This window comes from Pseudomonas sp. MDT1-16 (assembly GCF_054898115.1).
The window spans coordinates 422,672-649,637 of the sequence record NZ_CM142717.1; the positions used below are offsets into that span (position 1 = coordinate 422,672).

Genomic DNA, 226,966 nt, shown 5'->3' on the forward strand with positions numbered 1-226,966 from the left:
GTGGGCCAAACGCTCCCCGGAACTGGAAGAAGCCATAGCCAAACGCGAGGCTGAACTAGTCGCTCACGCCTAGCGAGAGTTAGCTTGAAGGCGAGTATTCGAGGCTGCGGGAATCTGATCAAAACAGCCCACTCAGCCGCGACATGCCACTCCGTCCTTGGCGCAATTTCGTGAAAGGGGTGATGGACGGCCAAAGTATCCCGGACCTTAAACGACGCTCAGGGCTGGGCATGGGCGGCAGCACGCGCTGGCGTGAGCAGTTTTTGTTGTTGATTGAAAAGTTGGGGCACCGTGAACTGTTGCAGTGGATCACCTGGATGCGCAGTCGTCGCAATAACGAAGCGGTCAGTTTTGTGCGTCAGGGTGGGCACCTGGACAAGGCAACGCGCTCTATTTATCCGCAAGGAACGCGAAAGGGTAGGTTTGTTGCCCGCATATGCCGGTAATACATCGTCAGCATTCCAGCCTTGTTGTGAATCATTGCGTCTAGCCAACATCCCGAATCAGTCGCCACGCTTCGTCCACCGGCAGCGGCTGCTTCATCCGTTCGGCGAGCATCGCTACCGCACGTTCTTCATCGCAAGCCACCGCGGCGACCACCACTCCGTCCTTGCCGAACAGCCCGATAAAGGGTGGATGGTCGGGATCGCCTTTGAACTCGAGCTCGTCCCAGGTTTCGGCGTGTCCAAGGTAGTCGTAGTTTTTACCGAAGTGCCAGGTCCAGAAATACGGCACGCCGAGGTAATGCTCGTCGCCGCCAAGCATGTTCATCGCCGCGATCCGCGCCTGTTGCTGTGCCAGGCGCCAGTGTTCGATCCGTTGAGGCTGGCCGTTGAGCGGAAAGGTCGCGATATCGCCGGCAGCCCAAAGCCCATCGGTCACGCGCATCCCGCCGTCGACTTTCAGCGACTGGTCCTTTTCCATGGGCAGGCCGGTGAATGCGCCGGTTGCCGGGCTGACGCCAATGCCGACCAGCACCAAATCCGCCGGTAAACGTTGGCCGTTGTCCAGGCGCACCGCTTCGACCCTGGCGGTTCCTTCGATGTGCGTTGCTTCGCCAGCCGTATGAAACACCACGCCGTTGGCCTCGTGAAGAGCACGAATTGCCTTGCCGACCGCGTCGCCAAACTGTTTGACGAAAGGCACGGCGTGACGCGCCAGAACGGTAACGTCCAAGCCGTATTGACGCAGGGAGGATGCGGATTCCATGGCGATAAAACTGTCGCCGATGATCACCGCTCGTTGGCCTGGTTTTGCCGACTCCAGAATTCGCTGCGCCTGATCCTTCGAACGCAGCACGAACACTTGCGGCAGGTCGGCGCCAGGCAGCGTAAGAGGATTGGGTGTGCCTCCGGTGGCGAGCAGCGCGGCGTCGTAGCTCAGCGATTGACCGTCGAGCAACTGCAACGTTTTGTTCGCGGCGTCCAGGCTCGCCACTTCACCGTTTATTCGCTCAATGCGCTGTTCGCGGTAAAAGTGTTCATCACGCAGCGGCGGGATTTCTTCCGGCGGCATCTCCCCGGCAATCACGAATTTGCTCAATACCGTACGGTCGTAACCGGCGTCGGTTTCACGGTCGATCAACAGCACCCGGCCACCGAAGCCTCTCTCCCGCAACGCCGCCGCACCCGCCGTGCCTGCGGCGCCGGCGCCTATGATCACAAACGTCCGCTCATCGTCGGCGGGCGGGGTGTGAGCGTCGGACATCGGCTGATCGTCGACCCAGACCTCATCTTCGCGCACCTCTAGGGGATAACGCTTGAGGCTGTCCAAGGCCGGCGGTTCGCACAGCGCGCCGTCCTCGATCCGAAACGTCCCCTTGTGCCACGGGCAGATCAGGCGCCCATGACACAGCGCACCTTCGGCCAGCGGCGCACCGGCATGAGGGCATTCGCCCTGATAGGCGCGCAATTGATCGCCGGCCCGCAGCAGGAGGATTGTGGTGTCCGCGATCCGCACTTCCAGGCCGCGGTCTTCGGGAACGTCGGCGAAACAGGCAACGCGGTGCAGTGCCATCATCACTCTCCAGGCAAGCGTTTCATTTAAGAGTTTGGCGCTTATCCAGAGGTTCAGCCAATTCCCACTGCCACCGAACGAACGGTCCGGCTATAGTTTGCACGCCGACGACGGCCCCACCCGCACAAGGTGCTCCGGTATGACCCGATTGACCTCTCTGACCCCTTGGCTGGCGGCCGTTGCCGTCGCCCTTTGCGTGCAATTTCCGGCGCAGGCCCAGGAGCGTTTCACCTTGAACATCCCAGGTGTCACCGACGATCGATTGTTCACCTCGGCGGCTGCCAGCGATGCGCCCAATTGCGGTGGGCACAATCAGTCACCGGCCTTGAACTGGAACGCCGGGCCGGCGGGTACGTTGAGCTATGCCATCGTCATGCACGATCCTGACGGCCAAAAAGGCCAAGGCGTCGATCACTGGGTGCATTACGGCATCAAAGCCGCGACTCATCAGATTGCCGCCGGCGTCGGCGCAAAATCCGCCCTTGAAGGCGTCGGTGGCACCAACAGCAAAGGCACCACAGGTTATGTCGGTCCTTGTCCGCCGGTCGGCGACAGTGCGCACCACTACATCATCCAGCTTTACGCCCTGGACCTGGCCCCGGAAGCTTTAGCTGCCGGCCTGACGCGCGCGCAACTGCTGGAAAAAATCAAAGGCCATGTGTTGAAAAACAGCAGTGTGGTGCGGCGTTATCACCGCTGACGTTTTTTTCAGCAGGTTTAACCCGAATTTACCGGGCTGTCCGTCTCAGAGGATGAATGGATCAATTTCCTCCTGAGGTCAGCCCCCATGTCCCTCCCTCTGCATTTCCTCCGCCCGGCCGCCCAGGGTTTCGCTGCCGGGTTGCTGCTGGCCATTGCCGGTTGCGGCGTTTCATCCAAGCCTGATTCCGCTTCTGTGTCGCCACCGGCTCAAACTGTGCTGAATACCGAGGCGTTGGTGCGCAGCGAGGCCGTCATGGCGGACACCTCGATGGCCAAGCGCAGCGTGCGTCCGGCGCCGACGGCGAGTCATGCGCCGATGCCCGCGGGCGAGGCATCTGCGCAGGGCTATCGGGATGAGCAGCGGGAGCAGTATCAGGCGCTGGCGGATAATCCGATCCACCGCGTGGCCCAAGCACCGGTCTCAACCTTCAGCGCCGACGTCGATACCGGCGCCTACGCCAACGTCCGCCGCTTGCTCAATCAGGGACGCCTGCCACCGGAAGGTGCGGTCCGCCTGGAGGAGATGGTCAATTACTTCCCCTACGATTACGCATTGCCCACCGATGGCTCGCCGTTCGGCGTGACCACAGAGCTGGCGCCGTCGCCGTGGAACCCGCATACCCGATTGCTGCGCATCGGCATCAAGGCCTCGGACCGCGCGGTAGCGGAGTTGGCCCCGGCGAACCTGGTGTTTCTGGTGGACGTCTCCGGCTCGATGGACCGAAGCGAGGGTTTGCCGCTGGTCAAAAGCACCCTCAAATTGCTGGTTGATCAATTGCGCCAGCAGGACAGGGTTTCGTTGGTCGTCTATGCCGGCGAATCGCGTGTAGTGCTGGAGCCAACCTCCGGACGCGACAAAGCGAAGATTCGTACAGCCATCGATCAATTGGCCGCCGGCGGCTCCACCGCTGGGGCGTCAGGCATCGAACTGGCCTATCAGATGGCGCAGCAGGCGTTTATCCCCAAGGGCATCAACCGCATCCTCCTGGCCACCGACGGTGACTTCAACGTCGGCATCAGCGACTTCGACAGCCTCAAGCAAATGGCTGTGGATAAGCGCAAGACCGGAGTTTCCCTGACCACATTGGGTTTTGGTGTGGATAACTACAATGAACACCTGATGGAACAGTTGGCCGACGCCGGCGACGGCAACTATGCCTACATCGACAACCTGCGTGAGGCGCGCAAGGTGCTGGTGGATCAGCTCGGTTCGACCCTCGCTGTCGTGGCGAAAAACGTGAAGCTGCAAGTGGAGTTCAACCCGGCACAGGTCAGTGAATATCGGCTGTTGGGGTATGAAAATCGTGCGTTGAAGCGTGAGGATTTCAGTAACGACAAAATCGATGCCGGTGAAATCGGCGCAGGGCATACGGTGACTGCGTTGTACGAAATTGTGCCGAAGGGTGAGAAGGGCTGGTTGGAGCCCTTGCGCTATGGCAACCCCGGGGCAGTTGTTTCCGGGAAATCTGGGGAAATGGCCATACTGCGCGTGCGATATCAGTTGCCCGAAGGTGGGAACAGTCGCTTGATCGAGCGGCCGATCACTGACAGTGCTGCGCCAGCCAGTGAAGACCTGCGATTTGCAGCGGCCGTGGCAGCCTTTTCCCAGCAGCTCAAGGACGGACGTTATACCGGCGATTTCAGCCTGAAGGACACCGAGGCTTTGGCGCGTGGTGCGCGGGGCGAGGATCGATTTGGTCTGCGCGCCGAGTTCGTGCAATTGGTGGAGTTGGCGCAAAGTCTGCGAACCACGACCGCATCGAACAGTGAGCTGCTTAAAGGAGGCTACAACTGAAATGTCTGCTCCTGAATCGAGCGACGAATCGCTGCTGGCCCGTTATCGCGCAGGCGACGGGCCGGCGTTCGAGATTTTGTACGCCCGTCACCGCCAAGGGCTCTACCGATTCCTGCTCGGCCTGAGCGGCAAGTCCGAACTGGCCGAAGAGGTTTACCAGGAAACCTGGTTGAGCCTGATCCGCAGTACCAGTCAGCCACAAGGTCGGGCGAATTTTCGTACCTGGCTTTACCAGATTGCCCGCAATCGACTGATCGATCACTGGCGCAAACACGGCATCCACAACCCCTTGCACGACAGCTATGACGAACAGATCCACGCGCTGAGCGATGACGCTGCTGATCCCGAACAACTGCTGAGCCTGAGCCGCGACAGCCAACGCCTCGAAGCGGCCCTGCAAAACCTGCCCGCTGACCAGCGCGAAGTGTTCCTGCTGCGCGCCCATGGTGATCTCGACCTGCCGCAGATCGCCACCCTCACCGAAACACCGCTGGAAACCGTCAAAAGCCGCTTGCGCTACGCCCAGCAAAAACTGCGTCGGCTGCTGGCCGAGGAGGTACTGACATGACTGACGCCCGTCCTACACCAGAAGACCACGTGTTGCAGCATTTTCGCGAGCATGCGAGTGGCGAACCACCGTCCCATCTCGACGCTTTCATCCTGGCCACAGCGCAACGCGAAATTCCGGCACAGAAACCAGGTCTGTGGAGACGCTGGGTTCAGGCTTGTCAGAAACCCCGTTGGCAGGTCGCATTTGCCAGCCTCGTCGGCGTGGCCCTGATGCTTGCACTGGTGCAACGCACACCGGACCAAGTGCCGAGTTATGACTTCGCTCCTGCACCCAAAGCGTCCGCACCGGTCGCCAAAAAAGAAGCTGCAGAAGCACCCCCTTCGGTTGCTCGCTCGCTGGCTGCGCCTTCCGGCGCGATGTCCGCCCCCGCGCAGAGCGAATCGATCAATGCCGAAATGGCCGATGAAGCCAAGGTCAGCAAGCGTGCAGCAGCTCCAGCGAAAACCCTGGATGAGCAATTGCGTGAAGTGATGCGCCTGCAAAAGGCCGGTCAGACGCAAGCCGCCGATGCGCTGTTGAAGACATTGCACAAGCGTTTCCCTGACGAAAACCTCACGGCCCGACTCAAGGCGTTGCAGAAAAAATGAAGGACACAGCGGTCGCCAATTTGGCATCGACGCCTGAAAGCGCGCACTATCGGCCCATAGCCGATGCGTTGGAGGAAGCCATGGCGAAAAAAATCGACCGCATCGCCCAAATGCTCAACTGCCCGGTGAAGGGTCAGGAATTACGACGGGCTGTTACTGAGAGTCGTAAGGAGTTTCTGCTGGCGAAGCAGGCAGAAGCGCTTGAGGAAGACGTTCTTGATGAAGAGGTTGAGGACGAAGAGGATGATGAATACGACGAGTTTGATTGGACGACTGAATAAACAACCGCATCGGCGGTTTTTTTCAGGCTCAGTTGTTCGGTTAAACCGAACAACTGCACCCAGCGCCCGTCCTGAGGCTTTAACGTCACCCACAAAAAAGCCCCAGACCCTGCGGTCTGAGGCTTTCTCGTTTCTACGTATGGTGCACCAGGCGGGATTCGAACCCACGACCACTGCCTTCGGAGGGCAGTACTCTATCCAGCTGAGCTACTGGTGCAATGCGGGCGCCATGATACTCATATGCACTGCGGGCGTCCATGCTGCTGAATCGCCTGCGGTTTTCCGAAGCGTACCCTGTGTTTGCTACGTTGATCAGAAAAATTAAGCTAATGCGGCGTTTTCGTTCTTTTTTTCGAACAGGCTATTGTCCTTTACCCCCTTTGATCCTAGGATTCGTTTGAGATTTCAAACGCTCTTGTCTGGGTGCTGAACCGCACGAGTTTCAATCAGTGCGCTATTTATGTGCTTCAGCCCGGTGAATGATTTCCCTGACGGCAGCCTATAAGGCGCCTTTCAACAATCATAATTCGCTCCGCGCGTGCGCGGTGCTGTTAAGGAAAGCCGACATGCAGCTTAAAGACCCCCAGTTGTTCCGCCAGCAAGCCTTTATCGATGGCGCTTGGGTTGATGCGGACAATGGTCAGACGATCAAGGTCAACAACCCGGCAACGGGCGAAATTCTCGGCACCGTGCCGAAAATGGGCGCTGCCGAAACCCGCCGTGCGATTGAAGCCGCTGACAAAGCGCTGCCGGCCTGGCGTGCACTGACCGCCAAGGACCGTGCGAACAAGCTGCGTCGCTGGTTCGAACTGATCATCGAGAACCAGGATGACCTTGCTCGCCTGATGACCCTGGAACAGGGAAAGCCGTTGGCCGAAGCCAAGGGCGAAATCGTTTACGCCGCTTCCTTTATCGAGTGGTTCGCCGAAGAAGCCAAACGCGTCTACGGTGATGTGATTCCGGGCCACCAGCCAGACAAGCGTCTGATCGTGATCAAGCAGCCAATCGGCGTGACCGCTGCAATCACCCCGTGGAACTTCCCGGCCGCGATGATCACCCGTAAAGCCGGCCCGGCTCTGGCCGCCGGTTGCACCATGGTGCTCAAGCCTGCTTCGCAAACCCCGTTTTCCGCATTCGCGTTGGCTGAACTGGCCCAGCGTGCCGGCATTCCGAACGGCGTGTTCAGTGTTGTGTCCGGCAGCGCCGGCGACATTGGCAGCGAGCTGACCAGCAACCCAATCGTGCGCAAGCTGTCCTTCACTGGCTCGACCGAGATCGGTCGTCAGCTGATGGCCGAATGCGCCAAGGACATCAAGAAAGTCTCCTTGGAACTGGGCGGCAACGCGCCGTTCATTGTGTTCGACGACGCGGACCTGGATAAGGCCGTCGAAGGCGCGATCATTTCCAAGTACCGTAACAACGGCCAGACCTGCGTTTGCGCCAACCGTCTGTACATTCAGGATTCGGTCTACGACGCGTTCGCCGAGAAGCTGAAAGTGGCTGTGGCCAAACTCAAGATCGGCAACGGTCTGGAAGAAGGCACCACCACTGGCCCGCTGATCGACGAAAAAGCCGTGGCCAAGGTTCAAGAGCACATTGCTGATGCGATCAGCAAAGGCGCAACCGTTCTGGCGGGTGGCAAGGTCATGGAAGGCAACTTCTTCGAACCGACCATTCTGACCAACGTGCCGAAGAACGCTGCCGTGGCCAAAGAAGAAACCTTCGGTCCATTGGCTCCGCTGTTCCGCTTCAAAGACGAAGCCGAAGTGATCGCGATGTCCAACGACACCGAGTTCGGTCTGGCTTCGTACTTCTATGCTCGCGACCTGGGTCGTGTGTTCCGTGTGGCTGAAGCCCTGGAATACGGCATGGTCGGCGTCAACACCGGGTTGATCTCCAACGAAGTCGCGCCGTTCGGCGGCATCAAGGCGTCGGGCCTGGGCCGTGAAGGCTCCAAGTACGGCATCGAAGATTACCTGGAAATCAAATACCTCTGCCTGGGCATCTAAGTCCGGCAAGGCATTGCTTCAAGCGGAAAGGGCACGAGAGCGCTGACCCTTTCTGCGCTTCAAACGGAATTTTCTCTGTGGCCGGGAACGCTGTGGCAGTCGATCATCGCATGCTGCCGTAGTTGTCTCCCCGCCGCATTTTCCTTGAACCACGCCGCCCGATGAGCGGTGAATGAGGACTTTATGAGCAAGACTAACGCATCCCTGATGAAACGCCGCGAAGCCGCTGTACCACGCGGTGTTGGCCAGATTCACCCGATCTTCGCCGAGTCCGCGAAGAACGCCACCGTGACCGATGTTGAAGGTCGCGAGTTCATCGACTTCGCCGGCGGTATCGCCGTGCTGAACACCGGTCACCTGCACCCGAAAATTATCGCCGCCGTGACTGCGCAGCTGAACAAGCTGACTCACACCTGCTTCCAGGTGCTGGCTTACGAGCCGTATGTAGAGCTGTGCGAAAAAATCAACGCCAAGGTGCCAGGTGATTTCGCCAAGAAAACCCTGCTGGTGACCACCGGTTCCGAAGCCGTCGAAAACGCCGTGAAAATCGCCCGTGCCGCCACTGGCCGTGCTGGCGTGATCGCCTTCACCGGCGCTTACCATGGTCGCACCATGATGACCCTGGGTCTGACCGGTAAAGTCGTGCCTTACTCGGCCGGCATGGGCCTGATGCCAGGCGGCATCTTCCGTGCGCTGTACCCGAACGAACTGCACGGTGTGAGCATCGACGATTCGATCGCCAGCATCGAACGCATCTTCAAGAACGACGCCGAGCCGCGTGACATCGCTGCAATCATCATCGAACCGGTTCAGGGCGAAGGCGGTTTCTACGTCGCGCCGAAAGAGTTCATGAAGCGTCTGCGCGCTCTGTGCGACCAGCACGGCATCCTGTTGATCGCTGACGAAGTGCAGACTGGCGCTGGCCGTACCGGCACCTTCTTCGCCATGGAACAGATGGGCGTTGCTGCCGACCTGACCACCTTCGCCAAATCCATCGCTGGCGGCTTCCCGTTGGCCGGTGTGTGCGGCAAGGCCGAATACATGGACGCCATTGCTCCAGGCGGCCTGGGCGGCACCTACGCCGGTAGCCCGATCGCTTGCGCCGCGGCGCTGGCCGTGATGGAAGTGTTCGAAGAAGAGCGCCTGTTGGACCGCTGCAAGGCTGTTGGCGAGCGTCTGGTCACTGGCCTGAAAGCCATCCAGGCCAAATACCCGGTCATCGGCGAAGTCCGTGCCCTGGGCGCGATGATCGCGGTCGAGCTGTTCGTCGACGGCGACAGCCACAAGCCGAATGCTCCTGCTGTGGCCGCGGTGGTGGCCAAGGCTCGCGACAAGGGTCTGATCCTGCTGTCCTGTGGCACTTACGGCAACGTTCTGCGTGTCCTGGTGCCGCTGACTTCGCCGGACGAGCAGCTGGACAAGGGCTTGGCGATCATCGAAGAGTGCTTCTCGGAGCTTTGATTTAAGTTGCACTGATCGATGTGTGAACTGATCGACAAAAAAACCCGCTTCGGCGGGTTTTTTTGTGTCCCCGGAATACATCGATGGCAAATGCGCTGTATCGAATGGCCGGCATTGACTAAGGTGCAAGCACTACCTTTGGAGTGTGTAAATGATTGCTGTGGTGTTACCCGCTGCCCCGCGTGTGCTGATTGCCGAGGCCGACCCTTGGTCCCGCGACCTGCTCAAGCAGGTTTTGTTGAATGTGCGCTGCGACGCACGGCTGGATCTGTGTGCTGATGGTCAGGAAGCGCTGCACCTGTTGGCGGAGAACCCTTACGACCTGGTGATCGTCGACTGGGAGTTGCCCGGCGTCGATGGTTTGAATGTCTTGCGCAGTATCCGTCAGCGTAAACGCAACCCACCGCTGCCGTTCATTTTGATGAGCAGTCGCAACGACAGCGCCAGCGTGCGGGAAGTCTTGCCCCTTACGCCTGCGGCGTATCTGACCAAACCCCTGAACATGGAAAATCTGACTCACCGTCTGCAGGATTTGCTGCTGAACGCCGGTGAAGAGGTGTCTTGCGAAGCGCCTTCGCTGGCGCCAGGCATGACCTTGTCGGTTTACCTGGAACGTCGACGTGAGCTGGCCGACGGTGCGCCACTGATGACCGACGTACAGTTGGCGGTCAAACGCAGTCTCAATCCCAACGGCCTCGATCTGACATTGCTGCATGACGAGATTCGTACTGATCCGCAGATCACCGCCGTGCTGATCGCCGCCGCCAACAGCGCGGCCCAGCACCATGGCACCGCCGTACAAACCCTGTCCCAGGCATTGCACCGCCTCGGCACCGGGCAAAGCATGAACCTGATTCTGGGACTGGCCCTCAAGCGCAGTGCCCGCCTCAGCGATCCGTTTCTGGCCGACTATGCCGAGCGCTATTGGGAGTTATCGCTGCGCACCGCCGAATATGGCCGGACCTTGGCGCGCTTGCTCGATCTGGATCAGGAGCGCTGTTATTGCGCCGGTATGCTGCATCGCCTCGGCGACCTTGCGCTGTTGCGGTGTTTGCAGGAATGGAAGCAGGCCGGTGGTGAGCTGGATGAATGGGAGGAGGTCGGCGAAGCGCTGGCCGAATTCGGTGCGGCCTATGGTTCGGCGCTGCGTGCCCGCTGGCGCCTGCCGCTGGAGCTGCGAGAGCTGATTGCGGCGGTCTACCAGTTCGGTGGTGGGGTTTACTCCCGCGAGGCGCTGGTGATGAACATGGCCGCCCAATTGGCGCGTCTGACCGAGCATGAAGGCATTGAGGAGCTGGCGAAGAGCCGGACGGCGCGGTTGCTCAAGATCGGATTGCCGGAATTGATGCGTTTGCGCAAAAAGTGAATAGATTGTTCCCATGCAGAGTGGGAACGATCCAAATAACTCAACCGGAGATGATGCGGTTCTTGCCCTGGCGTTTGGCTTCGTACATCGCCGCATCCGCGCGGGCAAACAGGCTGTCGACGCTTTCGTCCGCAATGGTGAGGCTGGTCAGGCCCTGGCTGACGGTGATGCCGAACGTCTGTTCGTCATGGGTGAAGCTTAATCGCTGAATCTCCCGTTGCAGGCGCTCGGCCACCTGCAAGGCCATGTTCGGCGCGCAGCCGGGAAACACCGCTGCGAATTCCTCACCGCCAATTCGCCCGAACACATCACCGCGACGCAACGCCGCGCGACCGCTCTCGGCGATCCGCTGCAGCACGTTGTCGCCCTCCAGGTGGCCGTAGGTATCATTGATCACTTTGAAATCATCGATGTCCAGCAGCAGGAACGCCAGCGGCGTGCCTTGGAGCCGTGCCTGTTCGAATTCACGGTGGGCACATTCGAAGAAGTGTCGGCGGTTGCTGCTCTGGGTCAGCACGTCGGTGGTGGCCAAGCGTTGTAGCTCGGTTTCCATCTGCTTCTTGTCCGTAATGTCTTCGGCAATGCCGACGATGATCACGGGTTGCCCCGGCTCGGCCTGGCGGTTGATGAAGCACTTGTCACTGAGCCAGCGGACCTGGCCGTCGGCGGCAATGATTCGGTACTCGCGGTCTTCAACGGCGCCTTGGACCAGCACTTCGGCCAGGCTGCGTTCGGCATAGTCCAGGTCGTCGGGGTAAATGCTGTCGCGCCATTGGTTGTAGTCGGACAGCAACAGGCCTGCGGAGCGGCCGAAAATCCGTTCATACGCGGGGCTGACATAGAGCACCTGACGGGATTCCCAGTCGAAGGCCCAAAGCACCGCGTTGACGCTCACCAGCAGAGCGCTGAACAGCTGCTCGCGTTCGCTCAGGCGCGCCACTTCGCCCTGTGCATGCATCAGCGCCAGCAAGGTTTGCGCGGCCTCGGGCCACTGCGGTAGGGATGAGTCCTGTAGGTTTTTATTGACCATCGACACAAAGTCTCAAAGGGCGTGTGCCGTTCGAGGTTCGAAAGCGGCCCGCCTGGATGGCGAAGTGTCTTTGAGATAGGGGATTTGGAGCTAAGTTCCGAAGGGTGCGCCCACGAACGGGGCGCACCGATCAACGGCGTCAGACAGCGGCGGGGCGCAGGGAGTAGGTTTTCAGCTGATCGGCGAAGTCGCGCAGGGATTGAATCCCGCTGGCTTCGGCTTCGTGTACCCAATCCTTGATGGCGGCCAGCATATCGTGACCATTTGAGCTGGTCTTGACCCAGATCTGCTGCAAGGCCAGGCGTTTCTCGTAAATTACCTTCAGCGCCTGACTGTGCTCGAGCATGGTCTGGATGCGAAGGTGGTGTTTGTCATCCAGCAGGCTGGTTTCTCGCGAGAGCAGGCGCTTGGCACGGTGGAACTGGTGACGGACCGAGTGATCGACCTTGTCCAGCTCTTGTTTGACCAGCGGTGCGATCACCAATTTGCGGTACTGGGCCATGATCTGGAAGCGGTTGTTGAGGATCGCCATGGCGGTGTCCATGTCCAGGTTGCCTTTGCCTTCGACCCGGTGAGCGATTGGCGCAACCCGCTGAACCTTGGCCAGATGCAGGAAGCTGAAGACCTGGATCCAGGCCCAGCCGAGATCGAATTCCCACTTCTTCACCGACAGTTTTGCCGAATTAGGGTAGGTGTGATGGTTGTTATGCAGTTCTTCGCCGCCGATCAGGATGCCCCAGGGCACCAGATTGGTCGCCGCATCGCGGCATTCGAAGTTGCGGTAGCCGATAGCATGGCCAAGCCCATTGACCACGCCGGCGGCCCACACCGGGATCCACATCATCTGGATGGCCCAGATGGTGATGCCAATGGTGCCGAACAGCAGCAGGTCGATGACGCCCATGATCGCCACGCCCAGCAGCGGAAAGCGGCTGTACAGGTTACGTTCGATCCAGTCGTCGGGGCAGTTCTTGCCGTAGATGCGCAGGGTCTCGGGGTTTTCCGCTTCGGCACGGTACAGCTCGGCGCCTTTGCGCAGAACGGTGGAGAGACCCTTGATGACCGGGCTGTGCGGGTCATCGACGGTTTCGCATTTGGCGTGGTGCTTGCGGTGGATAGCGGTCCACTCACGGGTGTTCTGCGCCGTGGTCAGCCACAGCCAGAAGCGGAAGAAATGTTTCAGGCCAGCATTGAGCTCCAGGGAGCGATGGGCTGAATAACGATGCAGATAGACCGTGACGCCAATAATCGTCACGTGGGTCATCAGCAGGGTGACTGCCACCAGTGACCAGGGCGACAAGCCGAGAAAACCTTCGTACCACATAGGCTATTGGGCCCTCGATAAAGAAAAAAACAGCCGTTGCATTATCACTAAGCTCACAGATAAAACCAGTCGCCCTTTCAGATAAGAGTGGCTGGATGTTTCTTTAAACTATAATTCCATCCTTTTTGAAGGGACATGGACAGCCGAATGTCTGCTACCTATCGCGATGCTTTGCGCGCAGCACTGCTTTACCTTCTGGTTTCCGTAGCTTGGCTGCAGTTCAGTGGCCATTTATTGAACAGTTTCTTCGATAGCTCTGCAGCGCTAATGCGCTGGCAACTGATCAACGGTTATGCCTGGGTGGTGTTCAGCGCCGGGTTGATTTTCCTAGCTCGGGCGCGATTGTTCCGTTGCCTGGGGATCGGCGCCAAGTTGCGTGAACGCGCCGAAGACCGCGAGCGTTTGCGTCAGGCGGCCGCGGTGTTCGATTGCACCCGTGAAGGGGTGCTGGTCACTGATTGCAAAGGCTTGATCGTTCATGTGAACCGGGCCTTCATGGAAATCACCGGCTATCAGCGTGAGGAAGTGCTGGGTCAGCGGCCCAGTTTGTTCAAGTCCGGTCATCACCCGCCGGCTTTCTACCAAGCGATGTTCGCGACACTCAACAGCATGGGCGAGTGGAGTGGGGAAATCTGGAACCGCCGCAAAAGCGGCGAGATTTACCCGCAGTGGCAAACTATCCGCATCATTCACGACGACCGGCAGCGGGTTAGCCATTACGTCGCGGTGTTTTCCGACATCAGCGCGATCAAGAATTCCGAGCATGAACTGACGCATTTGGCTCATTACGATCCGCTGACCGATCTGCCTAACCGCCTGTTGTTTACCGATCGCGCCGAGCAGGCACTGGCTGCAGCGCAGATTCACAAGCGCGGCTGCGCGTTACTGTTGATCGATCTGGATCACTTTAAAATGATCAACGACAGTCTCGGGCATAGCATTGGGGACCAGTTGCTCAAGGGCGTGGCCGAGCGTTTAAAAGCGATGGTCGTTCCGGGAATCACGCTGGCGCGCCTTGGCGGTGACGAGTTCGCCGTGCTCGCTGAAAACTGTCTGCAAATGGTGCACGCTGCGGCGCTGGCTCAGCGGATCATCGATGGCCTCAAAGAGCCGTTCCAGATCGACGGGCATCAGTTGTTCGTCAATATCAGCGTCGGCATCAGCCTATTCCCCGACGACGCCTTGAGCTCCGAGCAGCTGTTGCGCAATTCCGACTCGGCGCTGTTCAAGGCCAAGAGTGCTGGCCGTAACGGCTACGCCCTCTATACCGAAGAATTGACCGCCCATGCCCAGCAGCGGGTCGAGACTGCATTCGAATTGCGCCGTGCGCTGGAGCAGCAGGAGTTGCGGGTTTACTACCAGCCAGTTCACGACCTCAAGACCAGTCGCCTGATCGGCGTCGAGGCATTGGTGCGCTGGGAGCATCCACAGCGAGGGTTGGTGTCGCCGGCAGAATTCATTCCCATTGCCGAGCGCACTGGTCTGATCGCCGAAATTGATGCCTGGGTTATGCGCCAGGCTTGTGAGCAGATGTGCCAGTGGCAGCAGGCCGGGGAGGTGTTGTCGTTTGTCGCGGTGAATGTTTCTTCTCGATTGTTTGCCCGCCGTGAGCTGTTTCAGCAGGTGGCGAAGGTGCTGCACGAAACCGGGCTGGATCCTGCCTGTCTGGAGCTGGAAGTCACCGAGAGCGCTGTGATGGATGACCCGGAAATCGCGCTGGAGCAAATGCACAGGTTGCGTGAATTAGGTGTACGGCTGGCCATCGATGACTTCGGCACGGGGTATTCGTCGCTGCTGCGCCTCAAGCGATTGCCGGTACAGAAACTCAAGATCGATCAGGGTTTCGTTGCCGGGTTGCCGTGGGATGAGGATGACGCGGCGATTGTGCGGGTGATCATTGCGCTGGCCCAGAGCATGGGGATGCAGGTTCATGCCGAGGGGATCGAGCAGGTCGAGCAGGCGAGTTTCCTGCTCGAACACACCTGCAATCTGGGGCAGGGGTACTGGTTTGGACGGCCAGTGCCGGCCGGGCAGCTGGAGTGGGATCGTGTTCCACAGATTCTCCAGCACTGATCGTTCCCACGGTGGAAATGTTCAGTATTCTGGTTATATAAACATTCTTAAATAGTCTTTTTAAGAATATCCGCGCTTATCTACTATTGCTCTCACGCCGTAAGCAGTCCCGCCACTGCCAGGCAATCTCTAGTCGAAGGAGCAGCACCATGAGCGCATCCCTATGTAGCGTTGACGGCCAGGACGAATCAACCATTTTGCGTGAGATCCAGAGCGCCTTGCGCGACCTGCGTTTTGGTGCGGTGGAAATCACCGTGCATAACGCCCAGGTGGTCCAGATCGAGCGCAAAGAGAAATTCCGTCTGCAGAGCCCGAGCAACAAACCGAGCTAAAAAACCGGCAACCCGATTCCAGAACACCATAAGAAAATCAGAATTTCAGGAGCTTTCACCATGTCGTCGATTCGTCATTTGGCTTTGGCCGCCCTGGCCAGTGCCCTTTTTGCGGGTTCCGCGGTTGCCAAGGATTACGAACTGCTCAACGTGTCGTACGACCCGACTCGCGAGTTGTATCAGGACTACAACGCCGAATTCGTCAAGTTCTGGCAGAAGGATCATGCGGGCGACAGCGTGAAAATCCAGCAGTCCCATGGTGGATCGGGCAAGCAGGGCCGTGCAGTAATCGACGGCCTGCGCGCCGATGTGGTGACCCTGGCCCTGGCCGGTGACATCGATGAAATCGCCAAACTCGGCAAGACCCTGCCGGCTGACTGGCAGAAGCGTCTACCGGAAGCGAGCACGCCTTACACCTCGACCATCGTATTCCTGGTGCGCAAGGGCAACCCTAAAGGCATCAAGGATTGGGGTGACCTGGTCAAAAACGATGTGTCGGTGATCACGCCGAATCCGAAAACCTCTGGCGGTGCGCGCTGGAACTTCCTCGCGGCCTGGGCCTATGGTCTGAAAGCCAACGGCGGTAACGAAGCCAAGGCCAAGGAATACGTGCAAACCCTGTTCAAGCACGTTCCTGTGCTGGACACCGGCGCTCGCGGTTCGACCATCACCTTCGTCAACAACGGTCAGGGCGATGTGTTGCTGGCTTGGGAAAACGAAGCGTTCCTGGCCCTGAAAGAAGACGGCGGCGCTGACAAGTTCGAAATTGTGGTGCCTTCGCTGTCGATCCTCGCCGAACCTCCGGTAGCCGTGGTGGACAAGAACGCCGAGAAAAAGGGCAACACCGAAATCGCCGAAGCGTACCTGAAACACCTGTACAGCCCGGCCGGTCAGGACATCGCGGCGAAAAACTTCTATCGTCCTCGTGACAAGGACGTGGCCGCCAAGTACGCCAAGCAGTTCCCGACCCTGGACCTGGTGACCATCGACAAGGACTTTGGCGGCTGGAAAACGGCTCAACCGAAATTCTTCAACGACGGTGGCGTGTTCGACCAGATTTATCAGGCGCAATAACCTGAAATAAGCCATAAAACGAGCCTCGAATTGCCATTCGAGGCTTTGCGCGTTCTCAACCAAGGACTTTTATGTCGCGTCGTATCTCCCCCGTCATACCCGGCTTCGGGCTGACGCTGGGCTACACCTTGGTGTACCTCAGCCTGATTGTGCTCATTCCACTGGCGGCGATGTTCGTCCATGCCGCCCAACTCACCTGGGATCAGTTCTGGGCGATCATTTCGGCGCCTCGCGTGCTGGCGGCATTGAAGCTGAGCTTCGGCACCGCGCTGTGCGCCGCGATCATCAACGGCATCATCGGCACGCTGCTGGCCTGGGTGCTGGTGCGCTACACCTTCCCGGGGCGCAAGATCATCGATGCAATGATCGATCTGCCGTTCGCGCTGCCCACTGCCGTGGCCGGTATCGCACTCACCGCGCTGTACGCCCCTAACGGTTTGGTCGGTCAGTTCGCGGCGGACCTGGGTTTCAAGATTGCGTATACCCCCCTCGGCATCACGCTCGCACTGACGTTCGTTACACTTCCATTCGTGGTACGTACCGTACAGCCAGTATTGGCCGATATCCCTCGTGAGGTGGAAGAAGCGGCGGCGTGCCTCGGTGCAAAACCGTTGCAGGTTTTCCGCCATATTCTGGTGCCAGCGCTGCTGCCGGCCTGGTTGACCGGTTTCGCGTTGGCCTTTGCCCGCGGGGTCGGCGAGTACGGTTCGGTGATTTTTATCGCCGGCAACATGCCGATGAAAACCGAGATTCTGCCGCTGCTGATCATGGTCAAACTCGACCAGTACGATTACACCGGCGCAACGTCCATTGGTGTACTGATGCTGGTGGTTTCTTTCGTCCTGTTGCTGCTGATCAACTTGCTGCAGCGACGCATCGAAACCCCATAAGGAGGCGCGAAAATGTCCCAATCGTCTATTAGCGCCGCTTCCTCGGCCAACGCTGCCCGCCGTGGCAGTGCCACTTCGCGGCGAATCCTGATCAGCCTTGGCTGGCTGATTTTTGCGCTGTTTCTGTTGCTTCCACTGTTTATCGTGGTGTCCCAGGGCCTGAAGCTTGGCCTCGGTGCGTTCTTCACCGCGATCTTCGAACCCGACGCGTTGTCGGCCCTGAAACTCACGGTGATCGCCGTGCTGATTTCAGTGCCGCTGAACCTGGTGTTCGGTGTCAGCGCCGCGTGGTGCGTGAGCAAGTACTCGTTCCGCGGCAAGAGCATGCTGGTGACGCTGATCGACCTGCCGTTTTCGGTGTCGCCGGTGATCGCCGGTCTGGTCTACGTGCTGATGTTCGGCGCCCAGGGTCTGTTTGGCCCGTGGCTGCAGGACCACGACATCCAGATCGTCTTCGCCTTGCCGGGCATCGTGCTGGCGACGATTTTCGTCACGGTGCCGTTCGTGGCGCGCGAGCTGATTCCGCTGATGCAGGAACAAGGCACCCAGGAAGAAGAGGCCGCGCGTCTGCTTGGGGCCAATGGCTGGCAGATGTTCTGGCACGTCACCGTTCCCAATATCAAATGGGGCCTGATCTACGGCGTGGTGCTGTGTACTGCGCGGGCGATGGGTGAATTCGGTGCGGTGTCGGTGGTTTCCGGGCATATTCGCGGGGTGACCAACACCCTGCCGCTGCACGTCGAGATCCTCTACAACGAATACAACCACGTGGCCGCGTTCGCCGTGGCGAGCCTGTTGCTGATCCTGGCGCTCTTCATCCTGCTGCTCAAGCAGTGGAGCGAATCTCGAATTAACCGCCTGCGCGCCAGCGCCGCGGAGGAATAAGTCATGTCGATCGAAGTGCGTAACGTCAGCAAGAATTTTCACGCGTTCAAGGCGCTGGACAACATCAGCCTGGACATTCAAAGCGGCGAACTCGTGGCGCTGCTTGGCCCGTCCGGTTGCGGCAAGACCACGCTGTTGCGAATTATCGCCGGTCTCGAAACGCCGGATCAGGGCAGCATCGTGTTCCACGGTGAAGACGTCTCCGGCCACGACGTGCGTGATCGCAACGTCGGTTTCGTGTTCCAGCACTACGCGCTGTTCCGCCACATGACGGTGTTCGACAACGTCGCGTTCGGCCTGCGCATGAAGCCGAAAAACCAGCGCCCGAGCGAAAGCCAGATCGCGGTGAAGGTCCACGAACTGCTGAACATGGTGCAACTCGATTGGCTGTCGGATCGCTACCCGGAACAACTCTCCGGCGGTCAGCGTCAACGTATCGCGTTGGCCCGCGCGCTGGCGGTGGAACCGAAAGTCCTGCTGCTCGATGAACCCTTCGGTGCCCTCGACGCCAAGGTCCGTAAAGAACTGCGTCGCTGGCTCGCGCGCCTGCACGAAGACATCAACCTGACCTCGGTGTTTGTGACCCACGACCAGGAAGAAGCGATGGAAGTCGCCGACCGCATTGTGGTGATGAACAAGGGTGTGATCGAGCAGATTGGCTCACCGGGCGACGTCTACGAAAACCCGGCCAGCGATTTTGTTTATCACTTCCTGGGCGATTCGAACCGGCTGCATCTGGGCGAAGACAATCACGTGCTGTTCCGTCCGCACGAAGTGTCGCTGTCACGTCATGAGCTGGAGGATCACCACGCGGCCGAGGTGCGGGATATTCGTCCATTGGGCGCGACGACGCGAGTGACGTTGAAGGTCGAAGGCCAGAGCGAATTGATCGAAGCTGAAGTGGTGAAGGATCACGACAGCCTGATCGGGCTGGCGAAGGGCGAGACGCTGTTCTTCAAACCGAAGGTCTGGCAGAAAGTCGCCAACATCTAAAGCAAAAGCTTCGCGAGCAGGCTCGCTCCCACAGTGGACCGGTGTTGAACACAAAATATGTGGCTAACCGGAAACCCTGTGGGAGCGAGCCTGCTCGCGAAAGCGATCTACGCCGCTGCGTTTTTCTGACGCAGACGCACCACCCCCACCCGCGTCTCGATCTGCTCTTTCAAGTCATGCCGCAACCCCAGCAAAAATGCCAACTCAACCACCACAAATAACGGCCCGACAATCAACCCCGTCACGTCATCGACAAACGCCGGCTTGCGGCCTTCGTAGTGATGACCGACAAACTGAATCGCCCAACCCACCACAAACATCCCGATGCCACTGGCAAGCCAGACCAGCGTGCTTTGCTGCGCGAGCACATGACCCAGCCAAACGCAAAGGCCCAGCAACACCGTCATCAGCACGCCCAACCGTCGCTCCAATCGCAGATAAAACCACGCCGAAGCCAGCGCCAAAAGCACCGCCGGTGACACCCAAACCCCGGCCAGCGGCCATTCGGGCCGTGACAGCAGCACCGCAACCGCGACGACGATCAGCGGAATACCGATAAAGTGGGTGGCAATATTGCGCGGGTCACGGTGGTAGGCGGCGTATTGACTGAGATGGTCGACGAGGCTTTTCATTGTTGTTCCTCCTGTTGGGTGATGGATCATGCCCCGGGCCCACATCTCGCTCTGTCAGCCAGGCGACAATCTCTAGGAGTTTTCATGGATAAGCAGGTCTGGCGTCCACGCCTGATGAGCGGCCAGTGGTTCAGCCATTTACCTGCTCCCTTGCAGGATAGTTTGCTGGCCGCCGCCAGGGTGCGGCGGTTGTCGCCGGGCCAGCGGCTGTTCAAGCGCGGCGATCCTGCGTGCGGCCTGTACGCGGTGCTCGAAGGTTCGGTGCGCATCGGCGCGGTGAGCGAACAGGGCAAGGAGGCGTTGCTGAGCCTGGTAGAGTCGCCCCACTGGTTCGGCGAAATCTGCCTGTTCGATGGTCAGCCGCGTACTCATGATGCATTCGGTCTGGGCCATTGCACCCTGTTGCACATCCCGCAAACCGCACTGCTGGCGTTGCTTGATGAACAGCCGGTGTACTGGCGGCAACTGGCATTGCTGATGAGCCAGAAACTGCGCCTGACTTTCATCAATCTTGAACAGCTGAGCCTCATGCCAGCCGCCGCTCGACTGGCTCATCGCCTGCTGATGATCGCCGAAGGTTATGGCGAGATCGATCCGCCACGACGGGTGCTGCAACTGCCTCAGGAGCAATTGGCGTCGATGTTGTCTCTGTCGCGCCAGACCACCAATCAAATTCTCAAGGACTTGCAGGGGCAGGGGGTTGTGAATCTTAAGTACGGCGAGATCGAGATTCTGGATGCGGAGCGGTTGCGGATGCTGGCAATTATTTAAAACCCGGCGTTAGTGGTGGGCTTTGGACGCGAAGGCGCCTAGCCTGTGATGACGACAATTGAGGTGTGCCATGCGTGTGCTGTTAGTGGAAGACGAACCCGAGATCGCCAAACTTCTGGCCAAGGGCCTGAGCGAGGCAAGTTATTCGGTGGATGTGGCGCTCAATGGTATGGACGGCCGGCGCTTTATTGAGTCCGGCGAATATGAGCTGATCATCCTCGACGTCATGCTGCCAGGGCTCAACGGCTGGCAGTTGCAGCAACAGATCCGCAAGCTCGGTGACACGCCGGTGCTGTTCCTGACCACCAAGGACGGCATCGAGGATCGCCTGCGTGATCTGGAGTTGCATGAGGAGGATTACCTGCTCAAGCCGTTTGCTGTGAGTGAACTGGTGAAGCGGGTGCGCAAGTTGTTGCGGCGGGATCGGGGGCGCTGAGGCGTTTCTGGAGTGCCTAGTCTGGCCTCATCGCGAGCAAGCTCGCTCCGACATGGGTTCTGTGGTGTTCACCGATTTTCGTATCCGTTGGAGAACAAATAATGTGGGAGCGAGCTTGCTCGCGATGAGGCCGGACGAGGCAACACAGCTTCCGGATCTGTCACCGCAACCCATCCCGAAACTGCCCGGGTGTCATCCCCGTCCAGCGCTTGAACGCGCGGCTGAAGCTGCTCGTATCCGCAAATCCCAGCAGGTAGCTGATCTCGCTCAACGAGCATTGCGGATCGCGTAAATGCAGCAGCGCCAGATTCTCGCGGCTTTCATTGAGCAATGTATCGAATCGGCAACCCTCGTCTGCCAGATGCCGTTGCAGGCTGCGCAAACTCAGGTGCAGGGCCTGGGCGATGTGTTCGGCGCTGGGCTCGCCTTCCGGCAATTGTTCCTCAATGGCGTCGCGAACCTTACGCTCCCAGGTCAGCGGTTTGAGTTGGGCAAGGGTGCGTTTGAGCACGGCTTCGTTGTGCTCGGCCAGTTCCGGGTTGGCGTCGTCCAGGTGGCTGTCGAAGTCCACGACGGCGAATTCCAGTCGGTCTTCATCGGCGGCGAAGTACACCGGTGAGCGGAAGACTTTGTGCCATTGATGCGGATCCGCCGGTTCCGGGCGGCGCAGGTACACCGCCAGCGGGGCGTAATCTCGGCCCAGGCGATTGCGGCAAGTGCGTACGTAAATCGCCGTGAAGGCATCGATGGCTTCGAAGGCGGGGGGCGGATTGCCTGGCGGGATTTTCAGGCGGAAGTGGTAGCGGTCCTCGGCGCGGGTCAGTTCCAGTTCCAGGGCGTCGCTGACCACTTGGTGATAACGCACGATGCGCTCGAACACTTCTCGCAGACTGCCGCTGGCCACCAACGCATAACCCAGCGCGTGAAACGTGGTGGGGCTGACGAAGCGCGATACCCGCAAACCAATCGCCGGGTCGCCGCTGACGTGCACCGCGATTTCCCACAAACGCGTGGTGCCCGACAACGGGTAACGGGCGTTCGGGTCATCCATCAGTTGCGGATCGAGCCCCGCCTGTTGGCACAGGGCGGTGCTGTCGAGGCCCAACGCATCGAGTTGCTTGCGCAGGGCGCGGGTCCAGCTGGCGAGGGAGGTCGGTTCAGTCATGCTGATTGGCGCTTCCGGTCAACAGATTGGCGTTCACGGCTACCGCTTTGCGAGGGTTCACAAGGCAGGATGCGAACATCAATAACCAGAGGATGGAAGCATGCACGGTACTTCTGCAAGTCCCCAGCGACTGAATGCAGCACAACGATCAGCGCATATTCGTGAAGTGGTGCTGGCCAAGGGCGTTGAACTGCGTCAGCGCTACCCGACTCTCAACCATCAGGACGTTATGGGCGCGGGCATTCTGGCCTTCGCTCTGGTCGGCATGATTGGCTCGGCGACGCTCTACATGACTGGGCACATGGCGTGGTGGGCATGTCTGTTGCTCAATGCGTTTTTCGCCTCGTTGACTCACGAGCTGGAACACGACCTGATTCATAGCATGTACTTTCGCAAACAGCGCGTGCCGCACAACCTGATGATGGGCTTGGTGTGGCTGGCGCGGCCGAGCACGATCAATCCATGGATTCGCCGGCATCTGCACCTCAATCACCACAAAGTCTCCGGCACCGAGTCCGACATGGAAGAGCGCGCCATCACCAACGGCGAGCCGTGGGGTTTCGCGCGGCTGTTGATGGTCGGCGACAACGTGATGTCGGCGTTCATTCGTATGCTACGGGCCAAGACCTGGGCTCACAAGATCAGCATCATCAAGCGCGCCCTGAAGGTCTACGCGCCACTGGCGCTGGTGCATTGGGGGGCGTGGTACCTGTTTCTCGGCTTTCACGCGGCTAACGGCATCGCTCATCTGCTGGGCACGCCCATCGAATGGTCGGCGACCACGTTGTCGGTGATGCACGTCATCGATATCGCGGCGGTCGTGATCATCGGGCCGAATGTGTTGCGTACCTTTTGCCTGCATTTCGTCAGCTCGAACATGCACTACTACGGTGATGTGGAACCGGGCAACGTGATCCAGCAGACCCAAGTGCTGAACCCGTGGTGGATGTGGCCGTTGCAGGCGTTCTGCTTCAACTTCGGCAGCAGCCACGGCATCCATCATTTTGTGGTGAAGGAACCGTTTTACATCCGTCAGATGACCGTGCCGGTGGCGCATAAGGTCATGCGCGAGATGGGTGTGCGGTTCAATGATTTCGGGACGTTTGGGCGGGCGAACCGATTTGTGCGCAAGGAAGCGACAGCACCGCAGGAGGTGCGTGCCGCCCAGGTTTAGTGGATGTACCCGGAAACTCAAACGCTGGTCATCAATTTGACCCAAAGGGACGCTACGTTATGACGCAAGGAGTGATTGATATATGCGATTTTGGCCTAATAAAGTAATTAAATATTCCTTTATTAGATAACCGTTTCAACCAATCATCGCACCCAGTGATGTTGATCAGCGCTAGCAGATTTTGAGTTTCCGGGGCCGTCTCCTTGGCAGGGTGCGGTCCCTTTTTTTGCCTGTACCAAACTGCTGCATATTCTTTATAGATCTTAATAAATACCTTCTTATTCCTTAACGAATATAACTCTCCTCCCTATACTGGCTCAGGAACAGACACGCAGCAGGAGAGTTTCCCCATGCGCAACGAATCAATTCGCTACCTGATTGTGCCGGGCTGGCAAGGGTCGCCAGAAGATCATTGGCAAAGCCATTGGCAGGACAGCCTGCCGAACAGCGCGCGGGTGGAGCAGGCCGACTGGCTGACGCCGCGCCGTGAAGACTGGGTGGCGGCGCTGGCCGAGGCGATTGCCGCCGACAGCACGCCGGTGATCCTGATCGCCCATAGCCTGGGTTGCATTACGGTCGCGCATTGGGCTGCCAGTGCGCCCGTGCAGTTTTTGCGTCAGGTCCGCGGCGCCTTGCTGGTCGCCCCTGCGGACGTCGAGCGTGCGGCCTGCGCACCGGCTCTGCGCAACTTCGCACCGATTCCGACCCACCTGCTGCCGTTCCCGAGTCAGGTTGTCAGCTCCGACAACGACAGCGCCGTGAGCACACCGCGGGCGTTGGAACTGGCACGTAACTGGGGCGCCGAGGCGGGGATTTTGTCGGGTGCCGGGCACATCAATGTGAAGTCCGGTCACCAACGCTGGGAGCAGGGTTTTGCTTATCTCTATCGCCTGCAAAACCGAATGGAGCACCACGCCCTGCGACGTGCTTAAACCTTTTCTTTCTTTTTAAAATCGCCCCCGTCTCCCAGCGGTTTTGGGCGGGAGTCTGCCATGAGTTTTGAAGCCTTCGGTCAGCCGCTGCTGACGTTCCCCGACGCAGAAAAAAGTCCTCTGAGCATTCGCGCCAAGGCGCTGGTGTTTGTCGATCCGCGTTCGCGTCAGTTGCGCCAGGCGCTGGAGCTATTGGCGCCGCGCTCGATCTCGGTGTTGATCCGTGGCGAAACCGGCAGCGGCAAGGAGTTGCTCGCGCGGCACATCCATCGTGCGAGTGATCGCGGCGGGTTGTTCGTGTCGGTCAACTGTGGCGCGATTAGTCCGACTTACGCCGATGCGGAATTGTTCGGTTATGCCGCTGGCAGTTATAGCGGATCGGCCAGCAGTCGCGCTGGCTGGTTCGGTTCTGCCAACGGCGGGACGCTTTATCTGGATGAAATCGGCGACCTGCCGCTGCCGATCCAGATCAAATTGCTCGCGGCGCTGGAAAACCACGAAGTCACTCGTGTAGGCGCTCATCAACCCAGCCCGGTGGATGTGCGCCTGGTGGCGGCTACCAGCATCGACCTGGCCCAAGCGGTGGCCGCCGGAAAATTCCATGAGCGTCTCTACCACTACCTCAGCGAAGGCCAGCTCGAACTGCCGGCCTTGCGTGAACGGGTGGGCGATATTTTGTCGCTGTCCGAATATTTCCTCGGCATCTATAGCCAGCGCCTGGACCTGCCGGTGCCGCTGATCAGCGAAGCCGCGCAGCATTTGTTAGAGCAACACAGTTGGCCGGGCAACACCCGGGAGCTGGAGAACGTCATTCACTTTGCGTTGTTGGTCAGTACCGGCGATGAGATTTTGCCGGAGCATTTGAATCTGCCTGAAGCGCCCACCTCGCTGGCGCAGATCGAGCGGCAAGTGGCTCAAACGATCAAAAACGGCAGCGCTGCAGAGCGATCTGCACTCAAGCATTTGCTCGAAAGCCTGACACAGACGCTATAGCGATCTGTATGAACAAAATGGAATATGAACGTGAATAAAAGATATTGTTCGGGAATAAAAAATCCCGGTATTGTCCGCCTCACGCCAGCGGTAGCACTTCACTGGCACTCGTACTCAATAAGCCGTCGTCGATGACGACCGTGATTTTCGATAAGGACACTGCATGAAAAAGGTTCTGTTGTTCACCGCATTGGCGGCTGCCCTGACCGCGGGCCTGGCCCAGGCTGGCGAGAAACTGGTGGTTGCGGCGACCCCGGTTCCACACGCCGAGATTCTTGAATTGATCAAGCCAACCCTCGCCAAAGAAGGCGTGGACCTGGAAATCAAAGTCTTCACCGACTACGTTCAGCCGAACGTACAGGTCGACCAGAAGCGTCTGGACGCCAACTACTTCCAGACCCTGCCGTACCTGAAAAGCTTCAACGAAGGCAAAGGCACTCACTTGGTGACCGTGATCGGCGTGCACGTCGAACCGTTCGGCGGCTACTCGAAAAAAGTCAAAACCCTGGCTGAGCTGAAAGACGGCGCAACCATCGCGATCCCTAACGAAGGCAGCAACAGCGGCCGTGCCCTGATCCTGCTGCAGAAGGCTGGCCTGATCGAGTTGAAAGACCCGAAAAACGCTCTGGCCACCCCGAAAGACATCGCCAAGAACCCGCACAACTTCAAGTTCAAGGAACTGGAATCGGCCATGCTGCCGCGTGTTCTGGACCAGGTTGACCTGGACATGATCAACACTAACTACGCACTGGAAGCAGGTCTGAACCCGGCTAAAGACGCGCTGGTGATCGAAGGTGCAGATTCGCCTTACGTGAACTTCCTGGTGGCTCGTCCGGACAACAAGGACAGCGTTGCCATCCAGAAACTGGCCAAGGCGTTGACCAGTCCTGAAGTGAAAGCATTCATAGAGAAGAAGTACAGCGGCGCGGTATTGCCGGCGTTCTGATTCGCGAGGTAAACCCCTCCAAGGTTGCAAACGCCGACGGCTTGTAGAGCGTCGGCGTTTTTCTTATTGGGTGTTGGTAATTAATTGGAATGTGAGTTCGGCTTTAGAGCCACCCCTCGCCCCCGCCCCAGAGGAGAGAGGTTCAACGCCCTGCGCAACGCGACCAACAACTTCACGATGTCCTGCGGATCCAACCGCTGTGGCACTTTTACGTCAGCCATTTTCTCTTCCTTGTGAGGGTTTGGCCGGGGAGTGGGCACCAGGGCTAAAATACTGGCCATACGACATGATTGTCCCGCTTCGGATTCCGCCCTTCGGGTTGCAAGTGTCATAACACGGATTGCACTAAGCGAGCCCGTTGGTACTAAGCGTGAGTCTTTTCAGTTATCGAAATTGTGGCAATCAAATTAATGGCCATCTAGGCAGCACGTGTAACCTACGAACGTCAGTAAAGACAAAGTCTTCAAGCTGTTCACCTCAGAATCTTAGCCCGCGCGCTCACCAGTGGCTCTGAAGCCCAAAGCATCAAAAATACCGACCCATCGGCCGGGTCGTGTGAGCTACACTTGAACATTGCGCAAAGAGGCAGATGTGATGAGCGAACTGACGTTTCGGCAAAAGCAGGATTATTACGACAAGGTCCGCCGATCAAACTACTTGGCGAGCTTGCATCTTGAAGGCTTTGACACCACGCGTGCCGATGCTGAAAAGCCGCTCCCCACGCGGGAATCGGTACTCAGAAAATATCGTCAGAATCCACGTTAATGGTGGATAAATACGGGGTCGGCCAAGACCCCTATTGCTACCCCGATAGCGACGTTCTGCGTAACCTGCTCAACATCCATGATGAAGAGCAGCTACAAAAAGCAGAGCGAGAACTCTCAGAAATCGCCGTCAGCAAATTTCGTCTCCTCCCCCCTCCGTATGACCTCAGCCTTTTACAGCATATTCATAAGTCCTTGTTTCGTGACATCTACGAATGGGCCGGACTGCCGAGAACGGTTAATATCCGGAAAGGCGACACGCTTTTTTGTACGGCAGAACGAATCATCCCGGAAGCCGAAAAAATCTTTCGTGTTATGGAGCGTGCCGCTTGGTTCGCAGACACCAGTAAAAGTGAGTTAGTCGCTAAGGTTGCTGAGACCTACGGTGATCTAAACGTTATCCATCCTTTTCGCGAAGGAAACGGTCGAACTCAACGTATTTTGTTTGAACAGATCATCATCAACGCAGGATTTGCAGTCGATTGGTGGCTTGTAAAAGATGCCGCGTGGATCCCGGCTAACATCGACGCCGTAACGTGCGACTACCGAGGCTTGGAAGCTATTTTCGAGCGTTGTATCGGTGATCCGCTGGACGCGTCGTTATCACAGAACTGAGAGTTCTGACCTCAAAAGGCGCCTACACGGACAAATCGGATATACCCGCAATGAACCTCGCCCCCAACTTCCCCGACGACCACGCCATGCACCTGCTCATGCAGCTGCTGCACGAAGAACTCGGCCTGCCCGAACGCAAAACCATCAGCCTCACCACTTCAATCAACTTCGATCTAGGCTGCGACGGTGCGGATGCGCGAAACCTGATAGAAGCGCTGGAAGAACAGTTCGCCATCGACTTCATCGATTACGATGCCTATCGCTACTTCCAGTCCGAAAACTGTGACGTATTCCTCAAGCACCGGGCCAAGGGGCGTGGTGACAAGGTCCCGCTGACTATCGGAATGATTTACCAAGCGATCAAGTTGCAACGGTGGGATACACAGAAATTGGAAGGGATCCAGCTGTACGCGTAAGTGCCATTATTTTGGCCGTTTGACGTCTTTTCAGCTGGAATAATGGCAGTTGTGTCTTTGATGACCCGAATTGCGCGGATAAAAAAGCCGCCCAAAAGGGCGGCTTTCTCACGCCATCAAACCAACGCTTACAACTTCGGCCCAGCCGCCTTGATCGCGTCGCTCACTTCAAACTTTTTAAAGTTCTCAACAAACAACCCAGCCAATGCTTTAGCCGCTTCATCGTAAGCAGCCTTGTCAGCCCAAGTGTTACGTGGGTTCAACAGGCCAGTCTCAACACCTGGCACAGCCAACGGCACGTCGAGGTTGATGGTGTCGAGGTGCTCGGTTTCAGCACCGATCAACGCGCCGCTCTGGATCGCTGCGATCACGCCACGAGTGGTCGGGATGTTGAAACGTTTGCCGACGCCGTAGCCGCCGCCGGTCCAGCCGGTGTTGACCAGGTAGACCTTGGAGCCGAAGCCGCGGATGCGCTTGATCAGCAGTTCTGCGTATTCGCCAGCCGGACGCGGGAAGAACGGTGCGCCGAAGCAGGTGGAGAAGGTCGATTTGATGCCGCTGCCGGAACCCATTTCGGTCGAGCCCACCAGTGCGGTGTAGCCGGACAGGAAGTGGTAGGCCGCTTGTTCTTCGCTGAGGATCGACACGGGCGGCAGTACGCCGGTCAGGTCGCAGGTCAGGAAGATGACCGCGTTCGGCTCGCCACCGAGGTTCTTCTCGGAACGCTTGGCAACGTGCTCCAGCGGGTAGGCGGCGCGGCTGTTCTGGGTCAGGCTGACATCAGCGTAATCGGCGTGCTTGGCGTCATCGACAACAACGTTTTCCAGGACTGCGCCGTGTTTGATGGCTTTCCAGATGACCGGCTCGTTCTTCTCGGACAGGTCGATGCACTTGGCGTAGCAGCCGCCTTCGATGTTGAAGACAACGCCTTCACCCCAGCCATGCTCGTCGTCACCGATCAGGTAACGGCTTTCATCGGCGGACAGGGTGGTCTTGCCGGTGCCGGACAGGCCGAAGAACAGGGTTACATCGCCCTCTTCGCCGATGTTGGCAGCACAGTGCATTGGCAGCACGTCGGCAGCCGGCAGCAGGAAGTTCTGCACCGAGAACATGGCTTTCTTCATTTCACCGGCGTAACGCATGCCAGCGATCAGCACTTTCTTCTGAGCGAAGTTGAGGATTACGCAACCGTCGGAGTGGGTGCCGTCACGCTCTGGCACGCACTCGAAGTTGGCAACGTTGAGCACTTGCCACTCATCACGACCAGCCGGGTTGTACTTTTCCGGGTTGATGAACAGACAACGGCCGAACAGGTTCTGCCAGGCAGTCTGGGTGGTCATCTTCACAGCCAGGTAGTGGTCTTCAGCCGCACCTACATGCACGTGGGAAACGAAATGCTCTTGCGCGTTGTTAAACGCCTCGACGCGAGCCCACAGGGCGTCGAACTTGTCGGCCGGGAACTTGCGGTTGATCGGGCCCCAGGCAATGGATGCCTGGGTGGAAGGCTCTTCTACGATGAAACGATCGACGGGCGAACGACCGGTGCGGTGACCAGTGCGAACAACCAGCGCGCCGGTATCGGCAAGCTCGCCTTCACCGCGACTCAGGGCTTCTTTGACCAGATCATCAACACTCAGATCGGTGTACACGGCGTTATTGGCTTGCGTCATGAGATTCCCCGTCGGCCAGTGGCCGAGTGTGCTCCAAACGTTTTGTAGTAGAAAGTCGTGCACTACTACCGCGACAAAAAGTGGGCCGGATTATGCCAGAAACGCCCAAAAATAGTAGGGCCCTCCCGTCGTAACGGCGTTATTCCGGCGTTAAGCAGTGAATTTACCTGCGCTGAACCGTTTTAGTGCCGGGTATCTGACGGCGTATCGACACCCGCACCCGCGAACAATTGAGTCATATCCGCGGCATCAAACAGGTAGCGCTGGTTGCAGAACTGGCAATCGATTTCGATGTTGCCGCCGTGTTCGATCACCAGCGACTGGGCATCTTCCAGACCCAAGCTGACCAGCGCATTGGCAGAACGTTCGCGCGAGCAGCTGCAACGGAAGCGCAGTTTCTGCACATCGAACAGACGAACCTGCTCTTCGTGGTAGAGGCGATGGAGCACGGTTTCGTTGTCCAGGCTCAGCAATTCATCGGCGGTCAGGGTGCTGCCCAGCGCGGTGATGTGCTGCCAGCTGGCGGCGCGTTCTTCTTCGTCTCTCAGACGGTCGGCAGGCAATTGCTGCAGCAACAGGCCCCGGGCGCGGCGACCATCGGCGTACAGCCAGAAACGCGTACCGACTTGCTGGGACATCACGAAGTAGTTAGTGAAGCACTCCGACAGAGTTTCGCCATCGAGGTCGACGATGCCTTGGTAACGCTGGCCCTGGGTCGGGTCGACGGTCAGCGCCAATACGCCATTGGGCATCAGGTCGGCGAGGGTCGCGTCGGGAGCGATCTGGTCGGCTTCGTATCGGGCCAGACCACGGATTTCTCGCTCGCTGGAGCACTCGATCATCAGCAGCGGGATCGGGCCTTCGGAACGGGCCTGGAGAATCAGCAAGCCATCGAACTTCAAGGTGCCGACCAACAAAGACGCCGCCGCCATCAGCTCGCCGAGCAATTGTGCAACCGGCTCCGGATAGGGGTGTTTAGCGAGGACTTCGGCGTAGCTACGCTCCAACGCAACCAGCTCGCCGCGGGTGTCGCTGTCATCGAAGATGAAGCGTTGGGTGTAGTCGGTATCCGGTAAATCGGTCATAGGTCTGGGTATCTGAAGTAATAACAAGATGATTTTTAAAAGTGAAAATTGCGCCTCTGCAAAACCCTTTGGGTGCGCGATGTTCAGCCATGGGAGGCATTTTATGAACAATCCGGGATTGTTCCAAGCCTTGCTCGCGAAGGCTGGTTCACAGAAACAATAGCCCTACTCGTCGTTGCTGCTTCCACGAAACTTGAACAAATCCCGTCGCTGCTTCTTGCTCGGTTTGCCATCGGTGCTCACGCCCAGCGAACCGGCTTTACGCATGGCCGCAGCCGCCTCGCGCTTGGCGATGCTGGCTTCGGTTTCAGAATAGAGCGCCTGAGCCTCTGGCGCGCCTCGGCGTACGATCGATAACGCCTTAACCACCACCGTGCGCTCCTCGAACCCTGCGCGAATCTGAAACTCGTCGCCGATCCTCGGCTCCTTGCCCGGTTTGCACCGCTCCCCCCGGCAATGCACCTTGCCGCTTTCTATCGCCGCTTTGGCCAAGGCACGTGTTTTATAAAAACGCGCGGCCCACAACCATTTATCGAGACGGACCTTGTCGTCCTCTTCCTGTTTTTGTGCCACTTGAATTCCTCTTTTAGCCCATAGTCGGAACTGTACTACCGTTTCTGTCGGGCGCAAGAACTCGGCCCTCCAGATAGAATGTCGACTTGGCCGGCTCACCGGCATGGAGTGATCGAGTGACTATATTTCCGTCTTCATTGACCTCGCCCAACGGCGGTTGCCAGGGTTGCCAGCAAAGTGAGCCCCTGGGCTTCGATTTTACCTTTGCCTACCAACCCATCGTCGATTTGCGAGATCAGTCGATTTTCGCCCATGAGGCACTCGTGCGCGGTGTAAAGGGTGAGGGTGCACTGTCGGTTCTCGATCAGATCACTGAGGACAACCGCTACCGCTTCGACCAGCTCTGCCGGACCCGAGCCATTGAAGGCGCGGCGAATCTAGGGATGCAGACGCATCTGTCGATCAACTTCATGCCCAACGCCGTGTACCGCCCGGAACTGTGTATTCGCAGCACGCTGGAAGCAGCGAACAAACACAACTTCCCCATCGACCGGCTAATTTTCGAAACCCTGGAAAGCCAGCACGTAGATAACTATCGCCATTTGACCAATATTCTGCGTGAATACCGCGAATTCGGCTTCAAGACCGCCATCGACGATTTCGGCGCGGGCTACTCGGGGCTCAATCTACTTGCTGATTTCCAACCGGACCTGATCAAACTCGACATGGCACTGATCCGCGATGTCGACCGCGATCGTGTTCGTCAGGCTATCGTTCGAGGGGTTGTCACAATCTGTGCGGAGCTGAACGTTACAGTCATTGCCGAAGGGATCGAAAGCGCCGGAGAACGGGATTTCCTGGCGGACTGTGGAATTTTTCTGATGCAGGGTTACTGGTTCGCCAAGCCCGCATTCAAAGCGTTGGCCCAGGTAACGCCTGGGACCTGGACGCGTTAATCGCCGGTTTTTTCTATTGAAGACATTTGACCATTTGACCGTTGTCGGTCTGCGCGAGTGGGTGGCGCTCCCGGATTTGGGAGTCGCGGGCCTGCGCGCAAAAATCGACACCGGTGCCAGCACCTCCAGCCTGCATGCCACCGATATCGAGCCATTCGAGCGCGACGGGGAACAGTGGGTGCGCTTTACTGCGCACTTGGGCACGGTGGTGCAACTGCGTCACCGGCGCTGCGAAGCACCCCTGGTGACAATGAAAACTATCAAAAGCTCTAACGGTCACGCGCAGATGCGTTACGTGGTCAGCACCACCCTGGCCCTTGGTGATCGGGTCTGGCGGGTCGAGTTCACCCTCGCCTGCCGCAAGTCCATGCGTTATCGCCTGCTACTCGGTTCCAAAGCCTTGATCGACGGCCAGTTAGTCGTCAATCCGGGCATTAAATACGTACAAGACAAGCCGGTGTTCCCGGTATCTACCTTTTCCACAGGTGTTGCATGAAGATCGCTGTGCTGTCGCGGAACCCGCGTCTGTATTCCACTCGTCGTCTGGTCGAAGCCGGTACCGAGCGTGGCCATGAAATGGTGGTGATCGACACCTTGCGCGCCTACATGAACATTGCCAGCCACAAGCCGCAGATCCACTACCGCGGCAAGCCGTTGGAAGGTTTCGATGCGGTGATACCGCGGATTGGCGCGTCGGTGACGTTTTATGGCTGCGCGGTGTTGCGCCAGTTCGAAATGATGGGCGTTTTTCCACTCAACGAATCGGTGGCCATCGCTCGCTCGCGAGACAAACTGCGGTCCCTGCAGTTGCTGTCGCGCCGGGGAATTGGTTTGCCGGTCACTGGTTTTGCGCACTCCCCGGACGACATTCCCGACTTGATCGAGATGGTCAATGGCGCGCCGCTGGTGATCAAGGTGCTGGAAGGCACTCAGGGCATCGGCGTGGTGATGTGTGAAACGGCGACGGCGGCGGAGTCGGTGATCGAGGCGTTCATGGGCCTGAAGCAGAACATCATGGTTCAGGAATACATCAAGGAAGCCGGCGGGGCGGACATTCGCTGCTTCGTGGTCGGCGATAAAGTGATCGCGGCGATGAAGCGCCAGGCCAAGCCTGGGGAGTTTCGCTCCAACCTTCATCGTGGTGGCACCGCCAGCCTGATCAAGATCACGCCGGAAGAACGCATGACAGCATTGCGTGCGGCGAAGGTGATGGGTTTGGCAGTGGCGGGCGTGGACATCCTGCGTTCCAATCATGGCCCGCTGGTGATGGAAGTGAATTCATCGCCGGGGTTGGAAGGGATTGAAACCACCACTAGCAAAAACGTGGCGGGAATCATCATTGAGCATCTTGAGAAGAATGGTGGGCCAAATATGACGCGGACCAAAGGTAAGGGCTGAAGCTGACTCGGTGATCGTTCCCACGCTCTGCGTGGGAATGCAGCCCGGGACGCTCCGCGTCCCCTCCAGAGCCGAACGCGGAGCGTCCGAAGAGGCATTCCCACGCAGAGCGTGGGAACGATCAAGTTAGACTGCGTCTCTAGGCAGCATCAACCCCAGCGGCAACCGCACCCGCGCTTCCAACCCACCACCAGAACGGTTACGCAGCTCAACATTCCCACCATGCATCGAAGCAATCCGCTTCACGATCGCCAAGCCCAACCCTGTCCCCTTGCCCCCGCGGGCACGATCACCACGAGTAAACGGGTTGAAAATCGCCTCCAGCTCCGACGGATCGATCCCCGCCCCACGGTCCATCACACTCAGCACCACATACGGCGCGCTGGTATCCCCGGACACATAAGCCGCCACCTCAACCCCGCTGCCTGCGTGATGCAAGGCGTTGCCAATCAGGTTGTTCAACAATCGCTTCATCGACACCCGACGCAACGGAAACGGCTGAATCGGCTCCAGGCGCAGGCGCACTTTCTCTTCGTTCTGGTTGTACGGCGCCGCGACTTCGCGCACCAGATCGCTGAGATCCACCTCTTCCACTGACTCGTCGCGACCATCGCGGATAAACGCCAGGAACTGGTCGAGAATCGCGTCCATGTCTTCGATGTCGCGGACCATGTCGTCTGTCAGGTCGCTATGGTCGCCCATCAACTCCAAAGACAGCCGCAAACGGGTCAAGGGTGTGCGCAAGTCATGGGAGACCCCGGCGAGCATCAACTCACGCTCGCGACCGGCCTGCTCGACGTCTTCGGCCATCTGGTTGAAGGCGCGATAGACCTCGGTCATTTCACTCGGCGTGTCGCTGATCGGCAGGCGCACACTGCGGCCCTGGCCGAGTTGCCGCGCGGCATACACCAGACGTTTCAACGGTTGATTGAGCTGGCTGACGAAGATCCATGCCGACGCAGTGGACAGCAAGCCGATGGCGAGGAACCAGCCGAGTACGTTCCAGATTTTCTGGCCACGCAGCGGATGCGGATACAGGGGCACTTTCAGCCAGCCATCACCCAGGCTTGGCGCCCGCACCCACAGGGCCGGCGGCGAATGCATGCGTAATCGGACTTCGGTGTCGGCCCCCAGCTCCGCCTGCATCTGCCGCTGGTAGATCTCGCTGTAAGGCCAGTGTTGCTCACCTTCCGGCACGCCAGCGCCCACTACCCGGATCAGGGTCGCGGCATCGGCAATCTTTGTGCGGTTTTCTTCATCGGCCGACCAATAGGCGCGTAGCGTCAGGGCGACACCGTGGCTGTATTGGCGGTCCACCAGCACGTCTTCGTTCATCAACAGATAAACCAGGGTCAGCGCCTTGGAGAACAGGACGACGATCAGCACCAGCCACAGGGTGCGGGAGAAGAAACTCTGGGGGAACCAAACGGGGGTTTTCATGGATAACCGCTACACACTTGCAGGAGCGAGCGATGCTCGCATATTGCGGATCGCGAGTCTGCGGACAACATGATCCGCAAGACCCGCTCCTACAAATCGCCGATCACTTGGTGGCGGCGCCATCCGGAACGAACACGTAACCCACGCCCCAGACTGTCTGGATGTAACGCGGCTTGGATGGATCGGGCTCGATCATCCGGCGCAGACGCGAGATTTGTACGTCGATGGAGCGCTCCAGGGCGTCCCACTCGCGGCCACGGGCCAGGTTCATCAGTTTGTCGCGCGTCAGAGGCTGGCGGGCGTTCATCACCAACGCCTTGAGCACCGCAAACTCACCCGTAGTGAGCATGTGCACTTCGTCGCCGCGCTTGAGTTCGCGGGTGGCCAGGGACAGCTCGTAGTCACCGAAGGTCACGCTTTCGTCTTCGCTGCCCGGAGCACCCGGCACCGGAGCGGACTGACGACGCAGGACCGCTTTGACGCGCGCCATCAGCTCATCCGGGTTGAACGGCTTGGCGAGGTAATCGTCAGCGCCCAGTTCGAGGCCCTTGATGCGGCTCAGCTCATCGCCCTTGGCGGTCAGCATGATGATTGGAATCTGGTTGTTCGCGGTGCGCAGGCGGCGGCAGGCGGTCAAGCCGTCTTCGCCGGGCAGCATCAGGTCGAGGACGACCAGGTTGAACACTTCACGCGCCAGGAGGCGATCCATTTGTTCAGTGTTCGGAACGGCGCGGGCGCGGTAGCCCTTGCTGACGAAAAAGCGTTCCAACAGGCTGCTGAGCCCTGGATCGTCGTCAACAATAAGAATTTTTTCGCCTTCAGCAATGTTTGCAGTGCTGCTCATTAGATGCTCCTTTGATCTCGGCGCGCATTATGGCGTAGCTGCCGTTATACGCACCGTGTGCATTGTTAGCAGATTTTTCCTTCACCGCCAGAAATCCGGCCTTTCTGCCTATAACCTGCGATGCCCCCGAATGACAGAACGCTGGTTATAATGCGCGGCCTTTTGTGTCAGGCAATGTCTGATCATTGCTGCGAGTGGCCGATATTTATTTTCACGGCCGCAGCAGTCATTGTTCGATTTCACGGGTCAACGGAATGCCTGTTGATCCAGGTAGCGGCGCAGGCCAGGCCGCTCAACCAGACTCGCCGAGCCCTTATCTCTGCGCCTGCGAGCCTGCTTTCACAATTTGTCAGGTGGTTTTATGGACAGCATCAACAGCCGCATCGCCGAGGAACTCGGCGTACGCCCACAACAGGTCGAAGCGGCCGTCGCGCTACTTGATGAAGGCTCCACGGTGCCCTTCATCGCCCGTTACCGGAAAGAAGTGACCGGCAGCCTCGATGACATCCAGTTGCGTCATCTGGAAGAGCGTCTGCGCTACCTGCGAGAACTCGACGAACGGCGTATCAGCATCCTTGCCAGCATCCAGGAACAAGGCAAGCTGACCCCGCAACTTGAACGCGACATCAAACTCGCCGACACCAAAACCCGGCTCGAAGACTTGTACCTGCCGTACAAGCAGAAGCGCCGCACCAAGGGCCAGATCGCCCTGGAAGCCGGCCTCGGCGAGCTGGCCGACGGCCTGTTCAACGACCCGACCCTGACGCCAGAGGTCGAAGCCGCGCGCTTCGTCAACGCCGAAAAAGGCGTCGCCGATGTGAAGGCTGCCCTCGAAGGCGCCAAGTACATCCTCATGGAGCGTTTCGCCGAAGACGCCGGCTTGCTCGAAAAACTGCGCAGCTACCTCAAGCAGGAAGCCACTCTGAGTGCCCGCGTCATCGCTGGCAAAGAAGAGGAAGGCGCCAAGTTCCGCGACTATTTCGAACACGATGAACCACTGAAAAGCATGCCGTCGCACCGCGCGCTCGCCATTTTCCGTGGCCGCAACGAAGGCATTCTGAGTTCTGCGCTGAAAATCGGCGACGAACTGCCGGGCACCATGCACCCGTGCGAAGGCATGATCGGTCAGCAATTCGGCATCCAGAACCAGAATCGCGCCGCCGACAAATGGCTGGGCGAAGTGGTGCGCTGGACCTGGAAGGTCAAGCTCTATACCCACCTGGAAACCGACCTGCTGGGCGAACTGCGCGATGGCGCGGAAACCGAAGCAATCAACGTGTTCGCGCACAACCTGCACGACTTGCTGCTGTCGGCCCCGGCCGGCCCGCGCGCCACGCTGGGCCTCGACCCGGGCCTGCGCACCGGTTGCAAGGTCGCCGTGGTCGATTCCACTGGCAAGCTGCTGGATCACGCCACGGTTTACCCGCACGTACCGCACAACAAGTGGGACCAGACCCTCGCGATTCTTGCCGCGCTGTGCGCCAAGCATGCGGTGGACCTGATTGCCATCGGCAACGGCACCGCCAGCCGCGAAACCGACAAGCTGGCTGCTGAGCTGATCAAAAAATACCCAGCGATGAAGATGACCAAGGTCATGGTCTCCGAGGCCGGCGCATCGGTTTACTCGGCGTCGGAACTGGCTTCCAAGGAGTTCCCGGACCTCGACGTGTCGATCCGTGGCGCGGTGTCGATTGCCCGTCGCTTGCAGGATCCGCTGGCCGAGCTGGTGAAGATCGATCCGAAATCCATCGGCGTCGGCCAGTACCAGCACGACGTGTCGCAGCTGAAACTGGCGCGCGGCCTGGACGCCGTGGTCGAGGACTGCGTGAACGCCGTGGGTGTGGACGTCAACACTGCCTCCGTGGCACTGCTGGCGCGTATCTCCGGCCTCAACGCGACCCTGGCGCAAAACATCGTCAGCCACCGCGACGAGCACGGCGCATTCAAAACCCGTGCGGCGTTGAAGAAAGTCGCTCGCCTGGGTGAAAAAACCTTCGAACAGGCTGCCGGTTTCCTGCGCGTGATGAACGGCGACAACCCACTGGATTCGTCCGCGGTTCACCCGGAAGCCTATCCGCTGGTCCAGCGCATCGCCGCTGAGACCGACCGCGATATTCGCTCGCTGATTGGCGATGCCAGCTTTCTCAAGCGCCTCGATCCGAAGAAGTACACCGACGAGACGTTCGGTCTGCCAACGGTCACCGACATCCTGCAAGAGCTGGAAAAACCTGGCCGCGATCCACGTCCTGAGTTCAAGACGGCCGAGTTCCAGGAAGGCGTCGAAGACCTCAAGGACCTGCAACTGGGCATGATCCTCGAAGGCGTGGTCACCAACGTGACCAACTTTGGCGCATTCGTCGACATCGGCGTGCATCAAGACGGTTTGGTGCACATCTCTGCGCTTTCGGAGAAGTTCATCAAGGACCCGCGTGAAGCGGTGAAGGCTGGTGACGTGGTGAAAGTGAAAGTCATGGAAATCGACATTCCGCGCAAACGCGTGGGCCTGTCGATGCGCATGAGCGACACCCCGGGCGAGAAAATCGACGGTGCCCGTGGCGCACGTCCCGGCTCGTCTTCGCGCCAATCCCAGAACACTGCACCGCGTAAGGAAACCACGGCGGCGGCCCCGGCCAACAACGCCATGGCTTCGCTGTTCGCCAACGCCAAGCAGTTGAAGAAACACTGATGGACATGCCTGCCGGGCTGACCGAAAGCGCTTTTTTCAAGTTGCTGGGGTGTCGTTTGCACCGTCTGGAGGCCGGGGTGGCGCAAGTCGCCCTCGGGCTTGCGCCAGAGCTGCGCAATCGCGGCGGTAAGCTGCACGGCGGGGCCTTGTTCAGCCTGGTGGACATTGCCATGGGGCTGGCCTGTTCCAGCACCCACGGCTTTGACCAGCAGAGTGCGACCATCGAGTCCAAGATCAACTACATTCGCGCCGTTTCTGACGGTGAAGTGATGTGCACGGCGCGGGTCATTCACCCGGGTCGCCGCACGTTGGTGGTCGAGGCTGACGTGATGCAGGGCGACAAACTGGTCGCAAAAGCACAAGGCACGTTCGCTGTCCTGTAGCTAGCGGTCATCAATTTGAGTTAATTTCGGCGCTACGAAACCTGTGGGCAGTTCTGACTGACCGGCATAATGCCTGTACGGCTCAAAAACCAGGCGAAAACGCCAGTTTCAACTTCACCCTTGTAGACCGTCTTGCCCACCCCCATATTGGGGCGACTGACGCGTGAAGGAATCCAACTTGAGCGAACTTCTCAACCGCCGCCTGGCTCTGCTCGGCGAGCGCGCTAACCTCTCTCTGCTCGAACAGTGCCTTCACGGCATCGAACGTGAATGCCTGCGCGTGACCGGCGAAGGTCGCCTGGCGCAAACGCCGCACCCGGAAGAATTGGGTTCCGCGCTGACCAACGAACAAATCACCACCGACTATTCGGAATCGCTGCTGGAGTTCATCACCCCGGCCCTGCCCGACCCGGCAGACACCCTGGCGAGCCTGGACAGCATTCACCGTTTTGCCTACAGCAAGCTCGGCAACGAGTACCTGTGGAGTCCATCGATGCCGTGCCCGTTGCCGGCCGAGGAAGACATCCCGATCGCCTATTACGGCACCTCCAACATCGGTCAGCTCAAGTACGTCTACCGCAAGGGCCTGGCCCTGCGGTACGGCAAGACCATGCAGTGCATCGCCGGGATTCACTACAACTTTTCCCTGCCGGAAAAGCTTTGGCCGCTGCTCAAAGCCGCGGAAGACTTTGTCGGCACCGACCGTGACTATCAGTCGTCGGCCTACATCGCGCTGATCCGCAACTTCCGCCGCTACAGCTGGCTGCTGATGTACCTGTTCGGCGCATCACCTGCGCTGGACGCCGGTTTCCTGCGCGGTCGTTCGCACCAGTTGGAACAACTGGACCCGGACACCTTGTACTTGCCGTACGCCACCAGCCTGCGCATGAGTGACCTGGGTTACCAGAGCAACGCCCAGGCCGGTTTGACCCCGTGCTACAACGATCTGGCCAGTTACACTGACAGCCTGCGCAAAGCGGTCGCCACGCCTTATGCGCCGTACGTTGAAATCGGCACGCATCAGGACGGTGAGTGGGTTCAGCTCAACACCAACATCCTGCAAATAGAGAACGAGTACTACTCCAACATCCGCCCCAAACGCGTGACTTACACCGGCGAACGGCCGATCCAGGCGCTGGTGGCCCGCGGCATTCAGTACGTCGAAGTGCGTTGCCTGGACATCAACCCGTTCCTGCCGATGGGCATCGACCTGCCAGAGTCGCGCTTCCTCGACGCGTTCCTGCTGTATTGCGCGCTGAACGACAGCCCGCTGCTGACCAATACCTCTTGCGGCAACGCGACCTCGAACTTCCTCAGCGTGGTCAAGGAAGGTCGCCGCCCGGGCCTGCAACTGCAACGCGACGGTCATCCGGTGGACCTGAAAGAGTGGGCCAGCGAGTTGCTGGAGAAGCTTGCACCACTGGCTGCGATGCTGGATCAGAGCCATGGCGGCGATGCGCATAGCAAGGCGTTGGATGCGCAGCTGGCCAAGGTCAAGGATCCTTCCCTGACGCCATCCGCCCAGGTGCTGGCGGCGATGGCTGAGCACAAGGAGAGCTTCAGTCAGTTCTCCCTGCGTCAGAGCCGCGCGCATGCGGAGTTTTTCCGTAGTGAGCCGTTGAATGGTGATGATCAGGCGAAATTTGAAGCGCGAGCGCGTTCGTCGCTGGCTGAGCAGGTTGAGCTGGAGCAGAACGAGGTGGGCGATTTCGATGTGTTTGTCGGGTCGTATCAGGCGAGCATTTTGGCGATTAGCAACTAACCTCTGAAGGTCCTTCGGACCTTTTCGCGGGCAAGCCTCGCTCCTACAAGGTTATGGATCGCATCGCAAATTGTGTGGTCACAGCAATTCTGTAGGAGCGAGGCTTGCCCGCGAAGGTCGCACTACGGTATCCCTTAGAATTTTCCGTTCATAAGCTCATTCGAAAAAGTTATTTATTTTCTGTTTCTTAGATCATTTAGTCTCCTTTCACGCCGACTCTCGGTCGTCTGACAAGGAGCTTCTCAATGAAACTGACTTTCCCCCTTCGCCTGCTGGCGGCCGCGTCTCTGGCTGCGGTGAGTTTCTTTGCCCAGGCGGCTGACGTCACCGTCGCCTACCAGACCACCGTTGACCCGGCGAAAGTCGCCCAGGCCGACGGCGCGTACGAAAAAGCCACCAACGCCAAAATCCACTGGCGCAAATTCGATAACGGTGCCGACATCATCGCCGCCATAGCTTCCGGCGACGTGCAGATCGGCTACCTCGGTTCCAGCCCTCTGACGGCTGCAATCACCCGCAAAGTCCCGGTAGAAACCTTTCTCATCGCCACCCAGATCGGCGCCGCTGAAGCCTTGGTCGCTCGCGACGGTTCCGGGATCAAAACTCCGCAGGACCTGGTCGGCAAGAAAATCGCCGTGCCGTTCGTTTCCACCGGCCACTACAGCCTGCTAGCCGCGCTAAAGCACTGGAACATCGATCCGTCGAAAGTCACCGTCCTCAACCTCGCTCCGCCCGCAATCGTCGCCGCCTGGAAACGCGGTGACATCGACGCCACTTACGTCTGGGACCCAGCGCTCGGTGTGGCCAAGGAAAACGGCAAAGTGCTGATCACCTCCGGCGAACTGGCCAAATTCGGTGCGCCGACCTTCGATGCGTGGATCGTGCGCAAAGACTTCGCCGAGAAGCACCCGGAAATCGTCACCGCGTTCGCTAAAGTCACCCTCGACGCCTACGCCGATTACCGCAAAGACCCGAAAACCTGGCTCGCCAATCAATCCAACGTCGACAAACTGGTGAAGCTGTCCGGCGCCAAGGCCAGCGACATTCCATTGCTGTTGCAAGGCAACGTCTTCCCGCTGGCGGCTGATCAGGTGATCACCCTCGGCGCGCCGACCACCAAGGCCATTACCGACACCGCCGCGTTTCTCAAGGAACAGGGCAAGGTCGAGGCCGTGCTGCCGGATTACGCCCCCTACGTCAGCGCCAAGTACATCACCAACTGATCGGGAGTTAACTGCGATGGCTTTGCTACAGCTGGAGCGCATCAGCGCACAGTACCCCGGTGCCGCCGAACCGGTACTGACGGATATTTCCCTGAGTCTTGGACCCCAGCAATTGCTGGTCGCTCTCGGCCCTTCCGGCAGTGGCAAGACCTCGCTGTTGAACCTGATTGCCGGTTTCGTCGAACCTAGCGCCGGGCGGATCACCCTCGATGGCGTGTCGGTCAAAGGCCCGAGCGCCGAACGTGGCGTGGTGTTCCAGGACGACGCGCTGCTGCCCTGGCAGGACGTGTTGGCCAATGTCGGTTTCGGTCTGGAACTGGCCGGCATTTCCCGGGACAAACGCGAAATCCGCGCGCGGGAAATGCTCGCCCTGGTGGACCTTTCCGGTTTCGAAAGTCGCCGAATCTGGCAACTCTCGGGCGGCCAGAAACAACGTGTCGGTCTGGCCCGCGCCCTGGCAGCCGACCCTCGGGTTTTGCTGATGGACGAACCCTTCGGCGCCCTCGATGCTTTCACCCGTGAACAAATGCAGGAGCTGCTGCTGCAAGTCTGGCAGCGCACCGCCAAGCCGGTGTTTCTGATTACCCACGACATTGAAGAAGCGGTGTTCCTCGCCACTGACCTGATTCTGTTGGCGCCAAACCCTGGGCAAATCGTCGAGCGCCTGAGCCTGGACTTCGGTCAGCGTTACGCCGCTGGTGAGTCGGCACGCTCGATCAAGGCCGACCCGCGATTTATCGAAACCCGCGAACACGTGCTCGCCAAAGTGTTCTCTCAACGCAGCACCGCCCAGCGGCAGGAGCGCGCATGAGCAGTTTTGAAATTCCGGCCGCGACGGTAAACACCAACGGCCAATCGGTGGTCATTCCAGTACGTCGCAGCCTCAGCACTCGGTGGATCAGCCTGCTGACGCTGGTCGCGCTCGTGGTCATTTGGTGGGCCGTCACCGCCACGGGAATGATCGAACCGCTGTTCCTGCCTCCCCCGTCTGCCGTGCTGCAAAAAGGCTGGCTGCTGGTGACCGCCGGCTACATGGATTCGACCTTGTGGCAGCACTTGGGCGCGAGTCTCAGCCGAATCGGTTTGGGCCTGGGTTTCGCGGTGCTGACTGCCGTGCCGGTCGGCATCGCCATCGGCTACAACCGTATCGCTTGCGGCATTCTCGATCCGCTGATCGAGTTTTACCGGCCTATCCCGCCCTTGGCTTATCTGCCGCTGATCGTGATTTGGTGCGGCATCGGTGAGCTGTCGAAAGTCTTGCTGATCTACCTCGCGATCTTCGCCCCGATTGCCATTGCCACCGCCACCGGTGTGCGTACCGTTGACCCGGTGAAATTGCGCGCTGCGCAGTCTTTGGGCGCAACCCGGGCGCAGTTGATTCGCCATGTGATTCTGCCCAGCGCCTTGCCGGACATCTTGACCGGTGTGCGCATTGGCCTGGGTGTGGGTTGGTCGACGCTGGTCGCCGCCGAATTGATCGCCGCCACCAGCGGGCTGGGCTTCATGGTGCAGTCGGCCGCGCAGTTCCTGGTCACCGATGTGGTGGTGCTGGGGATTCTGGTGATCGCGCTGATCGCCTTCGCCATGGAAATGGGCTTGCGCGCCCTGCAACGCAAACTGGTGCCGTGGCATGGCCAGGCTCACTAAAGACTTGTCATTGACCATGTCGACAGCTCGGCACCCCGGATTGAAGAGAACCACCATGAGCCACCTGACAATCGTCCCCCTCAGCTCGGCCCTCGGCGCGCAAATCAGCGGAGTCGACATCAGCCAGCCGCTGAACCTGGAACAGCGCGACGCCATCGAGCAGGCGTTGCTCAAGCATCAGGTGCTGTTCTTCCGCGACCAGCCAATCGAGCCACAGCAACAAGCGCGATTCGCCGCCCATTTCGGCGACCTGCATATTCACCCGATCTACCCGAATGTGCCGGAACAGCCCGAAGTGCTGATCCTCGACACCGCCGTCACCGACGTACGCGACAACGCCATCTGGCACACCGACGTGACCTTCCTGCCGACTCCGGCCATGGGCGCGGTACTCAGCGCCAAGCTGCTGCCGGAGTTCGGTGGCGACACACTGTGGGCCAGCGGCATCGCGGCGTATGAAGCGTTGTCCGCGCCGATGAAAACCTTGCTCGAGGGGCTGACGGCTACCCACGACTTTACCCGCTCGTTTCCGCTGGAGCGTTATGGCAACACGCCTGAAGCGTTGGCCCAGTGGGAAGAAGCGCGCCGCAAGAATCCGCCGCTGTCACACCCGGTGATCCGCACGCACCCCGTGAGCGGGCGCCGCTCATTGTTCGTCAATGAAGGCTTCACGTCGAAGATCAATGAGCTGTCGGAGACCGAAAGCGAAGTGATTCTGAAGTTGTTGTTTGCCCACGCGACACGGCCGGAGTTTACGATCCGCTGGCGTTGGCAGAAGGACGACGTGGCGTTCTGGGATAACCGCGTGACACAGCATTACGCCGTGGATGATTACCGGCCGGCGCGGCGGGTGATGCAGCGGGCGACGGTGCTGGGGGATGTGCCGTTTTAAGCACCACAGAGGGATTTGCTTAGCTTCAACTGGATAAAAAAACAGCTAGTCGCTTCCATAACGAATAAAAATGGCGTAAAAATCCGCTTACCGAATAGTGAGTGGTGACAGCATGATCACAAAAGAAGAAATCCAAGGCTTCATTCGCGCGCAAGTCGATAGAGAGTTTTTTGATGAACTAGGGATTCTTATTCCTCAAACCTTTCAAAAGGCATTGAAGGAGACAGAAGAACTCCTGATTCATACCCCTCCTGGAGATCTGCGTGGCCATTTACGGCATTCGCTCGTTCAAGACGCCTTAGCGGGAATGAAACGCTGGAATCCAATCATCAAAACAACCGACCCAAAAGGACACAATTACGTCCTATTGGAGCTGGGAAATTTGCGCATCACATCTGTCGTCCTGCCCTGGCAAAAAGAAATTCGCACGGCGAAACACCGAAGCGAACTGAAAACGCTGAACGAATCTTTAGCATCCACACAGATGGACTGGATTGATGGGTTGACGCAGACAGTCACCGATCAATTGATTCATGCGCTAGTCGTAGTCCATGCACCACCATCACGCTCAGAGGATCAATCAGAGCCGCGGGCGATCATGATGGCCGTGCCTTATTTCAACGGCAAAGGCTTCCATATGAATTGCACGTTCGAAGACCTTCTTCAGAGCTACTCTGATAATGAAGCTGTTGATCAGAAACCGATTGAATTGGTGAAATTGCGGGATAAGATGCGCCGCGCTGAAGAAATTGAAGACAACACTGATGACGAGCAAAATTCCAAGAGGTGAACCATGAGAACTGGAGTCGCGGGCTTTCAGTCTGAGCGCCTCAAGCAGTTACGGCTCACGTTTGGTATCACCCAAACAGCTTTGGCCGAAATGGTGGGGCGTGCCTCGGGAAACATCTCTAAATGGGAGAACGGGCTTCAGGTACCTGAGGCCGATGCCTTCCAACGGTTATGCGAGGTTTTTGGCGTCAGTGAAAACTGGCTGTTAGAGGAGCAAATCGTAACGAGTGAAACCACTCCATTCTTCTTCCGCTCTCAGGTGAGTGCTACCACCAACGCGAGAGAAATAGCGGAAGTCCGTCTGGAGTGGCTTCAAGACATCTCCTACAAACTTCAGGAAAGTCTTGAGTTCGTCACTGTTAACGTTCCTCACCTGGAAGAAAGAAATTGCCAGCTGATTTCTGATCAAGAGATCGAGAGAATGGCGAGTGAATGCCGTCAAGCGTGGGGACTAGGGGTTGCTCCGATACCCAATGTGGTTCAGGTGTTGGAAAACGCTGGCATCATCTGTGCTCGAACCACGCTTGGGCACCTCAAAATGGATGGCGTATCAAACTGGTACGAGTTGGATCAGCGCCCTTATGTACTTCTCGTTGCAGATAAGGCTAACGGAATAAGAAACCGATTCGATGCGGCCCATGAACTGGGACATATAGTTCTCCATCGACATATTTCCAACGAACAATACGAATCGAATTACACGCTGCTTGAATCACAGGCTCACCGATTTGCCAGCGCATTTTTGATGCCAGCGGAAAGTTTTCTAAGGGAGATTCGCTGGCCGACTTTGGATACCTTGTTGGCACTTAAGCCGCGCTGGAAGGTTTCTGTTGCGGCGATGGTTCGTCGATGTCTAGATCTTGAAATCATTAATGACACCACGACGACAAGGCTGTGGAAAGCAAGGTCCGCCAGAGGCTGGGTCAAGGGCGAGCCTATGGACGCCGACTTCGATTTTGAACGGCCGCTGTTGATCGCGCGAGGTGTGAAGATGCTCGTGGAAAACAAGGTACTTTCCCGATCCCAAGTCAGACAGTTGCTGGGGCTGCCGCTTCCCATTCTAGAAACCCTATGTAGTTTGGATAAGGGTTATTTCACTCTCCCAGACCAGTCACAAGTGATCGATATGCAGCTAAGAAAGAGATCTGCAAGGGATACGTTTTTCAGCGAAACCGCTGAAATACTCGGTTTCCCAAGCAAAAAATAACGACATCGTAAGCGCCACTTAAAAATAATCACGGACAAGCCACTTCATGTGAGGAGGGCTTATCCGTGATTCGGTCCTCGTCCTTCGAATAGATTTACTCCGCCGTCGAAGGCTTCTCCCAAAGATTAATCTCACCCTCCTGAGCAAACCGGTCAATCTCCGCCAATTCCTCCGCGCTAAAGCTCAAATTCTTCAACGCCCCGACGTTCTCGACAATCTGCTCGGGCCGGCTCGCACCGATCAGCGCCGAAGTCACCCGCGGATCGCGCAACGTCCACGCCAATGCCAGCTGCGCCAGACTCTGACCGCGACGCTTGGCGATCTCATTCAGCGCACGCACATGAGCGATGTTGGCTTCGGACAGGTGCGCCGCCTGCAACGAACCACCGCCCGGACGATTGACCCGCGCATCCGCCGGCACACCGTTGAGGTACTTGTCAGTCAACAAACCCTGAGCCAGCGGCGTGAACGCAATCACGCCCGTACCGAGTTCGTCCGTCGTATCCAGCAGGTCCTTTTCCACCCATCGATTGAGCAGGTTGTAAGCCGGTTGGTGGATCAGCAACGGGACTTTCCACTCTTTCAGCAACGCGGCCATTTCACGGGTTTTAACCCCCGAGTAGGACGAGATGCCGATGTACAGCGCCTTGCCCTGTTGCACGGCGGTGGCCAGTGCGCTGGCGGTTTCTTCCAGCGGCGTGTCCGGGTCGAAGCGATGGGAGTAGAAGATGTCCACGTAGTCGAGACCCAGGCGTTGCAGGCTCTGATCAAGGCTGGCCAGCACGTATTTGCGCGAACCGCCGCCCTGACCATAAGGACCGGCCCACATGTCCCAACCGGCCTTGCTCGAGATAATCAGCTCGTCGCGATGCTGCTTGAAGTCTTCGCGCAGCAAACGTCCGAAATTGATCTCGGCGCTGCCATACGGCGGGCCGTAGTTGTTGGCCAGGTCGAAATGGTTGATGCCGAGATCAAACGCGGTACGCAGCAATGAACGCTGGGTGTCGATCGGCGTGCTGTCGCCGAAGTTGTGCCACAGGCCCAAAGACAGTGCCGGCAGCACCAGCCCGCTGCGCCCCACGCGGCGGTAAGGGATGGAGTCATAGCGGTTTTCGGCAGCGGTGTAGGTCATCGAATCCTCTCTTGTCTGTCTTGAAGTTGGTATCGACTGCTTCGCAAGTTGCCCAGCATACGCCCAGACAAACGCCGATAAACCTCTGACTCGAGAGAATGCTGAAACGTTTCATAGATGATCGAGACTTTTCGGTTCGCCGTATTTGCGCAGGCGCCAAGATGCCGCCGCTGGAACGTCTGGCTCAGCCAGAAGACATCTCCCGCGTCGTGTCCTTGGTCAGCTCGGAAGCGACCTGGGTCAACGGGCAGATTTTGCGGGTTAATGGCGGGCTGGTTTAACTAGGCCCACACTGACACCGCAATCTTGATCGTTCCCACGCTCTGCGTGGGAATGCAGCCCGTGACGCTCCGCGTCACTGGACGCGGAGCGTCCCTTGAGGCATTCCCACGCAGAGCGTGGGAACGATCAGGCAACACACAATTGAAGGGCGGAACACACCATGCACACTACGATTATCATCACCTTCGGCCTGATCCTGCTGGCGCTGATGCTGTTCATCGGCGAGGAAATCGGTTTCAGCCGCCAGACCCTGACCTACAGCTTTGTCGTGCTGTGGTTCGCGCTGACGTTAATCAACGGTGCAGTCGGCATGGTCAGTGCTGGCCAGCCCTTTAGCACGGAGCTGGTAGTCGGCAGCGCCGTATTCGGCGTGCCGGTGGCGGCGATGGTGCTGTTCATGGTGTTGAGCGCCGAGACCTGAAAAGGGCCCGGCGGCACCGGTTCTCGATCAACGCACCAAATGCAGAAACTGCATGTGCCGTTCGTACTGATCGAGGATGTCGTTGATGATCTGCTCCTTGGTGTAACCCACCAGATCGTAGTCCTGACTGCCCTCGCTCAAATGCACTTCGGCGCGGTAGTAACGACGGTTGTTGAGTTCCTTGGAGCCCATGCCGCCACGGGCGAAGGACGGCGTGAAGTAGCCGCGCATCTGCGCCTGATAGATAAACGGATGCTCCTCGCCGTGACCGATTTCCAGGCTGACGTTGTCGTTGGCCGGGTCCGGCTGAGTGACCACGTTCAAACCCTTCTCGACGAACACCGCCGAGACGTCTTCAATCGCCGGGCGCACCGTCGTATCGAGGAAGCGGTAAACCTCATCGCGAGATGGGAAATGCACGGCCTGAGTCAAGCGTTGACGCCAGCCGCCACGTCTCGATCCGGATACCGGTGCCAGGGAATGCATCTGCGCGATCTGCTTCTGCGACTCCAGATAGAACGCTTTGTGCAGCCCCCACATCATCAGCAGCAAAATCATGGAGAACGGCAACGAAGTCAGCACCACCGCTGACTTCAGCGCATCGATGCTGCCGGAGAACAGCAACGCACTGGTCACCAGCGCCGTCATCGCGCCCCAGAACACTCGCAGCCATTTCGGCCCGTCTTCATCCGGGTTGCCGCCCTTGGCGGACAGCGTCGACAACACCACCGTGCCAGAGTCGGCCGAAGTGACGAAGAATACGAAGCTGATGAACACCGTCACTGCGATGACCGTTTTGCTCCACGGATAGGTTTCCAGCAGCAGGTAAAGGGTCATCGACGGGTTGTCGATGGCCGACATGCCGAGGGCGCTCATGCCGTGGTTGAGGACTTGATCGATGGCGCTGTTGCCGAAGATCGACATCCACGCCAGGGTGAAACCGAGCGGAATCAACAGCACGCCGAAGACGAATTCGCGGATGGTTCGGCCACGGGAGATCCGTGCAATGAACAGGCCCACGAACGGCGACCATGCAATCCACCAGGCCCAGTAGAACACCGTCCAACCGCCCAGCCAGTCGCTGGGTTTGTCGTAGGCGTACAGGTCGAAACTCTTCATCGGCAACGCGCCGAGGTAGTCGCCGATGTTCTGGATCAGCGTGTTGAGCAGGTGCTGAGTGGGGCCGGCGAACAGCACGAACAGCAGTAGCGCGCAGGCCAGCAGCATGTTGATGTCGGACATCACCCGCACGCCTTTATCGACGCCAGACACTGCAACGATGATCGCCGCGCCCATCATCAGCGTGATCAGGCCGACCTGAATCCACTGCGTGTGAGCGATGCCGAACAGGTAGTCCAGACCCGAGTTGAGGTGCAACACGCCAAAACCCATGTCGGCACCGAGGCCGAACACCGTGGCGATGATGCCGAAGCCATCCACCGCGTAACCGATGGGGCCGTTGATGCGCTTGCCAATCAGCGGATAGAGCGCCGAACGCAGGGCCAGTGGCAGGTTATGTCGATAAGCGAAGTAGGCCAGTGCCATGCCGACGAAGGCGAACACACCCCAGCCATGCAGGCCCCAGTGCAGAAACAGAATCTGCATCGCCTGACGCGCCGCATCCGCCGTGCCTGCCTCGCCTTGCGGTGGTTGCGACAAATGGGTCAGCGGTTCGGACACGCAAAAGAAAAACAGCGTGATGCTGATCCCGGCGGCGAACAGCATGCCGGCCCAGGACAGGTAACTGAATTCGGGTTCGTCGTGGTCGGCACCGAGCTTGATCTTGCCGTAGCCAGACAAGGCGGTGACCACCACGAAGACCAGATACAGGGTCATCGCGAGCATGTAGTACCAGCCGACCGTGTTGGCCGCCCAGTTTTGCGCTTCCAGCAGCCAGGCACCGGCCTGTTCAGGCAAGGCAATAACCACAATGCCGAACAACAAAATGAAACCCGCGGCAAAGTAGAACACCGGCGGATTCATGCGGACCTGGCCGCTTGGAGGGGTGGACGGTGCACTCATGAACAGTGCACCTCAAGGGGGTAAAGCAGGGCAATCAATAACGGACTCGGCAAGGGCAAGCCTCCTGTTGTGAGCGGGCAGCAAACCGGCGGTTTAACTTGAATGAGCGTTCAAGTTAAACATGGATAGGGCGCTAAGGACTAATCGCAAGGCTCGGCGGCATGTTTTGTACGCTAGCTCAAGGAAGGGTATGAGGTGGGATTTGGAGGATTCGTTCAGTGGGAAATTAACTAAATGCCATTATCCCGGTTCGGCTTGAAATCAATCGCGAGCATGCTCGCTCCGGGCGGCGCTCCGACGATGAGGGCAGAACAGTCAGCAGAAATTTCTGGGCTTACTTCTGCGTCCCATCATCATGCTGCAGATTCGCCTGAGTCAGGTTGCTCCCCGCCGGCACGCTGCGGGTCATCCAGACATTACCGCCAATGGTCGAACCCTTGCCGATGGTGATTCGGCCCAGAATCGTCGCCCCGGCATAGATCACCACATCATCCTCAACAATTGGATGCCGTGGATGGCCCTTCTGCAATTGGCCGTCCTCATCCGCCGGGAAGCGTTTGGCGCCCAAGGTCACGGCCTGATAAATCCGCACACGCTCACCAATAATTGCTGTCTCGCCGATCACCACGCCCGTCCCGTGATCGATGAAGAAGCTGCGACCAATCTGCGCGCCAGGGTGAATGTCGATGCCGGTGGCCGAGTGGGCGATTTCCGCGCTGATCCGTGCCAGCAACGGCAATCCGGCGCGGTACAAATGATGGGCCAGGCGATGGTGAATCACCGCCAGAATCCCCGGATAGCACAGCAACACTTCATCGACACTGCGAGCCGCCGGATCGCCGTGATAGGCCGCCAGCACATCGGTGTCGAGCAGACTGCGCAGCCCCGGTAATGCGAGGGCGAAGTCCTGAATGATCTGAATCGTTTTGGCCTCGACTTCGGTGTCGGCCTGGTCACTGTGGCGAGCGGCGTAGCGCAATTCGAGTCGCGCCTGAGCCAGCAACGCGTTCAACGCAACGTCCAGCGTATGGCCGACGTAGAAGTCTTCACTCTCCTCGCGCAAATCCACCGGTCCCAGGCGCATTGGGAACAACGCGCCACAGAGGGCTTCGAGAATCTCTGCCATGGCCGCTCGGGAAGGCAACTCGCGACCGCCCTGTTCGGTGCTGGCTCGGCCATTTTGTGCGCGCCACTGGTCACGCGCCGTGCGCAGTTGACTGACGATGGTCTGCAGTTGCCAATGACTGGAACGCTCGCTCACGGTAAAAACTCCTCACGGGCGGCCGGACTGCCTGGCCGCGTTATTGGCAATTACTCTACGGCATGGCCTGGAAGGCGAATTAAGAACCGATTGTGCTGTGCTCAGCACTTTTGGGTATAAGTCGAATGCCGGTTGCCCCGCTAAATTGGCGTGCCTATAGTCCTGTCATCTCCCTCCGCCAGTACGGACCCCATGATCAAACAACAGCTTGCCCGCTTTAACCGTCTCGACCTGCTCGGTCATCCTACCGCCCTGGAAAAACTCGAACGCTTGTCGACCTGGCTGGGCCGCGATGTGTACGTCAAACGTGATGACCTGACGCCGCTGGCCATGGGCGGCAACAAGCTGCGCAAACTCGAATACCTGGCGGCCGATGCGCTGGCACAAGGTGCCGACACCTTGATCACCGCGGGTGCGCTTCAGTCCAACCACGTGCGCCAGACTGCCGCCATTGCGGCCAAGCTCGGCCTGGGCTGCATAGCGCTGCTGGAAAACCCCTTGGGTACCGACGACGCTAACTATGTCGGCAACGGCAATCGACTGTTGCTGGACCTGTTCGATGCCAAGGTCGAGTTGGTGGAGAACCTCGACAACGCTGACGACCAACTGCAAGCCTTGGCCGACCGTCTACGCAACAACGGCAAGAAGCCGTATCGGGTGCCGATTGGTGGCTCGAATGCATTGGGCGCGTTAGGTTATGTGCGCGCCGGGCTGGAGCTGGCCGAGCAGATCAAGGACACCGGGCTGGCATTCGCCGCCGTGGTCCTGGCCTCGGGCAGTGCCGGGACCCACAGCGGTCTGGCACTGGCGTTGAGCGAAGTACTGCCGGATTTGCCAGTGATTGGTGTCACGGTTTCCCGCAGCGATGAAGATCAGCGCCCGAAAGTCCAAGACCTCGCCGAACGTACTGCCGAGCTGCTGGGTATGAGCCTGCCAGAAAGTTTCAAGGTCGAGTTGTGGGACGAGTATTTCGGCCCGCGCTATGGCGAGCCGAATGCCGGGACACTGTCGGCGGTGAAGCTGGTAGCGAGTCAGGAAGGGCTGTTGCTCGATCCGGTCTATACCGGCAAGGCCATGGCGGGTTTGCTCGATGGCATCGGCCGCCAGCGCTTCAATGACGGCCCGATCATCTTCTTGCACACCGGTGGGGCACCGGCGTTGTTTGCTTACAAAGACTTTTTATAAGCGATCGTTCCCACGCGTGGGAACGATCTTGAACGCATATGCAATAAAAGAATAACAAACTGATTATTCATTATTTTCTTATCTAAAAGCCTCGTCATATAGTCACGCCGCAGGCGAATTTGCAGCGAGACGCATACGCTGCTTTAGGGCAGGATATCGCTGTCGTTCAAATCCCGAATTTGCCAACTTTCCTAAAGCGTCTTCCATAAGAAAACACAGGGGCTTGTCATGAATTTTTCCGCACTACGTCGAAATCTGCTGGTTGGTTCGCTGGGCCTGGCGCTGAGCGCCGGTCTGTTGGGGCAAGCAATTGCCGGTGAGCAGCTGCAAAAAATCAAAGACGCTGGCGTGATCAACGTCGGCCTGGAAGGCACTTACCCACCGTTCAGTTTCGTCGACGCCGACGGCAAGCTGGCTGGCTTCGAAGTCGAGTTCTCCGAAGCCCTGGCCAAAGAGCTGGGCGTGAAGGTCAAACTGCAACCGACCAAATGGGACGGCATCCTCGCAGCGCTGGAATCCAAGCGTCTGGACGCGGTGATCAACCAGGTGACCATCTCGGACGAGCGCAAGAAGAAGTATGACTTCTCCGAGCCGTACACCGTTTCCGGGATTCAGGCGCTGGTTCTGACCAAGAACAAAGACAGCATCAAGACCGCCGCCGATCTGGCTGGCAAGAAAGTCGGTGTGGGCCTGGGCACCAACTACGAGCAGTGGGTGAAAGCCAATGTGCCGGGCGCTGACATCCGCACCTACGAAGATGACCCGACCAAGTTCCAGGACCTGCGCGTCGGCCGCATTGACGCCATTCTGATCGACCGTCTCGCCGCGCTGGAATACGCCAAGAAGGCCAAGGACACTACCGCCGCCGGCGAAGCGTTCTCCCGTCAGGAAGCCGGTATTGCCCTGCGCAAAGGCGAGCCAGAGCTGCTGGCTGCCGTGAACAAGGCGATCGACAAGCTGCGTGCCGACGGTACGCTGACCAAGCTTTCGGAAAAATACTTCAGCGCTGACGTCACTAAATAATGGAAGCGGCTTTCCAACTCGTATTGGAGTCCGTGCCCTTCCTGCTGAAGGGCGTGTACTTTACGGTCATCCTCAGCCTGGGCGGCATGTTCTTCGGCTTGCTGTTGGGCTTCGGCCTGGCGTTGATGCGCCTGTCGCGCCTCAAACTGGTGAGCTGGCTGGCCCGCATCTACGTGTCGTTCTTTCGCGGCACGCCGTTGCTGGTGCAACTGTTCATGATCTATTTCGGCTTGCCGCAATTGGGTCTCGAACTGGATCCGATACCGGCAGCCCTGATCGGCCTCTCGCTGAACATGGCCGCTTATGCCTGTGAAATCCTCCGTTCCGCGATCAGTTCGATTGAACGCGGCCAGTGGGAAGCTGCTGCGAGTATCGGCATGACTCGCGCGCAGACCCTGCGCCGGGCCATCCTGCCGCAAGCGATGCGCACGGCGTTGCCGCCGCTGGGCAACAGCTTCATTTCGCTGGTCAAGGACACCGCGCTGGCAGCCACCATTCAGGTGCCGGAGCTGTTCCGTCAGGCGCAGCTGATCACCGCTCGCACCTTCGAAATTTTCACCATGTATCTTGCCGCCGCGGTGATCTACTGGATTCTGGCAACGGTGCTGTCGCACTTCCAGAATCAGTTGGAAGCGCGGGTCAATCGGCACGACCAGGAGTCCTGACCCAATGATTGTCGTGGAAAAACTGACAAAGCAGTTCAAGGGTCAAGTGGTGCTCAACGGCATCGATCTGCAGGTGAAGGAAGGCGAGGTGGTGGCAATCATCGGGCCTAGTGGCTCGGGCAAGACCACGTTCCTGCGTTGCCTGAATTTTCTGGAAGAGCCCACCAGCGGCCGGATCAAGGTCGGTGACATCGAGATCGATGGCAGTCGTCCGCTGAACCAGCAGCAAGGTCTGGTACGACGGTTACGCCAGCACGTAGGTTTCGTGTTCCAGAACTTCAACCTGTTTCCTCATCGCACGGCCCTGGAAAACGTCATCGAAGGCCCGATCGTGGTGAAAAAAATCCCACATGCCGAAGCCGTTGCCTTGGGTAAAAAGCTCTTGGCCAGGGTTGGCCTGGCGGGCAAGGAAGACGCTTACCCACGACGCCTTTCCGGTGGTCAGCAACAGCGTGTGGCGATTGCCCGTGCACTGGCGATGGAACCGGAAGTCATCCTGTTTGATGAACCGACCTCAGCGCTCGACCCAGAGCTGGTCGGTGAAGTGCTGGCGACCATCCGCAGCCTGGCCGAGGAGAAACGCACCATGGTCATCGTCACCCACGAAATGGGCTTTGCCCGGGACGTGGCGAACCGCGTGGTGTTTTTCGACAAGGGTGTGATCGTCGAGCAAGGCGAAGCCAAGGCGCTGTTCGCCAATCCGAAAGAAGAGCGGACTAAACAGTTCCTCAGCAAGTTCTTGAATAACGCTCACCACTGAAACATCAGCTCACCCTTATTAACTTCCATGGATGGAAGTGACAACTACTCCGCTAATAAAATCTCTCGGCCCTCCCGAATAATAGATATTTACTCAACGCTGCGCGCGGTACATATATATGTCCAGCAACAGATTAACCTCGCCTATAATCCGTCAAATCCAGCCTCCCAACCGAACTGATCTCGCCGCCAACAACGCGCTCAAAGCCCATAAAATCTGGGTAAAGTTCGACAGAGCGGTGCAGCTTATTAACTTCAATGCGTAGGACTTTTCTGAATAACTCTAGATTCCAAACTTAACTAACCAGCTCTATTGACACCTACTCAAGCGCACTCTTATCTAGTCTTCAACAGGCGTCGAATCTCGCACTCATTCATTATTCAATTTGAAAATAGTGAACAGTTTGTTGCTCGGCAATTCACGCCTTTCGAACTTTCAGAAACGGACTTCGCTGCAGGCTTCAAGGAGAAACCCATGACAAACACTTCGAACAAACCCGAACTTGCGGCCCCGACCCTGGCGCAATCTCACAAGACCTGCATCAACATCACCTCGGCGGCTCACCTGCTGATCGACGTGGCGCCCTACCCCGGCATGGACGAAGGCGACCTTATCGAACTGTTCTGGGATAACTGCTACGTGGCCTCCAGAGTGCTTACGGCCAACGATGTCGGCCAACCGGTCCAACTGCGTGTCCCCGAGAGCTTCATCGCCAATGGCACCTCGCGCGTTCACTACCGGATCATGCAGATCGGGCAAGGGCCAACCCTGTCAGTCGCCAGACGGGTGCAGATCAAACTCGACTGCCCCGGTGGCCAACCGTCTGCGCTGTGCGGCGATGAAAACCAGAGTCTGGAGCCCGTGAACATTCCCGAGACCATTCGCCGTCAGGGGGTCAATCCGAACCAGATCAAGCGCGGGGTTCCGCTGACCATCGAGCCTTACCTGAACATGGCCGCCGACGACGAAATCACCCTGCGCTGGGGCGATGTGCGCATGGATCTGCCACGACTCAAGGCAGGCGATGTCGGCCAGCCGATACAGGTCTGGGTGCCTGCGGCGATCATTCTCGAAGCCGGCGAAGACCTGCGGCTGGAAGTGACTTACTGCATCCTCGACCGGGTGGGTAACAACTCCCGCTGGGCACCGCCACGCAGGCTGAAGATTGGTTGCGCCAATCCCTACTTGAAGGCTCGGCCGAAGGAAATGTTAATGGCTGCCGAACCCCGCAAATTCTGAGATCCCTGTAGCCGCTGGCGAAGCCTGCGTTCGGCTGCGCAGCAGTCGTGAAACCAGTCGCCGCGGTCATTCAGGTTAATCGCGGATTCAGGATTTACGACTGCTGCGCAGCCGAACGCAGGCTTCGCCAGCTGCTAGGGCGCGTGCCAACTCATCCATCGGGTGTGAGACGTACCTTCTATGCATATTCCTAAAAGTTAGTTTATTTATTTTTTATGCGCGCTTAGGGTATATGCACCGGACCACCGGACATTCTTGTTTTCGTTCGCCGCAACCCTCGCGGCGCTTCCATGAGATGTGAGGTAGGTATGGTCCGGAACACAATCACCCCAGTGCAGATCGCCAGGGCATTGCGTGCAGCCAAGGAGCGGCACTGATGTCCAGTCTGGCAGAAGCAACTATCCAGAGTGATCTGGACATCGCCCCCCTGTTGTTGCCCGCGAAGGTCTTGCGCAACGACGCACAAGCCCTCAAGGCGGCCCATGAATTGGCGCAAGTCGCCCGCCTGCAAGCAGCCAAACGCGACCAGCAGCGCAAACTGCCGTGGTCGGAAATCGAACAGTTCACCCGCAGCGGCCTGGGCAGCATTGCGATCCCGCGTGAGTACGGTGGCCCACAGGTTTCGTTCGTCACCCTTGCCGAAGTATTCGCGATCATTTCCGCGGCCGACCCGGCCTTGGGACAGATCCCGCAGAACCAGTTCGGCATTCTCAATCTGGTGCTCGGCAGCGCCACCGAATCGCAAAAAAAACAGCTGTTCAAAAGCGTGCTCGACGGCTGGCGGATCGGTAACGCAGGACCTGAGCGCGGCACCAAAAACACCCTTGAACTCAAGGCACGAATCACCGCTGACGGTGACGGCTTCGTCCTCAACGGGCAGAAGTTTTATTCCACCGGCGCGCTGTTCGCCCACTGGGTTGCCGTCAAGGCGCTGAACGACGACGGCACGCAAGTGCTGGCCTTCGTCCGCCGCGGTACACCGGGCCTGCGCATCGTTGATGACTGGTCGGGCTTCGGCCAACGCACCACCGCCAGCGGCACCCTTTTGCTCAATAACGTGCAGGTCGACGCCGAGCTGGTGGTGGAAAACTGGAAGATCAATGACAGCCCGAACACTCAGGGCGCCGTGTCGCAGTTGATACAAGCAGCCATTGACGCCGGCATCGCCCGAGGCGCCATCGACGACGCCATCGAATTCGTGAAAACCCGTGCACGACCGTGGATCGACGCCAAGGTCGAACGGGCCAGCGACGATCTCTATGTGATTGCCGACATCGGCAAACTGAAGATCGAATTGCACGCCGCCGAAGCGCTGCTGCGCAAGGCCGGGCAAGTGCTCGATCAGGTCAGCGCCGCGCCGCTCACCGCCGAGTCTGCCGCCCGCGCCTCGATTGCCGTGGCCGAAGCCAAAGTGCTGACCACCGAGATCTCGCTGCTGGCCAGCGAAAAGCTTTTCGAACTGGCCGGCAGCCGCGCCACCCTCGCCGAATTCAACCTCGACCGCCACTGGCGCAACGCCCGCGTGCACACGCTGCACGACCCGGTGCGCTGGAAATATCACGCGGTCGGGACTTACCACCTCAATGGCACGCTACCCGCTCGCCACTCCTGGATTTAACGACCAGATCTCTGGAGAAACACATGACTCTTTCTCACCACGTCGCGGTCATAACCAGCGATGAGCAAGCCCTGATTGTCGCCAGTGACCTGGCCGAAGACTTCAAACGCGACAGCGCCCTGCGCGACCGCGAACGCCGTTTGCCGCACCCGGAACTGGAAGTGTTTTCCCGCTCGGGACTTTGGGGCATCAGCGTGCCAAAAGAATACGGCGGCGCCGGGGTTTCCAACGTCACCCTGGCCAAAGTGATCGCGCTGATTGCCCAGGCTGACGGCTCTCTCGGACAAATCCCGCAGAACCATTTCTATGCACTCGAAGTGCTCCGCGTGAACGGCAGCGCCGAACAGAAAAAGCGCCTATACGCCGAGGTACTGGCCGGCCAACGTTTCGGCAATGCCCTCGCGGAACTGGGCACTAAAACCGCCCATGACCGCGTCACCAGCCTGACCCGTGACAGCAGCGGCTATCGCATCAACGGCCGCAAGTTCTACGCCACCGGGGCGATTTACGCCCAGCGCATTCCGACCTCGGTAGTGGATGAAAACGGCGTGCAGCAATTGGCGTTCGTGCCGCGCAACAGCAAAGGCTTGACGGTGATCGACGACTGGAGCGGCTTCGGCCAGCGCACCACCGGCAGCGGTTCGGTGGTGTTTGAAGATGTCTACGTCGCCGCCGAAGACGTGATTCCGTTTCAAAGTGCGTTCGAGCGCCCGACCACCGTCGGCCCGTTGGCGCAGATTCTTCACGCCGCCATCGACACCGGCATCGCCCGGGCTGCCTATGAAGATGCGCTGCATTTCGTGCGCACCAAGACTCGGCCGTGGATCGATTCCGGCAACGACAACGCCACCGAGGACCCGCTGACCATCAAGAGCTTCGGCCACTTGAGCATTCGTCTGCACGCCGCCGAAGCCTTGCTGGAACGCTCCGGCGAATTCCTCGACAAAGCGCAGGCCGACACCAACGCCGAGACCGTCGCCGCTGCTTCAATTGCCGTCGCCGAAGCCCGCGCTATCAGCACCGAGATTTCCCTCGCCGCTGGCAGCACGCTGTTCGAATTGGCCGGCAGCCAGGCAACCCTGATCGAACACGGCCTGGATCGCCACTGGCGCAACGCTCGGGTGCACACGCTGCACGACCCGGTGCGCTGGAAGTATCACGCGGTCGGCAATTACTACCTCAACGATGAAAACCCTCCGTTGCGAGGGACTATCTGATGGCCGACCCCAAAAAGAAGATTCTGCTCAACGCGTTCAACATGAACTGCATCGGGCACATCAACCATGGTCTGTGGACGCACCCACGGGACAACTCCACTCAGTACAAAACGATCGAATACTGGACCGAACTGGCGCAACTGCTGGAGCGTGGACTGTTTGATGGTCTGTTCATCGCCGACATCGTCGGGGTTTACGACGTCTACCAAAACTCAGTGGATGTGCCGCTCAAAGAGTCAATTCAACTGCCGGTCAATGATCCGCTGCTGCTGGTTTCGGCGATGGCTGCGGTCACCAAAAACCTCGGCTTCGGACTCACTGCCAACCTGACTTACGAACCGCCGTATCTGTTCGCCCGACGCCTGTCCACGCTCGATCACCTGAGTCGCGGCCGGGTCGGCTGGAACATCGTCACCGGCTACCTCGACAGCGCCGCCAAGGCCATGGGCTTGAGCGAACAGGTGGAACACGACCGTCGTTACGATCAGGCCGATGAATACCTGCAAGTGCTCTACAAACTCTGGGAAGGCAGTTGGGAAAACGGCGCGGTGCTTAACGATCCGCAGCAGCGGATCTACGCGCAGCCTGAGAAAGTGCACAAGGTCGAGCACAAGGGCGAGTTCTATCAGGTCGAGGGTTATCACCTCTGCGAACCCTCGCCGCAGCGCACGCCGGTGCTGTTCCAGGCCGGCAGTTCGGATCGCGGGTTGCTGTTCGCCGGGCGACATGCCGAGTGCGTGTTCATCAGCGGCCAGAACAAACCGTCGACCAAAGTTCAAGTGGACAAGGTTCGCGCCAGTGCCGTCGAGGCCGGGCGCAACCCCGAGGACATCAAGGTGTTCATGGGGCTGAACGTGATTGTCGGCGAAACTGAAGAGGCGGCCTGGGCCAAGCATGCCGAGTACTTGAGCTACGCCAGTGCCGAGGCCGGCGTGGCGCATTTCTCGGCGTCCGCCGGGATCGATTTCTCCGAATACGCCATCGACGAACCGATCCAGTACGTGAAGAGCAACGCGATCCAGTCCGCCACCAGGAACCTGCAAAACAACGACTGGACCCGCCGCAAATTACTCGAGCAACACGCCCTCGGAGGACGCTACATCACCGTGGTCGGTTCGCCCGAGCAAGTAGCCGATGAGCTGGAATCGTGGATCGCAGAAACCGGGCTGGATGGCTTCAACCTGACGCGGATTGTCACGCCGGAAAGTTACGTGGACTTCATTGAACGGGTGATTCCCGAATTGCAGCGCAGAGGGTCGTACAAGACCGCTTACGACACCGGCAGCCTGCGGGAGAAGCTGTTTCACGGCGAGGCGCATCTGCCTGAGCAACACACTGGCTCCAATTACCGACACTAATCCCTTTAACTGATCGTTCCCACGCTCCGCGTGGGAATGCAGCCAGTGACGCTCTGCGTCACCGCCGCAGGAACGCGGAGCGTCCCGGGAGGCATTCCCACGCAGAGCGTGGGAACGATCGCCTTAACTTGACTGGAAAACTCATCATGACCAAAAACTACCTCTCCCACCCAGTCAAAGCACTGGCCCTGGCCCTCGGCCTTTTCAGCTCCGTCACCTTCGCTGCCGATGCAGCGTTGAAAGTCGGTACCACCGCCGCCTTCGCCATTCCCTTGGAAGCCGCCGTCGAAGAAGCCAACAAACAAGGCCTGAAAGTCGAACTCGTGGAGTTCAGCGACTGGATCGCGCCCAACGTCAGCCTCGCCGCCGGTGACATCGACGTAAATTACTTCCAGCACATCCCGTTCCTGGAAAACGCCAAGGCCGCCGCCGGTTTCGACCTGGTGCCGTTCGCACCGGGGATCATCAACAACGTCGGCCTCTACTCGAAGAAATACAAAAGCTTCGAAGAACTGCCAGAAGGCGCCAGCGTGGCGATTGCCAACGACCCGATCAACAGCGGTCGTGGTTTGCAACTGTTGGCCAAGGCCGGGCTGATCACGCTCAAACCGGGTGTCGGCTACAACGCCACCGAAGAAGACATCATCGCCAATCCGAAGAAGCTCAAAATCCTTCAGGTCGAAGCCGTGCAACTGGTACGCGCCTATGACGACGCCGATCTGGTCCAGGGCTACCCGGCCTACATTCGCTTGTCGAAGACCTTTGATGCCAGCTCTGCCCTGCTGTTCGACGGCCTCGATCACAAGGAATACGTGATCCAGTTCGTGATCCAGCCAAAAAGCAAAACCGACCCGCGCCTGATCAAATTCGTCGACATCTACCAGCATTCGCCGGCCGTTCGTGCAGCGCTGGATAAAGCCCACGGCAAGCTTTATCAAGCCGGTTGGGAAAGCTGAACATGACAGCCGCGATCCAACGGCGACTGGATGTTCCGGAGCCTCAGCAAGCTGAACACACCGAACTGCATCCAGAACTCAACCGCGCCCACGTGCGCTTCATCGGCCTGGGCAAAACCTACAACGGCCAGCAAGGTCCGGTGGCCGCCCTGCACGGCATCGACCTGGCGATCCAGCGCGGCGAAGTGTTCGGCATCATCGGCCGCAGCGGCGCCGGCAAATCGTCGCTGATCCGCACCATCAACCGTCTGGAACAACCGAGCACAGGCCGTGTGCTGATCGATCAGGTCGACATCCGTGAATTCGACGAAGACCGCCTGGTAGCGCTGCGTCGGCGCATCGGCATGATCTTCCAGCACTTCAACCTGATGTCAGCCAAGACGGTTTGGCAGAACGTCGAGTTGCCACTGAAAGTCGCCGGTGTGCCGAAGGACAAACGCGAGCACAAAGTCCGCGAATTGCTCGAACTGGTAGGACTGCAAGAGAAGCACAAGGCCTACCCGGCGCAGCTTTCCGGTGGGCAGAAACAGCGCGTCGGCATCGCTCGGGCACTGGTGCACGACCCGGCGATACTACTGTGCGACGAAGCCACTTCGGCGCTGGACCCGCAAACCACGCAATCAATCCTCGGCCTGCTGCGCGAGATCAATCAGCGCCTGGGCCTGACCATTGTGCTGATCACTCACGAGATGGCAGTGATTCGCGATATCTGTGATCGGGTCGTCGTGCTGGAGCACGGGCGAATCGTCGAACAAGGGCCGGTCTGGGAAGTCTTTGGCAACCCGCAGCACGAGGTCAGCAAAACCTTGCTGGCGCCATTGCAACACGGCCTGCCAGAAGAACTGCAAAGCCGTTTGCGTGTGCAGCCGCAGTCCTCGGATGACGCGGTGGTACTGCGACTGCAATTCACTGGTGCGGCTCATGACGAGCCAGATCTGGCGGCGCTGTTCGGTGCCCTCGGCGGTCGCGTGCGCTTGCTGCAAGGTGGTGTGGAGCGGATTCAGGGCCATGCGCTCGGGCAACTGCTGTTGGCGGTGACCGGTTCGTCCCTCGGTGCTGAGGAACTGCGCCAACGCGCCGGCAACTGGGCGCAACAGGTGGAGGTGCTGGGTTATGTGGTTTGATCGCTTGCTGCAAGGCTTCATCGACACCTTCCTGATGGTCGGCGTTTCATCATTGATCGCGCTGCTGGCGGGCATTCCGCTGGCGGTGATCCTGGTCACCAGTTCCAAGGGTGGGATCTACGAAGCAACGGCGCTGAACCGCGCATTGGGTGCGTTCGTGAACCTGTTTCGCTCGATTCCGTTTCTGATTCTGATGGTGGCGTTGATTCCGTTTACACGGTTGATCGTCGGCACCACGTACGGTGTCTGGGCCGCCGTGGTGCCGCTGACGATTGCTGCCACGCCGTTCTTTGCGCGCATCGCCGAAGTCAGTTTGCGGGAGGTCGATCACGGGCTGATCGAAGCCGCGCAAGCGATGGGTTGCCGGCGCCGACACATCGTTTGGCATGTGCTGCTGCCTGAGGCGTTGCCGGGGATTGTCGGCGGTTTCACGATTACGTTGGTGACGATGATCAACTCGTCGGCCATGGCCGGGGCGATTGGTGCCGGTGGGTTGGGGGACATCGCTTATCGCTACGGGTATCAGCGGTTTGATAGCCAGATCATGTTGACGGTGATTGTGTTGCTGGTGGTGTTGGTGGCGGTGATTCAATTGGGCGGGGATCGGTTGGCGCGTGGATTGAATAAGCGCTAGGCAAGTTGCGAACGCTTATTGTGACGAGGAGGCAAGTCCCCGGCCTCATGGCGTATATTCGGCAAACCCCAATTGCCTGCGCAGCCGACCATGAAACAGACTCCCACCGACCTCGAGCAGATCACTGCCACCACCCTGGGCCATTACAACTCGGTGGCCGAAGGTTTCCGCGAAGGGACTCGCGATCATGATGTCAGCCAGAACATTGATGCTCTGTTGCGGCATATTCAGGGCCAGGCTCCGTTCGACATTCTCGACTTTGGCTGCGGTCCCGGCCGCGACCTGCAGACCTTCACCCGAATGGGCCACACGGCGGTCGGCCTCGATGGTTCAGAGAAGTTCACGCTAATGGCGCGCGAGGACAGCGGTTGCGAGGTCTGGCAGCAGGACTTCTTGAAACTCGATCTACCGGCTGAACGCTTCGATGGGATTTTTGCCAATGCGGTGTTGTTTCATATTCCGCGTCAGGAGTTGCCTCGGGTGTTGAAGCAGTTGCGCGGGGCTTTGAAGCCGGGAGGAGTGTTGTTCAGTTCCAATCCGCGTGGCGAGAATCAGGAGGGGTGGAATGGGTCGCGTTATGCGGCTTATCACGATCTTGAGGCGTGGCAGCAATTGCTGACGGCGGCGGGGTTTGTGGAATTGGAGCATTACTACCGGCCGGAGGGGCTGCCGCGAGAGCAGCAGCCTTGGTTGGCGAGTGTTTGGCGTAAGCCGGCGTAGCCTGTCAGGACGCTATCGCGAACAAGGTCGCGAAGGTTTTCTAACGTTGCGCAGCGACTTGATAGGTTGCCACTCCCCCATTCGCGTCAAACGCGGTGATACTTTGATCGGCCAGCTGTCGCCCATCAACTTCACGTTCGCGTAAATCAAAATTTGCCACCAGTCTGGTGCCATCGGCGAACGTTGTCTGCTGTACCTGACGATCCTCGGTCAGCCAACGGAAGTCTGTCATCGCCTGAGTCGCCAGACGCTCATGCAGCGGGCGGAAGAAAACATCCTGCCGAGCAATCACCGGTAACCGCTGCTTCAACGTCGCCGCACTCAGGTGATACAGCGGCGGCACGTTGTAGAGCAATTGAGTCAGCTCATTCTCGGCGCGCACATTGCTCAACTTAAGGCTGTCGAACAGCCAATGATGGGTGGTGATGACCGAGCCATGGAACACTGCCTGATAAAGCGGCAAGCGCGTTTGCGGAGCAAAGTGAACCGTGCGGTAGGGTTCCTTGATCGGCACGGTTTTGAAGAAAACCTGCGGCTGCTCATTGGGAAACCAGCGGCCCAGGTAATAGGGCGACTTCGGATTCTTGCTCATATCGGGATCCCCCCAGCCGATCACCGGTGTCTGCATCCCGTGGGCAAACAGTACGCCTTGGGCCGTGGTGGCGTTGCCATCCTCGGAACCGGTCGGTAGCTTCAACGTCTCGTTGACCCAGCGCGAGCCGTCGATGTTGTCCTCGGCATTTTGCGCCTGAGTCATGGTCGCCCCCACACGGTAGCTGTCGAACAGCATACCGGTGGCATAGGCATCTAGAAACCAGCTATTGAACCCGGCCTTGCTATGTACAGCCCTGATGCGCGCCTCAAGCAATGGCCGAACACAACGCGGATCGGTGTAATGCCCCGATTGCTGAAACCCGCTTTTTAACGTCCCGGTTTCCAACACGACTGCACATTCCTGATTGGCTTTGGAGCCCAGATGCGCGGTGGTCCAGTCCGGATTTTCAGTGATGGTCAACGCCGTCTGATAGGAATCATAAGGCGCCACCAGGTAGCCTGCTGCAACGCCTTGACGCACCGCTTCAGGGTGCCAGAGACCACCTTCCCAACCCTCGCCAAGGCCTAACCATAATCGCGACAATCCGGCAGCTTTCAGTTGTTCGATAGTCGTTGGTGACAAGGTGTTGCCCCAGCGTTCCGGTATTGCTGTCAGAGCATCGGAGAACGCCACTGCCAGCTCTCCACGTAACAAGCCGTAGCCGTCAGCCAATTTTTGCATGTCCGGTTCGACGACAGATTGCCAGCCGCTGCGTGCCTTCTTGTTGAGCGCAGCATTGAGGCTGCGGAGCAACGTGACTTGCTGGTAACGATCAAGCGGCGGCTCAGCCCGGGCCAGTAACTGCGTGCTTTCAGCGTCAAAACTGTTACGTAACTCGCTGGCCAATACGCCGTTACCGCGCAACCCTTTCAGCAAGGCTGGCCAGCTTCGAACATCGTCTGGTCCGAGCAGGTCGTTACCCCACAGATAAACATGACTGGCCCCCAGGAGCTTTTTGGCTTCGGGTGTTTTCAGCAGTTTGTCGCTCAAGGTTTCGTATTGCCCGTTATCGACCAACCATTTCCGATAGCGCTTGGCACCCGCCAACAGATCGGCATCACCCAACGACAGCTTGAAGGTTAGCGGTGCATTGGGCTCAAGGGACGTGAATTGATGATGGACAGCCAGAGCAAGGGTGTTGTTGTTTTCGGCGCTGAAGGTCAGGCGATTGTTGTAAGGATTGGTCATCAGCCAGTTCAGCGTGAAACCACCGTGATCAACGCCCCACAGCGGCAAACTCAGGTCTTGGGTGGTGTTGAACGCCCCCTGATCGAGCAGAAAGGTTTGCCACAGCGGATCACCGGCTGGCACGTAACGCCCCTCGGCCAGCGGCCAGATCAGTCCTTTGCCCATGGCACTGCCGGGCTGTTTCAGAAAGATCAGCTCACCGGGATCGCGGGCCGTGATGGACAGGGACAGGTCACGCTGATCGAGGGCGGCACTCAGCGTCCAGGCGCCGTCATCCCACTGCCAGTCCATGCGATTGGCGCTTTGTTTGAGGTCGCTGACCTCATGCCCAGTAACGCCCGACGAGGCTTGCACTGGCGAATTTTTTGCGGGGATGACGCGGATCGCCAGCGTGGCGGGATCGAGTTCGACGCGCCACAGCGAATTTTCCAGCACACTGCTGGCCAGTGTCGGGGGTGAAAACAACAGAGCGCCGAGCAACAGCACATAGCGCAGACAATAGGTCATCGGTAACATCGAAGTCCCTCCTCCATTTGGAAAGGGACCGTACAGCAAGGCACCGGCCATGTAAGTAGGACCGTTCCCAAACGTCACTCGGGAACGATCAACGCATCAATGACTGCGCTTCTTTTTTCGGCTCCCGAATCTTGTACCAAGCCACATACAACGCCGGCAAAAACAGCAGCGTCAGCAACGTCGCAATAATAATCCCGCCAATCATCGCGTAAGCCATCGGCCCCCAGAACACTTCCCGGGCGATCGGAATCATCCCCAGGCTCGCCGCCGCTGCCGTCAGCAGAATCGGTCGACGACGATGCTCCGTGGCTTGCACCACGGCATCCCACGGTGCATGACCGTCCTTCTCCAAGGTCTCGATCTGCGTCACCAGGATCACCGAGTTGCGGATGATGATGCCGATCAGCGCCAGAATGCCGAGGATCGCCACGAAGCCCATTGGCGTGCCCGTCGGGATCAGCGCCAGCACCACGCCGATCAGCCCGAGCGGCGCGACGCTGGCCACCAGGAACAGCTTCTGCACGCTGTGCAACTGGATCATCAGGAAAGTCGCCATCAAAAACAGCATCAACGGCACGACCTTGGCAATCGGCCCTTGGGCCTTGCCGCTTTCCTCCACCGTACCCCCGGTGGCGACCTTGTAGCCCACCGGCAAACTGGCGGCGAATTTGTCGATGTCAGGTTGGAGCTGTTTCACCAGATCGGTCGGTTGGATTTCGTCACGCACCGCAGCTTTGATGGTAATGGTCGGCTTGCGGTCGCGACGCCAGACCAGCGGTTGCTCAAGTTCATAACGCACGGTGGCAAAAGCCAGCAGCGGAATCGACGTGCCGCCCGGCGTGACGATCTGCAAATTCTGCAGGGTTTCCGGGGTGCCGCGTTCCGCGTCTTCGGCACGACCCACCACGTTGATCAGGTAGATATCGTCGTCGACCTGCGTCACCGGCGCACCCACCACAATGCTGTTCATCAGGTTGGCGACGTCTTCCGACGACAGTCCCAATTGCCGTGCCTTGTCCTGCGCGATGTCGATACGCAGGACTTTGCCCGGTTCGTTCCAGTCGTAAATGATCTCGCCAATGTGCGAGTTTTTATCCAATTCGGTGGCCAGGGCGATGGCGTGTTTACGCACCTGATCGACGTCTTTGCCGCTGACCCGGTACTGAATGGGCCGACCCACCGGTGGACCCATTTCCAGCGCCTGGACGTAGCTGCCGATGCCGACAAAATCTTTGCGCAACCGCTCACGCAAGCGTTGACTCAGGGCCTCGCGCGATTCCAGGCCTTTGCTGACGATCACCAGTTGGGCGTAATACGGGTTCTGCAATTGCTGGTCGAGGGGCAGGTAGAAGCGGATCGCACCTTCGCCGATGTACGTGCTCCAGCGCACGATGTCCGGGTCGCCCTTGAGGGTTTCTTCGAGCTTGTCCACAGCCTTGCGGGTCTCGGCGATCGAGGCGTTTTGCGGCAGGTTCAGGTCGACGAGAATTTCCGGGCGGTCCGAGGACGGGAAGAACTGGCTCTGCACAAACTGCATGGAGAACACCGAGGCCACGAACAGTGCAATGGTGATGCCGATCGCCCACCAGCGATTGCGCATGGCCCAGAGCATGCCGTAATTGAACGCACGGCCGATGCGCCCCGGTTCTGCGTCGTGAGGTTTCACGTTGGCGCTGAGGATGTGCACGCCGATCACCGGGGCGAACAGCACCGCAACGATCCACGACACGATCATGGCCACCGCGATCACCGCGAACAGCGTGAAGGTGTACTCGCCGGCCGAGCTGGCGTTCAGGCCGATGGGCACGAAACCGGCCACCGTCACCAACGTACCGGTGAGCATCGGGAACGCCGTCGAGGTGTAAGCGAACGTGGCCGCTTGCTCCTTGGTCTCGCCCATTTCCAGGCGCGTGACCATCATCTCGACGGTGATCATCGCGTCGTCCACCAACAGGCCGAGGGCGATGATCAGGGCGCCGAGGGAGATCCGTTGCATGGTGATGCCGCTGTATTCCATGAAGACGAAGACCATCGCCAGCACCAGCGGAATCGAGCAGGCCACCACCAATCCGGCGCGCACGCCGAGGCTGATGAAGCTGACGATCAGCACGATCACCACCGCTTCGAACAGTGCGCTGGTGAAGCCGCCGACGGCTTTTTCTACCACTTCGGCCTGGTCGGAAACCGTGTGCACACCGACGCCCACCGGCAAGTCCGCGGTCAGTTCGGTCATGCGCTGGTGCAAAGCCTTGCCGAACACCTGGATGTTGCCACCCTTCTTCATGGCGATGGCCAGGCCGATAGCCGGGTGGCCGTTAAAGCGGAATTCCGGTGTCGCCGGGTCGACATAGCCACGACTGATCTGAGCGACGTCGGCCAATCGGTAGAAGCGGTCGTTGAGTCGCAGGTTGACGTTGGCCAAGTCTTTCTCGGAGGCAAACTGCCCCGACGTACGCACGGAAATCCGCTCGGGACCGGCTTCGATCACCCCGGCCGGGGTCACCGCGTTTTGCGATTGCAGGCTCTGCACCACCTGACGCTGATCGATGCCCAGCGCCGCCAGTTTGCGGGTCGAGAAGTTCAGGTAGAGGACTTCGTCTTGCTCGCCGACCATCTCGACCTTGCCCAGCCCCGGTACTTCGCGGATCTCGGCGCGGACCTGCTCGACGTAATCGCGCAACTGACGCATCGACAAACCATCAGCAGTAAAGGCGTACACCGAGCCGAACACGTCACCAAATTCGTCGTTGAACCCCGGCCCTTGAAGTCCTTTGGGGAAGTCGCCACGAATGTCGTTGATCTTCTTGCGCACCTGGTACCAGATTTCCGGAATCTCTTTGGCACTGGTGGTGTCACGCAAGTTAACGAAGACTGTTGACTCACCGGGGCGGGTGTAGCTTTTCACGTAGTCGAGGGAGTCGAGCTCTTCGAGTTTTTTCTCGATGCGGTCAGTGACCTGCTTGAGGGTTTCTTCCTGGGTCGCGCCCGGCCAGCGGGTCTGGATCACCATGGTTTTGATGGTGAATGACGGGTCTTCCTCGCGGCCGAGGTTCATGTACGAGAACACGCCCATCAGCAGCGCAACGAACATCAAATACCAGACAAACGACTGATGCTTGAGGGCCCATTCGGATAAGTTGAAACTCCCTTTCATTGCGGGCTGTCCTCATCGATTTTCACTTTTTGCCCAGGTTTCAGGCTGTTCACACCCGCACTGACCACCCGCTCGCCAGACTTCACTCCGTCAGCCAGCACCACTGTGCTGTCAGTGCGGCTGATCAGGCTGACGTCTCGCGGGGCAACGGTTTGCGTCTGAGGATCGACGACCCAGATTCGCGATTTGCCATCAACCTCTTGCAGCACGCTCACCGGCAATTCGATGCGCGATTTGATCGCGGAGCTGAGGGTCACGCTGATCGCCGTACCGAGGCGAAAACCCGGTGGCGTATCAGTCAGGCTCAGGCGGGCGCGACGGGTGCGGGTCGCGCTTTGGGCCTGGGGTTCGATTTCGCGAACGATGGCGGTGGTGGTAATGCTCGGGTCCAGTTGCACGGCGACTTGAAACACCACATCCGCCGGCAACTGGTCGACCAGCGTGTCGGGAAGGTCGATCACCGCTTCCTTGATGTCCGGCTGCGCCAGGGTCACCACTTGCTGGCCGGCGGTCACCACTTGCCCGGCTTCGGCGTTCCATGCGGTGACGATAGCTTTGTGGTCGGTGCGCAGTTCGACGTAGTTGAGTTGGTCCTTGGCCTGGTCGACCGCCGCCTTGGCCTGATCAAGGGAGGCCTGAGTGGTTTTGAGATCGGTCTGGGCGATGTCCAGTTGTGCCTGCGCACCGACCCCGCGATCGAACAGTTCCTGCTGGCGCCGGGCGTTGGCCTGGGCATTAATCAACTGCGCCTGCACACGGGCCAGATCGCCCTGGGCCGAGCGCAACTGGTTTTGCTGGTCAGTGGGGTCGAGTGTTGCGAGCAAGGCACCCTTCTTGACTTCGGCACCGACATCGACGTTACGGCTGGCGATGCGGCCCGGCACCCGGAAGCCGACATTGCTTTCATAACGGGCCTGGATGCTGCCGGCGAAACGGCCAAGATTTTCCTCGTCAAGGGCCTGGACCTTGATGGACAACACTGGGCGTACAGGCTCCGGAGGCGGTTCTTCTTTCGAGCAGGCCACTAGGATCACACCGGCGAAAACCAGCAACAGACGCTTCATGGCTGGGCTCCCGCGGCTAAATCCTTATAGGTGTTTTCGGCGATTTCCACCTTCACACCGGGGTGCAGTAACTGGCCGCCGGCGATGACGACTTTTTCGCCACCCTTGAGGCCGGCGCTGATGATGACTTTGCCAGTCAGGTAGCGACCGACAGTGACGGTGTGCAGCTGTGCCTTGCCTTCGTCGTCCACTAGCCACACGGCCGGGTCGCTGAGGTTTTTGGTCAGCGCCGACCAGGGCAGTTCGACCGCCGATTTGCCCGGCGTCTTGGCCGTGGCACTCACCACCGAACCGAGCTGCATACCTTCCGGCAGACTGTTGAGAGTGACTTTGACCTGCACCGTGCCGGTCTGCGCGGAGACGGCCGGGGTGATTTCCCGAACGGTGCCGGTGGTTTTGATAGCCGGGTTGTCGAGCAGGCTGACTACGATCGTTTTATCTTCCGGCGCCTCCGCCAGCAGCGATTCGTAGACGTTGAATACGGCATCGCGCTCGCCGTCCCGGGCCAGGCTGAAAATCGGCACCGTGGCCTGCACCACTTGGCCGACTTCGGCCTGTCGCGCGGTAATCACTCCCGGCGCGTCGGCGACCAACGCGGTGTAGCTCAGTTGTTCACGGGCATTGGCCAGTTGCGCCTGGGCGGCCGTCAGGGCGCTTTGGCTGCTGCGCAAGGCGGCTTGGGCGGAATCGTATTCGCTCTGGCTGGTGTAGCCCTTGGGCAGGAGTTTTTGCTGGCGAACGAAAGCGGCAGCGGTCTGTTTGACGCGGGCCTGCTCGGCGACGACCTGTGCCTGAGCCGAGTCGACGTTGGTTTGCAAGTCCTTGGGATCGAGCTTGGCCAGCACTTGTTTGGCCGATACCCGGTCACCGACATCGACCATGCGCTGGATGATCTTGCCGCCAACGCGGAACGACAACTCAGTCTGGACTCGCGCCTGAACATCGCCGGTGAGTGTCACAGACGCTGCGTAATCAGCCGATTTGACCTCTTGCACGAACACCCGCGGCCGGTCCTTCTCGACCGGTTTTTTATCGCCACAAGCGCTCAGCAGGATAAGGAGGCTCAGGCCAACCATTGTTTTCAACCCGGGACCCACCATGCAGACTCCTTTGCGTTGTACGGACGTGCCAATGGCGATACGACTACGAGCTTAGAACAGGGTTCCGTGTCTGCATGACGGTTTCAATAAAGCGATCACACCACAATCCTTGTAGCAGCTGGCGGAGCCTGCGTTCGGCTGCGCAGCAGTCGTAATATCAGCGCTCGCGGTGCATCAGACAAACTGTGAAAGCCGGATTGACGACTGCTGCGCAGCCGAACGCAGGCTTCGCCAGCTGCTACAGGGGATCACAGTGTTCCCGACAATAAGGCAAACTGCTGGACCATGCAGCAGGAAGCTTCCAATGCTCAAAACCCTCGCGGTAGCCAATTACCGCTCGATCAATAAATTGGTGATTCCGCTGGGCCGATTGAACCTGATCACGGGTCCCAACGGCAGCGGAAAATCCAACCTCTACCGCGCGTTGCGCCTGCTGGCGGAAACCGCTCAGGGCGGCGTGGTCAATGCATTGGCCCGCGAGGGTGGGCTGGATTCGACCTTCTGGACCGGGCCGGAAAACAACAGCCGGCGCATGCGTAATGGCGAAGTCCCTATCGAAGCGACCGTACGACACGGCGCCAAACGCCTGCGCCTGGGGTTTGCCGGGGAAGATTTCAGCTACTCGATCGCGCTGGGCCTGTCGGAGCCCACACAGTCGTACTTTTCCCTCGACCCGGAAATCAAGAAGGAATGTATCTGGTCCGGGCCGTTCTATCGTCCAGCCAGCCTGTTGGTGGACCGCAACGGCCCGATCATCCGCGCCCGGGTCGGTCGTGCGTGGGAAGTGCTGGCCCAGCACACGCCGAATTTCGACAGTTTGTTCGATCAGGTCGGCAGCTTTCGCACCTCGCTGGAAGTCTTGCAGCGGCGCGAATTTATTCGGCGGTGGCGCTTCTATGATCACTTTCGCAGCGACGCTGATGCACCGGTTCGCCAGCCACCCGGTTCGCCAGCCACAACTGGGTACTCGCACGCCCGTGTTGCACCACGATGGTCGAGACCTGGCGGCAGCGTTGCAGACGATTCGCGAGATTGGCGATCCAGATGCCTTGCAGACTGCGATCAGTGACGCCTTCCCTGGGGCGAGGTTGAACATCGCGCCGCTTCAGGGCGGTCGGTTTGCGATCGAGTTTTATCAGGAAGGATTGTTGAGGCCATTGTCGGCGGCCGAGTTGTCGGACGTGACGTTGCGCTGTGTTCGGATTGGTCAACCGATGAGGCTCACATCCCGGCACGCCCGAGGACGTCCCAAACACAGCCACCATATAGCGTGCAGGCACATGAAGTGCCGGCAGCATACAACGGAGGCGTAGATATGAGCCATTCGGGTGACCAAGCCCGAGTCGCTGAATTGGCAGCGACAGTCAGGGCTGTAGGAACAAGTCACTGGGCGGCGATAGGCGACAAGGTGCCTTCGGTTGTAGGAACGGAATGAAGCTTGATAGGCCGTTACTTACTGACTTATCTCTGCCGTAATTTCTCGCGTTTGATTGCCATCAGGTGTTTGGCTTCTTCATCAGGCACACCGAGTTATCGTTCTTCGCGGGCAAGCCTCGCTCCTACATGGGGTTGTGTTTGTGCATCAACCAGTAGTGGTTTTCGGGAGTCGTTGCCGGGCGATGTCGAGCAATTCATTACCGTCCTGGGTCAACAGGTACAGCGCATTGACGATGTTGGGAATGTCGCTCGCATCGGCTTGTTTGAAGCACAGGCAATACAGCGTTTCGAGCAGGTCGCTGGCGGCGCGGATGCGTTGGCGGGCGGCGTCGAGGATTTCGTGAGGGTCGGCTTCTGTGTCGATGACCAGCACGGGGGTGTCGCTGTAGCGGGATTTGAGCGGGCGATAGCGTTCTGTAAACGTGTGGAATGTGGTCATCGAGGTTCGTCCTGTACGAAATCGGGAGGTGGCTCCCGGCAGGCCGAGACACTGTTTTCAGCCGCGCCGCAGACTATAGAAGGGCATGACGCCGTGCGGCAATACGGCTTCGATGGACAGGTTTTGTAGGGGGTTTACCTGCCGTTTCGGACCGGGCCTACGCGTTTTTCGAGGTTTTTTACGCCTAAACCCTTAGCCGGCAAATTTCCTACGGGTTTGTCAGGCGGGACGCGCTAAACCTCTGTATGGTGCGCGCCAGAATCAGTAGGACGTTTCGAAACGTCCGTCCAACGCTTAAAGGGAATTAGGTATGCAATGGCCAAGTATGGCCTCGATTTTGTTGCTGTGGGCCGGGTTTTGTCGCACGGCGGGTGCTGCTGACGCCGGTAACTCGATGGTCCAACGGCGAACCCTTTTGCCCCCGCGTGCGAAGCGTCGCTGATTTGCGTCAGTTGGCGGCGGCGTTCACCGGCGAAATCAGCCCGGCTCATGCGGCATAGGCGAGCAAGGGCCGGGTGTTTCATGAGCAGGCTTTGAATGAGCCGCTGCGGGTGGCGGTGTTAGTGCCGTAGTCAGGTGGCGACGGCAGGATGCGCCGGGGTTTGCAGCGCGGCGAGCAGCGGTGGCTCGTCAGGGAGTTTCATGCATCCGCTCAGCAACAGGGAGGCAAGAACGAGGGCGAAAATTGAAGTGTCCTGTGGCAAAGGATTCTGGGGCGAGGCTGTATCATCCCGTATCGTTTTGGTCCCCGACCTTTTCTCGACTCGCTGCATTTGCCGACTAGGCTTTTGGCATGGCAGCAGTCAACGGAGTGACAGCTTATGCACAACACCCTGGAACAGGTTTTCGGTTATCCACAGTTTCGGCCCGGCCAGGAAGCGGCGATTAGCGCGGTGTTGGCCGGTCGCTCGGCGGCGGCGATTTTCCCCACCGGTTCAGGCAAGTCCCTTTGTTATCAATTGCCGGCCTTGTTGCTACCGCACCTGACACTGGTGGTCTCACCGCTACTGGCCTTGATGCAAGATCAACTCGCGTTCCTGCAGCGCCATGGCATTGCGGCGGGCAGTATCGATTCGGCCCAGAGCCGCGATGACGCCAGCGACGTGATGGGTCGGGCCAAGTCTGGCGAGCTGAAGATTTTGATGATCTCGGTGGAGCGCCTGAAGAACGAGCGTTTCCGCAATTTCTTGCAGCAAGTGCCGATCTCGTTGCTGGTGGTGGATGAGGCGCACTGCATCTCGGAATGGGGCCACAACTTCCGTCCCGACTACCTCAAGCTCCCGGATTATCAGCGCCAGTTCAACATCCCACAGGCGCTGCTGCTGACCGCCACCGCGACACCCAAGGTGATCGCTGACATGGAAGCCAAGTTCGCTATCGCCCCCGACGATGTGGTGACCACCGGTTTCTATCGGCCGAACCTCAATCTGTTGGTCGAGCCGGTACGCGGGCAGGATAAACGCCGACGCCTTGTCGAATGGATGAGTCAGCGTCCCGACCAGCCGAGCATCGTCTACGTCACCCTGCAGAAAACTGCCGAGCACATTGCCGATCATCTGACTCGCAACGGCATTCAGGCCGAGGCCTATCACGCCGGTCTGCCCCATGAACAACGCGAAGCAATCCAGCGTCGGTTCATGGGCGGGCAGTCCAATTGCATCGTTGCCACCATCGCGTTCGGCATGGGTATCGACAAGAGTGACATCCGCAACGTGGTGCATTTCGACCTGCCCAAATCGATCGAAAACTACAGCCAGGAAATCGGCCGCGCCGGGCGTGACGGGCAGCCATCCGACTGCCTGGTACTGGCCAACCGCGACAGCCTCAACGTGCTGGAAAACTTCGTCTACGGCGATACGCCTGAGCGGGATGGCATCCGCTACGTGCTCGACGAGTTGCAAGCCGCCGCGCCCGAGGGGCAGTGGGAGTTTCTATTGGGGCCGCTGGCGGACCAAAGCAACATCCGACAATTGCCGCTCAAGACCTTACTGGTGCAGTTGGAACTGCGCGGGATCATCGCTCCGCGTTACGCCTATTACGCTGAATACCGCTTCAAGTACTTGCAGGAGCCCGAGGCCTTGCTGGCCCGCTTCGAGGGAGAGCGCAAAGACTTCGTCGCAGCGATCATTCAGACCTCAAACCGTGCGCGCACTTGGGCCACGGTGAATTTCGACGCGCTGTATGAGCAGCATCAGGCCGAGCGCAATCGGGTGGTCAAGGCGCTGGATTATTTCCAGGAGAAGGGCTGGGTCGAGCTCGAAAGCAAGCAGATGACCGAGGTCTACAGCCTGCTGCAAACGGACTTCAACAGCCAAGCCCTGAGCGTCGAGTTACATGCCTATTTCACCCAGCACGAGCGGACCGAGATCGCGCGGATTCACGCCATGCTGGAGCTGTTCGCCACAGAGCATTGCCTGGGCTATCGCCTGGCCGAGTACTTCGGCGATGAAAACGCGCCGCAGCAGTGTGGGCATTGTTCGGTGTGTCACGGGGATGTGGCGCGATTGCCCGCACCACCGGAATTGTCAGCGTTTGTGGATAAAAACTTCGAAGCGTTGTGCGGTGATTTTATCCACAGGCATGAGCAGCACACCGGCAACGCTCCGTCGGCGGAGCGCGTGACGCGGTTTTTATGCGGTATCAGCGTGCCGCTGTTTACCAAGCTCAAGGCGCGGTCGATTCCCGGGTTTGCGGCGCTGGAGGATTATCCGTATGGCGAGGTGCGGGCATGGGCCCAGGCGCATTTACCTGCGTAGATCCATCCGCTGAATGTCGCCCATCACAGGAATAAATTTCAAAAAAGCCCGGTGGCTGACTAGGGTGAAGGCTGTCTTTGGATCGCCAACAAGAGAACAACAACTATGAGCGAGACACCGTTCACTATTCAGTGCGCCGCCATCATTGGCGCGGGCACCATGGGCCGTGGGATTGTCATGTGCCTAGCCAACGCCGGCGTCCCGGTGCAGTGGGTCGATAACAATCCACAGATGCTTGAACAGGCGCTGGCCGCCGTGGCGGACACCTACGCCCACAACGTGCGTCAGGGCCGGTTCGATCAGACCGAGGCAGACGCTCGCATTGCACGGATAACGGCGGCGGCTGACTACGCGGCGATCCGCGATGTCGATCTGGTGATCGAAGCGGTGTACGAAAACCTCGAACTCAAGCAGAAAATCTTCCGTGAACTGGACGGTCTGCTCAAACCTGAAGCGATTTTGGCCAGCAATACCTCGGCGCTGGATATCGACGCCATCGCCGCGGCCACTCGCCGTCCGGAACAGGTCCTGGGCCTGCACTTCTTCAGCCCGGCGCACATCATGAAACTGCTGGAAATCGTCCGCGGTGCCCAAACCGCCCCGGCGGTGCTCGATGCGGCGCTCGAGCTGGGCAAGCGCATGGGCAAGGTCAGCGTGGTGGCGGGCAACTGCGATGGTTTCATCGGCAACCGCATGCTCAATACCTACGTCCTTGAAGCGCGCAAGATACTGCTCGAAGGCGCTTATCCACATAAGGTCGATGCGGTGCTGCAAGGTTTTGGCTTTGCCATGGGGCCGTTCCGCATGTACGACGTGGTTGGCGTCGACCTGGGTTGGCGGGCTCGGGAATTGGCTGGCAAAGGGCAGGATGCACCCGAGGTTCAAGTGGACAACCGTCTGTGTGAATTGGGTCGTTTCGGCCAGAAGAGTGGCGATGGGTATTACCACTATGAACCGGGCAGTCGCCAGGCTGAGCACGATGTGGAAGTCGATGCTCTGGTGCTGAAGGTCAGCGAAGAGTTGGGGTTTCAGCGTCGCGAGATAAGCCCCGAGGAGATTCTTGAGCGCTGTTTGCTGGCACTGGTCAATGAAGGGGCGAAGATCCTTCAGGAAGGCATCGCCGAGTCAGCGCATGACATCGATTTGGTGTACCTCAATGGCTACGGCTTCCCGGCGGACAAGGGTGGGCCCATGGCCTGGGCGGATCAGCAAGGGCTGGCGGATATTCACCAGCGGTTGCTGGCGCTTGAGACGAAGCAGGGTGATCAGTGGAAACCGGCGCGGTTAATTGGGGAGTTGGCGGCGGTGGGTAAAGGGTTTGCGGATCGGTAGACTTCACCTGTTCGATTGTTCCCATGTCGAAGCGTCGAACCGTCCGCGTGGGAACGCCTCCATGGACGCTCTGCGTCCGCTGTTGGGACGCGGAGCGTCCCAGGCTGCATTCCCACGCAGAGCGTGGGAACGATCCTCAAGGCGAGACCCATGAATCAACGCACCGACTACTTTCACTTCCAGCCCATCACCACCCGCTGGCACGACAACGACGCTTATGGTCACGTCAACAACGTCACTTACTACAGCTTCTTCGACACGGCGGTGAACACCTACCTGATCGAAGTCGGCGGCCTGGATATTCATGACGGCGAGGTGGTCGGTTTTGTGGTGAGTTCGGCTTGCGATTACTTTGCCTCCATTGCCTTCCCCGATCGGATCGAGATCGGTTTGCGGGTGGGCAAGTTGGGCAACAGCTCGGTGCAATACGAGCTGGCCGTGTTCAAGGCCGGGGAAGACGAAGCCTGCGCGGCGGGGCGCTTCGTGCATGTGTTTGTGGATCGGGCGTCGAATCAGCCGGTGGCGATTCCTGCCGGGTTGCGCGATGCAATGGAGCGCTTGGTAGTTTGACAGGTAAAAAAATCGCAGCCCGAGGGCTGCGATTTTTTGATTTACCGGTCCACGAGGCGATTCAAGCCTCAGTCGTCATGGCGATGTTTATGCTTGCGATGGCCGTAGGCATGGCCGCGACCCCGATGGCCGTCACGGTAGTAGCGACGATCATCATGACCACGACGATAGGAGCGACGATCATCATCGTCATCGCTCTTGTTGCCCATGTAGTTACCCAGCGCGCCACCGGCGCCGCCGCCTGCTGCGGAGCCGATCAGGCTGCCGGTGGTGCCGCCCATGCTGCGGCCGACCACGTTACCGCCTGCTGCGCCCAACGCACCGCCAATGGCTGCTTCGCCACGGCTGCGTTTGTCTGCGCCAACAGCGCTACCACCCGCGCCGCCCAGGGCCGCGCCAATGGTGGAACCTGTATTGCCGCCTAATGACTGACCGACGACCGAGCCCAGAACCCCGCCCAATGCGCCGCCCACACCTGCTTCGGTGGTGCCGCCGGCAGAAGCGATGCCACTGACCAGGCCAAGGGACAACAAGAGAATCGAGGAGAACTTCATAGAGGAACCTCAAGGGGATGACGGCGCGATCCTGAGGCTGTGTCATGGTTGTGACAATCGAAATCCGACGAGTAACACGACTTGTACACAATTCTATAAGTTGCTGTTTTCCGGGCGGAACTTAAGGGTTTTTTGCCGGTCTTTAGTTACTTCAGACAGGCCGTTTCCATGCAGAAACGGCCTTTTTTGTGGGCGATTGGAAAGCGTTCGAATGGTGCCGATACAGGTGTTGTCAAGTCGGACGCCTTCGCGGGCCTGCTGCCGCGTTAAGCCGACTTGGCCATAATCAACCCCGTCTCACTCGCCGCTTCCAACCGGATCGCCACAAACTTCGACGTCGGCGTATGGCTGCCATCCCCGATGCTTTCCAGCGGCACCAGCGGATTCACTTCCGGATAGTAAGCCGCCGCTTGCCCGGCAGGAATATCAAATGCCAGCAGCGTAAAGCCCTTCACCCGACGCTCACGGCCATCATCCCAAATCGAAACGATGTCAGCCTTTTGCCCCGGCTTGAACCCCAGGCGAATGATGTCGGCTTCATTGACGAACAACACATCACGCTGACCTTTGACTCCGCGATAGCGGTCATCGAGCCCATAAATCGTGGTGTTGTACTGATCGTGAGAGCGCATCGACTGCATGATCAGGTCCGGCAATACGCCGGTGGCGCGAGTGCGTTCGTGCACCAGATCTTTAGGCAGGATGTTCGGACGGAAATTTGCGCGCCCCGACGGCGTGTTCCAGCGTCGCGTGCCGGCGCTGTTGCCCAGATGGAAACCACCCGGGTTCTTGAGCTTCTCGTTGAAGTCGCGAAAGCCCGGAATGGTGTCGGCGATCAGGTCGCGGATGCGGTCGTAATCGGCCACCAGCCAGTTCCAGTCCACCGGTTTGCTGCCCAGGGTCGCGGCGGCGATGCCGGCAATGATCGACGGCTCCGAGCGCATCTGGTTCGACAGCGGCTGCAACTGGCCGTTGGAGGCGTGAACCATGCTGAACGAGTCTTCGACGGTCACCGCTTGCGGGCCTTCGGTCTGGATATCGATGTCGGTGCGGCCCAGGCACGGCAGGATCAGCGCGTCTTTACCGTGAGCCAAATGGCTGCGGTTGAGCTTGGTGCTGATTTGCACGGTCAGGTCGCAGTTGCTCAGGGCCTGGAAGGTCCGTGGGCTGTCCGGGGTGGCTTGGGCGAAGTTACCGCCCAGCCCGATAAAGACTTTCGCCCGACCGTCGGCCATGGCATGAATCGCCTCGACCACGTTGTGGCCATTTTCACGTGGCACCTTGAACTGGAAGCGGCGCTCCAGGGAATCGAGGAACGCCACCGGCGGACGTTCGTTGATGCCCATGGTCCGGTCGCCCTGCACGTTACTGTGGCCACGCACCGGGCACAGACCGGCACCCGGCCGGCCGATGTTGCCGCGCAGCAGCATCAGGTTGGCGATTTCCTGGATGGTCGACACCGAATGGCGATGCTGGGTGATGCCCATGGCCCAGCACATGATGACGTTCTTGCTTTTGGCGTACATGCGCGCCGCTTGCTCGATCTCCACCAGCGGCAGGCCGGACTGCTCGACGATCTGCTCCCACGGGGTATCGTCGATGGCGGCAAGATAGTCCAGCACGTTGACGCTGTGTTCATTGAGGAAGTCGTGATCGAACACCGCGGGTGCACCAGTCTTCTGCGCCTCGCGCTCCCATTGCAGCAGGAATTTCGCCATGCCGCGCAGGATCGCCATGTCGCCACCGAGGGCCGGACGGAAGAACGCGGTGTTGGTCGGCTTGTCGCCGTTGGTGAGCATTTCGAACGGGTGCTGCGGATGCTGGAAGCGTTCCAGGCCGCGTTCCTTGAGCGGGTTGACGCACACCACTTGAGCGCCGCGTTTCACCGCTTCGCGCAACGGTTCGAGCATCCGTGGGTGGTTGGTGCCAGGGTTCTGGCCCCAGACGAAAATCGCATCGGCGTGTTCGAAGTCGTCAAAGGTTACGGTGCCTTTGCCGACGCCGACACTTTGCGCCATGGCCACACCGCTGGCCTCGTGGCACATGTTCGAGCAGTCGGGGAAGTTATTGGTGCCATAGGCGCGCACGAACAATTGATACAGATACGCCGCTTCATTGCTGGCGCGGCCCGAGGTGTAGAACTCGGCCTGATTCGGACTCGACAGGCCGCGCAGATGCTTGGCGATCAGGGCGAAGGCATCATCCCAGCTGATGGGTTGGTAGCGATCGGTTTCGGCGTTGTAGCTCATCGGCTCGGTCAGACGGCCCTGATATTCCAGCCAATAGTCGCTCTGCTCCAACAATGAACTGACGCTGTGCCTGGCGAAAAACGCACCGTCGACACGGCGTTTGGTCGCTTCCCAGTTCACCGCTTTGGCGCCGTTCTCGCAGAACATCACCATGCCCTTTTCCGGAGAATCGCCCCAGGCGCAACCGGGGCAGTCGAAGCCGCCGTTCTGGTTGGTCTTGAGCATTATGCGGATGTTTTTCAGCGCGTTATCGCTGGTCAACCAGGCCTGGGCGACGCTGATCAGCGCGCCCCAGCCACCGGCTGGGCCTTTGTAGGGCTTGTAGCGGGGGACGGGTTTCTGGTCGGCTTGACGATGTTGACTCACGCTTGATTCTCCAACGCAGGGCTGTAGACCCGCGGTGCACTTTTCTGCGGCAGGTGGATGAGATTGAGGTTGTGACGACGGGCCCATTGCACGGCAAGGCCCGTGGGCGACGACAGGCTGACCAGGGTCTGGATGCCTGCGCGCAATACTTTCTGGATCAATTCGAGGCTGCAACGGCTGGTGACAATCGCCAGCCCGCCGGTCGTCGGGATCTTCTGCCGGATCAGCCCACCGATCAGCTTGTCCAGGGCGTTGTGTCGACCGATGTCTTCGCGACCCAGCAGCAATTGGCCCTGACTGTTCATAAACACGGCGGCGTGCACCGCGCCGGAGTACTGGCCCAGCGGCTGGAACGCACTGATGCGCTGACGTAAACCATCGAGCCATTCGGCGGGTGGCAAGGGTGCGCCGGGCAGGACCTTGAGGTCTGGCAACGCCTGTTCCACCGCTTCCACACCGCAAAGCCCGCAACCGCTGGTGCCCGCCATTTGCCGACGTTGTTGCTTGAGATTCCAGAAGGCGCGGTTGGCGATGGTCACTTGCGCGTACTGCGCCGATCCCGAGCCGCTGAGTTGCAGGTCATAAATATCGGAAGCGTCTTCGATGATGCCGCTACCGAGGCTGAAGCCGACGATGAAGTCTTCCAGATCCGTTGGTGTCACCAGCATCACAGCCTGGCTGATGCCGTTATAGGCAATCGCCAACGCAACTTCCTCAGCTAGCGCCGTGCTGGCCGATTCGGCGCTTTGCGTTTCGGTGTGGCGAAGATCGCAGTAGCTGTAGGTCTGGCTGGCAGCGGGCGCTGGCGTTTCGAGGGCAGGCGCCGCGCAGGCAGGGCGCTTGGCGTTCATGGCATCACCGACGGTTTGATTAGCTTTAAGCCTAGGCGCGTCAAGTTGTCGCGTCTAATCGCTAATACTGATCTGCCGATAGATGGCGTCGATCAAGAGCTCGGCAGCGATTGCTGAAGAATCGCGAAACAGGCTTCCGCGAGTGCCGAACGCGGCGCGCTGCGACGCATGATCAGACCCAGCCGGGCAAGGGTCTGGGCATTTTCGATGGGTTGCAAGCGCAAATGATCGGTCAGTTTTTCCAGGCCGCCGTCCAGCGGCATCACGGCGCAGCAGAGTCCCCCGTAGACCGCTTGTAACAATTGGTGGACAGCATCGGTCTGCAACAAGGGGTGTGGGGTGAGGCCGCGGCTGTGGAAGTTGTGGTCGATGGACTGCCGAAAATGCATGCCGCTGGTGAGCATGCCCAGCGGCAGCTCGATCAGCGATTCCCAGCTCAGCGGCGCCTCGCCGAAACTGAAGAAGCGCTGATCGTAGAGCAGACCCATGCGGGTTTCGCTGAACGCCAGGGAGTCGAAGCGTTCGCCGTCCAGTCGCTCCAGGTACGACACGCCCAGATCCAGGCGATTGTTCGCCAGTTGTTCGAGGATCTGTTCGGAACTCAGCGCTGAGAGTTCGAAGCGCAGATTCGGGTGCTCGGCGTGCAGGCGTTGCATCAGTGGCAGCGGATCGAAGCTCGACAGTGGCACCACGCCCAGGCGCAACGTACCGACCAGATTACCGCGACAGGCAGCCGCTTCGGCCTGCAAGCCGTCGTAGGCTGCCAGCACGGTGCGCGCCCAGGCCAGCACCCGTTCACCCGGTGCGGTGAAACCCTCGAAGCGCTGACCGCGATTGACCAGGGGCAACTCGAGTTCTTCTTCGAGGCTGCGCAGGCGCATGGAGAGGGTCGGTTGGGTGATGTGACAACGCGCGGCGGCCTGGCCGAAATGCCGGGTTTCGTCGAGGGCGATGAGGAATTTCAGTTGCTTGATGTCCATCTTCTCTCCAGAGCGCGGTCAGGCTCGAGATTCTAACGCGCTTGCAGAGCACTTGAGTCATTGGTCGGATCGCAACCTCGTTCTTTGCTGTTGGTCTAGTCTTTCGCGTCTGGACCTCATAAACCCAAGGAGAGTGCATCATGAGTATTTTTAGCTTTGTGAAAGAAGCGGGCGAAAAGCTTATTGACCTGTTAACGCCGGGTAATGCCAATGCGAGCGAGCAGTTGAAGGAACACATCACCAAGGTCGGCCTGGGCAATCCGAATGTTCAGGCGACAGTAGATGGCGATAAAGTCATAGTGACCGGTGAAGTCGCCAGCCAGGAAGAGAAAGAGAAGATTCTGCTGGCCGTGGGCAACATTGCCGGTATCGGCAGCGTTGACGACCAGATCACCGTGACCGGCCCGGTCGCTCAGGCGGCGCGTTTCGTCACCGTGAAAAAAGGCGACACCCTGAGCGCGATTGCCAAGGCTGAGTACAAAGACGCCAACAAGTATCAGAAAATCTTCGAAGCCAACAAACCGCTGCTGTCGCACCCGGACAAGATCTATCCCGGCCAGGTATTGCGTATTCCTGAGTAATGCTTTTCAGCCAGGCTTTCGAGCCTGGCTGAATCCCGATTCCTGCTTGCCTGCTTAGCGATGTTTGAACTGCGGCGGGCGTTTTTCACTGAACGCGTTCATGCCTTCTTTCTGATCTTCGATAGCAAAGGTCGAATGGAACAGCCGGCGTTCAAAGCGTACGCCCTCTGCCAGGCTGGTTTCGAAGGCGCGGTTTACCGCTTCCTTGGCCAGCAGTGTTACCGGGGATGAGAAGCCAGCGATGCGTGAGGCTATCTTCAGTGCCTCGTCGAGCAGCGAGGCAGTCGGCACTAAACGGCTAACCAGACCGCAGCGTTCGGCTTCGACGGCATCCATGGTGCGCCCGGTCAGAACCATGTCCATGGCCTTGGATTTGCCGACAAACCTTGCCAGTCGTTGGCTGCCACCGGCGCCGGGGATGGTACCGAGGGTGATCTCTGGCTGGCCGAAGCGGGCATTTTGCGCTGCGATAATGAAATCGCACATCATCGCCAGCTCGCAGCCTCCGCCCAGCGCATAGCCAGCAACCGCAGCGATGCTCGGCTTGCGAAAGGTACTCAGGCGTTCCCAGTCAAGGGTGATGAAGTCAGCCTTGTACACATCCATGTAGCTCCAATCCTTCATTAGCTTGATATCGGCACCGGCGGCGAAGGCCTTTTCATTGCCGGTAATTACCACTACGTGAGTTTCGTCATCTGTTTCCAGATGATCGAGCAGACGCGCCAATTCGGCATTCAGTCCGGCTGAAAGCGCATTCAGCCCCTCGGGGCGGTTGAGGGTGATCATCGCCACATGGCCATGCTTTTCCAATAAAGCTCACTGCTGGCCGCAGGATATTCCTGCTCATCTGCAGGCTTGATGTGCCCATTTTCCGAAGGCAGGGTGTACGCACTGTCGACGGAAAGCAGGACGTAGAGTCGAGCGGCATCCAGCTTGGAATACTGTGCGGCCAGGTCCAGGACCGATTGGCTCTGGGGCGAACCATCAATAGCAGCGAGTAAGGAGCGAAGCATGTCTGTTCCAACCGGGAGTTAACGGAAAGCAGGTATTCTTGGAAAATCGTACGTTTAGGTAAATGGTTCGTCGCGCACTTAGCACTTAATAGTTGCATACGGCGCAGGCTTCGCGCGCATTGGTGTTTGGTCAGAAACTGCTAGGATTGCGCCAGGATCAATTGATTTTCACAAGGAGTGTTTGTTGTGCATCTTCCAGATATGAATCTGCTGGTGGCCCTGGATGCGCTGCTGGACGAGGGCAGTGTGGTCGGTGCCGCCCGGCGCATGAGCTTGAGCCCTGCGGCGATGAGCCGGACCTTGACCCGGATACGTAGCGCAGTCGGTGACCCGATTCTGGTGCGCGCCGGGCGTGGCCTGGTGCCGACACCCAAGGCGCTGGCATTACGGGCTCAGGTGCGCAGCTTGGTCGAACAAGCTGCGCAGGTGTTCCTTTCGGGTGACGAGGTCGATCTGACGACGCTGGAACGCTGCTACAACTTGCGGGCGAATGACGTATTTGTCGCGGCCTTTGGTGCGCAGCTGCTGGAAATCATGCGCAAAAAGGCCCCACGTACCGTGCTGCGCTTCGTACCGGAAGGCGAGGGCGAGGATGACGCGTTGCGCGAAGGGCGGATCGATCTTTATATCAGTGCGACGCGCAATCTTGGGCCGGAAATCAAAGTTCAGAGCCTGTTCACCACGACCTTTGTCGGCCTGGCCCGGGTGGATCACCCAATCTTTCAGGAAGAAATCACGCCAAAACGTTTCGCCTCCTATGCGCAGGTCAGCGTGTCGCGACGCGGTCGTGCAACCGGGCCGATCGATACCGCTTTGGCCGGGATGGGCTTGCAGCGGCGTGTCGCGTTGATCACTCCTAGCTTTCACTCGGCGATGTTCGCCTTGCCCGATTCCGACCTGTTGCTGCCGCTGCCGGAGCATGTGTTGTGGAGCGTCTCGCGGCTGGGGTTGCCGTTGCGTTCGTTCCGTATCCCTATGGCGCTGGAGACGGTGGTGGTCATGCAGGCCTGGCATCCACGCTTTGATAACGACTCGGCCCATCGCTGGCTGCGTCAGACGTTGAAAGAGAGCTGCGCCAAGTACTCCTCGCCACGGGTTTGAAGCAGCTTGCGCTTCCAGGATCGCCGCAAGCCCCTTCGGGCCGAGCACGACCCCGGCTTATCGCAGCCTGTGGATTGATACGTGCGTTGGGTGCAGCTTAAAGCTTCCCATATGTCAGTTTTCGGAACTATTGCGTCTTCATAAACTATCCAGGTAACCCTTATACCTGGAGTCATGACTCAATGTGCCGTGTGTTGTTTTCTATCTTTCGGGGCGCTGGCCGACGGGTGAACCCGTGAGTTCGCTCGCAGCCTCTGCTGTTATGGCCCCGGCGCTGGAGGTGGCGAAACCCGCACCGGCCACTGCGCCAGTGTTTGGCCTGCGTATTGTGATCGGGCTGATCGGGGTGCTGATTGCCGTATTGGTGGCCGGTCTCAACGAGATGGTCACCAAAGTGGCCATGCCTGACATTCGTGGCGCGCTGTATATCGGTGCGGATGAAGGTACCTGGTTGATCGCCACTTACGCAGCCACCTCAGTCTCGGCCATGGCGTTTGCGCCCTGGTGTTCGGTCACCTTCTCCCTGCGTCGCTTCACGCTCAGCGCCATCGGTGCGTTTACCGTGCTTGGGATTCTCTGCCCGTTCGCTCCGAACCTCGAAAGCCTGATGGTGTTACGAACTTTGCAGGGGCTGGCCGGGGGCAGTCTGCCGCCGATGCTGATGACCGTCGCGCTGCGTTTCCTCCCGCCCGGCGTCAAGCTTTACGGGCTGGCAAGTTATGCGTTGACTGCCACCTTCGGCCCGAGCCTGGGGACTCCGTTGGCCGCGTTGTGGACCGAATACGTCGGTTGGCAATGGGCGTTCTGGCAGATCGTCCCGCCCTGCTTGTTGGCGATGGTCGCGGTTGCATATGGCTTGCCGCAGGACCCGATGCGCTTTGAGCGTTTCAAACAGTTTGACTGGCGTGGCCTGTTGCTCGGTTTGCCGGCGATTTGTGCGCTGGTGATCGGTCTGTCCCAGGGCAATCGTCTGGACTGGTTCGAGTCCACGCTGATCTGCTGGCTGCTTGGCGGCGGTCTGGTGCTGTTGGTGTTGTTCTTTATTAATGAATGGTCGCACCCGCTGCCGTTCTTCAAATTGCAGATGCTGACCAACCTGAACCTGTCGCACTCGTTGCTAACCCTTGGCGGGGTACTGATCGTATTGCTGGCGGTGATCATCATCCCTTCCAGCTACCTGGCTCAGGTGCAGGGTTATCGCCCGGTACAAACTGCGCCGGTATTGCTGATGGTGGCCTTGCCACAGTTGCTGGCGTTACCGATGGTGGCGGCCTTGTGCAACATCCGTCGGGTCGACTGCCGATGGGTGCTGGCAATCGGTCTTGGATTGCTGGCGCTGGCCTGTGCTGGCGGCACGCAAATCACTTCCGAGTGGATTCGTGACAACTTCTACATCTTGCAGCTGTTCCAGGTGTTTGGTCAGCCGATGGCGGTGATCCCGTTGCTGATGCTCGCTACCGGTGGCCTGGCGCCGCAAGACGGCCCATTCGCTTCCGCCTGGTTCAACACCGTCAAAGGTTTTTCGGCGGTCCTTGCTACCGGCGTGCTGGAGGCGCTGACCACGGCGCGGCTGCATTTCCACTCAACCATGCTGGTCGATCACCTGGGCAACTCGCCTCTGGCAGACAGCGACGCTGCAGGGCTTGCCCATCGCATCCACGAACAGGCGGTCGTACTGACGTCTTCGGACTTGTACTACTGCATGGCGCTGCTGGCACTGGCCTTGATTCTGTTGATCCCGTTGATGCCTTCCCGGATCTATCCACCTCGTGCGGTGGCATAGCATTCCATTTAGAGAGAAAGTCGTTATGACTACGCGTAAAAATCAGAAAATTGCCTTGTACACGGTTGCCTTGGTTGCTCTTGGCGGGGTCATCTACCTGGCAGCGCCGCGCCTGTTTGGTTCCGGCTCGCTGCAAACCACTAACGATGCGTTTATCACGGCGGACTACACGTTGGTGGCGCCGAAGGTTTCGGGTTTTATCAGTCAGGTGCTGGTGGAGGACAACCAGCCGGTGAAGGCCGGTCAATTGCTGGTGGTAATCGATGATCGTGACTACCAGGCTGCGCTCCAGGCGGCCGAGGCACAGTCACTGGTTTCGCAGGCGCAGTTTCAAAACGCGAAAGCTACGCTGGAACGCCAGTCGTCATTGATCGCTCAGGCGCAGGCCATGATGGCTGCCGACAAGGCTGAGCAAGCTTTCGCGGAGCACGAACTGACGCGCTACAACCATCTCGCAGGCCAGGGCGCCGGCACCGTGCAAAATGCTCAGCAGGCCCGCAGCCGGGTGGATCAAGCCAGCGCCCGCTTGGCCAATTCGACCGCTGCCTTGGCCGCTTCGCGCAAACAGGTGGATATCCTCAAGGCCCAGCTCGACAGTGCCGACGGAGGCCACAAACATGCGTTGGCATCCTTGGAGCGGGCCCGTTTTGATCTGTCCTACACCCGTCTTGTGGCACCGATGGATGGTGTCGTCGGTGAACGTGCTGCGCGTGTCGGGGCCTATGTCAATCCAGGCGCGAAGATCATGGCGATTGTTCCTCTGGAGCGGGCCTATGTGGTTGGCAACTTCCAGGAAACCCAGTTGACGCATGTGCAGCCAGGGCAGCCCGTGAAGATTCGCGTCGACACCTTTAGTGGCGAGAGCCTCACCGGTCGGGTCGAAAGTATTGCGCCGGCGACCGGGGTGACCTTTGCTTCGGTCAAACCGGACAATGCGACGGGCAACTTCACCAAAGTCGTGCAGCGGATACCGGTGAAGATTGCGCTGGATCCCGATCAACCGTTGGCGAACCGCCTGCGTGTGGGCATGTCGGTGGAAGCCAGTATCGAGACGCAGGACCCGCAGGGAAACGACGCACGTAAAGAGGTCACCCTTCGATGAGTCGGACTTTCCCTGTTCAGCCATTATTGTTGTCGAGCGTGTTGATGCTCTCGGCTTGCAGCGTCGGTCCGGACTTTCAGAAGCCTCAGGGGCCAGGCAACGCAAAGTGGTCCGTGCTGCAAGGCCAGGCTGCCGCCAGTCGCCCAGAGGCTTCGCCGGTTGAAGAACGCTGGTGGGACATCTTTCACGATACGCAGTTGTCTGCCCTGGCTCGCCGTGCTGTCACCAGCAGCCTCGATGTAAAAATCGCCAGTGCTCGTCTGCAGCAGAGTCGAGCGGCGCGCCAGACCATCGCCGCCGATCAATATCCGAGCCTTGATGCCGGTGTCGGCTATGAGCGGGCACGCAACAGCAGCAAGGGCCTGAGTGACCCTTCGGGCAAGGGCGGCAAGTCTGCCTTCAATCTCTGGGAGGGCGATTTCACCGCTGCCTGGGAGCTAGACTTGTGGGGCCGGGTCAAACGCGAAGTGGAAGCGGCCGATGCATCGGTCGAGGTGGATGAGAACGACCGGCGCATGGTCCTGCTGTCGATTCTGGCCGAGACCGCTCGCGATTACATTCAGCTGCGCGGCGTGCAGAGCACCCTCGCGGTCACTCGCGAGAACCTGGATGTTTCCCGGCACAGCCTGAAGCTGTCGCAGATGCGTTTGGCTGATGGCATCGCGACCAATCTGGATGTGGCTGAAGCCGCTGCGCAGGTCGCGGCAGTCGAAGCTCGCTTACCGTTGCTCGAACAGCGTCAGGCACAGTTGATCAATGCGTTGAGCCTGCTGTTGGCCGAGCCACCAAGAGCCTTGCAGGCCGAACTGGAACGACCGGCGCCAGTACCGCAAACCCCACAAAACTTCGCAATTGGCTTGCCGTCGGAGCTGGCCGAGCGTCGTCCGGATATTCGTCAAGCCGAAGCCCGTCTGCATGCCGCGACGGCTGGGATCGGAGTGGCCAAGGGTGATTTCTATCCGCGCATTCGTCTGTCCGGCAACGTGGGTTTCCAGTCTATGCAGCTATCGGATTTCGGGTCCTGGGGCTCGCGCCAATTTGCTATCGGCCCACAGTTGAGCCTGCCGATTTTCGAGGGTGGGCGTTTGCGTGGGATGGTCAAGTTGCGCGAGGCGCAACAACAGGAAGCGGCGCTCGATTACCAACAGGTGGTGCTTCGGGCCTGGCATGAAATTGATGATGTGCTGACCTTGTACAACGCCAGCCAACTGCGACGTGACCGACTGGCCGAAGCGGTGCGGCAGAATCGGATTGCGCTGGAAACTGCGCAAAGCCAGTACGTCGAAGGGGTGGTGGATTTCCTCAACGTGCTGACGGTTCAGAGCGCCTTGTTGGCGAATCAGGAACAACTGGTGGAAAGCTCGACCACGGTCTCGTTGGCCATGGTTGGGCTCTATAAATCACTAGGTGGCGGCTGGCAGTCGATTTATCCGCTGGCAACGGCTGATGCCGGTATCACTGATTGAGGCGCCAGGCTTTTCGAATCAATTACGGCGGACCTTGAGTCCGCCTTTTGTGTCGTTACATCATCCATCGGAGGAAGTAAGCATGAACATATCGTTGCACGGAAAGCGCGCGATCGTCAGTGGTTCCACGGCCGGTATTGGTCTGGCTATTGCTTTCGGTCTGGCCGAGGCGGGTGCTGAAGTGGTCATCAACGGGCGTAGCGAGGAGAGGGTGCGCAAGGCTATCGAGCACATTCTGAGCCGACTGCCGGGTGCTCGGCTGATCGGTCTTGCAGCCGATCTGGGAACCGTGGAAGGCGCGCAGGAACTGTTCTCCAAAATCTCGAATGTCGACATCCTGGTGAACAACCTGGGGATCTTCGAGCCCAAGGGTTTCTTTGATATTACCGATGCCGACTGGCAGCGTTTTTTCGACGTCAACGTGATGAGCGCAGTGCGTCTGTCACGTCACTATGCGCCGGCCATGGCTGAACGTGGCTGGGGTCGGGTGTTGTTCCTGTCCAGTGAATCGGCGTTGCAGATTCCGGCTGAAATGGTCCATTACGGCACCACCAAAACCGCGCTGCTGGCAATCTCTCGTGGCCTGGCGGAAACGCTGGCCGGCACCGGTGTGACGGTCAACGCAGTACTGCCGGGGCCAACGCGCTCTGAAGGTGTCGGCGGTTTCTTCGCGCAGATGGCCGAAGAACAAGGCGTGCCGTCTGAGCAGTTGGAGAAGAGCTTCATCGCGCAACATCGCGCAAGCTCGCTGATCAAGCGTTTGGCGACGACTGAAGAAGTGGCGAATCTGGTGGTCTATCTGGCGTCGCTTCAAGCCAGTGCAACCACCGGTGCGGCGATGCGTGTCGATGGTGGCGTGGTTCGCTCCATCGCCTGATGCAGAGGGAGACCGTTGAAGGTCACTGGAGGCAAGAAGGCATGGGCGGTGACCACCGCCGATGCCTTTGGCTCAGACCGCCATCGACAACGTTTCGGTCGCTTTGGGACTGGGACCGAAATCGAAATCGGCAAACATCTTCGCGAAACGCTTGAGCGACTCAGGGGCATCCGTCCGCTCCATCATCACTTCGATAAACACCAGCTCGTTGGCTGTCGCCGCCTGTTCGACAGCGGCCTCCAATTGATCTTCGGTGTGCACGATCAGCCGTCGAGAGCGATTGCGCGTGTCCAGTACATACGGCAGCTCGGCGTAACGCCAGCGGTTGACGTCGTTGTAGCTGGAGTTCTCGCCGAGTATCAGGCGCTCGATGGTATAGCCGTCGTTGTTGATCAGGAAAATAATCGGCTTGAGGTCACGACGCAGAATCGATGACAGCTCCTGCACGGTCATCTGGATCGAACCGTCGCCGATGAACAGCATCTGCCGGCGTTGCGGTTGGGCCACCAGCGAGCCGAGCAGGGTCGGCAGAGTGAAACTGAAAACAGACCCGTGCTCGTGTCGGTAAATCGAGCGCCGATGCTGATCACGCAGTCTGAGTTTTCAATCGCTTCACGTACGCTCGGAGCCGAACCAGCGCCGACGTAGGTCCCGAGAAACAGGCGATGCGATTCCGGCAGCATGGCCTTCTGCATCCACCAGTAGCGTCGGCGTGCTGGCCTTTGGCGGTCAGCGCGGCGGCTTTTTTCGTTTACGGACAGTTCTAAAGGCCTTCGATCAATTCTCGATAATCCCCCACCGCCGCAAATTCTGCGGTGTCTTTCGGCCCTTTGCGGCTGTCCGGTTCACTCACGGCCAATAGATGCGCAACCCCGAAGTCGCGGGCGCTACGCAGAATCGGCAAGGTGTCGTCGATAAACAGACTGCGCGCCGGATCAAAGCCGATGTCCGCCTGCAGGGCATCCCAAAACTGCGGGTTTTCCTTGGCGAAACCGTAATCATGCGAGCTGATCAACCGCTCGAAGTACGGCGCCAGTTCGATTCTTTCCAGCTTCAGTGACAGCGAATCGCGGTGTGCATTGGTGATCAGCACCACGCGTTTGGCGGCCTGTTTGATCGCCGCCAAAAAAGTGTCTGCGTCCGGTCGCAAGGCGATCAGGTGCGCCGTTTCCAGTTTCAATTCGCGCACCGGCAGTTTGAGCTCGGCGCTCCAGAAATCCAGGCAATACCATTGCAACTGGCCGGCATTGCGCTCGAACAGTGGCTGCAATTCCATCTCGGCCATGGCCCGGCTCACCCCGTGCAACTCAGCGTAACGCTGGGGCAGGTGCTCCATCCAGAAATGGTTGTCGTAGTGCAGGTCCAGCAGCGTACCGTCCATATCTAGCAGTACGGTGTCGATGTCGCGCCAGGGCAGCAGGGACATAAAAACTTCTCCAGCGGTAAAAAAGATATCCGAGGTCAACAATCAGGATAGGCCGGGTATAGTAACGCGTTCACGCCAAGGAGCTTTTCATGCGCCAGAAACCCACCATCCTCGCCCGCGAGATCGTCGCCACCAGCCGTTTGTTCTGCGTCGAAGAGCTGAAGTTGCGCTTTTCCAATGGCGTGGAGCGCACGTATGAACGACTGGTGGGCAAGGGCGCCGGTTATGGCGCGGTGATGATCGTGGCGATGCTGGATGCAGACCACGCGGTGTTGGTCGAAGAGTATTGCGGCGGCACCGATGAATACGAGCTGTCCTTGCCCAAAGGCTTGATCGAGCCGGGTGAAGACGTGCTGGCGGCGGCCGAACGTGAACTCAAGGAAGAGGCCGGGTATGGCGCGCGGCAACTGGAGCATCTGACTGAGTTGTCGTTGTCGCCCGGTTACATGAGCCAGAAGATCCAGGTGGTGTTGGCCACCGATCTGTACGAAGAAAGCCTTGAAGGCGATGAGCCCGAGCCGATGGGTGTGGATAAAATTAACCTGCGTGAGTTGTCGGCCCTGGCCCAGAACCCGCGATTCACTGAGGGCCGTGCGTTGGCAGCGCTTTATCTGGCCCGTGATCTGCTGACTCAGCGTGGAGTGTTCCAGCCATGAATTTCCCCCATCCGTTGATTGCGCCTGTTGTTGAGCTGGCGCTGAAAGCCGGTGAAGCCATTCTGCCGTTTTGGCGTGCGAACGTCGTCGTGACAGCAAAATCCGATGATTCTCCGGTGACGGCCGCCGACATGGCCGCTCACCATGTGATCCTGGCCGGGCTGACGGCGCTGGACCCGAGCATCCCGGTGCTGTCCGAAGAAGACGCCAACATTCCCCAGAGCGTGCGCGCCGGGTGGCAGCGTTGGTGGTTGGTCGACCCGCTGGACGGGACCAAGGAGTTCATTTCCGGTAGCGAAGAATTCACCGTCAACATCGCGCTGATCGAGCAGGGGCGAGTGGTGTTTGGCGTGGTGTCGATGCCGACCAACGGGCGCTTCTACGTCGGTGGTGCTGGTTTGGGCGCGTGGCGTGGCGATAAAGGCGCAACGCCGCTGCCAATTCAGGTGCGCGACGTGCCAGCGGCGGGCGAGGCATTTACCGTGGTTGCCAGTCGTCGGCATTCAAGTCCTGAGCAGGAGCGCTTGCTGGCCGGGTTGAGCGACAGTCTGGGTGAGCTGCACTTGGCCAATATCGGCAGTTCGTTGAAGTTTTGTTTGCTGGCGGAAGGGGCGGCGGATTGTTATCCGCGGTTGGCGCCGACTTCGCAGTGGGACACGGCCGCTGCGCAAGGCGTGCTGGAAGGGGCTGGCGGTGAGGTGCTGGATTTGAGCGGTGCGCCGTTTTGTTATCCGGCGCGGGAATCGTTGTTGAATGAGTTTTTTTTGGCGCTGCCGGCGAAGGCTGCTTGGCGGGAGAAGTTGTTGACGTTGGCGCGGGCCTGAAGATCAAGGGATCGCAGCCTCGTTTCACTCGACAGCTGCTACAGAGAAGCGCGCCCTTGTAGCAGCTGTCGAGTGAAACGAGGCTGCGATCTTTTGCTTCAACGGTGAAGGACGTACTGCCCGGTAAACGTCACCGCATCTTCCTCACTCCCCACATTCACAATCCTTGAATGCAGCTTCAACCGCGCCCGTCCATACCGCTCATACATCGCCAAAAACTTCTTCCACACCGCCGCACTCGGCGCCTGGCAGATCGCTGTCGCGTCCATGGTCACCGGCAATGGATAGCTGATATGCCCTTCATGAATCACGATGTGCCCGCCTTTAACCCCTTCTTCACGCAATCGTAAATGCAGCCAACCCCAACCCGCCAGCACCGCGCCGCAATACAGACTGCCGCCGAACATGGTGCTCTTGTGGTTGACGTTGGCCTCCAGCGGCAAGTGCAGGCGCAGTTGCTGGTCGTGCCAGTCGAGCACCTTGAGGCCCATGTCCCGCGTAAGGGGGATGTCGCGATGGAGGACTGATTCCAGATGACGACTGTCGCGGTTCATGCACGGATCTCTTGTTTGAAAGTGATGACTTGACGGTAGCTCAATCGAGTTCGTCGGTGTGGCTGCTGGCGCCACCGTCGGCGAAGTTCAACCCGTGCTTGCGCAGTTTGTCGTGCAAGGTTTTGCGCGGGATACCGAGGGCTTCGGCGAGGCTGCGCACGGAACTGTGAGAGCGCGCCAGTTCGGCGGCGATCAAGGTTTTTTCGAAGTTTTCCACTTGTTCGCTGAGACCGCCGCTGACCCCTTCGACCGTCATGCCCGCAGCCGGCGCGCTGTTGTCCAGCGCCAGTTCCAGGCCCAGGGCAAAGCGTTCGGCGGCGTTTTGCAGTTCGCGCACGTTGCCCGGCCAGGTGTGGCGCAGCAGCAGGGCGCGTTGTCCCGGTTGCAGTTCATGGGGCGGTAAGCCGTGGCGGGTGCTGGCTTCGTCGGCGAAATACTGGAACAGCATCAGCGCATCTTCGCCGCGCTCGCGCAGCGGTGGAATACGCAGCGGTGCGACGTTCAGACGGTAATACAAATCGGCACGGAAGCGGCCCTGATCGGCGGATTGACGCAGGTCTTCCTTGGTCGCGGCGATGATGCGGATGTCCAGCGGGATCAGCTGATTACCGCCCAGGCGCTCGACGACGCGCTCCTGCAGCAAACGCAGCAATTTCACCTGTACATCCAGGCTCATGCTTTCGATTTCATCGAGGAACAACGTGCCGCCATTGGCGAATTCGAACTTGCCGATGCGGCGCTTTTGCGCGCCGGTAAAGGCGCCTGGCTCGTGCCCGAACAGCTCGCTTTCTACCACCGACTCGGCCAGGGCGCCGGCATTGATCGCCACGAACGGACCGTTACGACGGCTCGACAGATCATGCAAAGCACGTGCGACCACTTCTTTACCCGCACCGGTTTCACCCAGGATCAGCACATCAGCCTTGGTCGCCGCCAATGCTCCGATCTGCTCGCGCAGGCGCAGCATCGATGCCGATTGCCCGACCAGTCGGGTACTCAGTTCATTGCGATCGCTCAGGGCCAGACGCAGGCTGCGGTTGTCCAGCACCAGCCGGCGCAAGGCCAGGGCACGGCGCACGCTGTCGAGCAGGGCGTCGCTGGCGAAGGGCTTTTCCAGAAAGTCATAAGCCCCGGCGCGCATCGCTTGCACGGCCAGCGGCACATCGCCGTGCCCGGTAATCAATAGCACTGGCAGATCCGGGTCCTGGGCATGCAGTTCGGTCAGCAGTTCGAGACCGTCCATGCCCGGCATGCGGATGTCACTGACCACCACGCCGGGCCAGTCGCGCTCCAGTTTTACGGCCAGGCCCTTGGCTTCGGCCAGTGGCAGAATTTTCAGGCCGGCGAGGTCCAGGGTCTGGCTCAGGGCCTGACGCAGATGCGGATCGTCGTCGATCAGCACGACCTGGATGCGGTTGTCGATGGTCATGCACTTCGGTCCTCGGACGGTTGCAGGCTCACACCCGGTGCGCCTGCACGCAGCTTCAGGGTAATCAGGGCGCCGCCTTCCTTGTGGTTGGCGAACGACAGTTCACCCCCGAAGGCACGCATCAGGGTTTCGCAAATCGCCAACCCCAGACCAAGCCCCTGAGTGCGGGTCTTGGTGGTGTAGAAAGGCTCGCTGGCACGACCAAGGGCTTCCATGCAAAACCCGGGGCCATTGTCGCGAATGTACAGATTGACGCCGTCGGCGGTGGATTGGGCACTCAACCAGAGCTTACGCGGCGGGCCTTTTTCCGTCAGGGCGTCCAGGGCGTTGGCCAGCAGATTGCCGAGCACCTGACGCAGACGGGTTTCCCCGGCCTCGACCCACAGGGTGGCGGCGGGCAAGTCGCGGATCAGTTCGACTTCCATGCTGCGCCGGCGTTTGGCCAGCAACGCCAGCGCATCGTCCAGCGCCGGTTGCAGGGCGACGCTTTCCGGGGCGTGGCGATCGCGCCGGGCGAAGGCGCGAAGGTGGGCGATGATTGACGCCATTCGCCCGGTCAGTTCGCTGATCAGCTTGAGGTTGCCGCGCGCATCGTCGGTGCGCTGATGATCGAGCAGCACTTCGGCGTTTTCCGCGTAGCTGCGGATCGCCGCCAGCGGTTGATTCAACTCGTGGCTGATGCTCGCCGACATGGTGCCAAGGGCCGACAGTTTACCGGCCTGCACCAGATCATCCTGAGCGCGAACCAACTCTTGCTGGGCCTGTTCGCGTTCCAGCACTTCCTGTTTCAATCGACGGTTGAGACCTTCGAGGTCGCTGGTCCGCTCGGCTACCCGGCCTTCCAGTTCATGACGGGCCTTGGCTTCGAAGGCGATCCGTTCGAGGTAATGTCGGCGGCGCTGCATCATCAGGCCCAGCAGCAACATCAACACCAACAACGTCGCGCCCCCGATGGCGACGACCGTGCGCACCGGGCGATCGATCAAGGTGCGTGGGGCGAGGATGCTGACGTTCCAACCGGTTTCTGCGATTTGTTGGGTCTGTGTCAGCCAGGCATTGGGGTTGAGCCTCAATGGTTTGGGATCGCGGGTCGGATAGGGTTGAATGGCGGTGATAGCCTTGCGTTCTTCCTCGCCCAACGGACGGGTCGAGCGGAATCGCCACTCGGGCCGCGACGTGAGAATGACCACGCCGTTATGGTCAGTCAGCAGCAGTTGTTCCGGGGTTTTGCCCCAGAGGCTTTCGGTATGGTCCAGGTCGACCTTGACCACCAGCACACCGATGATCTTTTCGCCGCTACGCACGGCGGCGGCGAAGAAATAGCCGCGCTTGGCCGATGTCGTTCCCAAGCCGAAAAAACGCCCAAGCCGCCCGGCCATGGCTTCGCTGAAATACGGCCGGAAGGAAAAATTACGCCCGACGAAACTGTCGTGTTTGTCCCAATTGGACGCGGCCAGGGTCTTGCCCGTGGTGTCCATCAGGTACATGACTTCGGCGCCGGTCTGGGCACTGATGTTTTTCAACAAACGGTTGGCGTTGCCCTGAGTGACACCATCGTCGGGCGCGCCAAGGACGGCTCGCAGCGCCGGCAGATCGCCGAGGATCTGCGGCAACACTTCATAACGGTGCAGGGTGCCCAGCAGGTTGGCAACGTAAAGGTCGAGCGTCTGACGGTTCTGCCCGGCCAGTTCGCTGCGGTAATAACGCTCGGCCAGATGCTCCAGCGGCCACAGCAACGGCGCCAGGCACAGTGCCAGCAGGGCCAGGCTGCGCCAGCGGGGTCTGCGGGGGAGGGTCGGAGTCATGAGCATCGAGCGCCTGTGGGTACAGGCGCATTATGCCTAGGCTTGCGGGCGCAGTCTGCGCACCGTGGGTGTTTCAGGAAAAGACGTCAGCGTCCTTGAAGAGCGCGGCAGCCTGATCTTTGCCAGACAATTGCGGTGCTTCGTCCAGTTGCCAATCAATGGCCAGGTCCGGGTCGTCCCAGCGAATGCAGCGCTCGGCGGACGGGGTGTAGTAGTCGGTGGTTTTGTAGAGGAATTCGGCGAACTCGCTCAGTACTACAAAACCGTGGGCGAAACCCTCCGGGACCCAGAGTTGGCGATGGTTCTCGGCGGACAGACGCACGGCCACCCATTTGCCGAAATGTGGCGAACTGCGGCGAATGTCCACAGCCACGTCAAGTACTTCGCCGACTGTGACGCGAACCAGTTTGCCCTGGGTGTTTTCCAGCTGGTAATGCAGGCCGCGCAATACGCCTTTTTGCGAGCGGGAATGGTTGTCTTGAACAAAATTCGTCTCAAGGCCAGTCGCTTTTTTGAAAGTCTTGGCATTGAAGCTTTCATAGAAGAAACCGCGCTCGTCACCAAATACCTTGGGTTCGATGATCAGAACACCGGGCAGCTCGGTGGTGACTACTTTCATGGTCTTTCTCCAGCAATAGGCGTTGATGGGCGACATTCTTGCGCAAAGTGCCGGCCGGTGCGAGTGGAGTGTTTTTTTTCCTGATCCGTTCACTGATTTTGTCGAGCATCCGGTAGGTGTCAGGCAGGCGAAGGGGGTTGCGTATCGCCCCAAGCAGTGGCGTTATAAGCGCCTAGTAAAATTTCAGGGGTCGTTGTATGCCGCTCGCCACGTTGATTCATCGCGCCAGTTTGCCCAGCCCGCAAGTGTCTGCGGAGCAAGCGCTTGAGCTGTTGAAGGGGCATTACGGGCTGAGTGGAAGGTTGCAGGCCCTCGGCAGCCAGCAGGATCTTAACTATCGGGTCGACAGCGACCAGGGGCGTTTTGTCCTGAAAATCTGCCGTGGCGACTACTCGGCGCTGGAGCTGCACGCCCAGCACGCCGGGCTCAAGCATTTGGGTGAACACCCCGATGTGCAAGTGCCGCGAGTGATTGCGGCCAAAAACGGTGCAGAGCTGCTCTCTCTGGAAGTCGGCGGCCAACCGGTGCACGTGCGCCTGCTCGATTACATCGAAGGCCAGTCGCTTACACACCTTGATCATCTGCCCGGTTCAGTGGTGGCCGGATTTGGTCGTCTCTGCGGAAAAATGGATCTGGCCCTGGCCGGTTTCGACCATCCGGGCCTCGAGCGCACCCTTCAATGGGACGCCCGCCACGCCAGCGCGTTGATCGCGCATTTGCTGCCGGTCATCAAGGATGAGCAGCAGCGCCTGCTGATCGCTGATGCGGCTGAACGGGCCGAGCGTCATTTGCTGCCGCTTGTGGATAAGTTGCCGGTGCAGGCGATTCACATGGACGTCACCGACGACAACGTGGTGTGGCAGCGAGATTCGCAACGCCAGTGGCAATTGCAGGGTGTGATCGATTTCGGCGACCTGGTTCGTACCTGGCGCATTACTGATCTGTCGGTGACCTGCGCGGCGCTACTGCACCACGCTGATGGCGATCCGTTCTACATTTTGCCGGCGGTTCAGGCCTATCACGCTGTCAATCCGCTCACGCATGAAGAGCTACTGGCGCTCTGGCCGCTGATCGTCGCCCGTGCGGCGGTGTTGGTGCTCAGCGGCGAACAGCAGGTCAGTATCGATCCTGGCAACGAGTACAGCCGCGACAACCTCACCCACGAGTGGGAGATTTTCCGCGTCGCTACATCGGTGCCGTTGGCGTTGATGGAAGCAGCGATCCTTGCCTCGGTCGGCCAGAGCCTGCCAAGTATCGGCAGCGAAGGATTTGCGCCGCTGTTGCCGAGTCTGGTCGGGCGTGAGTTTGCGTTGATCGATTTGGGCGTGCTCAGTGCGCATTTCGAGGCCGGTAACTGGGAGCAGGAGGGGATCGATCAGCGCCTGCTGACCGAGGCTGCCGCGACTCACGGTCTGGCGGCCAGTCGTTATGGGCAATATCGCTTGTCCCGCACCCGGCCGGACAGCGCCACTGAGCCGGACACTTGCCCGTTGCATGTCGAGTTGCGAGTGCCCCACGGCACGGCAGTCGAGTCGCCGTTTGCCGGCGTGGTCCATCAGCCGGCGGTGGGTGTGCTGCAATTGGATGGCCCGCAACTGAGTGTGCGTCTGTGGGGCGTGACCCCGTCGCTGCACACGGGCGCAGCGCTGGTCAAAGGACAGGTGCTGGGTTCGGTCAACGGGCCATTGGTGGTGCAGTTGTGTCGAGGCGCTTCGTTCAATGCTCCCTTGTTTTGCACACCGTCTCGCGCCGCCGCCTGGCAAGCGTTGTGCCCGTCACCGGCGGTGCTGCTGGGACTGGCCTGTGACGCCGAAGAAGAACTCGATTCGCAGACGTTGCTGGCCCGCCGCGACGCCAGTTTCGCCCGGACCCAGAAGCACTATTACGTCGACCCACCGCGCATCGAACGTGGCTGGCGCAATCACCTGATCGACATGCAGGGCCGCTCCTACCTCGACATGCTCAACAACGTCGCGGTGCTTGGCCACGGTCATCCGCGCATGGCCGCTGTCGCGAGTCGTCAGTGGTCGCTGCTCAATACCAACTCGCGGTTCAACTACGCAGCGATTGCCGAGTTTTCCGAGCGTTTGCTGAAACTGTCGCCGGATTCCATGGACAGAGTGTTCCTGGTCAACAGCGGCACCGAGGCCAACGACCTCGCGATCCGCTTGGCGTGGGCCTACAGCGGCGGTCGCGACATGCTCAGTGTGCTTGAGGCGTATCACGGCTGGTCGGTGGCAGCCGATGCGGTCTCGACCTCGATTGCCGACAACCCGAAGGCCTTGAACAGCCGTCCGGACTGGGTGCATCCGGTCACCGCACCGAACACCTATCGCGGCGAATTCCGTGGACCGGACAGCGCGCCGGACTACGTGCGCAGCGTCGAACACAACCTGACGAAAATGGCCGAGCAGAAACGTCAGCTGGCCGGTTTCATCTGTGAACCGGTGTACGGCAATGCCGGCGGTATCTCGTTGCCGCCGGGTTACTTGAAGCAGGTTTACGCGTTGGTTCGTGCCCAGGGCGGCGTGTGTATTGCCGACGAAGTGCAGGTCGGCTACGGCCGCATGGGCAAATTTTTCTGGGGTTTTGAAGAGCAAGGCGTGGTGCCGGACATCATCACCATGGCCAAAGGCATGGGCAACGGTCAGCCACTGGGCGCGGTGATCACCCGTAGGGAAATCGCCGAAGCGCTGGAAGCCGAAGGTTATTTCTTCTCGTCGGCCGGCGGCAGCCCGGTCAGTTGCCAGATCGGCATGGCAGTGCTGGATGTGATGGAAGAAGAAAAGCTTTGGGAAAATGCTCAGGTCGTGGGCGGGTATTTCAAGGAGCGGCTTGAAGCGCTGATCGATATTCATCCGCTGGTGGGCGCGGTGCATGGTTCCGGCTTCTATCTGGGCGTCGAGTTGATCCGCAATCGCGAAACCCTGGAGCCGGCGACCGAAGAAACCACGGCGCTGTGTGATCGGTTGCGCGAGTTGGGGATCTTCATGCAGCCGACCGGCGATTACCTGAACATCCTCAAGATCAAACCGCCGATGGTGACCTCGCGTCAGAGCGTGGATTTCTTTGTCGACATGCTGTCGAAGGTGTTGGGAGAAGGACTGTAAACATCACCGTACTGATCGTTCCCACGCTCTGCGTGGGTATGCCTCACTGGACGCTCTGCGTCCGCTCTTGGGACGCGGAGCGTCCCCGGCTGCATTCCCACGCGGAGCGTGGGAACGATCAGTAATAGGGCTAAAATATCGATTGTTATCGGGATTAATTGATGATTTTTCGACAGATGGAGTATTTGTTGCTTTAAAAGCCGATTTATATCGGCTATAAAGTCACCACTGCCCACGTCGTGGACCCACCACGTCCAGCGCTTCCCATTTCTGTCATCGGTCGATGCCACACTCGACCCTCAAGCAATTCCCCGGAGATGATTCATGAGCCGTATCGTTACCGTCGCCGCCACCCAGATGGCCTGTTCCTGGGACCTTGAAGCCAACATCGAGACCGCTGAGAAGCTGGTCCGTGAGGCCGCGGCGAAAGGCGCGCAGATCATCCTGATCCAGGAACTGTTCGAGGCGCCGTACTTCTGCCAAAAGCCGAACCCGGATTACTTGCAGCTGGCCACGACCGTTGAAGACAACGTCGCCATCAAGCACTTCCAGAAAGTTGCCAAAGAGCTGCACGTGGTTCTGCCAATCAGCTTCTACGAACTGGCGGGCCGCGCGCGTTTCAACAGCATCGCGATCATCGATGCCGACGGCAGCAACCTCGGGGTTTATCGTAAAAGCCACATCCCGGATGGCCCTGGGTACCACGAAAAGTACTACTTCAACCCGGGCGATACCGGCTTCAAAGTCTGGAACACCCGTTACGCGAAAATCGGCGTGGGCATCTGCTGGGACCAGTGGTTCCCGGAATGCGCGCGCAGCATGGCGTTGCAAGGCGCGGAAATCCTGTTCTACCCGACCGCGATCGGCAGCGAGCCACACGACAAGACCATTTCGTCCCGTGATCACTGGCAGCGTGTGCAACAGGGCCATGCCGGCGCCAATCTGATGCCGCTGATCGCCAGCAACCGCATCGGCAACGAAGAGCAGGACGGTTACGACATTACGTTCTATGGTTCGTCTTTCATCGCCAACCAGTTCGGCGAGAAGGTTCAGGAACTCAACGAAACCGAAGAAGGCGTACTGGTTCAGAGCTTCGACCTCGACGAGTTGGAGCACATCCGCAGCGCGTGGGGTTCGTTCCGTGACCGTCGGCCGAACCTGTACGGCGCCATCAAAACCCTCGACGGTTCCCTGGAGTCCTGATCACCATGACCACTTTGCACAGCACGCCTCGCGCCGACGGCTTTTACATGCCCGCCGAATGGGCGCCGCAAACCCAGACCTGGATGATCTGGCCCGAGCGCCCGGACAACTGGCGCCTGGGTGGCAAACCGGCGCAAGCCGCGCACGTCGCTGTAGCGAAAGCCATCGCACGTTTCGAACCGGTGACTGTTGCGGTTTCCACCGGCCAATACGAAAACGCCCGTGCCCGTCTGGACGTGCCGAATATTCGGGTGGTGGAAATGTCCAGCGACGACGCCTGGGTTCGCGACACCGGCCCGACATTCGTCATCAATAACAGCGGTGAAGTCCGTGGTGTGAACTGGGACTTCAACGCGTGGGGCGGGTTCGACGGGGGTCTGTACTCGCCGTGGAATCGCGATTCGCAGGTCGGCGGCAAGATCCTCGAGATCGAGCGCAGCCAGCGCTACCGCACCGAGGGCTTCGTGCTCGAAGGCGGTTCGATTCACGTCGATGGCGAGGGCACGCTGATCACCACCGAAGAATGCCTGCTCAACCGCAATCGTAATCCGCACATGAACCGTGCAGAAATCGAAGCGGTGCTCAGTGCGAATCTGGCTGTGGATAAAATCATTTGGCTGCCGGACGGTTTGTTCAACGACGAAACCGACGGTCATGTGGATAACTTCTGCTGCTACGTGCGTCCGGGTGAAGTATTGCTGGCCTGGACCGACGATCCGCAAGACCCGAACTACTCGCGTTGCCAGGCGGCGATGAACGTGCTGGAAAGCAGCACCGACGCCAAGGGCCGCCCATTCACGGTGCACAAAATGCCGATTCCGGGGCCGCTGTATGCGACCGAAGACGAGTGCGCCGGCGTGGATCCGGTGGACGGTACTCAGGAACGTAATCCGACCGTGCGTTTGGCGGGTTCCTACGTGAACTTCCTCATCGTTAACGGCGGCATCATCGCGCCGAGCTTCGACGACCCGTTGGATGGCCCGGCAAAAGAGATTTTGCAGAGTCTGTTCCCGCAGCACGAAGTGGTGATGGTGCCCGGCCGCGAACTGTTACTGGGAGGCGGTAACATCCACTGCCTTACCCAACAACAGCCAGCGCCGCACAAGGAGTGAGTGGGGTTGTAACAGCTTGAGTTGATTGCAGAATCGGCTCAGCAACCGTTTTCCCTTCCCGCGTTATAGGAAGCCCGCAGCCCTTCAGGACTGCGGGCTTTTTTGTATCCGCTTGTCGACAGTTCCGAAACCTTGGCACAGCTCTTGTATCTCTCCTGGTGTAAAACAGGGAGGGGAGAACTGCGATGTTCTGTCATAAACCTTGGATAAGTTAGCCGCTCACACACCAGGAGAGAGCGCGGAAATGAACGCCGAAATGAATGTAGTGAGCGAACGGGCGTTGCATCCCCTGGCAGTAAACAGCGAATCGCTCCAGGTCCTGGCGCACTGGTTGAAGTCCAATGGAACGCGTCAGATCAGAGAACCTGATCCGCGCCGGATGATGATCGAGCGCTACCCCGCTGGTTTGTTCAGCGAAGCGGAGCTGGAAGCGTTGTGGGATGTGATGGAAGGATAAGAAGAAAAACAACGGATTGGTAAAAGCGCTGCCGGGATGGCGGCGCTTTTTTATGGGCGAAGGTTTTTTTCGTGATCGCCGCTGACCCTTGTCGATGATCGTTCCCACGCTCCGCGTGGGAATGCCTCAACGGACGCTCTACGTCCGCTCTTGGGACGCGGAGCGTCCCGGGCTGCATTCCCACGCAGAGCGTGGGAACGATCAGTCGGTGGCGGCCGAATCTGTGGTGATTAGAAGCTGTAGGTTCCGGTCAAGACCAGGCTGCGCGGTGCTCCCGGTTGAATCTGCGCCGCACTGGTGGCCGACGAGTAATAGGTCTTATCGCTGATGTTGTTCAGCGCCGCGCGCAAATCCCAATCCTTCTGCCGGAACCCGGCCAGTGCATCCCAACGGCCATAACCCGGAAGGACGGTGGTGTTGAGGTTGTCGGCATAACGCTGGCCCACCAGGGTCAGACCGGTTTCAGCGTACCAGCCCATTTCCGGTTTCCAGGTCAGGAACAGGCTGCCATTGTGCTTGGCCACGTTACTGATGCGTTTGCCTTCAAAGCCGTTGTTGTCCTTCTCGACTGTCGCGTCCTGCACACCCACGCCACCGCGCACGTACCAGTTGCCGGCAATCTTGCCGGTACCGGTCAGCTCGACGCCGCGGGAACGTTGCAGGCCGGTGAGCAAGGTTACGCTCGGATCGTTCGGGTCGCTGGTGCGGCGGTTGTAGAGTTCCAGTTCGTAGATCGCCAGCGTGGTACTCAGACGATCATCGAGCCAGTCGCTCTTCACGCCGATTTCCTTTTGCTTGGTCAGCTCGGGGCTCAGGTCGTTGCTGTTGCCGGCGGCGCCCGGAGTGATGCCGATCAAACCACCACCGACCGGGGAAAAGGTCTTGGTCCAGGAGGCGTAGAAGGAGTGATTCTGCAGCGGCGTCCACACCAGTCCTACTCGCGGGCTCGTGCTGTGGCTGTCACGATCTTCGGAAATGTCCCGCAGTTTGTTGGTCGACTCGATGTCGAAGGTGTCGTAACGCAGGCCGGCCAGCAGTTGCCATTGATCGTTCAGGCGCAGCTGATCTTGCACGTACACCGCACGGCTTTCGACTTCGGTGTGAGTGCTGCTCGAAACCTGCATCCGTCCGGTGTGGCGCAAATCGCGGTCAGGGTTGTACAGGTCCAGTGCCGGCACCGGCTGAGTCCCGCGCCCGGTGGCCGCGTTGTACAACGTCGGATCGCGGCGCTGGCTGCCGATTTCGATGCCGGTCAGCAAGCGATGCTCAAGGCCGAACGTGTCGAAACCGCCTTCCAGTTCGACGTTGTTGTAGACGTTGCGGGTGGTCAGGTCCTGTTGCCAGTGCTGGCGCGTGACCTTGTTGGTCGCCGGGGTGTAACCGGTCAGGTAGGTGTTGTCGAAATCGCTGTCGAGCTTGAACACGCCCAGAGTGTGGCGCAACTGCCAGTTGTCGCTGAGCTCATAACTGAGTTTCGAACGCAGGGATTGCGACTTGTCGTCGATGAAATCGTGCTCGCTGCCGTAGGTCGTATCGCGTCCTACGTCCGCCGGGCGCCCCTTTACACCGGGGATGCCGCGATCCGGCGTACGGTTGTAGCGGCTGTATTCGTACTGCACCAGCCAGTTCAGGTCCGGCGTCAGTTGCCAGCTCATCGACGGTGCGAACAGTTGGCGATTGCCGCTCACGCCGTCGCGGAAGCTGTTTTGATCCATGTTGCCCATGTTCAGGCGCAGGCTGATGTTCTCGCTCGGGTCGGTGCTGAGGTCGGCGTAGAGGCTGCGCAGATCATCGCTGCCGCCCTGGGCTTCGATAGTCGAGCGGCGACCGAATTCAGGCAGCTTGCTGACCCGATTGACAATCCCACCCTGACTGCCACGACCATACAACACAGCGGCCGGGCCTTTGAGGACTTCGATGCGTTCGATGTTGTGCAAATCGCGCACGTATTGGCTGTCGTCACGGATGCCGTCGAGGTAGAAGTCGTTGCTGGCGTCGAAACCGCGGATGCGCAGGCTGTCGAAACGAGTGTCGGCGCCGCTGCTGACGTTGGGGATGCCGCTCAGCGCGGTGCCCAGATCGTTAGTGCCGTAATCCACGACGTTCGCGGTTTTTATCGAGTCGATGGCTTGTGGAACGTAGCGCACCGGCGTGGCGGTGCGGGTCGCGGTGCTGGTTTCTTTCACGCGCGGGTCATCGGCTTCGGCTTCGGCGCTGATCGACGTCTCGGGTAAGACGGTGGTGGTGGCGCAGGTAAAACCGGCAGAGAGAAATGCGCAGAGCCCAAGGGTGACGGGCGTGAGGCGAAAGGGGGCAGGCATCTGAAGCGCATCCGAAAGGGTGAAGTAATTTGAGGTCGCGAATGGTAATGCTTGCTATTTACTTCCGTTAATTATTCTTGAAAAGTTTGACTGTTTGATTATTTCGAATTGTGTCGAAGGAGTTACAACGGACCTGGAAGGTCATTCGACCGATTCATGAAACAGACTGAAAGCTATTCCAGCGTTTTTCAGAAACAGGTGGAGGACTAGTCTGCCGGCATCTAGTTTTCCTACGTTTTTGCCGGAGCCTTTCCATGATCCTTCACTACATTTACGACCCATTGTGCGGCTGGTGCTATGGCGCAAAACCGCTCGTGCAAGCCGCCCAGGTTGTGTTGCCAGTGATTGCCCACGGCGGCGGCATGATGGCCGGCGCCAACCGCCAGACCGTCTCGCCACAACTGCGCAACTACGTGATACCCCACGATCAGCGTATTGCCGAATACACCGGCCAGCCGTTCGGCGAGGCGTATTTCGAAGGTTTACTGCGCGACGAGACGGCGGTTTTCGATTCCGCACCGCCGATTGCCGCTGTGCTGGCAGCCGAGCAGATCGCCGGCCGCGGACTCGAGTTGTTGGGGCGTTTGCAGAGTGCTCACTATGAAAACGGTCGACGCATTGCCGATGAAGCGGTCCTGTTTGAACTCGCACAAGACATCGGTCTGGAGCCCCAAGCGTTTCAGGCTGTTTTCAATGAAGCGGAAACCGATCGCCACATCAAGGACAGTCGAGCACTCTTGGCCAAGGTCGGCGGCCAGGGTTTCCCCACCTTCGCCCTGGAACACAACGGCCAATTCACCCTGATCGATATCGGCCCGTGGCTCGGCAAGCCGCAAGCCTTCGTGGCGTGGCTGAGGCAGTCGTTTCCCCAAGCGTCTTCATCGGCGTTTCAAGCCTGTGGCCTTGATGGCTGTGCACACTGAATCAATCGGGAGTTACCCGATCAACATTTTCTGATGATCGGTTGCGCCATCGAGGCCTGATGCACGCCTGAGAAAGAAGAAGCCCCGACTGGTTCGGGGCTTTTTTGTGGATGAAAAGGGGGGCGGCGTTGTGGGTTTCAGTGTGTGAGGGGCTCAGTGAGATTGTCCGGTTTCGAAACGGTTTTGTGCAAAAAGCCAGATTTATGATCGTTTTTGAGCAAGTAAAATCGTTTTTATGCGTTTGGGGTCAGTTCGACGGTGCCCAATTCAATGGCGGAACATAAATTTTATGTGCTCTGAATGTTCGTTTTTATGCATTAGCACCGAAAAATAATCATTTTTATGCAGCAGAACCTCATTTTGATCGTTACTCTCCATTTGTGGTGGTTTGATTTTGCCGAGGTTTTAAAAGGAGTGTGACGTGAGCGAATTTCCCGTAGACCCCATCGGTGCTGCCTGGCTAGCAACGACATTCGACGTGCGGCCGATGGCACGGCTACCCGTGTTAAGTCAGGTCGGTAGCCGAAGGTCAACTCAGGTCGAAGATGGGTTTCGTCTTGAGACCTATACGGAAAACATGCGCCCCGGTCCGGACTTTTCATCCCATCTGCAATTTCACCTGCGGCATGAAGTCCCGAACCTTGAGTTCTTGACCAGACTGTTTACCAAGGTGGGTGCTGCACCGGTACAAGGCTGGTTGAATGATGAGCCCACCGGCCAATATGCCCGCAGGTCGGCGTTCTTGTTTGAGTGGCTCACTGGCGAGCGGTTGCAGGCGCCAGAACCTATAGGCGGTAAGTATGTCGACGCCATCAACGCCGATCTGATGGTGGCGGCTTCACCCGAAGAGGCGGTGAAGGTGCCGCGTTGGCGAGTGAATGACAACCTGCCTGGCTCGAGCTACTTCTGCCCAATCGTCGTCAAGACAGCAGCCGTCAAGTCAGCAGCGGACCTCGATGTGCCTCACCTCTTTGGTCAACTGACCGCAGAGTTTGGCGAAGCGCTTCTGCTGCGCGCCGCCGCATGGATGACGCTCAGGGAAAGCAAAGCCAGTTTCGCCATTGAAGGGGAGGCGGATCGTTCTACGCGTATTCAGCGTTTCGCAGATGTGTTGGTGCGACGAACCGGTCAGGGCGAACTGCCGCTCACCGACGCTGCACTGGCTGAGATGCAAGAAGAAATCCTTGGAGCAGTGACCACACTGACACGCCTGGGAATTCGGCAATCTCCGGTGTTTGTTGGCGAAAGTGTCCGCTATCAGGAGATTGTCCATTACGTCGCTCCCCCGGAAAGCGATTTGGAAAAGATGTTGGAAGGCATTCGCGTCTTTCTGAATCGTACTCAAGGGCAATCCCCAGTCATGCGCAGTGCTGTAGCAGCGTTCGCTTTCGTGTATATCCATCCGCTGGCCGACGGCAACGGTCGGGTTCATCGCTTCCTGATCAACGATATTCTGCGTCGTGATGGGGCCATTCCAGACCCGGTGATTCTTCCGATTTCAGCTGTTATCACCGACGACTCTGCTGAGCGGCGTCTTTATGACAGCGTGCTGGATCAGGTTTCAAAACCACTCATGCAGGGCATACGAGACCAGGTAGCATTTGCCAATACTCGTACGCAATACCCTGACGGCGTGGTCTCGAATATTGAATTCACCGGCCAGGATCGGGCTCGTCCTGTGTGGCGCTATCCGAACCTGGGGCCACACGTTGTTTTCATGTCTAACGTCATTCGCCGCACCATCACCGAACAGATGCGTGAAGAGTCGCGGTATTTGCGTAGTCACATAAGGGCCAGACAGGCAATCAAGGAGGTCGTTGAGATGCCTGATCAACAGGCTGATCGGCTCTTGCGATCCATAGAGCAGAACGAAGGGAAGCTGAGCAACGTATTGGCAAAGGAAATGCCTGTGCTGGCAAGGCCGGATATTTGGGCCGCCATTATCGAAGCTGTGGCTCAGTCGGTACGGGGGGAGGAGCCGATAGACAGCAGCGTGAGTGATCGATACCACCCGAATCAGCCAGTGGGTCGATGACCATGCCGATCGGAGTCTCGAATCATGGCCGCGTCTGATGCGAGAAGTTTGGCGACGTGGAGCAGATCGGAGGCGTGGGAGAGGGCCTGGATGACCTGGACGCCAGCGTTGATGCGCAACAGCGGTTGGTTGGCGTGGTAGGAGAAAGGGGTGAGGCCGATGGTTTTCAGGTCTTGGGGGTTGGTCATTGGGCACCTCCGGTTTTTGGGCGGTGATGGGCGTGACTCGGTGTAGCAATAGTGAAAAATTTGAATGAATTGCGGGCATGCATGAGGAGAACTCCGGTTAATTTCTGCATCGAATTCGAGTTCTCAGGCCCGGTCGCTGAATTGGCAGCGACGGTTTGAAGGTAGCTTGAGGGAGATGGATGCGCAATCGTGGCTAGGTGGTGGCGTCGGTGTGAAATTGATTGTTCGACACGCAACGGCAACAGCGTAGCGATTGCTAGCTAGCTTCAATCAGCGCTCGTTGCTCCAACCAAATCTCCTGAACAAACTGGTCCGTAATCGCATAAATCCCATGCCCGCGCCGCATGATGATGTTCTCGGCAACCAGCGCAATCACCACCGGCTGAATCTCTTCAACCCGCACTTCACGACCCACGGTCTTCGAATACTCGGATGCAGCATCGATGGAAAAAATGCCGCGGGCATCGCCTTCCGTTGACGCGATCTTGTTGAAAATAGCCTGAGCCAAACTACCTAACAACTCCACTTTTTCAAGTTCGATGCTGGCCGCCGCCGAGCGCAATGTGCTGGCAATAACCGGTAGGAAAAGATCAGGGTCACCTTCTTGCTGCATGAGTTGTCGCAACGCTTTGAGCATTTCCTCGGGCCGGTTTCCCAAGGTATTGAATGCTTCGATGGCGACTTCGAGTGAAGGTAGCTTTTCTTTCTTCACCGTCGCAACGAGCCGGTTAAGCAAGTATTCAACGTAATCCCCTTTCAGTACCGGATACGCTGTCGATGTCGCACCAGAAAACGCCTGGTTCCTCTTTGCCGTGAGTTCGCTGACTTGCGCCCTGTGCGATCCCGTTCCAATAAACAGAAAGTAACCCGGTGTATCTGGTCGAGGATTGATCGCATCACGAGCAGCTTTGAGTGCCAGAAGCAGCTGATTACCATCGTCGGAAGAAATGGCATGCTGCACTTCGTCGATGATCAGCACCAAGTTGGTGTTCGCTTGATCAACAACCTCTGTCAGCGCCTGCGCCAGGGTTGGCCCACCTGAGTTCCCGATGCTGTCGAGTTTGAAACCAAACTTGAATCCTGCAACGCCTACATCAGCACCGCTGACACGCTTGAGCATTTCGAGCAAACCGGAGCCCGGTGTTTGGAGCTCCTGCAGGGTTTTACGGATGGCGTCATGCACCAGTGTCGCTGGATTGGCCAGCGTGTCACTCCATAGGTCGACGTAAATGACCAGAGCACCCGCATCTTTCAGCGCAGGGATGAGGTCGCTCCTCAGGAATGTCGTTTTACCAGTCCTGCGCAGGCCGGATAAAAACAGACCTGAGCGCAAACCTTCATCGAGAACGCCTGGATTGAGAAGCTGGTTCGCCATCTCTTCGGCCAATTCAGGGCGCTGAAAAATGCTGCTCATGCAATTACCTCTTTTTATGGATAAGCCATAATTATTGGCCAGCCATAATTTAGCATAATGGTTCGAATACAGCCTGAAGCCAGTTTGATCGCTGGAGTTTCGACGCTAGCAGGCGTGAGATCGCGCACCTATTACACCACGTAACTAATGATGTTCCCGCCCCCACCTTTATCCCCTCCAGCGAACTCCATACATTGAGCTCCAACGCCTCCCCATCATCCCGATGAGCAGGTCACTGGAGATTCCTCATGCCTTTCGTAAGCGTACGCATCACCCGCGATGGCGTTACCTCAGAGCAGAAAGCTCAGGTGATCGCCGAAATCACTGAAACCCTGGAACGCGTCCTTAACAAGCGTCCTGAACTGACCCACATCGTGATCGAAGAAGTCGACACCGATAACTGGGGTTACGCCGGTATCACCACCACCCAGTACCGCAAGCAGTTGGCTGAGGCGGAGGGGCAGTCATGACCGCGGCGGTTTCCATCGATTTTCGGTCGTCACCTGGTGTCCGGTTCGCTGTCGGTCGAGTACTACGAACAGATGTTGAGACAAATGGCGAAGACCCCCGCCGAAGCCTTTCTTACTTTATTTAAACGATCATTTATTAGTCGAGGTTGATCATGAGCAGTTCGAAAAAAGTCATCGTTATTACTGGCGCCTCCCAAGGTCTCGGCGCAGGCATGGTCAAGGCCTTCCGTGATCTGGATTACAAGGTTGTCGCCACTTCGCGTTCGATCAAACCGTCTACCGACGCGGACATTCTCACCGTGGCCGGCGACATTGGCGACCCTGCGGTCGCTCAGCGGGTTATTCGTGAAGCCATCGAACGTTTTGGCCGTATCGACACCCTGGTCAACAACGCCGGGATCTTCGTCGCCAAGCCGTTCACCGCATATACCCAGGAAGATTACGCTGCGGTGCTGTCGGTGAACCTGAATGGTTTCTTCTACATCACCCAACTCGCGATCACCGAGATGGAAAAACAAGGCAGCGGCCACGTCGTCAACATCACCACCAGCCTGGTGGACCACGCCATCGACGGTGTGCCGTCGGTACTGGCGTCGTTGACCAAAGGTGGCCTGAATGCGGCGACCAAATCCCTGGCCATCGAATACGCCAAGCGCGGGATTCGGGTGAACGCGGTTTCCCCGGGCATCATCAAGACCCCAATGCACGGCGAAGAAACCCATGAAGCGCTGGGGAATCTGCACCCGGTCGGGCACATGGGCGAGATCAGCGACATTGCTCAGGCAGTCGTGTATCTGGACAGCGCCAATTTTGTCACCGGCGAGATCCTGCACGTTGATGGTGGTCAGAGCGCGGGTCACTAAGGCCTGCTTTTCCAAACTCCAGAAACAACAAAGCCCTCGTATTTCTACGAGGGCTTTGTTTTGTATGGTGCCGGCACCAGGAGTCGAACCCGGGACCTACTGATTACAAGTCAGTTGCTCTACCAACTGAGCTATACCGGCGTGTTAGGGCGACGATTATAGCGATTGGATTGGTTCTGTAAACCCCTGAATTCAGACTATTTTTGCGTAGGCGTCAGGCCGGCCCCGCGGACGCTTCTGCGGGGTCGGCCTGAGCGATTGCTTTAAAGCGTTACACGCCGTTTTTGACCGCGTTGATCAGGTCCTGACTCAACACCTGCGCGGGCGCCACTTGCACGCTTTGCGTGTAGAACGGCGGCAGGTTTTGGGCCAGTGTCGACAGCGCTTGTGCGGTGGTGTTGCCCGGCAGCAGCACGTATTGGAGGTTGGACGGATAGCTCTGGGGCACGGGGCCTTCCATGGTCGAACCGTACGCGCCGAAGGTCATTACGGCCTGTGGGGTGGTGGGGTCGGGGGCGTAGAGGAAGACGAAGGTGCCGTACTTCGGGTGCGTCAGGTATTGCTCGGCTTGGGCGCGAACCGTCGGGTCGGGGTCGTTCATCAGGGTCCAGCGCATGACCGCGTAGTTGCGGGTGGTTTCCATGAACGCTGTACGAATCGGCGACTGGTTCTCGACGCCTCCCAGGCACACCAGCAGGTTGCCGAACGGATCGATGAGGGCCACCGAGTTGAACACCGGGCTGTGCTGTGCGGTTTGTAACAGTGGCGGGGCGAGTTCTGCGCCGGGGTCGCGTGGGTTGGCCGATTGCACGGTCAGCGCAAACGGGCTGAGCGCAGTCAGTGCCTGGCGGACTTTGCTGTCGGCCGGGAGGTTTGCAGGGTTTTGCAGTTGATCCGGCGGTAAACCGCTGTTGTTGCTGGCCTCGCGCACGGTGTTGACGCTGGCGGAGAAGATCGAGCTGGTGAGGAAGTAAACCGCCGAGTCGATGGTCTGGCCGCCGAACACCGGGCTGGTCGAACCCCGATAGGCCCGGCTGACAGGCGCCGCAATCGCGTAATAACCCCAGGTGTCCTGCGCCTGTTGGCGGATCTGCGGTGGCAGCGACGGAAAGGTGAACTGACTGTTGTAGTTGATGCCTGCATAGTCATCGATCGCACTGACGGCGACGTTAAATCCAGCAGTCAGCAGCGAACCGGCGCACATGGCGCATGGGTCCAGGGTGGTGACGACGGTCAACTGATTGGGCGGTGGCAAGTTCAATGGCGCGACGTTTTCGTAGTACCAGTCCACCAATTGCCGCTCGCCGTGGGCGGTCGGATCATGAGGTAGAAAGTACGTGGTGCCACTGCCGGGGAAAGGCATCAGCACGTTGTTGTGCAGCGCGGCGATGACCTCGCCCGTTGCGTTGTTGATGATGGCGCCACCCACCGCGAAGGTTTGCTGCAGCGCAGCATCAATGGCTTGGTTGGCGACGGTATCGACGGCTTCCTGTGCACTGTTCAATGTGCTCATGTTTTTCCCAGCTCCTTGCTGTTTGAACACCAGACAATTCTGGCGTTTGGCAAAGATAGTTGAGGTTTCGCAGGTCGTTTATGTTGTTTTGGCTGAACGCTTATGCACAACGGGATCTGTACCGCACCTGCTTAGAGGCAAATTTGTGGATCCGTTCTCATTTGCTCGCAAATGCCTGTTTTTCCGCTTTTTTTACAGGTGTACGAAAATTGAACAGTAGTGTTTCAGCCTCGAAACAGCCGTATATATTGGATCCACGATAATTTCATCAACAGAGTTATCCACAGGATGAGGTGTTTTAAGGGCGCTCAGCCAGGATCAGGAAATTACGCGGTGTAAGTGGGGTTTCGCAGAAGGTGCCGAGGCGAACCGCATAACCCTGCTCGAACAGGAAAAGTGCCCGATCGAGTACCAGCCAAAGCTCCAACGGGCGTCGGAAAAGGCCGCGCAACAGCTCCAGATTGCGTACTTCGGCCAATCGCTGCCAACCAGCGCCTTCGAGTGCTGACCAATCCTGCGGACCGATTGTGGATAACTCTTTAAGCGCGGCCAAATGATGGCAGTAATCGGCGAATGACTTATCCAGCCAGGCACTGGGCAGGGACGGGGTGGGCAGGTATTCGTCCATGCCGCGCAGTTGCCGCTGCAGCAGGTCGAAGGCCAGGCGTCTGGCCATGGAAGTGTCGCGTTGACGTCGGACGCGAGCGCCGGCGGTGACAGTTTCGCTCGTCGGTAGCGAAAGATTTTCGAGGGACAGCTGTAGGTCGGAGCGCTTGGCCGACGAGGAAAGCGGCTGATACTCGCTCAGACGGATCCGGTTGTAGCAGCAAGGCGCGATGGCCAGTTGTTTGCAGCCTTCCGCACTGGCGAGCTGGATCAGCCGCACATGCAGATCACCGCAGGCGTGCAACGCTACCGGAGTGTGATCGGCATTCAAGAAAGAAACGGCGTCCGCAGCGAGCACGTCTTGCTCGACATGCAGCGCATGCATTTGATGACGTTGGCTGAGTGCCTGGCCGCTGAAAGCCAGCGCCGGGTCGTATTCCAGGCAGGTCAGTTGTTGCCCGGTTTGCAGCAGACGTCGTCCCAAGTGTCCTTTGCCTGAGCACCAGTCCAGCCAATGACTCGGCGCGTCAGCAAACTGCAAGCGACTGGCGAAGGCTTCGATCTGCTGCCACTTGCGCCCCGGCACATCGACATTCAACCGATGGCCTGACGCTTCGAGGGCATGAGCCGGCAATTCACCCACTGTGCTCAGTTCAAGGGACAACGCCGCCAGCGAGGCAAAAGGCTCCGGCGCATCCAGCAAGCAAGGTTGATTGTGGCTCTGTTCCGCCTCTTCCAGCGACCGCCCGCGTAGCCATTCGGCCAGCTCCGGGTAGGACGCTTCCCAAGGAAGCTGCCGATGAGTAAACGGTCGAGGCTTCCACAGCGCCTGGTGCTTGATCAGAAAAGCATCCAGCGCCGCGAAACGGGCGAGTAGGGTCTCACCCGTCAGCACGTGGGAATCATCGACCTTGGCAGGCATCGACGCGCAGCCAGCGCTCCAGCAGTTTGAAACCGCGTACCAGCACATAAGCCATCAGCAGATAGAACATGCCCGCGGCGAAGAAGATCTCCACTGGCAGGTAGGTCCGGGCAATGATGGTGCGGGCCATGCCGGTCAGTTCCATCAGGGTCACGGTGCTGGCCAGGGCACTCGCCTTGAGCATCAGGATCACTTCGTTGCTGTAGGCCGGCAGGCCGATGCGGGCGGCACGGGGCAGGATGATGTAGAACAGCGCCTTGGGCCGGGACATGCCCAGCGCCCGCGCTGCTTCGATCTCGCCCGGTGGAATCGCCTGGATCGCGCCGCGCAGGATCTCGGCGATGTAGGCCGCGGTGTGCAACGTCATGGTCGCTGTGGCACACCAGAACGGATCGCGCAGGTACGGCCACATCGAGCTGTTACGGACCGCGTCGAACTGCGCCAGGCCGTAGTAGACCAGGAACAGCTGAACCAGCAACGGTGTGCCACGGAAGAAGAAGATGTAGCCGTAGGGGAATGCCCGCACGTACCAGAGTCGCGATGAACGGGCGATGCCTAGCGGAATTGCCAGCAGCAGCCCGGCGATCACGGCGATGGCCACCAGCTCCAGGGTCAGCGTCGCGCCCTGAGCCAGTTTCGGCAGCCACTTGATGATGATTTCCCAGTTCATTGGGTGCTCCTCGCGAAGCCGCGAGCGGCACGTTTTTCCATAAAGTACATGCCCGTCATGGCGAGAATAGTCAGACCCAGGTACATGAACGCGGCCACCATGTAGAAGGTGAACGGCTGTTTGGACACGGTCACGCCGATTTGCGCGTGACGCATGATTTCTTCCAGGCCGATCACCGACACCAGCGCGGTGTCTTTCATCAGGATCATGAACAGGTTGCCCAGGCCGGGCAGGGCGATGCGCCACATCTGCGGCATGATCAGCTTGGTGAAGATGCGAAACTTCGACAGGCCCAACGCCACACCCGCTTCACGGTGACCTTTGGGGATGGCCAAAATTGCACCGCGAAAAACCTCTGTGGCATAGGCGCCGAAGCACAGTCCCAGCGCAATCACACCCGCGGCAAAGGCATTGAGTTCGAGGTCGGGGTTGCCGAAGAACTCGCCCAAGGCACGCATCAGGTTGACCGTGCCGAAGTAGATCAACAGCACCCAGAGCAATTCCGGGATGCCGCGAACCAGCGTCGAGTAAGTGCCGCCAAGCCATTGCAGCGGCTTGTACGGGGAAGTCTTGGCCAAGGCGCCGAGCAGACCGAGCACCAGCCCCACGCACAAAGCCGAGAGTGCCAGTTTCACAGTCATCAGCGCGCCAGCGGCGAGCGCCGGGCCGAATCCGTAGAGATCGATAGTCATGGATTTCTTTTCAAATCGCGGCAGGCAATGCCAGGGACTGGCGCCGTCAGCGAACGGCGCCGGTCAGGCAGGTCAGAATCAATAAATGCTGAACGGGAAGTACTTGTCATTGATCTTTTTGTAAGTGCCGTCCTCGACGATTTCTTTCAGGGCAAGGTTCAGCTTCGCGCGGATCGGGTCGCCTTTACGTACGGCGATACCGATCTTGTCGCTCTCTTCCACCGGATCGCCCTTGAACTCGTAGGACCGACCGGCGTCGCTTTTCAGCCACTCATAGTTGACGTATTTGTCCGCCAGGATGCCGTCCAGACGACCGGAGGTCAGGTCGAGGTAGGCGTTTTCCTGGGTGTCGTAGAGTTTGATTTCAACGCCTTCCATGTTGTCTTCCAGCCAGGTGCCAGCGAGGGTCGCGCGTTGTGCGCCGATCACTTTGCCTTGCAGGGAGGCCTTGTCGGTTTTGAAGTCGACGTCTTTCTTGGCGATGAATTGCAGCTTGTTGGAGTAGTACGGGTCGGTGAAATCTACCGCCTGCTTGCGCTCGTCGGTGATCGACATCGAGGAGATCAGGAAGTCGAACTTCTTGGCGTTCAGGGCCGGAATGATGCCGTCCCAGTCGGACGTGACCACGGTGCAGTCGACTTTCATCTTGGCGCACAGGGCGTCGCCGATTTCTTTGTCGAAGCCGACGACATTGCCGCTGGCATCTTTGTTGTTGAACGGCGGGTAGGCCGCTTCGATGCCCATCTTCAAGGTTTCGGCCATGGCACCGGCGCTGAAGGCCAGGGTGACGGCGGCAGCCAGGAAGATTTTTTTGTAGTTCTGCATGCGGGTAGCTCCGTTAGCGGTTGCTGGACATGAATTGTTTGCAGCGCGCCGAAAGCGGGTTTTCGAACACCTGCTGTGGCGATCCTTGCTCTTCTACCAGGCCCTGGTGGAGGAACACCACTTCGCTGGAAACCTGACGAGCGAAGCCCATTTCATGGGTGACCAGCAGCATGGTGCGGCCTTCTTCGGCCAATGCTCGGATGACATTAAGTACTTCCTGAACCATTTCCGGGTCAAGGGCGGAGGTGGGCTCGTCGAACAGGATCACCTTGGGCTGCATCGCCAACGTCCGAGCGATGGCCGCGCGTTGTTGCTGACCGCCGGAGAGTTGCGCTGGGTAGGCGTGGCGCTTGTCGGCGATGCCGACCTTGGCCAACAAGGCTTCGGCGACTTCAATGGCCTCGGCCTTGCTCTGGCCGAGCACCCGGCGCGGGGCTTCGATGATGTTGTCGAGCACGCTCATGTGCGGCCAGAGATTAAAGTTTTGAAACACAAAACCGATCTCGCTGCGCAGGCGGTTGATCTGCTTGCCGTCAGCAGCGACCAGTTCGCCGTTTTTCGCGGCTTTGAGCTTGAGTTCTTCGCCGGCCACCAGGATTTGGCCCTGGTGCGGGTTTTCCAACAGGTTGATGCAACGAAGGAATGTGGACTTGCCGGAACCGGAAGAACCCAGGATCGAGATCACGTCGCCGTCGCGGGCGGTCAGCGAGATGCCTTTGAGCACCTCGAGCTGTCCGTAGCGTTTGTGCAAGTTGCGGATTTCAAGCGCGGGCGTGGCCTCAGCCATGTGCGTTCCTCATAGTATTTCGCTCCTGCTGTTGGCGGCCTTCCTGGCGAGGCGGCCAAGCTAGCATAGCGTTCGAACGGCAGCCAACAGCACTACGGGCGGTAAACGGGTGGCATGTGGCAGGTTGTCGCATCGGTGCAGCAGACTGTCGCGCTGCTATCAACCGAACAGCCGTTTGAACCCGCTGCCCCACGGGTGTCGCGTAAAAAAGGGCGCGATGTTGCCAGCTTTGACGGGGTGTTGGAAGCGCTAACCGGCCAATCGTTCCGGGTCTGCACTTTTATTGTGCGCCGACACATTTTTGGGTGCGTTTCTGGTGATCTGGCGGATCGGCTTGTTTTACCCCGTGTCGATCTTCCTCGTCGTGGCGCTGGTGCCAGGGAATGATCCGGTACTGGCAGCTGTCGGTTCCTACCAGACCGTGCTTGAGCGCATGGGCATCCCGAATGCCAAGCTGATCGTCGACATCGTGGTTCTGGTTGCCGTAACAAGCTGCCTGAATTCGGCGCTCTACAGCGCTTCGCGCATGCTGTTTTGACCTATGCGGTGATCGTGTTCATCGTTGGCATACTGACGATCATGCTGATCCAGGAAGCCCATCGCGTGGAGATCCTCGCGACCGGTCTGCTGAGCGTGTTGGTGGTGGCTGCCGGTTTGTTCGTGGCTCGTCGTCGCAAACTGGAAAAGCGTGGCGCGGTGGTGCTGAACTGATTCACACCGCGTAACGCAAAACGGCCGCTGTCAGTAATGACAAGCGGCCGTTTTTGTTTGAGTCATTAGTGAGCTCAACCGGGGTGGACCCAGTCTTCTACGCGTAACCCTGGAACGCGTTCAAATTCCCTTAGGTTGTTGGTGACCACAATGAATCCGCGTGAACGTGCGTGGCCGGCAATCATGTGGTCGTAGGGTCCGATAGGCGTTCCAGCCTTTGCCAGCTCGGATCGAATCATCCCGGTATGTGTAGCCGCTTCGTTGTCGAAAGGCAAAACCTCAAGGCGTGCCGCAAAACCCTCGATCACCCCGAGGTTCTTCTCGGGTGTCGCTGATTTTTCGGCACCGTAGATCAACTCCATCAGCGTGACGGCACTAATGCATAATTGCCCGTTATGACGGTTGAAAGCTTCTCGTACGATTTGCGGTTTGTTCTTGATGGTGAAGATGCAGATGTTGGTATCGAGCATGTATTTGATCATCAGAACGACTCACGCTCCTGGTCGGCGGGTTGTTCACGATCGGTCATGAAATCTGCACTCACGCCATCCCCGTCAAACCAGCTGTCCCATGTTTCATCTGCGGGGGTGATGATACGGGTCCTGCCGATGGCAATTACGTTGACTCGTTTCACATCGCTTGGCATCGCTACGGCTTTGGGGAGGCGAACAGCCTGGCTTCGATTGCTCATGAAAAGGGTTGTCTGTTCCATTTGGCCTCCTGCGTTTTTGTGAGTGCTGTGAGTCCAAAGAATAGATTTCTTCAGGGATATGTCAATGGGATATACATGGCCGCTGACGAGGGGTCATGTCAGATCGTTTCAGGCTGTTGGCTTCTCAAACAAAAACGGCCGCTGTCAGTAATGACAAGCGGCCGTTTTTGTTTCTGAGGCGAGTGTTTACTCAGCCTTTTCTACTTGGGCATCCAGCGACTCGCGATAGCTGTCGAGTGCATCGCCGAAGTCGGTGATGAACTGCGGGTCCGTCAGCCAGGCCTGGGCGGCGTCGCGGTCCATGCCGTCGGCCCACATGCGATAGTCGATCAGCATGTCGGCGGCCAGGTGAGTGGCAGCCATGGCTTCGTTGTCGGCGTTTTCCATGTCCAGCAGTTCTGGATGGTCGCTGATGATTTCGGCGAGGTTCGACAGCAAGGTCAGCAGCATGTCGTTGCGGCTGATGGCTTCCGCGTCACGCATTTTGCTGAACATCGCCAGGGTGTATTCCGGAATCGGTTCGCCGATTTCACCCAGGTCATCGTCCAGTGCGGCGGGTTTTCTGCCGTGAATGTTGATTTGCTTGGCTTTGATCTTGGCGCGTTTGGCGCGTTTCTGTTGCTTGTTCAGGGATGCCATGGGAACTCAGTTTGCTTTCTGTTGGGTTTGAGCCGCGATGGCGTCGGACGCCGCCACGTAGTCGGCCTGGAAGGCCGGTGATTCGATCCAGGCCAAGGCGCCGGCTTCGTCGACTTCAGCGGACCATTGCCGATACTCGATCAGCGCGGCGAGGATAAAGTCTGTCGCTGTTTCTTCGCCTTCCTGCACCAGCACCAGCGCGATAAGCGGGTGCTCAAGAAAGGCCACGCACATTGCTTGTTGGCTGATCTTTTGCGCATCGATCATTTCTTTGAACATGTCGGTCAGGTCCACCGATTCGAAGTCGATGCGATCGTCGTTCGGATCCAGCTCGACCGGCGCGGCAGCCCGTTGGGTGCGGTTCTGCTTGGCCTTGGCTTTGGCGCGTGTGGCGCGTTTGTTCTGCTTGTTGGCGGAGGCCATGGGCGTCGTTCCGTATTTCGTTGAGTGGGCAAGTCAATCAGCAGCGTGGCACGAGCCGCCCGGGTGTGTCGGGGGCCAGTTCGCCGGTCTGCAACCAGGACAATGCAATGGGCCATAGTGTGGCTTGGTATGGGCTACGAAAAAAGGCGAAATGTCCGACTTCTTGTTCGCCGATGTCTTCGGGGGCGATTCGCAGATGGCTGGTCGTTGCGCCGGTGAAGTAACCGAGCAGGCGTTCGATGGCTGGAATCGTGCCGTAAGGATCGTCGCTGATGCTGATGGCCAGGGTTTTCGCGGTGACGGCGGCGAAGGGCAGTCGGTCGTTTTTTGCGTGCATGACGCGCCCGCTTGGGCGTTTCTCGTAGCGGGCGGTGGGCGTGCTCCAGTCGCAGACCACACCGGCGGGCGTGTCTTCCAGCCAGCCGAGGCGTTTGCCGGGGAAGTAGCCGTAAATCATCGTCAACAACGGCATCATCAGGTGCCACTTGCCGAACATTCGCCAGCGATGGGCAGGGGCGTAATCGCGCCAGTAAGCGAACTGAGCACCTACGGTGACCAGGCGCCGAATAACCTGCCCGGAGGCTCCCAGCCCCGCTGCACAGCCTCCGAAGCTGTGACCGACGACGTCGATGGGCTGGCCGGGGAATTCCCGCTGAGCGCGCTTGAGCATCGCCTCAAAATCCAGCGCGCCCCAATCGGACCATGAGGCCTGAAGCCCTTTCAGCGATGCCGGACGCGACTCGCCGATGCCGCGGTAATCAAAAGTGATCACGTCGAAGCCGTTGGCAAACAGGTAATCGGCGAAACGCGAGTAATGACGGCAGCGGACGGAAGTGGCGGCGTTGATGATGACGACTGGGCGCGTTGAGTCCGATAGAGCCTGCCGCCAAGTGAATCCGCCAAGCATGAAGCCGTCTGCGGCGGTTTCCTTGAACGGCTCGCCGGGGGCGTAGGCTGGCAGCGGCAACTCCATTTGAGCGGAGGCCAACGAGGACATGTCCTGCAAATTCATCGGTTTTGACCTTTGCGGGTAGCTGCCAACAATAGTCTTCACGCTGCCCATGAACAATCCATCCATGATTATCTGGGGATCTGGTTGAACAGGCAGAAGAGGATTGCAGGGGCAGGGTGGTCGACGAAGCCGGGCGCGGCTGGTAAATCCGAAGGAAAGTCCGATTGGTTTTGCGGGATCAAGCCGACGGCAATACGCGCTTGAGGAATACAACGTGTAGTCCGATTCGCAGTGAGCCCAAGTACTAATCAATCTAAAACTTGCCCATTCAGCAGGAAATCTAACAGGAGAACGATTGGGTTCTTCGCAGCCCGGGGAGTCGCCACTATGAAGTACCTCCATTCACTCCTGTTGCCCATCGCCACTGTCGGCGTATTGATGTTTCCCGTCATGCTGAGCGCTGCCAGCCTCGAGCCCATCGACAACTCGGGCGTGCAAGTCCAGAGGCAAGAGCAAAACGGGATTACTTACCTGTCCGGCGGTATTGGCGAGGATGAGTCGAAGGCTATCCAGCAAACCACTGGATACAACCTGCACATGACCTTCTCTATCGGGCCGGAAAATAAATACGTTCCCGACGTAGATGTGGTCATTCAGAAAGCACCGGGGCAGACGGTACTGACGCTGAGCCAGGCTGGCCCGTTGGTTTACGTTCAGCTACCTCCCGGCAAGTACTCCGTTGTCGCGACCCGTAATGGTGAAGCGAAACATGACACAACGGATGTCGGAAGCGGCACCGCCCGCAATCTGGTTTTTCACTGGAATGTTGATGAGTAGTTGGGCGTTACTAAATCGCAGGCATAAAAAAACCCTGAATCTTGCGATTCAGGGTTTTCGGTATTTGGTGCCCAGAGACGGAATCGAACCGCCGACACGGGGATTTTCAATCCCCTGCTCTACCGACTGAGCTATCTGGGCAACGGGGCGCATTAAACGGGTTTTTCAGGGGGTCGTCAAGAAAGTTTTCAAAAAAATTTTAATTATTACCGTCGCTTACGTTCCGCCCCCCGATAAATCGGGATTATTCAGCCGGCGGAACGTAGCCGTCGGCTTTGGCGTATTCCTCGCCGGAGAAGTACTTGTCCATCTCGCCCTGAAGGTATTTGCGGTCTTCGGCGTTCATCATGTTCAGGCGTTTTTCGTTGATCAGTAGGGTCTGGTGTTTCTGCCAGTCGGCCCAGGCCTTGGCCGAGACATGGTCAAAAATGTCCTGACCTTTTGTACCCGGGAATGGGGCGCGTTCCAGGGCGGGCAATTCTTCTTTGTACTTGCGGCACATGATGGTGCGGGTCATGACGACTCTCCTGCGTTCAATACGGCGGCCGCGCGTTCGAGCAAGGTTTTGACCGGGGCGGCAAGGCCCAGGCGCGGCGGGGTGGCGAGGTTATACCAGAGCCAGTCGGCCTCGGCCACGTGATGGCCAGCCTCCTGAACTTGAACCAGCCAGGGTTCGATGGACAACTGAAAGTGACTGAAGGTGTGCACCAGGCTCGGCAGCGCCTGTTGGCTGCCCAGTTCCAGCGAATGCTGCGAAGCCAGATGTTGCAGGTCGTCGAGGTCGTCGAGTTCCGGCAGGCTCCAGAGACCGCCCCACAAGCCCGTGGAAGGGCGACGGTAAAGCAGAATCGCGCCTTCGCCGTTGGCGAGCATCGGCATCAACGTACGCTTCTGTGGCACGGCTTTGCGCGGTTTGGGGATCGGGTAGCGGGTTTCGAGGCCGAGCATGTGCGCCTCGCAACCCTTTTCAAGCGGGCAAAGCAGGCAGCTCGGTTTGCTGCGTGTACAGAGCGTAGCGCCCAGATCCATCATCGCCTGGGTGTAGGCGTTGACCCGATCATGCGGCGTAAAGCGTTCAGCGTTCGCCCACAGCTGTTTGGCGACCTTGGGCTCGCCCGGATAGCCTTCTTGCGCGGTAAAGCGCGCCAAGACTCGTTTGACGTTGCCGTCGAGGATCGGCGCCCGCAGGCCCATGCTCAGGCTGGCGATGGCGCCCGCCGTGGACAGGCCGATTCCCGGTAGATCAGTGAGCTTCTCCACATTGCGCGGAAACTCGCCACCGTACTCGGCGACGACGATTTTCGCGGTCTTCTGCAGATTGCGTGCGCGGGTGTAGTAACCGAGGCCGGTCCACAGGTGCAGGACTTCGTCTTCCGGCGCGGCGGCCAGGGCTTCGACGGTCGGCAACGAGGCCATGAACCGGTCGAAGTAGTTCAGTACGGTGCTGACCTGGGTTTGCTGCAACATGATTTCTGACACCCACACCCGATACGGCGTGATGCCTTGTTGCCAGGGCAAGTCGTGACGGCCGTGGCGGTCGTACCAGTCCAGCACCGCCGTTGAAAACTGCTCGGCTCTCATCGCTTGAACAGCCCCTTCAGCGCATTTTTCAGTTCCGGGCTGACCTTGTCGCCGAGTTTTTCGTCGATTTTTTCGCTGATCCGCTCGCCGGCCATTTTGCTCGCGACCTGGCCCATGCGTTCGTTATCGAGGCGGCAAGCCTTGGCACCTAGCTCCAGCGGGCCACGGCAGCGCAGCGGCCACTCGATGCCGACGAACTTCTCGCCGACCTGACAGGCCGGGTCCGGCATGTCGCTCTTGTCGCCTTCGACGATAATGCCCACGCGGTAATCCATGCCCAGCACCCGCAAATCGACATCGCCGTCGCCGTTGACGGTCATGCCCGGGATGCGCATTTTCAGGTCCGGGTTGCTGGCCACGCCGTTACGGAAGGTCAGGTTGCCCTTGAGCTCCTGGAACGGTGTGTCCTTGCCCCGTGGCTCGCCGCTGAGGGATTTACGGTTCAGGGTGGCGATGCCTTTGCACAACTGTTGTTCGAGGTTGGCATTGAGCAGGACGCCGTTGTTGATGACGAAACTGGCGTTGCCGTTGAGGCTTTCGATCAGCGCTTTCTGGCTGTTGCCGCTGCCGGTCAGGTTGCTGTTGAGCGTCACCAGACCTTTGATCGGCGGATTTTTACCCTGGCTTTCGAGGATTTTTTCCACCGGCACTTTGTTGATCTGTGTCTGCATGCTCAGCGTCGGCACCTGTTGGCGCACGTCGAGCGTACCTTTGGCGTCGAAGTTACCGTCGTACAACTCGCCGCGAAGGTTCTCCAGTGTCAGCAGGCCGCCTTGGCCGGTGGCCTTGAGCGCCGCGTTCTGGATCGGCAGTTTATCGAGGGTCAACTGGCCGAAGGTGAGGTCAGCGTCCACGTCGAGTTTGCTCAGCCGTTCCACTGGCAACAGACGTTCGTTGCTCCACGCGTCTTTGGTCGGTGCTTGCGGCAGCGGTGTGCTGCCCGCACCGGCCATGGCATCGGCTTCGGTGGTGGCGACTTCAGCCTGACGGACCTGCGTTGCGCTGTTGGCTTCGGCAGATTTTGGCGGCAGGTAACGGTCGACGTTAAAGGTGTCGGCCTTGAGGTTCGCCCGCAGCGATTGCTTGGCGAAGTCCTCGACGGCAATGCGGCCGCTGAAGGTGCTGTCGTCGATTTTCAGGTTGATGTGATCGAACGACAGGCTGGTAGGCGTTCCCGCAAGACGGCTGACCAGCTCGACTTTACTCAGGCTGCCTTCGGCCATGGCCGGAAGTTTCTGGCCGATGCTGTCGACGAATTTCGCCAGATCAAACTGGGCAATCGACAGGCCGCCGTTGATTTGCGGGGTCTTGTCGAGGTCGTTGACCTTCAGCTCACCCAATGCGCGCAGCTGGTTGGCAGAGATCTTGATACCGCTCCATTCGGCGACGTTCGCCGCTTTATCCAGCAGCAATTGGCCCTGGGCGGCGAAGGTCATGGTTTTGCCTTGCAGCGGATCGCCGGCGACTTCACCGGAGAGTTTCATGTCTTCGAGTTTATAGCGCTGCAGTGCGCGCTCGAAACGCAGTTCGCCGTTGAGCTCGGTACGCACGCGCAGGACCGGCTGGTTGGTGCTCAAGAACGCGGTGAGTTTGACCGGGATGTTGGTGGAGTCATGCACCGGGCCGGTACTCAGCTGGATGCTTTCGGCGCTGAACTGCTTGCCGGTTTTTTCGTCGCTGTATTCAACACGGGCGTTGTTGACGGTCAGGCTGTCGATGTCCAGGCGGATCGGCTGGGCCGGTTTTTCCGCTTGGGCAGTGGCCTCAGGCGCTGGTTCGCCGGTGGTCGCGGGCGGTGTGGCTGGTGCGGCCGGGGCCGGAGCTTTGCCGATGTCTTCCCAGTTACCGTGACCGTCCTTGTCACGGTTCAGGCGCAGGTTCAGGCCTTCGACGCGCACATCGCTCATCTGCACTTCACGGCGCAGCAGCGGCAGCACGCGAACCGACAGACCGAGCATTTGCAAGTCGGCGAACGGTTCGGTGGGCTTGGCCAGGGTCGCGACACTGGCTTCGTGCAATTCCAGTCCCAGCCAAGGGAACAGGCTCCAGCCGATATCGCCATTGAGCGTCAGCTCGATGTGGGCTTTGTCGCGGGCAATCTGGCGAATCTCGTCTTTATAGTCGTTGGGATCAAAGAGGTGGGTCAGGGCAAAGCCCAGCGCCACAATGATCAGCAACAGCCCGAGAAGTACCAGACCCAGGATTTTGCCGAACGCTTTCATGGGCGAGTCCTTGTAGTTAGTCGAATTCGAAATTTAGCCGGGGAGTATAGCGCTCCGCAGCGCACGACCGGTCAGCGATCACGTCGGCAACACATCCAGCGGCACTTTCAGTTTGGCCGCCAGCGCTTGTGCCTCCAGGTGCCCGGCAGGCACAAGCAGACGCAAAGTCGCGCCTGATTGAGACGCCATTTTCTGCGCTTCGTGCACCAGGCGCTCGGCCACGCCACGACGACGGGTGATTTTTCGTACGCATAGTTGGGACAGATGCCAGACATCCTGATGACGTTGCAGACGAGCTGCGCCCAACAGGCGATCGTTGAAGCGGCCGGCAATCAGCGAACCCTCAAGCAGGCAGCCTGCGATCAACTGCACATCCCCGGCAAACGGCGCAAACAGCCACTCCGGCGCATCGCGGTAGATCTTTTGTAGATCTTGCTGGTCCTGGTAAGTGGCTTCGGTAAGCGGCTCGACTGTGATCGGCATGGCGGCTCCTTCGGTGGTACGAGAACAGACAACGTACAAAAGGTGATGTCACTTTGGTTTTTCTGTCACGTACAGATGGTAACCTCTGCCGGTTCGTCCGTCCTTCTGCGACTTGATGTCACAGCAAAATGGAGCTTCACCCCGAGAAAACAGTCGTGCGTGCGCATAAAGGCTGAGGGTGAAGAGTGGCAGGCGAACAATACTAATAATTGGGGGATACACAATGACCACGAGCATCACGGCGGACGGCCTCACGGCTGACCAGCCCTCGTTCCTGTCCAAGGAACGCATCATCGCCAAGCCCGGTTTCAACCGTTGGCTGGTACCACCGGCCGCCCTGGCCATCCACCTTTGCATCGGCATGGCCTACGGCTTCTCGGTGTTCTGGTTGCCACTGTCCAAAGCTCTGGGTGTGACCAAGGCAACGGCTTGCGCGCCGGACATGAGCTTCATCTCGCAAGTTTTTTCGTCCCAATGCGACTGGCCGATCTCGATGCTCGGGTGGATCTACACCTTGTTCTTCATCTTCCTCGGCTGCTCGGCAGCGATCTGGGGTGGCTGGCTGGAACACGCCGGGCCACGCAAGGCCGGCGTTGTGTCGGCACTGTGCTGGTGTGGCGGTCTACTGATTTCAGCGCTGGGGGTCTATACCCACCAGATTTGGCTGATGTGGATCGGTTCCGGGGTCATTGGCGGTATCGGCCTGGGCTTGGGCTACATCTCGCCGGTTTCAACCCTGATCAAGTGGTTCCCGGACAAACGCGGCATGGCGACCGGCATGGCGATCATGGGCTTCGGTGGTGGTGCGATGGTCGGTGCTCCGCTGGCCGCAGCCCTGATGGGCCACTTCGCTTCGCCAACCAGCGTCGGCGTATGGCAGAGCTTCCTGGTAATGGCCGCGATCTACTTCGTGTTCATGATCGGTGGCGCACTGTCCTACCGCGTTCCGCCAACCGGCTGGAAGCCTGAAGGCTGGACCGCTCCGGCGAAAAAAGCTTCCAACGCGATGATCACCCACCGTCACGTGCACGTGAATGTGGCGTGGAAAACCCCGCAATTCCGTCTGGTGTGGCTGGTGCTGTGCCTGAACGTGTCCGCCGGTATCGGCATCCTCGGCATGGCGTCGCCGCTGTTGCAGGAAGTGTTCGCCGGTAAGTTGCTGGGTAACGGTCTGACTTTCGGTCAGCTCGACGCCTCGCAGTTGGCCTCGATCGCAGCGATCGCTGCCGGTTTCACCGGTTTGCTGAGCCTGTTCAACATCGGTGGCCGGTTCTTCTGGGCGTCATTCTCCGACTACCTGGGTCGCAAAAACACCTACTTCGTGTTCTTTGCTTTGGGCTTTGCCCTGTACGCGTTGATTCCGAACCTCGGTCACTTGGGCAACGTTGCGCTGTTCGTGGCGGCCTTCTGCATCATCCTGTCGATGTACGGCGGTGGTTTTGCGACGGTCCCTGCGTATCTCGCGGACCTGTTCGGCACGCAAATGGTCGGCGCGATCCATGGTCGTCTGCTGACGGCGTGGGCGGCGGCGGGTGTGTTGGGTCCGGTGTTGGTGAACTACCTGCGTGAGTATCAGCTGAGCATCGGCGTTGAACGCGCCGCAGCATACGACATCACGCTGTACATCCTCGCGGGCCTGCTGGTGCTGGGTTTCCTGTGCAACCTGCTGGTGCGTCCGGTGGCTGACAAGTACTTCATGACCGACGCTGAACTGGCTGCCGAACAGGCGCTGGGCCACGACAAGGGTGCTGATAGCAGCACCGTATTGGAGTGGAAAGCGGATGCGGGCACCAAGCCGTTGGCGATTGCTGCATGGCTGGTGGTGGGGGTTCCGTTGGCGTGGGGTGTTTGGGTGACTCTGCAGAAAACTGCAGTCCTCTTCCACTAACACACAACCCCTGTCTGATCGTTCCCACGCAGAGCGCGGGAGCGATCAGTGCTCTTGAGATACTTGTACTGACATGTCTATCCACGACAACACGGGGTCCTGTCCGTCAGGGATATCACCTCTCGTGTTTCTGTTTCCGGCCCGCGCCCCTATAATGGCTGCCTTTTTCGCCCAATGATTTTGCGGAGCTGGTGATGGCCGAACGTAAGGCGTCAGTCGAGCGCGACACTCTGGAAACCCAGATCAAAGCCTCGATCAACCTGGATGGCACCGGAAAGGCCCGATTTGATATCGGTGTTCCTTTTCTTGAGCACATGCTGGACCAGATCGCCCGTCACGGGCTGATCGACCTGGATATTGTCAGCAAGGGCGACCTGCATATCGACGACCACCACACCGTGGAAGACGTCGGTATCACCCTGGGTCAGGCCTTCGCCAAAGCCATCGGCGACAAGAAAGGCATCCGTCGCTATGGCCACGCCTACGTGCCGCTCGATGAAGCGCTGTCGCGCGTGGTGATCGACTTCTCCGGCCGTCCTGGCTTGCAGATGCATGTGCCCTATACCCGCGCCACCGTCGGCGGCTTCGACGTTGACCTGTTCCAGGAGTTCTTCCAGGGCTTCGTCAACCATGCCCTCGTCAGCCTGCACATCGACAACCTGCGTGGCACCAACACCCACCACCAGATCGAGACCGTGTTCAAGGCTTTCGGCCGCGCCCTGCGCATGGCCGTAGAGCTGGATGACCGCATGGCCGGTCAGATGCCGTCGACCAAGGGCGTTCTGTAATGCAGACGGTCGCGGTTATCGATTACGGCATGGGCAACCTGCACTCGGTGGCCAAGGCCCTCGAGCACGTCGGTGCCGGCAAGGTCCTGATCACCAGCGATGCCGATGTGATTCGCGAAGCCGACCGGGTGGTATTCCCCGGCGTCGGCGCGATTCGCGATTGCATGGCGGAGATCCGTCGCCTGGGCTTCGACTCGCTGGTGCGTGAAGTCAGCCAGGACCGTCCGTTCCTCGGCATCTGCGTGGGCATGCAAGCCTTGCTCGACAGCAGTGAAGAGAACGACGGCGTTGACTGCATCGGCCTGTTTCCAGGCGCAGTGAAGTTCTTTGGAAAAGACCTGCACGAAGACGGCGAGCACCTGAAAGTCCCGCACATGGGCTGGAACGAAGTGAAGCAGACGGTCACACACCCGCTGTGGCACAACATCCCGGACCTGGCGCGTTTCTACTTCGTGCACAGCTACTACATCGCCGCCGGCAATGCGCGGCAGGTGGTGGGTGGCGGTCACTACGGTGTTGATTTCGCCGCCGCGCTGGCCGATGGCTCACGTTTCGCCGTGCAGTTCCACCCGGAGAAGAGCCATACCCATGGCCTGCAATTGCTGCAGAACTTCGCTGCGTGGGATGGTCTCTGGTAAATGGCCGTCAAAAAGAAGCCGCCGATCCTGACCCTCACTCCTGAACAGGAGAGCGAGGCCAATCACAAGATCAAACGCTTCATGGAAGATCGCTTCGAACTGGACTTGGGTTCGTTCGAGGCGGCTGAAATCCTTGAGCTGTTTACCCGCGAAATTGCTCCGCACTATTACAACAGGGCGATTTTCGATGTGCAGGCGCACCTCAAAGAGAGGTTCGAAAGCATCGAAAGCGACCTGTGGGCGCTCGAGAAAAACTGATTTTCGAGTGAAGCTGAACAATCGAATTTGAAGGTTTGCCAGATGCTGATTATTCCCGCTATCGATCTTAAAGACGGTGCCTGTGTTCGTCTGCGCCAGGGCCGCATGGAAGATTCCACGGTGTTTTCCGATGACCCGGTGAGCATGGCTGCCAAGTGGGTGGAGGGCGGTTGCCGTCGTCTGCATCTGGTCGACTTGAACGGCGCTTTCGAAGGCCAGCCGGTCAACGGCGAAGTGGTCACCGCCATCGCCAAGCGCTACCCGAACCTGCCGATCCAGATCGGCGGCGGTATCCGTTCCCTCGAAACCATCGAACACTACGTGAAGGCCGGCGTGAGCTACGTGATCATCGGCACCAAAGCCGTGAAAGATCCGGCCTTCGTTGCTGAAGCCTGCCGCGCGTTTCCGGGCAAAGTGATCGTCGGTCTGGATGCCAAAGACGGTTTCGTCGCCACCGACGGCTGGGCTGAGATCAGCACCCTTCAGGTGATCGACCTGGCCAAGCAATTCGAAGCTGATGGCGTGTCCGCGATCGTTTATACCGACATCGCCAAAGACGGCATGATGCAGGGCTGCAACGTGCCGTTCACCGTTGCGTTGGCCGCTGCAACCAAGATCCCGGTGATCGCTTCCGGCGGCATCCACAACCTCGGTGACATCAAGTCGCTGCTCGACGCCAAGGCGCCAGGCATCATCGGCGCCATCACTGGCCGGGCGATCTACGAAGGCACTCTCGATGTCGCTGAAGCGCAAGCTTTCTGCGATTCGTACAAAGGCTGAGGACTGACCATGGCGCTGGCCAAACGCATCATCCCTTGCCTGGACGTGGATAACGGCCGGGTGGTCAAGGGCGTCAAGTTCGAGAACATCCGCGACGCCGGCGACCCGGTAGAAATTGCCCGTCGCTATGACGAGCAGGGTGCCGACGAGATTACCTTTCTCGACATCACCGCCAGCGTCGATGGTCGCGACACCACGCTGCATACCGTTGAGCGCATGGCCAGCCAAGTGTTCATTCCGCTGACCGTGGGCGGCGGCGTGCGCACCGTGCAGGATATTCGCAACCTGCTCAACGCTGGTGCGGACAAGGTCTCGATCAATACTGCTGCGGTGTTCAACCCGGAATTCGTGGGCGAAGCGGCGCAGCATTTCGGTTCGCAGTGCATCGTCGTTGCCATCGACGCCAAGAAGGTCTCCGGCCCGGGCGAAGCCCCGCGCTGGGAAATCTTTACCCACGGCGGTCGCAAACCTACCGGTCTCGACGCTGTTGAATGGGCGAAGAAAATGGAAAGCCTGGGCGCTGGTGAAATCCTGCTGACCAGCATGGACCAGGACGGCATGAAAAACGGCTTCGACCTGGGCGTTACCCGCGCCATCAGCGATGCCTTGGGTATTCCGGTGATCGCCTCCGGCGGCGTCGGCAACTTGCAGCATTTGGCCGACGGCATTATCGAAGGCCACGCCAGCGCGGTATTGGCGGCGAGTATTTTCCACTTTGGTGAATACACCGTGCAGGAAGCCAAGGCCTACATGGCCCATCGCGGCATCGTGATGCGCTAAACATACCGATACAGGCCAGTGGACATCATGGCGGGCTCAAGGCACTCTTGGGTACGCCATGGATCTCGGTAGCCAGACATGCTTAGACACCTTCTTCTTGCCCTCGCCAGCGCTTCTCTATTGCTCGTCAATGGGGCGCATGCCGCAGAAAATCCCGACACCGATCTGGTGTTGCTGACTGAAAACTTCCCACCGTACAACATGGCGAAGAACGGCAAGAACTTCGCTCAGGACGAGAACATCAACGGCATCGCCGTCGACATCGTCCGCGAGATGTTCAAACGTGCCGAAGTCACTTACAGCTTGACGCTGCGTTTCCCTTGGGAGCGAATCTACAAACTCGCCCTGGAGAAACCGGGTTACGGGGTTTTCGTGATGGCGCGGTTGCCGGACCGCGAGAAACTGTTCAAGTGGGTTGGTCCTATCGGTCCGGACGACTGGATCATGCTGGCCAAGGCTGACAGCAAGATCAACCTGGGAACGCTGGATGAGGCGCGCAAATACAAGATTGGTGCGTATAAGGGCGACGCGATTGCCGAGACACTGGCCAAGCAAGGGTTGAAGCCGATTGTCGTACTGCGGGATCAGGACAACGCGAAGAAACTGGTCAACGGCCAGATCGACCTGTGGGCCACCGGCGACCCTGCCGGCCGTTACCTCGCTCGACAGGATGGCGTGACCGGCCTCAAAACCGTGCTGCGATTCAACAGCGCCGAGTTGTACCTGGCGCTGAACAAGGATGTGCCGGATGAGGTGGTGGCGAAGCTGCAGGCGGCACTGGATCAGTTGCGCAAGGAAGGTGTGGTGGATGACATCATGGCGCGGTACCTGTAAGCGCCTCCCACTCCAGGATGTATTCGCGCACTGCCGAACGTTGTTTGTTTGTATCGTGAGCGTAGGTGCAAACCTTCAGAGGCATATCCCTTTCCCCGCGCGACATGTTAAAGGTTACATCCGTGTAGCCCTGCGGATCGTCGCAGTTAGTTTGCTCCGGTTTTCCATATTTTCGTTGGTAAAGATCGATACCTTCGTTCTTTCTCACTGGCCATTCGATCGAGACCCTATTCACTTTCTTGTCAAAGAAAATAACGAGTTCGGGAGCGGGGGTCGGGCCAGCGGCATGAAGATAGGTTGGAACGGTCACTGCGTTTCTGTAAGTTCCCGCAGGCAGTGGATTGTCCAGGCTGTCCGTGCCGATAATGCACAGATTGTTAAGTCCGGGTTGCGGTCCCATCGATACGTCAACTAAGGCGTTGATGCCGTCAATGGATGGGCTGTAACCGTCTGGTTTTTCGCAATCGAGTGGAATGTACGTTTGCTTATATCGATAGTAGCGAGTGCTGACATTGATCGGAAAGTTCCACGTCGGCATAAGTGGCTTTCCATCTGTTTCGATCGCGATTTTTGCATACTGGATAATGTCTGAAGGTAATGGCAGGGACGCGGTTGGATAAAGTTGGCAAGTGTTAGGGTCAGTATTGATTCTGCCATCGACAACGCAGTCGTTGAGTATCGCTGTTGGACTACCGTAGTTACTACTTTCTACATAGTCATAGCCCGGCAGGCGTGTTACATCCTTGGCCCGAGTGCCCAGCACGGCATATACCTCATTGGTTGCCCTGATCAGAACAGGGCTGCCGGAACTGCCTCCGACGATGCCTTTGCACTGGTTCCGGACGCTGTGGCGCCACACCCAGGGTTTTTCGAACAAAGCCGAGGACGAGTGATGTGTACAAGCTGCAGCCTTTAGTGGATAGCCGCTTGCCGCGTTGACTATAAGAATATCGGTATCTTCCGCAGGGGCTTCGCTTGCCAGTTTAAGCGGGGCTACCCCGGCTGCCTTTAGTTCACCCTGTGTGGTATCCAGCTCGAGAATGCCCAGATCGATACCTTGAATGCTGCTCCAGACGACTTTTTTCACAGGAAAGTTTTTGTAGGCGTCTGTGGTGTCATCGAAATAGTTGAAGGTAATGGTGCCTTCTATCGGTTTATCTATATCGATCACGCCATTTTTCTTGTTCAAGCAATGAGCGCTGGTCAGTGCATAGACCGGATCTGAGTCCAGCTTGCTATGAGTGTCGATTACAAAAGTCGTGCAATTACCGAGAGGACCTGAAAGCTTTCCGATACCCTTCCAATAGTTGAATTTTCCATCTTTGTTTTTCAAATAATCAGGAGATGAAAAGTTTTCTGCACCGTCCCCGTAGTCAATGGGGTTGGCGAAGGCAGTGCAGGTTGTTGTAAGTGCAGCAATTGTCAGTGCAAGTTTTAATTTAGTCATGGCCAGTCCTTGGCGTCAGTAAAAATTCAAGACTGGCGTAGATTAGTTTAATGTTGTTCTAAAGAGGGATTACAGTTGTTAGCGGTTGTGATTGTTTTCATTAACTAATCATTATGCTACTGCCTGGCGCGCAGAGCACGATGCTACTGTTTATCGATAAGTCCCGTCCTTGCCATGGGCAGCCATCGCCTTGTTACTGCGCACACTGATCATTTGTTTAATATCAATCCACTCAATGCCCTGAGCCTTGAACTTCGGCAGTTCACGTTCGAGCACCGCCAGTGTCTGCGGGTATGGATGACCAATCATCACCGCCGAACCCTGCTTGCGCGCCAGGCTGATGGCCTTCTGTAGCTGCGTGAAGATCGCCGCTTCAGTTTGCTCATCATCCAGAAACACATCCCGCGAAATGCTCGCCAGATCGATCTTCTGCGCCTGCTGAGCGGCTACGGTTTGCGCGCTGGTGCGGCTGTCGACGAAGAATTTGTGCCGACGTTGCAGGTCCGCCATCAACCAGGCCATGGCGGCCGGCTGAGCCGTCATGCGACTGCCCATATGATTGTTGATGCCAGCGGTATAGGGCACGACCTTGAACGCCGCGTTCAGGCGTTTCTCAAGTTCGTCGATGGGCAAATCAGGATGCCAGGCGAACGGCCCCGTTGCCGGGTCCATGGGCATGTGCAGGATGACGATCTTGCCGGCACGATGGGCCTCGCGGGCGAATTCGGTGGCGTGGGGTGTGTCGGGCATGATCGCCGTGGTGACGGGGCCGGGCAGGGCCAGCACGCGACGATCCCGGGGCAGGTTCTGCCCCAGGTCATCGATGATCAGACTTAGGTAGGCTTTTTGAGGTGCCGTCGCGACGGGCGTTGCATGAGCAACACCCGCCAGGCAGCACAGCAAGCCGAGGATGAACCGCAGCGGCATCTCAGCGGCCGGAGGTGATGCTCAGCCCTTTGAGCAGGCTCAGCGCCTGGGCCAATTGGTAGTCGTCATCCTGTGGCATCGCCTTGGCTTTGCCGCTGGAGCTGGTCGGTTTGTCGGCGCCGCCGTTGCCATTGCCCAGGTGACCTTGCAGATCGGCTTCCTTGAAGTACTCGCCGTCCTGCTCGCTGGTGATTTTGGCCTTGCGTACTTCGATGTCCGGGACGATGCCCTGAGCCTGGATCGAGCGACCGTTCGGCGTGTAATACAGCGCCGTGGTGATTTTCAGTGCGCGTTCGTTGTTCAGCGGCAGGACGGTTTGTACCGAGCCTTTGCCGAAACTGGTGGTACCCATGACCACCGCGCGTTTCTGATCCTGCAAGGCACCGGCGACAATTTCCGAAGCAGAGGCGCTGCCGCCGTTGATCAGTGCGACCATTGGCACGGCTTCGCTTTCGTCTTTGCCGGTGGCGGAGAAGCGCAGTTCAGAGTTGGCGATACGGCCCTTGGTGTAAACGATCAGGCCCTTGGTGATGAAGTGGTCGACCACTTCCACCGCCGCTTGCAGCACGCCGCCCGGGTTGTTACGCAGGTCGAGAATGATGCCTTTGAGCTTCTTGCCGTTGTCCTTGCGCAGCTTGGCCAGGGCTTTGGAGACTTCTTCACCGGTCTTGACCTGGAACTGGGTGATGCGGATGTAGCCGTAACCGGATTCCAGCAGCTGGCTCTTTACGCTCTTCACTTGAATGATGGCGCGGGCCAGGGTCACGTCGAACGGTGTACCGCCGTCGCGTACCAGGGTCAGGGTGATTTTCTGGCCGATCTTGCCGCGCATCTTGTCCACGGCTTCGGTCATGCTCTGGCCGCGGGTCGGCTGGCCGTTGATCTTGACGATGAAGTCGCCGGCCTGAATGCCAGCCTTGGAGGCCGGGGTGTCGTCGATCGGTGACACGACCTTGATGAAACCGTCTTCGGCGCCAACTTCGATGCCCAGGCCGCCGAATTCACCGCTGGTGCTTTCCTGCAACTCAGCGAAGTCTTCCGGGCCCAGGTAGGCGGAGTGTGGGTCGAGGTTGCTGAGCATGCCTTTGATGGCGTTTTCCAGCAGGGTCTTGTCGTCCACCGGCTCGACATAGGCGGCTTTGATCCGGTCCATGACCTCGGCGAAGGTGCGCAGCTCTTCCAGCGGCAATGGCGCCTTGGTGGTCGCAGCAGTGCCCACAGGCGCGACTGCCGGAGCCGGTTGAGCGGCGAACGCCAGAGGCGCGCCGATCACCAGAGCGATCGTCAGGGCCAGCGAGGTAAGGCGGGACAAATGCAGCATGTCGAACGAACTCCTGAAGTAGATGGCGTACTTATCCTTGCGCACGACACCATTGCGCCGGATCACTCGGGTGACCCTGCTGACGAATAGCGAAATACAGCGCTGGTGTGTCCTGCCCGCCACTGCTACCCACAGTGGAGATGGACTCACCGGCTTTTACAACGTCACCCGCAGACTTGAGCAGCGTCTGGTTGTGACCATAAAGACTCAAAAAACCGTTGCCATGGTCGAGAATCACCAGCAGCCCGGCGCCACGCAACCAGTCGGCGAACACCACGCGACCACCATGCACGGCGTGCACCTGGCTGCCGGCGGAGGCGCTGATCATCACGCCGTCCCACTTGGTGCGGGCGTCATCGCCACGGGTTTCGCCAAAGCGTGCCAGCAGTCGACCATCAACCGGCCAAGGAAGTTTTCCCCGGCTTGACGCGAAAGGGCCGCCAAAGGTCTCGCCTGAGTTTGATACCAGAGCGCCGGGCGTCGATTTAACGGGTTTGCGTGGGGCGTCAGTGGCGTCTGCGTCTGCTTCAGCCTGAGCCTCACGTAAACGCTTTTTTTCGGCTTCCTGCTGGGCGATCAGCGCTTTTTGCCGCGCTTCCTCTGCCTCACGGGCCTGACGGGCCAGGGTTTCTTCAATGGTTTTAAGGACTTTAGACAGGTCTGCCTGATCCTGCTCGCGGGCTGCCAGCTTTTGATCGCGGGCCTTCACGTCGTCGCTGAGCTTGGCCAGGACTTGCTGGCGCTCCTTGCGGACTTTGTCCAGTTCGTCGCGCTGGCTGTCGAGGCTGCTTTTCTGCACCAGCAATTGCGCCTGTTGCAGGGCGATGTCTTTTTCGACATTGGCCAGTTGGCGCAGGGTTTCGTTGAAATTCTTCAGTTGCTCCAGGCGGGCCTGGCTCAGGTAGTCGTAATAGGTGAGGGTGCGGGCGAATTTTTCCGGGTTTTGCTGGTTGAGCAGCAGCTTCAAGTACTCCTGACGGCCGTTTTGATAGGCCGCGCGGGCCTGGATGGCGATCAGTCGTTGCTGTTCAATGCGCGCGCTCTGGAGTTTTTTTTTCTCGGCATCGAGTCGCTGCAGCTCGGCTTCGCTTTTCTTCAGCTCTTTTTGCAGGGCTTCGACCTGCTTCTCAAGCTTGCCCATCTCGGTTTCGGTGCCTTTGAGGTCTTTTTGCACACCGGATTTTTCTTCCTGGAGCTTGCCCAGCAGTTTTTTCAGCTCGGCAATGTCCTGACGCGTGGCGTCCAACTGTTGTTGGGTTTGCGCGCGCTCGTCAGCAAAGGCCGGTTGGAGCAGGCATGTCAGAGCAAGGGCTATCAGGACGCGAAGCATAGAGGCGGGCGACACCAGGGAAAGGGACGGCCTAGTATGCCCGCCAAGCGCTGCAAAAAAAACGCCTCAAAGGCAACTGCTTTGAGGCGTTCGTCATAAAAAGCCGTTTCGGGCTATTGATCGGGCGCTTTTGCCATCAGACCAATATCGAAGTGCCAGTCATCTCGGCAGGTTTCTCAAGCCCCATCAACATCAGCATGGTCGGGGCCACATCCGCCAGCACGCCGCCGTCGCGAACCTTGAAGTCACGCTTGCCGACATAGATGAACGGCACCGGCTCGGTGGTGTGGGCGGTATGCGCCTGGCCGGTGGATTCGTCGGCCATTTGCTCGACGTTGCCGTGGTCGGCAGTGATCAGCGCTTCGCCGCCGACTTTTTCCAGCGCGTCAACGATGCGGCCAACGCACAGGTCCAGGCATTCAACGGCTTTGACGGCTGCGTCGAACACGCCGCTGTGGCCGACCATGTCGCCGTTGGCGTAGTTGACCACGATCACGTCGTAACGCTGGTTTTCGATGGCATCGACGATGCGGTCGGTAACTTCCGGCGCACTCATCTCCGGCTGCAAGTCATAGGTGGCGACTTTCGGCGACGGGATCAGGATGCGCTCTTCGCCCGGGAACGGTTCTTCGCGGCCACCGGAGAAGAAGAAGGTCACGTGGGCATACTTCTCGGTCTCGGCGATGCGCAGCTGGGTCTTGCCGTTTTTCGCCAGGTAGTCGCCCAGCACGTTGTCCAGGCGGCCCGCAGCGAAGGCCGATGGCGCGGGAATGCTGGCGGCGTACTGGGTCAGCATGACGAAGCCGGCCAGTTTTGGCTGGCGGGCACGTTCGAATTCCTTGAAATCGTCTTCAACGAACACGCGGGTCAGTTCACGGGCGCGGTCGGCGCGGAAGTTCATGAACACCACGGCGTCGCCGTCTTCGACTTTCACCGGGTCACCGATGGAGGTGGCTTTGACGAATTCGTCGCTCTCGCCACGTTCGTACGCGGCTTGCAGGCCTTCCTGAGCGGTGGCGGCGTTGAATTCGCCGTTGCCATCGACAATCAGGTTGTAGGCCTGGGACACGCGGTCCCAACGGTTGTCGCGGTCCATGGCAAAGTAACGACCGACAATGCTGGCGATCCGACCTTTGCCGAGTGCCTGGAACGCAGCGTCCAGCAGCTCGATGGACGGCTGAGCGCTTTTCGGCGGCGTGTCGCGGCCATCAAGGAAGGCGTGCAGATAGATTTTTTCGGCGCCTCGCTTGAAAGCCAGTTCGGCCATGGCAACCAGGTGATCCTGGTGGCTGTGAACGCCGCCATCGGACAGCAGGCCCATGAAGTGCACGGCTTTGCCGGCAGCGACGGCTTTGTCTACAGCGGCGCAGATAGTCGGGTTTTCGAAAAACTCGCCATCGCGGATCGATTTGGTCACACGCGTGAAGTCCTGATACACCACGCGGCCGGCGCCGAGGTTCATGTGGCCGACTTCGGAGTTGCCCATCTGGCCATCCGGCAGACCGACGTCCATGCCGCTGCCCGAGATCAGGCCGTTCGGCACGGTAGCGGTCAGGCGGTCCAGTACGGGCTTCTTGGCCGCATAGATGGCGTTGGATTCAGGGCTCTCACTGTGACCGAAGCCGTCGAGAATAATCAGGACCAAAGGTTTAGGCGTGGTAGTCATGGATTCCACTCGTGGCTGAATTAAGAGGGCGATGGAAAAGGGAGTGGCAGTTTAAAGGCAAGTTCAATCCACGTCACCGCCGGACGGGGTTTGGCGCACCATATGGGCTGTGTATACTGGCCCACTTTTAACGCCCTGGAACCACCTTAAATGCTTGATCACCTGATTGCATTTGCCACTACCCACTATTTGCTGGCCGGTATTTTCGTTGTTCTGCTGGCTCTGCTGATCGCCCATGAGATGAAAGGTGGCGGTCGTAGCCTGAGCACCGGTGAACTGACCGGGCTGGTCAACAAAGACGCAGGCGTGGTGATCGACATTCGTCCGACCAAGGATTTCACCGCCGGTCACATCGTTGGCGCGTTGAACATTCCTCACGACAAACTGACCGCTCGCGTCGGCGAACTGGAAAAGCACAAGGCCAAGACCATCATCCTGGTCGATGCCATGGGCCAGACTGCCGGCACTCATGCCCGCGAACTGATGAAATCAGGCTTCACCGCCGCCAAGCTCTCCGGCGGTATTTCCAGCTGGAAGGGTGACAACCTGCCGCTGGTGAAGTGATATGAGCAACGTCGTCGTCTATTCCAGCGATTACTGCCCTTACTGCTCGCGAGCCAAGTACCTGCTCGAGAACAAAGGTGTGGCCTTCGAAGAGATCAAGGTCGATGGCAAGCCGCAGGTGCGTGCCGCCATGGCTCAGAAGGCCGGACGTACGTCCGTGCCGCAGATCTGGATCGGCGAGCGCCATATTGGTGGCTGTGATGATTTGTTTGCCCTGGAGCGCGCCGGCAAGCTCGACGCCATGCTCAAGGCCTGAATGCCTTCCCTGTAAGACCCCAAGATCAGAAAGGATCTGAGATGACTGACCAACAGAACACTGCAGCTAGCGAAGAAGAAACCGCACCGCAATTCTCCTTGCAGCGCATCTACGTACGTGACTTGTCCTTTGAAGCCCCGAAAAGCCCGGCGATCTTCCGTCAGCAGTGGGAACCAAGCGTCGGTCTGGATCTGAACACCCGTCAAAAGGCACTGGAAGGCGATTTCCACGAAGTCGTACTGACCCTGTCCGTCACCGTGAAGAACGGCGACGAAGTGGCGTTCATTGCTGAAGTGCAACAGGCCGGGATCTTCCTGATCAAGAACCTCGATGACGCTTCGATGAGCCACACCCTCGGCGCGTTCTGCCCGAACATCCTGTTCCCGTACGCTCGCGAAACCCTGGACAGCCTGGTCACCCGCGGTTCGTTCCCGGCCCTGATGCTGGCTCCGGTGAACTTCGACGCGCTGTACGCACAGGAACTGCAGCGCATGCAGACTGCGGGCGAAACCCCGACTGTGCAATAAACGCTCGATGCAACAATGAAAAAAGCGCCGTAACAGGCGCTTTTTTCATGGGACTGCAAAACCCTGTAGCAGCTGCCGAAGGCTGCGTTCGGCCGCGTAGCGGTCGTTCTTTCGAGATCGCCGCGACCCTTCGGGTCGAACGCAGCCTGCGGCAGCTGCTACAGGGGGCTTCGGTTACTTGAAGCCGAGCTGACGCCAGCCTTCGTAGACGGCAACCGCCACGGTGTTTGACAGGTTCAGGCTGCGGCAGCCTTCACGCATCGGCAGGCGCAAGCGCTGTTCACCGGGCAGCGCATCGAGTACTTCCGCCGGCAAACCACGACTTTCAGGGCCGAACAGGAACGCATCGCCCTCGGCGAAGCTGGCATCGTGGAACGGCCGCGAGCCCTTGGTGGTGAAGGCGAACAGCCGAGGGTGACCGAGGCTTTCCAGACAGCTGGCGAGGTCTGCGTGGCGTTGCAGGGTGGCATACTCGTGGTAATCGAGGCCGGCCCGGCGCAGGCGCTTGTCGTCCATCTCGAAGCCCAGCGGTTCGATCAAATGCAGGTGGCAGCCACTGTTGGCGCACAGCCTGATAACGTTGCCGGTATTCGGCGGAATTTCTGGTTGGAAAAGGATGACGTGAAACATGCACGGCTCCGAAGGTAAAGATGAGCAGCATTCTACGCCGCAAGCGGATCTGCGTTCGAAACTATTCCCACGGGTGATGGCTTCACTGGCGATTGTCGGGGTGATGGTGGGGTTGATGATCGGTCGCCTGACCACCCCCGACCCCAGCGAATTGCAGCAAGTGGAGGTGTCGAACGATGGGCTGGTGGTGTGGTTCAACAACGAGCCCAAGACTCACGGCGAGTTCGTCGACGGTAGCCTTGCGCTGCTGTTTGAGGCTGAAGGCAAGGCGCAGAAAGGTCAGCTCAAAATCAACGACAAGAGCGTGAACTGGCGAGTACGTTTGAGTGATGGGGGGTTGTTGCTGACGGTGGTGGCGGCCCGGCCACTGCAGGGCGAGTGGGTCGGTAGCGAGGTCGATGACCGCTGGCGACTGGAGATCCATCTCCGAGAGCAATAAAAGAGGGAATCCCCGGCCTGCCTGTACCAAGGTTCCCGAAACTGGGTAGTGAATCGAATCACTGAATGGACCATTGCAGGGGGCGTGCCAGGTTTTAACAAACTGAAACAGAAAGCCGCTTTGAAACGCTGAAAGCCCCGTGATTCGGGGCTTTCGTGTTTTTTCGATAGGGGTTCGATTGTGAGCGCAGGCTGGATTTCGGATTAGTTGGCGTGCGCGATTGCGGTTCACGGTGCATTCAGGCGGTGCACGCAGGGCGATGATCGTTCCCACGCTCCCGCGTGGGAATGCCTCAATGGACGCTCTGCGTCCGCTTCGGCAGGGACGCGGAGCGTCCCGGGCTGCATTCCCACGCAGAGCGTGGGAACGATCGGGTTAAAAGTTAACCCTCATCCCCCTCATCTTCATCCACACCATCAACCTTCATCCCCAATTCCTTGATCTTGCGCGTCAGGGTATTACGCCCCCAGCCCAGCAAAACGGCGGCATCGCGGCGGCGGCCGGCGGTGTGTTTGAGGGCGGTCTCGATCATGATCCGCTCGAAGGCCGGCACGGCGCTGTCGAGCAGGTTCGACTGGCCACGGGCCAGCGCCTGATCAGCCCACTGACGCAGCGCTTGCTCCCAATTGGTCACCGGCGCTGAATCCTGCGGCAGGTTCAGCAACTCTGGCGGCAGGTCGCTGATGTGCACTTCGCGACCCGAAGCCATCACCGTGATCCAGCGGCAGGTGTTCTCCAGCTGACGCACGTTGCCGCCCCACGGCAGGTTTTTCAGGTATTCCTCGGCTTCGCTTTTCAGCAGCTTCGGTTCCACCGCCAGTTCTTGCGCGGCGCGGCTGAGGAAGTGCTTGGCCAGGGTCGGGATGTCTTCGCGACGGTCCGACAGCCGTGGAATATGGATGCGGATGACGTTGAGGCGGTGGAACAAGTCCTCACGGAATTTCCCGGCGTGCACCAGGGTTTCCAGATTCTGGTGAGTCGCGGCGATGATTCGCACATCGACCTTCACCGGCACATGGCCGCCGACGCGGTAGAACTCGCCGTCGGCCAATACCCGCAGCAAACGAGTTTGGGTGTCTGCCGGCATGTCGCCGATTTCATCGAGGAACAGCGTGCCGCCGTCAGCCTGTTCAAAACGCCCGCGACGCAGGTTGGCCGCGCCGGTGAACGCGCCTTTCTCATGACCGAACAGCTCGGATTCCATCAGGTCCTTCGGGATCGCCGCCATGTTCAGCGCAATGAACGGCGAAGCCGCGCGCGGGCTGTGACGGTGCAGGGCGTGGGCCACGAGCTCTTTACCGGTCCCGGATTCGCCGTTGATCAGCACGGTGATGTTGGAGTGGCTCAAGCGCCCGATGGCGCGAAACACTTCCTGCATCGCTGGCGCTTCACCGATGATTTCCGGGGTGCGGGTCAGGGCAACCGGGACTTCCAGGCCTTGCTGTTCCTGAGCGTGCTGGTTGGCGCGCTTGACCAAAGAAACTGCTTCATCAACGTCGAACGGCTTGGGCAGGTATTCAAACGCGCCGCCCTGATAGGAAGCGACAGCGCTGTCCAGATCGGAGTGAGCGGTCATGATGATGACCGGCAGCCGTGGGTGTTGTTCGCGAATCCGCGCCAGAAGGTCCAGACCGCTGGCGCCCGGCATGCGGATGTCGGAGATGATCACGTCCGGCTGCTGGCGCGCCAGGCGGCTCATCACGCCATCGGCGCTGTCGAAGCTTTGTGTGGTCATGCCTTCTTGTTGCAAGGCTTTTTCCAGGACCCAACGGATAGAACGGTCGTCATCGACGATCCACACGGTTTCACTACGGCTCATGTCGATGTGGCTCCTTGTTCCAGTGGCAGAAAGATCGAGAAGGTGGTGTGGCCTGGATGGCTGTCACATTCGATCAGACCCTGGTGCTGGCTGATGATGTTCTGGGTTATGGCCAGGCCCAGCCCGGTACCGTCCGGGCGGCCGCTGACCATGGGAAAGAAGATGGTTTCCTGCAACTCCGCGGGAATGCCCGGGCCGTTGTCGATGATTTCGATCTTGGTCACCAGGCGATGACGCACGTGGCCAATGGTGAACTGGCGCATGGCGCGGGTACGCAGGCTGATGCGGCCAAGGCGCAGCTCGTTCTGGCTGCTGATGGCCTGCATCGCATTGCGCACAATGTTCAGAACGGCCTGAATCATTTGTTCGCGGTCGATCAACACGTCCGGAATGCTGGGGTCGTAGTCGCGCACCAACGTGATGCAGCCCTGACTTTCGGCTTCCACCAGATGACAGACGCGTTCGAGCACTTCGTGGACGTTGCACATCGCCAGCGATGGCAGTTTGTTGGAACCGAGCATGCGATCGACCAGATTGCGCAGGCGGTCGGCCTCTTCAATGATTACGTTGGTGTAGTCGCGCAGGCTTTCTTCCGGCAGTTCGCGAGCGAGCAATTGGGCCGCGCCGCGTATCCCGCCGAGAGGGTTCTTGATTTCGTGAGCGAGGCCACGCACCAGCATCTTGCTGGTTTCCTGCTTCGACAGCTGCGCTTCTTCCTTGGTGATGCGCAGCAAGCGGTCGCGAGGGTGGACTTCCAGCAGCAGCATGGTGGCGCCGTTGGCGAGTATCGGCGTAACCGCGTAGTCGACAGTCAGGGTCTGGCCGGTAAGGGCGGTGAGCATCGCTTCGCGCTTGGTGAACGGGTGCGCCTGCTCGACCGCCTGGCGCAGGGAGTTCAGCGCCTCGGTGGATTCGGTGAACAACTCACTGATGAACTGCCCATGGCTACGCTGACCGCTGATGGCCAGGAGCATCTCCGCTGCCGGGTTCATGTACTCGAGGCGCAGTTCGGCGTCGAGCAGAATGGTGGCGGTGGTCAGGTTGTCGAGTAGCAGACGATGCAGTGCGTCACTGATGGTCATTCGGACCTCTTTGGAGCAGGGCATGCGCGTGAATAACGCGCCGATGCAAGGAAAATGCAAAAACCAAACCAAGGCTCCGAAAAGAAGCGTTTAAGGCCTGAAACGGGCGTTTGACGCTCGTTTACGTGGCGTTCTTCCGGCTTTGGCGGGTACTTTCGAACCAAAATGGGTTGAGATGTGGGTATGGTGCAGCCTATCGCACCAATATAGTGCGCAAAGCTGAACGGCGTTAGAAGAAACGCAGGAAGGAATTTTTCGGCTCGATGGGTTTGTCTTTGAGCGGACATTCTGGCCGTTGGCCGTAATCGGGGAGCGCGCAGGGTTTGACCTGGCGCTTCTGCGCCAGGGAGATGCGCAGCATGTGGAACGGCTGGTTGGCTGTGCGCTCAACGATGTGGTCCTGCTCGTCGAGGATTTCCACAGAGAGGTTATGGCTGCCGCGATCGATGTTGCTCAAGGCGAATACCGGGCTTGGGCCGGGCTCTGCGGTGGGTTGGCCGTCGAGGAGCAATCGGTAGCGATGGCCCCGTTGCAGGCCGGGTTCGCTGGTGACGCTGACGATAATCTCGCCAGCGCGCACTGTGGCGTCTGGTTCCGGCACCAGTACGCGGAGCATTTCGTAGCGGAAAAGCGGTTTGGCTTCGGTTTTCTTCGGGGCTGTCATCGGCGCAGCACCGGTTGGGTTGGCGGACATGCGTGCTCGTCGCCAGCGGCACGCGCTTGGCGTTGCCGGACCTTGGCTGGTCGGTGTAGACCCGATTGCCCTGAGCGTCGACGTAGGTGAAAACCTCGGCCGTCACCGGCAGGGCGATCAAGCAGGCGATCAGCAGCCACACCCTCATGGCTTATGCACCCGTTGTACGGTAAACGTCACGGCGGGACTCTGCTGCACCAGGTTTTTCCCATCGATCACCTGCACAGCGAGGCTGTGTTCGCCGCGATCGACGTTCACCAGTTGCAGGATCGGAACGTTGCTCGGTTGGCCGTAGGGCTGATCATCCAGCAACAACCTCAACAGATGCGGGCCTTGCAGGCGTGGCTTGATCAATACGCTGACGGTGAAAGTGCCGTTGTTGGCGCGTAACGCCTCCTCGGTGGGCAGGTCGGTCAGTTCCAGTACCTCGTAGGCATTGCGTGGTTGCTCACGGCCGTTGGCTTCGACAGGCGGTGCAGGTGCGCCCGGCGGCTGGCTTTCCACACTGTTGAGCGGAGGCAATTCGACCGGTTGAGCTTTAACACCGTCGGGCGGTTGATTGCTGTAGGCGGTGTTGCCGTCGGCGTCGGTGTACTTATAGATCTGCGCTGCAGCGGGCAGGGCGATCACCAGCAAGATGAATAGAAAACCACGACCCATAAAATCGACCAGAAACGAACGCGTTGGATTGCAGCATAGGCGAGTGGTGCCGGTTAGCCCAACCTACCCAACATCCGCTCACATAAACAGCCGCGTTATGATTGTACCAACGCAGAGCGTGGGAACGAGCGCCCACAAAAAAGGCCTCCCGAAGGAGGCCTCTTTTTGTCACGCCGCGTGGAGCCGGCGCTACCGGATTAGCAGCTGTAGTACAGCTCGTATTCCAGTGGGTGTACGAAGGTACGTACTTTGATTTCTTCTTCGCTTTTCAGGGCGATGTAAGCGTCGATGAAGTCGTCGCTGAAAACGCCGCCTTTGGTCAGGAACGCACGACCTTTGTCCAGCTCTTCCAGGGCTTCTTTCAGGCTGCCGCAAACTTGTGGGATCTCTTTCGCCTCTTCAGGCGGCAGGTCATACAGGTTTTTGTCAGCAGCATCGCCAGGGTGGATCTTGTTCTGGATACCGTCCAGGCCAGCCATTACCAGGGCAGCGAAGGCCAGGTACGGGTTGGCTGCCGGATCCGGGAAGCGAGCTTCGATACGGCGAGCGCGAGGGCTGGACACGTAAGGAATACGGATCGAAGCGGAACGGTTGCGAGCCGAGTAGGCCAGCATTACCGGTGCTTCGAAACCTGGGACCAGACGCTTGTAGGAGTTGGTCGACGGGTTGGTGAAGCCGTTCAGGGCCTTACCGTGCTTGATGATGCCGCCGATGAAGAACAGAGCGGTATCGGACAGGCCGGCATAGCCTTCGCCAGCGAAGGTGTTCTTGCCATCTTTGGCGATGGACAGGTGAACGTGCATACCCGAGCCGTTGTCGCCGTACAGAGGCTTAGGCATGAAGGTTGCGGTGCGGCCATAAGCGACAGCCACGTTGTGTACGCAGTACTTCAGGGTCTGAACTTCGTCAGCCTTGGCTACCAGGGTGTTGAACTTCACACCGATTTCGTTCTGACCGGCAGTCGCCACTTCGTGGTGGTGAACTTCGATGACCAAGCCCATTTCTTCCATGGCGTTGCACATGGAGGTACGGATTTCGTGGTCGTGGTCGAACGGTGGAACCGGGAAGTAACCACCTTTGATGCCTGGGCGGTGGCCATGGTTGCCGCCTTCGATGTCTTGGTCGGACATCCACGAACCTTGTTCGGAGAAGATTTTGAACATCGAGCCGGAAATGTCGGACTTGAACTTCACCTGATCGAAGATGAAGAACTCAGGCTCTGGACCCACAAATACGGTGTCACCGATACCGGTCGACTTCAGGTACTCCTCGGCACGCTTGGCGATCGCGCGTGGGTCGCGATCGTAGCCTTGCATGGTCGAAGGCTCGATTACGTCGCAAACGATGATCAGCGTTGGATCTTCGGTGAACGGGTCGAGAACGGCAGTGCTGTCGTCCGGCAGCAGGATCATGTCGGAGGCTTCGATGCCTTTCCAGCCGGCGATGGAGGAACCGTCGAACATTTTGCCTTCTTCAAAGAAAGCGTCATCCAGCGCGTCGCGAGCCGGCATGGTCACGTGGTGCTGAGTGCCTTTGGTGTCCGTGAAGCGCAGATCAATCCATTTGACGTCATGATCTTTGATGAGTTGAACCGACTTCGACATAGTGTCCTCCGGGTGGCTTCGGGCTTAGTAGTGGATGCCCTTGGAATGTGGGTGATGCCGGCGCGAATACTCTGCCAAGGCAACCTGCCTCACAAGGGAGCAAATTGCATGCCAGTGCCCCACCATGGGTTTTTTGCCCCAATATCACGCTTAATAAAGGAACAAAGCAGGGTAGAACTGGAAATCGCGCCCCGTAATGTAGCGTTAAACTCAACAAATGACCTGTTTTGGTGCGCGCAAAACCTTCTGCACATTAACTGGTTAAACCTTGAGCAATTTCCGCTATAATCCGCGCCCCCCTTTTTCGGCTGGCCCAGCGCGCGCTGTTTTCATGAAACTAATCGTAAAAGTCTTCCCCGAGATCACCATCAAGAGCCGCCCGGTACGGATGCGTTTCATCCGCCAGTTGGCCAAAAACATCCGTACCGTGCTCCGCGACCTGGACCCGGCTGTGGTGGTGAACGGTGTGTGGGACAATCTCGAGCTGGAAACCCGCGTCAGCGAGCCCAAAGCCCTGAAGGAGATGACCGAGCGCCTGAGCTGCATGCCGGGCATCGCGCATTTCCTGCAGGTCGACGAATACCCGCTGGGCGACTTCGACGACATCGTCGCCAAGTGCAAGCAGCACTTCGGTGATGCGTTGGCCGGGAAGATTTTTTCGGTGCGCTGCAAGCGTGCCGGCAAGCACGAATTCAGCTCGATGGATGTCGAGAAATACGTCGGCAGCCAACTGCGTCGTCAGTGCGGCGCCGCCGGAATTTCGCTGAAAGAGCCGGAAATCGAAGTTCGTATCGAGATTCGCGACAAACGGTTGTTTGTGATCCACGACCAGCACAACAGCATCGGCGGTTATCCGCTGGGTGCCCTGGAACAGACACTTGTGCTGATGTCTGGCGGTTTCGATTCCACCGTCGCCGCTTACCAGATCATGCGCCGCGGGCTGATGAGCCATTTTTGCTTCTTCAACCTGGGCGGACGGGCCCATGAACTGGGCGTTATGGAAGTCGCGCACTTCATCTGGAAGAAGTACGGCAGCTCCCAGCGCGTGTTATTTGTGAGTGTGCCGTTCGAGGAAGTACTGGGAGAAATTCTCGGTAAAGTCGATAACAGTCATATGGGTGTAGTTTTGAAGCGTATGATGTTGCGCGCTGCTTCCCGTATTGCCGATCGGCTGGACATTGATGCGCTGGTCACCGGCGAAGCGATTTCCCAGGTGTCGAGCCAGACGCTGCCGAACCTGTCCGTGATCGACTGCGTGACCGACAAGCTGGTCTTGCGTCCGCTGATCGCCAGTCACAAGCAGGACATCATCGACCTGGCCAACGAAATCGGTACTGCCGACTTCGCCAAGCACATGCCGGAATACTGCGGGGTCATCTCGGTGAACCCCAAGACCCACGCCAAGCGTCCGCGCGTGGAGTACGAAGAACAACAGTTCGACATGGCAGTGCTTGAGCGTGCGCTCGAGAACGCCAAACTGGTGCCGATCGATCGCGTGATCGACGAATTGGGCCAGGACTTGCAGATTGAAGAAGTCAGCGAAGCGCTGGCTGGTCAGATCGTTATCGACATCCGTCACCCGGATGCCGCTGAAGATGACCCGCTGGGCTTGGCTGGCATCGAGGTACAAGCGATGCCGTTTTATGCATTGAACGCTCGTTTCAAGGAACTGGACCCTACTCGCCAGTACCTGCTGTATTGCGACAAAGGCGTGATGAGTCGCCTGCATGCCCACCATTTGCTCAGTGAGGGGCATGCCAATGTGCGCGTTTATCGACCGAGCTAAGAGCCCGGGGCTGTTTGCCTGTGGCCTGCGTCACCGGCCCCCCGACGCCGCCGTCAAGCTGTAACGGCAAGGCCTGACTCTACTGTTAATCGCTGCCAAGACTTGTCAGCACACCGAATCCTCTGATCGAGATACACAAGTGATCGAAAATCTACGTAACATCGCCATCATTGCTCACGTTGACCATGGTAAGACCACCCTGGTAGATAAACTCTTGCGTCAATCCGGCACCCTGGAGCGCAACGAGCTCAACGACGAGCGCGTGATGGACTCCAACGACCAGGAGAAAGAGCGCGGTATTACCATTCTGGCGAAAAACACCGCCATCAACTGGAACGGCTACCACATCAACATCGTGGACACCCCGGGCCACGCCGACTTCGGCGGCGAAGTTGAACGCGTAATGTCGATGGTTGACTCCGTTCTGCTGCTGGTTGACGCTCAAGACGGCCCTATGCCGCAAACCCGTTTCGTGACCAAGAAGGCTTTCGAAGCCGGCCTGCGTCCAATCGTGGTCATCAACAAGGTTGACCGTCCAGGCGCGCGTCCGGACTGGGTTCTGGATCAGATCTTCGACCTGTTCGACAACCTGGGTGCTACCGAAGAACAACTGGACTTCCAGGTTGTTTACGCTTCGGCCCTGAACGGTATTGCCGGTCTGAAACACACCGACATGGCTGAAGACATGACCCCGCTGTACCAGGCCATTGTTGACCACGTCCCTGCTCCACTGGTTGACCGTGACGGCCCGTTCCAGATGCAAATCTCGGCTCTGGACTACAACAGCTTCCTGGGTGTTATCGGCGTTGGCCGTATCGCTCGTGGTCGCGTCAAGCCGAACACTCAAGTTGTGGCTATCGACATTGACGGCAAGAAGCGTAACGGTCGTATCCTGAAGTTGATGGGTCACCACGGTCTGCACCGTATCGACGTTGAAGAAGCAGCTGCCGGCGACATCGTCTGCATCAGCGGCTTCGACCAGTTGTTCATCTCCGACACTCTGTGCGACCCACTGAATGTTGAAGCGATGAAGCCGCTGACCGTTGACGAACCCACCGTTTCCATGACCTTCCAGGTAAACGACTCACCTTTCTGCGGTAAAGAAGGCAAGTTCGTCACCAGCCGTAACATCAAGGAGCGTCTGGACAAGGAACTGCTGTTCAACGTTGCTCTGCGCGTTGAAGAAGGCGACACCGCCGACAAGTTCAAAGTCTCCGGCCGTGGTGAGCTGCACCTCTCGGTACTGATCGAAACCATGCGTCGCGAAGGCTTCGAAATGGGTGTTGGTCGTCCGGAAGTGATCATCCGCATGGTTGACGGCGTCAAGCACGAACCGTACGAAAACGTGACCATCGACCTGCCGGAAGTATCCCAGGGCGCGATCATGGAACAGATCGGTATCCGTAAAGGCGACCTGACCAACATGGTTCCGGATGGCAAGGGCCGTGTGCGCCTTGAGTACAACATCCCGGCACGTGGTTTGATCGGTTTCCGTAACGAGTTCCTGACCCTGACCTCCGGTGCAGGCATCCTGACCTCGATCTTCGACCGTTACGACGTGATGAAGTCCGGCGACATGTCCGGCCGTCAGAACGGCGTGCTGGTTTCGGTGGCTACCGGTAAGGCGCTGACTTACTCGCTGGAAACCCTGCAAGCTCGCGGCAAATTGTTCCTGGGTCACGGTGAAGACGTGTACGAAGGTCAAATCGTCGGCATCAACAGCCGCGACAACGACCTGGGCGTCAACCCAACCAAAGGCAAGAAGCTCGACAACATGCGTGCTTCGGGTAAAGACGAGACCATCGCTCTGGTTCCGCCTATCCGCTTCACCCTGGAGCAGGCGCTGGAATTCGTTCAAGAAGACGAATTGTGCGAAGTCACTCCTAAGTCCATCCGTCTTCGCAAGAAGATCCTGGGCGAAAGCGAGCGTACCCGCGCTGCCAAGAAAGCCGGTAACTGAGTTTCGACTTAGTTAGCAGCTAAAAAAACGCCCCCGATCGTAAGGTCGGGGGCGTTTTGTTTTGTCTGGCTGTAGCAGCTGCCGAGCCTGCGAGGCTGCGTTCGGCTGCGCAGCAGTCGTGAAATCAAACGCTGCGGTGCATCCTATAAGTCGTATTTTCCGGTCTGCGACTGCTCCGCAGCCGAACGCAGCCTCGCTGGGGCTCGACAGCTGCTACGGGGGATCGAGGCGGCGTTAAAACTTCTCGAGGGTCCGACGGCTCTCGCTGGTCTCACGCGCCACTTCTTTCGGCTTGTAAGCGCAATACCCCGGCCGAGGCCCGATTTTCGGATGGTTGCGGCAAGTATCCGGGCGCTTTTCATAAATAGTGCACAGACGGCTCTTACGATCCAGGTACAGGCAATCGTTGTTGCTCATGCGCTGAAGGGTGAAGATCTCGGACTTCTGGTTGTAACGCTCGACGATGCCTTCCTTCTGCAGACGCTTGGCGATGTTCTTTGGTGGCTCGCCGCGCTCGAATTCATCGACGATGCCGATACGGATCAGATCCTTGATCTTGACCTCGACCGGCAGGGTGCAGCAGCTGGAAACGCACGAACCGCACATCGGGGCTGAGTACTTGGCCCAGGTGTCGAGGCGGTCGATCTCCGCAGCGGCGATCAGGTTGGACTTCATCATGGGTTGTTACCAGCGTGCATCAGGGCGCGCGATCATACCGGGACTGGTGAATTTTTGAACAGCCTTTCGCCAGATTTTTTCGTATACCGCCCAGTAACACCTGTAACCCGGCACGGCCCCTGCATTCTTTCCGGTGCGCGACAAGGTAATGTCGATCTATCTCACACTAACGGGAAAAACTGCCGAACCAGAGTTCCAACGGCCTGTCAGACCGTCTAGGCTCAACAACTCCACGCTCGCTCGAGGTCCTATCGATGACTCAAGAACCACTTGTTCGCGAAGCAGAGGTGGCCGCATTTCGCGACGCCGTCTTGACCAAACTCACCTACGCGGTGGGCAAAGACCCGGATCACGCCTTCGACCACGACTGGTTCGAAGCCATTGCCCTGGCGGCGCGCGATCACATGGTCGAGCACTGGATGGACCACACCCGGCAGATCTACCGCAAAGGTCAAAAGCGGGTTTACTACCTCTCCCTCGAATTTCTTATCGGCCGTCTGCTCTACGACAGCCTGAGCAACCTCGGCCTGCTTGATGTGGCCCGCGAGGCCCTGACAGAGCTCGGCGTCGACCTTGAACGCATCCGTCTGCTGGAGCCCGACGCAGCGTTGGGCAACGGCGGCCTCGGTCGTCTGGCCGCATGCTTCATGGAAAGCATGTCGACACTTGGCATTGCCGGCCACGGTTACGGCATTCGTTACGAACACGGCTTGTTCCGCCAGGCCATCGTCGACGGCTGGCAGCAGGAGCAGACCGAACACTGGCTGGATTTCGGCAACCCTTGGGAGTTCGAACGGCCAGAGGTCGTTTACCCGATCGGCTTCGGCGGCAGTGTCGAAACGGTCACCGACGAAACCGGCAAGTCCAGGCAAGTCTGGACGCCAGCGGAAACCGTTCGCGCGATTGCTTATGACACGCCGGTCGTCGGCTGGCGCGGGGCGAGCGTCAACACGCTGCGCTTGTGGCGCGCCCGGGCCATGGAAGATTTGCACCTGGAACGCTTCAACGCCGGTGACCACTTGGGCGCCGTGGCAGAAGTCGCCCGGGCCGAAAGTATTTCTCGGGTGCTCTACCCGGCGGACAGCACCGAAGCGGGCCAGGAATTGCGCCTGCGTCAGGAGTATTTCTTTGTCGCCGCATCCTTGCAGGACTTGCTGCGCCGTCATCGCAACATGCACACCTCGGTCCTGACCCTGGGCGATCATGCAGCGATCCAGCTCAACGACACCCATCCCTCGATTGCCGTGGCCGAGCTGATGCGTCAGTTGGTCGATGTTTACGACGTCGCGTGGGATGCGGCGTGGCAAGTCACCGTCGACACGCTCTCCTATACCAACCACACGCTGCTGCCGGAAGCGCTGGAAACCTGGCCGGTCGGTTTGATGGAGCGGATGTTGCCGCGGCACATGCAAATCATTTATTTGATCAATGCCCAGCACATCGATTCGCTGCGCGCCAAAGGTATTCACGACTTTGAAGTGCTGCGCGCGGTGTCGCTGATCGAGGAAGACAACGGCCGCCGCGTGCGCATGGGCAACCTGGCGTTCCTCGGTTCCCACAGCGTCAACGGCGTCTCCGGCCTGCATACGCAGCTGATGCGCAAAACGGTGTTTTCCGAACTGCACAAACTCTACCCGGACCGGATCAACAACAAGACCAACGGCATCACCTTCCGCCGCTGGCTCTACCAGGCCAACCCGGAGCTGACCTCGATGATGGTCGACGCCCTCGGTCCGGATCTGCTGGACAACGCCGAAGAGCGTTTGCTCGAGCTGGAACCGTTCGCCGAGAAGCCTGCGTTCCGCAAGGCGTTCGCCGAGCAGCGCCTGCACAGCAAAAAAGCCCTGGCGTACATCATTCACGAACGCCTGGGGGTCGCGGTCAACCCGGCAGCGATGTTCGACGTACAGGTCAAACGGATCCACGAATATAAACGTCAGTTGCTCAACCTGTTGCACACCGTCGCGCTGTATCAGGCCATTCGCGCCGAGCCGGAAATCGATTGGGTGCCGCGGGTGAAGATCTTCGCCGGCAAGGCCGCGGCCAGTTATCACCAGGCCAAGCTGATCATCAAATTGACCAACGACATCGCCCGGGTGGTGAACAACGACCCGACCGTGCGCGGGTTGCTGAAAGTGGTGTTCTTGCCCAACTACAACGTCAGTCTGGCGGAAAGCATCATCCCGGCAGCGGATTTGTCGGAGCAGATTTCCACCGCAGGCTTCGAGGCCTCGGGCACCAGCAATATGAAGTTCGGCCTGAACGGCGCGCTGACCATCGGTACCCTCGATGGCGCCAACGTCGAAATGTGCGAACGCATCGGCGTCGAACACATGTTCATCTTCGGCCTCAGCGCTCAGCAGGTTGAAGCGCGAAAGCAGAACCATGAGTTCAATGCGACGCCGGATATTGCGGCGTCACACCGTTTGAATGACGTGCTGCAAGCGATACGCGGCGGGGTGTTCTCGCCGGATGATCCGTCCCGTTACGCAGGATTGATCGATTCGCTGATCGACTATGATCGCTTCCTGGTCTGCGCCGATTTCGACTCTTACTGGGACGCGCAGATGCGGGTTGAAGCCCATTGGCACGATTCGAACGAATGGTGGCGTTCAGCGGTGTTGAGCACTTCCCGGATGGGCTGGTTCTCCTCCGACCGGACGATTCGTGAGTACGCCACGGATATCTGGAAAGCGCTGGAGTAACTTTTAGCAATAATTGCGAGCAAGGCCCGACGTTTGTTGGGCCTGATCGATATACTGAGCGTCAGTTCGCCGGATTGGCCACTGCGCTTAGGGATATCGACAATGCAATGGATGTTCATGCTGATTGGGCTGGTGCTGGGTTGGATACTCGACGAGTCGTTCAGCGATGCGCTGCTGGGCGGGCTGCTCGGGTTGGGAATTGGCCAGGCCATTCGCATTGGCCGCCTGGATTCACAAACTGTCGAGCAGCGCCGGCTGCTTGAACAGGTGCAGGTGGCGCTGAGTGCGGTCGAGCAGCGTTTGGCATTGCTGGAGGTGTCAGGCGTCAAAGCGCCGCAAATCAGTGAACCCGTTGCCAGCGAGGCCGGCGCACCTCTTGAATTCATTCTCGACGAAATCCCTGTTGAGGCCCCGGGGCTGATCTGGGAACTCCCTCCCGAACTCGAACCGATCACCGCGGCCGCTGCTGAAACCAGACGTCCACTGCGCGACGATCCCTGGAAACCCGAGCCAGTCGCCCGCGAGCCGCAACAGCCCGTCATCCCGCGCGGTCCGAATGTCATCGAGCGCGCCATCAGCGGCGCCCGCAACTGGCTGTTCGGCGGCAACACCGTGCTGCGGGTCGGTGTGGTGCTGTTGTTTCTCGGTCTGGCGTTCCTGCTGCGTTACGCCACCGAAGGCATGGTGGTGCCGATCGAGTTGCGTTACGCCGGTGTCGCGGCGGCTGCGTTGGGCTTGCTTGGCCTGGGTTGGTGGCTGCGACTGCGCAACAGCCATTACGCGTTGATGCTGCAAGGCACCGGGATCGCGGTGCTGTACCTGACGGTGTTTGCCGCAATGCGCCTGCATCCGCTGCTCGATCCTACTGCAGCGTTGGGCCTGCTGGTCGCGGTGACGGTGTTTTCGGCGATTCTTGCCATCACCCAGGACGCGCTGGGTCTCGCCGCCGCTGCGGCACTCGGCGGTTTCGCGGCGCCGATCCTGACCTCCACCGGCGCCGGCAACCCTGTCGCGCTGTTTAGCTACTTTGCGTTGCTCAACGCCGGCATCCTCGCCATCGCCTGGTTCAAGGCCTGGCGGCTGCTCAACTTGATCGGCTTCGTCGGCACCTTCGGCATCGGTTTCGCCTGGGGCCTGCGTTCCTACGCGCCGGAATTGTTGTGGAGCACCGAGCCGTTTCTGATTGTGTTTTTCCTGATGTACCTGGCCATCGGCCTGCTGTTCGCTCGGCGCAAGCTGCTGGAAATGAGCGATGCACCCGAGGATGACAGCCGAGAGGCGCTGCTGCGCTGGTCGACGCAAAAGGGTGATTACGTCGACGGCACGATGCTGTTCGGTCCTCCGTTGGTGGGCTTCGGTTTGCAGTTCGCTCTGGTTCAGCATCTCGAGTTTGCCGCTGCCTTCAGCGCGTTGGCGTTGGGCATGATTTACATGGGCCTGGCACGGTTGCTGATGGGCGGACGAGCGTTGCTGCTGGCGGAAACCTGTCTGGCGCTGGGCGTGATCTTCGCCAGCCTGGCCATTCCGTTGGGGCTCGATGCGCGCTGGACCGCTGCTGCATGGGCCGTCGAAGGCGCCGGAATCTTCTGGCTTGGCCTGCGTCAGCAACGACCGCTGGCCCGAGCCTTTGCCTTGCTGCTGCAATTGGGCTCGGCCCTGGCGTTTGTCAGCGAATTGCGGATCGGCGACAGCAGCTTGCTCGACGGCGCTCCACTGGGCGCGTTGATGCTCGGCGCGGCGTTGTTGTTCAGCTTCTATCAATTGCGCAAAGCCTTGCCCGAACAAGCGTCGGAATGGGAACGCAAAGGGCTGCCCGTATTGGCCTGCCTCGGTCTGACCTTCCTCTATCTGCTGGCGCCATTGTTCTTCCTGACCCACGGCACCGCGATCAGTTGGGCACTGGCGGGGTTGGCGACGTTGTTTGTCGGCTTGCGTCTGCAATCGCGCACCTTCCTGTTCACCGCGTTCGCCGTGCAATTGCTCGGCGGTGCGTTGTTCCTGCTGCGGCTGCAAGGCTCCAGCGGTGAGTCTGCCGCCGTGTTCAGCGCTGGCTGGAGCGGTTTGCTCAGCGCGTCCTTGATCGGCCTGGCGTTGATCGCCGGCATGTTGTTGGCGGCTCGCGATCAGATGGTCCGAAGTGACGTGCGATTGCTGCGCGGCTTGTCGGTGGTGCTGCTGGCCGGTCTGGTGTTGATCAATCTGGCGGTGCTGTTCGTCCTGCCATGGCAAACGGCGAGTGCGGTATGGGCGGCCAGTGGTCTATTCATCATTTGGCTGAGTCTGTACCTGAAGCAGCGCGTGAGTTTTGTCTTCGGTCTGCTGTTGCAGGTGATTGGCGGCGCGGCGTTCCTGTTCGCCGGTCCGGACCTGCTCGGGCCGCTGGCCAGCGAAGGTTTGAAACCTCTGGCCCATAGCGGCTTCTGGACGCCCCTGGTGTTGGGCTTGGCCGCGATGGTCGGAGCGTGGCGCTTGCAGCTCGGCAACCATGCCTCGGCGTTTGATGTGCTGAGCTTGCAGCGTTTGTCCGAAGTGCTGCTGGTGTGGGGAGCGGGCTGGTGGGCGCTGGCGTGGATCAGCGAAGTGCTGCGCTTTGCACCGCTGAATCTGCAAGCGACGTTGCTGCTGGCCGTTGCGGCGCTGAGCGTTGCGCTGTGGACGGTGTTGGCGTTGCGTTCGAAATGGTCGGCGCTGGGCTTACTCTGCACCTTGCTGATTCCTGCTGCCGGGTTGGTGTTGCTTGCTGCGTGGCACTCGCGTTATCACCCGGCGGCCAATGTGGGTTGGCTGGTATGGGCGGCCGTGTTCGTTGTGCATTTCATCTCTCTAAGACGTCTGGCGCCGATGCTGCCGGCGCGCGCCCTCAGTACCGCCCACGTGCTCGGTTGCTGGCTGTTGATCGGCGTGCTGGCCCTGGAGCTGCGTTACGGCCTGTTGCTGTTGTCCGAGCAGTACAACGCCTGGCGCTGGTTGGGTTGGGCGATTCTGCCGAGCCTGTATTTGGTGCTGATGGCGGCCCCCCGTGGCTGGCCATGGCCGGTATCGGCTTATCCGCGCGAATACCGTGTCTATGCCGCCGCGCCTCTGGCGTTGCTGATGCTCGGCTGGTTCTGGCTGGCGAACGTCGTCAGCGACGGCACCGCCGAGCCGTTGCCTTACGTGCCACTGATCAACCCGCTGGAGTTGGGTTTGCTGTTTGCGCTGTTCGGGGTTTATGTCTGGTCCCGCAGCGCCGTGACGCAACTGGCGATTCGCAAGGACTACTTTGATCACGCCACGCAACTGATCGCTGGCGCCTCGCTGTTTGTGTTCTTTACTGCGCTGGTGATGCGCACAGCCCACCATTGGGGCGGTGTGCCGTTCGAACTGGAGGCGTTGCTCGAATCCATGCGGGTGCAGGCCGGTCTGTCTATCGTCTGGACCTTGATGGCCTTGAGTCTGATGATCGGCGGTCATCTGCGTGATCGCCGCGAAGTCTGGCTGATCGGTGCGGGGCTGATCGGTGTGGTGGTGGCCAAACTGTTCTTTGTCGAGTTGAGTAACCGCGGCGGACTCGCCCGGATCGTCTCGTTTATCGGCGTTGGCGTGTTGCTGTTGGTCGTGGGCTATTTCGCCCCGTTGCCGCCCAAGCGCGCCGAGTCTGTGCCGGAGGCTGAAAAACCGGCCCCGCAAACCGAAGGAGTGTCGTCTTGAGTCAGAAGCTGAACTTGGGTTGGTTGGGCGCTGTTGCGCTGGGTGTGGCGCTGTCGGCCAGTGCTCAGGAAAAACCGGCGGACTTCGCCACCCAAGTGCCGTTGTCCGTGAGCGGCGAAGGCCCGTGGTATCGCCTCGAATTGCCCTTGAGTGTGCAATTGAATGCGCGGCAAACCGATCTCAGCGATGTGCGCGTGTTCAATGCCGCCGGTGAGGCTCAGGCTTATTCCTTGGCCCGCGCGCCAGCGCAAACCAGCGAAAACCGCACCCTGACCGACGTGAAATGGTTCCCGCTGTACAACTCGGCGGATTCCACCGAGCACGCACCGAGCGTGCGGGTGCAATCGAATGCCAACGGCACGCTGGTCGAAGTGCAGCCGTCCAGTCAGTTGGAGGCGGGCGAAGAAATGCTGCGCGGCTGGTTGCTCGACGCCAGCAGCATTAAAGCACCGTTGCAGCAGTTGATCCTCGACTGGACCAGCGAACGCGACGGCTTCCAGCGTTTCTCCATCGAAGCCAGCGACGACTTGCAACATTGGCAGTCGTGGGGCGAAGGTCAGGTGGCACGCCTGACGTTTGCCGATGAACGGGTCGAGCAGCATGAAGTCGCTCTGCCGGGTCAATCGGCCCGTTATCTGCGCTTGCTGTGGAACACGCCGCAATCGGCCCCGACGTTGACCTCGGCGCAACTGCAAAGCGCCAAGACCCGCAGCCTGCCGCTACCGCTGGTCTGGTCACAACCGCTGGCCGGCAGCAGCGTGAAGGCGGGTGAATACACCTGGCAATTACCCATGGGGCTGAATGTCGAGCGCTTGCAGGTCGAGTTGAGTCAGCCCAACAGTTTGGCGCCAGTGACCTTGTCCGGTCGTCGGGAAAGCAGCCTGCCGTGGCAGCCGCTGAGCAGCGGTTTGCTCTATCGCCTGACCCAGAATGGCCAGGACGTGGTGCAGAACGAATTGCAGCTGTCAGGGCAAACCGTGCAGCAGTTGAAGCTGACGGTGGACGAGCGCGGTGGCGGTCTGGGGGCCGAGGCTCCGACTGTGCGGTTCGCCGTGCGCTCCACTCAATTGGTGTTTCTGGCGCGCGGGGCGGGGCCTTATACGCTCGCACTCGGAAGTGCCACGGTGAAGGCGGCGAGCCTGCCGCTGTCGACGTTGATTCCGGATTACAGCGCTGCAAAGTTGGCGACGTTGGGCAAGGCTACGGTGGAGGGCGGGGCGGTGGTCACGCCGGCGTCGACAGTGACAACGGCTGCTGCGACTGACACCCATTGGAAGAAGTTCGGGTTGTGGGCGGTGTTGCTGCTCAGCGTTTTGTTTCTGGCCGGGATGGCATTCAGTCTGTTGCGCAAGCCGCCGGTCAAGCCTTGAAACTGGCAGCAACGCCCGGTGCACATCCGGGCGGTTTCGAACTACGCTCAACCGGGTGCATGAACTCTATTGGGTGTAACACGTCTGATAGGAGGAAATGCGCCCCGACTCGCGTTAAACTGCGCGGGTTTTTAGCCCCCCCATTCCACCGGAGCCTTCCATGTCCCGCGTTACCCTGAGTCGCTATTTGATTGAGCAGACCCGTAGCAACAACACGCCTGCCGATCTGCGTTTCCTGATCGAAGTGGTGGCGCGCGCCTGCAAGGAAATCAGCCACGCCGTGTCCAAAGGCGCCCTCGGTGGTGTTCTGGGCAGCATGGGCACCGAAAACGTCCAAGGCGAAGTGCAGAAGAAACTCGACGTGATCTCCAACGAGATCCTGCTCGAAGCCAACGAATGGGGCGGTCACCTGGCGGGCATGGCGTCCGAAGAAATGGACAATGCCTACCAGATCCCAGGCAAATACCCGAAAGGCGCGTACTTGCTGGTATTCGACCCACTGGACGGCTCGTCGAACATTGATATCAACGCACCGGTCGGTACTATCTTCTCGGTGCTGCGTTGCCCGAACGAATACCTGAGCCAGAACGAAGCCCTGAACGAAAAGGCCTTCCTGCAGCCAGGCACCGAGCAGGTAGCCGCCGGTTATGCCATCTACGGCCCGCAGACCATGCTGGTGCTGACCCTGGGCGATGGCGTGAAAGGCTTTACCCTGGACCGTGAAATGGGCAGCTTCGTGTTGACTCACGAAGACATCACGATCCCGGAGTCCACTCAGGAATTCGCGATCAACGCGTCCAACCAGCGTCACTGGGAAGCGCCGGTACAACGCTACGTCGGCGAATTGCTGGCGGGCGACGAAGGCCCGCTGAAAAAGAACTACAACATGCGCTGGGTTGCCGCGATGGTTGCCGACGTGCACCGCATCCTGACCCGTGGCGGTCTGTTCATGTACCCACGCGACAGCCGCGAACCGTCGAAACCGGGCAAGCTGCGTTTGATGTATGAAGCCAACCCGATGTCGTTCCTGGTTGAGCAAGCGGGCGGCGCGTCCACCGATGGTCACCAGCGCATTCTCGACATTCAGCCTGAAGGCCTGCACCAGCGCGTAGCGGTGTTCCTCGGCTCGAAAGAAGAAGTCGCACGCGTCACGGCTTACCACAAGGAATAAACATGACCGCGCCCTGGCAGCCGTTGCTCGAATGGTGGTTTGGAAACTCCGAATCACCCAACGAAGTAGCGGCTGACAAGGGCAAGTTATGGTTCGGCAAGCGCGACAGCCAGGACCTCGAAGCGCAGACGCGTTTCGGGGACTGGGTCGAGCAGGCACTGGCCGGCGAATTGACCGACTGGGCGCAACGCCCCGAAGGTTGGCTGGCTCTGGTGCTACTGCTCGATCAACTCCCGCGAATGATCTTTCGCGACACTCCAAAATCTTTTGCAGGCGATCTCAGGGCTCAGGCGCTGGTGGCGCAAGGCATCGCTGCGGATTTCGATCGGCAGTTGCGACCCCTACAGCGGGTATTTATCTATCTGGTGTTTGAGCATTGCGAGAATCTGGCGGTGCAGAATGAAGCCGTCTCGCGGTTTATCGCGCTGGTTGCCGAGCAGCCAGTAGCTGACCGAGCGGTGTTTGCCGATAACCTGGATTATGCCGAGCGGCATCAAAAGGTGATTGCGCGGTTTGGGCGGTTTCCGCATAGGAATGCGGTGTTGGGAAGGGAATCTACGGCTGAGGAAATTGAGTTTCTGAGCGGGCCTGGGTCTCGGTTCTAACTCTTCGTTGCGGCTTAGGCCGTCATCACGAGCAAGCTCGCGATGAGGCCCTCAATAACGCGTTAGATCCTGAAGCTACCCACCAACTGCTTCAGCCGCGCCGCCTGCCGCTCAAGATCGGCACACGCGCGCAAGGTCGACTGCAAGTTCTCCACACCTTCCTGATTCAGCGTGTTGATCTCGGTGATGTCGACGTTGATCGACTCCACCACCGCCGTCTGCTCTTCCGTTGCTGTGGCCACCGACTGGTTCATCCCGTCGATCTCACCGATCCGCTGAGTCACGCTGCCCAGACGTTCGCCCGCCTGGTTGGCGATGCCGACGCTGCTTTCGCTCTGGCGCTGGCTGTCGGTCATGGTGCTCACGGCTTCCCGGGCGCCGACTTGCAGCTCCTCGATCATCTTCTGCACTTGCTGCGCCGAATCCTGGGTACGGTGTGCGAGGTTACGCACTTCGTCGGCCACTACGGCAAAACCACGACCGGCTTCACCGGCACGAGCCGCTTCGATGGCTGCGTTGAGGGCCAGCAAATTGGTCTGCTGGGAGATGCTGGTGATCACTTCCAGAATCTGCCCGATGTTCACGGTGTTGCTGTTGAGCGTTTCGATGTTGCCGCACGAATCGCTGATCTTCGCCGAGAGCTGCTGCATCGCCGCGATGGTTTTATCGACGACTTGCTGACCGTCTTCGGCCAATGCGCGAGCATCGCTCGAATGCTGAGAGGCGAGGGCGGCGTTCTGGGCGATTTCCTGGGCGGCGGCGCCGAGCTCGTTGATGGCTGCGGCCACGCTGCTGGTACGCGAGGCTTGCTGGTCGGAGTTGAACATCGACGAGTTCGACGCGGCAACTACACGCAGCGCGACTTCATTGACCAGGCCAGTGGCCGAGGACACCTCGCGGATCGAGGTGTGAATACGCTCCACGAAACGGTTGAACGAGGTGCCCAGCGCGCCGAATTCGTCCTGGCCGTGGATGGTCAGTCGTTTGGTCAGGTCGCCTTCACCTTCGGCGATGTCATGCATGGCGCGGCCCATGGTCAGCAACGGCTGCATCAAGAAGCTGATCAGCATGCCCAACAGCGCGATGATGATCACCACGGCAATGACCATGGCGATAATCGCCGAAGTACGGAATTCGCTGAGCATCGAGAACGCGGTGTCCTGATCCAGCACCAGCGCCACGTACCAGTCTGCCGAGGGCACACCGTTGACGTGTGTAAAGGAGATGAATTGAGTCTTGCCGTCGAGTTCGACTTCCTTCATGCCCGGGCTGACGTTCGGGGCGCCGTTCGGGTAGGCGTCGGTCAGGCTCTTGAGTACCAGTTTACTGTCCGGGTGGATCAGGATTTTGCCGTCGGCACTGACGATAAAGGCATGGCCGTGGCCGCCGAAGTTCAGCGAGTTGATGATCGCGCTGACGCTGGACAGGTCAATGTCTGCGCCGGCGACGCCGATCATTTGATTCTGATGTTTCACCGGCGTGGCGACGGTGATCACCAGTTTGCCCGACGACGCGGCGATGTACGGTTCGGTGACGATGGTCTGTTGCGCGCTGTTGGCCGCCTTGTACCAGCCACGGGCGCGGGGATCGTAATCCGCCGCACGATTGCCCGCCGGGACCGAAAACATCACGCCGTCGGAGCCACCAAAGTAGCTCAGCTGAAAATTACTGGTGTAGGCCGGCAGGTCGATGGCGCGCTTGAGGTTGGCCTGAGCGCTGCCGTCCACCGAGATCTGCTGGGACAGCGATTGCAGCAACTGAATGCGGCTTTCCAGCCAGGTCTGGATGTTGCTGGTGGTCAGGCTGCCGAGCTCCTGCATCGAGGATTCGGTACTGCTGCGCAAGGTTTGCCGTTGGCGGTAGTCGTTGAAGAGGATGAAGCAAGCGAACGCAACGGCCACCACGAGGGCAGCAGCCAACAGGATCTTGTGGCTGAACTTCATGTTTTTGGTCATTAAATGAACTACCGCGAAGAGGCTGGTCAACAAAGGGGCGTCAATTTGCCACAGTCGTGGGCTTGCGCTGCTTATATGTCGACTGAGCGGCGGCAAAGATTAGGCGGCTTTTGCGAAAACCGACGAAACACTCAACAGCCAACGAAAGTTCCTGATATTTCACGAAAGACAGACGAGCGGCCCACAAATAGCCGGCCAGCCACGGAACCAGACAGGGGTTTTCTCTTCTAAGCTTCAGCTTGGCAGTCATGCCATTCCCCTTCGCCCCAGGAGCTACACAATGTCGCTGCGTTCTATCGCCCTGCTTTCGTTCTGCGTGTTGTTGGCCGCGTGCAGCAAGGTCAATCAGGAAAACTACTCGAAGCTGTCGTCAGGCATGCCCAAGGCCGAGGTAGAAACCTTGCTGGGCAAACCCACCGACTGCTCGGGCGCGCTCGGCATGTCCAGTTGTACCTGGGGTGACAAGAACAGTTTTATCAGCGTGCAGTACGCCGGTGACCAAGTGCTGATGTTTTCCGGCCAAGGCCTGAAGTAATCCGGGGCTAAGCGCCCACGGGAGAAAAACAATGAAACGGTTACTGATAGTCCTTTTAGCCGGCCTGGTTTTGGCCGGCTGCGCCACTTCCGGCGTAGATTCGTTGGCACCGAAAACTGTCAACAGCGTCAATCTTAAGAAGTACCAAGGGACCTGGTACGAGTTGGCCCGTCTGCCGATGTATTTCCAGCGCAATTGCGCGCAATCCGAAGCCCATTACACGCTCAAGCCTGACGGCGACGTGTTGGTACTGAACCGCTGTCTGACGGCGGACTGGCAATGGGAAGAGGCCAAAGGCACGGCTTGGCCACAGGTGCCGGGCAAGACCGACAAATTGTGGGTCGAGTTCGACAACTGGTTTTCGCGGCTGATACCGGGTGTTGCGAAGGGCGAGTACTGGGTGTTGTACGTCAGCGATGACTACAAGACCGCCATTGTTGGCGATCCGAGCCGCAAGTATCTGTGGCTGCTGTCACGGACCCCGACGGTCAATGGCGTTGTGCGTGAGGAATTGCTGAGCAAGGCACGTCAGCAGGGCTACGACACCACGCGACTGATTTGGCGCGCGACCGATACGCAGATGGCCAAGACTTCGAACTGATTACTCCGCTACTGATCGTTCCCGCGCGAAGTGGGAACGATCAATGAGGGATTAGCCCAGGAGATCGCGCAAGACCTGGGTGAAGGCGCGGTTGCTTTCTTCTTCCCCGGCATGATGCCCATCACGCACAACCCACTGGCCGTTGACCAGCACATCCCGCACCTGGCGGTCGCCACCGGCAAACAACCAACGATTCAGAATCCCGTCGCCACTGGCTGTCGCCAGGTACGGATCGTTGCCATCCAGCACCAGCCAATCCGCACGTTTGCCAACTTCCAGCGCGCCAATCGGCTGACCCAACGCCTGAGCCCCGCCATCCAGCGCTGCGTCGTACAGCGTGCGGCCAACCATCGGCTGATCCGCGCCATACAAACGATTACGACGTTGGTCGCGCAGGCGCTGGCCATATTCCAACCAGCGCAATTCTTCCACCACGCTCAATGACACATGGCTGTCGGAACCGATGCCCATGCGCCCGCCCTGAGCGAGGAAATCCACCGCCGGGAAGATACCGTCGCCGAGGTTGGCTTCGGTCGTCAGGCACAAACCGGCGATGGCGCGACTCTTGGCCATCAGCGTGACTTCTTCCGGGTTGGCGTGGGTCGCGTGAACCAGGCACCAGCGTTGATCGACCTCGGTGTTTTCGTACAGCCATTGCAGCGGACGGCGACCGCTCCAGCTCAGGCAGTCATCGACTTCCTTCTGTTGCTCGGCGATGTGAATGTGCACCGGGCACTGCTTGTCGCTGGCGGCCAGCACTTCGCTGATTTGCTGCGGTGTTACCGCACGCAACGAGTGGAAACACAAACCCAGCGACTGCGCCGGTTTCTGCGCCAGGATCGGCTGCAAGCGCGACTGAAGCTTGAGGTAGTTTTCGGTGCTGTTGATAAAGCGGCGCTGGCCGTCGTTCGGCGTTTGGCCACCGAAGCCGGAATGGCTGTAGAGCACCGGCAGCAGGGTCAGGCCGATGCCGGCTGAACTGGCGGCCTGGCAGATGCGCAGCGCCAGTTCGGCCGGGTCGGCGTACGGCTGACCGTTGGTGTCGTGGTGTACGTAGTGAAATTCTGCGACCGAGGTGTAACCGGCCTTGAGCATTTCGATGTACAGCTGACGAGCGATGACGCCGAGCTGCTCCGGGCTGATTTTTCCGACGAGGCGATACATCAAATCGCGCCAGGTCCAGAAACTGTCGTTCGGATTACCTGCCACTTCCGCCAGCCCGGCCATGGCCCGCTGGAAGGCGTGGGAGTGTAAATTCGGCATCCCAGGCAGCAGCGGACCGCTAAGCCGTTCGGCGCCATCTGCGTGGGAATCGGCCTGGATATGGGTCAACACGCCACCGGCGCTGACCTCAAGACGTACATTGTTGGCCCATCCACTAGGCAGCAGCGCGCGTTCGGCAAAGAAGGCGGACATGGTTCAGCACCCCATCGTGTGTTATTTGTATATACATATACAGACGTTTGCCTGCTCGGTAAACTCCGGCAAGCTAGCAACTTCTCTTCAACGAACAAGGATTAACCGTGCCGACTCCGCCTGCAGTCTCTCCGTTGGCCGCACACATGGGCGACAGTCCGGCGCCCTTGTACGCCCGCGTCAAACAGATGATCACCCAGCAAATCGACAGTGGAAACTGGCCGCCGCACTACCGCGTTCCGTCGGAAAGCGAGCTGGTCAACCAACTGGGTTTCAGCCGCATGACCATCAACCGCGCCCTGCGCGAGATGACCGCCGACGGTCTGTTGGTGCGCATGCAAGGTGTCGGGACTTTTGTCGCCGAGCCGAAAAGTCAGTCCGCGCTGTTTGAAGTGCACAACATCGCCGACGAAATCGCCTCCCGTGGCCATCGTCATACCTGCAAGGTCATCACCCTCGAAGAAGAGGCCGCCGGTTCCGAGCGCGCCTTGGCGCTGGACATGCGCGAAGGCCAGAAGGTTTTCCACTCGCTGATCGTGCATTTCGAAAACGATATCCCGGTGCAAATCGAAGACCGTTTCGTCAACGCACTGGTGGCGCCGGACTACCTCAAGCAGGACTTCACCCTGCAAACGCCATACGCCTATCTGAACCAGGTCGCGCCGCTGACCGAAGGCGAGCATGTGGTCGAGGCGATCCTGGCCGAGGCCAGCGAATGCAAGTTGCTGCAGATTGAAAAGGGCGAGCCGTGCCTGCTGATTCGTCGCCGCACCTGGTCCGGCCGTCAGCCGGTGACCGCCGCCCGTTTGATCCACCCCGGTTCCCGTCATCGTCTGGAAGGACGGTTTCATAAATAGAGAGCCATAAATGAGTCAAGTAAAGGTTCTACGCGCAAAAGATTACCCGCGCATGCCGTGGAAAAACGGCGGCGGCAGCACTGAAGAGATCACCCGTGATGCAGGCACTGGCCTTGACGGTTTCGGCTGGCGTCTGTCGATTGCCGATATCGGCGAATCGGGCGGGTTTTCCACGTTCGCCGGTTATGAGCGGATCATCACGGTGTTGCAAGGCGACGGCATGACCTTGTCGGTCGACGGTCAGGTGACGCGGGCGCTGTTATCGCTTGATCCGTTCGCCTTCAGCGGCGAGAGCCACGTTACCTGCACATTACTCGGTGGGCCGATTCGCGATTTCAACCTGATCTATGCGCCGCAGCGTTACCGCGCGCGGTTGCAGTGGCTGGACGGCGAGCAGCGTTTTTTCAGCTCGGCGGGCACTGTGCTCGTGTTCAGTATCACCGACGAGCTTGAAGTGCAGGTCGGTAACAGTGCCTCGCAACTGGGCCGCCATGATTGCCTGCAACTTGACGGTAATACCGGGCTTTTGGAAGTCTCCATTAACGGCTCGTGCTGTGTGATTGAGCTGATCACACGCTGATTCAAAATCCCTTTCGCGGGCAAGCCTCGCTCCTACAGGATTGATGTCGATCCAACTATTGGTGATCGACGCAAAACCTGTAGGAGCGAGGCTTGCCCGCGAAGCTTTTTCACCGAGCAAATCCGTTCCCAAATGCGCACCAACTTGTTACCGAACGCCCCAGCGTGGCGCAAACCCCCGCTCAAGTAACAGCTGTAACCCCTCTCGCAAAATCCCCCCGAAAAATTTCATCTTTGCCAAAACCCTTGATCCATGCGCTTTCCAGCCCTTTCAAAACTTTTCTTGAACAGCCATCCAACAAGTTGGCCGCTTGATTGCATATGCTTGTATGTACAAGTAAAGACGTATGCGTATGAGTCAATCGAGACTCCTCGCAGCGTCAACTGATTCGCTTGTGGCGCAACGATGCGCACAAGCTGGCTGCCCACCGCCAGGGTTGGTTTGGATTGATCGCTGAGGAGTCTTTTTCGTGACTGACAATACCCAGAAACCTACTAAATACCGCAATGTCGAAATCCGCGCTGCCCGCGGTAACAAGCTGACCGCCAAGAGCTGGCTGACCGAAGCGCCGCTGCGCATGCTGATGAACAACCTCGACCCGGAAGTCGCCGAGAACCCTAAAGAACTGGTGGTTTACGGTGGTATCGGTCGTGCGGCGCGTAACTGGGAATGCTACGACAAGATCGTCGAAAGCCTGACCAACCTGAATGACGACGAGACCCTGCTGGTGCAATCCGGCAAGCCGGTCGGCGTGTTCAAGACCCACAGCAACGCCCCGCGCGTACTGATTGCCAACTCCAACCTGGTGCCACACTGGGCGAGCTGGGAACACTTCAACGAACTCGACGCCAAAGGCCTGGCCATGTACGGCCAGATGACCGCTGGCAGCTGGATCTACATCGGCAGCCAGGGCATCGTTCAAGGCACCTACGAAACCTTCGTCGAAGCCGGTCGCCAACACTACAACGATGACCTGAAAGGTCGTTGGGTCCTGACCGCAGGCCTCGGTGGCATGGGCGGCGCTCAACCACTGGCCGCCACCCTGGCCGGCGCTTGCTCGCTGAACATCGAATGCCAGCAGGTCAGTATCGATTTCCGTTTGAACAGCCGTTATGTCGATGAGCAAGCCTCCGACCTCGACGACGCGCTGGCCCGCATCGCCAAATACACCAAGGAAGGAAAAGCGATTTCCATCGCCCTGCTCGGCAACGCGGCTGAAATCCTTCCAGAACTGGTCAAGCGCGGCGTGCGCCCGGACATGGTCACCGACCAGACCAGCGCCCACGACCCGCTCAACGGTTACCTGCCAGCCGGCTGGACCTGGGACGAATACCGCGCTCGCGCCAAGACCGAACCTGCCGCTGTCGTGAAAGCCGCCAAGCAATCGATGGCCGTGCACGTTAAAGCGATGCTCGACTTCCAGAAAATGGGTATTCCGACCTTCGACTACGGCAACAACATCCGTCAGATGGCGCAAGAAGAAGGCGTGGAAAACGCATTCGACTTCCCAGGCTTCGTACCGGCTTACATCCGTCCGCTGTTCTGCCGCGGCATCGGTCCATTCCGTTGGGCTGCACTGTCGGGCGATCCACAGGACATCTACAAAACCGACGCCAAAGTAAAAGAACTGATCCCGGACGACGCCCATCTGCACAACTGGCTGGACATGGCACGCGAGCGCATCAGCTTCCAGGGTCTGCCGGCACGTATCTGCTGGGTTGGCCTGGGCCTGCGCGCCAAGCTCGGTCTGGCGTTCAACGAAATGGTGCGCAGCGGTGAATTGTCCGCGCCAATCGTGATCGGTCGCGACCACCTGGACTCCGGTTCTGTCGCCAGCCCAAACCGCGAAACCGAATCCATGCAGGACGGTTCCGATGCCGTGTCCGACTGGCCACTGCTCAACGCGCTGCTCAACACCGCGAGCGGCGCGACCTGGGTTTCCCTGCACCACGGCGGCGGCGTCGGCATGGGCTTCTCCCAGCACTCGGGCATGGTGATTGTCTGCGACGGTACTGACGAAGCGGCCGAGCGTATCGCTCGCGTACTGCACAACGATCCGGCCACCGGTGTCATGCGTCACGCCGATGCGGGCTACCAGATCGCTATCGACTGCGCCAAGGAACAGGGGCTGAACCTGCCGATGATTACCGGTAAGTAAGCCATGTAGCAGCTGGCGGAGCCTGCGTTAAGGGCCGAAGGACCTTCGTTCCACTTTGGAATGCCGGGGTCGCTTCGCAACCCGACGCAGCCTGCGGCAGCTGCTACAGAGGTCGAGTAAACCTTAATAACAATCCACAGAGGTTGAATCATGGCTGTTAACAACGATCGTGCAGGCAGTAAACCGTTGATCGAGAAACGTTCGATCGACTACATCCCGGAAGCGGAGAGACACGGTCGTCTGTTGAGCCAATTCACCCTGTGGTTGGGTGCCAACCTGCAAATCACTGCGATTGTCACCGGTGCATTGGCGGTGGTACTCGGTGGCGATGTGTTCTGGTCGTTGATCGGTTTGCTGATCGGTCAATTGCTCGGCGGCGGTGTCATGGCGCTGCATGCCGCGCAAGGGCCCAAGCTTGGCCTGCCGCAGATGATCTCCAGCCGGGTACAGTTCGGGGTTTATGGCGCGGCCATCCCGATCGTGCTGGTCTGTTTGATGTACCTCGGCTTCACCGCAACGGGAACTGTGCTTTCCGGTCAGGCGCTGGGCCAGTTGCTTGGCGTCAGCGACAGCGTCGGTATTCTCATCTTCGCCAGTGTCATCGTGCTGGTCACGGTGCTCGGTTATCGGGTGATCCATTTCATTGGCCGTGTCGCCAGCGTTATTGGTGTGATTGCCTTTGTTTACCTGTTCAGTCGCCTGATGAGCCAGACTGACATTGGCGCACTGCTGCAAATCCGCCACTTCAGCTGGAGCAGTTTCCTGCTCTCGGTGTCGCTCGCGGCGTCCTGGCAGATCGCCTTCGGCCCTTACGTGGCTGACTATTCACGCTACCTGCCAAGTAAGATTTCCTCGGTGAAAACGTTTTTCGCCGCTGGCGCGGGTTCGGTCATTGGCGCACAGGTGGCGATGATCCTCGGCGTGTTTGCCGCCGCCACGGCCAATGGGCAATTCGCCGGCCACGAAGTAGCCTACATCGTTGGTTTGGGCGGTACCGGTGCCACCGCTGCGCTGCTGTACTTCAGCATCGCGTTCGGCAAGGTCACCATCTCCACGCTGAATTCCTACGGCAGCTTCATGTGCATCGCGACCATCATCAGCGGTTTCCGTGGTCACCTGCAGGTCACGCGCTTGCAGCGTCTGGTTTTCGTGCTGGTCATCGTCGGTACTGCGACCCTGATCGCGCTGCTCGGTCAGCACTCGTTCCTCGGTGCGTTCAAGTCGTTCATCCTGTTCTTGCTGGCGTTCTTTACGCCATGGAGCGCGATCAACCTGGTGGACTACTACTGCATCACCCGCGAGCGCTATGACGTGCCGGCGTTGGCCGATCCGAACGGTCGCTACGGCCGTTGGAACCCCCTCGGTATCAGCGTCTATGTCTTCGGTGTACTGGTGCAACTGCCGTTCATCTCCACCAAGTTCTATACCGGTCCGCTGGTAGACGCCCTGGGTGGTGTGGATATTTCCTGGATCATCGGTCTGGTGCTTCCCGCAGCCCTGTATTACGTGTGCGCAAAAAAATGGCATGGCGCCGTACCCGATCAACTGATTCTGCCGGTCGAGCAGGACGGCGTTGTACAACCTAAAAAAAGCGGGGCCGGTCGCGCTGCGGCGCAGGCCTGATTGGACGTGGACAGGGCTGGATGCCTCTTGACTGCCGTAAGCCAATTCATGATTAGGAGCGTCACACAATGAAATCGAACAAGACCCTGCTGACCACATTGCTTTCCATGGGCCTGCTGGCCAGTGCCGGCGCTACTCAGGCAGCCGGTTGGTGCGAGTCGGGCAAACCGGTGAAATTCGCCGGCCTGAACTGGGAAAGCGGCATGCTGTTGACCGACGTGATGCAGGTCGTGCTGGAGAAAGGTTACGACTGCAAGGTCGACAGCCTGCCAGGCAACTCCATCACCATGGAAAACGCCCTGAGCAGCAACGACATTCAAGTGTTCGCCGAAGAGTGGGTCGGACGCAGCGAGGTCTGGAACAAGGCCGAGAAGGCCGGCAAGGTGGTCGGTGTCGGCGCTCCGGTCGTTGGCGCGATCGAAGGCTGGTACGTGCCGCGCTACGTGATCGAAGGCGACGCCAAGCGCAAGCTGGAACCCAAGGCGCCGGACCTGAAAAACATCGCCGACCTGGCCAAGTACGCCGCCGTGTTCAAGGATCAGGAAGAGCCATCCAAGGGCCGTTTCTACAACTGCCCGGCCGGCTGGACCTGTGAACTGGACAACAGCGAAATGCTCAAAAGCTACGGCCTGGAAAGCACCTACACCAACTTCCGCCCAGGCACCGGCCCGGCGCTGGATGCCGCCGTGCTGTCGAGCTACAAACGTGGCGAGCCGATCCTGTTCTACTACTGGTCGCCAACCCCGCTGATGGGCCAGGTGGACCTGGTTAAACTCGAAGAGAAGCCAGGCGTGGACAAGCGCGTGACCATCAAGGTCGGCCTGTCCAAGACCTTCCACGAGCAAGCCCCGGAACTGGTGGCTGTGCTGGAAAAGGTCAACCTGCCAATCGACCTGCTCAACCAGAATCTCGGGCGTATGGCCAAAGAGCGGATCGAGTCACCAAAACTGGCGAAAATCTTCCTCAAGGAACATCCTGAAGTCTGGCATGCATGGGTGAGCGAAGACGCAGCCAAAAAGATCGACGCGGCCTTGTAGGTTGAGCCTCTCCGACTGCCCTGAGCGGCAGTCGGATGCTTGATCGCAACCCCTTGATTGAGAGTCTCTTATGTTTCCCGAAAGCTTTACCTTTTCCATCGCCGACTGGGTCAACAGTTGGGTCGATTCGCTGGTCACCAACTACGGCGACGTGTTCCGCAGCATCTCCGACACCCTGTTGTGGGCCATCGTCAATCTTGAAGGCCTGCTGCGTGCGGCGCCCTGGTGGCTGATGCTGGCGATCGTGGCGGGCGTTGCCTGGCACGCGACCCGCAAAGTCGTGACCACCGCCGTGATCGTCGGTTTGCTGTTCCTGGTAGGCGCGGTTGGCCTCTGGGACAAGCTGATGCAGACGCTGGCGCTGATGATGGTCGCGACGGTCATTTCGGTGCTGATCGGCATCCCTCTGGGCATTCTCTCGGCGCGCAGCAATCGTCTGCGTTCGGTGCTGATGCCGTTGCTGGACATCATGCAGACCATGCCGAGTTTCGTGTACCTGATCCCGGTGCTGATGCTGTTCGGTCTGGGCAAGGTTCCGGCGATTTTCGCCACCGTGATCTACGCCGCGCCACCACTGATCCGCTTGACCGATCTGGGTATTCGCCAAGTCGACGGTGAAGTGATGGAAGCGATCAATGCCTTCGGTGCCAACCGCTGGCAGCAACTGTTTGGCGTGCAACTTCCGCTGGCCCTGCCGAGCATCATGGCCGGGATCAACCAGACGACCATGATGGCCCTGTCGATGGTCGTGATTGCCTCGATGATCGGTGCCCGTGGCTTGGGTGAAGACGTGTTGGTGGGGATTCAGACCCTCAACGTCGGACGTGGTCTTGAGGCCGGTCTGGCGATCGTGATTCTGGCGGTGGTTATCGACCGCATTACTCAAGCGTACGGTCGGCCACGGCATGAGGTGAGCAAATGAACAACGAAGCCGTCAGCAAAATCGAAGTCAAAAACGTCTTCAAGATTTTCGGCAACCGTTCCAAGGAAGCGCTGGCCATGATTGGCCAGGGCAAAACCAAGGATCAGGTGCTGGCCGAAACCGGCTGCGTGGTCGGCGTGAACGACTTGTCCCTGAGCATCGCTACTGGCGAGATCTTCGTGATCATGGGCCTGTCGGGCTCCGGCAAGTCCACTCTGGTGCGCCACTTCAATCGCCTGATCGACCCGACCAGCGGCGCGATCCTGGTGGATGGCGTGGACATCCTGCAATACGACATGGAAGCCCTGCGCGAATTTCGTCGGCACAAGATCAGCATGGTGTTCCAGAGCTTTGGCCTGCTGCCGCACAAGACCGTGGTGGATAACGTCGCCTACGGCCTGAAAGTGCGTGGCGAGACCAAGCAAATGTGCGCCGAGCGAGCCTTGCACTGGATCAACACCGTAGGCCTGAAAGGCTACGAAAACAAATACCCGCATCAGCTTTCCGGCGGCATGCGCCAGCGTGTGGGCCTGGCTCGCGCACTGGCGGCGGACACCGACATCATCCTGATGGACGAAGCCTTCAGTGCGCTCGACCCGCTGATTCGCGCAGAGATGCAGGACCAGTTGCTGGAACTGCAGAAGACCCTGCACAAGACCATCGTCTTCATCACCCACGACCTTGATGAGGCGGTGCGGATTGGTAACCGGATTGCGATTCTCAAGGACGGGCGCCTGATTCAGGTGGGTACGCCGCGAGAGATCCTGCATTCGCCGGCGGATGAGTATGTGGATCGGTTCGTTCAGCGGCGGGCTGCGGTGGTTTGAGGTGATGATCGTTCCCACGCTCTGCGTGGGAATGCATCCCGTGACGTTCCGCGTCACATTCGCAGGGCTTGGACCTTGCGCTGACAACGGGACGCAGAGCGTCCCAGGCGGCATTCCCACGCAGAGCGTGGGAACGATCAAAACAGAATTGGTATGAGGCTCCAGATGTCCCAGGCTGAAAAAATCGTTATCGCAGGCGACCACCTGCGTTGGCAGGATGTGGTCGCCGTAGCCCGCCATGGCGCACAGCTTGAGCTGTCGCCACAGGCCTGGGCGCGGATCGAGAATGCCCAGGCCATCGTCCAGCGTATCGTCGCCAGCGGCGAGCGCGCCTATGGCGTCAACACCGGCCTTGGTGCCTTGTGCAATGTCTCGTTGAAAGACGAGCAACTCAGCCAACTCTCGCGCAACACCTTGCTCAGCCACGCCTGTGGCGTTGGCGCTCCATTGGCCGACGAGCAGACCCGCGCGATCATGTGTGCGGCAATCCTCAATTACAGCCAAGGCAAATCCGGCATTCACCGCCGGGTGGTCGAAGCCCTGTTGGCGCTGCTCAATCGCGGCATCACCCCGCAAGTGCCGTCCCAGGGTTCGGTCGGTTACCTGACCCACATGGCGCACATCGGCATCGCGTTGCTGGGCGTCGGCAATGTCAGCTATCGCGGGCAGATCGTTTCTGCGCAACAAGCTCTGGCCGAAGAAGGTTTGCAACCGGTTCAGCTTGGCGCCAAAGACGGCCTGTGCCTGGTCAACGGTACGCCGTGCATGACCGGCCTCAGCTGTCTGGCGATTGCTGATGCCACGCGCCTGCTGCAATGGGCTGACGTGATCGGCGCCATGAGCTTCGAGGCCCAGCGTGGCCAGATTGCCGCGTTCGACGCCGAGATCATCGCGCTCAAGCCGCATCCGGGCATGCAGCAGGTTGGCACCAATCTGCGGGCGTTGCTGGATGGCAGTGAAGTGATTGCTTCGAGCATAGGCATCCGCACGCAGGATGCGCTGAGCATCCGTTCTATTCCGCAAGTCCACGGTGCTGCACGAGATCAACTGGCGCACGCGACTCAACAGATCGAAACCGAACTCAACGGCTGCACCGATAATCCGTTGCTGCTGGGTACGCCGGACAATTTCCGCATCATGTCCCAGGCCAACCCGCACGGCCAGTCAGTGGCATTGGCCGCAGATTTGCTGGCGATTGCCATGGCGGAAATCGGCTCCATCGCCGAGCGTCGCCTGGACCGCTTGATCAACCCGCATGTCAGCGGTTTGCCGGCATTCCTCGTGGCTAACCCGGGGGTCAATTCCGGAATGATGATCGTCCAATACGTCGCCGCTTCGCTGTGCGCGGAAAACCGTCAGTTGGCGCAACCGGCAGTGCTCGACAACTACGTCACCTCGGGCCTGCAGGAAGACCACTTGAGCATGGGCACCAACGCCGCGCTGAAGCTGCATCGCGCCCTGGAAAACTGCACGCAGATCCTCGCGATTGAGTACCTGCTGGCGGCCCAGGCGTTTGAATTTCTCAAGGAACAACGTTTCGGCGCCGGCACCGATACGGCCTGGCGTCTGTTGCGCGAGCGGGTCCCGGCCTACGACCAGGACCGCTGGCTGGCACCGGACATCGCCGCCGCTGCCGGTGTGTTGAAAGACCCGATTTTGCTGCACAACGCTTTACCTAACCTGAACTGATTTCCACAAAACACCAGCGTGCCAAGGCGCAGCCCGCCAAAAGACGGGAAGCGACGGACAACGGACATCTCCGGAGCGTCTGGTTAGTACTCTTCTTAACAAAAGAAGAAAACTCTCAAAAGGAGAATAAAAGTGACTGTGCTTAATTTGATTCCCGGCCAACTGAGCCTTGCCCAACTGCGTGATATCTATCAGCAGCCGGTCAAAATCACCCTCGACAACAGCGCCTCAGCCCAGATCGAAGCCAGCGTTGCCTGCGTGGAACAGATCCTCGCCGAGAACCGCACCGCTTATGGCATCAACACCGGTTTCGGCCTGCTGGCTTCGACCCGTATCGCCAGCGAAGACCTGGAGAACCTGCAGCGCTCGCTGGTGCTGTCCCACGCCGCCGGTGTCGGTGAGCCGATCAGCGACGCGCTGGTTCGACTGGTCATGGTGCTCAAGGTCAACAGCCTGAGCCGTGGTTTCTCCGGCATTCGTCGTAAGGTCATCGACGCCCTGATCGCCCTGATCAATGCCGAGGTTTACCCGCATATTCCATTGAAAGGTTCGGTCGGTGCATCCGGCGACCTGGCGCCTTTGGCCCACATGTCGTTGGTGTTGCTGGGTGAAGGCAAAGCTCGCTACAAAGGCGAATGGATGGAAGCGACTGAAGCGCTGAAAGTCGCCGGTCTGACCCCGCTGACCCTGGCGGCGAAAGAAGGTCTGGCGCTGCTCAACGGCACCCAGGTTTCCACCGCTTACGCGCTGCGTGGTCTGTTCGAAGGTGAAGACCTGTTCGCTGGCGCTGTGGCGCTTGGCGCCCTGACCGTCGAAGCCGTGTTGGGCTCGCGCTCGCCGTTCGACGCACGGATCCATGCCGCTCGCGGTCAGAAAGGCCAAATCGACGCCGCTGCCGCTTACCGCGATTTGCTGGGTGAGCGCAGCGAAGTGTCCGACTCGCACCAGAACTGCGAAAAGGTTCAGGACCCGTACTCCCTGCGCTGCCAGCCGCAAGTCATGGGCGCCTGCCTGACCCAGTTCCGTCAAGCCGCTGAAGTGCTCGCCATTGAAGCCAACGCCGTTTCGGACAACCCGCTGGTCTTCGCCGCTGAAGGCGACGTGATCTCCGGCGGTAACTTTCACGCCGAACCGGTGGCCATGGCCGCTGACAACATGGCCCTGGCCATCGCTGAAATCGGCTCCCTGAGCGAGCGTCGTATCTCGCTGATGATGGACAAGCACATGTCGCAACTGCCGCCGTTCCTGGTGGCCAATGGCGGCGTGAACTCCGGCTTCATGATCGCCCAAGTGACCGCGGCGGCACTGGCCAGCGAGAACAAGGCACTGTCCCATCCGCATTCGGTGGACAGCCTGCCGACGTCGGCGAACCAGGAAGACCACGTGTCCATGGCCCCGGCTGCCGGTAAGCGGCTGTGGGAAATGGCCGAAAACACTCGCGGTGTTCTCGCGGTGGAATGGTTGGCGGCGGTCCAGGGTCTGGATCTGCGTGAAGGGTTGAAAACTTCTTCGAAACTGGAAGAAGCCCGGGCGATTCTGCGTGCGCAAGTGCCGTTCTATGAGAAGGATCGTTTCTTTGCACCGGACATTAACGCAGCGAGCGAGTTGTTGGCGACCCGCTGCCTGAACGCGCTGGTACCGGCGAAGTTGCTGCCTAGCCTGTAACGGCTCCTTCTCTGATGATCGTTCCCACGCTCTGCGTGGGAATGCAGCCCGTGACGCTCCGCGTCACTGGACGCGGAGCGTCCCCAGAGGCATTCCCACGCGGAGCGTGGGAACGATCATGTCGCCAATAAAAATAATTAGGGACGAGCAATGCAACAGCAATCAAAAGGACTCAAACGCGGGCTCTCTGCCCGACATATTCGCTTCATGGCACTGGGGTCGGCGATCGGCACCGGGCTGTTTTACGGTTCTGCCTCGGCCATTCAAATGGCCGGTCCTGCGGTACTGCTCGCTTACCTGATCGGTGGCGCGGCGGTGTTCGTGGTCATGCGCGCCCTCGGTGAGATGGCGGTGCACAACCCGGTGGCCGGCTCGTTCGGCCAGTACGCCAGCACCTATCTTGGGCCGATGGCGGGCTTCATCCTCGGTTGGACCTACGCGTTTGAAATGGTCATCGTCGGTATGGCCGACGTCACCGCGTTCGGCATTTATATGGGATTCTGGTTTCCGGAAGTCGCCCGTTGGATCTGGGTGCTAGGCATCGTTTCGGTGGTCGGCGGCTTGAACCTGTGCAACGTCAAAGTCTTCGGTGAAATGGAGTTCTGGCTGTCGCTGCTCAAGGTCGCGGCCATCGTCGCGATGATCCTGGGTGGCTTCGGCATCATGCTGTTCGGCATCAGCACTGCGCCCGGCGCCCAGGCGACCGACATCAGCAATCTCTGGAGCCATGGCGGCTTCATGCCCAATGGCGTGGGCGGCCTGATTGCTTCGTTCGCGGTGGTGATGTTTGCGTTCGGCGGCATTGAAATCATCGGCGTGACGGCCGGTGAAGCCAAAGACCCGCAGCACGTGCTGCCCCGGGCGATCAATGCCGTACCGCTGCGTATTTTGCTGTTCTACGTGCTGACCATGTTCGTGCTGATGTCGATCTTTCCATGGCAGCAGATCGGCAGCCAGGGCAGCCCGTTTGTGCAGATTTTCGACAATCTGGGGATCAGTTCGGCGGCAACTATTCTTAATATCGTGGTGATTTCGGCGGCGATATCGGCGATCAACAGCGACATCTTCGGCGCTGGCCGAATGATGTACGGTCTGGCCCAACAAGGGCATGCGCCCAAGGGCTTTGCCCGGTTGTCGCGCAATGGCGTGCCGTGGCTGACGGTGGTGGTGATGAGCGGTGCGCTGCTGCTGGGCGTGTTGCTGAACTACCTGATTCCGGAAAACGTCTTTCTGTTAATCGCCTCCGTCGCGACCTTTGCCACGGTGTGGGTCTGGTTGATGATTCTGTTCACCCAAGTGGCCATGCGTCGTTCCATGAGTAGCGAACAGGTCGCACAGTTGAAATTCCCGGTGCCGTTCTGGCCCTATGCGCCGATGGCGGCGATTGCCTTCATGCTGTTCATCTTCGGCGTGCTGGGCTATTTCCCGGACACCCAGGCAGCTCTGATCGTCGGCGTGGTCTGGATTGTGTTGCTGGTGCTGGCCTACCTGACGTGGGTGAAACCGGCGGCAGGGAAGGCAGTGCCGGTGGAGCAGGAACCTTCTTTTTCTCATCGATAACCTAACGGAGGCCACGGATGAAAACTCTCTGGCAACACTGCCACGTCGCAACCATGGCGCAAGGCGTCTACTCGATCATCGAGGATGCGGCCATCGTGACGTCCGGTGCGCACATTGAGTGGATCGGCCCACGCGCTGAACTGCCGGCGGGCGAATACCCGGCCGTCAATGATTTAAAAGGGGCTTGGGTTACACCGGGCCTGATCGACTGCCACACCCACACGGTGTTCGGCGGTAACCGCAGCGATGAATTCGAACAGCGCCTGCAAGGCGTCAGCTATGCCGAAATCGCAGCGGCCGGTGGTGGCATTGCCAGCACCGTACGCGCCACCCGCGCGGCCACCGAAGACGAACTGTTCGCCAGCGCCGCCAAACGCCTGAAGAGCCTGATGCGTGACGGCGTGACCACGGTCGAGATGAAATCCGGCTACGGTCTCGACCTGGCCAGCGAACGCAAGATCCTGCGGGTGATTCGCCGTCTCGGCGCCGAACTGCCGGTCAGCGTGCGCAGCACGTGCCTTGCCGCCCACGCCTTGCCGCCGGAATACGCGGATCGCGCCGACGACTACATCGACCACATCTGCGCCGAGATGCTTCCCGCCCTGGCCGCCGAAGGTCTGGTGGATGCGGTGGATGCGTTCTGCGAATACCTGGCGTTCTCGCCGGCGCAGGTCGAGCGCGTATTCGTCACTGCACAACAACTCGGCTTGCCGGTGAAGCTGCACGCCGAGCAGTTGTCGTCGTTGCACGGTTCGAGTCTGGCGGCGCGTTACCACGCACTGTCGGCCGATCACCTGGAATTCATGACCGAAGACGACGCCATCGCCATGGCCAAGTCCGGCACCGTCGCGGTGTTGCTGCCCGGCGCCTTCTACTTTCTGCGCGAGACCCAGTTGCCGCCGATGGACGCCTTGCGCAAACACGGGGTGAAAATCGCCATCGCCAGCGACCTCAATCCTGGCACCTCACCGGGGCTGTCGTTGCGCTTGATGCTGAACATGGCGTGCACCTGTTTCCGCATGACCCCGGAAGAAGCGCTGGCCGGTGCAACGATTCATGCCGCTACCGCGTTGGGCATGGCCGCGACTCACGGCTCGCTGGAAGTCGGCAAGGTCGCGGATTTCGTCGCCTGGCAAATCGATCGTCCGGCCGATCTGTCGTACTGGCTGGGCGGTGACCTGGAAAAACGCGTCGTGCGTCACGGCGTTGAAGTGAGCATTTAGGAGAACAGTTGTGGATAAGGTTCTGAACTTCAAACAAGGCCGCGTGCCGTTGCTGATCAGCATGCCCCACGCCGGCCTGCGCCTGACCCCGACGGTCGAAGCCGGGTTGATCCCCGACGCGAAAAGCCTGCCGGACACTGACTGGCATATCCCGCAGCTCTATGAATTTGCTGCCGAGCTGGGCGCCAGCACCTTGGCCGCCGAGTACTCGCGTTTTGTCATCGACCTGAATCGACCGTCTGACGACAAGCCTTTGTATGTCGGCGCCACCACCGGCCTGTACCCGGCGACGCTGTTCGACGGCATTCCGTTGTTCCGTGAGGGCATGGAGCCGTCAGCGGCGGAACGAGCGACTTACCTGGAGCAGGTCTGGACGCCGTATCACAGCACCTTGCAAAACGAGCTGGCGCGACTGAAAGCCGAGTTTGGCTACGCACTGCTGTTCGATGCGCACTCGATCCGCTCGGTGATCCCGCACCTGTTCGACGGCAAACTGCCGGACTTCAATCTGGGCACCTTCAACGGCGCCAGTTGCGATCCACAGTTGGCCGGTCAGCTAGAAGCTATCTGCGCACGCCACGGCGATTACAGCCATGTGCTGAACGGTCGCTTCAAGGGCGGCCACATCACTCGCCATTATGGCAATCCGGCCGAGAACATCCATGCGGTGCAACTGGAGTTGGGGCAGTGCACCTATATGGAAGAGTTCGAGCCGTTCCGCTATCGCTCGGATCTGGCGGCACCGACCCAGGTGGTGCTCAAGGAATTGCTGCAAGGACTGTTGGCTTGGGGCGAGAAACACTACCGGTAACTGATCGTTCCCACGCTCCCGCGTGGGAATGCCTCAAGGGACGCTCCGCGTCCAGTGACGCGGAGCGTCACGGGCTGCATTCCCACGCGGAGCGTGGGAACGATCGATCAGGACAGTCGCCACCGTGCAAAACACGGTCGCTACAGTTCGCTTTTAACCTCTCGACGCTGCGTAATGTTCTGGGCACGGTGCACTAGACACCGGGCCCATAATAATCCGCTGCCGCACGAGAACCTCCCCAATGAAAAGACTGTTCACCCGCTGTCTCTCAATCCTCTGCGGCACCGCTCTTCTGAGCACCAGTGTCCTGGCCGCTGACGACGTTTCCTGCAAGGCCGTGCGCATGGGCGTGGTCAACTGGACCGACGTGATTGCCACCAGCGGCATGGCCGATGTGCTGCTCAACGGCCTCGGCTACGAAAGCAAGCAAACCAGCGCCGTGCAGCAAATCATCTTCGCCGGCATCCGCGACAAGCGTCTGGACATCTACCTTGGTTACTGGAAACCGGCGATGGACAAAAACATCGCACCGTTCGTGGCCGCCAATCAGGTGAAAATCATGGACAAGCCGAGCCTGGCCGACGCTCAGGCAACGCTCGCCGTACCTGAGTACGTCGCCGAAGCGGGCCTGAAAACCTTCGCCGACATCGCCAAATTCAAGGATCAGCTCGGCGGCAAGATCTACGGCATCGAGCCGGGCAGTGGCGCCAACACCACCATCAAAACCATGATCGAGACCAATCGCTTTGGCCTGAAGGACTTCAAGCTGATCGAGTCCGGTGAGGCCGGCATGCTTGCCGCCGTACAACGGGCGGTGAATCGCAAGGAATTCGTGGTGTTCGTCGGTTGGACTCCGCACCCGATGAACATCAACATGAAGATCGCCTACCTGACCGGCAGCGAAGACGTTTACGGCCCGAACGAGGGCGCCGCAACCGTTTCCACGGTGACCGCCCCGGACTACGCCCAGCGCTGTCCGAACGTAAACCGCCTGCTGGAAAACCTGACCTTCACCGCCGCCCAGGAAAGCCAGTTGATGGTGCCGATCATGGAGCGCAAGACACCTCAGGAAGTTGCCAAACAATGGCTGCGCGACCATCCGGAAGATTTGCAGCGCTGGCTGGCGGGTGTCAGCAGTTTCGATGGCAAGGAAGGCGTGGCAACCGTTCAGGCCAGTTTGAAACCTTGATGGCGGCCTATCCTTTATCCGAACAGATGACGGCGTTCGTCGAGAAAACCGTCAGCTTCAACAGCACCGACAGCAACCTCACCGGTCTGCGTCAGGCCTACAGCGGGATGTGTCGGGCGTTTACTCCGCCACGTCCTGCCGGGCTTTATGTGGTCGACTTTGAATTGGCGGGCGTGCCGGTGCGGTCGTATCAACCGCCGGTTTCGCCACTGACCAGCGGTTGTCCGTGCATCGTGTATCTGCACGGCGGCGGGTGGGTGGTGGGCGACCTGGATTCCCACGACTTCATCTGCGCCGAACTGGCGTCGACGCTCGGCGTGCTGGTGATCGCCGTCGATTATCGGTTGGCGCCGGAACATCCGTTTCCGGCTGCGTTCGAGGATTGTCTGGGGGTCTGGCGCGCGCTACGGGCCGGGCCATTGCGGCTCGATCCCGAGCGAACGCTGGTGGCCGGGGACAGCGCCGGTGGCAACCTGGCGGCGGCGTTGTGTCTGGCGTTGCGCGATGCGGGCGAGCCATTGCCGGCTGCGCAGGTCCTGATTTATCCGGGGCTGGGTGGTGATCAGCGATTGCCATCGCGCAGTGAATGCATCGATGCTCCCTTGCTCAGCAGCAGCGATCTGGAGTGTTATCACGCCTTGTACTTGCGCGGCACCCGACAGCCAGGTGCCTATGCGATGCCGTTGCTCGCCGAGGATTTCAGTGGTTTGCCGCCGACCTTGATCGCCGTGGCTCAATTCGACCCGCTGCGCGATGACGGTGTGCTCTACGCCGAGCGACTGAACGCAGCAGGTGTGGCAGCGACGCTTTATTACGGGAACGGGTTGGTTCACGGCTGTCTGCGGGCTCGGGGGCAGGTCGCCGAGGTCGACGCACTCTATGAAACGCTGCTCGGCTATTTGAAAACGATATTCGACAACCATTCGGCTTAACGGAAGCGTCCTACGCTAAATATCGATTCGTCTGACTGCGCCGATTGGTAGATCCACGCAAAGTCCCGTGCTTACAAATAGACACAGGGACATGTGGATGCTCAGCGATGCCAAGCAGGTCGCTTTCAAACTCGACATTGACGGTTTTTCCCACGACCTTCAGGTACTCAAATTCCGCGCCAAGGAAGCGCTTAACCAGCCCTACGAAGTCAAACTCGAACTGGTCAGCGAGCGCCCCGACCTGGACCTCGAGTCTCTGCTACATCGTTCGGCTTTTCTGAGCTTCGGTCCTGACGGCGCCGGCATTCACGGGCAGATCTTTGGAGCCGCCCAAGGCGATTCAGGCAAACGCCTGACCCGTTATCAGATGACCCTCGTGCCCCGGCTCGCCTACCTCACCCACTGCCATAACCAGTGTATTTTTCAACACCTGAGCGTGCCGCAGATCATCGCCAGCGTGCTGAACGGCCAAGGGATGCAGCCCGATGCCTGGCGCTTCCAACTCAGCGCCGAGTACCGGCCACGGCTGTATTGCGTGCAGTACGAAACCGGACTGCATTTCCTGCAAAGGTTGTGTGAGGAAGAAGGTCTGCACTTTCATTTTGAGCACAGCGCCGATGGGCATGTGCTGGTGTTCGGCGACGATCAAACCAGCTTCTCGAAACCCTCCCAGTCAACCGCGTACAGGCCAGGCAGTGGCATGGTCGCCGGAGCGCCGGTGATCGACCGTTTCAAGCTGCGACTGGAAACCCGCCCGACCCACGTCAGCCGTCGTGATTACGACTTCGAGAAACCGCGCCTGCAACTCGACAGCGAGACTAAAAACCCGCTGCTGCCGCACCTTGAGGATTATGGATTCCCAGGTCAGTTCACCCATCGTGAGCGCGGTAAACATCTGGCCAATCTGGCGCTGGAACGCCTCCGTGCCGATTACCAGCAAGCCGAAGGGCGCAGCGATCAGAGCGCCCTGCGCAGCGGCCATTTTGTCGACATGACCGAACACCCACGCGCTGACCGCAATGGCCTGTGGCTTCTGACTGAAGTCGAACATGTTGGCCTGCAACCCCAAGTGCTTGAGGAGTCAATCACCGATGCCAGTCCGCAGGACGGTTTCAGTCAGGGCTACCGTAACCACTTCATCGCGACACCTTGGGACGTCCTATTCAGGCCGGCTCTTGAACACGCCAAGCCGCGAATAACGGGCAACCAGCATGCCATCGTCACAGGCCCGCACGGCGAAGAGATCTACTGCGACGAATACGGTCGGGTCAAGGTTCAACTGCCGTGGGACCGAGAGGGTCAGCACAACGAACAATCGAGCTGCTGGCTTCGGGTCGCTACCGGTTGGGCCCATGACCGCTATGGCGGCGTGCTGATCCCGCGGGTCGGCATGGAAGTGCTGGTGGGATTCACCGACGGCGACCCCGACAAACCCTTCGTCCTTGGCTGTATGCCCAACGCCTCAACCCCCGTGCCACTGGATCTGCCGGCTGAGCACACCCGCAGCATTTTCCGTAGCCAGAGCAGCCCCGGTGGTGGCGGCTACAACGAGTTGCGCATCGAGGACAGACAAGGCGCCGAGGAAATTGCCCTGCGTGCCCAGCGCGATTTTGTCCAACTCGTGCTCAATGATGAACGCATTCAAGTCGATAACCAACGCACCGTGGTGGTCGGCGGTATCGCCAGCCATGACCTGCGTGGCGAAGAACAGCACCTGACCCACGGCAACCGCCTGACGGAACTCAAACAGGACGATCATCTGTTGGTTCACGGCGACCGCCACGTCCGAACCACCAATCACCTGCTCAATGCCACCCACCAAATTCACCTGGGCGCCGGGCAGCAAGTCGTCATCGATGGCGGAGCGCGCCTGGCAGTCCAGGCTGGCGGTCACTGGCTGACGCTGGGGCCGGAAGGCATTTTCAGCAGTGTGCCGATTCTAGTGGGCGGCGCCCCGACCGTGGGTCTACCCGCCGAGCCTCTGATGCCGGGAGCCTTGCCCCTGCTGAAAGTGACGTTCGATGCGATCCAGCAACGCCATGCGTTGATTTCAACCCGCGCTTCTCGCTGCCTGATATGCGAGGCCGCTCAAGCATGAAGCTTTTGACCTCATTGCCTGAAGACCTGCCCTGGAGCGAGCAACAGGCTTTCCTGTTGCTGGACGGTGCGACCTTGAGTGATTTGCCGGAGCGCTTGAAACAACTGAGTCCCGGCGCCACCACCGTCGCGCTGTATGACTGTGCGCCGTTCACTGCGCTGCGGGATATCTCACCGCTGTTGGTGGCCGTTCAACAACCTGACGAGCCACTCGTTCAGTTTTATCTGGAGCACGCACACGAGGAATCGAGCGTGCTGTTGTTCAGCCCGGACTCGGCGCACGCCGTCGCTGAGCACTTGCGCAAACTGCTGACGGTTGAGTTGCCAGAGGGATTGCCGGTCTTGCTGCGCCTGGCAGACGCCGCCGTGGCGCGAATCCTGTTCGGTAGCGGCGATCAGCGATTGTTTGGGCCTCTGTCCTGTGTGGTAACCGCCGACGGTGTCGAGGTTAATTGGCAACAGCACCAACCCCGGCTGGCCGAGTGCCCTGAATTGCTAACGCCCTATCGCCTGAGCGCAGAACAGAATTCGGCGCTGGACCATGCTGATCGGCGTCGCGTATTGCTCGAACTCGACGCTCATCTGCTCAGGCACTTCCCCGAACTCCTTCGCGGCGAAAGCGTGTCTGAACGTTGGCCAATGCTCGAACAACTGGAGGCCGAAGCCAGCGCCCTGGGCCTGGATGCCCGTCCGGGCTGCTCTATTACGCCAATGTCATGGCCCGGCTGGACGGATCTCCCCTAGGCCAGCATCCCGAAATCAATCGATTGCTGCATAACCCCTCCCTGCAACCCATCGGCGAGCGCATCGTACTGGCCGCTGACCTGGCCCGCCAATGGGCAAATGAACGAGGTCGTCCATGAACAAGCCACACCCTGCCGACCTCGCGGCGGCCGCCGCCTCCAAAACCGCCATCGGCTCACCCGGTGCCTGCCCCTTGCGCCAAACCCATGTGCAGTTGTTGCCCTTGCGTTATGGGCTGGTGGAAAAGCCCCTCGACCCGAGTGCCGAACTGAAGCTGCCGTATACCCTGACGACCCGCCCGCTGGGCATTCGCATGCTGCGCGATGGCTGGTTGTACGTCATCGACAGCGTGACCGGCCATCTGCACGAGTATCAAGTACTTAACGGACTGGTCAGCGCCTTGCTGCACAAGGGCGCCAAGGTTGCCGACGATCAGCGCACGCCCATCGAAGAGCGTCCTGCTCTGGTGTTTTCAAGACGCAGCACGCTGCATGTGACCTTCGCCGAAGTGCAGTGGACGGTGGCCAAATGCGCTCAAGTCACTGACAGCCGCGAGGAACGCGAACACTTCATGCAGGCCGTCGATCTCGGCCCGGTGCATTGCCAAACCGGTGGCGAACATCTGCTGACGGTCGCGCAAGGCAAGCAGTGGCTGGCGGAGATTGCGACCGATCCGGCCCGGCAGGCGCAAGCCGCGCAAGACCGCGCGGAACAGGACACCGAGTCGCCGCCGGACGCCGTTCTAATGCCGACGGTGGACGTCAGCGATGCCCCCGCGCACGAACGTGAACCCTATCTGTGGGAGCAGCCTCGGCGCTTTCGCGAGGCGCACATTGGCGAGTTTCTCGGGCGGGTACGCCCGGCTTATCAGGACGACACCCTGTTCCTTGTGGTGCACGACGACCTCGGCGTATTGCGTGATCTGGCCGAATATCAGGACACCGTGGTCGGCTGGGTCGACGACTGGAGCAATGCCGACCATAACGAACGCGATTACCTGTTGGCCTGTTTTATCGAGTCCCTGAGCCAGCTCAGTCCGGCCGATATCGGCAACCTGGCCGAGGCCAGCAACGATCCGTCGGTCCAGGTGCTTTTTGGCGATCTGGAACAGTTGCCCGAACCGGATCGGGAACACACCCGCAAAGCCTTGCTCGACTACCTGAACAAGGGCGGCAAGGTCGAGCCTACGGGCGTACCGGTGCCACCGGAACTGGAGCAGTTGCGCAAAGAAGCCCATGCCGAAGCGTTCAAATTCGCCAAGTACCAGGGCGCCGCACCCGACTTCATCGCCCACAGCCGCGCCAGTGACGAGGCAGACCGCCGTTACTACGCTCGCCAACATTTCAAGGTTGCTCCCGACGATTTCGTCGAACGTCACCTCGATACCTTGATCAAGCTCGGCCAAGAGCAAAACAAACGCATCGTGGATGTGCTCGAAGGCTCCAGCTTCAGTGGTAAGCGCGGGGTCAATGATTTCATCGACCGCCCGGCCATGGACGCGGCGCTGTTTCAGCATCGTGACGACCTTGGTCGCTGGAACCGCTTGCTCGAACGCATCACCGCTGACCGTACGATGATGGTATGTGCCGGTCGCTTCCATCGCTCGGCCTGGTACTACGACGCGCAGGATCGACAGCAACTCCACCAGGCCTTCACCGCCGAATACGCCTGCCTCAAGGACATCTGCCGCAGTGACCACGCCAGCGAAACCCTCCTCGGTTATCTGGAGAAACACCCCGAACTGACCCGGCCACTGTTCTACACCTTGCCCCTGCGTCTTCAGCCAGAACGGGCCGCGCAATACGCCACGTTGTTCAACGCCGGCATGGGGGTGTTCAACAACCTGCCGCACTGGTTGGGCGAGCTGCAGAAAATCGAACAAGCGCACCTGCCGGCCCTCGACGACCTGCCCGAGCATACCCGCGCTGTCGCGGACGCGGCGCAGCACAGTCTCAGCCCGGCGCTGAACCTGGGCCTGAGCCGGGCGCTGGAAGGGTTCGACCTGTCGGCAGAGAAAATCCCCGACCTAGACGAGCTGTTCAGTCGTCTGCCCAAAGCCTTGTCGGGGCGGCTACTCGATGCGGCGAAAACCACCGGGGTGACCTTTACTGTCGCCAGCCCGGCAGAACACGCGGCGTTGCAAACCAACCTCAAGGAACTGCTCAGGGAGCGCGACTACCTGAAAACCCTGACCCGTGAACGTAACCAGCTCACCCACAACAAAAACCGCCAGGGGCACAAGACGCCACGGGCGGTGGAGTTGCAGGGCGAGATCGTGCGGGTGCGCGGGCAGTTGACGCAACTCGAAGGTCGGCTGGCGGGGGCGCTGAGCCCGATTGCGGAGCTGCCGGATCAGTCGGCGCGCCTGTACGGCGCGACGCCGGCTCGGGCGGGGGTGACGCTGGTGTTTCCGCCGGCGCAGCAGTTGGAGGTGCGGAGTGTGTTGAAGGACATTCGGTTGGGGGTTCAAGGCGTGCCGAATGGGAAGTTGATTCGGAGCGAGGGGATGGGGTTGTTGGTGTTTTTGGTGCAGGGGGTGAATTTGGTTTCGGTCATAAGGGAACTGACCAACCAATCCAAGAACAAGCGAGTCTGGATGCCCTTTTTTAATGCAGCGATGGCTACCGGAGCGGCGGGATTCACTGCGGCCCAAAGTCTCGCCGATACAGCGTTAAAGGCACGTAGCGCTGCGCTCGTCGCGGGTCTTCAACACCACGCCTTGCAAAATTTGCATGTGCAGATGGGCAAGCTGCATGTTGGACTGGGCATTTTCACCTACGGCTTCGGTTTTATCTCTTCAGTGGTTAGTCTCAATACCCAACAGCAGAATTGGCAACAGGCGACGCGTAGTGGGAATGCTGCTGCGCAGAATAGTGCAGCGCTCGCTGCAGCGGGCGCGGCCGGCATGACGACCGTCAATGCCTATGGCTTAGGTCATACCTTACACGCGGGGTATAGCGTAGCGATTGCCAGAAACGCTGCAGCAAGAACGGCTGCTTGGGCCGCGGCTGGTACCCGTTTGTCCACCGTGTTCTTCCGGTTCAATCTGGCCGGTGCCCTGTTCACCATTTTGGAGTTGGGCGGAACCTGGCTGTACAACCGTTACAACATCAGTGCCCATGATAGATGGCTGAAAACCACACCCTGGAGCTTGGACACCGATCATCGCGGCGACCATGCCCTGGATGAATATCAGCGTTATCTGGCCTATTTGCTGAACGCCCCGTATACGCAACTGGGTCCGAACGAGCATGATTCGTGGCTGAAAAACTTGCTGCTAAAAGCCAAACCCAGCGACATTCACTTGGTGCTGCCAAGGCTCAAGCTCAGCGATTTCCAGCCACCGTTGAGTGGACAACCGGCTCATCGCCTGGGGATCGGCGCCCACCGCATTGCCATTCCTCTCCACAGCCGTGGCACGCCGAGAGAGCGCAAGGACGTTATCAGCGATGAAATCACAGCCAGCCTGCGCATCGTACAAACAGGACCCGATCGGCTGGTGCTGTGCCTGCAATATCCCGTGGATCCTGACAGCGAATTTACCCCGGCTTCCGAAACACTGGAGCTGGCCGTCTGTATTCAGACCTTGAACGCCAAGGGGGTGTGGGAATCGCTGACTGACGTTATTCACCTCAACCCGCGCGGTAAGGGTCATTTCCCTGCGTTACCTCGTCAATCCGTTACCGAGCATCCACCGTTGTTGCTGGTTGAAACCCATCTGCTGGAGCTGGCCGACCATGCCCACCAAGATTGATAGCTCCCTGCCTGCACCGCACCTTGAGCAATCCCGCAAAGCCGGCGATGTCGAGCCGTTTCCCAGCGGAAGGATCACCTATCTCGCGCCGTTGCCATTGCCGACACCGCTGCCGCCGCATGGCCCGCATATCGGGGAACTCAATGAGGTGTACATGGACTTTGGGCTGGGATCACCGCAAGTCTTTATGTGGCAGATGACATTAGGGGGACCATTCAGTGTTGCCTTCTCGGTTGCATTCTTAATACCTCTATTTGGCGGCTTCATGTTTTTTTTGTTCGGCATGGGCTGGGACGATATTACTCATGCCATAAAAGGAGTATTCAATGAGGCGTACGGACCAGCCATACAGGGCGGTTTTTTAATGCTGCTCATCGGCCTCGGTGTGTGGCACCACAACCACAAAAAACGCCTCCACATCATCCCCACCCGTTTCAACCGCCAACGCCGCGAAGTCTGCTTCATGCCCGAAGACGCCACCGAACCCCTTTTCGTCCCCTGGGAATCCCTCTCGGCCTGGGTCATCGAAGCCCAAGGCGCCACCCAATACGGCATCCACCGCCAATATGGCATGGGCATAGGTTTCCAGCACGGCGAGACCCTGACCAGCGTCGAGTTTCCCTGCTTCGGTCTTTCCCTGGCCATCAGCCACTGGGAAGCCATCCGCGGTTACATGGAATACGAAATCCACGACCTCAAATCCATTCAGGACCCGCTAGACCTGCAAGGCCCAAACGACCCGCCCCACGAAGGCCTGCACACCTTCCACAACGCCCGTGCGCGCCTGCACCAGCAAATCCGTGACGGTCAACGGGGTCGAGTGTCCGGGTTTTTCTGGTACCTGTACCACGTCATGACCCTGTGGACGATTCCCAACCACCTGACCGAATGGGAAATCCGCCGCCTCCAGAAAAAGGGCCAACTGGTGTTGCCCGAGGCGATGCGCCAATGGTCGGAACCTCTGTCGAAGGAACAATGGGCGAAGCCGAGCGAAGAACTTCTGCGCCTGAGCGCACAGGTCCGCGCCCTGCACAAACGTCAGCCGCGACGCCCGATCACCGAGATTTTTGCCGAGGTACAGCGTTTGAATCCGACCGACAAACGTCGCGCATGAGTTGTTTTTTCAATGTATTTGCTCCGATGTCCGAAACACTGGAGCTGGCCGTCTGCATACAGACCTTGAACACCAAGGGGGTGTGGGAATCGCTGACTGACGTCATTCGCCTTAACCCCCGTGCTGAGGGGCGTTTCCCTTCGTTGCCCCGTCAATCCGTCACCGAGCATCCGCCCCTGTTGCTGGTTGAAACCCATCTGCTGGAGCTGGCCGACCATGCCCACCAAGATTGATATTCCCATGTGTGCGCCGCATCTTGATCAACCTCGAAATGCAGGCGATGTCGAGCCGTTTCCAAGCGGAAGAATTACCTATCTCGCGCCTTTGCCGTTGCCGACACCGATGCCGCCGCATGGTCCGCATATCGGGGAGCTAAATGAGGTGTATATGGATTTTGGCTTGGGATCGCCCCAAGTGTTTTCATGGCAGCTCATATTAGGCGGGCCCTTCAGCGGAGCCTTCATGATCGCGTTCCTAATCCCGCCAGCAATTGGCTGCGTGGGCCTTATGTTCGGATATGACTTCGCATATACATGGGAATTTGTTATTGATTTATTCTTCGCCATCTATGGATATGCCTTAGTTACCGGCTTCTCCGCCTTAGCCATCCTCCTCTGCACTTGGCTCCACTATCACAACAAACGCGCGGCCATCATCCCCACCCGTTTCAACCGCCAACGCCGCGAAGTCTGCTTCATGCCCGAAAACGCCACCGAACCGCTCTTCGTCCCTTGGGAATCCCTATCCGCCTGGGTCATCGAAGCCCAAGGCTCCACCCAGTACGGCATCCACCGCCAGTACGGCATGGGCATCGGCTTCCAGCACGGCGAGACGCTGACCAGCGTCGAATTCCCTTGCTTCGGTCTTTCCCTGGCCATCAGCCACTGGGAAGCCATCCGCGGCTACATGGAATACGAAATCCACGACCTCAAATCCATCCAGGATCCGCTAGACCTGCAAGGCCCGAACGACCCGCCCCACGAAGGCCTGCACACCTTCCACAACGCCCGCGCGCGTATGCATCAGCAAATCCGCGACGGCCAACGTGGTCGAGTGTCCGGCTTCTTCTGGTACCTGTACCACGTGATGACGCTGTGGACGATTCCCAACCGCCTGACCGAATGGGAAGTCCGCCGCCTCCAGAAAATGGCCCCGCACGCCTTGCCCGAAGTGATGCGCCAATGGTCCGTGCCGCTGCCGAAGGAACAATGGGCCAAGCCGAGCGAAGAACTGCTGCGCCTGAGCGATCAGGTCCGCGCCCTGCACAAACGCCAACCGCGACGCCCGATTACCGAGATTTTTGCCGAGGTTCAACGTTTGAATCCGACGGACAAACGCCGCGCATGAGCTGTCCGTAATAAGCACCGACTTCCCGCGTAGCGGGTGAGCGGGATAAAAAATGGGCACGCCAACGAGGTTGGGTGCCCATTTTTTTATGCCTGACGAATCAGCTGACTCGATTTTGTTGCTTGGCGAAAATCGCCGCCATCTCGGGTTCATCCAGATGATCCAGCGTTCGCTCCACCAACAAATGCACGCCGTCAGCCATGCGGCTGAGCGCCAAGGCTACGGAGCGGCGGGAACCGTCCACATCGTCGGCGAGGTTGGCGGCGATGGCGCTGATGGACAGCAAATCTTCCGAGGCATTGGCGAGAAGGGTTTCAGGGTTGATGTCCGGGCAGACGCTGAAGAGCTGGCCGTTGCGTTTTGGTGGTTTGGGGTCGGCTGGCGGGAAGTGATGGTCGAGGGCGCGCTCGGCGGCTTCGTTGAGTTTGTTTGAATCAGGTTCGTATGGGGAGACCGGATCGGTATCCGGTGGGTTTGGTGTGACCTTGAACATATTCAATTCTCCAACAACGTGGAGCCGTCACCGAATCGCTGCTAAACGCAGGGTGGCAGCTGTGCGCAGGTTAGCAGACCGGTGGAGACGAATCCGGCGCGCCCGAGGGCGCCCTGCGCACAGCTACCATAAAGTGCAGGCATGAAATGACCTGACTGTCTGGATGCAGATGCGCTTCGTCAAGACGGACTGCTAAACCCGATCACTGATGGACAGTGACAGGAACCAAGTTACCGACCGACCCCAACGCGCACAAGCCGGCGGATTCTGGCGTAGCCGTAGGCAACGACGCAAGGGGTTGTAGCTTGCAGGAAGTAACCTTGAGGCGTTTTAAACAAACGCTGTCTAGCGGTGTTTAACTACCGAAATGTTGGCAAGAACGAGTCTGAAAAAACCGGCTGAAAAACTCTGACTCTGCAAGGCATGCTCATTGGCGTAATTCGGGTTTATGATGCCGGACGGCAGAATAATAGAAGTCCCCCCAGGGATGACCTCGACCCCATACGGAGCGCGCAATGCAGACTTTGTACCCGCAGATCAAACCCCACGCCCGGCACGATCTGGCCGTCGATGAAACCCACACACTGTATGTCGACGAAAGCGGTTCACCGAAAGGTTTGCCGGTAGTGTTCATCCACGGCGGCCCCGGCGCCGGGTGTGATGCCCAGAGCCGTCGGTATTTCGATCCGAACTTGTATCGCATTGTGACCTTCGATCAGCGCGGTTGCGGTCGTTCCACACCCCACGCAAACCTGGAAAACAACACTACCTGGGATCTGGTCGCCGACCTTGAGCGGATTCGCCAGCACCTTGGCATCGATAAATGGGTGTTGTTCGGCGGTTCGTGGGGTTCGACCTTGGCGCTTGCCTACGCGCAAACTCACCCGGAGCGTGTGCACGGTCTGATTCTGCGCGGGATTTTTCTCTGCCGCCCGCAGGAAATCGAATGGTTCTACCAGTGCGGCGCCAGTCGTCTGTTCCCCGATTACTGGCAGGACTACATCGCGCCCATCCCGCTGGACGAGCGCGACGACTTGCTGTCGGCTTTCCACAAACGCCTGACCGGCAACGATCAGATCGCCCAGATGCATGCGGCCAAAGCCTGGTCCACGTGGGAAGGCCGGACCGCCACCCTGCGCCCGAACCCGCTGGTGGTCGATCGCTTCTCCGAGCCTCAGCGCGCGCTGTCGATTGCCCGTATCGAATGTCACTACTTCACCAACAATGCGTTCCTTGAGCCGAACCAGCTGATCCGCGACATGGGCAAGATCGCTCATTTGCCCGGCGTGATCGTCCATGGTCGCTACGACGTGATCTGCCCGTTGGATAACGCCTGGGAATTGCACCAGAACTGGCCGAACAGTGAGTTGCAGGTCATCCGCGATGCTGGCCATGCCGCCTCCGAACCGGGCATTACTGATGCACTGGTTCGCGCCGCCGATCAGATGGCCCGGCGTCTGCTCGACCTGGCCCCTGAAGAAGCATGAAGGGCCTGCTGCAACGTGTGCGTGGCGCGCGAGTCGAGGTAGCGGGGGAGGTGGTGGGTGCCGTCGATCAGGGTTTGCTGGTGTTGGTCGCGGTAGAGCCTGAGGATACACGGGCCAGCGCCGACAAACTTCTGCATAAGCTGCTTAACTATCGTGTGTTCAGTGACGCCGAGGGCAAGATGAATCTGTCCCTGGCGGATGTCGGTGGCGGGTTGCTGCTGGTCTCACAGTTCACCCTGGCCGCCGATACCAGGAACGGGTTACGTCCGAGTTTTTCGACCGCTGCCCCTCCGGCGCTGGGCGAGGCGCTTTTTGACTATCTATTAGGGAAAGCGAAACAGGTGCATGGCACTGTGGCATCAGGTAGATTCGGCGCGGATATGCAGGTGCACCTGGTCAACGATGGCCCGGTAACCTTCCTGTTACAGACCTGAAAGCGCTTGAAACATCTTTTTAAGGGCTTTTCGACTGAAAACAGGCGTTTTTCGCGATAAATACTTTGTTGCCCCTGATGCGTTGTAACGCGGCCTACTAGATAATCGCGCGCTACGGGGATCAGCGTTCGTTGGTCCATTTTGACTTAGGTAGAGACTTGTCCTGGACCGTTTGGGGAATCATTTAGTCCCATCGGAGTCGGAATAATGCTCGCCAACTTGGCAAGAGTGGTCTGTAGGGTCGGTTTTTCCACACCGCACCCCGCACAGGCACTTTAACTGGCCGTTGGTTTTTTGATCTGTTTTCGGCGAGGGTTGCTCGTGATTGTTAGTCCCTGTAATGCACCAAAATTGTCTGCCAAACGGTTACGAAGCGCTCTGGTAGCGGGCTCTGCACTGCTCTGCCTGCTCAGCGCCGGTCAGCTTTGGGCATTCAATCTGGATGATGTATCGGTCAAGGCAAAAGAGCTGGCCGGGCAGAAATACGAAGCTCCGCGCAGTAACCTGCCGAACGAGTTCCGCGAGATGAAATTCGCGGACTATCAAAAAATTCGCTTTCTGACCGAAAAAGCCGAGTGGGCCGATCAGAAAACCCCGTTCAAGCTGTCGTTCTATCACCAGGGTATGCATTTCGATACGCCGGTGAAAATCAACGAAGTCACGGCTAACACGGTCGAAGAGATCAAATACGACCCAAGTCGGTTCGATTTTGGCGACGTAAAGTTCGATCCTAAAGCCACCGAACAACTGGGTTATGCCGGTTTCCGTGTGCTGTACCCGGTCAACAAGGCCGACAAGCAAGACGAAATCATGACCATGCTCGGCGCGAGTTATTTCCGCGTTGTCGGCAAGGGTCACACCTATGGCTTGTCCGCTCGCGGCATGGCCATTGATACCGCTTTGCCGTCCGGCGAAGAATTCCCGCGTTTCACCGAGTTCTGGATTCAACAGCCAAAACCCGGTGACAAGCACCTGGTGATCTTTGCTCTGCTGGATTCGCCACGGGCGACTGGTGCGTATCGCCTGACCCTGCGTCCGGGCAGCGACACCGTTGTCGACGTCAAGGCCAAAATGTTCCTGCGTGACAAAGTCACCAAGCTTGGCGTTGCGCCGCTGACCAGCATGTTCCTGTTCGGCGCCAATCAGCCGTCGAAAGTGCTCAACTACCGTCGCGAACTGCACGACTCCAGCGGTCTGTCGATCCATGCCGGCAATGGCGAGTGGATCTGGCGTCCACTGAATAACCCGAAACACCTGTCGGTGAGCAACTTCGCCATCGAGAACCCGCGTGGCTTCGGCTTGCTGCAACGTGGCCGCGACTTCAGCCACTATGAAGACCTCGACGACCGCTATGACAAGCGTCCAAGTGCCTGGATCGAACCAGAAGGCGATTGGGGCAAGGGGTCCGTCGATCTGGTCGAGATTCCGACTGCCGATGAAACCAACGACAATATCGTTGCGTTCTGGAGTCCGGAAAAGCTGCCTGAGCCTGGCCAGCCGCTAGACGTCGCTTATCGCATGCACTGGACCATCGACGAAGCCGCACTTCACGCACCGGACAGCGCCTGGGTCCAACAAACCCTGCGCTCCACGGGTGACGTGAAACAGTCCAATCTGATCCGTCAGCCGGACGGCAGCGTTGCCTATCTAGTGGACTTCGAAGGTCCGTCCCTTGCAGCACTGCCGGAAACTGCGGACGTTCGCAGCCAGGTCAGCGTTGGCGAGAATGCCGAGCTGGTCGAGAACAGCGTACGTTACAACCCTGAAACCAAGGGCTGGCGCCTGACCCTGCGGATGAAAATCAAGGATCCGGGCAAACCTACCGAGATGCGTGCTGCACTGGTCAAGAACATCGTGACTGCCGACCTGGCCAAAATATCGCTACCCGCGTCCAATTCTTCCGTCGCCAAGGCCGACAAGGTTGCCGCCAAGCAACAAGAGAAGATGGATAAGGAAGCCAAGGAAGCCAAGCAAGCTGAAGCCAAACAAGCCGAGGCCAAGCCGGCCGTAGATTCCAAGGACAAGGACAACAAAGACGCCAAGCAGCCAGTCGCTGCCGACGCGGCCCCAGCCACACCGGAATCGGCACCGACTGAAGAAGTCCTGACCGAGACCTGGAGCTACCAGTTGCCTGCCGATGAGTAATTCTCAAGTACAGCCAGAGACTCTTGCCGAGTATCTGGCGCATCTGCCAATGACCGACGAGCAGCGCGCGGAACTCGCGGGCTGCAAGTCTTTCAGCGAGCTGCACCAGCGTCTGTCGTCCTCGACGTTCGATGCACCGACCGAGGCTGCGCAAGCCTCGGTGGGCCGTCGTCTGACCCTGAACACCGCTGAAGAACTGGAAGAAGCGGAAATGCTGGTGCTCGACGCCAGCGGTCGGGTTTGCCTCCGGGCAACACCGCCGATCCGCCGGACCAAAGTCGTGCCCGAGCCGTGGCGCACCAACATTCTGGTGCGGGGCTGGCGGCGTCTGACCGGTCGCAAGAATCCACCGGCCCCGCCGAAAGACGAGAACGTGCTGCCAGCGGCTCGCTGGCGCACTGTCGGTTCGATCCGCCGCTACATTCTGCTGGTATTGATGCTCGGTCAGACCATCGTTGCTGGCTGGTACATGAAAGGCATCATGCCTTACCAGGGCTGGTCGTTCGTCGACCTGAACGAAGTCCTGCATCAGCCGTTCCTGCAAACCGTCACGCAAGTCCTGCCCTATGCACTGCAAACCAGCATCCTGATTCTGTTCGGGATTCTGTTCTGCTGGGTATCGGCCGGTTTCTGGACCGCGTTGATGGGCTTTCTGGAGCTGCTCACCGGTCACGACAAATACCGCATTTCCGGTAAAAGCGCCGGCAACGAGCCGATCCCCAGGGACGCTCGCACCGCACTGGTGATGCCGATCTGCAACGAAGACGTGCCACGGGTGTTTGCCGGTTTGCGGGCGACCTTCGAGTCGGTTGCGGCCACGGGTAACCTGGATCGCTTCGACTTCTTTGTCCTCAGCGACAGCAACGATGCCGATATCTGCGTTGCCGAGCAACAAGCCTGGCTGGACGTCTGCCGTGAAGCCAAGGGCTTCGGCAAGATTTTCTATCGCCGCCGTCGCCGTCGCGTTAAACGTAAAAGCGGCAACCTCGACGACTTCTGCCGTCGTTGGGGCGGTGACTACAAGTACATGGTCGTGCTCGACGCGGACTCTGTGATGAGCGGTGACTGCCTGACCAGTCTGGTGCGCTTGATGGAAGCCACGCCGGACGCCGGGATCATCCAGACCGCGCCGCGCGCTTCGGGCATGGACACGCTGTATGCACGCATGCAGCAGTTTGCGACCCGTGTGTACGGTCCGCTGTTTACCGCCGGTCTGCACTTCTGGCAGTTGGGCGAATCCCATTACTGGGGCCACAACGCGATCATCCGCATGAAGCCGTTCATTGAGCACTGCGCCTTGGCGCCGTTGCCGGGTAAAGGCGCGTTTGCCGGTGCAATTCTGTCCCACGACTTCGTCGAAGCTGCGCTCATGCGCCGTGCCGGCTGGGGCGTGTGGATTGCCTATGACTTGCCGGGCAGCTACGAAGAATTACCGCCGAACCTGCTGGACGAACTCAAGCGTGACCGTCGCTGGTGTCACGGCAACCTGATGAACTTCCGGCTGTTCCTGGTCAAGGGTATGCACCCGGTGCACCGTGCAGTGTTCCTGACGGGCGTGATGTCTTACTTGTCGGCGCCGTTGTGGTTCTTCTTCCTCGTGCTGTCGACGGCGCTGCTGGCGGTCAACACGCTGATGGAGCCGCAGTACTTCCTTGAGCCACGTCAGCTCTATCCGCTGTGGCCACAATGGCACCCGGACAAGGCGATCGCGCTGTTCTCGACCACCGTCGTGCTGCTGTTCCTGCCGAAGTTGTTGAGCATCATCCTGATCTGGGCCAAGGGCGCGAAAGAGTTCGGTGGCAAGTTCAAGGTGACCCTGTCGATGCTGCTGGAGATGCTGTTCTCCATGCTGCTGGCGCCGGTGCGGATGATTTTCCACACCCGTTTCGTCCTCGCCGCGTTCCTTGGTTGGGCCGCGACCTGGAACTCGCCACAACGTGACGACGATTCCACGCCCTGGAGCGAAGCGGTAAAACGCCATGGCCCGCAAACTTTGCTGGGCTTCTTCTGGGCCCTGCTGGTGATCTGGCTGAACCCGAGCTTTCTCTGGTGGCTGGTGCCGATCGTCGGTTCGTTGATGCTGTCGATTCCGGTGTCGGTGATCTCCAGTCGAGTCGGCCTGGGCCTCAAGTCCCGTGACGAAAGCCTGTTCCTGATCCCTGAGGAATACAATCCGCCACAGGCATTGCTGGCTACCGACCAGTACACCCACGAAAACCGTTGGCATGCACTGAGCGACGGCTTCATCCGGGCAGTGGTCGACCCACAGCAGAACGCTTTGGCGTGCTCGCTGGCGACGTCCCGTCACCGTCAGGCCGAACCGATCGAGTGGCTGCGGATCGAACGGGTTCGTCATGCGCTGAAAGCCGGGCCTGAAGGTCTGAACAACAATGAGCGCGTGGAACTGCTCAGTGACCCGGTGGCATTGGGTCGTCTGCATGAGCAGATCTGGAACGAAGGTCACCCCGCGTGGCTGGAGGCGTGGCGTAAATCGGTGAAGGCCGATCCCCATGCGCCGCTGTTGCCGCTCAAGCCGCTGAGCGTGCAACCTCAGTTGGCCTAACGAAAAACCCCGCGAAAGCGGGGTTTTTTTTACGCTGATCAGCCCGGCCGATTAAACCTTGAACCTGCCCACCAGCGTCTGCAGATGCGTCCCCAGCCGCGCCAGCTCGACGCTGGAGGCCGCGGTCTCTTCACTGGCTGCCGAGGTCTGCTCGGATACGTCGCGCACGTTCAGCACGCTGCGGTTGATCTCTTCGGCCACCGCGCTCTGCTGTTCGGCGGCTGCAGCAATCTGCTGGTTCATCGACTGAATCGCCGAGACGGTGCGGGTGATGCTTTCCAGTGAGCCACCGGCGCGGCGGGTCAGTTCGACGCTGCTGTCGGTCAGGCTGCGGCTGTTGTCCATGATGGTCGCCACTTGCTGAGTACCGGTTTGCAGGCCGACGATCAGCTCTTCGATTTCTTCGGTGGACTTCTGGGTGCGCTGGGCCAGGCTGCGGACTTCGTCGGCGACCACCGCAAAACCACGTCCGGCCTCGCCGGCACGGGCGGCCTCGATGGCGGCGTTGAGGGCCAGCAGGTTGGTTTGCTGGGCCACGGATTTGATCACGTCGAGCACGCTGCCGATCTTGTCGCTTTCGCGTTTGAGATGAGCCATGGCCTCGGTGGAGTTGCCGACTTCTTTGGCCAGACGCTCGATCTGGGCGATGGCTTCGCCGACCACTTTGTCACCTTCGCGGGCCTGCTGGTCGGCGGCGACGGCGGCTTCGGACGCTTCTTCGGCGTTACGCGCGACTTCCTGCACGGTGGCGGTCATTTCGTTCATGGCGGTGGCCACTTGGTCGGTCTCGATCTTCTGGCTGTTGACCCCGGCGCGGGTCTGCTCAGTGACGGCCGACAGCTCTTCAGCGGCGCTGGCGATTTGCGTGACGCCGTTACTGATGCCACCGATCAACTCGCGCAGGCCCAGGGTCATGCTCTGCATGGCGCGCTGTAGCTGGCCGAGTTCGTCCTGACGCTCAGAGATAAGGTTCTGGGTCAGGTCGCCAGCAGCAACGCGCTCCGCCACTTTGAGGGTCTGGCTCAGGGGAATCACGATCTGACGCGTGATGGCCCAAGCGGCAAGCAGGCCGAAGGCGAGCGCCAGGACGGTGGCCATCAGCAGCAGATTTTTGGCGTGCGCGGCGTCGGTGTCACGGACGATGGTTTGCGACACGGTGAGTTTTTTGCTGGTGTCGCGCAGGATTTGGCCTTGATCGGCCATGCGTTTGAGGGCTGCGGCGCTGGCGACCTGAGAGTCGCGGAACTGGCTGACGGCGGCGCGGTAGGCTTTCAGCGAATCCGTAGCGTGCTGCAGGTGGGCAATGTGCTGTTCCGGCAGCTTGGAGGGCAGGCTTTCGAGGTTTTTCAGCGCGTTGTCGATGGCGTCCAGAGCGGGTTGCTCGGCCTCGGTTTTTCCGCTGTAGGTATAACCGCGAACCTGGAAGCGCGCTTGCTGGATCAGCTTGCTCAGGTCGATCACGCTGTTGAAATCGGCGACGCTGTCACCTTGCAGCATGGATTTTTCGACTTCGGCGACACGGGCCACGGCGTTGTCGGCGGTGGCGCCGAGTTTGCCGCGGGCGTCTTCGCGGATGACTCCGGCCTGGGTCATGGCGGTGAAGGCGTGTTTATACTCACTGACGGCGGCCAGTTGTTGGTCGATCATGGCTATGTCGGCCGGTTGTTCGATCAACGTGCGCGCGGTTTTCAGGCCGGTATCGAGTTGGCCAAGCAGGTCGTTGACCGCACCGGGGCCTTGTTCGCCACGACGTATTTCGTAATCCAGGCGGGCCAGGCGCAGGTCTTTGGCCAGGTCATTGAGGCTGGCAATAAACCCCAGCTTATCGCCGCGACTCATCACGCCGCTCAGCCCGGTCCAGCCGGTGAAAGTGATCAATAAGGTAAGAAGCAGCACCAGACCGAAGCCGATACCCAGTTTGCGATTGACGCTGACGTTCCCCAGTTTCTCGGCTATCCATCGGTACATGCTGCAACTCCCTGGAACCATTCGTTGGTTTTATGGAGACTGTATCGGCAGGCAGGTGAGATTCTATAGGCGCTGTGGGCACAGACCTCCGGTGAACGCGTTCCCTGTAATTGGATGGACTCGCCCAAGCCGAGGCGTCAATGCGCCACGGTGGCAGTCTAAACAGCCAACGACAGCGAGGGCGAGTCCATGAAAAAGCATACTTCGATTGATCAATCCCTGTCTTCTTCCGATTTGTCGGCCTGCACAACTGTGGCGGTCGATCTGGCCAAGCAGGTCTTTCAGGTCGCCGGTGAAGACGTCTTCGGCCAGGTGCACTACGAGCGACGGATCAAGTCGCGCGAGGCGTTTTATGAGTTTCTCCGCCAGTTGCCGCCTCATGTCGTGGTTCTGATGGAGACCGGTCCGGGTGCTCAAGCCTGGGCCCGGCAGTTGCAAGAGCAAGGCAATCTGGCGCGGATTCTTCCAGCCGGTTTGGTGGCCACCCATCGCAGCGGGCCTAAAAATGATCGCAACGATGCGCTGGCGATTCTGCGGGCTGGTCGCGATGAAAAGATCTACGCAGTGCCGGTCAAAAGCGTTGCGGCGCTGGCAATGCAGGCGTTGCATCGCGCCCGCCAAGGCTATGTGCGTCGACGCACGGCGGTGAGTAATCAGATGCGCGGCCTGCTGCTCGAGCACGGCGTGGCCTTGGCGCAGGGCGATGTTGCGATCAGCCAGAAAATTCCGCGGGTACTGGAAGATGCCACCCAGCCGGTGCCGGGCCTGCTGCGTGAACTGATCGACGAACTGTTGGCCGAGTGGCGCCATTTGGGCGAACGCATCAGCGTGCTGACGGGGCGCCTGGAAGTGGCCGCCAACGCCGACATGACGGCGAAGCGACTGATGACTGTGCGCGGCATCGGCCCAGTCACTGCCACGGCACTGGTGGCCAAGGAAACCAAGCCTGAGCGATTTCCCAATGCCCGCAAGTTTGCCGCGTACTTTGGCATGGTGCCTGACCAGCACAGCAGCGGGCAGACGGTCCGGCTGGGGGACATGACCAAGCGAGGCGATGTTTATTTACGCAGCCTGATGATCCAGGGAGCTCATGCGGTACTGCAACAACTACGACCTGATTCCCAGCAACCCGATGACCGCCGCTTGTTGCGCTGGATGAGCCGACTGGGCCGTAAGGAGGCTGCGGTCAGGTTAGCCAACCGCAACCTGCGAATCGTCTGGGTGCTTCTACAGAATGACCAGACTTATCGTCGCCAGGCTGGTGATGGCCAGCAAGCGACGATGAGCCACTGAGCGACAGAGTTCTGCCACCGAGGTACTAACTGTCCGGCCCTTTGCTGAAAAAAAATTGACCCCAGGTAAGACCGGCGTGGATTGATGCCTTAGCTGCTACTGGCCTTCGAGGCCTGACTGTAATCGGCATACCACGAGCTCTTCCAATTTTGGCCAGAAGCCGAAGACGGTTTCCTCGAATAGGCCTAATACATAGATGCAACGGGGCGGCGGTTTTTCAAAAGCGGGTAGACAGTGGGGGCGAGTCCATACATAGCAGCTGGCGAAGCCTGCGTTCGGCTGCGAAGCAGTCGTGAAATCCGGCACCAGGTCTTTCAGGTTGGTCGCGTGTAACTGTTTGACGACTGCTTCGCAGCCGAACGCAGGCTTCGCCAGCTGCTACAGGTAGTGTTTAGCCTTAGAAAAGGCGTGCGAGCAGCGCAGTGACGGCGGTTTCGACCCGCAGGATGCGGTCGCCGAGCTGCACCGGTTGCAGGCCGGCCTTGCCCAGCAGGTCGATTTCGTACGGAATCCAGCCGCCTTCGGGGCCGATGGCCAGGGTCACCGGTTCGTCCAGGCCACGGGGGCAGGGCGGGTAATTGCCGGGGTGGCCGACCAGGCCGAGGGTGCCATCGGTGATCGCCGGCAGACGGTCCTCGACGAACGGCTTGAAGCGCTTCTCGATAACGATTTCCGGCAGCACGCTGTCCCGGGCCTGTTCTAGGCCGAGGATCAGTTGCTCGCGAATTGCCTCGGGCTCCAGGAACGGGGTTTGCCAGAAGCTCTTCTCGACGCGATAGCTGTTCACCAGCACGATTCGCGGCACACCCATGGCCGCCACGGTCTGAAACACCCTACGGAGCATTTTCGGGCGTGGCAGGGCCAGCACCAGGGTCAGTGGCAGCTTGGCCGGTGCTGGCTGGTCGAGGGTGACGCGCAACTCGGCTTCATCAGCGTCCAGACGCAGCAACTCGGCCGAGCCCATCAGTCCGCCGATGCGCCCGACCCGCAGGCTGTCGCCGACAACGGAGCGGTGGACTTCCTGCATGTGAGTCAACCGGCGATCGCGCAGGATCACCCGGTCGGCCGCAATGAAATCGGCTTCTTCGAGAAGCAGCAGGTTCACGGTTGAGTCGCTGGCGGCTGGTCGTTGTTATCGTCGGCCGGTTGGTCGTCCGGGTGCTCGCCGCGCTTGCTGATCAGGCTGCCGAACAGGATGCCGATTTCGAACAGCAGCCACATCGGTACGGCCAACAGCGTCTGCGAGAAGATGTCCGGCGGCGTCAGGATCATGCCGACCACGAAGCAGCCGATGACCACATACGGGCGGATCTTCTTCAGGTACTTAACGTCGACCACGCCGATCCATACCAGCAGCACCACGGCCACCGGGATCTCGAACGCCACGCCGAAGGCAAAGAACAGCGTCATTACGAAATCGAGGTAGCTGGCGATGTCGGTCATCATTTCCACACCGGCCGGGGTGGCTGCGGCGAAGAATTGGAAGATCAACGGGAACACCAGGTAATAGGCGAACGCCATGCCGGTGTAGAACAGGAGGATGCTGGACATCAGCAGCGGCACCGCAATGCGTTTCTCATGCTTGTACAGACCTGGCGCGATGAAGCCCCAGATCTGATGCAGGATCACCGGGATCGCGAGGAACAGCGAAACCATCATGGTCAGCTTCAGCGGCGTCAGGAACGGTGACGACACGTCGGTGGCGATCATCGTCGCGCCCACTGGCAGGTACTGACGCAGCGGCGTGGAGACGAAGGTATAAATCTGCTGGGTGAAGGCAAACAACCCGGCGAAGATGATAAAGATCGCTGCTACGCAACGCAGCAGGCGAGTACGCAACTCGGTGAGGTGCGAAACCAGCGGCATGTGCTGGTCATTTTCGGGGAGATCGCTCATGGGGCTCGCGGCGGCAATGTTGGGTCATGAGGGGCCGGCGCAACAGGCGCAGCCGCAGGCGTAACAGGTTCTACTGGAGGCGCTGCGACAACAGGCGCAGGCTCGGCGGCTGGAGCATGAATCGTCTGCTCCACCACAGGTTCAACCGGCTGAACCGGCGTCGGCTCCTGCTGAGTCGGCGTGAAAATCTTCCGCGCCTCCTGCTCCAGCGACAGAATGTGCTCGTTGTGCAGTTGCCGACGAATCTCGTCGGCACCGATTTCACGTTCAACTTCCTGTTTGATCGCGTTGAAGCTGCGCTTCAGACGACCGACCCACAGGCCGGCGGTGCGCGCAGCACCTGGCAGACGCTCGGGGCCCAGCACCAGCAGGGCCACAAGGCCGACGAGCAGCAGTTCAGGGAAGCTGATACCAAACATTAGTCAGTGCTCACACGTCTTTGCGGATCGGCTCTTCGACTTTTTGCGCCTGCACGTCGATGGTGTGCGGCGGGTTCACGGACTGTGTGGTCTGTGGCTGAGCGGGTGGAACCGGTTGGGCCGGTGTTACCGTCGGGTCAACTGGCTTGTCTTCATCGTTCATGGCTTTGCGAAAGCCCTTGATCGACTCACCCACGTCAGTGCCGAGGTTTTTCAGTTTTTTGGTGCCGAATACCAGCACGACAACAATCAGGATGACGATCCAGTGTTTCCAGTCAAAAATGCCCATGTTGCTGCTCCTCTCTAATAGTGTTCAGGCGGACGGACGCGAGGCTTTCTCGGCGTGTCCGGACAGACCGAAACGACGGTCCAGTTCATCGAGCACAGCCTGTGGATGCTGCCCCAGTTGGGCAAGCATGACCATGCTGTGGAACCACAAATCGGCGGTTTCGTAGATCACATCGCTGCAGTCACCGCTGATGGCGGCATCCTTGGCGGCAATGATGGTTTCGACCGACTCTTCGCCGACTTTTTCCAGAATCTTGTTCAGGCCCTTGTGGTATAGGCTGGCGACATACGAGCTGTCGGCAGCGGCGCCTTTGCGCTCTTCCAGTACCTCGGCCAGACGGGTCAGAGTGTCACTCATGGGTGTGTCCTGCGGAATAGATAGCGTGCGGGTCTTTCAGAACCGGGTCGACGGTTGTCCAGTCGCCATTCTCGAAGACGCGGTAGAAGCAGCTCTGACGGCCGGTATGACAGGCGATGTCGCCGATCTGCTCGACCATCAGGATGATGACGTCGGCGTCACAGTCCAGGCGCATCTCATGCAGGGTCTGCACGTGGCCGGACTCTTCGCCCTTGCGCCACAGTTTGCCACGCGAGCGTGACCAGTAAATGGCGCGGTTCTCGGCAGCGGTCAGTTCCAGCGCTTCACGGTTCATCCAGGCCATCATCAGGACGCGCCCGGTCTTGTGATCCTGGGCAATCGCCGGCACCAGGCCATCAGCGTCCCACTTGATCTCGTCCAGCCAGTTTTTCATCTTCGACTCCGATGCAGGCCCACACTTCATGAATAGAAGCCTACGTGAAATTCAGCGTTGAAACAGTGTGCCAGCGTGTGGGTGCTCTGGCTATCGGCGAACGACCAGATACAAACCGACGGCCACCATGATACCGGCCGGCCAATGACCCAGTTCGTTCAGCGGCCCCCCGGCAGCGAGTATTGTGCCGCCGGCGAGGTGCGCACAGCCGAGCAGTCGCAAGAGCCAATCGTCCTTGCGCCGGTGCCACGGTGGCGGCGGGTCGTAGGCATGGGGCTGGGACACGCGCTCGAGCAGGTCACGGGCCATGTTGGCCAGGTGCGGCAGTTGTTCGAACTGGCTCTGCACGTTGCCGAGCAAGGTTTTGGGGCTGACCCGCTCACGCATCCAGCGTTCGAGGAACGGCTGGGCGGTGTTCCACAAATCGAGGTCCGGGTACAACTGACGGCCCAGGCCTTCGATGTTCAACAGGGTTTTTTGCAGCAGCACGAGCTGCGGCTGCACTTCCATGTTGAAGCGCCGAGCGGTCTGGAACAGGCGCATCAGCACCTGACCGAAGGAAATATCTTTTAACGGTTTTTCGAAGATTGGCTCGCACACGGTGCGGATCGCCGCCTCGAATTCGTTGAGTTTGGTTTCCGCCGGCACCCAGCCCGAATCGATGTGCAGCTGCGCGACACGACGGTAATCACGCTTGAAGAACGCGAACAGGTTGCGCGCCAGGTAATCCTGGTCTTCCGGCGTCAGGCTGCCGACGATGCCGCAGTCGACTGCGATGTACTGCGGGCTCCACGGGGTCACGGTGCTGACGAAGATGTTGCCGGGGTGCATGTCGGCGTGGAAGAAGCTGTCGCGGAACACCTGGGTGAAAAAGATTTCAACGCCACGTTCGGCGAGCATTTTCATGTCGGTGCGCTGGTCGGCCAGGGTCGCCAGGTCGGTAACCTGAATGCCGTAGATGCGTTCCATCACCAGCACTTTCGGCCGGCACCAGTCCCAATAGACTTGCGGTACGTAGAGCAGCGGCGAGCCGTCGAAGTTACGCCTCAACTGGCTGGCGTTGGCGGCCTCACGCAGCAGGTCGAGCTCGTCGTAGATGGTTTTTTCGTAGTCCAGTACCACGTCCACCGGGTGCAGCAGACGCGCGTCGGCCGAGAGCTTTTCGGCGGCGCGGGCGAGGATGAACAGCCACGCCAGGTCCTGCGCGATGATCGGTTTCAGACCCGGGCGGATGACTTTGACCACCACTTCTTCACCGGTTTTCAGTTGCGCGGCATGCACCTGCGCCACCGAGGCCGAGGCGAGCGGTTCGACGTCGAAACGGCTGAAGACTTCACTGATCCTTTTGCCGAGCTGCTCTTCAATCAGCTTGATCGACACTTGCGAGTCGAACGGCGGCACGCGGTCCTGCAGCTTCATCAGCTCATCAGCGATGTCTTCCGGCAGCAGATCGCGGCGGGTGGACAGGATTTGGCCGAACTTGATGAAAATGGGTCCCAGGTCCTGCAGCGCCAGACGCAATCGCGCGCCACGGCTCAGGTCGAGCGTCTTGCGCGGGAACCAGCGCCACGGCAAGGCGTAGCGCAGCGCCAGCAAAAACCACGGCAATGGCAGGGCGAACAACAGGTCATCGAGGCGGTAGCGAATCACAACGCGCTGGATGCGCAACAAACGGCGGACGGCAAGCAGCTTCATGCGTTATCGCTTGGGTCGAGGGATCGGAAAAGGCGCTCGAAGCGCGCCTCGAGACGTTCCAGATCGAGTTTGATCTGGTCCAGTTCACTGAAACGGGCTTGGGCTTCGCGCTGGCCGACGAGGGTGCGCGATTCTTCGGCCAGGTACTCGCCAAGATTCTGGTTCAGGCTGGCGAACCCTTGCTGATAAAAGCGTGTACGGCTGCGCAGGTGACCGCCGAGCAGTTGCGTGGCGACAGGTCCCAGCACGCGTGCGAGCTCGTACTCCCAGTCCAGCTCAAGGTCCTGAAGGATCGCCGCCAGTTCCAGCAGCACGCCACTGTCGCCGTCGAGTTCGACTTCAGGAGCATGCAGGACCGAAGTCTTGTCCTTGCTCATTGCCAGTTTCAGCAGGCCGGAGGCCGGTGCACGCAGGGTGCAGTCGGCGTCGGCTTCCCAGTGGGAAGCCAACATCAAGCCTTCGTCGCTGGGCAGGATGAACACTTGCAGCGCCGGGCTGCGGCAGTCGACGGCAATCACCTTGCCGCTCAAATGCGCCAGCCGCGGCAGCGCCGTGCTGTCGAGACGCAGCACCCGGTTCAGACCGAGTTCAACGCTGGCGAGCAGGCCGGCCAGCAACATCAGGGTTTGATGCCGCGGTGCAGGGCGACGATGCCTGCGGTCATGTTGTGGTAGGTCACGCGGTCGAAACCGGCCTCGACCATCATCGACTTCAGGGTTTCCTGATTCGGGTGCATGCGGATCGATTCGGCCAGGTAGCGATAGCTTTCCGAGTCGTTGGTGATCAGCTTGCCCATCAGCGGCATGAAGGCGAACGAGTAGGCGTCGTAGGCTTTGGACATCAGCGCGTTGGTCGGTTTGGAGAACTCCAGCACCAGCAGACGGCCGCCCGGTTTCAGCACGCGCAGCATCGAGCGCAAGGCGTCTTCTTTATGGGTAACGTTGCGCAGGCCGAACGCGATGGTCACGCAGTCGAAATGGTTGTCCGGGAATGGCAGCTTTTCAGCATCGGCCTGGACGAATTCGACGTTGCCAGCCACACCCAGATCCAGCAGGCGGTCACGACCGACCTTGAGCATGGATTCGTTGATGTCGGCCAACACGACCTGGCCGGTCGGGCCAACGAGGTGCGAGAACTTCTTGGTCAGATCGCCCGTGCCGCCGGCGATGTCCAGCACGCGGTTACCGGTGCGAACGCCCGACAGCTCGATCGCGAAACGCTTCCACAGACGGTGCATGCCGCCCGACAGGAGGTCGTTCATCAAGTCGTACTTGGCGGCTACCGAGTGGAAAACCTCAGCGACTTTTTCCGCTTTTTGGCTTTCTGGAACGTTTTTGAAACCGAAGTGAGTGGTGGGTTCGGCATCGCTGCCTTTGCGCTGATCAGTCATATCGCTGTCACCAGAAGAGAATGCGGGACATTCTAATCCCGGTGGCCTGCTTTGTCTTGGCAAGGCTGAAGGTAAGATAGGTAACCGCCGGGACGTTTTGCCGCAGTAGCGGTCAAGATGCTTCAGGAAAGTATCCATAAAGCAGGAGTCAATTGATGGCCCGTATTAGTGTTGAGCGTGCCCACGGCCTGGGTAAGGAAGCGGCCCGCGAGAAGGCTGACAAGTTGGCGCAGAAACTGTCCGATCAATATGGCCTGGAGCCGCAATGGTCTGGCGACACCCTGAACCTCAAGCGTTCCGGTGTGAAAGGCGCGGTGTATGTAGGCGAGAATTCGATCAAGGTCGATGTCGAACTTGGCCTGTTGATGTCGGCCATGAGCGGCACCATCAAATCGGAAATCGAGAAGGCCCTCGATAAAGCGTTGGCATAACGTCGAACCACACCATTGATCACAGGCCCGGCCCAAGGGTTTGTGTCAGTTGTTAGGGTGCTGTTTCTAATTATTCTCACTACTTTGTGCCTGAGCCCGACGCTTTCGCGGGCAGTTCCTCAAACCTTCTGCGCGTGAGGTGCACCATGGCCAAAGTTATTTTGAAGAAAAAAATCGACGCTTCGACGACTGCTCTGAGCGACGTTAAATCTTACGCCCGCAAGATCTGGCTGGCAGGCCTGGGGGCCTACACCAAGGTCGGCCAAGAGGGCAACGAGTACTTTCAAGAGTTGATCGTCGCGGGTCAAGCTGTTGAAAAGAAAGGCAAAGAAGCAGTTGCCGAGAAACTTGAAGCAGCGAATGCCGAGATCGACGAAGCCAAGAGTGAAGTCACTACTTTCAAAGGTAAGGTCGAAGTTCAACTCGACAAGGTCGAGAAGGCTTTTGACTCGCGTGTCGCAAGTACCTTGAATCGTATCGGCATTCCGTCTAAACATGACGTTGAGACACTCTCTGCCAAGCTCGATGAGCTGACGGCATTGCTCGAACGCGTCGCGCGTAAATCTTAAGGAGAACGGGATGGCTGGTAAAAAGAGTACTGAAAAAGAAGGCAGCTCGTGGATCGGGAAAGTCGAAGACTACTCCCGCAAAATCTGGCTGGCTGGTTTAGGCGTGTATTCGAAGATCGACACTGACGGCAGCAAGCTCTTCGATACATTGGTCAAAGACGGCGAGAAAGCCGAGAAGCTCACCAAGAGCGCTGTCGGCAAGAAAGTCGATGCGGCCAAGGACTCTGCTTCGTCGGCCAAGTCGCGCATCAGCGGCGTGAAAGATCGGGCACTGGGCAAGTGGGATGAGCTGGAAGGGGCTTTCGACAAGCGTCTGAACAGCGCCATTTCGCGCCTGGGTGTACCGAGCCGTAATGAAGTCAAAGCGCTGCACAGCAAGGTCGATACCCTGACCAAGCAGATCGAGCGTCTGACCGGTGCGAAGGTTGCGCCTGTTGCGGCGAAAACCGCGGCGGCCAAACCTGCTGCGAAGTCCGCTGCCAAACCACTGGCCAAGGCTGCCGCTAAACCGGCTGCCAAACCACTGGCCAAGGCTGCCGCTAAACCGGCTGCCAAACCAGCGGCCAAAACTGCCGCAGCGAAACCTGCAGCAGCCAAGCCAGCGGCCAAACCGGCAACCAAGCCAGCGGCAAAACCTGCCGTAGCGAAGAAGCCAGTAGTGAAAAAACCGGCAGCGCCGAAAGCCGCTGCACCAAAACCAGCAGTAGCTGCCGCCAAACCGGCAACCCCGGTCAGCGCATCGAACTCCGCTGCTGCGCCAACCCCTGCTGCAACCCCGACTGTCGCGCCAGCTCCATCGACGCCAACCAGTCAGTCCTGATTTCAGGGCTCAAGAAAACGCCCGGCCTGCTAAGGTCGGGCGTTTTTGTTTGTGCACGATTCGTAAAGCACCGCAGTACCCCTGTGGGAGCGGAGTGCAGGGTTACTCGTGTTCTTCCAGATACTGCAACGCCAACTGCTCCGTCGCCACCTTGATCGGCGGCAACAAATGCGGCGCCACCAGCATCATGATCTGGTACACCACCAATCTCACCTCACCTTCACGATCAAGAATCCGCTGGTAGTCCAGCGAGAACAGCAGCGTCATGGTGATCTGCTCCACCAGTTGTCCCAGTGCCTGGGTCTCGCTGACCAATTGCCCCTGAGCCTTCAATCGAGCGAGTAACGAAGCCAGCGTGCGCTTCAACGCATTGAGCAGGTTGCGTATGCCCTTGGCCAGTTTCGGCAAGCGCCCGGCGAGGTTCGACAGGTCCTGGAACAGAAACCGGTAGTGGGCCAGGCGTTCGACGATCAGGTGCAGGAACAGCCAGTAATCTTCCGGTGCAAGCTCGACATCGGCCGGTGGATCAAGCAGGGGCGCCAGTTCGACCTGGAAGCGCTCGAACAACCCGAGAATCAGCGGTTCCTTGCCGTGGAAGTGGTAGTAGAGGTTGCCCGGGCTGATCCCCATTTCATTGGCCACTTCCATGGTGGAGACGTTCGGTTCGCCCTTCTGATTGAACAACTGCAAAGCACATTCGAGAATCCGGTCGCGGGTTTTCATCCAGTCTTCTTAATGGTTCGTTGAACGTCAGCGCACACGCACGTAAGTACCGGGTGCTGCCTCCATCGGTGGATAGTTCGAGTTGCCGAGGGCGATGTCGGTTTCTTTTTGCGCGCCTGAACGTTCTTGAATCCAGCTCAGCCACTGGGTCCACCAACTGCCGTCGACTTGCTTGGCGTCGTAATACCAGGCCCGTGGGTCACTGCTCAGTTTCGTGCTTTCGACGAAGTTGGCTTTCGGGTTGGAGGGCGGGTTGAGAATGCTCTGCACATGCCCGCTGTTGGAGAGCACGAAGCGTCGCTCGCCACCCAGCAGCAGGGTCGAGCGATACACCGCATCCCACGGGGTGATGTGGTCGTTGATGCCCGCGACGCTGAAACTGTCGACGGTGACTTTCTGCAAGTCGATTGGCGTGCCGCACACCTCCAGACCACCCGGATGACTCAGCGGGTTGTGTTTGAAGAAGTCCAGCAAGTCGCCATGGAGGGCTGCCGGCAAACGTGTGTTGTCGTTGTTCCAGTAGAGGATGTCGAACGCTGGCGGCTCCTTGCCCAACAGGTAATTGTTAACGAAATAGCTCCAGATCAGATCGTTGGGGCGCATCCAGGCGAAGACCTTGGCCATGTCGCGGCCGTCGAGCACACCTTTCTGATAGGAGCGACGCTTGGCCGCCTCAAGGGTCTGTTCGTCAGCGAAGAGGGCCGCAGGCGAGTCCATCTGACTGTCGAGCAGGCTTACCAGATACGTTGCGCTGGACACTCGCCGCAATTGCCGCTTGGCCTGCAAATGCCCTTGCAGCGCGGCAATGGTCAGCCCGCCCGCGCAGGCGCCCATCAGATTGACTTCGCGAGCACCGGTGATCGCCCGGCAGACGTTCATCGCTTCTTCCACGGCTTCCACGTACGTCGACAGTCCCCATTCGCGATGACGTACATCCGGATTGCGCCAACTGATCATGAAGGTCTGCAAACCGTTTTTCAGGGCGAACTGGACGAAGCTGTTGCCGGGGCTCAGGTCGAAAATGTAGTACTTGTTGATCTGTGGCGGCACCACCAGCAGCGGTTTGGAATACTGCTTTTCGCTCATCGGCTTGTACTGGATCAGCTCCAGCAGCTCATTGCGAAACACCACGGAGCCCGTAGTGGTGGCGACCGTTTTGCCGACCTCGAAAGCTTGCTTGGTGACTTGTCTGGGCAAGCCATCGTTGTGCAGGAAGTCGTCGACCAGGTGGCTGATACCTCGCACCAGGCTGTTGCCGCCGGAGTTGAAGATCTCCTTGATCGCCAGCGGATTAAGCAGGCTGTTGGACGGTGCCATGGCGTCATTGAGCATGGCGAACGCGAAGTGGGCGCGGGCGCGATCGTCCGGGCTCATGTTGCTCTCGTCGATCCAGTTTTTGACCTGCTTTTGCCAGGTCAGGTAGGCCTGCAAACTGCGGCGATAAAAAGGGTTGAGGCTCCACGCCGGGTCGGCGAAGCGTTTGTCCTGCGGATTGGTCGCATACAGGGTTTCGCCCAGCAGCACGCGGCCCAGTTGACCGCCCAGTTTCAAGGCGTGTCGGGCGCTGTGCACCGGGTGGCGCAAGCCATGGGCGGCAACACTGCGCAGGGTCGACAACAAATCCCGACCGCGCACGCCGGTAATCGCACTCTGTGCATTGATGAACGCGGCGGGAGTGGGTAAAAAGTCCCTCGCTGGTTTTTCGCGCATGAATCAACACTCCTTCGTCTTCAGGCCAAATACAGATACACCGAACCAGAACACCATAGACGCTGTTACGGGTTGTTGCGCGGCGCGGCGTCCTGCCGAGCCTTTTTTCGTTAACAAAAACCGGGGCCGATCAACCGCCCTATGGCGCCGGATGCGGATGCATCACGGCGCGCTGCCGCTCCTCCTCGAGGAATTTCATAATGATCGGTGCCACCGCTTCGGCGCGGGTGATCAGGAACAGATGCCCGTCATCGATGATGTGCAGCTGGGCATTGGGAATCCGCCAGGCCAGCACGCGCATGTTAATCAGCGGGATCAGCGGATCGTCGTCGCCGGCCAGCACCAGAGTCGGCTGGTGGATCTTGTGCAGCCAGTGAATGCTGGTCCATCCGAGGCCGGCGAACAGTTGCCAGTAGTAACCGAGTTTGCCGGCCGAGCGGACCTTCGCAGCGTGGCTCGCGGCGAGCGTCGGATCGCGCCGGAACGCACCGCCGTAGATCATCGGCGCAATGCGAATCACATGAGACGGCTGGATATAGCGTCGCGGGCTGGCCATCATCCACAGGACTTTCGGCTTGCCCGGTATCATCACCGTGCCGGCCGCCGTGGCCGCCAGAACGAGTTTCTTGCAGCGCTCGGGATAGTCGTAAGCGAACTGCTGGGCGAGGGCCCCCCCCCAGGAAACGCCGATTACATTGACTCGGCCGTAGTCGAGATAGTCGAGCATCCGCGCCGTGAGTTTCGCCAGGCCCGGAAAGCGATACGGTCGATTCGGCGTCGATGAACCGCCGACACCAGGGACGTCGAAGGCAATGACTTCCAGGTCCGGATCCAGCGCCGCGACGAACGGAAACACCAGCTCCAAATTGGCGCCGATGCCGTTGAAAATCAGCAAGGGCGTCAAGTGAGGCTTGCCGGGGCGTACCGCCGTGCGGAGGGTCTGGCCATTCAGGTCGACGGTACGAAATATGAATTGTTGCGGCATGCTTCAAGCCCTGTGGGTCATTTCTCAAATTCATCCTCGATCCCTGTAGGAGCGAAGCTTGCTCGCGAACGCGTCAGATCAGTCGACATCTATGTTGAGTGAATGACCGCTTTCGCGAGCAAGCTTCGCTCCTACAGGGGCGCGAGGTGTGTCAGTTACCGCTCATGCACATAGGTGCCCGGCGCAGCTTCGCCCGCCGGATAAGCCTTGTTGCCCAAACTGCCCGGAGACTTCTTCAGCTTGCCCGAACGCTCGGCTTGCCATGCCTGCCAGTGCAGCCACCAGGAATCAGTGTGTTTGGTGGAATTTTCTTGCCACTCCTCGGCCTTGACCGGCATCTCGGTGCTGGTCATGTAGCGCGATTTCGGATTGCCCGGCGGATTCAGAATGCTCTGGATATGCCCGCTGCTGGACAGCACGAATTCGACCTTGCCACCGAACAGTTGCGCCGACTTGTAGCAGGACTTCCACGGGGTGATGTGGTCGTTGGTGCCGGCCAGGGAGAAAATGTCGGCAGTGACCTGCTTCAGATCGATCGGTGTGCCGCACACTTCCAGTGCATCAGGACGGATCAGAGGGTTGGTTTTGAACAACTCGATCAGGTCGCCGTGGAACGCTGCGGGCAACCTTGTGGTGTCGTTGTTCCAGAACAGGATGTCGAAAACCGGCGGTTCGTTGCCCAGCAGGTAGTTGTTGACCCAGTAGTTCCAGATCAGGTCGTTGGGGCGCATCCAGGCGAAGACTTTTGCCATGTCGCGGCCTTCCAGGACACCGGCCTGATAGGAGTGACGCTTGGCGGATTCGAGGGTCTGCTCGTCGACGAACAGTGCCACGTCGCTGTCCAGAGTGGTGTCCAGCACGCTGACCAGCAGCGTCAGGGCGTTGACCTTGTTCTCACCGATCGCGGCGTAGTGGCCCAGCAGGGCGGTGCAGGTGATGCCACCGGAGCAGGCGCCGAGCATGTTCACATCTTTGCTGCCGGTGATCGCGGTGACCACGTCGACCGCTTCCTTGAGCGCTTCGATGTAGGTCGACAGACCCCATTCGCGCTGCTCCTTGGTCGGGTTGCGCCAGCTGACAATGAACGTTTGCACATTGTTGCGCAGGCAGAAACGCGCCAGGCTCTTGTCCGGGCTCAGGTCGAAAATATAGAACTTGTTGATCTGTGGGGGCACCACCAGCAGTGGGCGCTCGTACACCTGCTCGGTGGTCGGCCGATAATGGATCAACTCCAGCACGTCATTGCGAAACACCACCGCGCCTTCGGTGACGCCCAGGCTCTTGCCGACCTCGAACGCGCCCATGTTGACCTGGCTCGGCATACCGCCGTTGTGCACCAGGTCCTTGGCCAGATGGGCCAGGCCGTCGAGCAAGCTTTTGCCGCCGGTTTCGAAGAAGCGTTTGACCGCCGCCGGGTTGGCCGCACTGTTGGTCGGGGCCATGGCTTCGGTCATGAGGTTGATCACGAAATGCCCGCGTGCGACGTCCTTGGGCGAGAGGTTGCTGTCGCCGATCCAGTCGTGGAGTTCCTTGCGCCACGCCAGGTAAGTTTGCAAATAACGTTTGTAGAGCGGGTTCTGGCTCCAGGCCGGATCGGCGAAGCGACGGTCATCGCTTGTCGGTAGAAGCTCGGATTTGCCGAACAACACGTTCTTTAGTTCAAGACCGAATTGGGCGACATGCCTGGCGCTGTGAATCGGTTGTCGGATGGCCTGCCTTAGCACCATTCGAGCAGAAGCCAGTAGATCCTTTCCACGCAGCCCAACGACAGGATTCAGCCCCAAGGTGTTTTCCGAGGCTTGATACTTCAAGTCATCGTTATTCTTGTTACTCATCTACGACGCTCCATTGTCCTGAGGCGAGTACCTGGTCCCAGCTGTGCATTCACACGGCAAATGCCAGGTACTACTGCTCGGTTGACCGTTAATACTGCATCGCTGCTTTTTTATCGCAGAGAGCACTGCAGGGAACTTGCCAGTTCCATTGGTTACCCGAGTTTAATTTTTTTCGCAAGCAGGCCAATCGTCGACCCGGAAGCGGAGCATTCAAACAGATGGAATTAGAAAATGCCCTCTAAAGAGCGAGAGGCCCGATTTAGAGCATCAGCTTGACGATGGATTGGTTCGGATCGCGGGTTTTTCCGGCGGCTTTGAGCTCGGCAAGATAATCGTTCCAGAGATCCTCTTGGCGCACGCCCAACTGGTACAGATATTCCCAGGTGAACAGGCCGCTGTCGTGGCCGTCGTCGAAGGTCAATTTCAGTGCGTACTGACCGGCCGGTTCGACCTTGGTCAGGCCTACGCCGATCTTGCCAAATTGCAGGATAGGTTTGCCGTGGCCCTGGACTTCGGCGGAAGGAGAGTGCACGCGCAGGAACTCGGCAGGCAGGTGATATTCCTCGCCGGACGCGTATTTCAGCGACAGGGTTTTCGAGGCTTTGTGCAGTTTGATATCGGTGGGGAGTGGGGTCGTCATTTTGGTTCAGGGCCGCAAGCGGCCCTGCCATGTAGAGAATGAGACCTACAGGATATAACGGGACAGGTCTTCGTTCTGCGCCAATTCGCCCAAGTGGCTGTTGACGTAATCGGCGTCGATCACGATCGCTTTGTCGTCGTGGGCACTGGCCAGATCACCGGCGCTGAACGACACCTCTTCGAGCAGACGCTCAAGCAGCGTGTGCAGGCGACGGGCACCGATATTCTCGGTCTTCTCGTTGACCTGCCAGGCGATCTCGGCAATACGCTTGATACCGTCCGGCTGGAACTCGATAACCAGGCCTTCGGTTTTCAGCAGTGCGCAATACTGCTCGGTGAGCGACGCATGCGGTTCGCTGAGAATGCGCTCGAAATCTTCAGGCGTCAGCGGCTTGAGTTCGACACGAATGGGCAGACGGCCTTGCAGCTCAGGTACCAGATCGCTCGGCTTGCTGAGGTGGAACGCACCGGACGCGATGAACAGGATATGGTCGGTCTTGACCATGCCCAGTTTGGTGTTGACGGTGCAGCCTTCGATCAGCGGCAGCAGGTCGCGCTGTACACCTTCACGGGACACGTCGATGCCACCGGAGTTGCCACGCTTGGCGACCTTGTCGATTTCGTCGATGAACACGATGCCGTGCTGCTCGACGGCTTCCAGCGCCTTGGCCTTCAACTCTTCTTCGTTGACCAGACGACCGGCCTCTTCGTCACGCACCAGTTTCAGCGCTTCCTTGACCTTGATCTTGCGGCTTTTCTTTTTGCCCTTGCCCATGTTGGCGAACAGGCTCTGCAGCTGGTTGGTCATCTCCTCCATGCCCGGTGGCGCGGAGATATCGACGCCGGTCACTTCGGCGACTTCGATTTCGATCTCCTTGTCATCCAGCTGACCTTCGCGCAGGCGCTTGCGGAACAGCTGACGGGTGTTGGAGTCAGCCGACGGTGCGGCGTCGTCGTTGCTGAAGCCCATGCGTGCCGGTGGCAGCAGGGCGTCGAGGATGCGTTCTTCGGCGGCGTCTTCGGCGCGGTGGCGAACCTTGGTCATTTCCTGTTCGCGCAACAGTTTGATCGCCGCGTCAGCCAGGTCACGAATGATCGATTCAACGTCGCGGCCGACATAACCGACTTCGGTGAACTTGGTCGCTTCGACCTTGATGAAGGGCGCGTTGGCCAGTTTCGCCAGGCGACGAGCAATCTCGGTTTTACCGACACCGGTCGGGCCGATCATCAGGATGTTCTTGGGGGTCACTTCAACGCGCAGCTCTTCAGGCAGCTGCATCCGGCGCCAGCGGTTACGCAGCGCGATGGCGACGGCGCGCTTGGCATCGTCCTGGCCGATGATATGGCGATTGAGTTCGTGGACGATTTCACGGGGAGTCATGGACATAGTAATTGGCGGTCCTCAAGTAAAAGTGAGCCGTGGCGTGGTGGCCAAAACAGGCTTACTCAGCGAGGTCCTGCTCCTCAATGGTGAAGGTATGGTTGGTGAACACACAGATGTCGCCGGCGATGCCGAGGGCGGTTTCGACGATTTCGCGGGCCGACAGATCGGTTTTCTTCAGCAGCGCGCTGGCGGCGGCCTGGGCGTAACCGCCACCGGAGCCCATGGCGATCAGACCTTCTTCAGGCTCGACCACGTCGCCGTTGCCGGTGATGATCAGAGAGGCATCTTTGTTCGCGACCGCAAGCATGGCTTCGAGGCGGCTGAGGGAGCGGTCAGTGCGCCATTCTTTGGCGAGTTCGACAGCGGCGCGAACCAGGTGCCCTTGATGTTTCTCAAGCTGGCCTTCGAAACGCTCGAAGAGGGTGAAGGCGTCAGCGGTGGCTCCGGCAAAACCGGCGATTACCTGGCCGTGGTACAGGCGGCGAACTTTCTTCGCGTTGCCTTTCATCACGGTATTGCCGAGAGAAACCTGGCCGTCGCCGCCCATGACGACTTTGCCGTGGCGGCGAACTGAAACGATGGTGGTCAAGGGAGAGTCTCCACGCAGCGGGGCGAAAATGCCTTATGCCAACTCATATGGGGGTGGTAGAGCGTTTTTCAACTGCGGGGCGGGAGAGGGGACGAGCGGTGTACGGCGGGGATGGGGGTGTTGTCTATTCGGGTGCCTTCGCGGGCAAGCCTCGCTCCTACAGAGATTTACGTAATCCTGTAGGAGCGAGGCTTGCCCGCAAAGAACGATGACGCAGTGTTCCTGGCGAAATCAGCGACTCTGACGCTGTTGTAACAACAGGTTGCTGAACCCGCTTCCAGCCAGTTGTTTCTGGGCAGTAGTCAGCTGTTCGCGGTTGCTGAACGGTCCGACCAATACTCGATACCAGGTCTCGTCCTTCACCGTGCCGGATTCGACCGCTACCGCCTGACCCAGCAAAATGATCTGCGCCCGAACTTTGTCCGCGTCTGCCTCCTTGCGGAACGAACCGGCCTGCAGGAAGAACTTGGTCACTGGCGCCGCTTTGGACACCGGTGGTGCTGGTGGCGGAGTGATCCCGGCCAGTGCGGCCTGAGCCCGCGCGGTATCGATCTTCGCCGCTTGCTCTGGCGTGACCGGCGTCGTCGGAATGGCCGGCACTTGCGGCGTTGGCAGGGTTTTCTCCGGCACGGCATCTGGCGGTACGATGACTTCCGATTCCGGCAGCAAGGTGTAGAAGTCGTACTTCGGCTTCACCGGTTGCGTCGGGCTCGGCGGGGTCTTGTTGGCTTCGGCGATCTTGCTGGCTTTCTGCTGCTCGATTTTCTCGCGCTTGACGCTCTCGCTGCCCTTGCCTGGCTCCAGCTTCATCAGGAACACAATGAATGCGCCGACCGTCAGGCCGATGGCCATCCACAACCAGCCCGGGATCGGTTGCTTTGCAGGAGCTTGGTAACGGCTGGCGCCACGCTTGGGTGCAGGTTTTTTCTTGGCAGCCAACTTACATACGCTCCAGAGTTTCCAGACCCAAGAGTTCCAGGCCTTGCTTGAGAGTGCGGCCGGTCAGCGCGGCGAGGCGCAGACGGCTCTGCATTTGCGCCGGAGTGTCGGCACTGAGGATCGGGCAGTTCTCGTAGAAACTGGAGAACAGACCGGCGACATCGTACAGGTAGGTGCAGAGGATGTGCGGCGTGCCCTTGTCGCAAACGTTGTTCAGCACTTCGCCGAACTGCGCGAGCTTCGCCGCCAGCTCGTGTTCGTGCGCCGCTTCGAGGACGATCTGGCCTTCGACTTCGCTGAAGTCCTTGCCAAGTTTGCGGAACACACCGGCCACGCGGGTGTAGGCGTACAGCAAGTAAGGCGCGGTGTTGCCTTCGAAGTTCAGCATCAGGTCGAAGTTGAAGCTGTAGTCGCTGGTGCGATGCTTGGACAGGTCGGCGTATTTCACCGCGCCAATGCCCACGACCTCGGCGATGTTGCGCAATTCGGCTTCGGCCAGCTCCGGGTTCTTGTCCTTCACCAAGGTGTAGGCACGTTCCTGGGCTTCGGTCAGCAGGTCGATCAGCTTCACGGTGCCGCCATCACGGGTCTTGAACGGACGGCCATCGGCGCCGTTCATGGTGCCGAAGCCCATGTGTTCCATTTCCATCGGGTGCGTCACGAAGCCGGCCTGGCGCGCGACCTGGAACACTTGCTGGAAGTGCAGGGCCTGGCGCTGGTCGACGAAGTACAGCGCGCGATCAGCCTTCAACTTGCCGCTGCGGTAACGCACGGCCGCCAGGTCGGTGGTGGCGTAGAGGTAGCCGCCGTCGGCCTTGACGATGATCACCGGCAGCGGGTCGCCGTCGGCATTCTTGAACTCGTCGAGGAACACGCACTGAGCGCCGTTACTTTCGACCAGCAGTCCGGCGGCCTTGAGGTCGTTGACCACGTTGATCAGGTCGTCGTTGTAGGCGCTTTCGCCCATCACGTCAGCCATGGTCAGTTTGACGTTCAGCAGTTCATAGATTTTCTGGCAGTGCGACAGGGAGATGTCTTTGAACTTGGTCCACAGCGCCAGGCAGTCCGGGTCGCCGGCCTGCAATTTGACCACCAGACCACGGGCGCGGTCGGCGAACTCTTCGGATTCGTCGAAGCGTTGCTTGGCGGCGCGGTAGAAGTTTTCCAGGTCCGACAGCTCATCGCTGGTGATCGGGTTTTCCTGCAGATACGCCATCAGCATGCCGAACTGGGTGCCCCAGTCGCCGACGTGGTTCTGGCGGATGACTTCGTCGCCGAGGAATTCCAGAACGCGGGCCACGCCATCGCCGATGATGGTCGAGCGCAAGTGGCCGACGTGCATCTCTTTGGCCAGGTTCGGTGCCGACAGGTCGACGACGGTGCGCTGCACCGGGCCGGCCTTGTGCACGCCGATGTGGGCGTCGGCCAGGGCGGCGTCCAGTCGGGTGGCCAGGGCTTGGGTGTTCTGGAAGAAATTCAGGAAGCCGGGACCGGCGATTTCAGTCTTGGTGACGTTTTCGTCAGCCGGCAATGCAGCGATGATTTTCTCTGCCAGATCACGGGGCTTCATGCCGGCCGGTTTGGCCAGCATCATCGCGATGTTGCTGGCGAAATCGCCGTGAGTCTTGTCACGGGAGTTTTCCACCTGGATCGCCGGCGACAGGCCTTCAGGCAACACACCTTCGTTGACGAGTTGGGTGATGGCTTGTTGGATCAGCTGGCGAATGGTGTCTTTCATGGTGTTCTCTTTCGACCGCAAGCGCGGCGGCGCTTCGATGCGCTGGTGGAAAAACTGGGCATTATCCGTTGCGAAGACGGGCTTGCCAACTATAGCGGGCAGGTTATGGATATGTGGTGACAAATAGACCGCCTTCGCGGGCAAGTCGGGTCGCCGCACCGCTCGCTCCTACGGATTTACGTCGTTCGCTGATGTTGCGTACAACCCGAACCCTGTAGAAGCGAGCGGTGCGGCGATCCGACTTGCCCGCGAAGGCCATCTTCAATCAATACAAATCGACTGGATCAACATCCAGCGACCAACGCACCGCCCGCCCGCTCGGCATCTGTTCCAGCGCCAGCAACCAGCTGCTCAACAACCGATGCAGCGGCGCCCGAGCCGTCGCTTGCAGCAACAACTGCGCACGATATCGCCCGGCCCGGCGTTCCATCGGTGCCGGCACCGGCCCGAGCAGTTCAATCCCGGTCAAATTCTGCTCGGCCAGCAAGCGCTCGGCCTCGCTGCACGCCTCATCGAGAAAGCCTTCGGCCTGCCCCGGTTTGTGCGCTTCAGCCCGCAGCAATGCCAGGTGCGCAAACGGCGGTAGACCCGCCGAGCGACGTTCGCTCAAGGCCTGTTCGGCAAAGGCGAAGTAACCCTGTTCAGTCAATTGCACCAGCAGCGGATGGTCGGCCAGATGCGTCTGGATAATCACCTTGCCCGGTTCTTCAGCGCGTCCCGCACGCCCGGCAACCTGGACGATCAGCTGCGCCATGCGCTCGCTGGCGCGGAAGTCGCCGGAAAACAGCCCGCCATCGGCATCAAGAATCGACACCAGGGTCACCCGTGGGAAGTGATGCCCTTTGGCAAGCATCTGCGTGCCGACCAGAATGCACGGTTGGCCCTTCTGGATGGTCGCGAACAGCTGATTCATCGCGTCCTTGCGTGAGGTGCTGTCGCGGTCGACCCGCAGCACCGGGACATCCGGAAACAAAATCCCCAATCGCTCTTCGGCGCGCTCGGTGCCGGCGCCCACTGGCCGCAAATCGACCTTGCCGCATTTCGGGCAATGCCGGGGCACGCGTTCGACGTAGCCGCAATGGTGGCAGCGCAACTCACCGGAGCGCTGGTGCACGGTCATGCGTGCATCGCAGCGCTGGCACTCGGACATCCAGCCGCAGTCGTGACACAGCAAGGTCGGTGCAAAACCGCGACGGTTAAGGAACACCAATACTTGTTGGCCCGCGGCCAGTGTCTGACCGATGGCTTGCTGCATCGGCCCGGAAATGCCGCTGTCCAGCGGGCGGCTTTTTACGTCCAGGCGCAGAAATCGCGGCTGTTTGGCGCCACCGGCACGCTCGTTTAATCGCAGGAGGCCATAACGGCCGGTGTAGGCGTTGTGCAGGCTTTCCAGCGAAGGCGTGGCGGAACCGAGGACAATCGGGATGTTTTCCTGCCGGGCGCGGACCAATGCCAGGTCGCGGGCGTGATAGCGCAAGCCTTCCTGCTGTTTATAGGAACCGTCGTGCTCTTCATCGATGATGATCAGGCCGGGGTTCTTCATCGGCGTGAACAGCGCCGAACGGGTGCCGATAATAATGTCGGCGTCACCGTCCCGGGCGGCGAGCCAGGCTTCGAGGCGCTCGCGATCGTTGACCGCCGAGTGGATCAGCGCGATGCGCGCATTGAAACGCTGCTCGAAGCGCGCCAGGGTCTGCGGGCCGAGGTTGATCTCCGGGATCAGCACCAGTGCTTGTTTGCCGGCCTCAAGGGTTTCGCGGATCAACTGCAAATAGACTTCGGTCTTGCCGCTGCCGGTGACGCCGGCCAGCAGGAACGCGTGATAACTGTCGAACCCCGCACGAATGGCTTCATAGGCCGCGCGCTGCTCGGGGTTGAGTGGCAGTTCCGGCTGCGCCAGCCAGTGTTCGTGGCGGGCGCCGGGCGCGTGCTTGCGGATGTCGACTTGCACCAGATCCTTGGCCAGCAGCAAGTCCAGGCTGTCCTTGCTCAGCATCAGTTTGCTCAACAACTGATGGGCGACGCCGTGTGGATGCTGGGCCAGTGTTGCCAGGGCCTCACGTTGACGCGGGGCGCGAGCGATGCGCGGGTCATCAAGGCGGGCGCCCGGCGCGGCCGACCAGAAGCGTTCCTGGCGCGCTTCGGCCAGTTCACCCTGGCGCAGCAACACCGGCAGCGCCCAGCTCAAGGTGTCACCGAGACTGTGCTGATAATACTGAGACGTCCACAGGCACAGTTTGAACAGCGCCGGCGGCAGCGGCGGCGTGGCATCGAGCAAGGCCAGGGCCGGTTTGAGCTTCTCTGCCGGGACTTCGCTGGTGTCGGTGACCTCCACCAGAATCCCGATCATCTCCCTCCGGCCGAACGGCACCCGCAGGCGCATGCCCGGTTGCAACTGGGCGCGCAGGACCCCGGCCGGGGCACGGTAATCGAACAGGCGGCGCAGGGGCGAAGGCAGGGCGAGGCGCAAAATGGCGTCGGGCACGCGATGGTTTACTCGATGATGGGACGGTGAAGAAGGCCGGGAGCCTAGCAGACGGTCGGTAGAAGCGACAGCTTGCGTGATTGCAAAGGTCTGGTAGAATCCGCGGCCTAATTACGTGCGGTATTCAACAATAGTGTTGAGTGGCGGCACGCTAGCCTGAGGAATACACCATGAAAGCCGATATCCATCCAGCGTACGAAACCATTGCAGTAACTTGCAGCTGCGGCAACAAGTTCGAAACTCGTTCGAACCTGTGCAAGCCACTGGGTACTGACGTATGCAACGAGTGCCACCCGTTCTACACCGGTAAGCAGAAGACTCTGGATACTGGCGGCCGTGTACAGCGCTTCGCAGACCGTTTTGGTGCTTTTGGCAAAGCCAAAGCTCCTGCTGCTGCAGAGTAAGGTTGCAAAGCCCGATGGGCTTTACCTTGCTGATGAAAAAGGCGTCCCTTGCGGGCGCCTTTTTTGTGTCCGCGATTTGGCTGTCCGGTGCCCAGGCCTTCTGCCCGGCGCCGAGCGGGTTGACATCCGTCGCGGTGCAGCGGGTGGTGGATGGTGACACGCTGCGCCTGAACGATGGCCGCAGCGTGCGCATGATCGGTTTGAATACGCCGGAGCTGGGCAAGAAAGGCCGCTCCGACGAGCCCTTCGCGGTGACGGCGCGCCGACGCCTGGAAGCTCTGGTGGCCGCCAGCGATGGGCGGGTCGGTTTACTGCCGGGCAAAGAGAGCAAAGATCATTACGGTCGCACGCTGGCCCATGTCTATGGCGCCGATGGCGCCAACCTCGAAGCGCAGTTGCTCGCTGAGGGGCTCGGTTTTCAGGTGGCGGTCGCGCCGAATGTCGATCTGGTCGACTGCCAGCAAGCGGCGGAACACAGTGCCCGTCAGGCCGGACTCGGGTTGTGGCGCCAATCCCCTGTGCTCAAGGCAGAGCAGATCAGCACGTCTGGTTTTGCTGTGCTCAGCGGTCGTGTGAGCAAGGTTCAGCGCAATCGCGGTGGGGTTTGGATCGAGTTGCAGGAGTCGGTTGTATTGCGCGTTGCACCCAATCTGTTGGGGCAGTTCGATGTTGCGACGCTTGAGCGGCTGAAGGGCAAACAGATTGAGGCACGTGGCTGGGTACTGGACCGTTCGCGCCGCGGTGGACTTAAACAAGGGCAGGCGCGCTGGCTTCTGCCATTGACCGACCCGGCGATGCTGCAAGCGGCGCCATGAGAAAAAACTGTAGACATTTGTTTCGTAGATTGTGAACAGTTCATCCCTTGTATTCCGCGGCTCTTGGTCCAAAGTCGTAGGGCCGGGCGCTTGACAGGGGTGACCGGTCAGTCTTGTGGGGACTTTGCGACACGCGTATCCTCGGCGGTCCGTCTGTCCAACAGTAAAAAGCGGAATGCCCACATGTCTGATTTGAAAACTGCCGCTCTCGAATATCACGCCTATCCTCGTCCAGGGAAGCTGAGTGTCGAGCTCACCAAGGCCACCGCTACCGCCCGCGACCTGTCGCTGGCCTACAGCCCCGGCGTAGCCGAACCAGTACGCGAAATCGCCCGCGATCCTGAACTGGCCTACAAGTACACCGGCAAGGGCAACCTGGTTGCAGTCATTTCCGATGGCACCGCAATTCTCGGCCTGGGTAACCTCGGCCCATTGGCTTCCAAGCCAGTGATGGAAGGTAAAGGCGTGCTGTTCAAGCGCTTCGCCGGCATTGACGTATTCGACATCGAAGTCGATTCCGAAAGCCCGCAAGCCTTCATCGACACTGTCAAGCGCATCTCCATCACCTTCGGTGGCATCAACCTGGAAGACATCAAGGCACCTGAGTGCTTTGAGATCGAACGCGCTCTGATCGAGCAGTGCGACATTCCGGTATTCCACGATGACCAGCACGGCACCGCGATCGTTACGGCGGCCGGCATGATCAACGCCCTGGAAATCGCTGGCAAAACCCTCGCTGACGCCAAGATCGTCTGCCTGGGCGCCGGTGCGGCCGCCATCTCCTGCATGAAATTGCTGGTGAGCATGGGCGCCAACATCGAAAACATCTTCATGGTTGACCGTACCGGTGTGATCCACTCCGGCCGTGACGACCTGAACCAGTACAAGGCTGTCTTCGCTCACGCGACCGACAAGCGCACCCTGGCTGACGCCCTGACCGATGCAGACGTGTTCGTGGGCCTGTCCGGCCCGAACCTGCTGAGCGCTGAAGGCCTGAAATCCATGGCAGCCAACCCGATCGTGTTCGCGTGCTCAAACCCTGATCCGGAAATTTCCCCGGAACTGGCTCACGCCACCCGTGACGACGTGATCATGGCCACCGGCCGTTCGGACTACCCGAACCAGGTTAACAACGTGCTGG

The 226,966-nt window shown here is 59.3% G+C and carries 205 protein-coding genes, 3 tRNA genes and 7 pseudogenes (2 of these 215 cut by a window edge); 125 read left to right on the top strand and 90 right to left on the bottom strand.

Features of this window, described 5'->3' with window-relative positions:
* Positions 1-73: the final stretch of a hypothetical protein gene (locus tag ACYZT3_RS01875; protein ID WP_462031383.1), read on the top strand. Its footprint begins 842 nt before the window's first position; only the last 73 of its 915 coding nucleotides appear in the window; its start codon lies beyond the left edge, outside the window; the stop codon is at positions 71-73.
* A gap of 109 nt (positions 74-182) precedes the next feature.
* Positions 183-446 (top strand): hypothetical protein, encoded by a 264-nt coding sequence (locus tag ACYZT3_RS01880; RefSeq protein ID WP_462031384.1) that lies wholly within the window; start codon positions 183-185, stop codon positions 444-446.
* 40 nt (positions 447-486) lie between these two features.
* Here the strand turns inward: ACYZT3_RS01880 and ACYZT3_RS01885 are convergent, their stop codons facing one another.
* Positions 487-2,016, bottom strand: a complete 1,530-nt coding sequence (locus tag ACYZT3_RS01885) for an apoptosis inducing factor family protein (protein WP_282377450.1) — start codon at positions 2,014-2,016, stop codon at positions 487-489.
* Between the two features lie 139 nt (positions 2,017-2,155).
* Here ACYZT3_RS01885 and ACYZT3_RS01890 point away from each other — a divergent pair, with 139 nt between their 5' ends.
* The 5 genes from ACYZT3_RS01890 (at position 2,156) to ACYZT3_RS01910 (ending at position 5,952) form a co-directional block, all read left to right on the top strand.
* A complete protein-coding gene (locus ACYZT3_RS01890) occupies positions 2,156-2,716 on the top strand; it encodes a YbhB/YbcL family Raf kinase inhibitor-like protein (protein ID WP_462031385.1) in 561 nt (186 codons plus the stop codon).
* A gap of 87 nt (positions 2,717-2,803) precedes the next feature.
* A complete protein-coding gene (locus ACYZT3_RS01895) occupies positions 2,804-4,513 on the top strand; it encodes a vWA domain-containing protein (protein WP_462031386.1) in 1,710 nt (569 codons plus the stop codon).
* A 1-nt stretch (position 4,514) separates the two neighbouring features.
* Positions 4,515-5,081: an RNA polymerase sigma factor gene (locus ACYZT3_RS01900; RefSeq protein ID WP_462031387.1), complete on the top strand. Its 567-nt coding sequence runs from the start codon at positions 4,515-4,517 to the stop codon at positions 5,079-5,081.
* Positions 5,078-5,671, top strand: coding sequence for a hypothetical protein (locus tag ACYZT3_RS01905; RefSeq protein WP_462031388.1), 594 nt, complete (start codon positions 5,078-5,080; stop codon positions 5,669-5,671). Before ACYZT3_RS01900 ends, ACYZT3_RS01905 begins: the two co-directional genes overlap by 4 nt.
* A 20-nt stretch (positions 5,672-5,691) precedes the next feature.
* Positions 5,692-5,952 (top strand): hypothetical protein, encoded by a 261-nt coding sequence (locus ACYZT3_RS01910; RefSeq protein ID WP_282377455.1) that lies wholly within the window; start codon positions 5,692-5,694, stop codon positions 5,950-5,952.
* Positions 5,953-6,092: 140 nt separating this feature from the next.
* Here the strand turns inward: ACYZT3_RS01910 and ACYZT3_RS01915 are convergent.
* A tRNA-Arg gene (locus ACYZT3_RS01915) sits at positions 6,093-6,169 on the bottom strand.
* A gap of 349 nt (positions 6,170-6,518) precedes the next feature.
* On the opposite strand from ACYZT3_RS01915, the gene gabD reads away from it, so the two are divergent.
* The 3 genes from gabD to ACYZT3_RS01930 all read left to right on the top strand — a co-directional run bounded on the left by gabD (position 6,519) and on the right by ACYZT3_RS01930 (position 10,788).
* Positions 6,519-7,961, top strand: a complete 1,443-nt coding sequence (gabD, locus tag ACYZT3_RS01920; RefSeq protein WP_282377445.1) for an NADP-dependent succinate-semialdehyde dehydrogenase — start codon at positions 6,519-6,521, stop codon at positions 7,959-7,961.
* Positions 7,962-8,144: 183 nt separating this feature from the next.
* Positions 8,145-9,422 (top strand): 4-aminobutyrate--2-oxoglutarate transaminase, encoded by a 1,278-nt coding sequence (gene gabT / locus ACYZT3_RS01925; protein WP_462031389.1) that lies wholly within the window; start codon positions 8,145-8,147, stop codon positions 9,420-9,422.
* A gap of 151 nt (positions 9,423-9,573) precedes the next feature.
* Positions 9,574-10,788 (top strand): HDOD domain-containing protein, encoded by a 1,215-nt coding sequence (locus ACYZT3_RS01930; protein ID WP_462031390.1) that lies wholly within the window; start codon positions 9,574-9,576, stop codon positions 10,786-10,788.
* Positions 10,789-10,828: 40 nt separating this feature from the next.
* Here the strand turns inward: ACYZT3_RS01930 and ACYZT3_RS01935 are convergent, their stop codons facing one another.
* Positions 10,829-11,818 carry a GGDEF domain-containing protein gene (locus tag ACYZT3_RS01935; protein ID WP_462031391.1) on the bottom strand — a complete coding sequence of 330 codons (990 nt, stop codon included), beginning with the start codon at positions 11,816-11,818 and terminating at the stop codon, positions 10,829-10,831.
* 139 nt (positions 11,819-11,957) lie between these two features.
* Positions 11,958-13,142 (bottom strand): delta-9 fatty acid desaturase DesA, encoded by a 1,185-nt coding sequence (desA, locus tag ACYZT3_RS01940; RefSeq protein ID WP_282377441.1) that lies wholly within the window; start codon positions 13,140-13,142, stop codon positions 11,958-11,960.
* Positions 13,143-13,289: 147 nt separating this feature from the next.
* Here desA and dibA point away from each other — a divergent pair, with 147 nt between their 5' ends.
* The 6 genes from dibA to ACYZT3_RS01970 all read left to right on the top strand — a co-directional run bounded on the left by dibA (position 13,290) and on the right by ACYZT3_RS01970 (position 19,389).
* On the top strand, positions 13,290-15,215 hold the full coding sequence (dibA, locus tag ACYZT3_RS01945) for a phosphodiesterase DibA (RefSeq protein WP_462031392.1): 1,926 nt from the start codon (positions 13,290-13,292) through the stop codon (positions 15,213-15,215).
* Between the two features lie 149 nt (positions 15,216-15,364).
* Positions 15,365-15,547: a sulfur starvation response protein OscA gene (oscA, locus tag ACYZT3_RS01950; protein WP_282377439.1), complete on the top strand. Its 183-nt coding sequence runs from the start codon at positions 15,365-15,367 to the stop codon at positions 15,545-15,547.
* Between the two features lie 60 nt (positions 15,548-15,607).
* Positions 15,608-16,621: a sulfate ABC transporter substrate-binding protein gene (locus tag ACYZT3_RS01955; RefSeq protein WP_282377438.1), complete on the top strand. Its 1,014-nt coding sequence runs from the start codon at positions 15,608-15,610 to the stop codon at positions 16,619-16,621.
* A gap of 71 nt (positions 16,622-16,692) precedes the next feature.
* Complete coding sequence (cysT, locus tag ACYZT3_RS01960) at positions 16,693-17,511, top strand: sulfate ABC transporter permease subunit CysT (protein WP_282377437.1); 819 nt, start codon at positions 16,693-16,695, stop codon at positions 17,509-17,511.
* Positions 17,512-17,523: 12 nt separating this feature from the next.
* Positions 17,524-18,396, top strand: a complete 873-nt coding sequence (gene cysW, locus ACYZT3_RS01965; RefSeq protein ID WP_282377436.1) for a sulfate ABC transporter permease subunit CysW — start codon at positions 17,524-17,526, stop codon at positions 18,394-18,396.
* Between the two features lie 3 nt (positions 18,397-18,399).
* Positions 18,400-19,389, top strand: coding sequence for a sulfate/molybdate ABC transporter ATP-binding protein (locus ACYZT3_RS01970; protein WP_033058553.1), 990 nt, complete (start codon positions 18,400-18,402; stop codon positions 19,387-19,389).
* Between the two features lie 107 nt (positions 19,390-19,496).
* Here ACYZT3_RS01970 and ACYZT3_RS01975 read toward each other — a convergent pair whose 3' ends face one another.
* On the bottom strand, positions 19,497-20,021 hold the full coding sequence (locus tag ACYZT3_RS01975) for an Mpo1 family 2-hydroxy fatty acid dioxygenase (protein ID WP_282377435.1): 525 nt from the start codon (positions 20,019-20,021) through the stop codon (positions 19,497-19,499).
* Positions 20,022-20,105: 84 nt separating this feature from the next.
* Here ACYZT3_RS01975 and ACYZT3_RS01980 point away from each other — a divergent pair, with 84 nt between their 5' ends.
* Positions 20,106-20,792: a Crp/Fnr family transcriptional regulator gene (locus ACYZT3_RS01980; RefSeq protein ID WP_282377434.1), complete on the top strand. Its 687-nt coding sequence runs from the start codon at positions 20,106-20,108 to the stop codon at positions 20,790-20,792.
* Positions 20,793-20,862: 70 nt separating this feature from the next.
* Positions 20,863-21,228 (top strand): response regulator, encoded by a 366-nt coding sequence (locus ACYZT3_RS01985; RefSeq protein ID WP_282377433.1) that lies wholly within the window; start codon positions 20,863-20,865, stop codon positions 21,226-21,228.
* Between the two features lie 160 nt (positions 21,229-21,388).
* Here ACYZT3_RS01985 and ACYZT3_RS01990 read toward each other — a convergent pair whose 3' ends face one another.
* On the bottom strand, positions 21,389-22,393 hold the full coding sequence (locus ACYZT3_RS01990) for an AraC family transcriptional regulator (protein ID WP_462031393.1): 1,005 nt from the start codon (positions 22,391-22,393) through the stop codon (positions 21,389-21,391).
* 100 nt (positions 22,394-22,493) lie between these two features.
* On the opposite strand from ACYZT3_RS01990, the gene ACYZT3_RS01995 reads away from it, so the two are divergent.
* The 7 genes from ACYZT3_RS01995 (at position 22,494) to ACYZT3_RS02025 (ending at position 28,233) form a co-directional block, all read left to right on the top strand.
* On the top strand, positions 22,494-23,567 hold the full coding sequence (locus ACYZT3_RS01995) for a fatty acid desaturase (protein ID WP_462031394.1): 1,074 nt from the start codon (positions 22,494-22,496) through the stop codon (positions 23,565-23,567).
* Between the two features lie 350 nt (positions 23,568-23,917).
* Positions 23,918-24,499, top strand: coding sequence for an alpha/beta hydrolase (locus ACYZT3_RS02000; RefSeq protein ID WP_282377430.1), 582 nt, complete (start codon positions 23,918-23,920; stop codon positions 24,497-24,499).
* 60 nt (positions 24,500-24,559) lie between these two features.
* On the top strand, positions 24,560-25,492 hold the full coding sequence (locus ACYZT3_RS02005) for a sigma 54-interacting transcriptional regulator (RefSeq protein ID WP_282377429.1): 933 nt from the start codon (positions 24,560-24,562) through the stop codon (positions 25,490-25,492).
* A gap of 163 nt (positions 25,493-25,655) precedes the next feature.
* Positions 25,656-26,438: a MetQ/NlpA family ABC transporter substrate-binding protein gene (locus ACYZT3_RS02010; protein WP_033058537.1), complete on the top strand. Its 783-nt coding sequence runs from the start codon at positions 25,656-25,658 to the stop codon at positions 26,436-26,438.
* Between the two features lie 594 nt (positions 26,439-27,032).
* On the top strand, positions 27,033-27,203 hold the full coding sequence (locus tag ACYZT3_RS02015; protein WP_282377427.1) for a YhfG family protein: 171 nt from the start codon (positions 27,033-27,035) through the stop codon (positions 27,201-27,203).
* Positions 27,203-27,817, top strand: coding sequence for a Fic/DOC family protein (locus tag ACYZT3_RS02020; protein WP_282377426.1), 615 nt, complete (start codon positions 27,203-27,205; stop codon positions 27,815-27,817). The genes ACYZT3_RS02015 and ACYZT3_RS02020 overlap by 1 nt, the downstream gene beginning before the upstream one ends.
* A gap of 50 nt (positions 27,818-27,867) precedes the next feature.
* Positions 27,868-28,233, top strand: a complete 366-nt coding sequence (locus ACYZT3_RS02025) for a DUF1493 family protein (protein WP_282377425.1) — start codon at positions 27,868-27,870, stop codon at positions 28,231-28,233.
* Between the two features lie 128 nt (positions 28,234-28,361).
* On the opposite strand, the gene ACYZT3_RS02030 is transcribed toward ACYZT3_RS02025, so the two are convergent.
* From ACYZT3_RS02030 to ACYZT3_RS02040, 3 genes are all read right to left on the bottom strand, one after another.
* Positions 28,362-29,903, bottom strand: coding sequence for a phosphoenolpyruvate carboxykinase (locus tag ACYZT3_RS02030; RefSeq protein ID WP_462031395.1), 1,542 nt, complete (start codon positions 29,901-29,903; stop codon positions 28,362-28,364).
* A 182-nt stretch (positions 29,904-30,085) separates the two neighbouring features.
* Complete coding sequence (hslO, locus tag ACYZT3_RS02035; protein ID WP_282377423.1) at positions 30,086-30,988, bottom strand: Hsp33 family molecular chaperone HslO; 903 nt, start codon at positions 30,986-30,988, stop codon at positions 30,086-30,088.
* Positions 30,989-31,153: 165 nt separating this feature from the next.
* On the bottom strand, positions 31,154-31,561 hold the full coding sequence (locus tag ACYZT3_RS02040; RefSeq protein WP_462032329.1) for an RNA-binding S4 domain-containing protein: 408 nt from the start codon (positions 31,559-31,561) through the stop codon (positions 31,154-31,156).
* Between the two features lie 116 nt (positions 31,562-31,677).
* Between ACYZT3_RS02040 and rimA the strand changes: the two genes are divergently transcribed.
* Genes rimA through rimK form a run of 3 tightly spaced genes read left to right on the top strand, consistent with a single transcriptional unit; the run spans position 31,678 to position 33,855 of the window.
* Positions 31,678-32,457 (top strand): S6 modification regulatory phosphodiesterase RimA, encoded by a 780-nt coding sequence (rimA, locus tag ACYZT3_RS02045; RefSeq protein ID WP_282377421.1) that lies wholly within the window; start codon positions 31,678-31,680, stop codon positions 32,455-32,457.
* A 16-nt stretch (positions 32,458-32,473) separates the two neighbouring features.
* Positions 32,474-32,953 carry a retropepsin-like aspartic endopeptidase RimB gene (rimB, locus tag ACYZT3_RS02050; RefSeq protein ID WP_074872557.1) on the top strand — a complete coding sequence of 160 codons (480 nt, stop codon included), beginning with the start codon at positions 32,474-32,476 and terminating at the stop codon, positions 32,951-32,953.
* Positions 32,950-33,855: a 30S ribosomal protein S6--L-glutamate ligase gene (gene rimK, locus ACYZT3_RS02055; RefSeq protein WP_134419496.1), complete on the top strand. Its 906-nt coding sequence runs from the start codon at positions 32,950-32,952 to the stop codon at positions 33,853-33,855. The genes rimB and rimK overlap by 4 nt, the downstream gene beginning before the upstream one ends.
* 126 nt (positions 33,856-33,981) lie before the next feature.
* Here the strand turns inward: rimK and ACYZT3_RS02060 are convergent, their stop codons facing one another.
* Together ACYZT3_RS02060 and ompR are read right to left on the bottom strand one after the other, a co-directional pair.
* Positions 33,982-35,295 carry an ATP-binding protein gene (locus ACYZT3_RS02060; protein WP_282377420.1) on the bottom strand — a complete coding sequence of 438 codons (1,314 nt, stop codon included), beginning with the start codon at positions 35,293-35,295 and terminating at the stop codon, positions 33,982-33,984.
* A gap of 103 nt (positions 35,296-35,398) precedes the next feature.
* A complete protein-coding gene (gene ompR, locus ACYZT3_RS02065; protein WP_008149284.1) occupies positions 35,399-36,139 on the bottom strand; it encodes an osmolarity response regulator transcription factor OmpR in 741 nt (246 codons plus the stop codon).
* A gap of 361 nt (positions 36,140-36,500) precedes the next feature.
* Here ompR and ACYZT3_RS02070 point away from each other — a divergent pair, with 361 nt between their 5' ends.
* The 9 genes from ACYZT3_RS02070 to ACYZT3_RS02110 all read left to right on the top strand — a co-directional run bounded on the left by ACYZT3_RS02070 (position 36,501) and on the right by ACYZT3_RS02110 (position 46,728).
* Positions 36,501-38,825, top strand: coding sequence for a Tex family protein (locus ACYZT3_RS02070; RefSeq protein ID WP_282377419.1), 2,325 nt, complete (start codon positions 36,501-36,503; stop codon positions 38,823-38,825).
* A complete protein-coding gene (locus ACYZT3_RS02075; protein ID WP_462031396.1) occupies positions 38,825-39,208 on the top strand; it encodes a PaaI family thioesterase in 384 nt (127 codons plus the stop codon). The genes ACYZT3_RS02070 and ACYZT3_RS02075 overlap by 1 nt, the downstream gene beginning before the upstream one ends.
* 178 nt (positions 39,209-39,386) lie before the next feature.
* Positions 39,387-40,970, top strand: coding sequence for a glutamate--cysteine ligase (gene gshA, locus ACYZT3_RS02080; RefSeq protein ID WP_462031397.1), 1,584 nt, complete (start codon positions 39,387-39,389; stop codon positions 40,968-40,970).
* 245 nt (positions 40,971-41,215) lie between these two features.
* Positions 41,216-42,193 carry a taurine ABC transporter substrate-binding protein gene (gene tauA / locus ACYZT3_RS02085; protein ID WP_282377416.1) on the top strand — a complete coding sequence of 326 codons (978 nt, stop codon included), beginning with the start codon at positions 41,216-41,218 and terminating at the stop codon, positions 42,191-42,193.
* A 16-nt stretch (positions 42,194-42,209) separates the two neighbouring features.
* The gene (gene tauB / locus ACYZT3_RS02090) at positions 42,210-43,004 is read left to right on the top strand and encodes a taurine ABC transporter ATP-binding subunit (RefSeq protein WP_462031398.1); all 795 of its coding nucleotides are present in this window, start codon (positions 42,210-42,212) and stop codon (positions 43,002-43,004) included.
* The gene (tauC, locus tag ACYZT3_RS02095; RefSeq protein ID WP_462031399.1) at positions 43,001-43,840 is read left to right on the top strand and encodes a taurine ABC transporter permease TauC; all 840 of its coding nucleotides are present in this window, start codon (positions 43,001-43,003) and stop codon (positions 43,838-43,840) included. The genes tauB and tauC overlap by 4 nt, the downstream gene beginning before the upstream one ends.
* Before the next feature lie 55 nt (positions 43,841-43,895).
* A complete protein-coding gene (tauD, locus tag ACYZT3_RS02100) occupies positions 43,896-44,732 on the top strand; it encodes a taurine dioxygenase (RefSeq protein WP_282377413.1) in 837 nt (278 codons plus the stop codon).
* 112 nt (positions 44,733-44,844) lie between these two features.
* The gene (locus ACYZT3_RS02105; protein WP_282377412.1) at positions 44,845-45,522 is read left to right on the top strand and encodes a hypothetical protein; all 678 of its coding nucleotides are present in this window, start codon (positions 44,845-44,847) and stop codon (positions 45,520-45,522) included.
* A gap of 3 nt (positions 45,523-45,525) precedes the next feature.
* Positions 45,526-46,728: a helix-turn-helix domain-containing protein gene (locus ACYZT3_RS02110; protein ID WP_462031400.1), complete on the top strand. Its 1,203-nt coding sequence runs from the start codon at positions 45,526-45,528 to the stop codon at positions 46,726-46,728.
* 94 nt (positions 46,729-46,822) lie between these two features.
* On the opposite strand, the gene mgrA is transcribed toward ACYZT3_RS02110, so the two are convergent.
* Positions 46,823-47,860 (bottom strand): L-glyceraldehyde 3-phosphate reductase, encoded by a 1,038-nt coding sequence (mgrA, locus tag ACYZT3_RS02115; RefSeq protein WP_462031401.1) that lies wholly within the window; start codon positions 47,858-47,860, stop codon positions 46,823-46,825.
* Between the two features lie 155 nt (positions 47,861-48,015).
* On the opposite strand from mgrA, the pseudogene ACYZT3_RS02120 reads away from it, so the two are divergent.
* A pseudogene (locus ACYZT3_RS02120) lies at positions 48,016-48,141 on the top strand (3-ketoacyl-ACP reductase); the annotation flags it as partial.
* A 161-nt stretch (positions 48,142-48,302) separates the two neighbouring features.
* A complete protein-coding gene (locus ACYZT3_RS02125) occupies positions 48,303-48,563 on the top strand; it encodes a hypothetical protein (RefSeq protein ID WP_282377409.1) in 261 nt (86 codons plus the stop codon).
* 27 nt (positions 48,564-48,590) lie between these two features.
* On the opposite strand, the gene betT is transcribed toward ACYZT3_RS02125, so the two are convergent.
* Both betT and epsC read right to left on the bottom strand, forming a co-directional pair.
* Positions 48,591-50,546 carry a choline transporter BetT gene (gene betT, locus ACYZT3_RS02130; RefSeq protein ID WP_461970935.1) on the bottom strand — a complete coding sequence of 652 codons (1,956 nt, stop codon included), beginning with the start codon at positions 50,544-50,546 and terminating at the stop codon, positions 48,591-48,593.
* A gap of 373 nt (positions 50,547-50,919) precedes the next feature.
* Complete coding sequence (gene epsC, locus ACYZT3_RS02135; protein ID WP_282377408.1) at positions 50,920-51,846, bottom strand: serine O-acetyltransferase EpsC; 927 nt, start codon at positions 51,844-51,846, stop codon at positions 50,920-50,922.
* Between the two features lie 192 nt (positions 51,847-52,038).
* Here epsC and ACYZT3_RS02140 point away from each other — a divergent pair, with 192 nt between their 5' ends.
* The 12 genes from ACYZT3_RS02140 to ACYZT3_RS02195 all read left to right on the top strand — a co-directional run bounded on the left by ACYZT3_RS02140 (position 52,039) and on the right by ACYZT3_RS02195 (position 64,345).
* On the top strand, positions 52,039-53,031 hold the full coding sequence (locus tag ACYZT3_RS02140; protein WP_462031402.1) for a D-cysteine desulfhydrase: 993 nt from the start codon (positions 52,039-52,041) through the stop codon (positions 53,029-53,031).
* Positions 53,032-53,259: 228 nt separating this feature from the next.
* Positions 53,260-54,054 carry a cystine ABC transporter substrate-binding protein gene (gene tcyJ, locus ACYZT3_RS02145; RefSeq protein WP_282377406.1) on the top strand — a complete coding sequence of 265 codons (795 nt, stop codon included), beginning with the start codon at positions 53,260-53,262 and terminating at the stop codon, positions 54,052-54,054.
* Positions 54,054-54,719, top strand: a complete 666-nt coding sequence (gene tcyL / locus ACYZT3_RS02150) for a cystine ABC transporter permease (RefSeq protein ID WP_282377405.1) — start codon at positions 54,054-54,056, stop codon at positions 54,717-54,719. Before tcyJ ends, tcyL begins: the two co-directional genes overlap by 1 nt.
* Before the next feature lie 4 nt (positions 54,720-54,723).
* Positions 54,724-55,479, top strand: coding sequence for an L-cystine ABC transporter ATP-binding protein TcyN (gene tcyN / locus ACYZT3_RS02155; protein WP_282377404.1), 756 nt, complete (start codon positions 54,724-54,726; stop codon positions 55,477-55,479).
* A 474-nt stretch (positions 55,480-55,953) separates the two neighbouring features.
* Positions 55,954-56,718, top strand: a complete 765-nt coding sequence (locus ACYZT3_RS02160; RefSeq protein WP_462031403.1) for a hypothetical protein — start codon at positions 55,954-55,956, stop codon at positions 56,716-56,718.
* A gap of 376 nt (positions 56,719-57,094) precedes the next feature.
* Positions 57,095-58,336, top strand: a complete 1,242-nt coding sequence (locus ACYZT3_RS02165) for an SfnB family sulfur acquisition oxidoreductase (RefSeq protein ID WP_462031404.1) — start codon at positions 57,095-57,097, stop codon at positions 58,334-58,336.
* 23 nt (positions 58,337-58,359) lie between these two features.
* Positions 58,360-59,553, top strand: coding sequence for an SfnB family sulfur acquisition oxidoreductase (locus ACYZT3_RS02170; protein ID WP_282377401.1), 1,194 nt, complete (start codon positions 58,360-58,362; stop codon positions 59,551-59,553).
* Positions 59,553-60,911 (top strand): LLM class flavin-dependent oxidoreductase, encoded by a 1,359-nt coding sequence (locus tag ACYZT3_RS02175; protein WP_462031405.1) that lies wholly within the window; start codon positions 59,553-59,555, stop codon positions 60,909-60,911. Before ACYZT3_RS02170 ends, ACYZT3_RS02175 begins: the two co-directional genes overlap by 1 nt.
* A gap of 146 nt (positions 60,912-61,057) precedes the next feature.
* On the top strand, positions 61,058-61,867 hold the full coding sequence (locus tag ACYZT3_RS02180) for a MetQ/NlpA family ABC transporter substrate-binding protein (RefSeq protein WP_462031406.1): 810 nt from the start codon (positions 61,058-61,060) through the stop codon (positions 61,865-61,867).
* Between the two features lie 2 nt (positions 61,868-61,869).
* Positions 61,870-62,991 carry a methionine ABC transporter ATP-binding protein gene (locus tag ACYZT3_RS02185; RefSeq protein ID WP_282377398.1) on the top strand — a complete coding sequence of 374 codons (1,122 nt, stop codon included), beginning with the start codon at positions 61,870-61,872 and terminating at the stop codon, positions 62,989-62,991.
* Complete coding sequence (locus ACYZT3_RS02190; protein WP_282377397.1) at positions 62,981-63,625, top strand: methionine ABC transporter permease; 645 nt, start codon at positions 62,981-62,983, stop codon at positions 63,623-63,625. The genes ACYZT3_RS02185 and ACYZT3_RS02190 overlap by 11 nt, the downstream gene beginning before the upstream one ends.
* A gap of 90 nt (positions 63,626-63,715) precedes the next feature.
* A complete protein-coding gene (locus tag ACYZT3_RS02195) occupies positions 63,716-64,345 on the top strand; it encodes a class I SAM-dependent methyltransferase (protein ID WP_462031407.1) in 630 nt (209 codons plus the stop codon).
* A gap of 40 nt (positions 64,346-64,385) precedes the next feature.
* Here ACYZT3_RS02195 and ACYZT3_RS02200 read toward each other — a convergent pair whose 3' ends face one another.
* The 4 genes from ACYZT3_RS02200 to ACYZT3_RS02215 all read right to left on the bottom strand — a co-directional run bounded on the left by ACYZT3_RS02200 (position 64,386) and on the right by ACYZT3_RS02215 (position 71,962).
* On the bottom strand, positions 64,386-66,644 hold the full coding sequence (locus tag ACYZT3_RS02200) for a glycoside hydrolase (RefSeq protein WP_462031408.1): 2,259 nt from the start codon (positions 66,642-66,644) through the stop codon (positions 64,386-64,388).
* Between the two features lie 88 nt (positions 66,645-66,732).
* Positions 66,733-69,798, bottom strand: a complete 3,066-nt coding sequence (locus ACYZT3_RS02205) for an efflux RND transporter permease subunit (protein ID WP_282377395.1) — start codon at positions 69,796-69,798, stop codon at positions 66,733-66,735.
* Positions 69,795-70,862: an efflux RND transporter periplasmic adaptor subunit gene (locus tag ACYZT3_RS02210; protein WP_282377394.1), complete on the bottom strand. Its 1,068-nt coding sequence runs from the start codon at positions 70,860-70,862 to the stop codon at positions 69,795-69,797. The genes ACYZT3_RS02205 and ACYZT3_RS02210 overlap by 4 nt, the downstream gene beginning before the upstream one ends.
* The gene (locus tag ACYZT3_RS02215) at positions 70,859-71,962 is read right to left on the bottom strand and encodes an efflux RND transporter periplasmic adaptor subunit (protein WP_282377393.1); all 1,104 of its coding nucleotides are present in this window, start codon (positions 71,960-71,962) and stop codon (positions 70,859-70,861) included. Before ACYZT3_RS02215 ends, ACYZT3_RS02210 begins: the two co-directional genes overlap by 4 nt.
* A 304-nt stretch (positions 71,963-72,266) precedes the next feature.
* Between ACYZT3_RS02215 and ACYZT3_RS02220 the strand changes: the two are divergent.
* Positions 72,267-73,155, top strand: a pseudogene (locus ACYZT3_RS02220) (AAA family ATPase); the annotation flags it as partial.
* A gap of 389 nt (positions 73,156-73,544) precedes the next feature.
* Here the strand turns inward: ACYZT3_RS02220 and ACYZT3_RS02225 are convergent.
* Positions 73,545-73,838, bottom strand: a complete 294-nt coding sequence (locus ACYZT3_RS02225; RefSeq protein ID WP_462031409.1) for a hypothetical protein — start codon at positions 73,836-73,838, stop codon at positions 73,545-73,547.
* A gap of 310 nt (positions 73,839-74,148) precedes the next feature.
* Between ACYZT3_RS02225 and ACYZT3_RS02230 the strand changes: the two are divergent.
* The 4 genes and pseudogenes from ACYZT3_RS02230 (at position 74,149) to ACYZT3_RS02245 (ending at position 78,496) form a co-directional block, all read left to right on the top strand.
* Positions 74,149-74,410, top strand: a pseudogene (locus tag ACYZT3_RS02230) (hypothetical protein).
* 249 nt (positions 74,411-74,659) lie between these two features.
* A complete protein-coding gene (locus tag ACYZT3_RS02235) occupies positions 74,660-76,594 on the top strand; it encodes a RecQ family ATP-dependent DNA helicase (protein WP_462031410.1) in 1,935 nt (644 codons plus the stop codon).
* Between the two features lie 105 nt (positions 76,595-76,699).
* Positions 76,700-77,926, top strand: a complete 1,227-nt coding sequence (locus ACYZT3_RS02240; RefSeq protein WP_462031411.1) for a 3-hydroxyacyl-CoA dehydrogenase — start codon at positions 76,700-76,702, stop codon at positions 77,924-77,926.
* 150 nt (positions 77,927-78,076) lie between these two features.
* Entirely contained in the window at positions 78,077-78,496 is a 420-nt protein-coding gene (locus tag ACYZT3_RS02245) for an acyl-CoA thioesterase (protein ID WP_462031412.1), read from the top strand.
* 68 nt (positions 78,497-78,564) lie between these two features.
* On the opposite strand, the gene ACYZT3_RS02250 is transcribed toward ACYZT3_RS02245, so the two are convergent.
* From ACYZT3_RS02250 to ACYZT3_RS02265, 4 genes are all read right to left on the bottom strand, one after another.
* Positions 78,565-79,050, bottom strand: coding sequence for a glycine zipper domain-containing protein (locus ACYZT3_RS02250; RefSeq protein WP_282377388.1), 486 nt, complete (start codon positions 79,048-79,050; stop codon positions 78,565-78,567).
* 266 nt (positions 79,051-79,316) lie between these two features.
* A complete protein-coding gene (locus ACYZT3_RS02255) occupies positions 79,317-81,665 on the bottom strand; it encodes an FdhF/YdeP family oxidoreductase (RefSeq protein ID WP_462031413.1) in 2,349 nt (782 codons plus the stop codon).
* Positions 81,662-82,516, bottom strand: coding sequence for a formate dehydrogenase accessory sulfurtransferase FdhD (gene fdhD, locus ACYZT3_RS02260; protein WP_462031414.1), 855 nt, complete (start codon positions 82,514-82,516; stop codon positions 81,662-81,664). Before fdhD ends, ACYZT3_RS02255 begins: the two co-directional genes overlap by 4 nt.
* 92 nt (positions 82,517-82,608) lie before the next feature.
* Complete coding sequence (locus ACYZT3_RS02265) at positions 82,609-83,496, bottom strand: LysR family transcriptional regulator (RefSeq protein ID WP_462031415.1); 888 nt, start codon at positions 83,494-83,496, stop codon at positions 82,609-82,611.
* Positions 83,497-83,636: 140 nt separating this feature from the next.
* Here ACYZT3_RS02265 and lysM point away from each other — a divergent pair, with 140 nt between their 5' ends.
* Positions 83,637-84,077: a peptidoglycan-binding protein LysM gene (gene lysM / locus ACYZT3_RS02270; protein ID WP_282377383.1), complete on the top strand. Its 441-nt coding sequence runs from the start codon at positions 83,637-83,639 to the stop codon at positions 84,075-84,077.
* Between the two features lie 54 nt (positions 84,078-84,131).
* Here lysM and ACYZT3_RS02275 read toward each other — a convergent pair whose 3' ends face one another.
* Together ACYZT3_RS02275 and ACYZT3_RS02280 are read right to left on the bottom strand one after the other, a co-directional pair.
* Positions 84,132-84,863 carry an enoyl-CoA hydratase gene (locus ACYZT3_RS02275; RefSeq protein ID WP_282377382.1) on the bottom strand — a complete coding sequence of 244 codons (732 nt, stop codon included), beginning with the start codon at positions 84,861-84,863 and terminating at the stop codon, positions 84,132-84,134.
* Entirely contained in the window at positions 84,860-85,090 is a 231-nt protein-coding gene (locus ACYZT3_RS02280) for a universal stress protein (protein WP_462031416.1), read from the bottom strand. Before ACYZT3_RS02280 ends, ACYZT3_RS02275 begins: the two co-directional genes overlap by 4 nt.
* A 186-nt stretch (positions 85,091-85,276) precedes the next feature.
* Between ACYZT3_RS02280 and ACYZT3_RS02285 the strand changes: the two genes are divergently transcribed.
* The 5 genes from ACYZT3_RS02285 to ACYZT3_RS02305 all read left to right on the top strand — a co-directional run bounded on the left by ACYZT3_RS02285 (position 85,277) and on the right by ACYZT3_RS02305 (position 91,419).
* Positions 85,277-86,191, top strand: coding sequence for a LysR family transcriptional regulator (locus ACYZT3_RS02285; RefSeq protein WP_129439381.1), 915 nt, complete (start codon positions 85,277-85,279; stop codon positions 86,189-86,191).
* Positions 86,192-86,426: 235 nt separating this feature from the next.
* Positions 86,427-87,974 (top strand): MFS transporter, encoded by a 1,548-nt coding sequence (locus ACYZT3_RS02290; RefSeq protein ID WP_462031417.1) that lies wholly within the window; start codon positions 86,427-86,429, stop codon positions 87,972-87,974.
* Between the two features lie 25 nt (positions 87,975-87,999).
* The gene (locus ACYZT3_RS02295; RefSeq protein ID WP_282377379.1) at positions 88,000-89,076 is read left to right on the top strand and encodes an HlyD family secretion protein; all 1,077 of its coding nucleotides are present in this window, start codon (positions 88,000-88,002) and stop codon (positions 89,074-89,076) included.
* Positions 89,073-90,542 carry an efflux transporter outer membrane subunit gene (locus tag ACYZT3_RS02300; protein WP_462031418.1) on the top strand — a complete coding sequence of 490 codons (1,470 nt, stop codon included), beginning with the start codon at positions 89,073-89,075 and terminating at the stop codon, positions 90,540-90,542. The genes ACYZT3_RS02295 and ACYZT3_RS02300 overlap by 4 nt, the downstream gene beginning before the upstream one ends.
* Before the next feature lie 82 nt (positions 90,543-90,624).
* The gene (locus ACYZT3_RS02305; RefSeq protein WP_282377377.1) at positions 90,625-91,419 is read left to right on the top strand and encodes an SDR family NAD(P)-dependent oxidoreductase; all 795 of its coding nucleotides are present in this window, start codon (positions 90,625-90,627) and stop codon (positions 91,417-91,419) included.
* A 72-nt stretch (positions 91,420-91,491) separates the two neighbouring features.
* On the opposite strand, the gene ACYZT3_RS02310 is transcribed toward ACYZT3_RS02305, so the two are convergent.
* The 3 genes from ACYZT3_RS02310 to yrfG all read right to left on the bottom strand — a co-directional run bounded on the left by ACYZT3_RS02310 (position 91,492) and on the right by yrfG (position 92,845).
* Entirely contained in the window at positions 91,492-91,926 is a 435-nt protein-coding gene (locus ACYZT3_RS02310) for a thiamine pyrophosphate-dependent enzyme (protein WP_282377376.1), read from the bottom strand.
* Positions 91,869-92,114, bottom strand: a complete 246-nt coding sequence (locus tag ACYZT3_RS02315; RefSeq protein ID WP_462031419.1) for a hypothetical protein — start codon at positions 92,112-92,114, stop codon at positions 91,869-91,871. The genes ACYZT3_RS02310 and ACYZT3_RS02315 overlap by 58 nt, the downstream gene beginning before the upstream one ends.
* Positions 92,115-92,182: 68 nt before the next feature.
* Positions 92,183-92,845 (bottom strand): GMP/IMP nucleotidase, encoded by a 663-nt coding sequence (yrfG, locus tag ACYZT3_RS02320; RefSeq protein WP_462031420.1) that lies wholly within the window; start codon positions 92,843-92,845, stop codon positions 92,183-92,185.
* 89 nt (positions 92,846-92,934) lie between these two features.
* Between yrfG and nudE the strand changes: the two genes are divergently transcribed.
* On the top strand, positions 92,935-93,501 hold the full coding sequence (gene nudE, locus ACYZT3_RS02325) for an ADP compounds hydrolase NudE (protein WP_033058385.1): 567 nt from the start codon (positions 92,935-92,937) through the stop codon (positions 93,499-93,501).
* Positions 93,498-94,325, top strand: a complete 828-nt coding sequence (gene cysQ, locus ACYZT3_RS02330) for a 3'(2'),5'-bisphosphate nucleotidase CysQ (protein WP_462031421.1) — start codon at positions 93,498-93,500, stop codon at positions 94,323-94,325. Before nudE ends, cysQ begins: the two co-directional genes overlap by 4 nt.
* 98 nt (positions 94,326-94,423) lie before the next feature.
* Here cysQ and ACYZT3_RS02335 read toward each other — a convergent pair whose 3' ends face one another.
* The 4 genes from ACYZT3_RS02335 to rfbC all read right to left on the bottom strand — a co-directional run bounded on the left by ACYZT3_RS02335 (position 94,424) and on the right by rfbC (position 98,732).
* Positions 94,424-94,879, bottom strand: a complete 456-nt coding sequence (locus ACYZT3_RS02335; protein WP_462031422.1) for a thioesterase domain-containing protein — start codon at positions 94,877-94,879, stop codon at positions 94,424-94,426.
* A 40-nt stretch (positions 94,880-94,919) separates the two neighbouring features.
* Positions 94,920-96,308: a sigma-54-dependent transcriptional regulator gene (locus ACYZT3_RS02340; protein WP_462031423.1), complete on the bottom strand. Its 1,389-nt coding sequence runs from the start codon at positions 96,306-96,308 to the stop codon at positions 94,920-94,922.
* On the bottom strand, positions 96,305-98,113 hold the full coding sequence (locus tag ACYZT3_RS02345; protein ID WP_462031424.1) for a sensor histidine kinase: 1,809 nt from the start codon (positions 98,111-98,113) through the stop codon (positions 96,305-96,307). Before ACYZT3_RS02345 ends, ACYZT3_RS02340 begins: the two co-directional genes overlap by 4 nt.
* A gap of 73 nt (positions 98,114-98,186) precedes the next feature.
* Positions 98,187-98,732 (bottom strand): dTDP-4-dehydrorhamnose 3,5-epimerase, encoded by a 546-nt coding sequence (gene rfbC, locus ACYZT3_RS02350; RefSeq protein WP_462031425.1) that lies wholly within the window; start codon positions 98,730-98,732, stop codon positions 98,187-98,189.
* Between the two features lie 197 nt (positions 98,733-98,929).
* Here rfbC and ACYZT3_RS02355 point away from each other — a divergent pair, with 197 nt between their 5' ends.
* The 4 genes from ACYZT3_RS02355 (at position 98,930) to ACYZT3_RS02370 (ending at position 104,614) form a co-directional block, all read left to right on the top strand.
* Positions 98,930-101,842, top strand: a complete 2,913-nt coding sequence (locus ACYZT3_RS02355) for an aminotransferase (RefSeq protein WP_462031426.1) — start codon at positions 98,930-98,932, stop codon at positions 101,840-101,842.
* A 324-nt stretch (positions 101,843-102,166) separates the two neighbouring features.
* Positions 102,167-103,045 carry an N-carbamoylputrescine amidase gene (gene aguB / locus ACYZT3_RS02360; RefSeq protein WP_462031427.1) on the top strand — a complete coding sequence of 293 codons (879 nt, stop codon included), beginning with the start codon at positions 102,167-102,169 and terminating at the stop codon, positions 103,043-103,045.
* Between the two features lie 5 nt (positions 103,046-103,050).
* Positions 103,051-104,157, top strand: a complete 1,107-nt coding sequence (gene aguA / locus ACYZT3_RS02365) for an agmatine deiminase (RefSeq protein WP_462031428.1) — start codon at positions 103,051-103,053, stop codon at positions 104,155-104,157.
* Positions 104,158-104,401: 244 nt separating this feature from the next.
* Entirely contained in the window at positions 104,402-104,614 is a 213-nt protein-coding gene (locus tag ACYZT3_RS02370; protein ID WP_046045525.1) for a hypothetical protein, read from the top strand.
* Between the two features lie 230 nt (positions 104,615-104,844).
* Here the strand turns inward: ACYZT3_RS02370 and ACYZT3_RS02375 are convergent, their stop codons facing one another.
* Entirely contained in the window at positions 104,845-106,935 is a 2,091-nt protein-coding gene (locus tag ACYZT3_RS02375; RefSeq protein WP_282377362.1) for a TonB-dependent receptor, read from the bottom strand.
* A 254-nt stretch (positions 106,936-107,189) separates the two neighbouring features.
* Between ACYZT3_RS02375 and ACYZT3_RS02380 the strand changes: the two genes are divergently transcribed.
* Both ACYZT3_RS02380 and ACYZT3_RS02385 read left to right on the top strand, forming a co-directional pair.
* A complete protein-coding gene (locus tag ACYZT3_RS02380; protein WP_462031429.1) occupies positions 107,190-107,858 on the top strand; it encodes a DsbA family protein in 669 nt (222 codons plus the stop codon).
* A 421-nt stretch (positions 107,859-108,279) separates the two neighbouring features.
* Positions 108,280-109,893, top strand: a complete 1,614-nt coding sequence (locus tag ACYZT3_RS02385; protein WP_462031430.1) for a Fic family protein — start codon at positions 108,280-108,282, stop codon at positions 109,891-109,893.
* On the opposite strand, the gene ACYZT3_RS02390 is transcribed toward ACYZT3_RS02385, so the two are convergent.
* On the bottom strand, positions 109,875-110,081 hold the full coding sequence (locus ACYZT3_RS02390; RefSeq protein ID WP_462031431.1) for a DUF3077 domain-containing protein: 207 nt from the start codon (positions 110,079-110,081) through the stop codon (positions 109,875-109,877). The genes ACYZT3_RS02385 and ACYZT3_RS02390 overlap by 19 nt on opposite strands.
* Before the next feature lie 256 nt (positions 110,082-110,337).
* Positions 110,338-111,495 carry an AAA family ATPase gene (locus ACYZT3_RS02395; RefSeq protein ID WP_462031432.1) on the bottom strand — a complete coding sequence of 386 codons (1,158 nt, stop codon included), beginning with the start codon at positions 111,493-111,495 and terminating at the stop codon, positions 110,338-110,340.
* Positions 111,496-111,743: 248 nt separating this feature from the next.
* Between ACYZT3_RS02395 and ACYZT3_RS02400 the strand changes: the two genes are divergently transcribed.
* Positions 111,744-111,965, top strand: a complete 222-nt coding sequence (locus tag ACYZT3_RS02400; protein WP_282377359.1) for a tautomerase family protein — start codon at positions 111,744-111,746, stop codon at positions 111,963-111,965.
* A gap of 152 nt (positions 111,966-112,117) precedes the next feature.
* Positions 112,118-112,828, top strand: coding sequence for an SDR family NAD(P)-dependent oxidoreductase (locus ACYZT3_RS02405; RefSeq protein ID WP_282377358.1), 711 nt, complete (start codon positions 112,118-112,120; stop codon positions 112,826-112,828).
* 65 nt (positions 112,829-112,893) lie between these two features.
* Here the strand turns inward: ACYZT3_RS02405 and ACYZT3_RS02410 are convergent.
* The 7 genes from ACYZT3_RS02410 to ACYZT3_RS02440 all read right to left on the bottom strand — a co-directional run bounded on the left by ACYZT3_RS02410 (position 112,894) and on the right by ACYZT3_RS02440 (position 118,843).
* A tRNA-Thr gene (locus ACYZT3_RS02410) sits at positions 112,894-112,969 on the bottom strand.
* A 130-nt stretch (positions 112,970-113,099) separates the two neighbouring features.
* Positions 113,100-114,341 (bottom strand): nucleoside deaminase, encoded by a 1,242-nt coding sequence (locus tag ACYZT3_RS02415; protein WP_462031433.1) that lies wholly within the window; start codon positions 114,339-114,341, stop codon positions 113,100-113,102.
* A 298-nt stretch (positions 114,342-114,639) separates the two neighbouring features.
* Positions 114,640-115,869, bottom strand: coding sequence for a methyltransferase (locus tag ACYZT3_RS02420; RefSeq protein WP_462031434.1), 1,230 nt, complete (start codon positions 115,867-115,869; stop codon positions 114,640-114,642).
* Positions 115,850-116,539, bottom strand: coding sequence for an ABC transporter permease (locus ACYZT3_RS02425; RefSeq protein WP_282377355.1), 690 nt, complete (start codon positions 116,537-116,539; stop codon positions 115,850-115,852). The genes ACYZT3_RS02420 and ACYZT3_RS02425 overlap by 20 nt, the downstream gene beginning before the upstream one ends.
* Complete coding sequence (locus ACYZT3_RS02430) at positions 116,536-117,231, bottom strand: ABC transporter permease (RefSeq protein ID WP_282377354.1); 696 nt, start codon at positions 117,229-117,231, stop codon at positions 116,536-116,538. The genes ACYZT3_RS02425 and ACYZT3_RS02430 overlap by 4 nt, the downstream gene beginning before the upstream one ends.
* 78 nt (positions 117,232-117,309) lie before the next feature.
* Positions 117,310-118,056 carry an ABC transporter substrate-binding protein gene (locus tag ACYZT3_RS02435; protein WP_282377353.1) on the bottom strand — a complete coding sequence of 249 codons (747 nt, stop codon included), beginning with the start codon at positions 118,054-118,056 and terminating at the stop codon, positions 117,310-117,312.
* Positions 118,057-118,069: 13 nt separating this feature from the next.
* Entirely contained in the window at positions 118,070-118,843 is a 774-nt protein-coding gene (locus tag ACYZT3_RS02440; RefSeq protein WP_007897462.1) for an ABC transporter ATP-binding protein, read from the bottom strand.
* Positions 118,844-119,159: 316 nt separating this feature from the next.
* On the opposite strand from ACYZT3_RS02440, the pseudogene ACYZT3_RS02445 reads away from it, so the two are divergent.
* Positions 119,160-119,554, top strand: a pseudogene (locus tag ACYZT3_RS02445) (hypothetical protein); the annotation flags it as partial.
* 74 nt (positions 119,555-119,628) lie between these two features.
* Here ACYZT3_RS02445 and vapC read toward each other — a convergent pair.
* From vapC to ACYZT3_RS02470, 5 genes are all read right to left on the bottom strand, one after another.
* The gene (gene vapC / locus ACYZT3_RS02450) at positions 119,629-120,036 is read right to left on the bottom strand and encodes a type II toxin-antitoxin system tRNA(fMet)-specific endonuclease VapC (protein WP_282377352.1); all 408 of its coding nucleotides are present in this window, start codon (positions 120,034-120,036) and stop codon (positions 119,629-119,631) included.
* A complete protein-coding gene (gene vapB, locus ACYZT3_RS02455) occupies positions 120,036-120,266 on the bottom strand; it encodes a type II toxin-antitoxin system VapB family antitoxin (protein WP_282377351.1) in 231 nt (76 codons plus the stop codon). Before vapB ends, vapC begins: the two co-directional genes overlap by 1 nt.
* 186 nt (positions 120,267-120,452) lie before the next feature.
* Positions 120,453-120,905 carry a hypothetical protein gene (locus tag ACYZT3_RS02460; protein ID WP_282377350.1) on the bottom strand — a complete coding sequence of 151 codons (453 nt, stop codon included), beginning with the start codon at positions 120,903-120,905 and terminating at the stop codon, positions 120,453-120,455.
* Positions 120,906-120,911: 6 nt separating this feature from the next.
* Positions 120,912-121,328: a hypothetical protein gene (locus ACYZT3_RS02465; RefSeq protein ID WP_282377349.1), complete on the bottom strand. Its 417-nt coding sequence runs from the start codon at positions 121,326-121,328 to the stop codon at positions 120,912-120,914.
* Between the two features lie 37 nt (positions 121,329-121,365).
* Positions 121,366-122,340 (bottom strand): alpha/beta hydrolase family protein, encoded by a 975-nt coding sequence (locus ACYZT3_RS02470; RefSeq protein WP_282377451.1) that lies wholly within the window; start codon positions 122,338-122,340, stop codon positions 121,366-121,368.
* A gap of 327 nt (positions 122,341-122,667) precedes the next feature.
* Here ACYZT3_RS02470 and ACYZT3_RS02475 point away from each other — a divergent pair, with 327 nt between their 5' ends.
* Positions 122,668-123,117 (top strand): carboxypeptidase regulatory-like domain-containing protein, encoded by a 450-nt coding sequence (locus tag ACYZT3_RS02475; RefSeq protein ID WP_462031435.1) that lies wholly within the window; start codon positions 122,668-122,670, stop codon positions 123,115-123,117.
* Between the two features lie 65 nt (positions 123,118-123,182).
* Here the strand turns inward: ACYZT3_RS02475 and ACYZT3_RS02480 are convergent.
* The 5 genes from ACYZT3_RS02480 to ACYZT3_RS02500 all read right to left on the bottom strand — a co-directional run bounded on the left by ACYZT3_RS02480 (position 123,183) and on the right by ACYZT3_RS02500 (position 127,403).
* Positions 123,183-123,258: transfer RNA gene (locus ACYZT3_RS02480), tRNA-Phe, on the bottom strand.
* Positions 123,259-123,361: 103 nt separating this feature from the next.
* Positions 123,362-123,634 (bottom strand): oxidative damage protection protein, encoded by a 273-nt coding sequence (locus ACYZT3_RS02485; protein ID WP_145309172.1) that lies wholly within the window; start codon positions 123,632-123,634, stop codon positions 123,362-123,364.
* A complete protein-coding gene (gene mutY, locus ACYZT3_RS02490) occupies positions 123,631-124,698 on the bottom strand; it encodes an A/G-specific adenine glycosylase (RefSeq protein WP_462031436.1) in 1,068 nt (355 codons plus the stop codon). The genes ACYZT3_RS02485 and mutY overlap by 4 nt, the downstream gene beginning before the upstream one ends.
* Positions 124,695-126,920: an AsmA family protein gene (locus tag ACYZT3_RS02495; protein ID WP_462031437.1), complete on the bottom strand. Its 2,226-nt coding sequence runs from the start codon at positions 126,918-126,920 to the stop codon at positions 124,695-124,697. The genes mutY and ACYZT3_RS02495 overlap by 4 nt, the downstream gene beginning before the upstream one ends.
* Positions 126,921-126,998: 78 nt before the next feature.
* Complete coding sequence (locus ACYZT3_RS02500) at positions 126,999-127,403, bottom strand: acetyl-CoA sensor PanZ family protein (RefSeq protein ID WP_282377345.1); 405 nt, start codon at positions 127,401-127,403, stop codon at positions 126,999-127,001.
* 223 nt (positions 127,404-127,626) lie between these two features.
* Between ACYZT3_RS02500 and ACYZT3_RS02505 the strand changes: the two genes are divergently transcribed.
* The 7 genes from ACYZT3_RS02505 (at position 127,627) to ACYZT3_RS02535 (ending at position 133,369) form a co-directional block, all read left to right on the top strand.
* Positions 127,627-129,291, top strand: coding sequence for an OFA family MFS transporter (locus ACYZT3_RS02505; RefSeq protein WP_462031438.1), 1,665 nt, complete (start codon positions 127,627-127,629; stop codon positions 129,289-129,291).
* Positions 129,292-129,485: 194 nt separating this feature from the next.
* On the top strand, positions 129,486-130,079 hold the full coding sequence (gene hisB / locus ACYZT3_RS02510; protein ID WP_003218037.1) for an imidazoleglycerol-phosphate dehydratase HisB: 594 nt from the start codon (positions 129,486-129,488) through the stop codon (positions 130,077-130,079).
* The gene (gene hisH, locus ACYZT3_RS02515; protein WP_282377343.1) at positions 130,079-130,717 is read left to right on the top strand and encodes an imidazole glycerol phosphate synthase subunit HisH; all 639 of its coding nucleotides are present in this window, start codon (positions 130,079-130,081) and stop codon (positions 130,715-130,717) included. The genes hisB and hisH overlap by 1 nt, the downstream gene beginning before the upstream one ends.
* Entirely contained in the window at positions 130,718-130,975 is a 258-nt protein-coding gene (locus ACYZT3_RS02520; protein ID WP_020795737.1) for a DUF2164 domain-containing protein, read from the top strand.
* A 42-nt stretch (positions 130,976-131,017) separates the two neighbouring features.
* Positions 131,018-131,755, top strand: a complete 738-nt coding sequence (hisA, locus tag ACYZT3_RS02525) for a 1-(5-phosphoribosyl)-5-[(5-phosphoribosylamino)methylideneamino]imidazole-4-carboxamide isomerase (RefSeq protein WP_462031439.1) — start codon at positions 131,018-131,020, stop codon at positions 131,753-131,755.
* 9 nt (positions 131,756-131,764) lie between these two features.
* Complete coding sequence (gene hisF / locus ACYZT3_RS02530) at positions 131,765-132,535, top strand: imidazole glycerol phosphate synthase subunit HisF (RefSeq protein WP_462031440.1); 771 nt, start codon at positions 131,765-131,767, stop codon at positions 132,533-132,535.
* Between the two features lie 78 nt (positions 132,536-132,613).
* Complete coding sequence (locus tag ACYZT3_RS02535) at positions 132,614-133,369, top strand: substrate-binding periplasmic protein (RefSeq protein WP_282377341.1); 756 nt, start codon at positions 132,614-132,616, stop codon at positions 133,367-133,369.
* Here ACYZT3_RS02535 and ACYZT3_RS02540 read toward each other — a convergent pair.
* From ACYZT3_RS02540 to gpmI, 5 genes are all read right to left on the bottom strand, one after another.
* Entirely contained in the window at positions 133,350-134,816 is a 1,467-nt protein-coding gene (locus ACYZT3_RS02540) for a trypsin-like peptidase domain-containing protein (RefSeq protein WP_462031441.1), read from the bottom strand. The two genes, ACYZT3_RS02535 and ACYZT3_RS02540, sit on opposite strands and share 20 nt — an antisense overlap.
* Before the next feature lie 150 nt (positions 134,817-134,966).
* On the bottom strand, positions 134,967-135,743 hold the full coding sequence (locus ACYZT3_RS02545) for a divergent polysaccharide deacetylase family protein (protein WP_282377339.1): 777 nt from the start codon (positions 135,741-135,743) through the stop codon (positions 134,967-134,969).
* Between the two features lies 1 nt (position 135,744).
* Entirely contained in the window at positions 135,745-137,064 is a 1,320-nt protein-coding gene (locus ACYZT3_RS02550; RefSeq protein ID WP_462031442.1) for a S41 family peptidase, read from the bottom strand.
* A 31-nt stretch (positions 137,065-137,095) separates the two neighbouring features.
* The gene (locus tag ACYZT3_RS02555) at positions 137,096-138,394 is read right to left on the bottom strand and encodes a murein hydrolase activator EnvC family protein (protein WP_462031443.1); all 1,299 of its coding nucleotides are present in this window, start codon (positions 138,392-138,394) and stop codon (positions 137,096-137,098) included.
* A gap of 136 nt (positions 138,395-138,530) precedes the next feature.
* Positions 138,531-140,060, bottom strand: a complete 1,530-nt coding sequence (gene gpmI / locus ACYZT3_RS02560) for a 2,3-bisphosphoglycerate-independent phosphoglycerate mutase (protein WP_462031444.1) — start codon at positions 140,058-140,060, stop codon at positions 138,531-138,533.
* 150 nt (positions 140,061-140,210) lie between these two features.
* On the opposite strand from gpmI, the gene ACYZT3_RS02565 reads away from it, so the two are divergent.
* The 3 genes from ACYZT3_RS02565 to secB are packed head-to-tail and all read left to right on the top strand — an operon-like array spanning position 140,211 to position 141,407.
* A complete protein-coding gene (locus ACYZT3_RS02565; RefSeq protein WP_282377335.1) occupies positions 140,211-140,624 on the top strand; it encodes a rhodanese-like domain-containing protein in 414 nt (137 codons plus the stop codon).
* A gap of 1 nt (position 140,625) precedes the next feature.
* A complete protein-coding gene (grxC, locus tag ACYZT3_RS02570) occupies positions 140,626-140,880 on the top strand; it encodes a glutaredoxin 3 (protein WP_010464569.1) in 255 nt (84 codons plus the stop codon).
* A 41-nt stretch (positions 140,881-140,921) separates the two neighbouring features.
* Complete coding sequence (secB, locus tag ACYZT3_RS02575; RefSeq protein WP_149416743.1) at positions 140,922-141,407, top strand: protein-export chaperone SecB; 486 nt, start codon at positions 140,922-140,924, stop codon at positions 141,405-141,407.
* A 174-nt stretch (positions 141,408-141,581) separates the two neighbouring features.
* Here the strand turns inward: secB and ACYZT3_RS02580 are convergent, their stop codons facing one another.
* Positions 141,582-142,037 (bottom strand): tRNA (cytidine(34)-2'-O)-methyltransferase, encoded by a 456-nt coding sequence (locus tag ACYZT3_RS02580; protein ID WP_007949025.1) that lies wholly within the window; start codon positions 142,035-142,037, stop codon positions 141,582-141,584.
* On the opposite strand from ACYZT3_RS02580, the gene ACYZT3_RS02585 reads away from it, so the two are divergent.
* Positions 142,036-142,476: a hypothetical protein gene (locus ACYZT3_RS02585; RefSeq protein WP_462031445.1), complete on the top strand. Its 441-nt coding sequence runs from the start codon at positions 142,036-142,038 to the stop codon at positions 142,474-142,476. The two genes, ACYZT3_RS02580 and ACYZT3_RS02585, sit on opposite strands and share 2 nt — an antisense overlap.
* Before the next feature lie 382 nt (positions 142,477-142,858).
* Here ACYZT3_RS02585 and ntrC read toward each other — a convergent pair whose 3' ends face one another.
* The 5 genes and pseudogenes from ntrC to glnA form a co-directional block, all read right to left on the bottom strand.
* Positions 142,859-144,295 (bottom strand): nitrogen regulation protein NR(I), encoded by a 1,437-nt coding sequence (gene ntrC / locus ACYZT3_RS02590; protein WP_462031446.1) that lies wholly within the window; start codon positions 144,293-144,295, stop codon positions 142,859-142,861.
* A complete protein-coding gene (glnL, locus tag ACYZT3_RS02595; RefSeq protein WP_008024908.1) occupies positions 144,292-145,377 on the bottom strand; it encodes a nitrogen regulation protein NR(II) in 1,086 nt (361 codons plus the stop codon). Before glnL ends, ntrC begins: the two co-directional genes overlap by 4 nt.
* A gap of 229 nt (positions 145,378-145,606) precedes the next feature.
* Positions 145,607-146,219 (bottom strand): annotated as a pseudogene (locus ACYZT3_RS02600) (DUF4124 domain-containing protein).
* Positions 146,216-146,731, bottom strand: coding sequence for a DUF4124 domain-containing protein (locus ACYZT3_RS02605; RefSeq protein ID WP_282377325.1), 516 nt, complete (start codon positions 146,729-146,731; stop codon positions 146,216-146,218). The pseudogene ACYZT3_RS02600 and the gene ACYZT3_RS02605 overlap by 4 nt, the downstream one beginning before the upstream one ends.
* A 197-nt stretch (positions 146,732-146,928) precedes the next feature.
* Positions 146,929-148,335: a glutamate--ammonia ligase gene (gene glnA / locus ACYZT3_RS02610; RefSeq protein WP_449642784.1), complete on the bottom strand. Its 1,407-nt coding sequence runs from the start codon at positions 148,333-148,335 to the stop codon at positions 146,929-146,931.
* Between the two features lie 331 nt (positions 148,336-148,666).
* Between glnA and thiI the strand changes: the two genes are divergently transcribed.
* Together thiI and typA are read left to right on the top strand one after the other, a co-directional pair.
* Entirely contained in the window at positions 148,667-150,121 is a 1,455-nt protein-coding gene (gene thiI / locus ACYZT3_RS02615) for a tRNA uracil 4-sulfurtransferase ThiI (protein ID WP_462031447.1), read from the top strand.
* A gap of 139 nt (positions 150,122-150,260) precedes the next feature.
* A complete protein-coding gene (typA, locus tag ACYZT3_RS02620) occupies positions 150,261-152,081 on the top strand; it encodes a translational GTPase TypA (protein WP_282377322.1) in 1,821 nt (606 codons plus the stop codon).
* A gap of 234 nt (positions 152,082-152,315) precedes the next feature.
* Here the strand turns inward: typA and ACYZT3_RS02625 are convergent, their stop codons facing one another.
* A complete protein-coding gene (locus ACYZT3_RS02625) occupies positions 152,316-152,759 on the bottom strand; it encodes a YkgJ family cysteine cluster protein (RefSeq protein ID WP_008149447.1) in 444 nt (147 codons plus the stop codon).
* A 254-nt stretch (positions 152,760-153,013) separates the two neighbouring features.
* Between ACYZT3_RS02625 and ACYZT3_RS02630 the strand changes: the two genes are divergently transcribed.
* The 5 genes from ACYZT3_RS02630 to ACYZT3_RS02650 all read left to right on the top strand — a co-directional run bounded on the left by ACYZT3_RS02630 (position 153,014) and on the right by ACYZT3_RS02650 (position 162,300).
* On the top strand, positions 153,014-155,464 hold the full coding sequence (locus ACYZT3_RS02630) for a glycogen/starch/alpha-glucan phosphorylase (protein WP_282377321.1): 2,451 nt from the start codon (positions 153,014-153,016) through the stop codon (positions 155,462-155,464).
* Between the two features lie 102 nt (positions 155,465-155,566).
* Positions 155,567-159,154 carry a DUF2339 domain-containing protein gene (locus ACYZT3_RS02635; protein WP_462031448.1) on the top strand — a complete coding sequence of 1,196 codons (3,588 nt, stop codon included), beginning with the start codon at positions 155,567-155,569 and terminating at the stop codon, positions 159,152-159,154.
* Positions 159,151-160,524, top strand: a complete 1,374-nt coding sequence (locus ACYZT3_RS02640) for a DUF3999 domain-containing protein (protein WP_462031449.1) — start codon at positions 159,151-159,153, stop codon at positions 160,522-160,524. Before ACYZT3_RS02635 ends, ACYZT3_RS02640 begins: the two co-directional genes overlap by 4 nt.
* Before the next feature lie 160 nt (positions 160,525-160,684).
* The gene (locus tag ACYZT3_RS02645; protein ID WP_282377315.1) at positions 160,685-161,695 is read left to right on the top strand and encodes a class 1 fructose-bisphosphatase; all 1,011 of its coding nucleotides are present in this window, start codon (positions 160,685-160,687) and stop codon (positions 161,693-161,695) included.
* Positions 161,696-161,697: 2 nt separating this feature from the next.
* A complete protein-coding gene (locus ACYZT3_RS02650; protein WP_282377314.1) occupies positions 161,698-162,300 on the top strand; it encodes a DUF924 family protein in 603 nt (200 codons plus the stop codon).
* 62 nt (positions 162,301-162,362) lie between these two features.
* Here ACYZT3_RS02650 and ACYZT3_RS02655 read toward each other — a convergent pair whose 3' ends face one another.
* The 3 genes and pseudogenes from ACYZT3_RS02655 to ACYZT3_RS02665 all read right to left on the bottom strand — a co-directional run bounded on the left by ACYZT3_RS02655 (position 162,363) and on the right by ACYZT3_RS02665 (position 164,505).
* A complete protein-coding gene (locus ACYZT3_RS02655; RefSeq protein ID WP_462032330.1) occupies positions 162,363-163,127 on the bottom strand; it encodes a methyl-accepting chemotaxis protein in 765 nt (254 codons plus the stop codon).
* A gap of 93 nt (positions 163,128-163,220) precedes the next feature.
* Positions 163,221-164,255: pseudogene (locus ACYZT3_RS02660) on the bottom strand (HAMP domain-containing protein); the annotation flags it as partial.
* A 40-nt stretch (positions 164,256-164,295) separates the two neighbouring features.
* Entirely contained in the window at positions 164,296-164,505 is a 210-nt protein-coding gene (locus ACYZT3_RS02665) for a hypothetical protein (protein ID WP_462031450.1), read from the bottom strand.
* A 30-nt stretch (positions 164,506-164,535) separates the two neighbouring features.
* Between ACYZT3_RS02665 and ACYZT3_RS02670 the strand changes: the two genes are divergently transcribed.
* Both ACYZT3_RS02670 and ACYZT3_RS02675 read left to right on the top strand, forming a co-directional pair.
* Positions 164,536-164,790: a hypothetical protein gene (locus ACYZT3_RS02670; protein WP_131061244.1), complete on the top strand. Its 255-nt coding sequence runs from the start codon at positions 164,536-164,538 to the stop codon at positions 164,788-164,790.
* Positions 164,791-164,821: 31 nt separating this feature from the next.
* Positions 164,822-165,391, top strand: coding sequence for a lipocalin family protein (locus tag ACYZT3_RS02675; protein ID WP_282377312.1), 570 nt, complete (start codon positions 164,822-164,824; stop codon positions 165,389-165,391).
* A 51-nt stretch (positions 165,392-165,442) separates the two neighbouring features.
* On the opposite strand, the gene ACYZT3_RS02680 is transcribed toward ACYZT3_RS02675, so the two are convergent.
* The gene (locus ACYZT3_RS02680) at positions 165,443-166,807 is read right to left on the bottom strand and encodes a formimidoylglutamate deiminase (RefSeq protein WP_462031451.1); all 1,365 of its coding nucleotides are present in this window, start codon (positions 166,805-166,807) and stop codon (positions 165,443-165,445) included.
* Between the two features lie 146 nt (positions 166,808-166,953).
* Here ACYZT3_RS02680 and hutC point away from each other — a divergent pair, with 146 nt between their 5' ends.
* The 20 genes from hutC (at position 166,954) to ACYZT3_RS02780 (ending at position 192,936) form a co-directional block, all read left to right on the top strand.
* Entirely contained in the window at positions 166,954-167,664 is a 711-nt protein-coding gene (hutC, locus tag ACYZT3_RS02685; RefSeq protein WP_177326944.1) for a histidine utilization repressor, read from the top strand.
* A 10-nt stretch (positions 167,665-167,674) separates the two neighbouring features.
* A complete protein-coding gene (locus tag ACYZT3_RS02690) occupies positions 167,675-168,244 on the top strand; it encodes a HutD/Ves family protein (RefSeq protein WP_282377310.1) in 570 nt (189 codons plus the stop codon).
* A gap of 469 nt (positions 168,245-168,713) precedes the next feature.
* Positions 168,714-170,402, top strand: coding sequence for a urocanate hydratase (gene hutU / locus ACYZT3_RS02695; protein WP_462031452.1), 1,689 nt, complete (start codon positions 168,714-168,716; stop codon positions 170,400-170,402).
* 150 nt (positions 170,403-170,552) lie between these two features.
* Complete coding sequence (locus ACYZT3_RS02700; RefSeq protein ID WP_462031453.1) at positions 170,553-172,025, top strand: purine-cytosine permease family protein; 1,473 nt, start codon at positions 170,553-170,555, stop codon at positions 172,023-172,025.
* Positions 172,026-172,093: 68 nt separating this feature from the next.
* Positions 172,094-173,062: an ABC transporter substrate-binding protein gene (locus tag ACYZT3_RS02705; protein WP_282377308.1), complete on the top strand. Its 969-nt coding sequence runs from the start codon at positions 172,094-172,096 to the stop codon at positions 173,060-173,062.
* 70 nt (positions 173,063-173,132) lie between these two features.
* Positions 173,133-173,984, top strand: coding sequence for an ABC transporter permease (locus ACYZT3_RS02710; protein ID WP_074872803.1), 852 nt, complete (start codon positions 173,133-173,135; stop codon positions 173,982-173,984).
* Positions 173,981-174,811, top strand: coding sequence for a quaternary amine ABC transporter ATP-binding protein (locus ACYZT3_RS02715; RefSeq protein ID WP_462031454.1), 831 nt, complete (start codon positions 173,981-173,983; stop codon positions 174,809-174,811). The genes ACYZT3_RS02710 and ACYZT3_RS02715 overlap by 4 nt, the downstream gene beginning before the upstream one ends.
* A 165-nt stretch (positions 174,812-174,976) precedes the next feature.
* The gene (hutH, locus tag ACYZT3_RS02720; protein WP_462031455.1) at positions 174,977-176,500 is read left to right on the top strand and encodes a histidine ammonia-lyase; all 1,524 of its coding nucleotides are present in this window, start codon (positions 174,977-174,979) and stop codon (positions 176,498-176,500) included.
* A gap of 132 nt (positions 176,501-176,632) precedes the next feature.
* Positions 176,633-178,165 carry a histidine ammonia-lyase gene (gene hutH, locus ACYZT3_RS02725; protein ID WP_282377305.1) on the top strand — a complete coding sequence of 511 codons (1,533 nt, stop codon included), beginning with the start codon at positions 176,633-176,635 and terminating at the stop codon, positions 178,163-178,165.
* A gap of 150 nt (positions 178,166-178,315) precedes the next feature.
* A complete protein-coding gene (locus tag ACYZT3_RS02730; protein ID WP_462031456.1) occupies positions 178,316-179,725 on the top strand; it encodes an amino acid permease in 1,410 nt (469 codons plus the stop codon).
* Between the two features lie 17 nt (positions 179,726-179,742).
* Positions 179,743-180,948: an imidazolonepropionase gene (hutI, locus tag ACYZT3_RS02735; protein WP_462031457.1), complete on the top strand. Its 1,206-nt coding sequence runs from the start codon at positions 179,743-179,745 to the stop codon at positions 180,946-180,948.
* Between the two features lie 10 nt (positions 180,949-180,958).
* Positions 180,959-181,759, top strand: coding sequence for an N-formylglutamate deformylase (gene hutG, locus ACYZT3_RS02740; protein WP_462031458.1), 801 nt, complete (start codon positions 180,959-180,961; stop codon positions 181,757-181,759).
* Positions 181,760-182,000: 241 nt separating this feature from the next.
* On the top strand, positions 182,001-182,948 hold the full coding sequence (locus ACYZT3_RS02745) for a choline ABC transporter substrate-binding protein (RefSeq protein ID WP_282377300.1): 948 nt from the start codon (positions 182,001-182,003) through the stop codon (positions 182,946-182,948).
* Positions 182,948-183,880, top strand: a complete 933-nt coding sequence (locus ACYZT3_RS02750; protein WP_462031459.1) for an alpha/beta hydrolase — start codon at positions 182,948-182,950, stop codon at positions 183,878-183,880. The genes ACYZT3_RS02745 and ACYZT3_RS02750 overlap by 1 nt, the downstream gene beginning before the upstream one ends.
* 97 nt (positions 183,881-183,977) lie before the next feature.
* A complete protein-coding gene (locus tag ACYZT3_RS02755) occupies positions 183,978-185,978 on the top strand; it encodes a type VI secretion system Vgr family protein (protein WP_462031460.1) in 2,001 nt (666 codons plus the stop codon).
* Positions 185,975-186,721 carry a DUF4123 domain-containing protein gene (locus ACYZT3_RS02760; protein ID WP_462031461.1) on the top strand — a complete coding sequence of 249 codons (747 nt, stop codon included), beginning with the start codon at positions 185,975-185,977 and terminating at the stop codon, positions 186,719-186,721. The genes ACYZT3_RS02755 and ACYZT3_RS02760 overlap by 4 nt, the downstream gene beginning before the upstream one ends.
* Before the next feature lie 115 nt (positions 186,722-186,836).
* A complete protein-coding gene (locus tag ACYZT3_RS02765) occupies positions 186,837-190,475 on the top strand; it encodes a toxin VasX (protein ID WP_462031462.1) in 3,639 nt (1,212 codons plus the stop codon).
* The gene (locus ACYZT3_RS02770) at positions 190,459-191,589 is read left to right on the top strand and encodes a hypothetical protein (RefSeq protein ID WP_462031463.1); all 1,131 of its coding nucleotides are present in this window, start codon (positions 190,459-190,461) and stop codon (positions 191,587-191,589) included. The genes ACYZT3_RS02765 and ACYZT3_RS02770 overlap by 17 nt, the downstream gene beginning before the upstream one ends.
* A 26-nt stretch (positions 191,590-191,615) precedes the next feature.
* The gene (locus ACYZT3_RS02775; protein ID WP_282379960.1) at positions 191,616-191,822 is read left to right on the top strand and encodes a hypothetical protein; all 207 of its coding nucleotides are present in this window, start codon (positions 191,616-191,618) and stop codon (positions 191,820-191,822) included.
* A complete protein-coding gene (locus tag ACYZT3_RS02780; RefSeq protein ID WP_462031464.1) occupies positions 191,806-192,936 on the top strand; it encodes a hypothetical protein in 1,131 nt (376 codons plus the stop codon). Before ACYZT3_RS02775 ends, ACYZT3_RS02780 begins: the two co-directional genes overlap by 17 nt.
* Positions 192,937-193,036: 100 nt before the next feature.
* On the opposite strand, the gene ACYZT3_RS02785 is transcribed toward ACYZT3_RS02780, so the two are convergent.
* Positions 193,037-193,429: a DUF6124 family protein gene (locus tag ACYZT3_RS02785; protein ID WP_282379957.1), complete on the bottom strand. Its 393-nt coding sequence runs from the start codon at positions 193,427-193,429 to the stop codon at positions 193,037-193,039.
* A gap of 515 nt (positions 193,430-193,944) precedes the next feature.
* On the opposite strand from ACYZT3_RS02785, the gene pip reads away from it, so the two are divergent.
* The 4 genes from pip to mdoH all read left to right on the top strand — a co-directional run bounded on the left by pip (position 193,945) and on the right by mdoH (position 200,058).
* Positions 193,945-194,916 (top strand): prolyl aminopeptidase, encoded by a 972-nt coding sequence (gene pip, locus ACYZT3_RS02790; protein WP_462031465.1) that lies wholly within the window; start codon positions 193,945-193,947, stop codon positions 194,914-194,916.
* A complete protein-coding gene (gene dtd, locus ACYZT3_RS02795; RefSeq protein ID WP_282379955.1) occupies positions 194,913-195,350 on the top strand; it encodes a D-aminoacyl-tRNA deacylase in 438 nt (145 codons plus the stop codon). Before pip ends, dtd begins: the two co-directional genes overlap by 4 nt.
* 321 nt (positions 195,351-195,671) lie before the next feature.
* The gene (locus ACYZT3_RS02800; RefSeq protein ID WP_282379954.1) at positions 195,672-197,495 is read left to right on the top strand and encodes a glucan biosynthesis protein; all 1,824 of its coding nucleotides are present in this window, start codon (positions 195,672-195,674) and stop codon (positions 197,493-197,495) included.
* A complete protein-coding gene (gene mdoH / locus ACYZT3_RS02805) occupies positions 197,488-200,058 on the top strand; it encodes a glucans biosynthesis glucosyltransferase MdoH (RefSeq protein ID WP_462031466.1) in 2,571 nt (856 codons plus the stop codon). Before ACYZT3_RS02800 ends, mdoH begins: the two co-directional genes overlap by 8 nt.
* A gap of 51 nt (positions 200,059-200,109) precedes the next feature.
* Here the strand turns inward: mdoH and ACYZT3_RS02810 are convergent, their stop codons facing one another.
* Together ACYZT3_RS02810 and ACYZT3_RS02815 are read right to left on the bottom strand one after the other, a co-directional pair.
* Positions 200,110-200,982, bottom strand: a complete 873-nt coding sequence (locus ACYZT3_RS02810) for a methyl-accepting chemotaxis protein (protein WP_462032331.1) — start codon at positions 200,980-200,982, stop codon at positions 200,110-200,112.
* A pseudogene (locus tag ACYZT3_RS02815) lies at positions 200,968-202,047 on the bottom strand (methyl-accepting chemotaxis protein); the annotation flags it as partial. The gene ACYZT3_RS02810 and the pseudogene ACYZT3_RS02815, both read right to left, overlap by 15 nt.
* A gap of 213 nt (positions 202,048-202,260) precedes the next feature.
* On the opposite strand from ACYZT3_RS02815, the gene ACYZT3_RS02820 reads away from it, so the two are divergent.
* Positions 202,261-203,319 (top strand): IS110 family RNA-guided transposase, encoded by a 1,059-nt coding sequence (locus ACYZT3_RS02820; RefSeq protein WP_282383495.1) that lies wholly within the window; start codon positions 202,261-202,263, stop codon positions 203,317-203,319.
* Between the two features lie 397 nt (positions 203,320-203,716).
* Here the strand turns inward: ACYZT3_RS02820 and ACYZT3_RS02825 are convergent, their stop codons facing one another.
* From ACYZT3_RS02825 to ubiE, 9 genes are all read right to left on the bottom strand, one after another.
* Entirely contained in the window at positions 203,717-204,424 is a 708-nt protein-coding gene (locus tag ACYZT3_RS02825) for a 16S rRNA (uracil(1498)-N(3))-methyltransferase (protein ID WP_462031467.1), read from the bottom strand.
* Positions 204,421-205,215, bottom strand: coding sequence for a twin-arginine translocase subunit TatC (gene tatC / locus ACYZT3_RS02830; protein WP_462031468.1), 795 nt, complete (start codon positions 205,213-205,215; stop codon positions 204,421-204,423). Before tatC ends, ACYZT3_RS02825 begins: the two co-directional genes overlap by 4 nt.
* Positions 205,212-205,634, bottom strand: coding sequence for a Sec-independent protein translocase protein TatB (tatB, locus tag ACYZT3_RS02835; protein ID WP_282379950.1), 423 nt, complete (start codon positions 205,632-205,634; stop codon positions 205,212-205,214). Before tatB ends, tatC begins: the two co-directional genes overlap by 4 nt.
* Before the next feature lie 10 nt (positions 205,635-205,644).
* Complete coding sequence (locus tag ACYZT3_RS02840; RefSeq protein ID WP_462031469.1) at positions 205,645-205,923, bottom strand: twin-arginine translocase TatA/TatE family subunit; 279 nt, start codon at positions 205,921-205,923, stop codon at positions 205,645-205,647.
* Between the two features lie 24 nt (positions 205,924-205,947).
* Complete coding sequence (locus ACYZT3_RS02845; protein ID WP_008047820.1) at positions 205,948-206,280, bottom strand: phosphoribosyl-ATP diphosphatase; 333 nt, start codon at positions 206,278-206,280, stop codon at positions 205,948-205,950.
* Positions 206,273-206,674, bottom strand: coding sequence for a phosphoribosyl-AMP cyclohydrolase (gene hisI, locus ACYZT3_RS02850; RefSeq protein ID WP_150796910.1), 402 nt, complete (start codon positions 206,672-206,674; stop codon positions 206,273-206,275). The genes ACYZT3_RS02845 and hisI overlap by 8 nt, the downstream gene beginning before the upstream one ends.
* Positions 206,675-206,764: 90 nt before the next feature.
* Positions 206,765-208,369, bottom strand: a complete 1,605-nt coding sequence (ubiB, locus tag ACYZT3_RS02855) for a ubiquinone biosynthesis regulatory protein kinase UbiB (protein ID WP_462031470.1) — start codon at positions 208,367-208,369, stop codon at positions 206,765-206,767.
* Positions 208,366-208,989, bottom strand: coding sequence for a ubiquinone biosynthesis accessory factor UbiJ (locus tag ACYZT3_RS02860; protein ID WP_282379947.1), 624 nt, complete (start codon positions 208,987-208,989; stop codon positions 208,366-208,368). The genes ubiB and ACYZT3_RS02860 overlap by 4 nt, the downstream gene beginning before the upstream one ends.
* Positions 208,989-209,759 (bottom strand): bifunctional demethylmenaquinone methyltransferase/2-methoxy-6-polyprenyl-1,4-benzoquinol methylase UbiE, encoded by a 771-nt coding sequence (gene ubiE, locus ACYZT3_RS02865; protein ID WP_007948968.1) that lies wholly within the window; start codon positions 209,757-209,759, stop codon positions 208,989-208,991. The genes ACYZT3_RS02860 and ubiE overlap by 1 nt, the downstream gene beginning before the upstream one ends.
* Positions 209,760-209,914: 155 nt before the next feature.
* On the opposite strand from ubiE, the gene ACYZT3_RS02870 reads away from it, so the two are divergent.
* From ACYZT3_RS02870 to ACYZT3_RS02880, 3 genes are all read left to right on the top strand, one after another.
* Positions 209,915-210,190, top strand: coding sequence for a polyhydroxyalkanoic acid system family protein (locus tag ACYZT3_RS02870; protein WP_282379946.1), 276 nt, complete (start codon positions 209,915-209,917; stop codon positions 210,188-210,190).
* A 146-nt stretch (positions 210,191-210,336) separates the two neighbouring features.
* A complete protein-coding gene (locus tag ACYZT3_RS02875; RefSeq protein WP_282379945.1) occupies positions 210,337-210,759 on the top strand; it encodes a phasin family protein in 423 nt (140 codons plus the stop codon).
* A gap of 10 nt (positions 210,760-210,769) precedes the next feature.
* On the top strand, positions 210,770-211,579 hold the full coding sequence (locus ACYZT3_RS02880; protein WP_462031471.1) for a phasin family protein: 810 nt from the start codon (positions 210,770-210,772) through the stop codon (positions 211,577-211,579).
* Positions 211,580-211,681: 102 nt separating this feature from the next.
* On the opposite strand, the gene ACYZT3_RS02885 is transcribed toward ACYZT3_RS02880, so the two are convergent.
* The 10 genes from ACYZT3_RS02885 to ACYZT3_RS02930 all read right to left on the bottom strand — a co-directional run bounded on the left by ACYZT3_RS02885 (position 211,682) and on the right by ACYZT3_RS02930 (position 224,606).
* Positions 211,682-212,302: a TetR/AcrR family transcriptional regulator gene (locus ACYZT3_RS02885; protein ID WP_282379943.1), complete on the bottom strand. Its 621-nt coding sequence runs from the start codon at positions 212,300-212,302 to the stop codon at positions 211,682-211,684.
* Between the two features lie 27 nt (positions 212,303-212,329).
* Positions 212,330-214,012, bottom strand: a complete 1,683-nt coding sequence (phaC, locus tag ACYZT3_RS02890; RefSeq protein WP_282379942.1) for a class II poly(R)-hydroxyalkanoic acid synthase — start codon at positions 214,010-214,012, stop codon at positions 212,330-212,332.
* Between the two features lie 139 nt (positions 214,013-214,151).
* Positions 214,152-214,997 (bottom strand): poly(3-hydroxyalkanoate) depolymerase, encoded by an 846-nt coding sequence (gene phaZ / locus ACYZT3_RS02895; RefSeq protein ID WP_282379941.1) that lies wholly within the window; start codon positions 214,995-214,997, stop codon positions 214,152-214,154.
* 155 nt (positions 214,998-215,152) lie between these two features.
* Complete coding sequence (gene phaC / locus ACYZT3_RS02900) at positions 215,153-216,832, bottom strand: class II poly(R)-hydroxyalkanoic acid synthase (protein ID WP_282379939.1); 1,680 nt, start codon at positions 216,830-216,832, stop codon at positions 215,153-215,155.
* A gap of 259 nt (positions 216,833-217,091) precedes the next feature.
* Entirely contained in the window at positions 217,092-217,472 is a 381-nt protein-coding gene (locus ACYZT3_RS02905; protein ID WP_282379936.1) for a gamma-butyrobetaine hydroxylase family protein, read from the bottom strand.
* A 45-nt stretch (positions 217,473-217,517) separates the two neighbouring features.
* On the bottom strand, positions 217,518-218,858 hold the full coding sequence (hslU, locus tag ACYZT3_RS02910) for an ATP-dependent protease ATPase subunit HslU (RefSeq protein WP_282379934.1): 1,341 nt from the start codon (positions 218,856-218,858) through the stop codon (positions 217,518-217,520).
* A gap of 55 nt (positions 218,859-218,913) precedes the next feature.
* Complete coding sequence (gene hslV / locus ACYZT3_RS02915) at positions 218,914-219,444, bottom strand: ATP-dependent protease subunit HslV (RefSeq protein ID WP_007899242.1); 531 nt, start codon at positions 219,442-219,444, stop codon at positions 218,914-218,916.
* Positions 219,445-219,675: 231 nt separating this feature from the next.
* Complete coding sequence (locus tag ACYZT3_RS02920) at positions 219,676-220,383, bottom strand: SPOR domain-containing protein (RefSeq protein ID WP_282379929.1); 708 nt, start codon at positions 220,381-220,383, stop codon at positions 219,676-219,678.
* A gap of 1 nt (position 220,384) precedes the next feature.
* A complete protein-coding gene (gene argS, locus ACYZT3_RS02925) occupies positions 220,385-222,121 on the bottom strand; it encodes an arginine--tRNA ligase (protein ID WP_462031472.1) in 1,737 nt (578 codons plus the stop codon).
* A gap of 265 nt (positions 222,122-222,386) precedes the next feature.
* Complete coding sequence (locus ACYZT3_RS02930) at positions 222,387-224,606, bottom strand: primosomal protein N' (RefSeq protein ID WP_462031473.1); 2,220 nt, start codon at positions 224,604-224,606, stop codon at positions 222,387-222,389.
* Positions 224,607-224,776: 170 nt separating this feature from the next.
* Here ACYZT3_RS02930 and rpmE point away from each other — a divergent pair, with 170 nt between their 5' ends.
* The 3 genes from rpmE to ACYZT3_RS02945 form a co-directional block, all read left to right on the top strand.
* The gene (rpmE, locus tag ACYZT3_RS02935) at positions 224,777-225,010 is read left to right on the top strand and encodes a 50S ribosomal protein L31 (protein ID WP_282379923.1); all 234 of its coding nucleotides are present in this window, start codon (positions 224,777-224,779) and stop codon (positions 225,008-225,010) included.
* Positions 225,011-225,024: 14 nt separating this feature from the next.
* Complete coding sequence (locus tag ACYZT3_RS02940; RefSeq protein ID WP_462031474.1) at positions 225,025-225,825, top strand: thermonuclease family protein; 801 nt, start codon at positions 225,025-225,027, stop codon at positions 225,823-225,825.
* 183 nt (positions 225,826-226,008) lie between these two features.
* Positions 226,009-226,966, top strand: the 5' portion of a protein-coding gene (locus ACYZT3_RS02945) for a malic enzyme-like NAD(P)-binding protein (protein ID WP_282379920.1). 311 nt of this gene lie beyond the right edge of the window; 958 of the gene's 1,269 nt are visible here — the first part of the coding sequence; it begins with the start codon at positions 226,009-226,011; its stop codon lies beyond the right edge, outside the window.

Excerpts from the sequence above, each read along its gene's own strand:
- fdhD (WP_462031414.1), bottom strand. The coding sequence starts at position 82,516 with ATGAACGCCAAGCGCCCTGCCTGCGCGGCGCCTGCCCTCGAAACGCCA.
- hisI (WP_150796910.1), bottom strand. The coding sequence starts at position 206,674 with ATGAAAAACTGGCTGGACGAGATCAAGTGGGACGCTGATGGCCTGGTG.
- hisF (WP_462031440.1), top strand. The coding sequence starts at position 131,765 with ATGGCGCTGGCCAAACGCATCATCCCTTGCCTGGACGTGGATAACGGC.
- gabT (WP_462031389.1), top strand. The coding sequence starts at position 8,145 with ATGAGCAAGACTAACGCATCCCTGATGAAACGCCGCGAAGCCGCTGTA.
- ACYZT3_RS02245 (WP_462031412.1), top strand. The coding sequence starts at position 78,077 with ATGAATCAACGCACCGACTACTTTCACTTCCAGCCCATCACCACCCGC.
- pip (WP_462031465.1), top strand. The coding sequence starts at position 193,945 with ATGCAGACTTTGTACCCGCAGATCAAACCCCACGCCCGGCACGATCTG.
- ACYZT3_RS02165 (WP_462031404.1), top strand. The coding sequence starts at position 57,095 with ATGTCCAGTCTGGCAGAAGCAACTATCCAGAGTGATCTGGACATCGCC.
- gabD (WP_282377445.1), top strand. The coding sequence starts at position 6,519 with ATGCAGCTTAAAGACCCCCAGTTGTTCCGCCAGCAAGCCTTTATCGAT.
- tauC (WP_462031399.1), top strand. The coding sequence starts at position 43,001 with ATGAGCAGTTTTGAAATTCCGGCCGCGACGGTAAACACCAACGGCCAA.
- ACYZT3_RS02755 (WP_462031460.1), top strand. The coding sequence starts at position 183,978 with ATGCTCAGCGATGCCAAGCAGGTCGCTTTCAAACTCGACATTGACGGT.
- ACYZT3_RS02105 (WP_282377412.1), top strand. The coding sequence starts at position 44,845 with ATGATCACAAAAGAAGAAATCCAAGGCTTCATTCGCGCGCAAGTCGAT.
- aguB (WP_462031427.1), top strand. The coding sequence starts at position 102,167 with ATGAGCCGTATCGTTACCGTCGCCGCCACCCAGATGGCCTGTTCCTGG.
- ACYZT3_RS02440 (WP_007897462.1), bottom strand. The coding sequence starts at position 118,843 with ATGGCTGAGGCCACGCCCGCGCTTGAAATCCGCAACTTGCACAAACGC.
- glnA (WP_449642784.1), bottom strand. The coding sequence starts at position 148,335 with ATGTCGAAGTCGGTTCAACTCATCAAAGATCATGACGTCAAATGGATT.
- tcyN (WP_282377404.1), top strand. The coding sequence starts at position 54,724 with ATGATTGTCGTGGAAAAACTGACAAAGCAGTTCAAGGGTCAAGTGGTG.
- ompR (WP_008149284.1), bottom strand. The coding sequence starts at position 36,139 with ATGAGCAGCACTGCAAACATTGCTGAAGGCGAAAAAATTCTTATTGTT.
- ACYZT3_RS02465 (WP_282377349.1), bottom strand. The coding sequence starts at position 121,328 with ATGGCCTCCGCCAACAAGCAGAACAAACGCGCCACACGCGCCAAAGCC.
- ACYZT3_RS02030 (WP_462031395.1), bottom strand. The coding sequence starts at position 29,903 with ATGACGCAAGCCAATAACGCCGTGTACACCGATCTGAGTGTTGATGAT.
- ACYZT3_RS01895 (WP_462031386.1), top strand. The coding sequence starts at position 2,804 with ATGTCCCTCCCTCTGCATTTCCTCCGCCCGGCCGCCCAGGGTTTCGCT.
- lysM (WP_282377383.1), top strand. The coding sequence starts at position 83,637 with ATGAGTATTTTTAGCTTTGTGAAAGAAGCGGGCGAAAAGCTTATTGAC.
- tatB (WP_282379950.1), bottom strand. The coding sequence starts at position 205,634 with ATGTTTGGTATCAGCTTCCCTGAACTGCTGCTCGTCGGCCTTGTGGCC.
- ACYZT3_RS02020 (WP_282377426.1), top strand. The coding sequence starts at position 27,203 with ATGGTGGATAAATACGGGGTCGGCCAAGACCCCTATTGCTACCCCGAT.
- ACYZT3_RS02655 (WP_462032330.1), bottom strand. The coding sequence starts at position 163,127 with ATGTTCAACTCCGACCAGCAAGCCTCGCGTACCAGCAGCGTGGCCGCA.
- ACYZT3_RS02605 (WP_282377325.1), bottom strand. The coding sequence starts at position 146,731 with ATGGGTCGTGGTTTTCTATTCATCTTGCTGGTGATCGCCCTGCCCGCT.
- ACYZT3_RS02875 (WP_282379945.1), top strand. The coding sequence starts at position 210,337 with ATGGCCAAAGTTATTTTGAAGAAAAAAATCGACGCTTCGACGACTGCT.
- ACYZT3_RS01970 (WP_033058553.1), top strand. The coding sequence starts at position 18,400 with ATGTCGATCGAAGTGCGTAACGTCAGCAAGAATTTTCACGCGTTCAAG.
- ACYZT3_RS02225 (WP_462031409.1), bottom strand. The coding sequence starts at position 73,838 with ATGACCACATTCCACACGTTTACAGAACGCTATCGCCCGCTCAAATCC.
- ACYZT3_RS02335 (WP_462031422.1), bottom strand. The coding sequence starts at position 94,879 with ATGAACCGCGACAGTCGTCATCTGGAATCAGTCCTCCATCGCGACATC.
- ACYZT3_RS02010 (WP_033058537.1), top strand. The coding sequence starts at position 25,656 with ATGAAAAAGGTTCTGTTGTTCACCGCATTGGCGGCTGCCCTGACCGCG.
- ACYZT3_RS02215 (WP_282377393.1), bottom strand. The coding sequence starts at position 71,962 with ATGGTGGGTCCCGGGTTGAAAACAATGGTTGGCCTGAGCCTCCTTATC.
- ubiB (WP_462031470.1), bottom strand. The coding sequence starts at position 208,369 with ATGAAGCTGCTTGCCGTCCGCCGTTTGTTGCGCATCCAGCGCGTTGTG.
- ACYZT3_RS02810 (WP_462032331.1), bottom strand. The coding sequence starts at position 200,982 with ATGCAGAGCATGACCCTGGGCCTGCGCGAGTTGATCGGTGGCATCAGT.
- ACYZT3_RS02295 (WP_282377379.1), top strand. The coding sequence starts at position 88,000 with ATGACTACGCGTAAAAATCAGAAAATTGCCTTGTACACGGTTGCCTTG.
- yrfG (WP_462031420.1), bottom strand. The coding sequence starts at position 92,845 with ATGTCCCTGCTGCCCTGGCGCGACATCGACACCGTACTGCTAGATATG.
- ACYZT3_RS01985 (WP_282377433.1), top strand. The coding sequence starts at position 20,863 with ATGCGTGTGCTGTTAGTGGAAGACGAACCCGAGATCGCCAAACTTCTG.
- ACYZT3_RS02025 (WP_282377425.1), top strand. The coding sequence starts at position 27,868 with ATGAACCTCGCCCCCAACTTCCCCGACGACCACGCCATGCACCTGCTC.
- ACYZT3_RS02240 (WP_462031411.1), top strand. The coding sequence starts at position 76,700 with ATGAGCGAGACACCGTTCACTATTCAGTGCGCCGCCATCATTGGCGCG.
- ACYZT3_RS02430 (WP_282377354.1), bottom strand. The coding sequence starts at position 117,231 with ATGACTATCGATCTCTACGGATTCGGCCCGGCGCTCGCCGCTGGCGCG.
- ACYZT3_RS02405 (WP_282377358.1), top strand. The coding sequence starts at position 112,118 with ATGAGCAGTTCGAAAAAAGTCATCGTTATTACTGGCGCCTCCCAAGGT.
- ACYZT3_RS02845 (WP_008047820.1), bottom strand. The coding sequence starts at position 206,280 with ATGAGTGACACTCTGACCCGTCTGGCCGAGGTACTGGAAGAGCGCAAA.
- ACYZT3_RS01995 (WP_462031394.1), top strand. The coding sequence starts at position 22,494 with ATGCACGGTACTTCTGCAAGTCCCCAGCGACTGAATGCAGCACAACGA.
- tcyJ (WP_282377406.1), top strand. The coding sequence starts at position 53,260 with ATGAATTTTTCCGCACTACGTCGAAATCTGCTGGTTGGTTCGCTGGGC.
- cysW (WP_282377436.1), top strand. The coding sequence starts at position 17,524 with ATGTCCCAATCGTCTATTAGCGCCGCTTCCTCGGCCAACGCTGCCCGC.
- ACYZT3_RS02940 (WP_462031474.1), top strand. The coding sequence starts at position 225,025 with ATGGGCTTTACCTTGCTGATGAAAAAGGCGTCCCTTGCGGGCGCCTTT.
- phaC (WP_282379942.1), bottom strand. The coding sequence starts at position 214,012 with ATGCGCGAAAAACCAGCGAGGGACTTTTTACCCACTCCCGCCGCGTTC.
- ACYZT3_RS02180 (WP_462031406.1), top strand. The coding sequence starts at position 61,058 with ATGACCAAAAACTACCTCTCCCACCCAGTCAAAGCACTGGCCCTGGCC.
- ACYZT3_RS01955 (WP_282377438.1), top strand. The coding sequence starts at position 15,608 with ATGTCGTCGATTCGTCATTTGGCTTTGGCCGCCCTGGCCAGTGCCCTT.
- ACYZT3_RS01935 (WP_462031391.1), bottom strand. The coding sequence starts at position 11,818 with ATGGTCAATAAAAACCTACAGGACTCATCCCTACCGCAGTGGCCCGAG.
- tcyL (WP_282377405.1), top strand. The coding sequence starts at position 54,054 with ATGGAAGCGGCTTTCCAACTCGTATTGGAGTCCGTGCCCTTCCTGCTG.
- secB (WP_149416743.1), top strand. The coding sequence starts at position 140,922 with ATGACTGACCAACAGAACACTGCAGCTAGCGAAGAAGAAACCGCACCG.
- ACYZT3_RS02160 (WP_462031403.1), top strand. The coding sequence starts at position 55,954 with ATGACAAACACTTCGAACAAACCCGAACTTGCGGCCCCGACCCTGGCG.
- aguA (WP_462031428.1), top strand. The coding sequence starts at position 103,051 with ATGACCACTTTGCACAGCACGCCTCGCGCCGACGGCTTTTACATGCCC.
- ACYZT3_RS02765 (WP_462031462.1), top strand. The coding sequence starts at position 186,837 with ATGAACAAGCCACACCCTGCCGACCTCGCGGCGGCCGCCGCCTCCAAA.
- mutY (WP_462031436.1), bottom strand. The coding sequence starts at position 124,698 with ATGAGAGCCGAGCAGTTTTCAACGGCGGTGCTGGACTGGTACGACCGC.
- grxC (WP_010464569.1), top strand. The coding sequence starts at position 140,626 with ATGAGCAACGTCGTCGTCTATTCCAGCGATTACTGCCCTTACTGCTCG.
- ACYZT3_RS02705 (WP_282377308.1), top strand. The coding sequence starts at position 172,094 with ATGAAATCGAACAAGACCCTGCTGACCACATTGCTTTCCATGGGCCTG.
- hutC (WP_177326944.1), top strand. The coding sequence starts at position 166,954 with ATGGGCGACAGTCCGGCGCCCTTGTACGCCCGCGTCAAACAGATGATC.
- ACYZT3_RS02400 (WP_282377359.1), top strand. The coding sequence starts at position 111,744 with ATGCCTTTCGTAAGCGTACGCATCACCCGCGATGGCGTTACCTCAGAG.
- ACYZT3_RS02680 (WP_462031451.1), bottom strand. The coding sequence starts at position 166,807 with ATGTCCGCCTTCTTTGCCGAACGCGCGCTGCTGCCTAGTGGATGGGCC.
- ACYZT3_RS02585 (WP_462031445.1), top strand. The coding sequence starts at position 142,036 with ATGCACGGCTCCGAAGGTAAAGATGAGCAGCATTCTACGCCGCAAGCG.
- cysT (WP_282377437.1), top strand. The coding sequence starts at position 16,693 with ATGTCGCGTCGTATCTCCCCCGTCATACCCGGCTTCGGGCTGACGCTG.
- ACYZT3_RS02110 (WP_462031400.1), top strand. The coding sequence starts at position 45,526 with ATGAGAACTGGAGTCGCGGGCTTTCAGTCTGAGCGCCTCAAGCAGTTA.
- hslO (WP_282377423.1), bottom strand. The coding sequence starts at position 30,988 with ATGACCGATTTACCGGATACCGACTACACCCAACGCTTCATCTTCGAT.
- ntrC (WP_462031446.1), bottom strand. The coding sequence starts at position 144,295 with ATGAGCCGTAGTGAAACCGTGTGGATCGTCGATGACGACCGTTCTATC.
- ACYZT3_RS02580 (WP_007949025.1), bottom strand. The coding sequence starts at position 142,037 with ATGTTTCACGTCATCCTTTTCCAACCAGAAATTCCGCCGAATACCGGC.
- ACYZT3_RS02420 (WP_462031434.1), bottom strand. The coding sequence starts at position 115,869 with ATGCCTGCCAAGGTCGATGATTCCCACGTGCTGACGGGTGAGACCCTA.
- vapB (WP_282377351.1), bottom strand. The coding sequence starts at position 120,266 with ATGGAACAGACAACCCTTTTCATGAGCAATCGAAGCCAGGCTGTTCGC.
- ACYZT3_RS02460 (WP_282377350.1), bottom strand. The coding sequence starts at position 120,905 with ATGGCATCCCTGAACAAGCAACAGAAACGCGCCAAACGCGCCAAGATC.
- ACYZT3_RS02200 (WP_462031408.1), bottom strand. The coding sequence starts at position 66,644 with ATGTTACCGATGACCTATTGTCTGCGCTATGTGCTGTTGCTCGGCGCT.
- ACYZT3_RS02650 (WP_282377314.1), top strand. The coding sequence starts at position 161,698 with ATGACCGCGCCCTGGCAGCCGTTGCTCGAATGGTGGTTTGGAAACTCC.
- ACYZT3_RS02495 (WP_462031437.1), bottom strand. The coding sequence starts at position 126,920 with ATGAAAGCGTTCGGCAAAATCCTGGGTCTGGTACTTCTCGGGCTGTTG.
- tauB (WP_462031398.1), top strand. The coding sequence starts at position 42,210 with ATGGCTTTGCTACAGCTGGAGCGCATCAGCGCACAGTACCCCGGTGCC.
- ACYZT3_RS02175 (WP_462031405.1), top strand. The coding sequence starts at position 59,553 with ATGGCCGACCCCAAAAAGAAGATTCTGCTCAACGCGTTCAACATGAAC.
- phaC (WP_282379939.1), bottom strand. The coding sequence starts at position 216,832 with ATGAGTAACAAGAATAACGATGACTTGAAGTATCAAGCCTCGGAAAAC.
- ACYZT3_RS02390 (WP_462031431.1), bottom strand. The coding sequence starts at position 110,081 with ATGACCAACCCCCAAGACCTGAAAACCATCGGCCTCACCCCTTTCTCC.
- ACYZT3_RS02760 (WP_462031461.1), top strand. The coding sequence starts at position 185,975 with ATGAAGCTTTTGACCTCATTGCCTGAAGACCTGCCCTGGAGCGAGCAA.
- ACYZT3_RS02190 (WP_282377397.1), top strand. The coding sequence starts at position 62,981 with ATGTGGTTTGATCGCTTGCTGCAAGGCTTCATCGACACCTTCCTGATG.
- ACYZT3_RS02195 (WP_462031407.1), top strand. The coding sequence starts at position 63,716 with ATGAAACAGACTCCCACCGACCTCGAGCAGATCACTGCCACCACCCTG.
- ACYZT3_RS02675 (WP_282377312.1), top strand. The coding sequence starts at position 164,822 with ATGAAACGGTTACTGATAGTCCTTTTAGCCGGCCTGGTTTTGGCCGGC.
- ACYZT3_RS02565 (WP_282377335.1), top strand. The coding sequence starts at position 140,211 with ATGCTTGATCACCTGATTGCATTTGCCACTACCCACTATTTGCTGGCC.
- ACYZT3_RS02505 (WP_462031438.1), top strand. The coding sequence starts at position 127,627 with ATGACCACGAGCATCACGGCGGACGGCCTCACGGCTGACCAGCCCTCG.
- ACYZT3_RS02690 (WP_282377310.1), top strand. The coding sequence starts at position 167,675 with ATGAGTCAAGTAAAGGTTCTACGCGCAAAAGATTACCCGCGCATGCCG.
- ACYZT3_RS02070 (WP_282377419.1), top strand. The coding sequence starts at position 36,501 with ATGGACAGCATCAACAGCCGCATCGCCGAGGAACTCGGCGTACGCCCA.
- ACYZT3_RS02265 (WP_462031415.1), bottom strand. The coding sequence starts at position 83,496 with ATGGACATCAAGCAACTGAAATTCCTCATCGCCCTCGACGAAACCCGG.
- tauD (WP_282377413.1), top strand. The coding sequence starts at position 43,896 with ATGAGCCACCTGACAATCGTCCCCCTCAGCTCGGCCCTCGGCGCGCAA.
- rimK (WP_134419496.1), top strand. The coding sequence starts at position 32,950 with ATGAAGATCGCTGTGCTGTCGCGGAACCCGCGTCTGTATTCCACTCGT.
- ACYZT3_RS01975 (WP_282377435.1), bottom strand. The coding sequence starts at position 20,021 with ATGAAAAGCCTCGTCGACCATCTCAGTCAATACGCCGCCTACCACCGT.
- ACYZT3_RS02775 (WP_282379960.1), top strand. The coding sequence starts at position 191,616 with ATGTCCGAAACACTGGAGCTGGCCGTCTGCATACAGACCTTGAACACC.
- ACYZT3_RS02785 (WP_282379957.1), bottom strand. The coding sequence starts at position 193,429 with ATGTTCAAGGTCACACCAAACCCACCGGATACCGATCCGGTCTCCCCA.
- ACYZT3_RS02625 (WP_008149447.1), bottom strand. The coding sequence starts at position 152,759 with ATGATGAAGTCCAACCTGATCGCCGCTGCGGAGATCGACCGCCTCGAC.
- ACYZT3_RS02670 (WP_131061244.1), top strand. The coding sequence starts at position 164,536 with ATGTCGCTGCGTTCTATCGCCCTGCTTTCGTTCTGCGTGTTGTTGGCC.
- hslU (WP_282379934.1), bottom strand. The coding sequence starts at position 218,858 with ATGTCCATGACTCCCCGTGAAATCGTCCACGAACTCAATCGCCATATC.
- ACYZT3_RS02375 (WP_282377362.1), bottom strand. The coding sequence starts at position 106,935 with ATGCCTGCCCCCTTTCGCCTCACGCCCGTCACCCTTGGGCTCTGCGCA.
- tauA (WP_282377416.1), top strand. The coding sequence starts at position 41,216 with ATGAAACTGACTTTCCCCCTTCGCCTGCTGGCGGCCGCGTCTCTGGCT.
- ACYZT3_RS02345 (WP_462031424.1), bottom strand. The coding sequence starts at position 98,113 with ATGACTCCGACCCTCCCCCGCAGACCCCGCTGGCGCAGCCTGGCCCTG.
- ACYZT3_RS01930 (WP_462031390.1), top strand. The coding sequence starts at position 9,574 with ATGATTGCTGTGGTGTTACCCGCTGCCCCGCGTGTGCTGATTGCCGAG.
- mgrA (WP_462031401.1), bottom strand. The coding sequence starts at position 47,860 with ATGACCTACACCGCTGCCGAAAACCGCTATGACTCCATCCCTTACCGC.
- hutI (WP_462031457.1), top strand. The coding sequence starts at position 179,743 with ATGAAAACTCTCTGGCAACACTGCCACGTCGCAACCATGGCGCAAGGC.
- ACYZT3_RS02185 (WP_282377398.1), top strand. The coding sequence starts at position 61,870 with ATGACAGCCGCGATCCAACGGCGACTGGATGTTCCGGAGCCTCAGCAA.
- ACYZT3_RS02535 (WP_282377341.1), top strand. The coding sequence starts at position 132,614 with ATGCTTAGACACCTTCTTCTTGCCCTCGCCAGCGCTTCTCTATTGCTC.
- ACYZT3_RS02125 (WP_282377409.1), top strand. The coding sequence starts at position 48,303 with ATGCACACTACGATTATCATCACCTTCGGCCTGATCCTGCTGGCGCTG.
- ACYZT3_RS02355 (WP_462031426.1), top strand. The coding sequence starts at position 98,930 with ATGCCGCTCGCCACGTTGATTCATCGCGCCAGTTTGCCCAGCCCGCAA.
- ACYZT3_RS02300 (WP_462031418.1), top strand. The coding sequence starts at position 89,073 with ATGAGTCGGACTTTCCCTGTTCAGCCATTATTGTTGTCGAGCGTGTTG.
- ACYZT3_RS01900 (WP_462031387.1), top strand. The coding sequence starts at position 4,515 with ATGTCTGCTCCTGAATCGAGCGACGAATCGCTGCTGGCCCGTTATCGC.
- mdoH (WP_462031466.1), top strand. The coding sequence starts at position 197,488 with ATGAGTAATTCTCAAGTACAGCCAGAGACTCTTGCCGAGTATCTGGCG.
- ACYZT3_RS02840 (WP_462031469.1), bottom strand. The coding sequence starts at position 205,923 with ATGGGCATTTTTGACTGGAAACACTGGATCGTCATCCTGATTGTTGTC.
- ACYZT3_RS01885 (WP_282377450.1), bottom strand. The coding sequence starts at position 2,016 with ATGGCACTGCACCGCGTTGCCTGTTTCGCCGACGTTCCCGAAGACCGC.
- ACYZT3_RS02340 (WP_462031423.1), bottom strand. The coding sequence starts at position 96,308 with ATGACCATCGACAACCGCATCCAGGTCGTGCTGATCGACGACGATCCG.
- ACYZT3_RS02540 (WP_462031441.1), bottom strand. The coding sequence starts at position 134,816 with ATGACTAAATTAAAACTTGCACTGACAATTGCTGCACTTACAACAACC.
- hisA (WP_462031439.1), top strand. The coding sequence starts at position 131,018 with ATGCTGATTATTCCCGCTATCGATCTTAAAGACGGTGCCTGTGTTCGT.
- ACYZT3_RS01880 (WP_462031384.1), top strand. The coding sequence starts at position 183 with ATGGACGGCCAAAGTATCCCGGACCTTAAACGACGCTCAGGGCTGGGC.
- ACYZT3_RS02140 (WP_462031402.1), top strand. The coding sequence starts at position 52,039 with ATGATCAAACAACAGCTTGCCCGCTTTAACCGTCTCGACCTGCTCGGT.
- ACYZT3_RS02710 (WP_074872803.1), top strand. The coding sequence starts at position 173,133 with ATGTTTCCCGAAAGCTTTACCTTTTCCATCGCCGACTGGGTCAACAGT.
- ACYZT3_RS02780 (WP_462031464.1), top strand. The coding sequence starts at position 191,806 with ATGCCCACCAAGATTGATATTCCCATGTGTGCGCCGCATCTTGATCAA.
- ACYZT3_RS02250 (WP_282377388.1), bottom strand. The coding sequence starts at position 79,050 with ATGAAGTTCTCCTCGATTCTCTTGTTGTCCCTTGGCCTGGTCAGTGGC.
- desA (WP_282377441.1), bottom strand. The coding sequence starts at position 13,142 with ATGTGGTACGAAGGTTTTCTCGGCTTGTCGCCCTGGTCACTGGTGGCA.
- hisH (WP_282377343.1), top strand. The coding sequence starts at position 130,079 with ATGCAGACGGTCGCGGTTATCGATTACGGCATGGGCAACCTGCACTCG.
- ACYZT3_RS02905 (WP_282379936.1), bottom strand. The coding sequence starts at position 217,472 with ATGACGACCCCACTCCCCACCGATATCAAACTGCACAAAGCCTCGAAA.
- phaZ (WP_282379941.1), bottom strand. The coding sequence starts at position 214,997 with ATGCCGCAACAATTCATATTTCGTACCGTCGACCTGAATGGCCAGACC.
- ACYZT3_RS02520 (WP_020795737.1), top strand. The coding sequence starts at position 130,718 with ATGGCCGTCAAAAAGAAGCCGCCGATCCTGACCCTCACTCCTGAACAG.
- ACYZT3_RS02275 (WP_282377382.1), bottom strand. The coding sequence starts at position 84,863 with ATGATCACCCTCAACCGCCCCGAGGGGCTGAATGCGCTTTCAGCCGGA.
- hutH (WP_462031455.1), top strand. The coding sequence starts at position 174,977 with ATGTCCCAGGCTGAAAAAATCGTTATCGCAGGCGACCACCTGCGTTGG.
- dibA (WP_462031392.1), top strand. The coding sequence starts at position 13,290 with ATGTCTGCTACCTATCGCGATGCTTTGCGCGCAGCACTGCTTTACCTT.
- ACYZT3_RS01990 (WP_462031393.1), bottom strand. The coding sequence starts at position 22,393 with ATGACTGAACCGACCTCCCTCGCCAGCTGGACCCGCGCCCTGCGCAAG.
- vapC (WP_282377352.1), bottom strand. The coding sequence starts at position 120,036 with ATGATCAAATACATGCTCGATACCAACATCTGCATCTTCACCATCAAG.
- rfbC (WP_462031425.1), bottom strand. The coding sequence starts at position 98,732 with ATGAAAGTAGTCACCACCGAGCTGCCCGGTGTTCTGATCATCGAACCC.
- ACYZT3_RS02015 (WP_282377427.1), top strand. The coding sequence starts at position 27,033 with ATGAGCGAACTGACGTTTCGGCAAAAGCAGGATTATTACGACAAGGTC.
- ACYZT3_RS02235 (WP_462031410.1), top strand. The coding sequence starts at position 74,660 with ATGCACAACACCCTGGAACAGGTTTTCGGTTATCCACAGTTTCGGCCC.
- ACYZT3_RS01980 (WP_282377434.1), top strand. The coding sequence starts at position 20,106 with ATGGATAAGCAGGTCTGGCGTCCACGCCTGATGAGCGGCCAGTGGTTC.
- ACYZT3_RS02395 (WP_462031432.1), bottom strand. The coding sequence starts at position 111,495 with ATGAGCAGCATTTTTCAGCGCCCTGAATTGGCCGAAGAGATGGCGAAC.
- nudE (WP_033058385.1), top strand. The coding sequence starts at position 92,935 with ATGCGCCAGAAACCCACCATCCTCGCCCGCGAGATCGTCGCCACCAGC.
- ACYZT3_RS02475 (WP_462031435.1), top strand. The coding sequence starts at position 122,668 with ATGAAGTACCTCCATTCACTCCTGTTGCCCATCGCCACTGTCGGCGTA.
- ACYZT3_RS02485 (WP_145309172.1), bottom strand. The coding sequence starts at position 123,634 with ATGACCCGCACCATCATGTGCCGCAAGTACAAAGAAGAATTGCCCGCC.
- ACYZT3_RS02645 (WP_282377315.1), top strand. The coding sequence starts at position 160,685 with ATGTCCCGCGTTACCCTGAGTCGCTATTTGATTGAGCAGACCCGTAGC.
- ACYZT3_RS02770 (WP_462031463.1), top strand. The coding sequence starts at position 190,459 with ATGCCCACCAAGATTGATAGCTCCCTGCCTGCACCGCACCTTGAGCAA.
- ubiE (WP_007948968.1), bottom strand. The coding sequence starts at position 209,759 with ATGACTGATCAGCGCAAAGGCAGCGATGCCGAACCCACCACTCACTTC.
- ACYZT3_RS02280 (WP_462031416.1), bottom strand. The coding sequence starts at position 85,090 with ATGCTTCGCTCCTTACTCGCTGCTATTGATGGTTCGCCCCAGAGCCAA.
- ACYZT3_RS02060 (WP_282377420.1), bottom strand. The coding sequence starts at position 35,295 with ATGAAAACCCCCGTTTGGTTCCCCCAGAGTTTCTTCTCCCGCACCCTG.
- ACYZT3_RS02435 (WP_282377353.1), bottom strand. The coding sequence starts at position 118,056 with ATGCAGAACTACAAAAAAATCTTCCTGGCTGCCGCCGTCACCCTGGCC.
- thiI (WP_462031447.1), top strand. The coding sequence starts at position 148,667 with ATGAAACTAATCGTAAAAGTCTTCCCCGAGATCACCATCAAGAGCCGC.
- oscA (WP_282377439.1), top strand. The coding sequence starts at position 15,365 with ATGAGCGCATCCCTATGTAGCGTTGACGGCCAGGACGAATCAACCATT.
- ACYZT3_RS02500 (WP_282377345.1), bottom strand. The coding sequence starts at position 127,403 with ATGCCGATCACAGTCGAGCCGCTTACCGAAGCCACTTACCAGGACCAG.
- ACYZT3_RS02305 (WP_282377377.1), top strand. The coding sequence starts at position 90,625 with ATGAACATATCGTTGCACGGAAAGCGCGCGATCGTCAGTGGTTCCACG.
- ACYZT3_RS02545 (WP_282377339.1), bottom strand. The coding sequence starts at position 135,743 with ATGCCGCTGCGGTTCATCCTCGGCTTGCTGTGCTGCCTGGCGGGTGTT.
- ACYZT3_RS02550 (WP_462031442.1), bottom strand. The coding sequence starts at position 137,064 with ATGCTGCATTTGTCCCGCCTTACCTCGCTGGCCCTGACGATCGCTCTG.
- ACYZT3_RS01890 (WP_462031385.1), top strand. The coding sequence starts at position 2,156 with ATGACCCGATTGACCTCTCTGACCCCTTGGCTGGCGGCCGTTGCCGTC.
- ACYZT3_RS02170 (WP_282377401.1), top strand. The coding sequence starts at position 58,360 with ATGACTCTTTCTCACCACGTCGCGGTCATAACCAGCGATGAGCAAGCC.
- hisB (WP_003218037.1), top strand. The coding sequence starts at position 129,486 with ATGGCCGAACGTAAGGCGTCAGTCGAGCGCGACACTCTGGAAACCCAG.
- ACYZT3_RS02885 (WP_282379943.1), bottom strand. The coding sequence starts at position 212,302 with ATGAAAACCCGCGACCGGATTCTCGAATGTGCTTTGCAGTTGTTCAAT.
- ACYZT3_RS02555 (WP_462031443.1), bottom strand. The coding sequence starts at position 138,394 with ATGCTTCGCGTCCTGATAGCCCTTGCTCTGACATGCCTGCTCCAACCG.
- dtd (WP_282379955.1), top strand. The coding sequence starts at position 194,913 with ATGAAGGGCCTGCTGCAACGTGTGCGTGGCGCGCGAGTCGAGGTAGCG.
- ACYZT3_RS02315 (WP_462031419.1), bottom strand. The coding sequence starts at position 92,114 with ATGCAGAAGGCCATGCTGCCGGAATCGCATCGCCTGTTTCTCGGGACC.
- ACYZT3_RS02870 (WP_282379946.1), top strand. The coding sequence starts at position 209,915 with ATGGCCCGTATTAGTGTTGAGCGTGCCCACGGCCTGGGTAAGGAAGCG.
- ACYZT3_RS02730 (WP_462031456.1), top strand. The coding sequence starts at position 178,316 with ATGCAACAGCAATCAAAAGGACTCAAACGCGGGCTCTCTGCCCGACAT.
- ACYZT3_RS02415 (WP_462031433.1), bottom strand. The coding sequence starts at position 114,341 with ATGAGCACATTGAACAGTGCACAGGAAGCCGTCGATACCGTCGCCAAC.
- gpmI (WP_462031444.1), bottom strand. The coding sequence starts at position 140,060 with ATGACTACCACGCCTAAACCTTTGGTCCTGATTATTCTCGACGGCTTC.
- betT (WP_461970935.1), bottom strand. The coding sequence starts at position 50,546 with ATGAATCCGCCGGTGTTCTACTTTGCCGCGGGTTTCATTTTGTTGTTC.
- ACYZT3_RS02860 (WP_282379947.1), bottom strand. The coding sequence starts at position 208,989 with ATGTTGCTGGCCGGCCTGCTCGCCAGCGTTGAACTCGGTCTGAACCGG.
- ACYZT3_RS02750 (WP_462031459.1), top strand. The coding sequence starts at position 182,948 with ATGGCGGCCTATCCTTTATCCGAACAGATGACGGCGTTCGTCGAGAAA.
- ACYZT3_RS02380 (WP_462031429.1), top strand. The coding sequence starts at position 107,190 with ATGATCCTTCACTACATTTACGACCCATTGTGCGGCTGGTGCTATGGC.
- ACYZT3_RS02665 (WP_462031450.1), bottom strand. The coding sequence starts at position 164,505 with ATGACTGCCAAGCTGAAGCTTAGAAGAGAAAACCCCTGTCTGGTTCCG.
- glnL (WP_008024908.1), bottom strand. The coding sequence starts at position 145,377 with ATGACCATCAGTGACGCACTGCATCGTCTGCTACTCGACAACCTGACC.
- tatC (WP_462031468.1), bottom strand. The coding sequence starts at position 205,215 with ATGAGCGATCTCCCCGAAAATGACCAGCACATGCCGCTGGTTTCGCAC.
- ACYZT3_RS02745 (WP_282377300.1), top strand. The coding sequence starts at position 182,001 with ATGAAAAGACTGTTCACCCGCTGTCTCTCAATCCTCTGCGGCACCGCT.
- ACYZT3_RS02075 (WP_462031396.1), top strand. The coding sequence starts at position 38,825 with ATGGACATGCCTGCCGGGCTGACCGAAAGCGCTTTTTTCAAGTTGCTG.
- ACYZT3_RS02370 (WP_046045525.1), top strand. The coding sequence starts at position 104,402 with ATGAACGCCGAAATGAATGTAGTGAGCGAACGGGCGTTGCATCCCCTG.
- ACYZT3_RS02470 (WP_282377451.1), bottom strand. The coding sequence starts at position 122,340 with ATGAATTTGCAGGACATGTCCTCGTTGGCCTCCGCTCAAATGGAGTTG.
- ACYZT3_RS02210 (WP_282377394.1), bottom strand. The coding sequence starts at position 70,862 with ATGAAGCGTCTGTTGCTGGTTTTCGCCGGTGTGATCCTAGTGGCCTGC.
- ACYZT3_RS02425 (WP_282377355.1), bottom strand. The coding sequence starts at position 116,539 with ATGAACTGGGAAATCATCATCAAGTGGCTGCCGAAACTGGCTCAGGGC.
- ACYZT3_RS02205 (WP_282377395.1), bottom strand. The coding sequence starts at position 69,798 with ATGAAAGGGAGTTTCAACTTATCCGAATGGGCCCTCAAGCATCAGTCG.
- ACYZT3_RS02000 (WP_282377430.1), top strand. The coding sequence starts at position 23,918 with ATGCGCAACGAATCAATTCGCTACCTGATTGTGCCGGGCTGGCAAGGG.
- ACYZT3_RS02715 (WP_462031454.1), top strand. The coding sequence starts at position 173,981 with ATGAACAACGAAGCCGTCAGCAAAATCGAAGTCAAAAACGTCTTCAAG.
- cysQ (WP_462031421.1), top strand. The coding sequence starts at position 93,498 with ATGAATTTCCCCCATCCGTTGATTGCGCCTGTTGTTGAGCTGGCGCTG.
- ACYZT3_RS02880 (WP_462031471.1), top strand. The coding sequence starts at position 210,770 with ATGGCTGGTAAAAAGAGTACTGAAAAAGAAGGCAGCTCGTGGATCGGG.
- ACYZT3_RS02635 (WP_462031448.1), top strand. The coding sequence starts at position 155,567 with ATGCAATGGATGTTCATGCTGATTGGGCTGGTGCTGGGTTGGATACTC.
- argS (WP_462031472.1), bottom strand. The coding sequence starts at position 222,121 with ATGAAAGACACCATTCGCCAGCTGATCCAACAAGCCATCACCCAACTC.
- ACYZT3_RS02005 (WP_282377429.1), top strand. The coding sequence starts at position 24,560 with ATGAGTTTTGAAGCCTTCGGTCAGCCGCTGCTGACGTTCCCCGACGCA.
- ACYZT3_RS02700 (WP_462031453.1), top strand. The coding sequence starts at position 170,553 with ATGGCTGTTAACAACGATCGTGCAGGCAGTAAACCGTTGATCGAGAAA.
- ACYZT3_RS02630 (WP_282377321.1), top strand. The coding sequence starts at position 153,014 with ATGACTCAAGAACCACTTGTTCGCGAAGCAGAGGTGGCCGCATTTCGC.
- ACYZT3_RS01905 (WP_462031388.1), top strand. The coding sequence starts at position 5,078 with ATGACTGACGCCCGTCCTACACCAGAAGACCACGTGTTGCAGCATTTT.
- rpmE (WP_282379923.1), top strand. The coding sequence starts at position 224,777 with ATGAAAGCCGATATCCATCCAGCGTACGAAACCATTGCAGTAACTTGC.